This window comes from Streptomyces pimonensis (assembly GCF_041380215.1).
GTDB classification, from domain to species: Bacteria; Actinomycetota; Actinomycetes; order Streptomycetales; family Streptomycetaceae; genus Streptomyces; species Streptomyces pimonensis.
This window is the reverse complement of record NZ_JAHWZY010000009.1, coordinates 57672-231913: the sequence shown is the minus strand read 5'-3', so window position 1 is coordinate 231913 and position 174242 is coordinate 57672. Positions and strand designations below refer to the sequence as shown.

At 72.5% G+C, this 174242-nt stretch carries 152 protein-coding genes, 2 tRNA genes and 7 pseudogenes (1 of these 161 only partly in view); 59 read left to right on the top strand and 102 right to left on the bottom strand.

Translation table 11 applies throughout. The features are described from left to right. The first annotated feature begins 468 nt into the window (after positions 1-468). Positions 469-1503 carry a tryptophan--tRNA ligase gene (trpS, locus tag KYY02_RS12385; protein WP_371237954.1) on the top strand — a complete coding sequence of 345 codons (1035 nt, stop codon included), beginning with the start codon at positions 469-471 and terminating at the stop codon, positions 1501-1503. On the opposite strand, the gene KYY02_RS12380 is transcribed toward trpS, so the two are convergent. Next, positions 1434-2438, bottom strand: coding sequence for a GlxA family transcriptional regulator (locus KYY02_RS12380; protein WP_371237953.1), 1005 nt, complete (start codon positions 2436-2438; stop codon positions 1434-1436). The genes trpS and KYY02_RS12380 overlap by 70 nt on opposite strands. Positions 2439-2513: 75 nt before the next feature. On the opposite strand from KYY02_RS12380, the gene KYY02_RS12375 reads away from it, so the two are divergent. Then, on the top strand, positions 2514-3098 hold the full coding sequence (locus KYY02_RS12375; protein ID WP_371237952.1) for a cysteine hydrolase family protein: 585 nt from the start codon (positions 2514-2516) through the stop codon (positions 3096-3098). A gap of 28 nt (positions 3099-3126) precedes the next feature. On the opposite strand, the gene proC is transcribed toward KYY02_RS12375, so the two are convergent. The 6 genes and pseudogenes from proC to KYY02_RS12345 all read right to left on the bottom strand — a co-directional run bounded on the left by proC (position 3127) and on the right by KYY02_RS12345 (position 8020). Continuing rightward, positions 3127-3939: a pyrroline-5-carboxylate reductase gene (gene proC, locus KYY02_RS12370; RefSeq protein WP_371237951.1), complete on the bottom strand. Its 813-nt coding sequence runs from the start codon at positions 3937-3939 to the stop codon at positions 3127-3129. A gap of 215 nt (positions 3940-4154) precedes the next feature. Beyond that, the gene (locus tag KYY02_RS12365) at positions 4155-4925 is read right to left on the bottom strand and encodes an ABC transporter permease (RefSeq protein ID WP_371237950.1); all 771 of its coding nucleotides are present in this window, start codon (positions 4923-4925) and stop codon (positions 4155-4157) included. Continuing rightward, the gene (locus tag KYY02_RS12360; protein WP_371237949.1) at positions 4922-5713 is read right to left on the bottom strand and encodes an ABC transporter ATP-binding protein; all 792 of its coding nucleotides are present in this window, start codon (positions 5711-5713) and stop codon (positions 4922-4924) included. Before KYY02_RS12360 ends, KYY02_RS12365 begins: the two co-directional genes overlap by 4 nt. Beyond that, a pseudogene (locus tag KYY02_RS12355) lies at positions 5710-6519 on the bottom strand (class I SAM-dependent methyltransferase); the annotation flags it as partial. The pseudogene KYY02_RS12355 and the gene KYY02_RS12360, both read right to left, overlap by 4 nt. A 46-nt stretch (positions 6520-6565) precedes the next feature. After that, positions 6566-7063 (bottom strand): EamA/RhaT family transporter, encoded by a 498-nt coding sequence (locus tag KYY02_RS12350; RefSeq protein ID WP_371237948.1) that lies wholly within the window; start codon positions 7061-7063, stop codon positions 6566-6568. Positions 7064-7693: 630 nt separating this feature from the next. Then, positions 7694-8020, bottom strand: coding sequence for an SH3 domain-containing protein (locus tag KYY02_RS12345; RefSeq protein WP_371237947.1), 327 nt, complete (start codon positions 8018-8020; stop codon positions 7694-7696). Positions 8021-8203: 183 nt separating this feature from the next. Here KYY02_RS12345 and KYY02_RS12340 point away from each other — a divergent pair, with 183 nt between their 5' ends. Next, positions 8204-10324, top strand: a complete 2121-nt coding sequence (locus KYY02_RS12340) for a serine/threonine-protein kinase (RefSeq protein ID WP_371237946.1) — start codon at positions 8204-8206, stop codon at positions 10322-10324. A 184-nt stretch (positions 10325-10508) separates the two neighbouring features. On the opposite strand, the gene ilvD is transcribed toward KYY02_RS12340, so the two are convergent. From ilvD to KYY02_RS12320, 4 genes and pseudogenes are all read right to left on the bottom strand, one after another. Then, a complete protein-coding gene (gene ilvD / locus KYY02_RS12335) occupies positions 10509-12362 on the bottom strand; it encodes a dihydroxy-acid dehydratase (RefSeq protein WP_371237945.1) in 1854 nt (617 codons plus the stop codon). 124 nt (positions 12363-12486) lie between these two features. Continuing rightward, a complete protein-coding gene (locus KYY02_RS12330) occupies positions 12487-13164 on the bottom strand; it encodes a TetR/AcrR family transcriptional regulator (RefSeq protein WP_371237944.1) in 678 nt (225 codons plus the stop codon). Beyond that, positions 13161-14000, bottom strand: coding sequence for a sugar phosphate isomerase/epimerase family protein (locus KYY02_RS12325; RefSeq protein ID WP_371237943.1), 840 nt, complete (start codon positions 13998-14000; stop codon positions 13161-13163). The genes KYY02_RS12330 and KYY02_RS12325 overlap by 4 nt, the downstream gene beginning before the upstream one ends. An 89-nt stretch (positions 14001-14089) precedes the next feature. Beyond that, positions 14090-15013 (bottom strand): annotated as a pseudogene (locus KYY02_RS12320) (Ppx/GppA family phosphatase); the annotation flags it as partial. Between the two features lie 164 nt (positions 15014-15177). Between KYY02_RS12320 and KYY02_RS12315 the strand changes: the two are divergent. After that, on the top strand, positions 15178-15990 hold the full coding sequence (locus KYY02_RS12315; protein WP_371237959.1) for a DUF3109 family protein: 813 nt from the start codon (positions 15178-15180) through the stop codon (positions 15988-15990). Here the strand turns inward: KYY02_RS12315 and KYY02_RS12310 are convergent. Next, positions 15987-17765, bottom strand: coding sequence for a BACON domain-containing protein (locus KYY02_RS12310; RefSeq protein ID WP_371237942.1), 1779 nt, complete (start codon positions 17763-17765; stop codon positions 15987-15989). The two genes, KYY02_RS12315 and KYY02_RS12310, sit on opposite strands and share 4 nt — an antisense overlap. 207 nt (positions 17766-17972) lie before the next feature. Here KYY02_RS12310 and radA point away from each other — a divergent pair, with 207 nt between their 5' ends. Further along, a complete protein-coding gene (gene radA / locus KYY02_RS12305) occupies positions 17973-19382 on the top strand; it encodes a DNA repair protein RadA (RefSeq protein WP_371237941.1) in 1410 nt (469 codons plus the stop codon). An 80-nt stretch (positions 19383-19462) separates the two neighbouring features. Continuing rightward, complete coding sequence (gene disA, locus KYY02_RS12300; protein ID WP_371237940.1) at positions 19463-20587, top strand: DNA integrity scanning diadenylate cyclase DisA; 1125 nt, start codon at positions 19463-19465, stop codon at positions 20585-20587. 292 nt (positions 20588-20879) lie between these two features. On the opposite strand, the gene KYY02_RS12295 is transcribed toward disA, so the two are convergent. Continuing rightward, complete coding sequence (locus KYY02_RS12295) at positions 20880-21746, bottom strand: hypothetical protein (RefSeq protein ID WP_371237939.1); 867 nt, start codon at positions 21744-21746, stop codon at positions 20880-20882. A 174-nt stretch (positions 21747-21920) separates the two neighbouring features. Here KYY02_RS12295 and KYY02_RS12290 point away from each other — a divergent pair, with 174 nt between their 5' ends. Further along, entirely contained in the window at positions 21921-22574 is a 654-nt protein-coding gene (locus KYY02_RS12290) for a phosphatase PAP2 family protein (RefSeq protein WP_371237938.1), read from the top strand. Positions 22575-22580: 6 nt separating this feature from the next. Here the strand turns inward: KYY02_RS12290 and KYY02_RS12285 are convergent, their stop codons facing one another. Both KYY02_RS12285 and KYY02_RS12280 read right to left on the bottom strand, forming a co-directional pair. Then, positions 22581-23246: a response regulator transcription factor gene (locus KYY02_RS12285; protein WP_371237937.1), complete on the bottom strand. Its 666-nt coding sequence runs from the start codon at positions 23244-23246 to the stop codon at positions 22581-22583. After that, a complete protein-coding gene (locus tag KYY02_RS12280; RefSeq protein ID WP_371237936.1) occupies positions 23243-24823 on the bottom strand; it encodes a sensor histidine kinase in 1581 nt (526 codons plus the stop codon). Before KYY02_RS12280 ends, KYY02_RS12285 begins: the two co-directional genes overlap by 4 nt. A gap of 131 nt (positions 24824-24954) precedes the next feature. Here KYY02_RS12280 and KYY02_RS12275 point away from each other — a divergent pair, with 131 nt between their 5' ends. The 5 genes from KYY02_RS12275 to cseC all read left to right on the top strand — a co-directional run bounded on the left by KYY02_RS12275 (position 24955) and on the right by cseC (position 29589). Then, complete coding sequence (locus tag KYY02_RS12275) at positions 24955-25890, top strand: HhH-GPD family protein (protein ID WP_371237935.1); 936 nt, start codon at positions 24955-24957, stop codon at positions 25888-25890. A gap of 310 nt (positions 25891-26200) precedes the next feature. Further along, positions 26201-26752: a SigE family RNA polymerase sigma factor gene (locus KYY02_RS12270; RefSeq protein WP_371237934.1), complete on the top strand. Its 552-nt coding sequence runs from the start codon at positions 26201-26203 to the stop codon at positions 26750-26752. Further along, the gene (locus KYY02_RS12265) at positions 26740-27393 is read left to right on the top strand and encodes a hypothetical protein (RefSeq protein WP_371237933.1); all 654 of its coding nucleotides are present in this window, start codon (positions 26740-26742) and stop codon (positions 27391-27393) included. Before KYY02_RS12270 ends, KYY02_RS12265 begins: the two co-directional genes overlap by 13 nt. A gap of 141 nt (positions 27394-27534) precedes the next feature. Beyond that, positions 27535-28233 (top strand): two-component system response regulator CseB, encoded by a 699-nt coding sequence (gene cseB / locus KYY02_RS12260; protein ID WP_371237932.1) that lies wholly within the window; start codon positions 27535-27537, stop codon positions 28231-28233. Positions 28234-28242: 9 nt separating this feature from the next. Next, positions 28243-29589 (top strand): two-component system sensor histidine kinase CseC, encoded by a 1347-nt coding sequence (gene cseC, locus KYY02_RS12255; protein WP_371237931.1) that lies wholly within the window; start codon positions 28243-28245, stop codon positions 29587-29589. Between the two features lie 264 nt (positions 29590-29853). Here the strand turns inward: cseC and KYY02_RS12250 are convergent, their stop codons facing one another. After that, positions 29854-30558 (bottom strand): M23 family metallopeptidase, encoded by a 705-nt coding sequence (locus KYY02_RS12250; RefSeq protein ID WP_371237930.1) that lies wholly within the window; start codon positions 30556-30558, stop codon positions 29854-29856. 440 nt (positions 30559-30998) lie between these two features. Between KYY02_RS12250 and KYY02_RS12245 the strand changes: the two genes are divergently transcribed. Further along, positions 30999-31637, top strand: a complete 639-nt coding sequence (locus KYY02_RS12245) for an HAD family acid phosphatase (RefSeq protein WP_371237929.1) — start codon at positions 30999-31001, stop codon at positions 31635-31637. A gap of 87 nt (positions 31638-31724) precedes the next feature. Here KYY02_RS12245 and KYY02_RS12240 read toward each other — a convergent pair whose 3' ends face one another. Then, positions 31725-34250 carry an ATP-dependent Clp protease ATP-binding subunit gene (locus tag KYY02_RS12240; RefSeq protein ID WP_371237928.1) on the bottom strand — a complete coding sequence of 842 codons (2526 nt, stop codon included), beginning with the start codon at positions 34248-34250 and terminating at the stop codon, positions 31725-31727. 431 nt (positions 34251-34681) lie between these two features. Between KYY02_RS12240 and KYY02_RS12235 the strand changes: the two genes are divergently transcribed. Further along, on the top strand, positions 34682-35341 hold the full coding sequence (locus KYY02_RS12235; protein WP_371237927.1) for an SCO3374 family protein: 660 nt from the start codon (positions 34682-34684) through the stop codon (positions 35339-35341). Here the strand turns inward: KYY02_RS12235 and KYY02_RS12230 are convergent. From KYY02_RS12230 to KYY02_RS12185, 10 genes are all read right to left on the bottom strand, one after another. Next, positions 35320-35655 (bottom strand): histone-like nucleoid-structuring protein Lsr2, encoded by a 336-nt coding sequence (locus tag KYY02_RS12230; protein ID WP_371237926.1) that lies wholly within the window; start codon positions 35653-35655, stop codon positions 35320-35322. The two genes, KYY02_RS12235 and KYY02_RS12230, sit on opposite strands and share 22 nt — an antisense overlap. Before the next feature lie 198 nt (positions 35656-35853). Then, the gene (locus KYY02_RS12225; RefSeq protein ID WP_371237925.1) at positions 35854-36387 is read right to left on the bottom strand and encodes an amino-acid N-acetyltransferase; all 534 of its coding nucleotides are present in this window, start codon (positions 36385-36387) and stop codon (positions 35854-35856) included. 9 nt (positions 36388-36396) lie between these two features. Next, positions 36397-36798 (bottom strand): BlaI/MecI/CopY family transcriptional regulator, encoded by a 402-nt coding sequence (locus tag KYY02_RS12220; protein WP_371237924.1) that lies wholly within the window; start codon positions 36796-36798, stop codon positions 36397-36399. A gap of 125 nt (positions 36799-36923) precedes the next feature. Beyond that, a complete protein-coding gene (locus KYY02_RS12215; protein WP_371237923.1) occupies positions 36924-37100 on the bottom strand; it encodes a hypothetical protein in 177 nt (58 codons plus the stop codon). A 27-nt stretch (positions 37101-37127) separates the two neighbouring features. Next, positions 37128-37730, bottom strand: a complete 603-nt coding sequence (locus KYY02_RS12210; RefSeq protein WP_371237922.1) for a hypothetical protein — start codon at positions 37728-37730, stop codon at positions 37128-37130. A gap of 470 nt (positions 37731-38200) precedes the next feature. Further along, the gene (locus tag KYY02_RS12205) at positions 38201-38998 is read right to left on the bottom strand and encodes a type III pantothenate kinase (protein WP_371237921.1); all 798 of its coding nucleotides are present in this window, start codon (positions 38996-38998) and stop codon (positions 38201-38203) included. Positions 38999-39006: 8 nt separating this feature from the next. After that, the gene (gene nadC, locus KYY02_RS12200; protein ID WP_371237920.1) at positions 39007-39981 is read right to left on the bottom strand and encodes a carboxylating nicotinate-nucleotide diphosphorylase; all 975 of its coding nucleotides are present in this window, start codon (positions 39979-39981) and stop codon (positions 39007-39009) included. A 5-nt stretch (positions 39982-39986) separates the two neighbouring features. After that, entirely contained in the window at positions 39987-41696 is a 1710-nt protein-coding gene (locus tag KYY02_RS12195; protein WP_371237919.1) for an L-aspartate oxidase, read from the bottom strand. Then, the gene (gene panC, locus KYY02_RS12190) at positions 41693-42691 is read right to left on the bottom strand and encodes a pantoate--beta-alanine ligase (RefSeq protein WP_371237918.1); all 999 of its coding nucleotides are present in this window, start codon (positions 42689-42691) and stop codon (positions 41693-41695) included. Before panC ends, KYY02_RS12195 begins: the two co-directional genes overlap by 4 nt. A 70-nt stretch (positions 42692-42761) precedes the next feature. Next, entirely contained in the window at positions 42762-43718 is a 957-nt protein-coding gene (locus tag KYY02_RS12185; RefSeq protein ID WP_371237917.1) for a Rossmann-like and DUF2520 domain-containing protein, read from the bottom strand. A gap of 196 nt (positions 43719-43914) precedes the next feature. On the opposite strand from KYY02_RS12185, the gene KYY02_RS12180 reads away from it, so the two are divergent. Continuing rightward, entirely contained in the window at positions 43915-45135 is a 1221-nt protein-coding gene (locus KYY02_RS12180) for a threonine aldolase family protein (RefSeq protein WP_371237916.1), read from the top strand. 97 nt (positions 45136-45232) lie between these two features. Then, a complete protein-coding gene (locus tag KYY02_RS12175; RefSeq protein ID WP_371237915.1) occupies positions 45233-46339 on the top strand; it encodes a DUF5937 family protein in 1107 nt (368 codons plus the stop codon). A 24-nt stretch (positions 46340-46363) separates the two neighbouring features. Here the strand turns inward: KYY02_RS12175 and KYY02_RS12170 are convergent. The 3 genes and pseudogenes from KYY02_RS12170 to KYY02_RS12160 all read right to left on the bottom strand — a co-directional run bounded on the left by KYY02_RS12170 (position 46364) and on the right by KYY02_RS12160 (position 48956). Beyond that, positions 46364-46980, bottom strand: a pseudogene (locus KYY02_RS12170) (ATP-binding protein). A 31-nt stretch (positions 46981-47011) separates the two neighbouring features. Further along, positions 47012-47683, bottom strand: coding sequence for a response regulator (locus KYY02_RS12165; RefSeq protein ID WP_030828136.1), 672 nt, complete (start codon positions 47681-47683; stop codon positions 47012-47014). Between the two features lie 73 nt (positions 47684-47756). Next, positions 47757-48956, bottom strand: a complete 1200-nt coding sequence (locus tag KYY02_RS12160; RefSeq protein ID WP_371237914.1) for a sensor histidine kinase — start codon at positions 48954-48956, stop codon at positions 47757-47759. A gap of 150 nt (positions 48957-49106) precedes the next feature. Here KYY02_RS12160 and KYY02_RS12155 point away from each other — a divergent pair, with 150 nt between their 5' ends. Continuing rightward, positions 49107-50147, top strand: a complete 1041-nt coding sequence (locus KYY02_RS12155) for an SAM-dependent methyltransferase (RefSeq protein ID WP_371237913.1) — start codon at positions 49107-49109, stop codon at positions 50145-50147. On the opposite strand, the gene KYY02_RS12150 is transcribed toward KYY02_RS12155, so the two are convergent. Continuing rightward, positions 50112-51263: an NADH-quinone oxidoreductase subunit D gene (locus KYY02_RS12150; RefSeq protein WP_371237912.1), complete on the bottom strand. Its 1152-nt coding sequence runs from the start codon at positions 51261-51263 to the stop codon at positions 50112-50114. The two genes, KYY02_RS12155 and KYY02_RS12150, sit on opposite strands and share 36 nt — an antisense overlap. 31 nt (positions 51264-51294) lie before the next feature. On the opposite strand from KYY02_RS12150, the gene KYY02_RS12145 reads away from it, so the two are divergent. Beyond that, on the top strand, positions 51295-51825 hold the full coding sequence (locus KYY02_RS12145) for a PH domain-containing protein (protein ID WP_371237911.1): 531 nt from the start codon (positions 51295-51297) through the stop codon (positions 51823-51825). Continuing rightward, positions 51822-53156 (top strand): PH domain-containing protein, encoded by a 1335-nt coding sequence (locus KYY02_RS12140; protein ID WP_371237910.1) that lies wholly within the window; start codon positions 51822-51824, stop codon positions 53154-53156. Before KYY02_RS12145 ends, KYY02_RS12140 begins: the two co-directional genes overlap by 4 nt. Before the next feature lie 537 nt (positions 53157-53693). Here KYY02_RS12140 and KYY02_RS12135 read toward each other — a convergent pair. After that, complete coding sequence (locus tag KYY02_RS12135) at positions 53694-54983, bottom strand: hypothetical protein (RefSeq protein WP_371237909.1); 1290 nt, start codon at positions 54981-54983, stop codon at positions 53694-53696. Positions 54984-55420: 437 nt separating this feature from the next. Here KYY02_RS12135 and folP point away from each other — a divergent pair, with 437 nt between their 5' ends. The 5 genes from folP (at position 55421) to KYY02_RS12110 (ending at position 58610) form a co-directional block, all read left to right on the top strand. Further along, on the top strand, positions 55421-56335 hold the full coding sequence (gene folP, locus KYY02_RS12130; RefSeq protein WP_371237908.1) for a dihydropteroate synthase: 915 nt from the start codon (positions 55421-55423) through the stop codon (positions 56333-56335). Beyond that, positions 56332-56835 (top strand): nuclear transport factor 2 family protein, encoded by a 504-nt coding sequence (locus KYY02_RS12125; RefSeq protein WP_371237907.1) that lies wholly within the window; start codon positions 56332-56334, stop codon positions 56833-56835. The genes folP and KYY02_RS12125 overlap by 4 nt, the downstream gene beginning before the upstream one ends. Positions 56836-57095: 260 nt before the next feature. Then, positions 57096-57455, top strand: a complete 360-nt coding sequence (folB, locus tag KYY02_RS12120) for a dihydroneopterin aldolase (protein ID WP_371237906.1) — start codon at positions 57096-57098, stop codon at positions 57453-57455. Continuing rightward, positions 57452-58063: a 2-amino-4-hydroxy-6-hydroxymethyldihydropteridine diphosphokinase gene (gene folK, locus KYY02_RS12115; RefSeq protein ID WP_371237905.1), complete on the top strand. Its 612-nt coding sequence runs from the start codon at positions 57452-57454 to the stop codon at positions 58061-58063. The genes folB and folK overlap by 4 nt, the downstream gene beginning before the upstream one ends. A gap of 58 nt (positions 58064-58121) precedes the next feature. Continuing rightward, positions 58122-58610, top strand: coding sequence for a DUF3180 domain-containing protein (locus KYY02_RS12110; RefSeq protein ID WP_371237904.1), 489 nt, complete (start codon positions 58122-58124; stop codon positions 58608-58610). Between the two features lie 10 nt (positions 58611-58620). On the opposite strand, the gene folE is transcribed toward KYY02_RS12110, so the two are convergent. The 6 genes from folE to dacB all read right to left on the bottom strand — a co-directional run bounded on the left by folE (position 58621) and on the right by dacB (position 66442). Further along, positions 58621-59226, bottom strand: a complete 606-nt coding sequence (folE, locus tag KYY02_RS12105; protein WP_371237903.1) for a GTP cyclohydrolase I FolE — start codon at positions 59224-59226, stop codon at positions 58621-58623. Between the two features lie 143 nt (positions 59227-59369). Next, entirely contained in the window at positions 59370-61409 is a 2040-nt protein-coding gene (ftsH, locus tag KYY02_RS12100; protein WP_371237902.1) for an ATP-dependent zinc metalloprotease FtsH, read from the bottom strand. Positions 61410-61597: 188 nt separating this feature from the next. Next, entirely contained in the window at positions 61598-62158 is a 561-nt protein-coding gene (hpt, locus tag KYY02_RS12095; RefSeq protein ID WP_371237958.1) for a hypoxanthine phosphoribosyltransferase, read from the bottom strand. Between the two features lie 68 nt (positions 62159-62226). After that, positions 62227-63252, bottom strand: coding sequence for a tRNA lysidine(34) synthetase TilS (gene tilS / locus KYY02_RS12090; RefSeq protein ID WP_371237901.1), 1026 nt, complete (start codon positions 63250-63252; stop codon positions 62227-62229). 192 nt (positions 63253-63444) lie between these two features. Beyond that, positions 63445-64578, bottom strand: a complete 1134-nt coding sequence (locus KYY02_RS12085) for an Rv3626c family coenzyme F420 biosynthesis-associated protein (RefSeq protein WP_371237900.1) — start codon at positions 64576-64578, stop codon at positions 63445-63447. A 235-nt stretch (positions 64579-64813) separates the two neighbouring features. After that, the gene (gene dacB, locus KYY02_RS12080; RefSeq protein WP_371237899.1) at positions 64814-66442 is read right to left on the bottom strand and encodes a D-alanyl-D-alanine carboxypeptidase/D-alanyl-D-alanine endopeptidase; all 1629 of its coding nucleotides are present in this window, start codon (positions 66440-66442) and stop codon (positions 64814-64816) included. Positions 66443-66521: 79 nt separating this feature from the next. Here dacB and KYY02_RS12075 point away from each other — a divergent pair, with 79 nt between their 5' ends. Both KYY02_RS12075 and KYY02_RS12070 read left to right on the top strand, forming a co-directional pair. Beyond that, entirely contained in the window at positions 66522-67013 is a 492-nt protein-coding gene (locus KYY02_RS12075; RefSeq protein ID WP_030828087.1) for an inorganic diphosphatase, read from the top strand. Positions 67014-67139: 126 nt separating this feature from the next. Continuing rightward, positions 67140-68897, top strand: a complete 1758-nt coding sequence (locus tag KYY02_RS12070; RefSeq protein WP_371237898.1) for a threonine/serine exporter family protein — start codon at positions 67140-67142, stop codon at positions 68895-68897. A gap of 121 nt (positions 68898-69018) precedes the next feature. On the opposite strand, the gene KYY02_RS12065 is transcribed toward KYY02_RS12070, so the two are convergent. The 5 genes from KYY02_RS12065 to KYY02_RS12045 form a co-directional block, all read right to left on the bottom strand. Then, positions 69019-69885, bottom strand: a complete 867-nt coding sequence (locus tag KYY02_RS12065) for a DedA family protein (RefSeq protein WP_371237897.1) — start codon at positions 69883-69885, stop codon at positions 69019-69021. Between the two features lie 155 nt (positions 69886-70040). Further along, the gene (locus KYY02_RS12060) at positions 70041-70802 is read right to left on the bottom strand and encodes a MerR family transcriptional regulator (protein ID WP_371237896.1); all 762 of its coding nucleotides are present in this window, start codon (positions 70800-70802) and stop codon (positions 70041-70043) included. Between the two features lie 178 nt (positions 70803-70980). After that, a complete protein-coding gene (locus KYY02_RS12055; protein ID WP_371237895.1) occupies positions 70981-71622 on the bottom strand; it encodes a PadR family transcriptional regulator in 642 nt (213 codons plus the stop codon). A gap of 52 nt (positions 71623-71674) precedes the next feature. Further along, the gene (locus KYY02_RS12050) at positions 71675-73135 is read right to left on the bottom strand and encodes an aldehyde dehydrogenase family protein (RefSeq protein WP_371237894.1); all 1461 of its coding nucleotides are present in this window, start codon (positions 73133-73135) and stop codon (positions 71675-71677) included. A gap of 99 nt (positions 73136-73234) precedes the next feature. Continuing rightward, positions 73235-74071, bottom strand: a complete 837-nt coding sequence (locus KYY02_RS12045) for a Sco1979 family transcriptional regulator (protein ID WP_503167864.1) — start codon at positions 74069-74071, stop codon at positions 73235-73237. A gap of 407 nt (positions 74072-74478) precedes the next feature. Between KYY02_RS12045 and KYY02_RS12040 the strand changes: the two genes are divergently transcribed. Then, entirely contained in the window at positions 74479-74976 is a 498-nt protein-coding gene (locus tag KYY02_RS12040; RefSeq protein WP_371237893.1) for an ATP-binding protein, read from the top strand. A 108-nt stretch (positions 74977-75084) separates the two neighbouring features. Here the strand turns inward: KYY02_RS12040 and KYY02_RS12035 are convergent, their stop codons facing one another. Next, a complete protein-coding gene (locus KYY02_RS12035) occupies positions 75085-75369 on the bottom strand; it encodes a DUF397 domain-containing protein (protein ID WP_371237892.1) in 285 nt (94 codons plus the stop codon). 498 nt (positions 75370-75867) lie between these two features. Between KYY02_RS12035 and KYY02_RS12030 the strand changes: the two genes are divergently transcribed. Together KYY02_RS12030 and KYY02_RS12025 are read left to right on the top strand one after the other, a co-directional pair. After that, positions 75868-76341, top strand: a complete 474-nt coding sequence (locus KYY02_RS12030) for a hypothetical protein (RefSeq protein ID WP_371237891.1) — start codon at positions 75868-75870, stop codon at positions 76339-76341. A gap of 79 nt (positions 76342-76420) precedes the next feature. Beyond that, positions 76421-76933 carry a DUF4232 domain-containing protein gene (locus tag KYY02_RS12025; protein WP_371237890.1) on the top strand — a complete coding sequence of 171 codons (513 nt, stop codon included), beginning with the start codon at positions 76421-76423 and terminating at the stop codon, positions 76931-76933. Positions 76934-77160: 227 nt separating this feature from the next. Here the strand turns inward: KYY02_RS12025 and KYY02_RS12020 are convergent, their stop codons facing one another. Continuing rightward, positions 77161-78276 carry a DUF2786 domain-containing protein gene (locus KYY02_RS12020; RefSeq protein WP_371237889.1) on the bottom strand — a complete coding sequence of 372 codons (1116 nt, stop codon included), beginning with the start codon at positions 78274-78276 and terminating at the stop codon, positions 77161-77163. Between the two features lie 86 nt (positions 78277-78362). On the opposite strand from KYY02_RS12020, the gene KYY02_RS12015 reads away from it, so the two are divergent. Then, the gene (locus tag KYY02_RS12015) at positions 78363-79118 is read left to right on the top strand and encodes a Clp protease N-terminal domain-containing protein (protein WP_371237888.1); all 756 of its coding nucleotides are present in this window, start codon (positions 78363-78365) and stop codon (positions 79116-79118) included. 86 nt (positions 79119-79204) lie between these two features. Continuing rightward, entirely contained in the window at positions 79205-80896 is a 1692-nt protein-coding gene (locus KYY02_RS12010) for a bifunctional 3'-5' exonuclease/DNA polymerase (protein WP_371237887.1), read from the top strand. 44 nt (positions 80897-80940) lie between these two features. Here the strand turns inward: KYY02_RS12010 and KYY02_RS12005 are convergent. The 4 genes and pseudogenes from KYY02_RS12005 to KYY02_RS11990 form a co-directional block, all read right to left on the bottom strand. Then, a pseudogene (locus KYY02_RS12005) lies at positions 80941-81157 on the bottom strand (glycosyltransferase family 2 protein); the annotation flags it as partial. A 235-nt stretch (positions 81158-81392) separates the two neighbouring features. Beyond that, complete coding sequence (locus KYY02_RS12000) at positions 81393-82634, bottom strand: RICIN domain-containing protein (protein WP_371237886.1); 1242 nt, start codon at positions 82632-82634, stop codon at positions 81393-81395. Positions 82635-83430: 796 nt separating this feature from the next. Beyond that, positions 83431-85893: an FtsX-like permease family protein gene (locus tag KYY02_RS11995; protein ID WP_371237885.1), complete on the bottom strand. Its 2463-nt coding sequence runs from the start codon at positions 85891-85893 to the stop codon at positions 83431-83433. Next, positions 85887-86621 (bottom strand): ABC transporter ATP-binding protein, encoded by a 735-nt coding sequence (locus KYY02_RS11990; RefSeq protein ID WP_371237884.1) that lies wholly within the window; start codon positions 86619-86621, stop codon positions 85887-85889. Before KYY02_RS11990 ends, KYY02_RS11995 begins: the two co-directional genes overlap by 7 nt. Before the next feature lie 380 nt (positions 86622-87001). On the opposite strand from KYY02_RS11990, the gene KYY02_RS11985 reads away from it, so the two are divergent. Next, positions 87002-88312, top strand: a complete 1311-nt coding sequence (locus KYY02_RS11985) for a sensor histidine kinase (protein WP_371237883.1) — start codon at positions 87002-87004, stop codon at positions 88310-88312. A gap of 9 nt (positions 88313-88321) precedes the next feature. After that, complete coding sequence (locus KYY02_RS11980; RefSeq protein WP_371237882.1) at positions 88322-88984, top strand: response regulator transcription factor; 663 nt, start codon at positions 88322-88324, stop codon at positions 88982-88984. A 1205-nt stretch (positions 88985-90189) separates the two neighbouring features. On the opposite strand, the gene KYY02_RS11975 is transcribed toward KYY02_RS11980, so the two are convergent. From KYY02_RS11975 to bldG, 11 genes are all read right to left on the bottom strand, one after another. Then, positions 90190-90263 (bottom strand) — tRNA-Thr (locus tag KYY02_RS11975). A 117-nt stretch (positions 90264-90380) separates the two neighbouring features. After that, positions 90381-91970, bottom strand: a complete 1590-nt coding sequence (locus KYY02_RS11970) for an alpha/beta hydrolase (RefSeq protein WP_371237881.1) — start codon at positions 91968-91970, stop codon at positions 90381-90383. Between the two features lie 97 nt (positions 91971-92067). Then, positions 92068-93273, bottom strand: a complete 1206-nt coding sequence (locus KYY02_RS11965; protein ID WP_371237880.1) for a DNA polymerase III subunit delta' — start codon at positions 93271-93273, stop codon at positions 92068-92070. Positions 93274-93361: 88 nt separating this feature from the next. Next, the gene (gene tmk, locus KYY02_RS11960) at positions 93362-96517 is read right to left on the bottom strand and encodes a dTMP kinase (protein ID WP_371237879.1); all 3156 of its coding nucleotides are present in this window, start codon (positions 96515-96517) and stop codon (positions 93362-93364) included. Between the two features lie 169 nt (positions 96518-96686). Next, a complete protein-coding gene (gene topA / locus KYY02_RS11955; protein WP_371237878.1) occupies positions 96687-99515 on the bottom strand; it encodes a type I DNA topoisomerase in 2829 nt (942 codons plus the stop codon). Positions 99516-99760: 245 nt separating this feature from the next. Next, the gene (locus tag KYY02_RS11950) at positions 99761-99958 is read right to left on the bottom strand and encodes a hypothetical protein (protein ID WP_371237877.1); all 198 of its coding nucleotides are present in this window, start codon (positions 99956-99958) and stop codon (positions 99761-99763) included. A gap of 286 nt (positions 99959-100244) precedes the next feature. Continuing rightward, positions 100245-101774 carry a DUF7059 domain-containing protein gene (locus KYY02_RS11945; protein ID WP_371237876.1) on the bottom strand — a complete coding sequence of 510 codons (1530 nt, stop codon included), beginning with the start codon at positions 101772-101774 and terminating at the stop codon, positions 100245-100247. A 36-nt stretch (positions 101775-101810) separates the two neighbouring features. Beyond that, on the bottom strand, positions 101811-102401 hold the full coding sequence (locus KYY02_RS11940) for a small secreted protein (RefSeq protein ID WP_371237875.1): 591 nt from the start codon (positions 102399-102401) through the stop codon (positions 101811-101813). A gap of 193 nt (positions 102402-102594) precedes the next feature. Further along, a complete protein-coding gene (locus KYY02_RS11935) occupies positions 102595-105000 on the bottom strand; it encodes a sodium-translocating pyrophosphatase (protein WP_371237874.1) in 2406 nt (801 codons plus the stop codon). A gap of 318 nt (positions 105001-105318) precedes the next feature. Next, positions 105319-105741 carry an ATP-binding protein gene (locus KYY02_RS11930; protein WP_371237873.1) on the bottom strand — a complete coding sequence of 141 codons (423 nt, stop codon included), beginning with the start codon at positions 105739-105741 and terminating at the stop codon, positions 105319-105321. A 111-nt stretch (positions 105742-105852) separates the two neighbouring features. Further along, positions 105853-106194, bottom strand: coding sequence for an anti-sigma factor antagonist BldG (gene bldG / locus KYY02_RS11925; RefSeq protein ID WP_003991900.1), 342 nt, complete (start codon positions 106192-106194; stop codon positions 105853-105855). 79 nt (positions 106195-106273) lie between these two features. Between bldG and KYY02_RS11920 the strand changes: the two genes are divergently transcribed. Next, positions 106274-108760 carry a DEAD/DEAH box helicase gene (locus KYY02_RS11920; RefSeq protein ID WP_371237872.1) on the top strand — a complete coding sequence of 829 codons (2487 nt, stop codon included), beginning with the start codon at positions 106274-106276 and terminating at the stop codon, positions 108758-108760. Here KYY02_RS11920 and KYY02_RS11915 read toward each other — a convergent pair. From KYY02_RS11915 to ssd, 7 genes are all read right to left on the bottom strand, one after another. Then, positions 108693-109244, bottom strand: a complete 552-nt coding sequence (locus KYY02_RS11915; RefSeq protein WP_371237871.1) for an Rv3654c family TadE-like protein — start codon at positions 109242-109244, stop codon at positions 108693-108695. The two genes, KYY02_RS11920 and KYY02_RS11915, sit on opposite strands and share 68 nt — an antisense overlap. Then, a complete protein-coding gene (locus KYY02_RS11910) occupies positions 109241-109606 on the bottom strand; it encodes a TadE family type IV pilus minor pilin (RefSeq protein WP_371237870.1) in 366 nt (121 codons plus the stop codon). Before KYY02_RS11910 ends, KYY02_RS11915 begins: the two co-directional genes overlap by 4 nt. Next, positions 109593-109802, bottom strand: coding sequence for a DUF4244 domain-containing protein (locus KYY02_RS11905; RefSeq protein WP_371237869.1), 210 nt, complete (start codon positions 109800-109802; stop codon positions 109593-109595). Before KYY02_RS11905 ends, KYY02_RS11910 begins: the two co-directional genes overlap by 14 nt. A 63-nt stretch (positions 109803-109865) precedes the next feature. After that, positions 109866-110654, bottom strand: a complete 789-nt coding sequence (locus KYY02_RS11900; RefSeq protein WP_371237868.1) for a type II secretion system F family protein — start codon at positions 110652-110654, stop codon at positions 109866-109868. Continuing rightward, complete coding sequence (locus tag KYY02_RS11895; RefSeq protein ID WP_371237867.1) at positions 110651-111529, bottom strand: type II secretion system F family protein; 879 nt, start codon at positions 111527-111529, stop codon at positions 110651-110653. Before KYY02_RS11895 ends, KYY02_RS11900 begins: the two co-directional genes overlap by 4 nt. Continuing rightward, positions 111526-112731 carry a TadA family conjugal transfer-associated ATPase gene (locus KYY02_RS11890; protein WP_371237866.1) on the bottom strand — a complete coding sequence of 402 codons (1206 nt, stop codon included), beginning with the start codon at positions 112729-112731 and terminating at the stop codon, positions 111526-111528. Before KYY02_RS11890 ends, KYY02_RS11895 begins: the two co-directional genes overlap by 4 nt. Further along, complete coding sequence (gene ssd, locus KYY02_RS11885) at positions 112728-113834, bottom strand: septum site-determining protein Ssd (RefSeq protein WP_371237865.1); 1107 nt, start codon at positions 113832-113834, stop codon at positions 112728-112730. The genes KYY02_RS11890 and ssd overlap by 4 nt, the downstream gene beginning before the upstream one ends. 579 nt (positions 113835-114413) lie before the next feature. On the opposite strand from ssd, the gene KYY02_RS11880 reads away from it, so the two are divergent. Further along, on the top strand, positions 114414-115247 hold the full coding sequence (locus KYY02_RS11880; RefSeq protein WP_371237864.1) for an HAD family hydrolase: 834 nt from the start codon (positions 114414-114416) through the stop codon (positions 115245-115247). 376 nt (positions 115248-115623) lie between these two features. Here the strand turns inward: KYY02_RS11880 and KYY02_RS11875 are convergent, their stop codons facing one another. Further along, positions 115624-116448 (bottom strand): Fic family protein, encoded by an 825-nt coding sequence (locus KYY02_RS11875; RefSeq protein WP_371237863.1) that lies wholly within the window; start codon positions 116446-116448, stop codon positions 115624-115626. Between the two features lie 100 nt (positions 116449-116548). On the opposite strand from KYY02_RS11875, the gene KYY02_RS11870 reads away from it, so the two are divergent. Continuing rightward, positions 116549-117529, top strand: a complete 981-nt coding sequence (locus KYY02_RS11870; protein WP_371237862.1) for an ATP-binding protein — start codon at positions 116549-116551, stop codon at positions 117527-117529. 3 nt (positions 117530-117532) lie between these two features. Here KYY02_RS11870 and KYY02_RS11865 read toward each other — a convergent pair whose 3' ends face one another. Beyond that, positions 117533-118804 carry a polysaccharide deacetylase family protein gene (locus KYY02_RS11865; RefSeq protein WP_371237861.1) on the bottom strand — a complete coding sequence of 424 codons (1272 nt, stop codon included), beginning with the start codon at positions 118802-118804 and terminating at the stop codon, positions 117533-117535. 246 nt (positions 118805-119050) lie between these two features. Between KYY02_RS11865 and KYY02_RS11860 the strand changes: the two genes are divergently transcribed. The 6 genes from KYY02_RS11860 to KYY02_RS11835 all read left to right on the top strand — a co-directional run bounded on the left by KYY02_RS11860 (position 119051) and on the right by KYY02_RS11835 (position 127107). Then, positions 119051-121486 (top strand): SulP family inorganic anion transporter, encoded by a 2436-nt coding sequence (locus KYY02_RS11860; protein WP_371237860.1) that lies wholly within the window; start codon positions 119051-119053, stop codon positions 121484-121486. A 244-nt stretch (positions 121487-121730) separates the two neighbouring features. Next, the gene (gene acs / locus KYY02_RS11855) at positions 121731-123689 is read left to right on the top strand and encodes an acetate--CoA ligase (protein WP_371237859.1); all 1959 of its coding nucleotides are present in this window, start codon (positions 121731-121733) and stop codon (positions 123687-123689) included. A 173-nt stretch (positions 123690-123862) separates the two neighbouring features. Beyond that, a complete protein-coding gene (nhaA, locus tag KYY02_RS11850; RefSeq protein WP_371237858.1) occupies positions 123863-125257 on the top strand; it encodes a Na+/H+ antiporter NhaA in 1395 nt (464 codons plus the stop codon). A gap of 126 nt (positions 125258-125383) precedes the next feature. Beyond that, a complete protein-coding gene (locus tag KYY02_RS11845; RefSeq protein ID WP_371237857.1) occupies positions 125384-125872 on the top strand; it encodes a phage holin family protein in 489 nt (162 codons plus the stop codon). Continuing rightward, a complete protein-coding gene (locus tag KYY02_RS11840) occupies positions 125869-126819 on the top strand; it encodes an alpha/beta fold hydrolase (protein WP_371237856.1) in 951 nt (316 codons plus the stop codon). Before KYY02_RS11845 ends, KYY02_RS11840 begins: the two co-directional genes overlap by 4 nt. A 105-nt stretch (positions 126820-126924) precedes the next feature. After that, positions 126925-127107, top strand: a complete 183-nt coding sequence (locus tag KYY02_RS11835; protein ID WP_078661982.1) for a hypothetical protein — start codon at positions 126925-126927, stop codon at positions 127105-127107. A 45-nt stretch (positions 127108-127152) separates the two neighbouring features. On the opposite strand, the gene KYY02_RS11830 is transcribed toward KYY02_RS11835, so the two are convergent. The 3 genes from KYY02_RS11830 to nth all read right to left on the bottom strand — a co-directional run bounded on the left by KYY02_RS11830 (position 127153) and on the right by nth (position 130132). Then, positions 127153-128352, bottom strand: a complete 1200-nt coding sequence (locus KYY02_RS11830) for a MarP family serine protease (protein ID WP_371237855.1) — start codon at positions 128350-128352, stop codon at positions 127153-127155. 45 nt (positions 128353-128397) lie between these two features. Beyond that, positions 128398-129093, bottom strand: a complete 696-nt coding sequence (locus tag KYY02_RS11825; RefSeq protein WP_371237854.1) for an NUDIX hydrolase — start codon at positions 129091-129093, stop codon at positions 128398-128400. A gap of 88 nt (positions 129094-129181) precedes the next feature. Beyond that, complete coding sequence (gene nth / locus KYY02_RS11820; RefSeq protein WP_371237853.1) at positions 129182-130132, bottom strand: endonuclease III; 951 nt, start codon at positions 130130-130132, stop codon at positions 129182-129184. Between the two features lie 335 nt (positions 130133-130467). On the opposite strand from nth, the gene KYY02_RS11815 reads away from it, so the two are divergent. Then, positions 130468-131142, top strand: coding sequence for a Crp/Fnr family transcriptional regulator (locus tag KYY02_RS11815; protein WP_006132548.1), 675 nt, complete (start codon positions 130468-130470; stop codon positions 131140-131142). Positions 131143-131270: 128 nt separating this feature from the next. Here the strand turns inward: KYY02_RS11815 and KYY02_RS11810 are convergent, their stop codons facing one another. From KYY02_RS11810 to sp36, 4 genes are all read right to left on the bottom strand, one after another. Then, positions 131271-132101, bottom strand: a complete 831-nt coding sequence (locus tag KYY02_RS11810) for an MBL fold metallo-hydrolase (RefSeq protein WP_371237852.1) — start codon at positions 132099-132101, stop codon at positions 131271-131273. Beyond that, complete coding sequence (locus KYY02_RS11805; protein WP_371237851.1) at positions 132098-132979, bottom strand: NUDIX hydrolase; 882 nt, start codon at positions 132977-132979, stop codon at positions 132098-132100. Before KYY02_RS11805 ends, KYY02_RS11810 begins: the two co-directional genes overlap by 4 nt. 551 nt (positions 132980-133530) lie before the next feature. Then, entirely contained in the window at positions 133531-133998 is a 468-nt protein-coding gene (locus tag KYY02_RS11800; protein ID WP_371237850.1) for a RidA family protein, read from the bottom strand. Beyond that, on the bottom strand, positions 133995-134156 hold the full coding sequence (gene sp36 / locus KYY02_RS11795) for a Sp36 family protein (protein WP_142194045.1): 162 nt from the start codon (positions 134154-134156) through the stop codon (positions 133995-133997). The genes KYY02_RS11800 and sp36 overlap by 4 nt, the downstream gene beginning before the upstream one ends. Before the next feature lie 127 nt (positions 134157-134283). Between sp36 and bagA the strand changes: the two genes are divergently transcribed. Together bagA and bagB are read left to right on the top strand one after the other, a co-directional pair. Next, positions 134284-135261: an ATPase BagA gene (gene bagA / locus KYY02_RS11790; RefSeq protein WP_371237849.1), complete on the top strand. Its 978-nt coding sequence runs from the start codon at positions 134284-134286 to the stop codon at positions 135259-135261. 91 nt (positions 135262-135352) lie between these two features. Then, complete coding sequence (gene bagB, locus KYY02_RS11785) at positions 135353-136765, top strand: ATPase BagB (RefSeq protein ID WP_371237848.1); 1413 nt, start codon at positions 135353-135355, stop codon at positions 136763-136765. Positions 136766-136813: 48 nt separating this feature from the next. Here the strand turns inward: bagB and wblA are convergent, their stop codons facing one another. Then, a complete protein-coding gene (gene wblA, locus KYY02_RS11780; protein WP_371237847.1) occupies positions 136814-137152 on the bottom strand; it encodes a transcriptional regulator WblA in 339 nt (112 codons plus the stop codon). Between the two features lie 428 nt (positions 137153-137580). Here wblA and KYY02_RS11775 point away from each other — a divergent pair, with 428 nt between their 5' ends. Next, complete coding sequence (locus KYY02_RS11775) at positions 137581-139920, top strand: transglycosylase domain-containing protein (protein WP_371237846.1); 2340 nt, start codon at positions 137581-137583, stop codon at positions 139918-139920. 98 nt (positions 139921-140018) lie between these two features. On the opposite strand, the gene KYY02_RS11770 is transcribed toward KYY02_RS11775, so the two are convergent. Then, on the bottom strand, positions 140019-140483 hold the full coding sequence (locus KYY02_RS11770) for a GatB/YqeY domain-containing protein (protein WP_371237845.1): 465 nt from the start codon (positions 140481-140483) through the stop codon (positions 140019-140021). A 103-nt stretch (positions 140484-140586) separates the two neighbouring features. On the opposite strand from KYY02_RS11770, the gene KYY02_RS11765 reads away from it, so the two are divergent. The 3 genes from KYY02_RS11765 (at position 140587) to KYY02_RS11755 (ending at position 142476) form a co-directional block, all read left to right on the top strand. Further along, positions 140587-141528, top strand: a complete 942-nt coding sequence (locus tag KYY02_RS11765) for a metallophosphoesterase (RefSeq protein WP_371237844.1) — start codon at positions 140587-140589, stop codon at positions 141526-141528. 55 nt (positions 141529-141583) lie between these two features. Further along, positions 141584-142369: a Pr6Pr family membrane protein gene (locus KYY02_RS11760; protein WP_371237843.1), complete on the top strand. Its 786-nt coding sequence runs from the start codon at positions 141584-141586 to the stop codon at positions 142367-142369. A 33-nt stretch (positions 142370-142402) separates the two neighbouring features. Beyond that, positions 142403-142476, top strand: a tRNA-Pro gene (locus KYY02_RS11755). A gap of 69 nt (positions 142477-142545) precedes the next feature. On the opposite strand, the gene KYY02_RS11750 is transcribed toward KYY02_RS11755, so the two are convergent. From KYY02_RS11750 to KYY02_RS11710, 9 genes are all read right to left on the bottom strand, one after another. Then, positions 142546-143106: a tyrosine-type recombinase/integrase gene (locus KYY02_RS11750; protein ID WP_371237842.1), complete on the bottom strand. Its 561-nt coding sequence runs from the start codon at positions 143104-143106 to the stop codon at positions 142546-142548. Between the two features lies 1 nt (position 143107). Then, positions 143108-143740, bottom strand: coding sequence for a potassium channel family protein (locus tag KYY02_RS11745; RefSeq protein WP_371237841.1), 633 nt, complete (start codon positions 143738-143740; stop codon positions 143108-143110). Between the two features lie 49 nt (positions 143741-143789). Beyond that, complete coding sequence (locus KYY02_RS11740; protein WP_371237840.1) at positions 143790-145091, bottom strand: TrkH family potassium uptake protein; 1302 nt, start codon at positions 145089-145091, stop codon at positions 143790-143792. A gap of 398 nt (positions 145092-145489) precedes the next feature. Further along, complete coding sequence (locus tag KYY02_RS11735; protein ID WP_371237839.1) at positions 145490-145642, bottom strand: LAETG motif-containing sortase-dependent surface protein; 153 nt, start codon at positions 145640-145642, stop codon at positions 145490-145492. A 292-nt stretch (positions 145643-145934) separates the two neighbouring features. Next, positions 145935-146720, bottom strand: coding sequence for an ABC transporter permease (locus tag KYY02_RS11730; RefSeq protein ID WP_371237838.1), 786 nt, complete (start codon positions 146718-146720; stop codon positions 145935-145937). After that, positions 146717-147718 (bottom strand): ATP-binding cassette domain-containing protein, encoded by a 1002-nt coding sequence (locus KYY02_RS11725; RefSeq protein WP_371237837.1) that lies wholly within the window; start codon positions 147716-147718, stop codon positions 146717-146719. Before KYY02_RS11725 ends, KYY02_RS11730 begins: the two co-directional genes overlap by 4 nt. Positions 147719-148048: 330 nt before the next feature. Next, positions 148049-148375: a DUF1048 domain-containing protein gene (locus tag KYY02_RS11720; protein WP_371237836.1), complete on the bottom strand. Its 327-nt coding sequence runs from the start codon at positions 148373-148375 to the stop codon at positions 148049-148051. 1 nt (position 148376) lies between these two features. Further along, the gene (locus tag KYY02_RS11715) at positions 148377-148733 is read right to left on the bottom strand and encodes a DUF1048 domain-containing protein (RefSeq protein ID WP_371237835.1); all 357 of its coding nucleotides are present in this window, start codon (positions 148731-148733) and stop codon (positions 148377-148379) included. Further along, positions 148730-149056, bottom strand: coding sequence for a PadR family transcriptional regulator (locus KYY02_RS11710; protein WP_371237834.1), 327 nt, complete (start codon positions 149054-149056; stop codon positions 148730-148732). Before KYY02_RS11710 ends, KYY02_RS11715 begins: the two co-directional genes overlap by 4 nt. A 271-nt stretch (positions 149057-149327) precedes the next feature. Here KYY02_RS11710 and KYY02_RS11705 point away from each other — a divergent pair, with 271 nt between their 5' ends. Next, the gene (locus KYY02_RS11705; RefSeq protein ID WP_371237833.1) at positions 149328-149615 is read left to right on the top strand and encodes a zinc-ribbon domain-containing protein; all 288 of its coding nucleotides are present in this window, start codon (positions 149328-149330) and stop codon (positions 149613-149615) included. Positions 149616-149954: 339 nt separating this feature from the next. Continuing rightward, positions 149955-151832 (top strand): NAD-binding protein, encoded by a 1878-nt coding sequence (locus tag KYY02_RS11700; RefSeq protein ID WP_371237956.1) that lies wholly within the window; start codon positions 149955-149957, stop codon positions 151830-151832. A gap of 247 nt (positions 151833-152079) precedes the next feature. Here KYY02_RS11700 and KYY02_RS11695 read toward each other — a convergent pair whose 3' ends face one another. After that, the gene (locus tag KYY02_RS11695; RefSeq protein WP_371237832.1) at positions 152080-153927 is read right to left on the bottom strand and encodes a S9 family peptidase; all 1848 of its coding nucleotides are present in this window, start codon (positions 153925-153927) and stop codon (positions 152080-152082) included. 157 nt (positions 153928-154084) lie between these two features. Between KYY02_RS11695 and KYY02_RS11690 the strand changes: the two genes are divergently transcribed. Next, positions 154085-154909, top strand: coding sequence for an SURF1 family protein (locus KYY02_RS11690; protein WP_371237831.1), 825 nt, complete (start codon positions 154085-154087; stop codon positions 154907-154909). 53 nt (positions 154910-154962) lie between these two features. Here KYY02_RS11690 and KYY02_RS11685 read toward each other — a convergent pair whose 3' ends face one another. The 8 genes and pseudogenes from KYY02_RS11685 to KYY02_RS11650 all read right to left on the bottom strand — a co-directional run bounded on the left by KYY02_RS11685 (position 154963) and on the right by KYY02_RS11650 (position 161928). Continuing rightward, positions 154963-156174, bottom strand: coding sequence for a hypothetical protein (locus tag KYY02_RS11685; RefSeq protein WP_371237830.1), 1212 nt, complete (start codon positions 156172-156174; stop codon positions 154963-154965). Further along, positions 156171-156746 carry a SigE family RNA polymerase sigma factor gene (locus KYY02_RS11680; protein ID WP_371237955.1) on the bottom strand — a complete coding sequence of 192 codons (576 nt, stop codon included), beginning with the start codon at positions 156744-156746 and terminating at the stop codon, positions 156171-156173. The genes KYY02_RS11685 and KYY02_RS11680 overlap by 4 nt, the downstream gene beginning before the upstream one ends. A gap of 505 nt (positions 156747-157251) precedes the next feature. Next, positions 157252-158325 (bottom strand): aspartate-semialdehyde dehydrogenase, encoded by a 1074-nt coding sequence (locus KYY02_RS11675; protein WP_371237829.1) that lies wholly within the window; start codon positions 158323-158325, stop codon positions 157252-157254. Continuing rightward, complete coding sequence (locus tag KYY02_RS11670) at positions 158325-159602, bottom strand: aspartate kinase (RefSeq protein ID WP_371237828.1); 1278 nt, start codon at positions 159600-159602, stop codon at positions 158325-158327. The genes KYY02_RS11675 and KYY02_RS11670 overlap by 1 nt, the downstream gene beginning before the upstream one ends. Before the next feature lie 268 nt (positions 159603-159870). Continuing rightward, positions 159871-160261, bottom strand: a pseudogene (locus KYY02_RS11665) (cupin domain-containing protein). Continuing rightward, on the bottom strand, positions 160258-160917 hold the full coding sequence (locus KYY02_RS11660) for a DUF5063 domain-containing protein (RefSeq protein WP_371237827.1): 660 nt from the start codon (positions 160915-160917) through the stop codon (positions 160258-160260). The pseudogene KYY02_RS11665 and the gene KYY02_RS11660 overlap by 4 nt, the downstream one beginning before the upstream one ends. Beyond that, entirely contained in the window at positions 160910-161509 is a 600-nt protein-coding gene (gene recR, locus KYY02_RS11655) for a recombination mediator RecR (RefSeq protein ID WP_371237826.1), read from the bottom strand. Before recR ends, KYY02_RS11660 begins: the two co-directional genes overlap by 8 nt. A gap of 77 nt (positions 161510-161586) precedes the next feature. Next, complete coding sequence (locus tag KYY02_RS11650; RefSeq protein WP_371237825.1) at positions 161587-161928, bottom strand: YbaB/EbfC family nucleoid-associated protein; 342 nt, start codon at positions 161926-161928, stop codon at positions 161587-161589. Between the two features lie 275 nt (positions 161929-162203). Between KYY02_RS11650 and KYY02_RS11645 the strand changes: the two genes are divergently transcribed. Next, positions 162204-162950, top strand: coding sequence for an SLATT domain-containing protein (locus KYY02_RS11645; RefSeq protein ID WP_371237824.1), 747 nt, complete (start codon positions 162204-162206; stop codon positions 162948-162950). A gap of 9 nt (positions 162951-162959) precedes the next feature. Here the strand turns inward: KYY02_RS11645 and KYY02_RS11640 are convergent, their stop codons facing one another. The 3 genes from KYY02_RS11640 to KYY02_RS11630 form a co-directional block, all read right to left on the bottom strand. Next, a complete protein-coding gene (locus tag KYY02_RS11640) occupies positions 162960-164504 on the bottom strand; it encodes a substrate-binding domain-containing protein (protein ID WP_371237823.1) in 1545 nt (514 codons plus the stop codon). Positions 164505-164628: 124 nt separating this feature from the next. After that, a complete protein-coding gene (locus KYY02_RS11635) occupies positions 164629-166833 on the bottom strand; it encodes a serine/threonine-protein kinase (protein WP_371237822.1) in 2205 nt (734 codons plus the stop codon). Positions 166834-166912: 79 nt separating this feature from the next. Continuing rightward, positions 166913-167467, bottom strand: coding sequence for a MarR family winged helix-turn-helix transcriptional regulator (locus tag KYY02_RS11630; protein WP_371237821.1), 555 nt, complete (start codon positions 167465-167467; stop codon positions 166913-166915). Here KYY02_RS11630 and KYY02_RS11625 point away from each other — a divergent pair. From KYY02_RS11625 to KYY02_RS11615, 3 genes are all read left to right on the top strand, one after another. Continuing rightward, positions 167399-168754 (top strand): aspartate aminotransferase family protein, encoded by a 1356-nt coding sequence (locus tag KYY02_RS11625; protein WP_371237820.1) that lies wholly within the window; start codon positions 167399-167401, stop codon positions 168752-168754. The genes KYY02_RS11630 and KYY02_RS11625 overlap by 69 nt on opposite strands. Positions 168755-168902: 148 nt before the next feature. Continuing rightward, positions 168903-169676, top strand: coding sequence for a GntR family transcriptional regulator (locus tag KYY02_RS11620; RefSeq protein WP_371237819.1), 774 nt, complete (start codon positions 168903-168905; stop codon positions 169674-169676). Positions 169677-169720: 44 nt separating this feature from the next. Further along, positions 169721-170371, top strand: a complete 651-nt coding sequence (locus tag KYY02_RS11615) for a putative DNA-mimic protein (RefSeq protein WP_371237818.1) — start codon at positions 169721-169723, stop codon at positions 170369-170371. A gap of 3 nt (positions 170372-170374) precedes the next feature. Here the strand turns inward: KYY02_RS11615 and KYY02_RS11610 are convergent, their stop codons facing one another. Both KYY02_RS11610 and KYY02_RS11605 read right to left on the bottom strand, forming a co-directional pair. After that, positions 170375-170587 (bottom strand): hypothetical protein, encoded by a 213-nt coding sequence (locus KYY02_RS11610; protein WP_371237817.1) that lies wholly within the window; start codon positions 170585-170587, stop codon positions 170375-170377. A 195-nt stretch (positions 170588-170782) separates the two neighbouring features. Then, positions 170783-172066 (bottom strand): adenylosuccinate synthase, encoded by a 1284-nt coding sequence (locus KYY02_RS11605; protein WP_371237816.1) that lies wholly within the window; start codon positions 172064-172066, stop codon positions 170783-170785. A gap of 185 nt (positions 172067-172251) precedes the next feature. Here KYY02_RS11605 and KYY02_RS11600 point away from each other — a divergent pair, with 185 nt between their 5' ends. The 3 genes and pseudogenes from KYY02_RS11600 to KYY02_RS11590 all read left to right on the top strand — a co-directional run. After that, positions 172252-173124 carry a diacylglycerol kinase family protein gene (locus tag KYY02_RS11600; protein WP_371237815.1) on the top strand — a complete coding sequence of 291 codons (873 nt, stop codon included), beginning with the start codon at positions 172252-172254 and terminating at the stop codon, positions 173122-173124. 183 nt (positions 173125-173307) lie between these two features. Beyond that, positions 173308-173481 (top strand): annotated as a pseudogene (locus KYY02_RS11595) (ABC transporter ATP-binding protein); the annotation flags it as partial. 237 nt (positions 173482-173718) lie between these two features. Continuing rightward, a pseudogene (locus KYY02_RS11590) lies at positions 173719-173952 on the top strand (efflux permease Rv1217c-related protein); the annotation flags it as partial. A 95-nt stretch (positions 173953-174047) separates the two neighbouring features. Here KYY02_RS11590 and KYY02_RS11585 read toward each other — a convergent pair. Then, positions 174048-174242: the end of a cytochrome P450 gene (locus tag KYY02_RS11585; RefSeq protein ID WP_371237814.1), read on the bottom strand. The gene runs 1026 nt beyond the window's last position; the window shows 195 of its 1221 coding nt (coding positions 1027-1221); the start codon falls outside the window, past its right edge — the gene reads right to left on this strand; it ends in the stop codon at positions 174048-174050.

The following is a 174242-nucleotide window of genomic DNA, read 5'->3' as shown; positions in this document are numbered from 1 at the left end:
TCTTCGCGGCCGTTGGGCCGTTCCGACGAGTGAGACTTTAGCGGATTCCCGGCCCCCGACCTAATCGGGGTCCTGCTCCCTTTCGGGCGCGGATTCCTTCATTTCGCAAATACGTATGCCAAGGACGTGACAGCAGACGGACTGCTGTCCCGAACAGTGGTGGTACTTGTGGAATGGCTGTCCGGGGACCGACCGGAGTCGGCGCTCACGTCGGACAACTCGGAGAACCATACGGATCCTGCCGGGACGTGTCAACCCACTGCCTCGCCCCACCCTCCGGGCGTACTCTGGCCCCCATGACCACGCGTACGTACAGCCAGTTCTGGTGGGCCGCCTGACGGCGGCCGCCCCTTACGTGCGCACTCGACGGCCGCCGCCTCGGCGGCCGTCTGCGTTTCTCCCTCCAGGACTCCGAGGGCCGGCCGGCCGGGGACGGCGGCCTCCGGCCGGAGACGGAGAAGAGAAGAGATGACACGGGTCTTCAGTGGGATCAAGCCGACCGGGCACCTGACGCTGGGGAACTACCTGGGTGCCATGCGGCAGTGGGCCGCGGTCGACCAGCACCGGGCGGACGCGCTGTTCTGCGTCGTCGATCTGCACGCGCTGACCGTGCACCACGACCCCGCGCGGGTGCGCAGGCTGAGTCGGCAGGCGGCGACGCTGCTGCTGGCGTCCGGGCTGGACCCTGCGCTGTGCACGGTGTTCGTGCAGAGCCACGTGGACGAGCACGCGCGGCTGTCGTACCTGCTGGAGTGCGTGGCCACGGACGGCGAGATGCGGCGGATGATCCAGTACAGGGAGAAGGCCGCGCGGGAACAGCGGCGGGGCGGGAGCGTTCGGCTGTCGCTGCTGACGTATCCGGTGCTGATGGCGGCCGACATCCTGGCGTACGGGACGGACGAGGTGCCGGTCGGGCACGACCAGACGCAGCACGTGGAGCTGGCGCGGGATCTGGCGGTGCGGTTCAACCAGCGGTACGGGCACACGTTCGTGGTGCCGCGGGCGACGAATCCGTCGGTGGCCGCTCGGGTGATGAATCTGCAGGAACCGCTGTCGAAGATGGGCAAGAGCGACGACACCGGGCCGGGCATCGTCCACCTGCTGGACGAGCCGGACGTGACACGGAGGAAGGTCATGCGGGCGGTGACCGACAGCGGGCGGGACGTCGTGTACGACAGGGACTCCCGGCCTGGGGTGGCGAATCTGCTGGAGATCCTGGCCGCGTGTTCGGGTGGGAGCCCGGAGGCGCTGGCCGGTGTGTACGAGTCGTACGGGGATCTGAAGAGGGACACCGCGGAGGCGGTGGTCGAGGTGCTGGGGCCGGTGCGGGAGAGGCACAAGGAGTTGTGTGCGGACCCCGGCTATGTGGAGGGGGTGCTGCGGGACGGTGCGGAGCGGGCGCGGGGCACCGCCCGGCCGACCGTGGACGCCGCTTACCGGGCGATCGGCTTGTTGCCGGCGGGCTCCGGCGCCGGGGCACCCGTGCTGAACGCGGTCCGGTAGGCGCGGGGGCTGGTGGCGAGGCGCGATGCGAAGTGCTGGCGCATCGTGACCTCGCTGCCGAAGCCCGCGCGGCGGGCGACCTCGGGCATGGGGAGGTCGGTGCGTTCGAGCAGGCGCTGGGCCGCGGCGATGCGCTGGTCGAGGAGCCAGCGCAGGGGTGTGGTGCCGGTCGCCGCGGTGAAGTGGCGGGCGAAGGTGCGCGGGGACATGCCGGCGTGGGCGGCCAGGTCGGCGACCGTGAGCGGTTCGTGGAGGCGGCGCAGGGCGTGCTCGCGTACGGCGGCGAGGGCGTCGGCGTCGCGGCCGGCGCGGGGGGTGGGGTGCTCGATGAACTGTGCCTGGTTTCCGGTGCGGAAGGGGGCCGTGACCATGGAGCGGGCGATGGTGGCGGCGGCCTCGGCTCCGTGGGTGAGGCGGATCAGGTGGAGGCAGAGGTCGATGCCGGCGGCGGTGCCGGCCGCGGTCCAGATGTTGTCGTCCTCGATGAACAGGGCGTCGGGGACGACGGTGACGTGGGGATGGTGTGCGCGGAAGAGGTCGATCAGGTTCCAGTGGGTGATGGCGCGGCGGCCGTCGAGGAGTCCGGCCTGGGCGAGGGTGAAGGCGCCGCCGCAGAGGGCGGCGAGGGTGGTGCCGCGGGCGTGGGTGCGGCGGAGCGCGTCGAGGACGGGGGGTGGTGCGGGGGTGAGGTGGTCGTCGAGGCCGGGGACGAGGACCAGGTCGGCGTCGGCCAGCCAGGCGAGGGGGCGGTCGGGGAGGAGGGTGAGGCCGCCGCGCATGGGGACGGGGGTGGTGTCGGTGGCGACGCGGTGCAGGTCGAAGGCGGGGGCGCCGCGGTCGGTGCGGTCGGGGCCCCAGACCTCGGTGATGACGGAGACGTCGAAGGCGCGGATGCCGGGGAAGGCGACGAGGGCCACGCGGTGGGGGGCTGCCATGCGTGGCAGTAAACCATCGATCGCTGACTTTCATACCTCTGGGAGCCGGTGCCGCCGGGCGGCACGATCGTGTGCATGGACATCGCGCAGAACGCAGCACTGGTGGTCGTGGACGTGCAGAAGGGCTTCGAGGAGGCCGGCTTCTGGGGGCCGCGCAACAACCCGGAGGCGGACGACAACATCGCCGCCCTCATCGACGTGTGGCAGTCGACGGGCCGGCCGGTCGTCTTCGTGCGGCACGACTCGGTCATGCCCGGCTCACCGTTGCGGCCCGAGTGCGAGGGCAACGGGTTCAAGGAGTACGTGGAGCGGCGGCGTGGGAAGGGGGGCGGGGCCGAGCTGCTGGTCACCAAGAGTGTGAACTCGGCGTTCCTCGGGACGCCGGACCTGGGCGCCTGGCTCCGGGAGGCGGGGATCTCGCAGGTCGTGCTGACCGGGATCCAGACGAACATGTGCGTCGAGACGACGGCGCGGATGGGCGGGAACCTCGGGTACGAGGTCGTGGTGGCGCTCGACGCGACGTACACCTTCGACCTGGAGGGTCCCTTCGGCTGGCGGCAGAGCGCGGACGAGCTGGCGCGCGCGTCGGCCGTGTCGCTGCACGGGGGCGGGTTCGCGGACGTGGTGACGACCGAGGAGGTCCTGACCGCGGCGGAGTGAGTCCCCGCGCGGGGACTCACGGGGGCCGTCAGTCCTTGGTGCCGCTCGCGAGTTCACGGCTGCGGTCGCGGGCGGCTTCGAGGGCGGCGATGAGGGCGGCCCGTACGCCGTGGTTCTCGAGTTCGCGGATGGCGCTGATGGTGGTGCCGGCGGGGGAGGTCACGTTCTCGCGCAGCTTCACCGGGTGTTCGCCGCTGTCGCGGAGCATCGTCGCGGCGCCGATCGCGGACTGGACGATCAGGTCGTGGGCCTTGTCGCGGGGCAGGCCGAGCAGGATGCCGGCATCGGTCATGGCTTCGACCAGGTAGAAGAAGTACGCCGGGCCGGAGCCGGAGAGGGCGGTGCAGGCGTCCTGCTGGGACTCGGGCACGCGGAGCGTCTTGCCGACGGCGCCGAAGATCTCCTCGGCGTGGGCGAGGTGGTCGGCGGTGGCGTGGCTTCCGGCCGAGATGACCGACATGGCCTCGTCGACGAGGGCGGGGGTGTTGGTCATGACGCGGACGACCGGGGTGCCTGCGGCGAGGCGGTCCTCGAAGAAGGCGGTGGGGATGCCGGCGGCGCCGCTGATGATCAGGCGGTCGGCGGGGACGTGGGGGGCGAGTTCGTCGAGGAGGGCGCCCATGTCCTGCGGTTTGACCGTGAGGATCAGGGTGTCGGCGGTCTTGGCGGCTTCCTGGTTGGAGACCGGGGTGACTCCGTAGCGGGTGCGGAGTTCGTCGGCCCGTTCCTGGCGGCGGGCGGTGACGAGGAGGTCGGTGGGGGCCCAGCCCGCGCGGATCACTCCGCTGAGCAGGGCTTCGCCGATCTTTCCGGTGCCGAGGACTGCGACTTTCTGGGTCATGGCTGGGGGTGCCCTCCGGGGGTGCGTCGTCCTGTGGGCATCCTCGCATCCCGGCGGGCGGGCGGGGTGGGGCGTCCGGTGGGCGGGATGTGGGTGGCGGGCCGCCGCCGGGGGCTCCTCGCCCCCGCTGCCCCGGCCCGTCCCGTCCTCGAGCGCTGCGTCCCGGGTTCCCATCGGCCTGAGCGGCCGCGTCCTCGAACGCCGGACGGGCCGGTCTACGCCGTCCGGCGTTTCAAGGTGGCCGCTCCCAGGCCCAGGACCAGGAGGGCGCAGCCCGCGACGATCAGGGTGTCGCGGACGAGGGCCGTCGTCATGTCGGTGTGCTGCAGGACCTGGTTCATGCCGTCGACCGCGTAGGACATGGGGAGGGCGTCGGAGATGGTCTCCAGGACCGGGTGCATGGTGTCGCGCGGGGCGAAGAGGCCGCAGAGGAGGAGCTGGGGGAAGATCACCGCCGGCATGAACTGGACCGCCTGGAACTCGGAGGCCGCGAAGGCCGAGACGAAGAGGCCGAGGGCCGTGCCGAGGAGTGCGTCGAGCAGGGCGATCAGCAGGAGCAGCCAGGGGCTGCCGGTGACGTCGAGGCCGAGGAACCAGACCGCGAGGCCCGTGGCGAGGGCGGACTGGACGATCGCGAGGGCGCCGAAGGCGAGGGCGTAGCCGGCGATGAGGTCGCCCTTGCCCAGCGGCATGGCGAGGAGGCGTTCGAGGGTGCCGGAGGTGCGTTCGCGCAGGGTGGCGATCGAGGTGACCAGGAACATCGTGATCAGCGGGAAGATCCCGAGGAGTGACGCGCCGATGTCGTCGAAGGTGCGCGCGCTGCCGTCGAAGACGTAGCGGAGCAGGAACAGCATCAGGCAGGGGACGAGGAGCATCAGCGCGATGGTGCGCGGGTCGTGGCGGAGCTGGCGCAGGACCCGGGCGGCGGTGGCGGTGGTGCGGGAGGCGCTCAGGGCGCGCGTCGGGGCGGGGGCGGTCGTGCTCATCGGGTCGTCTCCTTCGTGCGGCCCGCCGCGATCGCCTCGTCGACCAGGTGGAGGAAGGCCGCCTCGACGGTGTCGGAGCCGGTGCGGGTGCGGAGGGCGTCGGGTGTGCCGTCGGCGAGGATCCCGCCCGCGCGCATGAGCAGGAGGCGGTGGCAGCGCTCCGCCTCGTCCATGACGTGGGAGGAGATCAGGAGGGTGACGCCGCGTTCGGCGGCGAGGGTGTGGAAGAGCTGCCACAGGTCGCGGCGCAGGACGGGGTCGAGCCCGACGGTGGGTTCGTCGAGGACCAGGAGTTCGGGGGCGCCGAGGAGGGCCACGGCGAGGGAGACGCGGCTGCGCTGGCCGCCGGAGAGGTTGCCGGCGAGGGCGTCGGCGTGGGTGGTGAGGTCCACGTCGGCGATCGCGCGGGTGACGTTCTCGTGGCGGCGGTCGGCGGCCGCCCGGCCGGGGTCGAGGACCGCGGCGAAGTAGTCGAGGTTCTGGCGGACGGTCAGGTCGTCGTAGACCGAGGGTGCCTGGGTGACGTAGCCGATGCGGGTGCGCAGGGTGGGGTGGCCGGCGGGGCTGCCCAGGACGTCCAGGGTGCCGGTGACCTTGGCCTGAGTGCCGACGACGGCGCGCATCAGGGTCGACTTGCCGCAGCCGGAGGGACCGAGGATGCCGGTGATCCGACCGCGCGGGAGGGTGAAGTCGAGGCCGCGCAGGACGGTGCGGGGGCCTCGGACGACGGTGAGGCCCTGGGCGCGGACGGCTGGTTCCTCCGGTGCCCGGGAGGAGTAATTCATCATGTGATGAATAATCCTCCCGGGCTGCGGGCGGCGTCAAGCCGCCGGGTCCGGGGTGTCGTCGCGAGGAGGAGGAGGAGGGCGACGTCGTAGGTCTCCTCGACGGTGCCGCCCGGGAAGGCCGCGGTGAGGTGCTCGCGCTGTTCGGCGAGGAAGACGGCGGTGCGTTCCGCGCCGTGTACGAGCAGGACCGAGTGGCTGGCGAGGTCGGCCAGGTGGGTGTCGACCGGGACGCGGCGGCTCCAGCGGATCTCCCGGCGGGTGAGGTGCAGGAGACCGGCGGGACCGGCGGCGCGGGCGTCGGTGTCGCGCCGCTCGGCGGCGAGGTGCACGCCGAAGCGGCGCGGTGCGTTCGGCCTCCTCGGCGATCCAGGGCACGTCGAGCGCGTCGGTGTTCCACCACAGGGCGAGTGCGCCGCCCGGCCGCAGGACCCGTACCGCCTCCGGGACGGCGCGGGCGGGGTCGGTCCAGTGCCCGGCCTGGGCGTAGGTGAGGAGGTCGGCGCGGTGACCGGCGAGGGGGAGGGCGTCGCCGTCGCCCCGGACGACCCGTACGCCGGGGAGGGTGCGGCGGAACTCGGCCGCCATGCCGTCACCGGGCTCGACGGCGATCACGCGGGCGCCGCGCGCGTGCAGACGGGCGGTCGCGATGCCCGTACCGGCGCCGACGTCCACGACCCGGGAGCCGGCCAGGGGCGGCCGGTCAGCTCCTCGATCGTGTCGAAGAGGGCGGGCGGGCAGGAGGGGCGGTTGGCGGCCTACCGGGCGGCGGCCGCGTTGAAGGAGTGGGCTCGGGTGAGGTGGTCGGCCCTGGATGCCGTCGTACGGCCATGGTGGCCGGGGTCTCCGGTGGGGTCAGGAGCGGCGGCGCTTCCTCGACGGGTTGCCCGAGCGGCGGGTGGTGCGCTTGTCGTAGTCCGCGCGGGCCTTGTCGTACTCGGCGCGGTGGAGCTTCTCGCCCGGGGCCTCGGTGAAGGTGCGGAGGAAGTAGGCGAGGAGGGAGCCGACGAAGCCGATGGCCAGCAGACCGCGCAGGGAGGCCTGGCGGTCGGGGTCGGGGCGGGTGGTGAAGGCGGACCAGGTGTGGCGGAAGGCGAGCGAGCTGCAGATCGCGAACATCACGACCATGAGCAGCGAGACGAAGCTGTCGACGTCGGCGATCCGGAGCCCGTCGTAGGCGATGCGCAGGACGAGGCAGGCGGCCGCCGCGGCGGCGAGGGAGCCGACGGCGACACCGGCGCGGCGGGCGGCGTAGCCGCCGGAGTGGTCGACCCAGGTCGTGCCGAAGAAGCGGATGGGCTCGGGCTGCGGACCGGCGGGGGTGCCGTTCGTGTCGTTCTCTGCTGCGCTCACGGATCGATTGTGTCTCCTCCAGGACGCCGCCCGCGTCGAGCGGGTCGCCCGCCACGTCGACGAGCCGGGGTGGCGGGCGGCACCCGTCTCCCTCGCTCGTACGAGGCGATCGTGGACGGCGGGCAACCCGTCCGCGAGCCCCCGTCGGTGCGGTCCGGCCCCGCCCTCAGCCGGAAGTGTTCCGACTGCCCCCGAGAACCCGCAGGATGCCCGGCCCCGGTCCCGGCGGACCTGGGGCTTCCGTCCCCTCGTGCGCCACCGCGGTCCCCTCGGGGTCCCGTACCGGTCCGCCCATCCGACCACTCGCCTCCAGCGCTCACCGGTGACAGCCGGTCGTGCCCCGTCCGGCGGGAACCACGTCAGGGCGCGCTCTCGACCGTCGACCGGATCGGCGCCGCCATCGGCATCGCCGTTGCGGGCACGGTCTTCCCGTCGCCGCCACCGAGCCGACGACCGGCACACCGGGCTCGGCCGACCACGGTCACGCGCTCGGCGTCGTCCTCGTCGTCTCCGCGGTGCTCCACGTCGTTGCGGCCCTGGTGATGCTCGCGCTTGCCAGGGCCGGGGACGGCGACCGGCGAGTCCGTGCCGGACTCCCTCCGCCGGCGCCTTGCCGGCGGAGGGGTGTCACTAGCAGCGGGGGGCCACGTACCCGTCGCTGCCGGTGCGGATGTACGCGTCGGAGACGTACTGGCCGCTGCCGATGTTGTCCCAGATGTTCGAGGTGCCGTACGGGCCCGACACCCGGGTGCCCGGCGTCTGGCAGTTGATCGCGACCCTGGAGCCCTCGGGCAGGACCCGGACGATCGAATAGCCGGTGCCGGGGCCGCTGCGCACGTTCAGCTGGTAACCCGGTGCCACCGGGTAGGAGTTCGCGGTCGCGGCCGCCGTGGTGACGCCCTCCGCGATCGCCTTCTCGTTCCCGCCCGCGATGTCCTGGCCCTGGTCCACAGACATGGAAAACCTCCCCCGTTGCGCCCCACGACTGTCGTGGGGCCCCGTTGATTCCCCTGGAACACACAATGAAACACCAGTTTTTGATTCGCACGCATGAGCGGGCAAGCCGCCTCGGCCCCGCCCGGACCATCGACTAGGCTCCGAACGTCGCGCGCGCGAACGAACAGCACGGGGGGTGGTTCCATGGCGCCACAGCGGAACGCCGGAGCGAGCGCGGAAGCGGAACTTCCGGATTACGCCGGCCACTACCGTCTGGAGTCCTGTCTGGGCTCGGGTGGCATGGGCGTCGTACATCTGGCCCGGAGCACCTCCGGGATGCGGGTCGCGGTGAAGGTCGTGCACGCCCGGTATGCCCTGGATCCCGAGTTCAGAGGGCGGTTCCGGCAGGAGGTGGCCGCGGCGCGGCGGGTGAGCGGGGCTTTCACGGCGCCGGTCGTCGACGCCGATCCGGAGGGCGGGCGGCCCTGGATGGCCACCCTGTACATTCCCGGCCCGACGCTCTCCGAGCAGGTGAAGCGGAACGGCCCCATGGACCCGGACCAGTCGCGTCGGCTGATGGCCGGGCTCGCGGAGGCGCTGCGCGACATCCACCGGGTCGGGGTCGTGCACCGGGATCTGAAGCCGAGCAACGTGCTGCTCGCCGAGGACGGGCCGAAGGTCATCGACTTCGGCATCTCACGACCGAAGGACAGCGAACTGCGCACCGAGACCGGGAAGTTGATCGGCACGCCGCCTTTCATGGCGCCCGAGCAGTTCCGGCGGCCCCGGGAGGTGGGCCCCGCGGCCGACGTGTTCGCGCTCGGGTCGCTCATGGTGCACGCGACGACGGGGCGAGGTCCGTTCGACTCCGACAGCCCGTACGTCGTCGCCTACCAGGTGGTGCACGACGAGCCCGACCTGACCGGCGTACCGGAGTCGCTCGCGCCGCTGGTGCTGCGGTGTCTCGCCAAGGAGCCCGCCGACCGGCCCACGCCGGACGAGCTGATGCGGGAGCTGCGGTCGGTGTCGGCGGCGTACGACACACAGGTGTTCGTGCCGGCGCAGCGGACGCCGGAGGCGCCGGAGGAGGCCGCGCCGGAGTCCCTGGCGGACGTGCCCGCAAAGCGGCCCGCGCGGCGCCTCGGCAGGAGGCGGGCCCTGGTGGCCGGGGCGCTCTGCCTCGCCGCGCTCGGCGGGCTCGCCTCGGTGCAGGTGTTCGGCGGCGAGGAGACGGCGCGGAGGACTCCGGCCGGGCAGAGCGCGCCGGGCGGCTTCGGCGCGTGGGAGGCGGCGCCCGGCCCGGAGGGCGGCGGCATGCCCCAGTGCTCGTACGGGGCGGAGAGACTGCTGTGCGCGCTGCCCGGCCTGGTCCTCGCCCTCGATCCGGCCGACGGCCGCACCCTGTGGCAGCGCGAGGTGGCGGGGGCGGCACGGAGCGAGCCGCCGGTCGTGTCGGGCGGCCTCGTCCAGCCCTTCCTCGACCGGATCGGTGACCTGGAGGCGCTCGACCCGGCCACGGGCGAGCCGGTGTGGCAGGAGGAAGCGCCCGCGTACGACGGAGTGCGGGCGGTCGGCGACACGCTCCTGCTGACGCACTCCGACGGGACGGTCACGGGCGTGGACGGCGCCTCGGGCGAGAGCAGGTGGTCCCACCGGATTCCGGGGCAGGCCGTGCCGTACTTCTCCTCGTTCGCCGGGGAGGCGGAGGAATCGGGCGAGCCGTCGGCGTACGCGACGAGCCCGTCCGGGGACGGGAGCGGGACCCGGGTCACCGCGGTGGATCCGGCGACGGGGGACGTGCGGTGGGACGCGGAGCTGGAGGGGGCGTTGACGCCGGTGGGGGCGGCGGACGGGTCCGTGTACCTCCTCGTCGGCGGCGCCGTCCACGGGGACGCGGAGGCCGTGCTCCGCTACACGCCCGGCACCGGGGCCGTCCGCCGGGTGACGCTGCCCGTGCCGGTCGCGCAGGCGGAGGCCGGCGTGCACGGGGACACCGTGCACCTCATGGGTGCGGGCGGTTCGCTGGTGGCCGTCGACATGGCGGCGGGCAAGCAGCGGTGGCGGCTGGAGACGGGCGTGAGCCGGGGCTCGGCACCCGTCTCCGACGGACGGCACGTGTACGTCACCGCGCCCGACGGGCGACTGCTGGGCGTCGACGCCCGTAAGGGGAAGCTCCTCGGGCAGACCCGGCCGCGGCTCGGCGTCGACTCCGACCGGGTCCCCGCCGCGCTGCCCGCGCCCGTGCTCACGGGCGGCCACGTCTACGCCGGTGCTCCCGACGGGACCGTGCTCGCCGTCGACGGGCGGGACCCGGCCGGCTGGTGAACCGGGCGGACGGCACCCCGCAACGAAAAGCCCGACACAGGGGCCGCCGAGCCGGTGACCACGGACGCTCCTGCCCACACCCGCGCCCGACGGGACCATGTACGCCCTCGACGGGCGGGACCCGGTGAGCGGTGAGGGCCGCCCCCGCGGTGCGGAAGCGGCCCTGCTCGCGGCCCGGTGGGGCTCAGCCCAGCTTGCTGACGTCCCGCACCGCGCCCTTGTCCGCGCTCGTCGCCATCGCCGCGTACGCCTTCAGGGCGGCCGAGACCTTGCGGTCCCGGTTCCTCGGGGCGTACCGGCCGTTCAGGGCCCGCTCCCGGCGGGTCAGTTCCGCGTCGTCGACCAGCAGCTCGATCGAGCGGCTGGGGATGTCGATGCGGATGCGGTCGCCGTCCTCGACCAGGGCGATGGTGCCGCCCGAGGCCGCCTCCGGGGAGGCGTGGCCGATGGACAGGCCGGACGTGCCGCCGGAGAAGCGGCCGTCGGTGATCAGGGCGCAGGCCTTTCCGAGGCCGCGGCTCTTCAGGTACGACGTCGGGTAGAGCATCTCCTGCATGCCGGGGCCGCCCTTGGGTCCCTCGTAGCGGATGACGACGACGTCGCCCTCCTTGACCTGCTTGGTGAGGATCTTCTCGACGGCCTCGTCCTGCGACTCGCAGACGACCGCCGGGCCCTCGAAGGTCCAGATGGACTCGTCGACGCCGGCCGTCTTCACGACGCAGCCGTCGACGGCGAGGTTGCCGCGCAGCACCGCCAGGCCGCCGTCCTTGGAGTAGGCGTGCTCGACGGAGCGGATGCAGCCGCCCTCGGCGTCCTCGTCCAGGGAGTCCCAGCGCTCGGACTGGGAGAAGGCCTCGGCGGAGCGGACGCAGCCGGGGGCGGCGTGCCAGAGCTCCACCGCCTCCGGGGAGGGGGAGCCGCCGCGGATGTCCCAGGTCTTCAGCCAGTCGGCCAGGGACGGGCTGTGGACGGAGTGGACGTCCTCGTTGAGCAGGCCCGCGCGGTGCAGCTCGCCCAGCAGGGCGGGGATGCCTCCCGCGCGGTGCACGTCCTCCATGTAGTACGTGCGGTCCCTGGTGACGTTCGGGGCCACCTTGGCCAGGCAGGGGACGCGGCGCGAGAGGGCGTCCATCTCGGTGAGGCCGAAGGGGACCTCCGCCTCCTGGGCGGCGGCCAGCAGGTGCAGGATCGTGTTGGTGGAGCCGCCCATGGCGATGTCGAGCGCCATGGCGTTCTCGAAGGCCGGGACGGTGGCGATGCTGCGGGGCAGGACCGAGTCGTCGTCCTGCTCGTAGTAGCGGCGGGTCAGGTCCATCACCGTGTGCGCGGCGTTCTCGTAGAGCGCCTTGCGGGCGGTGTGGGTGGCCAGGACCGAGCCGTTGCCGGGGAGGGAGAGACCGATGGCCTCGGTGAGGCAGTTCATCGAGTTGGCGGTGAACATGCCGGAACAGGAGCCGCAGGTCGGGCAGGCGTTCTCCTCGATGCGCAGGACGTCCGCGTCGGAGACCTTGTCGTTGGCCGCCTCGACCATGGCGTCGACCAGGTCCAGCGTGCGGACGGTGCCGTCGACCAGGGTGGCGCGGCCGGACTCCATCGGGCCGCCGGAGACGAAGACCGTGGGGATGTTCAGGCGCAGGGCCGCGTTGAGCATGCCCGGGGTGATCTTGTCGCAGTTGGAGATGCAGATCAGGGCGTCCGCGCGGTGCGCCTCGACCATGTACTCCACGCTGTCCGCGATCAGGTCGCGGGAGGGCAGCGAGTACAGCATGCCGCCGTGGCCCATCGCGATGCCGTCGTCGACGGCGATGGTGTTGAACTCGCGCGGGATGCCGCCGGCCGCCACGACCGCCTCGCTGACGATGCGGCCGACGGGGGCCAGGTGCGTGTGGCCCGGCACGAACTCCGTGAAGCTGTTGGCGACCGCGATGATCGGCTTGCGGCCGATGTCCGCGCCCGGTACACCGGAGGCGCGCATCAGGGCGCGGGCGCCCGCCATGTTACGGCCGTGGGTGACTGTGCGGGACCTCAGCTCGGGCATCGTCGCTCGCTCCTTCGGAGAGTTGTGACCGTCGTCGAGCGTACGCCGGTCATTCAGGGAGTGGGACGAGGCGTCCGCAATGCGGGACGAATGTCCCGGTGGGCGTGGGGAGGCGGCCGGGGTCTCAGCGTTCGGTGAGGTGCCTCTGCACCACCGGCGCCACCCGCCCGATGATCCGTTCGGCGTCCGCCGAGGCCAGCGGCTCCATCTTGATCACGTACCGGATCATCACGATGCCGACCAGCTGGGCGGCGGCGAGCTCGGCGCGCAGTTCCGCGTCGGGGAGGTCGAGCTGTCCGGCGATCCGGCGCAGCAGCTGGCCGGCGACCAGGCGGCGGAAGACGCCGGCCGCGCTCTCGTTGTTCACGGCGGAGCGGACGATCGCGAGCAGCGGAGCCCGGGTGACCGGGTTCTCCCAGAGCCCGATGATCATCCTGGTCATCCGTTCGCCGACCTCGTCGAGCGGTCCGTCGAGCACCGTGCTCCGCGGGGTGAGCACCGGCGCGAAGACGACCTCGACGGCGGCTTCGAACACCTGCTCCTTGGTGCCGAAGTAGTGGTGCACCAGCGCGGAGTCGACCCCGGCCGACTTGGCGATGCCCCGGACGGACGTCTTCTCGTACCCGCGGATCGAGAACTCCTCGCGGGCCGCCTCGAGGATGCGGTCCCGGGTGCCGGCCGATTCCGTACGAGGGGGACGGCCGCGGCGCCGGGCGGTGCCGTCGCTCCGCGCGGGGGCGGCGGGGGCCGCAGGGACTGCGGCCGGGGCGTCCGGGCCGTCGCTCGCAGTGGCGCCGGTCATCGCCGCGGAACCTCGATCGCGGAGGCCGCGGAGGACAGGTGCCGGCGGGTGAACTCCAGCGCCTCGGCCAGGTCGGCCTCGCGCTCCGCGCTCGACATGGCCCGGCGGGTGTTGACCTCGATGACGACATGGCCGTCGAAGCCGCGCGCCGCGAGGCCCCGCAGCACCTCGGCGCAGGGCTGGTCGCCGCGGCCGGGCACCAGGTGCTCGTCCTTGGCGGAGCCCCGGCCGTCGGCCATGTGGACGTGGCCGAGGCGGTCGCCCATGCGGTCGATCATCTCCAGGGCGTCGGTGCGGGAGGTCGAGGCGTGGCTGAGGTCGATCGTGAAGTGGCGGTAGTCCTCTTTGGTGACGTCCCAGTCGGGGGCGTACGCGAGCATCTCGCGGTCGCGGTAGCGCCAGGGGTACATGTTCTCGACGGCGAACCGCACGTCGGTCTCGTTCGCCATCCGCCAGACGCCCTCCACGAAGCCGCGGGCGTACTGCCGCTGCCAGCGGAAGGGGGGATGGACGACGACCGTGCTCGCGCCGAGCTTCTCGGCGGCCGCCCGGGCCCGCTGGAGCTTGGTCCAGGGGTCGGTGGACCACACGCGCTGCGTGATGAGCAGACAGGGCGCGTGGACGGCCAGGACGGGGATGCGGTGGTAGTCGCTGAGTCTGCGCAGGGCCTCGATGTCCTGGCTGACCGGATCGGTCCACACCATGACCTCGACGCCGTCGTACCCGAGGCGCGCGGCGATCTCGAAGGCCGTCGCCGTCGACTCCGGGTAGACGGAGGCCGTCGACAGGGCGACCTTCGCATCCGGAATGCGGACTACGTCCCTTGCTTCTGCCACGAGCCTCAGATTACGGGGTGGGGCCGGGTGGGTGCGGGGTGCCCGCTCGCCGTTGTGGTGTTTGTCATGGGCGCGGGGCCGCTGTCCCGGCCCATGTGGTCCAGCCGGCGGAGGATCACGCCCTCCCGCAGGGCCCAGGGGCAGGTCTCCAGGCGTTCCACGCCGAACAGGTCCATGACGCCCTCCGCGACCAGCGCCCCGGCGACCAGCTGGCCCGCGCGGGCCTCGGAGACGCCGGGCAGTTCGGCGCGCTCGGCGGCGGTCATGGCGGCGAGCCTCGGCACCCAGCCCGTCAGGGACTCCCGCTTCAGCTCGCGCTGGACGTACAGGCCCTCGGCGGAGCCGGGAGCGCCGGCGATGCGGGCGAGCTGTCTGAAGGTCTTGGAGGTGGCCACCACGTGGTCGGGCGCGCCGAAGCGGCTGAACTCCCCGACCGTGCGGGCTATCTCGGTGCGGACGTGGCGGCGCAGCGCGCGCACGTCGTCCGGCTCGGGCGGGTCGCCGGGCAGCCGGGCGGCGGTGAGGCGGCCGGCGCCGAGCGGCAGGGACGCCGTGGCGACGGGCTCCTCGTCCATGCCGTAGGCGATCTCCAGGGAGCCGCCGCCGATGTCGACGACGAGCAGTTTCCCCGCCGACCAGCCGAACCAGCGGCGGGCGGCGAGGAAGGTGAGCCGGGCCTCCTCGTCACCGCTGAGCACCTGCAGCCCGACCCCGGTCCCCTCGCGCACGCGCCTGAGGACGTCGTCGGCGTTGCCGGCGTCGCGCACCGCGGAGGTCGCGAACGGCAGCAGTTCCTCGACGCCCTTGTCCTCGGCGGCCTGGAGCGCCTCGCGGACGACCGCGACCAGTCTGTCGACACCGACGGGGTGGATGGCCCCGTCGTCGTCGAGGAGCTGGGCGAGGCGCAGTTCCACCTTGTGCGAGTGCGCGGGCAGCGGACGCGCGCCGGGGTGCGCGTCCACCACCAGCAGGTGCACCGTGTTCGAACCCACGTCGAGGACACCGAGTCTCATGTACGGAACGCTACTGCCCGCCGCGTGGTGTGATGCCCGGTCCGCGGCAGGCGGGCCGGTCCCGGCGGGGAACGCGGGCGACTTACCCTGGACGGGTGCCAAAGACGAAAAAGGCGAAGGACGAAAAGACGGACAAGAAGGCCAAGAAGGCCAAGAAGGCCGGACTGGCCGAGGGTCCTTCGCGGGCGACAGCGCCGCGGACGCCGGAGACCGCTCCGGCGGACGACGAGAAGGGGCTCGATTTCGCCCGCGCATGGGTGGAGTTCCCCGATCCGGCGGACGACGAGCAGGTCTTCCGCTGCGATCTGACCTGGCTGACCTCTCGCTGGAACTGCATCTTCGGCAGCGGCTGCCAGGGCATCCAGGCGGGCCGCGCGGACGACGGCTGCTGCACCCTGGGCGCCCACTTCTCGGACGAGGACGACGAGAAGCGGGTCGCCGGGCATGTGGCGAGACTCACACCGGACATCTGGCAGCACCACGCGGAGGGCACGAGGAACGGCTGGGTCTCCCAGGACGAGGACGGCGACCGTCAGACCCGCCCGTTCCAGGGCTCGTGCATCTTCCAGAACCGGCCGGGCTTCCCGGGCGGCATGGGCTGCTCGCTGCACATCCTGGCCCTCAAGGAGGGCCGGGAGCCGCTGGAGACCAAGCCGGACGTGTGCTGGCAGCTGCCCGTACGGCGGACCTACGACTGGATCGACCGGCCCGACGACACACGCGTACTGCAGGTGTCGATCGGTGAGTACGACCGCCGGGGCTGGGGCCCGGGCGGCCACGACCTGCACTGGTGGTGCACCTCGGCCACCTCGGCGCACGGCGCCGGGGACCCGGTGTACGTCTCCTACCGTGCGGAGCTGACCGAGCTGATGGGCAAGGCGGGCTACGACCGTCTGGTCGAGCTGTGCGAGGAACGGCTGGCCTCGCAGCTGCCCCTGCTGGCCCCGCATCCGGCGGACCCCGCCCGACGCCCCTAGGAGGACGTGCCCGGGCTCGGGCCGTCCTCCCCGGCGGCCGGCGACGGGTCCTGCGGGCCGGTCGACACCGGGTCGGAGGGGGCGGGCCCGGTGGGTGCCGGGCCGCCCGCCCCGGGGTCCGGGCCGGGTGAGGACGGCGGATCGCTCGGCGTGGGGTCCTGGGGCGCCGGTGTCGTGGGCGCCGGCTCCGGGCCGGGCGACGACGGGGGCGGGCCGCTCGGCGTGCCGGGGTGCGCGGTGCCCGGGCCGCCGGGGTGGCCGGAGGGCGAGCCGCCCGGGGCGGAGGGCGTGGGACCGTGGCCGTCGATGGTCACGACGGAACCGGCGGGCGAGATCGTCACGGTCGCACTCCAGTGGCCGGACGGCTCGCGCAGCTGGTCGACGTACACCTTGACCGTCACCGACCCGCCGGGGGCCAGTGTCCCCGACGACCGGCTCGGATGGAGCCAGGGCGCTCCCGTCGAGACGGACCAGCGGACCGGCCCGGAGCCCTTCGCGGTCAGGGTGATCAACGTGGTGTCGCCGCTGTGGTCGGCCGTGACGCCCAGCACGGCGGCGCCCTCCCGCCCGGCTCCGGCGACGCTCACGACCTCCACGGACACGTCCGGGCCGCCGTTCCCGCCGAATCCGGTTCCGGGCCTGGTGCTCGTGTTGCCGGTGTTCTCGTAGCCGCCCGCCCCCTCGCCGTCGAGGTCGAGGGGACCGCCGTCCTCCCGTGCGAAGGCCGGGCGGCCGTCCTGGACCTCACCCACGGGAGTGCCCCGGTAGGCGGCCCACAGGGCGAACGCCGGCGCGGCGACGACGGTGGCGACGACCGTCGTCGTGACGGCACACGCGCGCAGCCGGTTCCGCCGGGCGACGAGGTCCTTGGGGGCCGTAGGGAAGCCGCGCCGGTCGAAGCGGGGCGCGGCGCCGCGCCCGCGCGGGGGGTGCGCCATGGCGGCGTGCAGGGCCGCGCCGGGCGCCGGGAGGACGGGCAGCGCGTCCGGTGCGACGCTGGTGCCGGGCCAGCGGCCGGGAACGGCCCGCTCGGCGGTGCGGCGGCAGCGCGGGCAGTCGTCGACGTGCCGGACGAGCTCCCGGCGCAGGGTCGCGCTGAGCACGAGCCGCCGGTCGCCGGTGAGGTGCGCCACGCCCGGGCAGGCGCCGGTCTCGACGACGGCGAGCGCCGCACGGGTGCGTTCCACCTCGCAGGCCGCGGTGGCGAGCAGCTCGCGCGCGGCGGCCGGCTGCATCCCCAGCACGGCGGCGACCTCGTCGGCGGTGAGGTGGTGGCGCACGGCCAGTTCGAGCGCCTCGCGCTGCTCGGGCGTGGTGCCGGCCGCCTCCGGCCAGGCCAGCCGGGCCAGTTCGCGGCGGCGCTGCTCCCGGACCTCCTCGGAGACGGCCGGCGCGGGGGCGCTCCCGGCCGTCCGCCGCCGGCCGGCGCGGCCCACGGCGTGGGTGGTCCGGCGATCCCTCCTGGCCTCGGCCAGCTCGCGCAGGCACGCCCAGCGGGCCAGGGCGTACAGCCAGGCCCTGCGGCTCCCGGGCTCGTCGGGGACGTGCCGGCCGCGGCGTTCCGCGAGCACGAGGACGTCGGCCAGGGCGGCGGTCGCCGCGTCGTGGTCGCACAGGACGGACAGGCAGTAGGTGAACAGGCCGTCCAGGTGGGATTCGTGGCGGGTGGCCGGCCGCTGGGCCAGCGTGCGCGCGGCCCCACGGTCGCGCGCTTCCCGGTGTGTCCGGTGTGTTCCGGTCGTGCGGGTCGGGGTCTCCGGGCCACTGCTCGTCATCCGGCGACCGTAGGCGGCGCAGAGCGGCTCCTTCCGCAGCCCCGGGCACTTTTAATCCGTACGGGTGAAACGATCCCTCTATCGGGGACAGGAACCTTTCGCCTGCCCGTGAGCTGCCCTCTCCTCCGGGGCTGCCGCCCCCCGTCCCCGTGCGGCGGACGAGGGCGCGCCGGCCCCGTTGTCAGTGCGTGCCGTTACCTTTTCCCCATGGCTGCCCGTACCAAGACCTCCAAGGACCGCCCGTCCTACCGCTGCACCGAGTGCGGCTGGCAGACGGCCAAGTGGCTCGGCCGCTGCCCCGAGTGCCAGGCCTGGGGGACGATCGAGGAGTACGGCACGCCCGCGGTCCGCACGACGGCGCCCGGACGGGTCACCACTTCCGCCCTGCCCATCGGCCAGGTCGACGGCCGTCAGGCCACCGCCCGCTCCACCGGCGTGCCCGAGCTGGACCGGGTGCTCGGCGGCGGACTGGTGCCCGGCGCGGTGGTGCTGGTCGCGGGCGAACCGGGCGTGGGCAAGTCCACGCTGCTGCTGGACGTGGCGGCCAAGTCGGCGAGCGAGGAGCACCGCACCCTGTACGTCACCGGGGAGGAGTCGGCGAGCCAGGTCCGGCTGCGCGCCGACCGCATCCACGCCATCGACGACCACCTGTACCTCGCCGCCGAGACGGACCTGTCCGCCGTGCTCGGCCACTTGGACGCGGTGAAGCCGTCCCTGCTGATCATGGACTCGGTGCAGACGGTGGCGTCCCCCGAGATCGACGGGGCCCCGGGCGGCATGGCCCAGGTCCGCGAGGTGGCCGGGGCGCTGATCCGGGCCTCCAAGGAGCGCGGGATGTCCACGCTCCTCGTGGGCCACGTCACCAAGGACGGAGCGATCGCCGGACCGCGCCTGCTGGAGCACCTGGTGGACGTCGTCCTGCACTTCGAGGGCGACCGGCACGCGCGCCTGCGTCTGGTGCGCGGCGTCAAGAACCGCTACGGCACGACGGACGAGGTGGGCTGCTTCGAGCTGCACGACGAGGGCATCACCGGCCTCGCGGACCCCAGCGGACTCTTCCTGACCCGTCGTGCCGAACCGGTCCCGGGGACCTGTCTGACCGTCACCCTGGAGGGCCGCCGCCCCCTGGTCGCCGAAGTGCAGGCGCTCACGGTCGACTCGCAGATCCCCTCGCCCCGGCGCACCACGTCCGGTCTGGAGACCTCACGCGTGTCGATGATGCTGGCGGTACTGGAACAGCGGGGTCGCATCAGCGCTCTGGGCAAACGGGACATCTACTCCGCGACGGTCGGCGGGGTGAAGCTCTCGGAGCCGGCCGCCGACCTGGCCGTGGCGCTCGCGCTGGCCTCGGCGGCGATCGACACCCCGCTGCCGAAGAACCTGGTCGCGATCGGCGAGGTCGGCCTGGCCGGTGAGGTGAGACGGGTCACGGGCGTCCAGCGCAGGCTCGCCGAGGCGCACCGCCTGGGCTTCACGCACGCCCTGGTGCCGAGCGACCCGGGCAAGGTCCCGGCGGGCATGAAGGTGCTGGAAGTGGCGGACATGGGGGACGCCCTGCGGGTCCTTCCGCGCTCCCGTCGCCGAGAGGCCCCACGGGACGAGGAGGACCGCCGGTAGACTTTGCCCAGGTCTCGCCCGTCCGTACGAACCGAGTGCGAGAAACGGGGGCGCCCAGAACCTGCGACCGGAGGAGTGCAGTGGCAGCCAACGACCGGGCGGCAGCTCCCGGAAAGTCCGGTGGGAGTACCGGTTCCGATGGCCTGATGCGCGCCTCGCTGAGCGCTGTGGCGCCCGGCACCAACCTGCGTGACGGCCTGGAGCGCGTGCTCCGCGGCAACACCGGCGGGCTCATCGTGCTCGGTTCCGACAAGACCGTCGAGGCGCTGTGCAGCGGCGGCTTCGTACTGGACGTCGAGTTCACCGCGACCCGGCTGCGTGAGCTGTGCAAGCTGGACGGCGGCATCGTGCTCTCGTCCGACCTGTCCAAGATCCTGCGGGCGGGCGTCCAGCTGGTGCCGGACCCGACCATCCCGACCGAGGAGACCGGCACCCGGCACCGTACCGCCGACCGCGTCTCCAAGCAGGTCGGCTTCCCGGTCGTCTCCGTCTCCCAGTCGATGCGCCTGATCGCGCTGTACGTCGACGGCCACCGCCGGGTCCTGGAGGACTCGGCGGCGATCCTGTCCCGCGCCAACCAGGCGCTGGCCACCCTGGAGCGCTACAAGCTCCGTCTCGACGAGGTCGCCGGCACGCTGTCGGCGCTGGAGATCGAGGACCTGGTGACCGTCCGGGACGTCTCGGCGGTCGCGCAGCGGCTGGAGATGGTGCGCCGCATCGCCACCGAGATCGCCGAGTACGTGGTCGAACTGGGCACCGACGGGCGTCTCCTCGCCCTCCAGCTGGACGAGTTGATCGCCGGTGTGGAGCCGGAGCGCGAGCTGATCGTGCGGGACTACGTGCCCGAGCCCACCGCCAAGCGTTCCCGCACGGTCGACGAGGCCCTGCACGAACTGGACGCGCTTCCCCAGGCGGAACTGCTGGAACTGTCGACGGTGGCCCGCGCCCTGGGGTACACGGGCTCCCCGGAGACCCTGGACTCGGCGGTGTCGCCGCGCGGTTTCCGGCTGCTGGCCAAGGTGCCGAGGCTCCCCAGGACGGTCATCGACCGCCTGGTGGAACACTTCGGCGGGCTGCAGAAGCTGCTCGCCGCGAGCGTGGACGACCTGCAGGCGGTGGACGGGGTCGGCGAGGCGCGGGCGCGGAGCGTGCGCGAGGGGTTGTCGCGGCTGGCGGAGAGCTCGATCCTCGAGCGGTACGTCTAGGACGGCAGACAGGGCCTGCCGGAAATCAACCCGGGGTTGTGCGGCCTGGGTGCGCAGGTCGGCGTGTGGCCCGCCCTCATGTTGTTCTCCGGCAGACCCTGACTGCCAGGCCCTGACTGCGGGCGGCCGGGGCGGTACGGGGGGCGATGGGGGTCCGGGGCGATGGGGTCCCCGCTCGGGCGAAGCCGGAAGTGGGGGAGGCGCCCGCAGGCGCCCCGCACCCACCCGCACCGCCCCCGGGGCGCCTCCCGGGCCCGAGGCACCGGGGGAGGCACGACTGCCCGCAGCCGGGTCAGTCCGCCTCCAGTACGAACGACGTCCGCACCTTCTCGAAGCCCGGTGCCTTCGCCTCCACCAGGTAGGTGCCCGCGCCGGCCGTCCCGGCCTTCGGCCTCGCGCACTCCGGTGCGCTCGCCTTGCGGTCCCACTCCACGGTGTACGTGATGCTGTCCTCCGCCGGCACCCGGAACACCAGACTCCGCTCCTCCTTCGGACAGTCGTCCGACGCCCAGTACGCGTCGTCGCCGCTCGCCGGAGTGATCGTCAACACCGCTTTCTCCGGCCCGAGATCGACCTTGCAGTCATTCCCGGAGGTGTTCCGCACGGTGAGCAGGAACGTGGGCTTCTGCCCCGGCTCATAGGCGTTGCGGGAGCTGCGCAGACTGAACTCCACGGCGTTCGCTGCACAGTTGGGAAGCGAGGACCCCGACCCGGACGGCAGCGCGTCATCCGCGCCGACCCCCGCCGACGTACCGCCCTCGGAGCCTCCGCCCGCGCTGCCCCCGGCGCCGCCACCGGAGTCCGCGGGATCGCCGTTGGCCCCGTCGTCCCCGGACCCGGACGACGAGCCGCCGGACCCGGACCCGGACCCGGAACCGCCGGAACCGCCCGGACCGTCGGATCCGCCACTCCCCGACTCGTCCCGCCCGCCCGGCGCCTGGCTGAACGCCGGACCCGAACTCGACGGTCCCGGAGTGATGGAGGGTGCGGGATTCTTGCCGCTGGCACCGTTGTCACGGTCATCGCCGCCCCCGCCGCCGGAGACCACCACCCAGATGATCAACAGCGCCAACAAGGCCAGCACGGACAGCAGTACGGCCCTCCGACGCCAGTAGATGGTGGAGGGAAGCGGCCCGACCGGATTGCGCAGAGATCCCACGGCGCAAACTGTACGAGAGATCGGCGCGTTCGCTTGTCCCACCCGCCGCTCCGAGCACAACTTTTCCGGATCATCATCCCGGTAAAGGCCCTGCCACCCCTGTCCTTCGTCAGGGCCGGCACACGACGGTCGCAGGGTGTGACCGTATCGGCGCCTCGCCTACCGTCCGTGACCATGGACTTCGTGGACAGCGGGCTCTACCGCGACATCACCGACCACGCGCACGACACCCCCGCGTGGGTGCGGCACACGGCCGAGATCGGGACGGAGGCCGGACTGCTGGTGTTCGTCGCGCTGTTCGTGGCCGGCTGGTGGCGCGCACGGCACGCGGACACCCGGGCGTTCGCGATCGCGGCCCTTGCACCTGTGGCCACGGCTGTGGCGTACGTGTGCAGCGAGGCGCTCAAGTCCTTTGTGACGCAGGAGCGTCCGTGCCGGGCGGTCGCCGACGCCGCCCCGTCCCTGGCGGAGTGCCCGGCGCACGGCGACTGGTCGTTCCCGAGCAACCACGCCACGATCGCGGGCGCCTCGGCCCTCTCGCTGGTCCTGGTCCGGCGCGTGCTCGTCCTGCTGACGGCCCCGCTGGCCCTGCTCCTGGCGTTCTCCCGGGTGTTCGTCGGTGTGCACTACCCGCACGACGTGGCGGCGGGCCTGCTGCTCGGCGCGGTCGTCGCCCTCACCGTCGTACGTCTGGGCACGCGCCCGGCGGTCCGGCTCACGGAGGCCGTGCGCGCGTCGTCGACGTCCACCGCGCGGTGGTTCACCGGGCCGGGGCCGTGCAGCGGCGCCCGCGCGCTGCCGCCGTGCGCCGCGCACCGGCGCCGTTGAGCGGGTTCAGTCCGCCACCAGGCCCGCCTCGTAGGCGACGATCGCCGCCTGTACGCGGTTGCGTACGCCGAGCCGGTCGAGGACCGCGCTGACGTACGCCTTCACCGTCCCCTCGACGAGATGCAGCCGGGCGGCGATCTCCGGGTTGGACAGTCCGGTCCCGACCAGGCCGAGGACCTCGCGTTCGCGCGGGCTCAGCACCGCCACGCGCGCGTGCGCCTCGGCCTCCCGGGCGAGCCGGCCGCCGCCGTCGGCTCCGCCGAGGCCCTCGATGACGTACCGGGCCACCTTGGGCGACAGGAAGGCGGCCCCGCCCGCCACCGCCCGTACTCCCGCGATGAGTTCGTACGGGTCGCCGGACTTCAGCAGGAAGCCGGTGGCGCCGCCGCCGAGGGCGCGGGCGACGTAGGCGCGTTCGGAGAAGGTGGTGAGCATGACGACGGCCGTGCCGGGGACGGCGCGGACGATCTCCTCGGCCGCCGCGAGCCCGTCCAGGCGGGGCATGCGGATGTCGAGCAGCGCCACGTCGGGGCGGTGCGCACGGGCCAGCTCGACGGCCTCGCGCCCGTCGCCCGCCTCGGCGACCACCTCCGTCTCGCCGCTGCTCCCCAGGATGGCGCGCACCCCGGCGCGCACCATCGCCTCGTCGTCGGCCAGCAGGACCCGGATCACGGTGCGAACTCCTCGTACTCGTCCCGCCCTTCGCCGGACGGGCCGACGCGCGGGATCACATCCTTGGCGGCCAGGCGCCCCTCGTCGTCGAAGCAGAGCCGGAAGTGGTCGACGGAGACGAGGAGCTCGCCGCTCGCGCGGTAGTAACGGCAGTCGGCGTCCTTCGGCGGCGCGGGCGCGCGCTCCGTCGGCGGGTCCCGGACGTGCCGGTCCGGCAGTGCCCGCGCGAGGTCCGCGACCGGCGTGCCCAGGCGCAGTCCGGCGTAGGCGGCGGGTTCCAGCACCGCGTGCGTCTCGGTGTACGCGTACCAGCCGAAGGCCGCGCCGACCAGGACGACGCCCGCGCCGGCGGCGGCGCCGAGGCCGACGGCGACACGGCGGCGGGCGCGGGTGAAGGGGGCGGAGGCGGGGCGGGGCGGCGCGGGCACCGCGTCCGCCCGCGCGGGGACGTACGCCCGGACGCGGAACCCGCCGGCGTGCGGGCCCGCCTCGAACGTGCCGCCGACCGCCGTGACGGCAGCGCGCAGTCCGGGCAGTCCCGAACCGCCGCCGGAGGCCCGGGACCCGTCGTGGGCCGGCCGTCCGTTGGTGACGGTGACGGTCGTTCCCCGTCCGTCGCCCCCCGTCACCGCCACGACGACGGGCGCGCCCGGAGCGTGCCGTGCCGCGTTGGTCAGCGCCTCCCTGGCCACCCGGTGCAGCAGCCTCTCGGTGACCTCGCCGGGCGCCACGGCCGTGCCCCGCCCGCCGGTCTCCCAGCGCACCGGCAGGCCGGACTCGGCGGCGCGGGCGACGAGTTGTTCGACGCTCTCGCCGGCCGGGGCGAGCGGCAGCGGCTCGTCCTCCTCCCGCAGGACGCCGATGATGCGGTGCAGCCGGTCCGTGGCGTCGGCGGCGGCGGCGCGCAGCTCGGCCGCGGCGGTCCGGTGGTGGCCGGGGAGGTCGGGGGCGACCTGGAGCGCGCCCGCACGCAGGGCGATCAGGCTCAGTTCGTGGCCCAGGGAGTCGTGCATGTCCTGGGCGATCCTGGCCCGCTCGCGCAGCCGGGCGCGCTCCCCGGTCAGGCGCTGCTCCTCCTCCAGGCGGGCGGCCCGCAGCCAGCCCGCCGCGGTGAGCGCGCGGCTCTGCCGCCAGTAGCGCCCGCCGAGCCAGGGGAGGACGCAGCCGAAGAGGAGGGTGCCGGTCAGGACCAGCCACTCGGGGGCCGGATCGACTCCCACGGACGCGATCTTCACGGTGCCGGCGCAGGCGACGGCGGCGAAGCACAGCGCCGCGGGGACCGTACGGGGCGCCCGCAGGCCGAGCAGCAGCGCGAACGCGCCGAGGGCGGGGCCGTAGGAGACGCTGAACAGGGCCGGGGCGGCGGCGAGGCTCAGCGCGGCCGCCAGCCCGAAGGCGACCGCCGGCCGGCGCCGGGCCACGGCGGTGGCGGCGGCGAGCACGCCGAGTCCGGCGAGCTGCTGCCAGAGCGGACGCGGCTCGTTCAGCCCGAGCCGGTCGGTGCAGACCGCCGGCAGGGCGAGGGCCGTCCAGAGCAGGCAGCCCTGGGCGAGCACGGCGGGACGGGCACGTTCCATGTCCCCGACGCTACAAGCGGACGGGGGTGTGCCACCGCTGTCGATCGTCAGGTGTGCCCTCACCCTGCGGGAGGCCCCCGCCGTGGCGCTCCCACCGCGGACGGGGCCCGGCGTGGGAGGATCGAGGGGCCATGACTGCTCCCACCAAACCCCCGTACGGCCCTGTCGCCGATTCCGTGTCCGAGCGCGCTCCCGGTGAGCCGCTGCACTCCCCCGTCATCGACTGGTTCGACGAGCACGCCCGGGATCTGCCGTGGCGGCGCCCGGAGGCCGGTGCGTGGGGGGTGATGGTCAGTGAGTTCATGCTGCAGCAGACCCCGGTGAACCGGGTCCTGCCCGTCTACGAGCAGTGGCTGGCCCGCTGGCCGCGCCCCGCCGACCTCGCCGCCCAGGCGCCCGGCGAGGCGGTCCGCGCCTGGGGCCGGCTCGGTTACCCGCGCCGCGCGCTCCGGCTGCACGGCGCCGCCGTCGCCATAACGGAGCGGCACGGCGGCGACGTACCGGCCGACCACGCCCAGTTGCTGGCGCTGCCCGGCATCGGGGAGTACACGGCCGCGGCGGTGGCGTCGTTCGCGTACGGGCAGCGGCACGCGGTGCTGGACACCAACGTGCGCCGGGTCCTCGCCCGAGCGGTCACCGGAGCGCAGTACCCGCCGAACGCCACCACCGCCGCCGAGCGCCGGCTGGCCCGGACCCTGCTGCCGGAGGACGCCGCGACCGCCGCGCGGTGGGCCGCCGCCTCCATGGAGCTGGGCGCGCTGGTGTGCACGGCGAAGAACGAGTCGTGCCACCGCTGCCCGATCGCCGCGCAGTGCGCCTGGCGGCTGGCGGGCAAGCCGGCCCACGACGGTCCGCCGCGCCGGGGCCAGACGTACGCGGGCACGGACCGCCAGGTCCGCGGGCGGCTGCTGGCCGTGTTGCGGGAGGCGCACGCTCCGGTGCCGCAGGCCGCGCTGGACCGGGTGTGGCACGAGCCGGTCCAGCGCGCCCGCGCGCTGGACGGTCTGGTCGCCGACGGTCTGGTGGAGCCGCTGCCGGGCGGTCTGTACCGGCTGCCGATGACCTGACGCCGGGCACAGCCGGTGCACACACCCGTCTGACGTCACATACAGCCGCTTCACACGCGCCCCACCGGCACGGCCGGTCATGTCACCCCGCACCGCACTCGACCGGCCGGCCGGCCGCTTCGCCCCGTTCCTCCTTCCGTTACACAACCGACGGACAGCCGAGTGCTTCCCGCAGGCTGCTCCGGACAGCACCGTGACAACGCCTCCGTACCTTCGGTCACGTGCTCGACGAGAGCACGGGGACGACGGAGCACGAGCGGCGACCGGCCCGCGCGGGCGGGCCGGCACGGGGAACGGGAGGCGGTTCACCATGGCGCAGGACACGGCGCGGGGCGAGGTGCTCGCATTCGAGGAGTACGTCCGCACCCGGCAGGACGCGCTGCTGCGCAGCGCCCGCCGCCTGGTCCCGGACCCCGTCGACGCGCAGGATCTGCTGCAGACCGCGCTGGTCCGGACGTACGGCCGCTGGGAGACCATCGAGGACAAGCGGCTGGCCGACGCCTATCTGCGCCGGGTCATGATCAACACGCGGACGGAGTGGTGGCGGGCCCGCAAGCTGGAGGAGGTGCCCACCGAGCAGCTTCCGGAAGCCTGTGTGGACGACGCCACCGAGCAGCACGCCGACCGCGCCCTGCTGATGGACGTCCTGAAGGTCCTCGCCCCGAAGCAGCGCAGTGTCGTGGTGCTGCGACACTGGGAGCAGATGTCCACGGACGAGACGGCCGCCGCCCTCGGCATGTCGGCCGGAACGGTCAAGAGCACGCTGCACCGGGCGCTCGCCCGGCTCCGTGAGGAGCTTCAGGCGCGCGACCTGGAAGCACGTGCGCTGGAGCGTGAGGAGCGGGAGCGTTGCGCGGCCTGACCGGCACGGGGCCCACACGGGCCCGCACCGCCGCCCGGGCGGCGGGCACGGCGACGACCGCGCTCGCCGCCGCCGTCCTGTTCGCCGGTTGCGGCACGGGCGGCACCGGCGCGCGGGACGAGGGCCCGGCGCACGCGGACTCCGTGGCGAGCGCCCCCGCCGCGGCGGCGTCGGCACAGCCCTCGCGGACCCCCGACCGGGCGGAAGCGGTCCGGCTGGTCAAGGCCGACCCGGCGGTCTCGGCGGAGGTCAAGCGGGAGCTGCAACCGTGCGTCGCCGACGAGTACCCCGTCGACGTGAGCTACGGCGATCTCACCCGGGGAGACGTCGACGACGTCGTCGTCAACGTGCTGACCTGCGGGGACGCGGTGGGCGTCGGCTCGTACGTGTACCGCGAACAGGACGGTGCGTACGTGAACGCGTTCTCGGCCGAGGAGCCCCCGGTGTACGCGGAGATCGACCGCGGGGACCTGGTGGTGACCAAGCAGGTGTACGACCCGGGGGACCCGGTGGCGAGTCCGTCCGGGGAGAACGTGATCACGTACCGCTGGGGCTCGGGCCGGTTCACCGAGAAGTACCGCACGCACAACGACTACGGACAGGTGGCCGTCGCGGAGCCGTCGCCGGGGCCCGCCGGCTGAGACATGGCTCACGGCGTGAACCTGCGGGGCCGCCCGGACCGATGGACGGGTGAACCCGCGGCACGGCCCCCGCGTCCGTGCGGGGGGCGGAAGAAACCGTCCGCACCGACCCGAGATCACACGAGGACTGAGAGCACCGGGATGGCAGACCAGACCCACGTCCTGTTCGTCGAGGACGACGACGTCATCCGCGAGGCCACCCAGCTCACCCTGGAGCGGGACGGCTTCGCGGTCACCGCGAGGCCCGACGGGCTGTCGGGCCTGGAGGCGTTCCGCACGGACCGTCCCGACATCGCGCTGCTCGACGTCATGGTCCCCGGGCTCGACGGGGTCAGCCTGTGCCGGCGTATCCGGGACGAGTCGATGGTGCCGGTGATCATGCTGTCTGCGCGGGCCGACGCCATCGACGTGGTGCTGGGCCTGGAGGCGGGCGCCGACGACTACGTGACCAAGCCGTTCGACAGTGCCGTGCTCGTGGCCCGGATCCGCGCGGTGCTGCGCCGCTTCGGGCGCGCGAACGGCGGCCGGCAGGACGCGGCGGGACCGGGCGACGGGGGCGTGCTCGCGTTCGGCGAACTGGTGGTCGACACCGGGGGCATGGAGGTGCGCCGGGCGGGCGAGCCGGTGGCGCTGACACCGACCGAGATGCGGCTGCTGCTGGAGTTCTCCGCGGCGCCGGGCACCGTGCTCTCCCGCGACAAGCTGCTCGAACGGGTGTGGGAGTACGGCTGGGGCGGAGACACCCGGGTCGTGGACGTCCATGTGCAGCGACTGCGTACGAAGATCGGCCAGGAACGCATCGAGACGGTCCGCGGCTTCGGCTACAAACTGAAGGCCTGAGAGAAACCGATGCGGGGGTACTTCCGGCGCCTGGTGGCGGCGTCCGTCGGCCGGGCGGGCATAGGCACGGGTCTGCGGTGGAAGCTCAGCGCCGCCATCGCGCTGGTCGGTGCGCTGGTGGCGATCGCGCTGAGTCTGGTCGTGCACAACGCGGCCCGGGTGTCGATGCTGGACAACGCGCGCGACCTGGCGGACGAGCGCATCCTGATCGCCCAGCGCAACTACGAGCTGTCGGGGCGGCTGAACTTCCCCAACACCAGGATCGACGACCCGGAGCTGCCGAAGGAGCTGCGGAAGAAGGCCGAGGAGGGCCGCCGGGCGACCTACGTGGCCGACCGGCCGGGCGGGGCGCCGGACATCTGGGCGGCGGTGCCGCTGAAGAACGGGCACGTGATGTCCCTGCACTCCGGTTTCACGGACCGCAGCTCGAACATCCTCAAGGACCTCGACCAGGCCCTGGTGATCGGCTCCATCGCGGTGGTGCTGGGCGGCAGCGCGCTCGGGGTGCTCATCGGGGGGCACCTGTCGCGGCGGCTGCGGAAGGCGGCCACGGCCGCCAACCGGGTCGCCAAGGGCGAGACGGACGTCCGGGTGCGCGAGGCCATCGGCGGGGTGGTGCGGGACGAGACCGACGACCTGGCCAGCGCGGTGGACGCCATGGCGGATGCGCTGCAGCAGCGGCTGGAGGCCGAACGCCGGGTCACCGCCGACATCGCGCACGAGCTGCGCACCCCCGTGACCGGTCTGCTCACCGCCGCCGAACTACTGCCGCCGGGCCGGCCGACCGAGCTGGTGCTGGACCGGGCCAAGGCGATGCGCACCCTCGTCGAGGACGTCCTGGAGGTGGCCCGGCTGGACAGCGCGTCCGAGCGGGCCGAACTGCAGGACATCCTGCTGGGCCGGTTCGTCGTCCGGCGGGTCCGGGCGAAGGACCCGGACGCCACGGTGCGGGTGGTGCACGAGTCGGAGGTGACCACCGACCCGCGGCGCCTGGAGCGCGTGCTGTTCAACCTGCTCGCCAACGCCGCCCGGCACGGCAGGCCGCCCGTCGAGGTCACCGTCGAGGGCCGGGTCATCCGGGTCCGCGACCACGGGCCGGGCTTCCCCGAGACCCTGCTCGCCGAGGGGCCGAGCCGCTTCCGCACCGGCAGCGCGGACCGGGCCGGCCGGGGTCACGGGCTGGGCCTGACGATCGCGGCGGGGCAGGCCCGGGTACTGGGCGCACGGCTGACCTTCCGCAACGTACGCCCGGCGGGGGCTTCGGACGACGTGCCGGCCGAGGGCGCGGTCGCCGTGCTGTGGCTGCCCGAACACGCGCCGACGAACACCGGGAGCTACCCGGTGCTGGCGCAGTGACCGAACGGCCCCGCCGACGGCGCGCAGGCCCCCGACGGGATGTACACCATCGGGGGCCTGTGCGCCGTTCGGGGTCCGACGGGCTCGGTCACCGCCGCCGGAGCCGGGGGGCCGTCGTCGGTGCCCTCCTTCCGGGGGCCCGCGCCTTTCAGCGTGGACGGCACCGGACAGCGGCGCCGCGGGGACACCCGCCGCCACGTCCAGGACGCGGCGCTCGAACTCTTCGCCGGGCAGGGCCATGAGAAGACCTCGCTGTGCGAGATCTCAGATTGTCACGCCGTGGGCGCGCAGGAACTTCGCCGGGTCCATGGCGGAGCCGTAGTTCGGGGTGGTGCGGATCTCGAAGTGCAGGTGCGGGCCGCTGGAGTTGCCGGTGTTGCCGGACAGGGCGATCTTCTGTCCGGTCTTGACGATCTGGCCGGCCTTCACGTTGACCTGCGACAGGTGGGCGTACTGGGAGTACGTCCCGTCGCCGTGGTTGATGACGACCGCGTTGCCGTACGCGGGGCCGTCGCCGGCGCCGTTGGGGCCGGCCTTGACGACGGTGCCGCCGTGCGCGGCCAGCACCGCGGTGCCGGTCGGGACGGCGTAGTCCTGGCCGCTGTGCTTGGACGCCCACATGCCGCCGTTCTGGGCGAAGCTCGCGGACAGCGTGTAGCTCTTCACCGGGGAGACCCAGGAAGCCTTCTTCTTGGCGGCGGCCTGGGCTGCCTTCTTGGCCTGGGCGGCCTTCGCAGCCTTCGCCTGGGCGGCCTTCTCGGCCTGGGCGGCCTGGGTCTTCGCGGCCTTGGCCTGGGCGGCGGCCTGCGCCTGGACTGCGTCGGCGACGCCGGACGCGGCCGTGGTGTCGGCGGCGGCCGCGACCCCGGTTCCCATCACGACCGAGGCCCCCAGTCCGGCGGCCAGCACGGCGGCGCGGGTGCGGATCCGGGACGTGCGGAAGGAACGGGACGTGACGCGCTGGGACATACGAACCTCATCAGGAGGGGGCAGAGGAAAACCACCCGGCGGACGGATCCGCGCCTCGGTGGTGGTTCATTGGTAGCCCCTCCGCCGATAACCGCGCAAAGGTGTGACCTACGAAGAAAAGTCGTAGATGTGTCCTGAGATGCAGGTCTCTTGACACAGCACTCGTATGGGGTGAAACCCCCCATTTGGAGCCGATCGACCAGAATATCGGGTCAAATGCCCGTCTCACGAAAGAGCTTTAGCTACTATTCCGGCTAGTAACGGGCAAATCGCCTGTGCAGCATGTCACCGACGACCGGGTTCGGCCATTCCGCATATGTGACGCAGGCCTCCGGACGCCCACCGTTCGGCAACCCTACGGTCCACCTCACGTCACCCTCGCAGACGAGCATGCACACGACACGCTGGCAGCTCCACGGACGTGAGAGGACCCCCACGAGATGAGAAGCCGCCGCTCCTGGCCGATCCGCGCATCGGTCACCGCTGTCTCCGCGGCCGCCCTGGTGGCCCTGGCCGCACCGGCCGAGGCCATCACCCCCACTCCACCGGCCGCTTCCCCGGCGGCAGCCGCCACCGCGGCGGCGGACGTCGACTACGACACCTGGCAGCGTGACTGCCGGGCGGTCATGGACCAGGCCCTGCCCTATCTGAAGCAGCGGATCGGGGACGCCCGGCCGGGCGAGAAGCAGGCGATCGTCCTCGACGTCGACAACACCGCGCTGGAGACCGACTTCGGGTTCAGCTTCCCGCAACCCGCCAACGAGCCGGTCCTGGAGGTAGCGGAGTACGCGCAGGAGCACGGCGTCGCCGTGTTCTTCGTGACCGCCCGCCCGGGCATCATCCACGCGCCCACCGACTGGAACCTCGACCACGTCGGCTACGAGTCCTCCGGTCTGTACGTCCGCGGGTTCTTCGACCTGTTCAAGAACGTCGCCGACTACAAGACCGCTCAGCGCGTCAACATCGAGGCCAAGGGATACACGATCATCGCCAACATCGGAAACAGCGCCACCGACCTGTCGGGCGGCCACGCCGAGAAGACGTTCAAGCTGCCGGACTACGACGGCCGGCTGTCCTGAACCGGACGCAGCCACGGGAAAAGGGGTCTGCCCCGGGACGTGTGTCCCGGGGCAGACCCCTTCTTCCGTTCGGGCCGAGCGCGGCGCCTACGCGTCCTTGCTCAGGTTCGGGCCGGCTCCGCCGGCCGCCTGCTCGATCGGCGGAACGTCGGGCAGGGCCGACTTCTCCTCGCCGCGGAAGGTGAAGGTCCGCGACTCGCCCTCGCCCTCGGTGTCCACGACCACGATGTGACCGGGACGCAGCTCGCCGAAGAGGATCTTCTCCGACAGCGTGTCCTCGATCTCCCGCTGGATGGTCCGGCGCAGCGGCCGGGCGCCCAGCACGGGGTCGTAGCCCTTCCTGGACAGCAGTTCCTTGGCGGACTGGGAGAGCTCGATGCCCATGTCCCGGTCCTTGAGCCGCTCGTCCACCTTGCCGATCATCAGGTCGACGATCTTCAGGATGTCGTCCTGCGTGAGCTGCGGGAAGACCACCACGTCGTCGACACGGTTGAGGAACTCGGGCCGGAAGTGCTGCTTGAGCTCGTCCGAGACCTTGTTCTTCATGCGCTCGTAGTTGGTCTTCGTGTCGCCCTGGGCGGCGAAGCCCAGGTTGAAGCCCTTGGAGATGTCCCGGGTGCCGAGGTTGGTCGTCATGATGATGACCGTGTTCTTGAAGTCCACGACCCGGCCCTGGGAATCGGTCAGACGACCGTCCTCCAGGATCTGCAGCAGCGAGTTGAAGATGTCCGGGTGGGCCTTCTCGACCTCGTCGAAGAGGACGACCGAGAACGGCTTGCGGCGCACCTTCTCCGTCAGCTGGCCGCCCTCCTCGTAGCCCACGTAGCCGGGGGGCGAACCGAAGAGACGCGACACCGTGTGCTTCTCGCTGAACTCCGACATGTCGAGGGAGATCAGCGCCTCCTCGTCACCGAAGAGGAACTCCGCCAGGGCCCTGGACAGCTCGGTCTTACCGACGCCGGACGGACCGGCGAAGATGAACGAGCCACCGGGACGCTTCGGGTCCTTCAGGCCGGCACGGGTACGGCGGATCGCCTTGGACAGCGCCTTGACGGCGTCGACCTGGCCGATGACCCGCTTGTGGAGCTCGTCCTCCATGCGCAGCAGGCGGGACGACTCCTCCTCCGTGAGCTTGAAGACCGGGATGCCCGTCGCCGTGGCGAGGACCTCGGCGATCAGCTCGCCGTCGACCTCGGCGACGACGTCCATGTCGCCGGCCTTCCACTCCTTCTCCCGCTTCGCCTTGGCGGCGAGGAGCTGCTTCTCCTTGTCGCGCAGGGAGGCGGCCTTCTCGAAGTCCTGCGAGTCGATCGCGGACTCCTTGTCGCGGCGGACGCCGGCGATCTTCTCGTCGAACTCGCGCAGGTCCGGCGGCGCGGTCATCCGGCGGATGCGCATCCGGGAACCGGCCTCGTCGATCAGGTCGATCGCCTTGTCCGGCAGGAAGCGGTCCGAGATGTAGCGGTCGGCGAGCGTCGCCGCCTGGACCAGGGCCTCGTCGGTGATGGAGACGCGGTGGTGCGCCTCGTACCGGTCGCGCAGACCCTTGAGGATCTCGATCGTGTGCGGCAGGGACGGCTCCGCGACCTGGATGGGCTGGAAGCGGCGCTCCAGGGCCGCGTCCTTCTCCAGGTGCTTGCGGTACTCGTCCAGCGTGGTCGCACCGATGGTCTGCAGCTCACCGCGGGCCAGCATCGGCTTGAGGATGCTCGCGGCGTCGATGGCGCCCTCGGCGGCGCCCGCACCGACCAGCGTGTGCAGCTCGTCGATGAACAGGATGATGTCGCCGCGGGTGCGGATCTCCTTGAGCACCTTCTTCAGGCGCTCCTCGAAGTCACCGCGGTAGCGGGAGCCGGCGACCAGGGCACCGAGGTCCAGGGTGTAGAGGTGCTTGTCCTTGAGGGTCTCGGGCACCTCGCCCTTGACGATGGCCTGGGCCAGGCCCTCGACGACGGCGGTCTTGCCGACGCCGGGCTCACCGATCAGCACCGGGTTGTTCTTGGTACGGCGGGACAGCACCTGCATGACCCGCTCGATCTCCTTCTCGCGCCCGATGACCGGGTCGAGCTTGGACTCACGAGCGGCCTGGGTGAGGTTCCGGCCGAACTGGTCGAGGACCAGGGACGTGGAGGGAGTGCCCTCGGCAGGACCGCCGGCGGTGGCGGTCTCCTTGCCCTGGTAACCGGAGAGCAGCTGGATGACCTGCTGCCGCACCCGGTTCAGATCGGCGCCCAGCTTGACCAGGACCTGGGCGGCGACGCCCTCGCCCTCACGGATCAGGCCGAGCAGGATGTGCTCCGTGCCGATGTAGTTGTGGCCCAGCTGAAGGGCCTCGCGGAGCGACAGCTCCAGGACCTTCTTGGCACGGGGGGTGAAGGGGATGTGACCCGACGGGGCCTGCTGGCCCTGCCCGATGATCTCCTCCACCTGCTGGCGGACCGCCTCGAGCGAAATCCCGAGGCTCTCAAGGGCCTTGGCGGCGACACCCTCACCCTCGTGGATCAGGCCCAGGAGGATGTGCTCGGTGCCGATGTAGTTGTGGTTGAGCATCCGGGCTTCTTCCTGAGCCAGGACGACAACCCGCCGCGCGCGGTCGGTGAACCTCTCGAACATCGTTAATCGCTCCTCAGAGCGGTCAGGCAGTGGGGGGAACTTCCCCTCCCTGTCCTTCCGCAGCTTAGTCCCGCGAGCGGGGACCGCTCATTCCAACTGCCGACACCGTCGATGGCCTCCTGACCCCGCTCACGCCGACATCTGCTCCAACCCGATGGTGCGAGACGATGTTCCCGCGGGCCAGGCAGTTACCCCCTTCGCCAGTACGCCCATGGCGAACGGGAGACGTCCCGCCCCGCATGTCGCCCCCTCTCACTAGGGATGTCTTACCCGCTGCCACGGACACTCCATGCCGAGTGCACGGGTTCCCTCCGCTACGGGCGAACAACCTTGCACCTCCCCGCACCCCCGCACGCCCCTTTGTTCGACACCCTCCGCTCACGCACGAGCACCCAACGTAACCCGGAGGGCACGGAAGCGTTGCTCCCGGCATGGTCCGGACCGTCACCCCCGCGGAGCCGCTCCTCCGCCGGCCGCTCGCACCGAGCGACGACGTGCGCCTCTGGTACGAGAACGCGCTGCAGTGGCCCACGGTGCCCGGGACGCCGGTGCGGCTGGCGGTGGGCGTGCGCTTCGACGTCCTGGACGTGCCCGTGGAGGCGGGCCGCGCGGCACTGGAGCACCTGGCGCGCTCGGCGGCTCCCGGGCGGGGGTTCCCCGTGGCCCTGGGGGGCGGCCGGATGCGGCTGCTGGTGGCGGCGGGCAGCGCGGAGGAGCTGCCGGGGCTGCTGGAGTGGCTGGACTGGGGCTCGCTGGAGCTGGACCTGGTGGCGATCGGCGCGGGAGGCCTCATGGACGCCCCCCGCCCCCCTGGCGCCGCCGTCGTCGGCTCCGGCGCCCGGCCGCTCCCCCTGGACCGCGGTGGATCGCAGGGGGTCGCCGTGTGGTTGCGGCCCCCCGAGCCGGGACGCGGGGCCGGGGCCTCGCTGCCGACGCTGTCGGCGATGGGCGCGAGGGGGGACGGTGACGGCCCCCCGGACCTCGTGCGCCTGGTGAACACGGTGGCGACGCAGATCCACCGGGTCCGGCTGCGGCGTGCGGGTGCGGCCGCCGCTCCACGGGCCGACGGTCAGCCGTTGGCCTTCTCGTAGGCCTCGCGGATGGACGCGGGGACACGGCCGCGGTCGTTGACCTCGTAACCGTTCTCCTTCGCCCACGCACGGATGGCCGCGGTGTCCTGGCTGCCGCCGGAAGCGGCACGCGCCTTTCCGCGTCCGCCCGCAGCGCGGCCTCCGGTACGACGACCGCCCTTCACGTAAGGCTCGAGAAGGCCACGGAGCTTGTCCGCATTGGCGGTGGTGAGATCAATCTCGTACGTCTTGCCGTCCAACGCGAACGTCACGGTCTCGTCCGCCTCGCCGCCGTCGAGGTCGTCGACAAGAAGGACCTGAACCTTCTGTGCCACCGGATTTCCTTTCATCGATAACTTGAGGGCCGGGGTGTGCCGGCGTCCGCCGTATCGCCGCCCCTTGTTATATGCAGTACTGCAGTACTCCGGAAAGCAAACCGCTTTTGCCGGAAAAACACAAACCCCTGACAGGGCCCCGCCCCCGCACCCGGCACGGAAACATGCGCGTTTCGGACATAGGGCACCGCGCGCAGATCAAAGATGCAGAAGCATCCGACTGTTGCCCAAGGTGTTCGGTTTCACGCGTTCGAGGCCGAGGAACTCCGCGACACCCTCGTCATAGGAGCGCAGCAACTCCGCGTACACATCGGTGTCGACGGGCGTCTCCCCGATCTCCACGAAGCCGTGCCTGCCGAAGAAGTCCACTTCGAAGGTCAGGCAGAATACGCGCCGAACACCGAGCCAGCGGGCCGTCTCCAGCAGCTTCTCCAGCAACCGGTGCCCGACGCCCGCGCCCTTCAGGCCGGGCTTCACGGCGAGAGTGCGGACTTCCGCGAGGTCTTCCCACATCACGTGCAGGGCGCCGCAGCCGACCACCTCCGCGTTGTCGTCCCGCTCCGCGACCCAGAACTCCTGGATGTCCTCGTAAAGCGTCACCGTTGCTTTGTCGAGCAGGATGCGCCCGCGGACGTAGGCGTCAAGGAGCCGGCGCACGGCGGGGACATCGCTGGTGCGGGCCCGTCGGACCGTGATGGCTTTTGCGGGGACTTCGGGGCTGGCTGCGGACATGTGCGGACGCTATCGTCCGCTCCGGTCCTCCGCGGAGCCGGGGTTCTCGTCGGCGGGGGTTTCCGGGAGCCGGACGATGCGGATCGCGTCGGTGAGAGCCTGTCGCTGTTCCTCGCTCATCATGCCGAAGAACGCGACGAGAGCGGCGGCGGCGTTGTCGCTCTGCGACCACGCTTCGTTCATCAGCGCGGCGGCGTAGGCGGCGCGAGTGGAGACCGCCTCATATCGATAGGCCCTGCCTTCCGCCTCCCGGCGCACCCAGCCCTTCTGATGGAGATTGTCCAAAACGGTCATCACCGTGGTGTACGCGATGGACCGTTCCTTCTGAAGATCTTCCAGGACTTCCCGAACGGTCACCGGGCGGTTCCACTTCCACACCCGCGTCATGACCGCGTCTTCGAGTTCTCCCAAGGGGCGAGGCACAACTCAGAACAATAGTGGCGGATCCCGCCAATCGCGTGCCGAAGGGCATGATCATCGGCAAACGTGAACAAAAAGGGCGTACGACCTTTGATCGTACGCCGGGGCGGTCGGGGTCAGACTTCGGTCTTCGGGGCGGGCCGGGAGCCCTGCGCCCGTGCGGGGGCCGCGTCGACCACGGCGTCCTCCTTGGTCTTGTTGGCGCCGCCCTGGGTCTTCACGATCACCCGGATCACGCCGATGAAGAGAGCGGCCATGACGACCGGGGGAAGGAGCGCGGAGACGTAGTCCATGGGTCCAGGGTAGGACAGCGGGGGTCGTCAGCCGGCGACCAGGTGCCGGTCCGCCGGGGGCGGGGTGGGTCTGCGGCGGGGGAAGACCTCGCCGGGGGTGGGCACGGGGCGGGCGGGGGAGGGAGCGGGGGTGGGGGCGGGAGCGGGTGCAGGGGTGGGGGCGGGAGCGGGGTTCGGCGGGGTGGCGGGGGGCTTCCGGGCCGGGTCCCGCTTCTCCCCCGGGTCCCCGGTGGCCGCGCGACCGCCGGGGAGGGCCAGGAGGAGGGCGCGCCGGCAGCGGTGCAGAAGGGCGGCGGCGGTGGGGTTGCCGCTCAGGGCCCGGAGGGCGGCCAGGTCGTCGGGGCGGGGGCGGTACCCGGCGCCCAGCGCCTCCTCCAGGAGCGCGAGGTAGCCGGCGGCGGTGCCGGGGAGGGCGGCGCGGTAGCGGCCGAGGTCGGCCAGGAGGAAGGCGCGCAGCCTGGCACTCTCCCGCGTCGCCTCGGCAAGGTCCGCGGCGAGGCGGCGGCAGTCCTGGAGGTCGTCGGCCGGGGCGGGGGCGGGGTGCAGGGCGAGGGCGAGGGCGCGGCGGAGCACACACAGCTCCTGCGCGCCGAACGCCATGCCGCCGCGGGATCCGTAGGGCGTGGGCATGCCGCGACGATACGCGCTAATCAGACAAACACCGCGTATGGGTCAGGTGTGGCGCGGGGCGCCACCCGGGTGGGCGGAATGCCCGCGACGCAGGGTCAGGCCCGGCGGGGCGCGGGTCCTGCGCCCGCGACACAGGGTTCGGCCCGATGGGAGCACGGCTCCTGCGCCCACGACACAGGGTTCGGCCCGGTGGGGGCTCGAGTGGCGCCTGTAGTCGGTGGGGGGAGCGGGGCCGTGTCGGGGGTGTCCGTCCTCGGACCGGCGCGGATCACGTTCCTCGGACGGGGTGCGGGGCGCGGCCGCGCCGGCCGCTGCGGGTGGGCACCCCCGCCCCGTCCCCGTCCCGCCGTAGGCAGCCGCCCGCCGCCGCTCCCGCGGGCAGTCGTGCCGCGCAGGGCGGCACGGGCGGGCGAGGCGGGGAGTGAGGAAGGCGGCCCGCAGGCGCCCGACCCGCGCAGACGCCGGGCGCGTTACAGGCGCGGCACGTTGCGCTCGTACACCAGGCGCAGCCCGACCAGCGTCAGCCACGGCTCGTGCTCGTCGATGACCGAGCTCTCCCCCAGCACCATCGGCGCCAGCCCACCGGTCGCGATGACGGTCACGTCATCGGGATCGTCCGCCAGCTCGCGGGCCATCCGGTTGACCACACCGTCGACCTGCCCGGCGAATCCGTAGATGATGCCGGACTGCATCGCCTCGACCGTGTTCTTGCCGATCACACTGCGCGGCCGTGCCACCTCGATCTTCCGCAGCTGCGCACCGCGGACGCCGAGCGCCTCGACGGAGATCTCGATGCCGGGCGCGATGACCCCGCCGACGTACTCCCCGCGCGCGCTGACCGCGTCGAACGTCGTCGCCGTGCCGAAGTCGACGACGATGGCCGGGCCGCCGTAGAGGTCGGCCGCCGCGACCGCGTTGATGATCCGGTCCGCGCCGACCTCCTTGGGGTTGTCGGTGAGGATCGGCACGCCCGTCTTCACGCCCGGTTCCACCAGCACCGCCGGGACGTCCCCGTAGTAGCGGCGCGTCACCTCGCGGAGTTCGTGCAGGACGGACGGGACCGTCGCGCAGATCGCGATGCCGTCGATGCCGTCGCCCAGGTCGTCGCCCAGCAGCGGGTGCATGCCCATGAGGCCCTGGAGGAGGACCGCGAGCTCGTCGGCCGTGCGGCGCGCGTCCGTGGAGATGCGCCAGTGTTCGACGATGTCGTCGCCGTCGAAGAGGCCCAGGACGGTGTGCGTGTTGCCCACGTCGATCGTCAGCAGCATGGTCGGTCCTACTCCGCCGCTCGCAGGTCGAGGCCGATGTCGAGGATCGGCGAGGAGTGGGTGAGTGCCCCCACCGCCAGGTAGTCGACGCCCGTGTCCGCGTACGCCTTCGCGCCTGCGAGGGTGAGGCGGCCGGAGGCCTCCAGGGCGGCGCGGCCGTCGACGAGGGCCACCGCCTCCGCGCACTCGCCGGGCGTGAAGTTGTCCAGCAGGATCAGGTCGGCGCCGGCGTCCAGGACCTCACGGAGCTGGTGCAGGGTGTCGACCTCGACCTCGATCGGGACGTCGGGGAAGCATTCGCGGACCGCGTGGAAGGCCTCGGCGACGCCGCCGGCGGCCACCACGTGGTTGTCCTTGACCAGGGCGGCGTCCGAGAGGGACATGCGGTGGTTGACGCCGCCGCCGCAGCGCACGGCGAACTTCTCCAGGCTGCGCAGGCCGGGAGTGGTCTTGCGGGTGTCGCGGACCTTCGTCCCGGTGCCTTCGAGGGCGTCCGCCCACGCGCGTGTGGCGGTCGCGATGCCCGACAGGCGGCACAGGAGGTTCAGGGCGCTGCGTTCCGCGGTGAGGATGTCGCGGGTGCGGGTCGTGACGGAGAGCAGGGTCTGGCCCGCCTCGACACGGTCGCCGTCCTCCGCGTGGCGCTCGACCTCGAACTCCTCCGTGCACACGACCGACATGACCGCCTCGGCGATCCTCAGGCCCGCCACGGTGCCCGCCTCCCGCGCGATGAAGTCGGCGGTGGCGACGGCGTCCTCCGGGATGGTCGCGACCGTCGTCACGTCCACGCCGTGGGCCAGGTCCTCCTGGAGGGCGACGCCTGCGATGTCCTCGACCTCGACGGGGTCGAGGCCCGCGTCGGCCAGGAGCTGGGCGAGCGCGGGGTCGAGGCCGCACTCCAGGTAGGTCTCCTCGTCGGCGCCGCAGGCGCAGCCGTCGCCGCAGCCGTCGGAGGGAACGAGGGGAAGGTCGGGGGTGGTCACTGCTGTCACTGCTCCTGGGCCTGGGGGAGGGTCGGGGGGAAGTCTGTGCTGCCGGTGGTGTGCACCGCCAGCGATCGGTCCGGATTCAGCCGTACGACGATGTGGCGGCGCCAGGCCGTGTCGTCGCGCTCGGGACGGTCCTCGCGCCAGTGGCAGCCGCGGGTCTCCTCGCGCCGCTGTGCGGCGGCGACCAGGACGCGGGCCACGCACAGGAGGTTGGTGGCCTCCCAGGTGTCGACGCCGGGCTCGGCGGTCTTGCCGTTCTCGTCGAGGGCGTCGCGTGCGTCGCTGTGGAGCCGGTGGAGGCGGTCGGCGGCCTCGGAGAGGGAGGTCTCGGAGCGCAGGACGCCCGCCCCCCGGGTCATGATCCGCTGGATGGTGAGGCGGGCCTCCGGGGGAAGGAGCGGGTACGCGGGGCGCTCCGTGGCCGGCAGGGGCTGTGGCACGCGCGCGTGGAGGGTGTTCCCGCCCCGCGCGATGTCGGCGGCGATGCGCTCGGCGTAGACCAGGCCCTCGAGGAGTGAGTTGGAGGCGAGGCGGTTGGCGCCGTGCACGCCGGTGCAGGCGACCTCGCCGCACGCGTACAGGCCGGGCACGGTGGTGCGGCCGTGGGAGTCGGTGCGGACGCCGCCGGAGGCGTAGTGGGCGGCCGGGGCGACCGGAACGGTCTCGGTGACCGGGTCGATGCCGTGGGCGCGGCAGGCGGCGAGGATCGTGGGGAAGCGGTTCTCCCACATCTCGGCGCCGAAGTGGCGGGCGTCCAGGTACATGTGCTCGGCGTCCAGCTCCCGCATGCGGCGCATGATGCCCTTGGCGACGATGTCGCGCGGGGCGAGCTCCGCCAGCTCGTGCCGTCCCTGCATGAAGCGCACGCCGTCGGCGTCCACCAGGTGGGCGCCCTCGCCGCGCACCGCCTCGGAGACCAGCGGCTGCTGGCCCTCCGCCTCGGGGCCGAGGAAGAGCACCGTCGGATGGAACTGGACGAATTCGAGGTCGCTCACCTCGGCGCCCGCGCGGAGGGCGAGGGCCACGCCGTCGCCCGTGGAGACGGCGGGGTTCGTGGTCGCCGAGAAGACCTGGCCCATGCCGCCCGTCGCCAGGACCACGGCGGGGGCGTGGACCGCCCCCACGCCGTCGTGCTGGCCCTCCCCCATGACGTGCAGGGTGACGCCGGCGGTGCGGCCGTCGGCGTCGGTGAGGAGGTCGAGGACGAGGGCGTTCTCGACGGTGCGCACCCCGCGTGCGCGGACCGCCTCGACGAGGGCGCGGGAGATCTCCGCGCCGGTGGCGTCGCCGCCCGCGTGGGCGATGCGGCGGCGGTGGTGGCCGCCCTCGCGGGTGAGTTCCAGGGCGCCGTCGGTCGACTCGTCGAAGTGCGCGCCGGTCGCGATGAGGCGGCGTACGGCGTCGGGTCCCTCGGTGACCAGGAGGCGGACCGCCTCCTCGTCGCACAGGCCCGCGCCGGCGACCAGGGTGTCGTCCAGGTGCTGCTCGGGAGTGTCGCCCTCGCCGAGGGCCGCGGCGATGCCGCCCTGGGCCCAGCGGGTGGAACCGTCGTCGAGACGGGCCTTGGTGACGACCACCGTCGTCAGGCCGGCGGCCTCGCAGCGCAGGGCGGCGGTGAGGCCGGCGACACCGGAACCGACGACCACGACGTCCGCGTCGATGGACCACCCGGGCGCGGGAGCGTGCAGTCGTATGCCTGTGCTGGTCACGAGGCGGCTCCGAAGGTTCCGAAGGTCAGGGGGATGTTGTCGATCAGGCGGGTGGTGCCCACGCGGGCGGCCACGGTGAGGACGGCCTCTCCGGTGAAGTCGTCGCCGATCTCGGTGAAGTCGCAGGGGTCGACCAGGGCCAGGTAGTCCAGGGTGAGGGGCGGCGTGAGGCGGGCCGCCTCGTCGAGGACCAGGCGGGCGGCGGCGCGGACGGCCGCCGGGCCGCCGGCGGCCGTGGCGACGGCGTGCGCGTCGGCCGCCGCGCGGGACTCCCCTATGGCGCTGAGCGCCTCGGCACGCCCGCGCGTGGAGGGCACTTCGCTCGCCCGCGCGCGCAGCGCCTGCTGGGCGGCGTGCCGGTCGCGGCCCGCGAACAGGGCCTGGGACAGGGCGAGCGCGGTGCGCCGTTCGGCGGCCGAGAGGTAGCGGTTGCGGCTGGACAGGGCGAGCCCGTCCTCCTCGCGGACGGTGGGGACGCCGACGATCTCGACGCCGAAGTTCAGGTCCCGCACCATGCGGCGGATCAGGGCGAGCTGCTGGGCGTCCTTCTGGCCGTACAGGGCGGCGTCGGGACGGGTGAGGTGGAGCAGCTTGGCGACGACGGTGAGGACGCCGTCGAAGTGGCCGGGGCGCGCGGCGCCCTCCAGCCGTCCGCCCATGGGCCCGGCGCTGACGCGGACCTGGGGTTCGCCGCCCGGGTAGACCTCGTCCACGGACGGGGCGAGGACGGCGTCGGCGCCCGCCTGCCCGGCGAGCTCGAGGTCGGCGTCCAGGGTGCGCGGATAGCGGTCCAGGTCCTCACCCGCGCCGAACTGCAGCGGGTTGACGAAGACGGTGACCACGACCTCGCCGTCGGGGCCGGCGATCTCCCGCGCGGTGCGGATCAGCGTGGCGTGGCCCTCGTGCAGGGCGCCCATGGTCATCACGACGGCGCGGCGGCCGGTACGCGCGCGTGCGTGCAGTTCGGCGGCGGTGCGCAGCAGGGTGGCGGTCATCGGGAGGCTCCGTTCCGGGACGCGCGCGTCGTCGTGCGGGTGGGGTGGGCGGAGGGCCGGGGCGTGCCGCTCATCGGTCCTCCCCCGGGGTGCTCCCGGTGCCCGCGGATCCGCCGGCATCGCCGGTTCTGCCGGCGAGCACACCGAGGAGGTCCTCGGCGAGTTCCGGCTTCAGCAGCCCGTGGGCGAGGGCACGGTCGGCGGTCGCGCGGGCCATCGCCAGGTAGCCGGCGACGGCCCCCGGCGCGTGCCGGCGCAACTCGGCGACGTGCGCGGCGACCGTGCCCGCGTCACCGCGCGCGACCGGGCCGGTGAGGGCCGCGTCGCCGGAGCGCAGGGCGTTGTCCAGGGCGGCGCCCAGCAGTGGGCCGAGCATCCGGTCGGGGGCCCCGACCCCGGCGGTGCGCAGCAGCTCCAGGGACTGGGCGACGAGGGTGACCAGGTGGTTGGCGCCCAGGGCGAGAGCCGCGTGGTAGAGCGGGCGGTTCTCCTCGGCGATCCACTCCGGTTCGCCGCCCATCTCGACGACGAGGGCCTCGGCGGCCAGCCGCAGCTCCTCGGGGGCGGTGACGCCGAAGGAGCACCCGGCGAGGCGCTGCACGTCGACGGAGGTGCCGGTGAACGTCATCGCGGGATGCAGGGCGAGCGGCAGCGCACCGGCCCGCAGGGCGGGGTCGAGCACCTTCGCGCCGTACCGCCCGGAGGTGTGCACCAGCAGTTGGCCCGGCCGCACCGCGCCGGTGTCGGCGAGCCCGGAGACCAGCTCGGGCAGGGCGTCGTCCGGGACGGTCAGCAGCACCAGCTCGGACCGCCGGAGGACCTCGGCGGGCGGCACCACCGGCACGTCGGGGAGCATCTGCTCGGCGCGCCTGCGGGAGGCGTCCGAGACGGCGGAGACGGCCACCGGGCGGTGCCCGGCGAGCCGGAGGGACGCGGCCAGGGCGGGGCCCACGCGTCCGGCGCCGACGACGCCGACGGTGAGCCGCGCGGGGCGGTCCCGGGGATCGGGCTGTGGGGTTGTGTTCACGCGAGGGCGGCCTTCCCGTTCCAGTCCGCTCGGGGTACCGGACGATTTCTCGTCATGCTAACGCGATCGGTTGCGGGGACGGCCGGTCGTCCACAGGCTGTGGGGTTTCCGTGCGCCGTCGCGGCACCCGCGGGCGGACGTGGGCGACGGGACCGCGTCCGGAGGACGAGGGTGCCCGCGCGGGCGGGGACGCGGGATGATCGCGCGTATGAGCGATCCGGACGGCATGAGTGACCCCACGACGGTGCGGGACGGGCGGGGGCCCGGGCAGGAGGCGGACGGCGAGCCGCGGCCGACGTTGCGCGAACGGCGGATCGCCGCCTGGCGCGGCGCCCCGCGCGTGCTCGCGCGCCTCGGTTTCGTCGCCCCGCTCCGGGAGCGACTGACGCTGCTGGAGGCGGCGGGGAGCGTGTACGACCTCGACGAGATGTCCGACCTCTACGGCAGCGGTGTCGTCGAGACCCTGGAGAAGCGGGTCGCCGGACTGCTCGGCGCCGAGGCCGCCGCGTTCTTCCCCACCGGCACGATGGCCCAGCAGGTGGCCCTGCGCTGCTGGGCCGGCCGTACCGGCAGCCCGGCAGTCGCCCTGCATCCGCTCAGCCACCCCGAGGTGCACGAGCGGGACGCGTTCAGCCAGCTCAGCGGGTTGCGGCCGGTGCACGTGACGAGCGGGCCCCGGCAGCCCACCGCTGCCGAGGTACGCGACTTCGCGGAGCCCTTCGGGGCGCTGATGCTGGAGCTGCCCCTCAGGGACGCCGGCTTCGTGCTGCCCACGTGGGAGGAGTTGACGGAGGTCGTGGACGCCGCTCGGGAACGCGACGCGGTCGTGCACTTCGACGGGGCGCGGCTGTGGGAGTGCACCGAGCACTTCGGCCGGCCGCTGGAGGAGATCGCGGGGCTCGCGGACAGCGTCTACGTGTCGTTCTACAAGTCCCTCGACGCGTTCGGCGGGGCGGCCCTCGCCGGTCCCGCGACGCTGGTGGAGGAGGCCAGGGCCTGGCGGCACCGGTACGGCGGCAACGTCTTCCAGCAGTTCCCGACCGCGCTGTCGGCGCTGATCGGGCTCGATCGGGAGCTGCCCCGGCTGCCGGAGTACGTCCGGCACGCGCGCGTGGTGGCAGCCGCGCTGCGCGAGGGCCTGGAGGCGGGAGGGCTGCCCTGGTTCCGGGTCCGTCCCGAGGTGCCGCACACCCACGACTTCCAGGTGTGGCTGCCGTACGACGCGGATGCGGCCGCCGAGGCGGCGATCGAGGCGGCCGGGGAGACGGGGGCCGTGCTCTTCGCCAACCACTGGGACCCGAAGGGGCCGGGACTGTCCTGCACGGAGGTGTACGTGCGTTCCGCGGGGCTGGAGTGGACGGCGGACGACGTGCGTGCGGCGGCGGCAAAGTTCGCGCGGCGGCTGGTCCGGATCTGACGGCTCCTCGTCCGCGCCGTCCCCTCCCGACCGGGGTCCGGGGCGGATGCCCCGAGGGCCGGGAAGGGGGAGGGGCGGTGGGGTGCACCATGTGGGCATGAGCGTGAGCATCGCCATCGCGGGGCTGCGGCCGGAGAGGGTCGCCGCCGTGCCCTCGCCCCTCGCCGAGCTCGGCATGGCGCTGCACGCGCTGTCCGAGCCCGGGCACCATCCGGGGATCCGGGGCTGGGTGACGGACGTGACCGCACGGCTGGACCCGCACCTCGCGGACCGGATGTGCGAGGCCGACTTCCTGTGGCGCACGACGTTCTCGGACCTGTTCCTGCCGAGCGCCGGCGCGCCGGACCGCGTGACGCTCCCGGGCGGCACGCTCACCGAGGAACTGGACCTGCTGGACGGGCTGTCCGACGAGCAGTTCGTGGACGCCGCCCTGGAGTTCACCTGCGCGCTCCCTTACGGCGCTCCGGGCGCGGGCCCGCTCACCGACGAGGGGCTGCGGCGCCGCTCGCTGGAGCTGGCCGCCGCACGGGGGCCGCGCCAGACGGAGTTCACCGAGCGGCTGCTCGCCGACCCGCCGCGGATCAGGGCCTGGCTGCGACAGTTCCTCCAGGACTGCGACGAGGCGTTCTTCGCCGAGACGTGGTCCCGGCTGCGGCACGGACTCGCCGCGGACACCCGCCACAAGACCGACCTGCTCCGGCACAAGGGGCTGGCCGAGGCGCTGGCGGCGGTGTCGCCCGCGGTGACGCTCGACGAGGCCGCCGGGCGGATCACCGTCGACAAGCTGGGCGAGGGGCGTACGGCCACGGGTGACGGCGGGCTGCTGCTGGTCCCGACCAGCCTCGGCTGGCCGCACCTGATGGTGCTGCACCGGTACGGCTGGCAGCCGGTGCTGCACTACCCGGTCGGCTCCGCCGAGCCGGCCGCCCCGCCGACGGTCGAGCAGCTGGCCCTGCGGATGACCGCGCTGTCCCACCCGGTCCGCATGCGCATGTGCCGCAACCTCGCCCGCAGCGCGTACACCACCGGCGAGCTGGCCCAGGCGCACGGCATGACGGCGCCGGAGATATCCCGGCACCTGGGCGTGCTGAAGAAGGCCGGCCTGGTCACCACCCGCCGCCGTGGGCGGTACGTGCTGCACCAGCTGGACGTGACGGTCGTGGCCCGGCTCGGCGGTGACTTCCTGGAGGGGATCCTGCGCTGAGGGCGCGTGCCGCGCGGGCGGTCGTCAGTGCGGGCGGACGTGCCGGAGTCCCACGCCCGCCTGCCGCAGCCGGCCCCCGTGGTGGGGGCGCAGGGTCGGCCCGGCCGGCGCGGCGACGCGGTCCGTCGTCTCCGGCACCGTGGTGCGGTCCGTCCACAGGTGTTCGGCGAACTCCGGCTCGCTCAGCCGCTCCAGGCAGTGGCCGAGCCGCTGCACCGCCCAGTTCTCCGGCGCGGGGAGGCGTCCCCCACGACGGAGCCGAGGAGGTGGCCGAAAGCGCGCTCGTGCAGCCGCCGCAGCACCGTCACGCGCTCGACGAGCAGGGCGAAGCGGCGTACGCCGTGGCCGAGTTCGCGCAGCCTGCCCACGGTCTGCGCGAAGTGCCCGGAGTCGGTGACGGTCATGGGGGCGATCACCACGCCGTCGTGCTCGGTCAGGGCGAGGTCGAGGACCTCGACGACGCCCTGCCGCCAGGCCCGCAGGTCCTGGAAGTCGCCGCGCAGTCCGGGCGGCAGCATGTGGTGCAGGCCGGACCCGAGGTGCTGCGGGTCACCGATGACGCCGCCCGGCAGGCGGCGCCGTGTCTCGTGTACGGTCCGTGTCTTCCCGTCCCCGAAGGGCCCGTTGATCCACAGCGGCATGCGGGCACCCCACCGACGCGCGGCCGTCCGTTCAGCCGTGTCCGCCGGCCCGTACCAGGCCCGTCTCATAGGCGAGGACGACCACCTGCACCCGGTCCCGCAGGCCCAGCTTGGTCAGGATGCGGCCCACGTGGGTCTTCACGGTCGCCTCGGAGAGCACCAGCCGGGCCGCGATCTCGCCGTTGGACAGGCCCTGCGCGACCAGCACCATGACCTCCCGCTCGCGCTCGGTGAGCCGTTCCAGCTCCTTGTGCTCGGGCTGCTTGCCCGCGCTGGGCAGCATCGGCGCGAACCGGTCCAGGAGCCGGCGGGTGGTGGACGGGGCGACCACGGCGTCGCCGCTGTGGACCGCGCGGATCGCGGCGAGCAGCTCGCCCGGCGGCACGTCCTTGAGCATGAAGCCGGACGCGCCCGCCTTGAGCCCGGAGAAGGCGTACTCGTCGAGGTCGAAGGTGGTGAGGATCAGCACCTTCGGCGGATCGGTGTCCGCGCAGATCCGGCGGGTCGTCTCCACCCCGTCGAGCTTGGGCATGCGGACGTCCATCAGCACCACGTCGACGGCGGTGGAGCGCAGCACCTCCAGGGCCTCGACCCCGTTGCCCGCCTCCGCCACGACGTCCATGTCCGGCTGGGCGGCGAGCACCATCCGGAATCCGGTGCGCAGCAGCACCTGGTCGTCGACGAGCATCACGCGGATCGTCATCGGGGCTTCTTCCATTCGGTCGTCGGGGCTTCGGGTGGATGTGACAGGTGTCAGCGGAAGGCGTGCGCGGGCGTCAATGCGCGGGTTTGAGCGGCAGCAGCGCACTGATGCGGAACCCCCCGCCGGGGCGCGGGCCCGCGTCCAGGGTGCCGCCGACCATGCCGACCCGTTCACGCATGCCGATCAGACCGTGGCCCTGGCCGTCGAAACCGCCCTCCTCGTACAGCTCGTGCGGGGCGCCCTTGCCGTCGTCCTCCACGAGGAGGCCGAGACCGTCGTCGAAGTACACCAGGCGCACGCTGGCGCCCACGCGGGGTCCGCCGTGCTTGCGGGTGTTGGTGAGCGCCTCCTGCACGATGCGGTACGCGGTGAGCTCGACGCCGCTGGGCAGCGGACGTGGAGTGCCCTCGACCTTGAAGTCCACCGGCAGCCCCGACCCCCGGCACTGTTCGACGAGGTCCGCGATCTGCCGCACGTCGGGCTGCGGCACGTACTCCCCGGCCTCCTGGTGCTCGCCGGTGCGCAGCACGCCCAGCAGGCGGCGCATCTCGGCGAGGGCCTGACGACCGGTGGAGGAGATCGTCTCCAGGGCCTTCTTCGCCTGGTCCGGGGCGGCGTCGAGGACGTAGGCGGCGCCGTCGGCCTGCACCACCATCACCGACACGTTGTGCGCGACGACGTCGTGCAGCTCGCGGGCTATCCGGGCGCGCTCGGCGGCGACCGCGACCTTGGCCTGCGCCTCGCGCTCCTTCTCCAGCCGGGCGGCCCGCTCCTCCAGCTGCGCGAAGTACGCGCGGCGGGTGCGGATGGAGTCACCGAGCACCCAGGCGAGGGCGAAGGGCGCGGTCTGGAGGACCGTTATGGCGAGGTTGGTCGCCACCCCCACGTCCTCGTTGGGCCAGCGCAACTGCGCCAGCGGGGCCGCGCACAGGCCGGCGGTCAGCGCGAGGCGGGAGGCCCAGCGGGCGCCGACCGCCGCGACCGTGTAGACGATCACCAGCAGGGCGAAGTCGGCGGGCAGCGTCGCCACGTCCGCGATCAGCTGTCCCAGGCCCACGGCGAGGGCGAGGACCAGCATCCGCTCGGGCATCCGGCGGCGCAGCGCGACGACCAGCGACAGCAGCAGCACGACCGGCACGAGGACCGGCAGGTCCGTCCCCTGCGGCTCCTCCACGGCCGTCCCGCTGAACACCGAAATCCCGAACAGGACCGCGGCCCAGGAGCCGTCGACCCAGGTCGGGTGTCTGCGGAGGAGGTCATAGAGGAGCTGCACGTAACCCAGCGTAGGGAAGTGAAATGTGCGCAGGGGTCAACCGGAGGGCCGATCCCCGGTCGGCACGTGTACTCCGCAAGGTGGAGGCCGGGCACGTCCGTGCGCTTAACCTGGGCCGGTGACGACGGCGAGGGCGGGTGAGCGGAACCGGTGACGACGGAGACCGGGGAGGCGGGCCCTCGGGGCTGGCGGGCGGCGGCCCAGGACGCCCTGTACGGTCCTGACGGCTTCTACCGCGGGTCCGGCGCGGGCCCGGCCGGGCACTTCCGTACGTCCGTGCACGCCTCGCCGCTGTTCGCGGGCGCCGTGGCGCGACTGCTGTGCCGGGTCGACGAGGCGCTGGGGCGGCCGGCGGTGCTCGGCTTCGTGGACATGGCGGCCGGGCGGGGCGAGCTGGTCACCGGCGTCCTCGCCGCGCTCCCCGCCGGCGTGGCGGCGCGCGTCCGTGCGTACGCCGTCGAGCTCGCCGACCGGCCGGCCGGGCTGGACCACAGGATCGAGTGGCGGGCCGAGCCCCCGGAGGGGACCACGGGGCTGCTCTTCGCCAACGAGTGGCTGGACAACGTGCCCGTGGACGTCGCCGAGGTGGACCCGTCGGGCGTACCCCGGCTGGTGCTGGTGCGGCGGGACGGGACGGAGCGGCTCGGGGAGCCGGTCGCCGGGGCGGAGGCCGCGTGGCTGGCGCGGTGGTGGCCGCTGGCGGCCGAGGAGGGGCTCCGCGCGGAGATCGGCCTGCCCCGCGACCGGGCCTGGGCCTCGGCCGTCGACACGCTCGCGCGGGGGCTCGCCGTCGCCGTGGACTACGCGCACACGGCGGCCGCGCGGCCGCCGTTCGGGACGCTCACGGCGTTCCGGGAGGGGCGGGAGACGACGCCCGTGCCGGACGGGACGTGCGACCTCACCGCGCACGTGGCCCTGGACGCGTGCGCCGCGGCCCGCGCGCTCCCCGGTACGCGCCTGCTGACCCAGCGGGACGCCCTGCGCGCCCTGGGGATCGGCGGCGCACGTCCCCCGCTCACGCTGGCCTCCACCGACCCTGCCGGGTACGTGCGCGCCCTCGCGGGCGCCGGGGAAGCCGCCGAACTCACCGCGCCGGGCGGACTCGGCGACTTCGGCTGGCTGGTGCAGCCGGTGGGGATCGCGGACGCGGGGGACCTACTTGTCGATGTCACCGACGACGAAGAACAGTGACCCGAGGATCGCCACCATGTCCGCGACCAGCGTCCCCGGCAGCAGCTCGGCGAGCGCCTGGATGTTGTTGTACGACGCCGAGCGCAGCTTCAGCCGGTACGGCGTCTTCTCGCCCTTGCTGACCAGGTAGTAGCCGTTGATGCCGAGCGGGTTCTCGGTCCACGCGTACGTGTGCCCCTCGGGCGCCTTGAGCACCTTCGGGAGCCGTTGGTTGACCGGGCCCGGGGGCAGCTCGGCGAGCCGGTCGAGACAGGCGTCGGCGAGGTCGAGGGCGTTGTGGGTCTGCTCCAGGAGGCACTCGAAGCGGGCGAGGCAGTCGCCCTCCGCGCGGGTCACCACCTTCAGGACGCCGCCCAGTTCGCCGTAGGCGAGGTACGGCTCGTCGCGGCGCAGGTCGAAGTCGACGCCGGAGCCCCGCGCGATCGGCCCGCTCACGCCGTACGCGTGCACCGCCTCCGGCGACAGCACGCCGACGCCGCGCGTGCGGCCGCGGAAGATCTCGTTGCCGAGCACCAGGTCGTCGAAGCGGTCCATGCGGGAGCGCACGCCGGCGACGGCGCCGCGGGCGCGGGCGGCCCAGCCCGCCGGGATGTCCTCCTTGAGACCGCCCACGCGGTTGAACATGTAGTGAATGCGCCCGCCGGAGACCTCCTCCATGACGTGCTGGAGCTCCTCGCGCTCCCGGAAGGCGTAGAAGATCGGGGTGATGCCGCCCAGTTCCAGCGGATAGGAGCCGAGGAACATCAGGTGGTTGAGCACCCGGTTCAGCTCCGCGAGCAGCGTGCGCAGCCACACCGCGCGCTCGGGGACCTCCATGCCGAGCATCCGCTCCACGGCGAGGACCACGCCCAGCTCGTTGGAGAACGCCGACAGCCAGTCGTGGCGGTTGGCCAGCATGATGATCTGCCGGTAGTCCCGGGCTTCGAACAGCTTCTCCGCGCCCCGGTGCATGTAACCGATCACCGGCTCCGCGCGGACGATGCGCTCGCCGTCCAGGAGGAGCTTCAACCGCAGGACGCCGTGCGTCGACGGGTGCTGGGGCCCGATGTTGAGCACCATGTCGGTGCTCTCCGCCGCACCGCCGACACCGACCGTGGTCTCCGTCGTGGGAGTCATGAACACAGTCTCCCCTACGTACGCTGGAGCCATGGAGACGGGGAGCCCTCACGACACGGGGACAGCGGGAACGGGCGGGCCGGCGGCCCGGGGCGGCGAGGAGCCGGGATGGATCGCGCTGCCCCCGGGACTGCTGAGGATGCGGCGGCTGCTGCTGGTGGTGTGGCTGGGGCTGCTGACCCTGGCCACCGCGCTGGTGCCGGGGCTGCTGGCCGGACCCGGCTGGGCCGCCTTCGCGCTGCTGCCGCTGGCCCTGCTGGTCTGGGGCTGGGTGATGCTGGAGCGGAACTGGCGCTCCTGGCGGTACGCGGAGCGCGCCGACGACCTGCTGATCAGCCGGGGCGTGCTGTGGCGCGAGGAGACGGTCGTGCCGTACGGGCGGATGCAGCTGGTCGAGGTCACCTCCGGGCCCGTGGAACGGCACTTCGGGCTGGCCAGCGTGCAGCTGCACACGGCGGCGGCGGCGACCGACGCCACCATCCCCGGCCTCGATCCGGCCGAGGCGGAGCGGCTGCGCGACCGGCTCACCGAGCTCGGCGAGGCCCGATCGGCGGGGCTGTGACGCCCCCCGGCGTCCACGAGGACGTGCGCGACCGGCCGCCCGTGACCGAGAGGCGGCTGCACCCCGTCACACCGCTCAGGCGTGCGTGGGCGCCCGTCGCGGTGCTGATCGGGTGGGCGCTGCACGACCCCGACCAGGCGCAGCGCCAGCTGGCCCGGCTGACGACCACGACCCTGCTGATCGGCCTCGCCGTACTCATTCCGGCCGCCGCCCTCTACGGCTTCCTGAGCTGGTGGTTCACCCACTTCGCGGTGACCGGGAGCGAGCTGCGCATCCGGACCGGGCTGCTCTTCCGGCGCACCGCGCACATCCGCCTCGAGCGGATCCAGGCCGTCGACGTCACCCAGCCGCTGCTCGCACGGGTGGCGGGCGTGGCGAAGCTCAAACTCGACGTCATAGGCACCGACAAGAAGGACGAACTCGCCTTCCTGGGCGCCGGTGAGGCGCGTGCCCTGCGCGCGGAACTCCTCGCGCGGGCGGCGGGTTTCGCGCCGGAGACCGCGCACGAGGTGGGCGAGGCGCCGTCCCGGGAGATGCTGCGGGTGCCGCCGGGCGTCCTCGCCGTCTCCCTGCTGCTGACCGGGGCGACCTGGGGCTGGCTCGTCGTCGCCGGTGTCGTGGTGCCGCTGCTGTGGACGGCCACCCACAGCCTGTGGACGGTGCTCGCCGCGGCCGTGCCGATGCTCGGCGCCGCGGGTGCGAGCAGTGTGGGCCGGTTCGTCGCCGAGTACGACTGGACGCTGGGCGAGTCGCCCGACGGGCTGCGCATCGACCACGGGCTGCTGGACCGGGCGCACGAGACGGTGCCGCCGGGGCGCGTGCAGACGGTACGGCTGGTCGAGCCGCTGCTGTGGCGGCGGCGGGGCTGGGTGCGGGTGGAACTGGACGTGGCGGGTTCGTCCAACTCCCTGCTGCTGCCGGTCGCCCCGCGCGAACTCGCCGAGTCGGTCGTCGCGCGGGTGCTGCCCGGGGTGAGCGTGCCCCCGCGCGAGGCGCTCGTCCCGCCGCCGCGCCGCGCGCGGTGGTGCGTTCCGTTGTGGTGGCGCGGCTACGGACTCGCCGTCACCGACACGGTGTTCGCCGCACGCCACGGGCTGCTGCGCCGCAGTCTGTCCCTGGTGCCGCACGCCAAGGTGCAGAGCGTACGGCTGGTCCAGGGCCCCTGGCAGCGGGCCCGGGGGGTCGCGGACGTCCACGTGGACACCGGCGCGAACAAGTCGGTGACGGCCCGCCTGCGGGACGCCGCCGAGGCGGCGGCCCTCCTGCGCTCCCAGGCGGAGCGCTCACGCACCGGCCGCAGGGACGCCCGCCCGGACCGCTGGATGACCTGACCGTCGCCTGGGACCGCGCAGGAGAAAGTCCGCACGGCCGCACGCCCCGAACGGTCCTGGGCGCTCCCCCCACTGCCTCAGGGGCGCGGGAGGCGCCCCCGGGCCCCCGGCGTACTCGGCCCCGGTACGGCGCGGCACGCATCCCGTGCGTGGTCCGGTCACAACGGGCCCCCGGCCGGAGAGGCCTCCGGGGGCACCGCCCTGCGCGACCTGGCCGGGCGGTCACGGCCGAGGCGGCGGAAAGGCCCCGGACCACCGCTCCGGTGGAGCGGGGCCCGCACGCCGACGCCGTGACCGGTGCACCGGATCGCGCCGCTCACGCGACTCCGGCCGGCCCAGGCCGTCGCGAGCCCGCGAGTGGACCGTCACACGAACGAGCCGGACCGACGCTGTGCCCACTGCCCGGCGGGCGGCCGCCGGCCCCCGCAGGCCGCAGGAGCACCAGCCGAGGCGGACGGCGCGCAGGATGTGCGCGTGCACCGGAACGCCGACGGGCCCCGCGCGGTGCGCGCGGGGCCCGTCGGGGTGGCCGGGGGTTCAGGAGGCGGCGCTGCGCAGGCCTTCGACGTCGATGTGTTCCGTCTCGTCGTGTGCCGTCAGGTCGATGACCTGGCCGACGCCGCGCGCCTCCTCGTCGGCGGGCTTGAACCGTCCCTCGGCCTCCGCCTTGTGCAGCGCGAGCGCCTCCTCGCCGACGACGTCGGCGAGGTCCTCGTTCTGCACGGCGTCCAGGGCTGCGCCGTCCGTCTCCTTCTTCGTCCCGAAGAAGTCGAAGCCGTCCTCGGACGCCGGCCGCCGCACCGGCGCGGTCGGCGGTACGACCGCCACCGCCGCCGGCACGGTGAAGTGCCCGGAGGGCTGCCGCGCGGACGGGGCCGAAGGAGCGGCCGGCGTGGGGAAGGCGGTCGTACGCCCGGGCTCGTCGACCGCCCCGGTCCGTCCCTCGGCCCCGTCCTCCCGCGCCTGTTTCCGCTCGGGCCGCTTCGTGGGCTCGGGGCCGTCGTCCTCGGGGCCCTCGGGGGCGTCGTCGCCCTTCGGGGAGCCGTCGTCATCCGGCGTGTCACCGGTCCGGGCGTCGGCGGCGGCCGGACCGGGCGCCCCGTCGGCCCGCACGTACGCGCGGGCACCGTCCTCCACGGCGCCGTCCTGCACGGCACCGCCCTCCACGGCGTCGGCGGCCCCGGCGAGCCGAGCCAGCGCCGCGCCGGCGCGCAGGAACAGCTCCGCCCCCTCCGGCGAGAAGACGGAGGGAGCCGCCGGCGCCTCCTCGGCGACGGCCTCGTCCTGCTCCACCGTCTCGCAGGCCGCCGCGGGCGTCTCCGCGGCGGCGGCCGCCCCCGTCAGTCCCGCCGGCAGCGCGCGGGCCGGAACCGCGACCTCCGTCTCGAGCACCCGGCGTTCTTCCAGGACGCTCGCCCGGTCGGTCTCGGAGGCGGCGTACCGCCGCAGCAGAGCCGCGTGCTCGTTGCGCAGCCCGGCGAGCTCCGTGCGCTTGGCACGCAACCGCTGCTCCAGTTTCGCCCGCAGTTCGCGCGACTCCTCGAGGTCGGACTCCAGTTCGGCGATCCGCTCCTCGAAACGCCATTCGTCGTGCGCACGCGCGCGCGTGAGATCGGCGATGCGTTTGCCCGCCTGGGTGTCCCAGTGCCGCATCACGACGGCGCCGCCGATCGCCGTGACCGCGGCGACCGCGGCCAGGACACGAAGCACCATCGGCTGCGTGAACACCCAGGGCCCCAGGGCGCAGACGACGGACACACCTGCGATCGCCGACGGGGGAAGCACCCTGTGCAGGGGCGGGGAATGACGGTGACGTCCACGTGGCATGGCCAGAAACTTACCGCGCGTAGGCGAATGTTGGTGCCCCACCCCGGGAAAGCAAAGCATTACCGAGGCTTTCACAGGGCATCGGGGAACGTGCGTCACGCCCGAATAGACGTATGACCCAATTATCAAGATCATTTATTGCCCCGCGGAACCGTCCGCCGAACTCCCGGTATCCCCGGCCGCTTTGCCCCGCACGGTGATCGCCTCCGCCAGGGCACCGCCCCAAAGGGCGCGATCGCCGCCTGACGCCCGGGGCGGCGCCGGTGCGAGGACCCCCGCAGAAGCGCGGGGCACGACGCCGGCCGGGACGCGCGGGGAAGGACCGTACCGCCCCCCTGCCGGCCGGCCACGAGACCCGGGCGGAACGCGGCCGTGCCCCAGGGGCCCCGCCCGGCCCGAGGCGCACTCCGGCCTCTTGCTGGGCCTACGCTGAAGATATGAGCAACCACAGCGGACGCCGCCAGGTCGCGGGCCTTCCTCACTGGGACCGCTGCGCGGTCATGGGAGTCGTGAACGTCACCCCCGACTCCTTCTCCGACGGCGGCCGCTGGTTCGACACGACGACCGCCGTCAAGCACGGCCTCGACCTGGTCGCCCAGGGCGCCGACCTGGTCGACGTCGGCGGCGAGTCCACCCGGCCCGGCGCCACCCGCGTCGACGAGGCCGAGGAGATCAAGCGCGTCATCCCCGTGGTCCGCGGCCTCGCCGCCGAGGGCGTCACCGTCTCCGTCGACACCATGCGCGCCTCCGTCGCCGAACAGTCCCTCGCGGCCGGCGCCACCCTGGTCAACGACGTCAGCGGCGGACTCGCCGACCCCGCCATGATCCCCGTCGTCGCCGCCGCCGGCGCCCCCTTCGTCGTCATGCACTGGCGCGGCTTCCTGGAGGGCGGCAGCATCGAGGGCGTGTACACCGACGTGGTCACGGAGGTCGCGGAGGAACTCCGCGCGCGCGTGGAGGCCGTCCGGGAGGGCGGAGTCGCCGCCGACCGTGTGATCGTCGACCCCGGCCTCGGCTTCTCCAAGGGCGCCGACCACGACCTGGCCCTCCTCGCCCGCCTCGACCGCGTCCTGGCCCTCGGCCACCCGGTCCTCGTCGCCGCGTCCCGCAAGCGGTTCCTCGGCCGCGTCCTGGCCGGCCCGGACGGCACGCCCCCGCCCGCGCGGGAACGCGACGCGGCCACCGCCGCCGTCTCCGCCCTCGCCGCACAGGCCGGCGCCTGGGCGGTCCGCGTGCACGAGGTACGGGCCACCGCGGACGCCGTACGGGTCACGCACGCCATCGCGCAGGCGCGCACGACGGACCCCACCTCCCCCGAACCCGGCGCGCACGGCGCAGAAGGAGCCCGGTGAGCGCACCCCACACCGATGTCGAGCACGTCGAGGCCGCCAACACCGCCTTCTACGAGGCACTCGAGCGAGGCGACTTCGAAGAGGTCGCCTCGCTCTGGCTGACCCCCGGCGACCTCGGCGTCGACGAGTCGTACCACGACCCCGCGGACACCGGCGTGGTCTCCTGCGTGCATCCCGGCTGGCCCGTGCTCACCGGACGCGGCGAGGTCCTCAGGTCGTACGCCCTGATCATGGCGAACACCGACTACATCCAGTTCTTCCTCACCGACACGCACGTCTCCGTCACCGGCGACACCGCCGTGGTGACCTGCACCGAGAACATCCTCAGCGGCGGCCCCGCCCCCGAGGCCGGCGAGGAGCTCGGCCCCCTGGTCGGCCAGCTCGTCGTCGCCACCAACGTGTTCCGGCGCACCCCGTCCGGCTGGAAGCTCTGGTCCCACCACGCCTCCCCGGTCCTGGCCGAGGAAGAGGAGGGCGAGGACGACGGCACCCCGGCCTGAGCGGGTAGACGGACATCGAGGCCCGTCCGCCCCTCACCGGAAGCGGCCGGCATCACGGCGGGGCGGGCAGGGGCCCCAGCGCACGGTGAACACCCGGCCGCCCCAGGGGGAACGGGCGGTGACGTCTCCGGCCACCGGCCCGTGTCCGCACCCCCGGGTCGTCGGCGCCGACGGCGGCCACGGGTAGATTCGAGTGCAGGCCGGTGTGCCGCCCGCACGGGCACCGGCCGTCCGGACCGACGACTGCAGGAGTGATTCGCGTGGATCGTGTCGCGCTGCGCGGCCTGAAGGCCCGCGGGCACCACGGGGTGTTCCCCAAGGAGCGCGAGGAGGGCCAGACCTTCATCGTGGACCTCGTCCTCGGCCTGGACACCCGGCCGGCCGCGGCCGACGACGACCTGACGAAGACCGTGCACTACGGCATCGTGGCCGAAGAGGTCGTGGCGGTCGTCCAGGGCGAGCCCGTCGACCTCATCGAGACGCTCGCCGAGCACATCGCCCAGGTCTGTCTGAAACACGACGTGGTGCAGGAGGTCGAGGTGTGCGTCCACAAGCCGGACGCCCCGATCACCGTGCCCTTCGACGACGTGACCGTCACCATCACCCGGAGCCGCGTATGACCAGGCCGTCCATCCCGGGCCAGACCGACCCGACCGTCCAGCCCGTCCCCGCCTCCGTGGTCGAGCAGGTCGACGCCGCCGACGCCACCCTGCACAACCCGAAACGGGCCGTGATCTCCCTCGGCGCCAACCTCGGCAACCGCCTGGAGACCCTCCAGGGGGCCGTCGACGCCCTGGAGGACACCCCGGGCGTCCGGGTCAAGGCCGTCTCCCCCGTGTACGAGACGGAGCCGTGGGGCGTCGAGCCCGGCAGCCAGCCCTCGTACTTCAACGCGGTCGTGATCCTGAGGACCACCCTGCCCCCGTCCTCCCTGCTGGAGCGGGCGCACGCGGTCGAGGAGGCCTTCCACCGGGTCCGGGACGAGCGCTGGGGCCCGCGCACCCTGGACGTGGACATCGTCTCCTACGCGGACCTCCGCTCCGACGACCCGCACCTCACGCTCCCGCACCCGCGCGCCCACGAGCGCGCCTTCGTGCTCGCCCCCTGGCACGACGCCGACCCCGAGGCGGAGCTTCCCGGCCGCGGTCCGGTCGCCGATCTCCTCGGCGCGGTCACCCGGGAGGGCGTCACGCCCCGTGCCGACCTGGAACTCCGGTTGCCCGAGTAGCCGTTAAGGTCGACACGACCCCATCCCGGGCACCGTCCGGGGAACGCGAAGGGACACCGTGAAAGAGCTGCGCATCAGGGTGCTGGCAGGCGTCTTCGTCGTGGCCGGGATTCTGTCCTGGGCCGGCGCCCGCCTCTGGAACTCCCTGGGCACCCTTCCGAGCGTGCCCGTGGCCGCGCCCATCGTCCTCGCCCTGATCGCGGTGGTCCTCACGGCCACCGCGCTGTCCCTCCGCGCCCGTCTCAGGGCCCAGCGGGAGCGACGGGCCGGCGCCAAGGGGGTCGACCCCCTGATGGCGGCCCGCGCGGTCGTGTTCGGGCAGGCCAGCGCCCTGGTGGCCGCGCTCGTCGCCGGCATGTACGGCGGCACGGGCGTCTTCCTGCTGGAGTCCCTGGACGTCCCCGCCCGCCGTGACCAGGCCGTCTACGCCGGCTTCTCGGTCCTGGCGGGCATCGGCGTGATAGTGGCGGCCATCTTCCTGGAGCGCGTCTGCAGGCTCCCGGAGGACGACGACACGGCCGGTCCGGGCACGGCTCCGGCGGCGTGAGGCGCGCGCGTCAGCGCGCCATGATCAGGCTCATCGCCTCGTTGCGCGTCACCGCGTCCCGCAGCTGACCGCGCACGGCCGAGGTGAGGGTCTTCGCACCGGGCTTGCGGATCCCGCGCATCGACATGCACATGTGCTCGCACTCCACGACCACGATCACTCCGCGCGGCTCCAGGATCTCCATCAGGGAGTCCGCGATCTGCGTGGTGAGCCGTTCCTGCACCTGCGGGCGGCGGGCGTAGACGTCCACCAGCCGGGCCAGCTTGGACAGTCCCGTGATCTTGCCGCTGGGGGCCGGGATGTACCCGACGTGCGCCACGCCCCGGAACGGCACCAGGTGGTGCTCACAGGTCGAGTACACCTCGATGTCCTTGACCAGCACCATCTCGTCGTGACCGAGGTCGAACGTCGTCGTCAGCACGTCCTCGGGCTTCTGCCACAGCCCCGCGAACATCTCCCGGTACGCCCGCGCCACCCGTGCCGGCGTCTCCAGCAGGCCCTCCCGGTCGGGGTCCTCGCCGACGGCGATCAGCAGCTCGCGGACGGCGTTGCGGGCCCGCTTCTCGTCGAACTCGCCGATGGCGGCCATGCCGTCCAGCGCCACGGGGTCGGTCATGTGGGATGCCTCGTTCCTGTGCTCTCACGCGTGAGGGGCACGCGTCTCCACTGCGGGTACGCAAATGCCGCGCCCCCCAGGCTAGAACCAGGGGAGGCGCGGCATCCATTCCGGGCCCGGCGGGGCCGCCGGGGGCCTCGGGATCAGCTCTCGGGGCGTTCCTCCGGGGTCCGCTCCGGCGCCGGGGCGGGGTCCGCCGCGGTGCTCTTGGCGGTGGTGATGGCCGGCGTCGCGCCGTTCGCCCCGTTCGTCAGGGCCAGCTCCTTGGGGGAGAGGACCGGCGGACGGGTGGACGGGGTACGGCGGGAGGAGCCGGTCCAGGCGGGCCTGGGCGGGCGCTTGACGATCGGCGCGAAGATCTCGGCGATCTCCTCCTTGCCCAGCGTCTCCCGCTCCAGGAGTGCCAGGACCAGGTTGTCGAGGACGTCGCGGTTCTCGACGAGGATCTCCCACGCCTCGTTGTGCGCGGTCTCGATGAGCTTCTTGACCTCTTCGTCGACCAGCGCGGCGACCTCTTCCGAGTAGTCGCGCTGGTGAGCCATCTCACGCCCGAGGAACGGCTCGGTGTTGTCCCCACCGAACTTGATCGCACCGAGCCGCTCGGTCATGCCGTACTGCGTGACCATCGCGCGGGCCACGCTGGTGGCCTTCTCGATGTCGTTGGCGGCACCGGTGGTCGGGTCGTGGAAGACGAGCTCCTCGGCCGCGCGGCCGCCCAGCATGTAGGCGAGCTGGTCCAGCATCTCGTTGCGGGTGGTCGAGTACTTGTCCTCGTCCGGGAGCACCATCGTGTAGCCGAGGGCGCGGCCCCGGGAGAGGATCGTGATCTTGTGGACGGGGTCGGAGTTCGGGGAGGCCGCCGCCACCAGGGCGTGTCCGCCCTCGTGGTACGCGGTGATCTTCTTCTCCTTGTCCGACATGATCCGGGTCCGCTTCTGCGGGCCCGCGACCACACGGTCGATCGCCTCGTCCAGCATCTTGTTGTCGATCAGCTTCTGATCGCTGCGCGCGGTCAGCAGCGCGGCCTCGTTCAGCACGTTGGCCAGGTCGGCGCCGGTCATGCCGGGGGTGCGGCGGGCGACGGCCGACAGGTCGACGTCCGGAGCGACCGGCTTGCCCTTCTGGTGCACCTTGAGGATCTCGAGGCGGCCCTGCATGTCCGGACGGTCGACCGCGATCTGGCGGTCGAAGCGGCCGGGGCGCAGCAGCGCCGGGTCGAGGATGTCGGGCCGGTTCGTCGCGGCGATGAGGATCACGCCGCCCTTGACGTCGAAGCCGTCCATCTCGACGAGGAGCTGGTTCAGGGTCTGCTCGCGCTCGTCGTGACCGCCGCCGAGGCCGGCGCCGCGGTGACGGCCGACCGCGTCGATCTCGTCGACGAAGACGATCGCCGGAGCGTTGGCCTTGGCCTGCTCGAACAGGTCACGGACCCGGGAGGCGCCGACACCGACGAACATCTCGACGAAGTCGGAACCGGAGATCGAGTAGAACGGCACACCGGCCTCCCCCGCGACGGCGCGCGCGAGCAGGGTCTTGCCGGTACCGGGCGGGCCGTAGAGCAGGACGCCCTTGGGGATCTTCGCCCCGACGGCCTGGAACTTCGCCGGCTCCTGCAGGAACTCCTTGATCTCGTGGAGCTCCTCCACCGCCTCTTCCGATCCCGCGACGTCGGCGAACGTCGTCTTCGGGGTGTCCTTGGTGATGAGCTTCGCCTTGGACTTGCCGAACTGCATGACGCGGGAGCCGCCGCCCTGCATCTGGTTCATCAGGAACAGGAAGACCACGACGATGAGGACGAAGGGCAGCAGGGACAGCAGAATGCCCACGAACGGGTTCTGCTTGGACGGCGAGACCGTGTAGCCGTCCGGGATCTGCTTGTTCTGGAACTTGTCCTGCAGCGTGCTGGCGATGGTGACGCCCTGGTCGCCGATGTAGCTCGCCTGGATCTTCGAGCTGTCCTTGACCTCGACGCCGTCCTTGAGCTGGACCTTGATGGTCTGCTCGTCGCCGGTGGTCAGCTTGGCCGACTCGACCTTGTTCTCATTGATCGCCTGGACGACCTCGCCGGTGTCCACCGTCTTGTAGCCGCCGGACGAGCCGACGACCTGCATCAACACGACCACGGCGAGGACGGCCAGCACGATCCACATGACCGGCCCACGGAAGTATCGCTTCACGTCCATCCATACGGAGCGGTGCCGCCCCGTCCCTCCTGCCATAGTGAGTTTGATAAAGACTGTTCTTCGGACGGTACCCCAGCATCGCCCCCCGAAGCTGCGGGGGACGGCCGGCGATCGCGTCCACGCATGCTCCAACGCCGCGGAGCCCGCCGGGGTTCCCGATCACCGTGCGGCGGACCGGGTCCCCGGGCTCAGCCGCCGTAGACGTGGGGCGCGAGCGTACCGACGAACGGGAGGTTGCGGTACTTCTCGGCGTAGTCGAGGCCGTAGCCGACGACGAACTCGTTGGGGATGTCGAAGCCGACCCATTCCACGTCGATGGCGACCTTGGCGGCATCGGGCTTGCGCAGCAGCGTGCACACCTTGAGGGAGGCGGGCTCGCGCGAGCCGAGGTTGGAGAGCAGCCAGGACAGGGTCAGTCCGGAGTCGATGATGTCCTCGACGATCAGGACGTGCCGACCCTTGATGTCGGTGTCGAGGTCCTTGAGGATTCGCACCACACCGGAGGACTGGGTGCCCGCCCCGTACGAGGACACGGCCATCCAGTCCATCGTGACGGGGGTGGACAGCGCCCGCGCGAGGTCGGCCATCACCATCACCGCGCCCTTGAGCACGCCGACGATCAGCAGGTCCTTGCCCGCGTACTCCGCGTCGATCTTCGCGGCCAGCTCCACCAGCTTGGCGTCGATCTCTTCCTTGGTGATGAGCACCTTCTCGAGGTCGGCACCCATGTCTTTCGCGTCCACCCGCATCACTTTCGGTCGTCCCACCGGCCGGTCCGGTCCGCCCCGCGACTCGTACGGGTCGGTGGGGTCCGGATTCAGCCCTGCCGAATCACCAGTCTGCCACCCTGCCGACGGGCGACGACCCGGCCGGGGAGATTGATGGCTCCCTGACCGCGCCAGCCGGTGATCAGCCGGTCGACTTCCTCGATGTGGCGGGCGAACAGCGAACCGGCCGGCGCGCCGGCCTCGATGGCGGCGCGCCGCAGCACGCGGCGGCGTACGGCGGGTGGCAGGTCGTGCAGCGCGGCGCACTCCAGGCGGCCGTCGGCGTCGCGGACGCCGGCCTCGGCCCGGCCCGCCCAGGCGTCGAGGGCGTCGGCGTCGTCACGCGAGAGCTGGGCCGTACGGGCGAGGGCCTCGACGACGCCCTTGCCGAGGGCCTTCTCCAGGGCGGGCAGGCCCTCGTGGCGGAGCCGGGAGCGGGTGTAGGCGGGGTCGGCGTTGTGCGGGTCGTCCCAGACGGGCAGGGACTGGACCATGCAGGCCTTGCGGGCCGTCTGCCGGTCGAGCCGGAGGAAGGGGCGCCGGTAACGGCCGTCGGCCCCCGAGACCGCGGCCATTCCGGACAGGGAGCGGATGCCGGAGCCGCGGGCGAGGCCGAGCAGGACCGTCTCGGCCTGGTCGTCGCGGGTGTGGCCGAGCAGGACGGCGGCGGCGCCGTGCCGACCGGCGGCGGCGTCCAGGGCGGCGTAGCGGGCGTCCCGGGCGGCGGCCTCGGGTCCACCGTCACGGCCGACGGTGACCGCGACGGACTCGACGGGTTCGAGACCGAGTTCGCGCAGGCGCGAGGCGACTTCGGCGGCGCGCAGGTCGGAGCCGGCCTGGAGGCCGTGGTCGACGGTGACGCCGCCGGCACGGACGCCGAGGCGGGGGGCTTCGAAGGCGAGGGCGGAGGCGAGCGCCATGGAGTCGGCGCCGCCGGAGCAGGCCACCAGCACGAGGGGGGAGGGGGGCGGCTCGTGCGCGGGGCGACCGGGCGCCCGGCCGTGGTCGTCGAGGATGTCGTTCAGGACGCGGCGGACCGCCAGGCGTATCGCCGCGACCGCAGGATGGGGACCCATGTCCGGTTCCCTTCATGAAGTTGTCGGGGGGTGAGCCCGAGGTTCGGTCACTCAGAGTGTGTAGATGGTGACAGAACCGGGCCTTTCCCCGAGCATTGCACGCCTACTCGGGACTCACGGTCCCTCGGACGGGTGATTGAAGGGGCGTCTGCCTGCCGTCGGCCGTGTACGGCGCATGACGGTGCGCGGGGCTCAGGCTTCCGGTTTGCGGTGCACCCGTGTGACCCAGTCCGCCGGTTTGGCGATCTCCGCCTTGGTGGGAAGCGTGTTGGGCGAGGTCCACACCCGGTTGAAGCCGTCCATGCCGACCTCCTCGACGACGGCGCGCACGAAGCGTTCGCCGTCGCGGTACTGACGGAGCTTGGCGTCCAGGCCGAGCAGCTTGCGCAGGGCCATGTCCAGGCGGGAGGCGCCCTTGGCGCGGCGCTGCTGGAACTTCTCCCGGATCTCGGCGACGCTCGGCACGACCTCGGGGCCGACGCCGTCCATCACGAAGTCGGCATGGCCCTCCAGCAGGGACATCACGGCCGTGAGGCGGCCGAGGACCTCACGCTGGGCGGGGGTCTGCACGATTTCGACCAGGGAGCGTCCCTCGTCGCCCTCCTCGCCCTCGGGGCGGCCGCCGGCGAGCGACTGGGCGGCCTCGCGGATGCGCTCCAGAACGGTCATGGGGTCGACGTCGGTCTCCCTCAGGAACGACTGGATCTCGCCCTCCAGGTGGTCCCGCAGCCAGGGCACGGCGGTGAACTGGGTGCGGTGGGTCTCCTCGTGGAGGGTCACCCACAGGCGGAAGTCGTGGGGCTCGACGTCGAGTTCGCGTTCGACGTGGACGATGTTGGGGGCGACGAGCAGCAGTCGGCCGGCGCCGTTCGCCCCGGCCGGGAGGTCGCGGGTGGCGGGGGCGAAGGTCTCGTACTGGCCGAGGACGCGGGAGGCGAGGAAGGACAGCAGCATGCCCAGCTCCACACCGGTGACCTTGCCGCCGACGGCGCCGAGGACCATGGTGCCGGGGCCGGTGCCGCGCCGTTCCTGCATCTTGTCGAGGAGCGGTTTGAGCAGTTCGCGGAAGCCTGCGACGTTGGCCCGCACCCAGCCGGGGCGGTCGACGACCAGGAGGGGGGTGTCGTGGGTCTCCTCGGTGCCCAGACGAGTGAAGCCCCGGACGTGTTCCTCCGAGGCCTTCGCGTGCCGGCGCAGCTCCGCGACGACGGCCCGGGCCTCGTCGCGGCTCACTTCGGGGCCCGGCCGCATGAGCCGGGTCGCGGTCGCGACCGCGAGATTCCAGTCGACCATCCCGGAAGAGGCAGCGCCACCGATGCTCGTCATGCGTCAACGGTACGTGAGTGCCCGGGTTTCGGGCAGGACGGCGAGGTGACGGAGGCGGCTCCCGGTCCCCTTGCACGGTTCGCGCGTCTCGCAGGAAGCCGACGCCGGTTCCGGGCAGGACGGGCGGTCGCCGCGCCTTCGGTTCTCCGCCGCCGCCCCTTCCCGTCCCCTCCCGGGGGCTCCGCCCCGGCCCCCGTGCGCAGTTCCCCGCGCCCCCTCCGCCGCAGTGTCCGGGTCAGCGGCAGCCGCACGCCGCCAGTGCGGTGGCCGCCTTGTCCAGGGCGGACTGGGCCGCCGTCGGGCCGGTGGTGGCGTTCGCCAGGAAGGCGAAGGCCAGCAGGCGGCCGTCCTTGTCGACGACCGTGCCCGCCAGCGTGTTCACGCCGGTGAGCGTGCCGGTCTTGGCGCGCACGACGCCTGCCGCGCCGTCGGCGTAGCGGCCGGCGAGGGTGCCGGTGAAGCCGGCGACGGGCAGGCCGGTGAGGGCCGGGCGCAGCTCGGGGTGGGCCGGGTCGCCGGCCTTGACCAGCAGGGCGGTGAGGAGGCCGGCGGTGAGTCTGCCGCGCCGGTCGAGGCCGCTGCCGTCCCTGATGTCGATGCCGGCGCCCTCCAGGGGGAGACCGAGGTGCTTCAGGCGGGCGGTGATCGCCGCGCCGGCACCGGCGAAGTCGGCGCTCCCGCCGGCGGCCAGGGCGGTGTGGCGGGCGAGGGCCTCGGCGAGGTCGTTGTCGCTGTCGGTCAGCATCCGCTCGACGAGGACGGCCAGCGGGGGCGAGGAGACCGCGGCGAGGGTGGCGGCGCGGGCGGTGGCCTTCGAGGGACCGGGGGGCGTGGCCTTGACGCCGTGCTCCTCCAGCAGGTCGCCGAAGATCCGTGCGGCGTCGGCCGCCGGGTCCGCGGCCCGCGGGGCCGGGCCGCTGGTGGAGCCGTCGGTGCGGGCCTCGTCGACCATGAGGGGGGTGACGGCCGCGATGTTCGGGTTGACGCCGATCGGGTGAATCGTGGTGCCCTCGTAGAGGGTCGTGTCGTACGACAGCGTCACCTCGCGCACCCCGCGTTCGGCAAGGGCGGCGGCGGTCCGCCCCGCGAGGTCGCGCAGGCTCGCCAGCCCCCCGGCCTCCTTGCGGGCGGTGAGCGTCGGGTCGCCGCCGCCGACCAGGACGACCTCCCTGGTGTCGGGTTCGTACACCGCGCGGGTGGTGAGGCGGTGATCGGCGCCCATCGCGGAGAGCGCGGCGACGGCGGTGGCGATCTTGGTGGTCGAGGCGGGGGTGAGCGCGTCCTCCGAGCCGCTGCCGTAGAGCCGTTCGCCGGTGGCCACGTCGACCACGGCGACGGAGCGGGTGCCGAGCGCGGGATCCCTCAGCAGCGGGCCGAGGACGGCGGCGAGAGCCTCGCCGCCGGGCGCGGGACTCACGGCGGCGGTGGGGCCGAGGCCGGTGAGCACGGAGACAGCCGGTGGGGCGGCCCGGGGTCCGCGGGGCGGCGTGCCGGCGTGGGCGCGGGCGCCGCCGTGATCTGTGCCACGTGCGACTTCCAGGGCCACGGCCCGGTCCCGCTCGGCCGTACGCTGACCCGAGGAGTCCCAGGGGCCGACGGCGGTCACCACACCCGCGGCCAGCGCCAGCCCGACGGTGGCGGCGGCCGCGGTGAACTGCCAGGTCTTCGGCCGTGCGACCCGCGGGACCTGCGGTGATTCCGGCCGGTCCGGTCGTGCGGACCGCGGCCCGACGGCCGCGGCGACGCGCGCCAGACGTGGCCGTGCGGTCTCCGCGGCCCGGGTGAGACGAGGTCGTACGGCGTCCGCGATCCGCACGACGTGCGGTCCCGCGGCCCGCCAAGGCCTCAGCTCTGGCACGACCACCAGCCCCTTTCGCGATCACCCATCTGCGTGAGGGACACTTAACCACCAGAACTACGTGCTGATCATGGAGGAGCGTCCGGTGGAGTTCGACGTCACGATCGAGATCCCGAAGGGTTCGCGGAACAAGTACGAGGTGGACCACGAGACGGGTCGGATCCGCCTGGACCGTCGGCTCTTCACCTCGACCGCCTACCCGACCGACTACGGCTTCGTCGAGAACACCCTCGGCGAGGACGGCGACCCGCTGGACGCGCTGGTCATCCTGGACGAGCCCACGTTCCCGGGCTGCCTGATCCGTTGCCGCGCGATCGGCATGTTCCGGATGACGGACGAGGCCGGCGGCGACGACAAGCTGCTCTGCGTCCCGTCGACGGACCCGCGCGTGGAGCACCTGCGGGACATCCACCACGTGTCCGAGTTCGACCGCCTGGAGATCCAGCACTTCTTCGAGGTCTACAAGGACCTGGAGCCGGGCAAGTCGGTCGAGGGCGCCAACTGGGTGGGCCGGGTGGACGCCGAGGCGGAGATCGAGCGGTCCTACAAGCGTTTCAAGGAGACGGGCGGTCACTGAGCCCTCCCGCTGCACGACGCAGAAACGGGCCGCACGCACGCGTGCGGCCCGTTTTGCCGTGCGTGCGCATACTGAGGCTGTACGGGGCAGGCTTACGGACGGTGTCGTAAAGGGAGAGCGGAGCAGGTGACGGACGCGGAGGGCCGCAAGCCGCAGTCGGACGAGGCGAGGAGCGTGTTCACGCCTCCCACCGGTGTCGCGGCGCCGGCCGAACCGGAGTCGTCGACGACCTCCGGGTTCGCCGTCCCCGAAGGGCTGGCCGCCCCGAGGAACGGTACGGAGTCCGAGACGACCTCCGAGTTCGCCGTCCCCGAAGGGCTGGCCGCCCCGAAGACCGGTACGGAGTCCGAGACGACCTCCGAGTTCGCCGTCCCCGAAGGGCTGGGTGTGGCCCCGCCGCCCCCGCCCGAGACGGAGGGGTCGGCGTTCAGCACGCCGCGCACCTACAGCACGAAGCAGCCGGCGGCGTTCACCCCGGCGAGCGGGATCCCGCTGGTCAGCCTGGCCAAGGACATCCCGTGGCAGGACCGGATGCGCACCATGCTGCGCATGCCGGTGACCGAGCGGCCGGCGCCGGAGCCGGTGCAGCGGCACGACGAGGCCGGGCCGGCCGTGCCGCGCGTGCTCGACCTGACCCTGCGCATCGGCGAGCTGCTGCTGGCGGGCGGTGAGGGCGCCGAGGACGTGGAGGCGGCGATGTTCGCCGTGTGCCGCTCCTACGGCCTGGACCGCTGCGAGCCCAACGTCACGTTCACCCTGCTGTCGATCTCCCACCAGCCGTCCCTGGTCGACGACCCGGTGACCGCGTCGCGCACGGTGCGGCGCCGCAGCCCCGACTACACCCGGCTGGCGGCCGTCTACCAGCTGGTGGACGACCTCAGCGACGACGAGACGCACGTCTCCCTGGAGGAGGCCTACCGCCGGCTCGCGGAGATCCGCCGCAACCGGCACCCGTACCCCGGCTGGGCGCTGACCATGGCGAGCGGGCTGCTCGCGGGGGCGGCGTCGGTGCTGGTGGGCGGTGGCTTCGTGGTGTTCGTGTCGGCCGCGGTCGGCGCGATGCTCGGCGACCGGCTGGCCTGGCTGTGCGCGGGACGCGGGCTGCCGGAGTTCTACCAGTTCACGGTGGCCGCGATGCCGCCGGCCGCGATCGGGGTGGCGCTGACGCTGGCGCACGTGAACGTGAAGGCGTCCGCGGTGATCACCGGTGGGCTGTTCGCGCTGCTGCCCGGGCGGGCGCTGGTGGCCGGCGTGCAGGACGGCCTGACCGGCTTCTACATCACGGCGTCCGCGCGCCTGCTGGAGGTCCTGTACTTCTTCGTGGGCATCGTGGCCGGGGTGCTGACGGTGCTGTACTTCGGCGTGCAACTGGGCGCCAGGCTGAACCCGGACGCGGCGCTCGGCGTCTCCGACGACCCGCTGTGGCAGATCGCCGCGTCGATGCTGCTGGCTCTGGCCTTCGCGGTGCTGCTCCAGCAGGAACGGTCCACCGTGCTGATGGCGACACTGAACGGCGGGGTCGCCTGGGTGGTGTACGGCGCGATGCACTACACGGGCGACATCTCGCCGGTGGTCTCCACGACCGCGGCGGCGGGCCTCGTAGGCCTGTTCGGGCAGTTGCTGGCCCGGTACCGGTTCGCGTCCGCGCTGCCGTACACCACGGCGGCGATCGGGCCGCTGCTGCCCGGTTCCGCGACGTACTTCGGTCTGCTGGGGATCGCCCAGAACGAGGTCGAATCGGGGCTGACGTACCTCACGAAGGCCGTGGCACTGGCCATGGCCATCGCGATCGGGGTGAACCTCGGTTCGGAGATCTCGCGGATCTTCCTGCGGATCGGGTCCGCGGAGAAGCGGCGGGCGGCGAAGCGGACGCGGGGCTTCTAGCGCGGGGTTTCCGGCGAGGGCGCCGTTGGGGTCCCGGCACCGTCCGGCTCGGGGCTCACCGGTGGTCGGCGGCCTCGGGGCGCGGGGGACGCTTGCGCAGTCCCCCGCGCCCCGAGGCGGTTCAGTAACCGCGGTTGTACGGCTGCTGGTTGTAGTGCTCGTCGCCGTACGGCTGCTGGGACTGCTGCTGCGGGTAGCCCTGATCGCCGTACGGCTGCTGCTGATAGCCCTGCCGGGGGGAGTACCCCTGGTCACCGTAGTGCTGCTGCGGGGCGGCCGGGGTGATGCGGCGCAGCTGGGTCGTGGCGTCGTCCATGAGCGGCTGCTGGAAGTGCTGCGGGGCGACGACCGGGATCTCGACGGCGGCGCGCTTCTTCTTCCCGCGCTCGCGCAGGTACTCGATGACGATCGGTACCACGGAGAGGAGGACGATCAGGATGAGGATCGGCTCGATGTTGGTCTTGATGAGCTCGATCTGGCCGAGCCAGTAGCCCGCGACGGTGACACCGCAGCCCCAGGCGACACCGCCGATGAGGTTGTACGTGAAGAACGTGCGGTACTTCATGCGGCCGGCGCCCGCCACGATGGGGGCGAACGTGCGCACGATGGGGACGAAGCGGGCCAGGACGATCGCCTTGGGGCCGTACTTCTCCATGAACTCGTGCGCCTTCTCCAGGTTCTCCTGTTTGAAGAGCTTGGAGTTCGGCCGGTTGAACAGCCTGGGTCCGAAGAACTTGCCGATCGTGTAGCCGACCTGGTCGCCGATGACGGCGGCCAGGACGATCAGCGTGCACACCAGCCACAGCGGCTGGCTGATGTAGTTGCCCTCGGCCACGAACAGACCCGCCGTGAACAGCAGGGAGTCGCCGGGCAGGAACGCGAAGAGTCCGGATTCGGCGAAGACGATCAGCAGGATGCCGGGCAGGCTGAAGGTCTCGATCAGGTAGTCCGGGCTCAGCCACTCGGGGCCGAGCGCAAGGGTGGTCACGGGATTGTGGCTCCTGCTGCTGGGGAGGCGGGCTGGGACTGACGGCCCAAACGTATCAACGCAGTCGTGGGGTTCCGGGTTCCACCGGCCCTCCGGGGCGCACGCAGGGGGTGGTGGTCGTGGCCCGGGGGTGCGGCCCGGGCCACGACCACCGCTCAGGAGGTGTGCCGGGCGGCGTTCGCGAGGATCGCGTCGCGCAGGTAGGCGGCGAAGCCCGGCCGGGCCCGGTCGAGGTTCCGCGTGAAGCGCTCGTCCGAGACGTACATCTCGCCCAGGCAGGTGTGCATCTCGTACCCGCAGTCGTAGTGATGGCGGGAGATTCCCCGTCGGTGCTCCTCGGCGGCGTCCATGGCCGCCTCGCAGTCGGCGGGCTCGCCCGCCTCCATCAGGGCGACGAAACGCCGGGTGAGCTCGTCGGTCTCGCGCTGGATGCGCTGCCAGTCCTCCTTCGTGTACGAGGCGGTCCGCTCCCGGGACTGGCGGTAGGCGTCGGTGTCGTCCCAGCGTTCCCGCACCTCCTCCTCGTACTGGTCGGGGTCGAAGTCACCGAAGACCTCGAACTTCTCCTCGGGCGTGAGGTTGATGCCCATGCTGCGTGCCTCCATGGCGTGCTCCACGGCCGCCGCCATCTTCTGCAGTCTCTCGATCCGGGCGGTCAGCAGTCCGTGCTGCCGGCGCAGGTGCGCGCGCGGGTCCGCGGCCGGGTCGTCGAGCAGGACGGCGACCTCGTCGAGCGGGAAGCCGAGCTCCCGGTAGAACAGGATCTGCTGCAGCCGGTCGAGGTCGGCGTCGCTGTAACGCCGGTGCCCCGCGTGGCTGCGCCCGCCGGGTACGAGCAGGCCGATGTCGTCGTAGTGGTGCAGGGTGCGCACCGTGACGCCGGCGAAGCCGGCCACCTGTCCCACGGAGTAGCTCACTTCCGCTCCCTTCTGGGTACGCACTCCACCCTGGGACCTCACGCCACGTGAGGTGCAAGCCGGTGATCGGTTCGCCCGGATCGCCCGCTCATCGTGTGCGCGCACGGGACCTGCCTCGCCAGCCGACATCGACTACTCGCTCGAGCGCGATACCTCGCCACGCATCGGTCGGACTCGACTACCCGTCGTCCCCGGGATGCCGCTCCCCCGTCGCGTACGGGTTCTCCTCGCCCTCGGCCAGGACGCCGACGAACGGCTCGCCCTCTCCCGCGAAGGTGTAGGCGCCGCCCCGGATGCGCTCGATGAGGGCGCGGGTCCACTCGGCGCCGGTGTCGGCGGAGTGGACCCAGAAGTCCATGATCTCCCCGATGTGGCCCAGCCGGCCGGGGCCGCCCTCGGGCGTGTAGTACTCGGTGACGGCCCTGCGCCACTCCCCGATCGCGCGCATCCGCTGCTCGAGGAGCGCGAGGGCCTCCGCACGGTCGAGGTCGACCATGAGCCCGAGCCCCGCCGACAGCACGTCCGGCTTCTGGTCGTAGGAGGTCAGGGCCTCCCGCAGCAGCCGGAAGTACTCCTCGGTGCCCTGCCCGGTGACCTCGTACTCCGTGCGCGGCGGGCCACCGGCCGTGGACGGCGCGATCTCGTGCGCGTGCAGCAGCCCCTGCTTCGCCATCTGCTTCAGCGCGTGGTAGATCGAGCCGGGCTTGGCGTTGGACCACTCGTGCGCGCCCCAGTACTCCAGGTCGTTGCGCACCTGGTACCCGTGGGCCCGCCCGTGCTGGCGCACCGCGCCGAGCACCAGGAGACGGATCACTGACATGTGCCCAGCGTAGGACCCCCCCGGGAACGGCCCCGGGGTCCGCCCCGCCCGCTCAGAACGGGAAGCCGCTCCGGCCGTGCTGCACCGAGATCCACTTCATCGTGGTGAAGGCGTCCAGCATGGTGTCGCCGTTGAGGCGGCCGATGCCCGAGTGCTTCTCGCCGCCGAAGGGGACGATCGGCTCGTCGTGCACGGTGCCGTCGTTCACGTGGAACATGCCGGTGTCGATCTGCTTGGCGAAGTTCACGCCGCGCTCGACGTCACCGGTGTGCACGGCGCCGCTCAGGCCGTACGGAGTGTCGTTGACGATGCGCACGGCCTCCTCCTCGCCGTCGAACGGGACGAGGAAGACGACCGGACCGAAGACCTCCTGCCGGAGCAGGGCGGAGTCGGCGGGCAGGCCGGTCAGCACGGACGGCTCGACCAGGTTGTCGGTGCGGGCGCCGCGCACCAGGGCGGTGGCGCCCTCGGCGAGCGCCTGCCCGACGACACCGGACAGGGCGTCCGCCTGCTGGGAGTTGATCACCGGGCCGATGACGGTGGCGGGGTCGCGCGGGTCGCCGGCCTTGAGGGACTTCACCTTGGCGACGAACCTCTCGGTGAACTCCTCGGACACCGACCGGTCGACCAGGACGCGGTTGGCGGCCATGCAGACCTGGCCCTGGTGGACGAACCGGCTGAAGACCGCGGCGTCCACGGCGTAGTCGAGGTCGGCGTCGTCGAGTACCACCAGCGCGCTGTTGCCGCCGAGTTCGAGGACCGAGCGCTTGAAGAGGGAAGCGCAGACGGTGGCCACATGACGGCCGACCGCGTCCGAGCCGGTGAAGGAGATGACCTTCGGGACCGGGTGCTCCAGGAAGGCGTCGCCGATCTCCGCGATGTCGGTGATGACCACGTTGAGCAGTCCGCCGGGCAGGCCCGCGTCCTCGAAGATCTTCGCGACCAGGGAGCCGCCGACGACCGGCGTGTTCTGGTGCGGCTTGAGCACGACGCCGTTGCCGAGCGCGAGCGCGGGGGCGACCGACTTGAGGGAGAGCAGGAAGGGGAAGTTGAAGGGACTGATCACGCCCACGACGCCGACGGGGACGCGGTAGACGCGGTTCTCCTTGCCGTCCACCGGCGAGGGGATGATCCGGCCCTCGGGGCGCAGCGCCAGGTGGACCGACTCGCGCAGGAACTCCTTGGCGAGGTGCAGCTCGAAGGCGGCCTTCAGCCGCGTGCCGCCGAGCTCGGCGACGATCGCCTCGGATATCTCCTCCTCGCGCTCCTCGACCAGCCCGAGCGCCTTCTCGAGCACCGCGCGGCGGGCGTACGGGTTGGTCGCCGCCCACTCCTTCTGGGCGCGGGCGGCCGCCCGGTACGCCTGATCGACCTCGTCGACCGTGGCTATCGTGATCGACGCGAGCTTCTCGTCGTCGTACGGGTTGAAGTCGATGATGTCCCAGGAGCCGGTGCCCGGGCGCCACTCACCGTCGATGTACTGCTGAGCCAGGTCGGTGAAGTACGACGACATGTGATCCCTCAATCCCTCGCCGCATCAGCGGAGCACTGATCGACTGCATGGTCTGATGAGACGTCATCGTACTTGCGTTTCACGCGAGTTGAGTTGTTCTCAGGACATGTGCAGCAGCCCCCGCAGGAGATCACGGCTCTCCGCGGGGCCCGGGCTGTCGTGCTGGAGCTCCTTGAGCGCCTTCTCGTACTGGGCCACGTCCTCGGCCTTGTCGAGGTACAGTGCGCTGGTCAGCTGCTCCAGGTACACGACGTCCGACAGGTCCGACTCGGGGAAGCTGAGGACGGTGAACGCACCCGACTCGCCGGAGTGCCCGCCGAGGCTGAACGGCACGACCTGCAAACGTACGTTGGGCCGCTCGGAGAAGTCGATGAGGTGCTGGAGCTGGCCGCGCATCACCGCGCGGTCGCCGTACGGCCTGCGCAGGGCCGCCTCGTCGAGGACGACGTGGAACTCGGGGGCGCTCTCCGAGACCAGGTACTTCTGCCGCTCCAGGCGCAGCGTCACCCGCCGCTCGACGTCCTCCTCGCTCGCCCCCTTCATGCCGCGCCGCACCACCGCGCGGGCGTACTCCTCGGTCTGCAGCAGACCGTGCACGAACTGCACCTCGTACGCCCGGATCAGCGAGGCGGCGCCCTCCAGACCCACGTACGTGGGGAACCAGCTCGGCAGTACGTCCGAGTAACTGTGCCACCAGCCCGCCACGTTGGCCTCCCTGGCGAGGGAGACCAACGACTGGCGCTCCTGCTCGTCCGTGATGCCGTACAGCGTCAGCAGGTCCTCGACATCCCTGGTCTTGAAGCTCACCCGGCCCAACTCCATCCGGCTGATCTTCGATTCGGAGGCGCGGATCGAATAGCCCGCGGCCTCGCGCGTGATCCCCCGCGCCTCACGCAGTCGCCTGAGTTGTGATCCGAGCAGCATGCGCCGCACCACCGATCCCGGCTCTCCCGCGCTCACGTTCGCCAGCCTCCCCAACGTCTTCAGGGCTCGCAGTCTGCCACTAAAACACTTCGAGCAGTACTCGCCCGGTTACGGAAACGGAATCCGACCGATCGGTCCGGTCGGGAGGCGGCACGGAACGGACACGGAACGGGCGTGGAAGGAGAAGGGAGGAGAAGGAAGGAGCAACGAGGAGACAAGGGAACAGCCGGAAGGAGGCGGGGAGATGACGGAAAAATTGGCCAACAAACCAGTACGGCAGGGAAGATTTCGGTCAACTGCACGTGCATCTGCTCTTGCATCTGCTGTACGCATCCGAAACCATGGTCTCCGCACCACCGCAGCCTCGCTACGACCGCGAATTCCCGGGAGTGCCTCGCATGGGGACGAATGGATCGACCATGCTCGAGCCGTTACGGCAGGGCCTTCCGCCGCTGAACCTCGCGGCCGCGTCCGACGCCGCCTCCTGCGCCCTCCCCGCCTGCTACGAAGCGGTCCGTGAGGCCCGGCGCTTCACCCGCGGGACGCTCGACCAGTGGGACCTGGGAGACCGTTTCGACGACGTGTGCCTGGTCGTCTCCGAACTGGTCACCAACGCCCTGCGGCACGGCCTGCCGGCCGGTACCCCGCGGCCGACGGCGCCGGACCTGCCGGTACGGCTGCATCTGATGCGGTGGACCGGACGACTGGTGTGCGCGGTGCGCGATCCCGGCGACGACAGCCCCGTCGCGCGCGGGCCGGACGACTCCTCCGCCGAGTCGGGCCGGGGGCTGTTCCTGGTCGAGTCCTTCAGTGACAGCTGGGGCTGGCACCCGATGGCCGGCGCGCTCAGCGGCAAGGTGGTCTGGGCCCTGTTCCGGCTCCCGCGCCCCGTCGGCCACCCCTGTCCCGGCGCATGACGTACCGCGGCGCCTCCGGGTGCCGCGGCTCTACGCGTGTCGACGCCTCCTGAGCCGCACCCCCTTCCGGAGCGCCCCGGGAGCCGCCCCCGGACCCCGACGGGCCGGTCAGCCGGCGACCAGGTGGTCGAACTCGCCGTCCTTCACGCCCAGCAGCATGGCCTCGATCTCCGCGCGGGTGTAGACGAGCGCGGGGCCCTCGGGGAAGCGGGAGTTGCGCACGGCCACCTCTCCGCCGGGCAGCCGGGCGAACTCCACGCAGGAACCCTGCGAGTTGCTGTGCCGGCTCTTCTGCCAGGCCACACCGTCCAGCCTGGTGGCCGCCATGCCGTTGTACACGCCGGATGCATCGGCACCGTCGTACCCGTCACCGTCGTACACGTCGTGGTCCACAGGTCGCTCCCCGCTGGTGCACTGGCTGGTGTGGCCATTGATGCAGTGGTCAACTGACCCGGATCATAGCTTTGTTCATGTGCCGATGCATGAGCAGATGCACGTGCACGCGGGGTGTTCCCGCAGTTACCGCCTCGACGGCCGAGCAGTGCCCGCTTTGACGGACGCTTTACCGAACCCGCTCCCTGAGAGACGCGAACGAGGGCCTTTGTGTTCCCTCGTATCCCTTTCTGTTCGTCCTGTGCTCTCCCCGCGCGCCGACCCATCGGCGCCCCGTGAGCATGTGGTGCGAGGTGTGTCACGGAGGCTGGTGGTGTTCCGGTCGGGTCCTGTTAGCTGACGGCGACCGTCCGGCCGATGGGGCCGGCCGCGCCCAGGAGGCTCGCAGTGACTTCGGAGGCTTCGGTGACGTACCAGCCCGTATCGCCGTCATCGCGCGGGTCGTCCGGGTCGCGCGGGTCGCGCGGGTCGCGCTCCCGAGGCGCACGGGCCGCGGCCGTGGCCGTGGGACTGGCCGGTGCGCTCTCGCTGACCGCCTGCAGCGGGGGCGGCTCCGACGGCTCGGGCGGTCCCACGACCGGTCCCGCCCCGTCCGCCACGGCGGCCACGCACCCCGGTGACGGCACCGGGGGCTCCGACGCGGGCACGGCCCCGGCGGGCGAGCTGGAGGGCAGTTGGCTCACCACCGCCGACGGCAAGGCCGTGGCCCTGATCGTCAACGGCGAGGACGCCGCCCTCTTCGCCACGGGCGGCCCCGTGTGCAGCGGCACCGCGCGGGAGCGGGCCGGGACCCACTCCATCCGTCTGAAGTGCGACGACGGCACCGAGGACCGGGCGAGCGGCACGGTCGACTCCGTCGGCGAGGGCTCCCTGAAGGTCACCTGGGAGGGCTCCCCCGGCACCGAGACGTACTCCAGGGCCGAGGGAGGGTCCCTCCCGACGGGGCTGTCCACGGCGGGGCTGGGCTCCTAGCGGGCGTCCCCGGGGCGGATCGGCGGCGGGTACGTGATGATGACCGGTGGGCACCTCCACGAACCCCAGAGGATCACTCATGCGCACCACGCCGATCTCCGTCCCCGCCGCCCTCGCCGCACTCCTCCTGCTGGCCGCCTGCGGCGGCGGGGACGGGGGCGGCGACGGGAAGCGGGAGAGCACCGCCTGCTCGGCCGACACGGTGAGCACGGAGGTCGGACCCGCGAGCGTCGCACCGGCCGCGGGGGACACCGGTGAGGTCCCCGTCGGCTTCACCAACCAGAGCGCTCCCTGCACCCTGGACGGCTTCCCCGAGGTGCGGCTGGCCGGCGCCGGCGACTCCGCCACCGTCGAGGTGCCGCCGACCGAGGGCGCCACGGCCCAGAAGCTGACCCTGGCCAAGGGCGAGTCCGCGTCGTTCACCCTCACCTACGAACGCGGCGCGCCCGGCGAGGGCGCCTTCGACGCCGAGGAGCTGCAGGTCGAACTCTCCGGCACCCGGAGCTTCCGCTGGACGTACGGCCCGGTCGCGGCCGACGGCCCGTCCGGCCACAGGATCACCGTGAGCGCCTACCAGCAGGCGGGGGACTGAGGCGGTGCCGGTCGGGGCCGGGTCGGCTCCGGCGGGCGGTGCCTTGCCGCCGGGCCGGGCGGGGCCCGGTGCCGTGCACCGCGAGGCGGAGGAGGGTGCCGGGGCCGGAGCCCCGGCAACCGACGGCAACGCGGCGGTGGGGCCTCCTCCCGCGTGGGCGAAGCCGAGTACGGGGAAGCGGTGCCGGGCCCCGCGGCCCCGGCGGGATCCGAACGGCGCCCCGGCGCTCAGGGGAGGTGCGGGCGGGACCCGACCTGTGCGTCGTCCGCCGCGCGGGCGCCCTCCTCCCAGCCCGCCGCGTCGCTCACCCCGCGCAGCCGGGTGGTCGTCGTCTCCGGGAACAGACGGTCCGTCCGTTCGGTGACCGCCACCGCGCGGGAGGTGAGGACCGGGAGCAGGTCGTCGCTCACCCGGATCTCGGCGACGGCCGCGAGACGCGTGCCCACGCGGTGCGCGTAGGCGGCGAGGAAGGACTGCCGGAAGGTCTTGGTCCGCTTGCGTCCGCCCGCCCGCTGTGCGGCCTCCGCCCTGGTCATCGCCGTGGTGGCCTGCACCAGCAGTGAGGTGTAGAGGAGTTCCACCGCCTCCAGGTCGGGGGCGAAGCCGACCACGGTGGAGAAACCCAGCGGTTCGTTCCACACGGCCCGGCAGTGGTTCGCGCCGGCGACCGCGTCCAGCAGCACCGCCTTGGCCTGCTCGTACGGCGGCTCCACCCCGATCCGGCAGGCCTGCGGCGTCTCCCCCGAGGGCTCCCGCGCGGCGAGCAGCGCCTCGTCGACGCTGTGCCGCGCCATCAGCTCCTGCGCCTTGGCACTGAGCGCCTCCGCCTCGTCCGGGAACCCGGTCGCCTCCGCCTTGGCCAGCAGCGCGCGGATGCGGCCGAGCACGCGGGACTCCGGCCGCCGGTCCCGCGGGGCGGGAGCGGCCCCCTCGTCGAGGGGTTCGAGGGCGGGCAGGCGCAGCAGCAGGCGGTACAGCTCCAGGGCGGCCGTGGCGTACGCGAACCGGTCGCCGCGCGGGGCGTCGCCCGCCCCCAGCTCGTCGAGCTGGGCCTTCCAGCGGGGCCCGCGCGGGCGGTCGTCGCGCGGCGCCTGCGCGCGGATCAGCGCGGAGACGAGCCGTACGTGGACGTCGTCCAGCTCGCGCCGGACGATCCGTACGACGTCGGCGGGCTGCCAGCCGCGTCGCCAGGCGACCGCCACGAACTCCTCGCCCCTTCGGGCGAGTTCGGCGTCGGCCGCCGGGTCGGCGGCGAGCAGGGACGCGCCGGCGTCGAGGGCGGTGTCGCCGGTGTCGTAGAGGGCGGCCCGGAAGGCGCGGTCGACGGTGCTGGACGTGCTCACGGGCCGATCGTGCCACGCCCCGGGAGTGCACCCACAACTGTCAACTTCAGGTTGACGACCTTAAGCTGTCAACTTAAGGTTGACGCATGACGACGAATCCGGTCATCAAGTCATCCGTGCGTCTCGACGACCTCATCACGGCCATCAAGAAGGTCCACGAGGAGCCCCTGGAGCAGCTCCAGGACGCGGTGCTCGCCGGTGAGCACCTCGGCGACGTGGCCGACCACCTGATCGGCCACTTCGTGGACCAGGCCCGGCGTTCGGGCGCCTCCTGGACGGACATCGGCAGGAGCATGGGCGTCACCCGGCAGGCGGCCCAGAAGCGGTTCGTGCCCAAGGAGGGCAACGACCTCGACCCGAGCCAGGGCTTCAACCGCTACACGCCCCGTGCCCGCAACACGGTCATGGCCGCGCACCACGAGGCGCAGGCCGCACGCAACGCCGAGGGCCTGCCCGAGCACCTGGTCCTCGGCCTGCTGGCCGAGCCGCAGGGCCTGGCCGTCAAGGCGATCACCGAGCAGGGCGTCACCGTGCGGGCGGTCGCCGGGGCCGCCCGCGCGGCACTCCCGCCGGCCGTCGAGGACACCCCCGAGCTGGTGCCGTACGGCCCGGCGGCCAAGAAGGTCCTGGAACTCACCTTCCGCGAGGCCCTCCGCCTCGGCCACAACCACATCGGCACCGAGCACATCCTGCTCGCACTGCTGGAGCACGAGAACGGCGAAGGTCTCCTCAGCGGCCTCGGCATCACCAAGTCCGCCACCGAGCGGCACGTCACCGACATGCTGGCGCGGTACGTCGAGACCCGGACGGAGGGCGGGAGCGGGAGCGCGCAGGAGGACTGAGCTCCGGGAGGCCGACCAGGGGCCGGCCGACCGGAAGGCCGACCGGCCAGAGGGCCGTTGTCAGACCCCCCTGCCACACTCGCAGCATGGCCGACCGGTGGGCGCTCGCTCCGGCCGAGGAAGGCGGCGTGGACGTCGCCCCCCTCGGTCCGGACGGGCTGCCCGCCGGTCCGGTGCTGCGGGAGGCGGACCTCGCCGAGGCCGTCCGGAGCCGTCCCGGTGTCACGCGGTGGGTGTGGCGGTCCACCGCCGAGGTCTACCCGCGCCTGCTCGCCACGGGGGTGCGAGTGGAGCGGGCCTACGACATCGAGGCCGCCGAGACGCTCCTGCTCGGCCACGAGGGGCGGTACGGGGAACCCCGTTCGGCCGTGGCGGCGCTGGCCCGGCTGCGCGGCGGTCCCGTACCGCCCGACCCGCCGCAGCGCCAGACCGAACCGGGCGCCCAGTCCTCCCTCTTCGAACCCCAGGGCGTCCGGCTGCCGCTGACGGACCTCCTCGCGGTCCACGCCGAACAGCAGCGTCGGACCGACGCGACCGCACACCCGGACCGGATACGGCTGCTGACCGCCGCCGAGTCGGCGGGGGCGCTGGTGGCCGCCGAGATGAACCGCACGGGGCTGCCCTGGCGGGCGGACGTGCACCGTGCGGTGCTGCACGACCTGCTCGGCGGGCGGTACGCGGGCGGCGGGGAGCCGCGCCGGCTCGCCGAGCTCGCCGACGAGGTGTCCGCCGCCTTCGGCCGCCGGGTCCGGCCCGACCTGCCCGCCGATGTGATCAAGGCCTTCGCCCAGGCCGGCGTCAAGGTCGCCTCGACCCGCCGCTGGGAGATCGAGTCCGTCGACCACCCGGCCGTCGCACCGCTGCTCGAGTACAAGAAGCTGTACCGGATCTGGGTCGCCCACGGCTGGTCCTGGCTCAAGGACCGGGTGCGCGACGGCCGGTTCCGGCCCGAGTTCCTCGCGGGCGGGACGGTGACCGGCCGCTGGGTGACCAACGGCGGGGGCGCGCTGCAGATCCCCAAGGTGATCCGCCGCGCGGCCGTCGCCGACCCCGGCTGGCGGCTCGTCGTCGCCGACGCCGACCAGATGGAACCGCGCGTACTGGCGGCCATCTCCCGCGACCCCGGCCTGATGGAGGTCGCCGGCCGGGAGAGCGACCTGTACCAGTCGGTGTCCGACCGCGCCTTCTCCGGCGACCGAGCCCAGGCCAAGCTCGCCGTCCTCGGCGCGGTCTACGGCCAGACCTCCGGCGACGGCCTGAAGAACCTCGCCGCGCTCCGGCGCCGCTTCCCCCGGGCGGTCGCCTACGTCGACGAGGCCGCCCGCGCGGGCGAGGAGGGCCGGCTCGTACGGACCTGGCTGGGCCGCACCTGCCCGCCGGCCGTCCGTACGGCGGACGACGCGACGGAGGAGGCGGGCATCCCGGCCGCCGAGGAGGACCAGGAGTCCGCTGCCCGCCCGTGGGTTCCGGGCTACGCCTCGACGGACGCCCGCGCACGTGGCCGCTTCGCCCGCAACTTCGTCGTCCAGGGCAGCGCCGCAGACTGGGCCCTGCTGCTGCTCGCCGCGCTGCGGCAGGCCCTGCGCGACATGGCGGCCGAGCTGGTCTTCTTCCAGCACGACGAGGTGATCGTGCACTGTCCCGAGGAGGAGGCGGCGACGGTGGCGGAGGCGATCCGGCAGGCCGCGGACCTGGCCGGACGGCTGACCTTCGGGGAGACACCGGTGCGGTTCCCGTTCACGACGGCGGTGGTGGAGTGCTATGCGGACGCCAAGTGATCAGGCCACCGGCCGGACCCCCCGTCGTTCCGCCCGTCGGGTCGGACGACCGGCGGCCGCCCCAGCCGGGAGAGCCGCCACACCGTCCGCCGGCTCACGGCCCGCCGCTCGCCGGCCGGCACCCGCAGCCCTTCCGGGAACCCGCCGAACCACGCCCGCAGCCCATTGGTTGATTGGTTCCGCACCACGGTGAGCAGCGTCCGCCCCGAGGCGGACGGGAATGAACACGAACGGCGGCCGCCGGGCCGGCCACACCCGGTTTCCCGTCGTCCCCACGGCGACGACGGTCCTCGGCGTCCCCATGTCCTCGCCGCACCGTCCCGGCCGACGACTGCGCCCGTGGGACCAGCCGTTCATGCCGTGGCCTCCCGCGGCAGGCCGCACTGATGCCTCCGTACGACGCCGCGTGGCACACGTTCTCCCACGGAGAGGTGCGGAACGGTGTCCACCGGGCGGGGCGGGGGCGACGAGGCGGGACGCCGGCGGCGGCCGCCGTTCAGGAGGGCTTGACGACGGAGACGACGGACCAGCGCAGCGCGCTCGACCCCGAGCCGCAGCGCACCACCTGGAGCCTGGCGTCGTTCCCGGCGGAACCACCGCCGACCACGCTCATGCACAGGTCGCTCGCGGCGTTGCGGATCCGGTAGGCCCCCGACTGCGGCTCCAGCCACCAGAGCTGGTTGTCCGCGGCCGGCCTGCAGTGGTACTCGGTGACCTTGGTCCCGGGAGCGACGCTGCCGTAGTCGGGCAGGTCCATGCACATCCCGTCCTTGCGGTTCCTGATGACGAACAGGCTCGCTCCCTGCGGTCCGCCGTCCGCGTCGGCCACCTCCAGGTCCCAGAGCTGGTTGTCCTGGGTGGTGGGCCGGCAGTCGTACTGGCTCACCGGGCCGTCCACCGAACCCTTGTCGAAGTAGGGCAGGTCGGCGCACTTGCCTGTCGCGGCGTTCCTCAGTTGCGCGTTGACCCGGGTGGAGAGGGCGTTGGCCAGCTGCCGGGCGGTGATCGCGGGGGACTTCTCCGCCTTCGGCGCGGCCTTGCCCTCGCCCTTCTCCTCCTTCCCGGCAGCGGCCCGGGGCTCGGCCTTCTCTCCGGCGTCCGCCCTGCCCGCGCCGGAGGGCGACGGCTCGGAGCCGGCCTTGGGCCCGGCCTCGGAGCCCGACGGGGACGGAGATCCGCTCGGTGACGCCGAGGGGGACGGGGAATCGGCCCGGTAGTCGCCGGCCGGGATGTCGTCGGACGTACCGGGGTCGAGCGTCGTTCCGCCGACGGGAGCCGTCTCGACCGTTCGCTCGTCCTCACGGTTCAGTCCGAGCACCAGGAGGGGTACGCAGATCAGCACCGCCCCCACGAGGGCGGCCGCGGCCACCATGGGTCCGCGCAGCCGCCCCGGCGCCGGTTCGTCGGCGTCCGCCTCCGCTCTCCCGCCGTCACCTTTCCCGGCCGCGACCACACCGGCCGCCGCCTCGGCTTCCGCTCCGTCGGGCTCCGCCGCCCGCCGCTGCTGCTCCTGCTGCCGTCCCTCCTCCTCGACGGCCCGGGAGCGCTGCTCGGAGGGCGCCGGCACCGGTACCGCGGCGTCCGGGTCGGCAGCGGAGTCGGGCGTGGGAGCAGGCCCGGGGTTGCGCGGTCTCAGATCCGCGCCGGGATCCTCACCCGGCGCGGGCACGGACACCGCACGGCGGACGGCCACGGCCGGTGTCGGCCCGCCGGCCGAAGGTTCATGCTGACGTGGCATAAACGCTGCTCCTCACTCACTACGACCCACCCGGCCCCTTCGGTCACAGGCATGTTCCAGGGATTGGCAACTCACTCTGGCTCACGCCTGGTTGCGTCCGAACCTCGACCAGGTGAACGTAGGACGGCACAGTCCGCCCCCGCCCCGTCCCACCGGGCCCGGCGGCCGTCCCGGCGCCGGACACCCCGAGCATCCGCCGGAAGTGCCGCTCCTCCACCCGGAACCGGGCGTGCGGCGGGCCGGACGCGGTGAACGCCCCTTTCGGGGCTCGGCACCTCGCGGACCGCGGCGGGGGAAGCCCGCCGCCTCGCGTGCGGCAGGCCCGCCCAGGACCGGACGGCGATCACCACGTCCACCGCCGCGATCCCCCGCCCGACGAGCACACCGGGGAGGGAGGCGGCGTCGACGGTGACGACCTCGACGTCCGGGAAGCAGGCTCAGGCGGCGGTGACGACCTCGACGTCCGGGAAGCAGGCTCAGGCGGGCCGCCCGCACCGGGTCGTACTCGACGGCGAGGTGCCGCCCCCGCCCGTCCGGCAGCTCCCGGACCAGGGCGGTCGCCTCGCCTTCGACGCGTCCGGTTCCACGACCGCGGCCTGTCCCGGCTCGGGCACCGGCGCGGTCGGCGCCATGGCGGTCCGGCGGGTGCCGGACGCCCCGGCGCGGGCCCGGAACCCACGGCGCGGGAGACCACCGGGCAGGGTGGCTCGGTCGCTCGTCACAGCGCCGGCCTCGCGTCGCAAGGGAGTGGGCGCGGGATGCCGGGGCGCGGCGGGGCCCGCCCGGTACCGGGCGGTCACTCGCGCATGCCCGCCAGTTCGACCGGCCGGACGCGCAGCGCGAACGACGCGGGCAGCACGGAGGCCACCGCCGCGAGCAGGGCGCTCGCGCCGATCACCGCGGCGACCGTGCCCCAGGGCACGACGACGTCGGACCACACGTCGAGCAGGCCGAGGGCGCTCCACACGCCGAGCAGGTTCACCCCGGCGATCACCGCCCCGAGCACCGCGCCGACCGCGACCACCACCAGGGCCTCGACCCCGACGAGCCGCAGCACCTGCCCCTTCGTGGCGCCCGTCAGACGCAGTGAGGCGAGGTCGCGGACCCGGTCCGAGGCCGCCGTCATCAGGGTGTTGGCGAGCGCGATGCCCGTGTGGACCAGGGCGATGCCGAGGATCGTCCACAGACCGAGCCGGGTGTTCTCGCTGGAGCGCGGGTAGTGGGCCTCGACCCACCGGTCACGCGTCAGGAGCTGCACGCCGGTCGCCTTCGCGGCGGCGCCGAGTGCGGCCGCCGCGCTGTCCGCGCCGTCCCGGGGCAGCGCGAGGTCGACGCGGTCGACGGGGGCGCCGGCGGCATTGCGCTCGGTGAGGTAGACGCCGTTGTTGCCGGTGCCGGCGGAGAGCACCGCCGCGATGCGCAGGTCCGCCTTGCGGCCGTCGCCCAGCCAGACGGAGACGCTGTCGCCCACCTTCGTGGTCAGCCACTCCTCGTTGACGACGATGCTGTCGTCGTCGAGGTCGGCGAGGCGGCCCGCGACGACCGGCAGGCGGGAGACGGACGCGTGTGCCGCCGGATCGATCGCCCTGGCCTCGGACTTGACGAGGGCGACCCCCTCCTCCAGGACGGTCACCCCGGTGGAGCGGGTCGCGCTGACGGTCACGCCGGGGACGGCCCCGGCGCGCCGGACGAACTCGTCGGGCAGCGCGCGGCCCTCCCCGCCCGCCGTGGCGACGTAGTCCGCGGTGATCTGCTCCCGCGCCTCGCCGGCCTTGGCCTCGCTGATCGTGGCGGTGGTGCCCATCAGGGAGGCGGCGAGGGCCACGGTGATGATGACCGGGGCGGCGACGGCGGCGGTCCTGCGGACCCCGGCGGACGCGTTCTCCCCGGCCAGCATGGGGACCGCGCCGGGAAGGCGGGCCGGCAGCCAGGTCAGCAGCCGGATCAGCGGCTTGACCAGGACCGGCGCGAACAGGGCGAACCCGACGATCAGCAGCATCGGCTGGGTGATGTAGGTCTTGCGCTTCAGGACGTCGCCCGGGCTGTCCAGCAGGGCCAGGGAGAGCGACCCGAGGCCGGTCGCGAGGACCGCGCCGCCGATCAGCCACCGGCTCACCGGCATCGCGCGGGAGTCGACCGCGGACTCGCGCAGCGCCTCCGTCGGACCGACCCGGCCGGCCCGCCACGAGGACACGACCGCCCCGCTCAGGGCGACGAACAAGCCCGTCCAGAACGCGGTGTGCAGCGGCCACGTCTGCTCGCCGATCCGGAACCAGGCGGGGGCGATGCCGGCGTCGGCCATCCAGGCCGCGAGCCGGGGCGCGCCCGCCGCGCCGAGCCAGCAGCCGGCCGCCGAGGCGAGCGCGCCGATGACGAACGCCTCGGTGAGCACCATCCGCCGCACCTGGGCGGGGGTGGCTCCGGCGGTGCGCAGCAGCCCGAACTCCCGGCGCCGCTGGGCGACCGCGAAGGAGAACGTCGAGGCGACGACGAACACCGACACGAAGCCGGTGACGCCCGCGGCCGTGCCGAGGAGCGCGTTCACCGAGACCAGTGCCTCCTCGTCACGGTCGGGGTCCGGGTCGGCGCGCCGGCGCTCGTCGCCGGTCAGTACGTCGAACCCGGCGCCCACGGCCGCCTCGACCCGGTCGGCCGGGGCGTGCACGGCGACGGCGTCCACGTCGGGAGAGATCCGCGCGGCCTCGGCGTCGGTGAAGAACAGCGCGTTCTCGAAGCCGGCCGACGCGACCGTCCCGACGACGGTGACCTGTTCGGACCCGCGGGCGGTGGTGGCCTGCACCCGGGTGCCGGGCCGCAGCGCGTCCCCGGTGGCGACGGCCTCGCCGGGCGCGGAGGGGGCGCGTCCGGCGGTCAGCGTGTAGGGGGTGAGCGCGGCGACCGACCACGGGTGGCCGACGGTGTTCCCGGCGAGCCCGGGGCCCGACACGGGGAAGGTGCGGTCCTCGACGGCCCTGCCCAGCGCCGCGAGCTTCGCGGTGACGGCGGCCGGGACCGGCGCGGGGTCGGTGATCGTCTGCGTACGTTCCCCGATGGGCGTGTCCGCCCGGACGAGGTCGGAGGTCTTCACGACGACCGGCGCCTTCACGAGCCGCTCGGGCCCGCGGTCCACAGCGCTGAAGGTCGCCGCGAGGGCGAGCCCGGTGGTGGCGATGAGGCCGACGCCGAGGGCGAGGGCGATGAACGAGCCGATGAACGTGGCCCAGCGGGTCCGCATTCCCTGCAGAGCGAGCTTCAGCACGGGAGGGCCGCCAGTCCGGTCATGTGTGCGGCGACCAGATCGGCCGTCGGGGCGAACAGCTCGTCGTGGACCCGGCCGTCGGTGAGGAACAGCACCCGGTCCGCGAAGGAGGCGGCCACCGGGTCGTGCGTCACCATGATGACGGTCTGTCCCTGGTCGGCCATCTGCCGCAGCAGCGTGAGCACTTCACGGCTGGTGGTGGTGTCCAGGGCGCCGGTCGGCTCGTCACCGAGGAGCACCTCCGGCCGGGTGACCAGGGCGCGGGCGAGCGCCACCCGCTGCTGCTGACCGCCGGACATCTCACTGGGCCGGTGCCCGGCCCGCTCGCGCAGGCCCACCTTCTCCAGCACGTCCAGGACATCGTTCCGCTCGGGGCGGCGGCCGGCGAGTCGCAGCGGCAGCGCCACGTTCTGCTCGGCGGTGAGCGAGGGCAGCAGGTTGAACGCCTGGAAGACGAAACCGATGCGGTCCCGCCGCAGCAGCGTGAGCTTCTTCTCGCTCAGCTTGCTCAGGTCGGTCTCCCCGAGAAGCACCTGGCCGCCGGTCGGCCGGTCCAGACCCGCGGTGCACTGGAGGAAGGTCGACTTGCCGGAGCCCGAGGACCCCATGACGGCGGTGAACGTGCCGCGGGGAATGTCCAGGGAGACGTTGTCCAGGGCGGTCACGGCGCTCGCGCCCTCGCCGTAGGAGCGAGTGACCGAACGGAGTCGGACGGCTGCTTGATTCATGGTGTCCACTCAACCGGGCCCGGAGCCGGCGCACATCGCAGCCGGGCGGAGTCCTCGGGGTGGAGACAGCTCCACCCTTCTGTGCACGGTGGCCGCACCGGGCGGGAAAAGGCAGTGCCCGGTGGCGACAGGAACCTGCGGGGGCAGCCTCCTGCCGCGGGCCCCGGTCAGGTCACCGCGGCGCCGGCCCGCACCCTGGAGGGACGGACACGGCCACCGGGGGGTGGCGGGAGGGCGGCTGCCCACTGCCTCCTTCCGCCCCCCGCGGCGCCCCCGCGCACATTGCACCTGGTGGCCGTCCTTGCAAAGAGCCCGCTACCGGTCCGATGGTGGAGCTGGCTGGGTGGTCCGCGCGATAGGGGCCTCATATCGTGCCCCCCATGCACTTACCCAGCCTCTGGCAGGCCCTGCACCAGCGCCGGTACCTCCGGAGTGGCTGGCCGTGGCGCTGCGCCCTGTACTTCCTGACCAGCGTGCCGCTGGGCGTCGCCCTGCTGACCTGCCTGCTCGTCCTCGCGCTGGCCGGAAGCCTGCTGACCGTCGTCCTCGTCGGGGTGCCTCTCCTGCTGACGCTGCTCCTTGCCGGGCTGCCCGTCGCACATGTGGAGCGGCGCCGGCTGCGCCTGATCGATCCGGCCGTGCCGCTGGCCGACGCCCACCAGGAACCGCCGCGCACCGGGCCCGCCGCCTGGTTGCGCACCCGCCTCCAGGAGCGTTCCACCTGGCGGGAGTTGGGTTACGCCCTCCTCTTCGGCTGCCTCCTGTGGCCCCTGGAGGCAGCGGTCATCGGCACGGTCCTCGGGGTGAGCGGGGGGCTGATCTCCACCCCCCTGGTCATGGCCACGGCCGACGGCGAGGAGGCACGTGTCATCAAGCTGTGGCTGGTCCACTCCTACCCGGCGGCGTTCGCCGTCGCCCTGGCCGGGCTGCTCCTGCTCCCACTGCTGGCCTACCCGCTCGGCCTGCTCGCCGTGGGGCGTGCCCGGCTCACCCGCCTCCTGCTGGACGTGCCGCCCCACCAGGACGACGTACACGTAAGGGAGTTGAGTCGGTCACGGATGCGCCTGGTGACCGCCTTCGAGGCCGAGCGTCGCCGTATCGAACGCGACCTGCACGACGGCGCCCAGCAGCGGCTGGTCACCCTGTCGATGCGCCTGGGCATGGCGCGCCTCGACGCGCGCGAGGAGCCCCTCGCCGGGCTCCTGGCCCAAGCCCACGACGAGGCCCAGGCCGCTCTGGTCGAGCTGCGGGAGCTGATCCAGGGCATCCACCCGCGAGTCCTCACCGACCGAGGTCTGGCCGCGGCCATCGAGGACATCGCCGACCGCTCCCCGGTCCCCGTCGACCTCGATCTCGACCTGCCCCACCGGTTCCCCGAAGCGGTCGAGTCCGCGGTCTACTTCGCGGTGTGCGAGGCGCTGGCGAACGTCGCCAAGCACAGCCTGGCCACCCGGGCCACCGTCGAGGCCCGCGTCGACCAGGGCCAACTCGTCGTCCGCGTACGGGACAACGGCGTGGGGGGCGCGGACGGGGCCGACGGCACCGGGCTGGAGGGGGTCGCGGATCGCATCTCGGTGCTCGACGGGCATTTGCTGGTGTCCTCACCGTCCGGCGGGCCCACGGTCTTCCGCCTCCTCGTGCCCTGCACCCCGGCTGCGGACCGCCGACTCGACGCCCCGCCGGCCCGATAGGGGAACCAGATGTTGCGCATCGTGTTGGCCGAGGACAGCGTGCTGCTGCGGGAGGGCCTCGTCGGCCTCATGGAGCGCTTCGGCCACCAGGTCCTCGCCGGTGTCGGCACGGCCGACGAACTCACGGCAGCCGTCGCAGAGCACGACCCCGACATCGTCGTCACCGATGTACGGATGCCGCCCGGCTTCTCCGACGAAGGGCTGCGGGCCGCGCTGCGACTGCGCGAGAAGAACCCCCGGCTGCCCATCCTCGTCCTCAGCCAGTACGTCCAGCGCGCCTACGCCGAGGAGCTGCTCGACTCCTCCGACGGCACCCACGTCGGCTACCTCCTCAAGGAACGCGTCGGCAATGTCGAGGAGTTCGTCGAAGCCCTCCAGCGGGTGGCCGCCGGCGCGACCGTCGTCGACCCCGAAGTGGTCCGCCGGCTCCTGCGCCACCGCCGCGACCCCCTGGCCAGACTGACCCCCCGCGAGCAGGAGGTCCTCGCGCTGATGGCCGAGGGCCGGTCCAACGCGTCCGTCGCCGCGGCCCTGCACGTCAGCGAGGGCACCGTCAGCAAGCACTTCGGCTCCATCCTCACCAAACTGGACCTGAGCCTGTCCGGCGCCACCAACCGCCGGGTACTGGCCGTCCTGGCCTACCTGCGCGGCCGACCTTCCGGGACAGCGTGACGGCGCGCCCCGCGGCCGGGTCCGCTCAGCCGCCGAGCCGGCCCCGCTCGGCCGCCGGTGCGCCCGACTGAAAGCGGCTGCGGACCCCGGACGGTCCATCAGCACAGCCGGCATCCGGCGGCTGGTGCGCACCGACACCCCCGGCGTGCGGGCGATCACCTCGCCGGTGAGACCGGCCGCGAGCAGTCCGAGCACCGCACTCTCCTGGTCGGCGAGCGCCCCGTCCCGCGAACGGCGACGCCCTCGACCGCGCCATCGGCGGCTTCCTCCGGGAACGCAAAGCCCCGGCCCCGGGACGAAAGGTCATCGCCGCCGGCGGCGAGACACTCCGAGGCCCCCGCACCGCCGGCCGGACGGCCACCGCCCTGATCGCCTCCATGCCCCACAGCGGCCAGGTCCTCGCCCGACGACAGACCGACGGCAAGAGCAACGAGATCCCGCCATCGCCTCGCTCCCGGACGACATCGGCCCGACCGGCGCCGTCGTCACCGCCGACGCCCTGCACCCCCAGCACGGCCACGCCACCTACCTGCACGAACGTCGGCTCATCACTCTCGCCGCCGCCTTCTTCGGCGGCTGGATCGCCGTCCAGGTGCTCAGCGCGGGCGGTCACAGGGGCGAGGACCGTGAACACCCGCCGGGCCGTGATCAAGCGCAACCACTTCCACGGCTAAGGCAGGCCGCTGCCCTGCCGCTCAGCGCCCGGGAGCTGGCTCACCCACATCACGATGAGGCCGGCCAGGAGAAGCCCGCTGCCCGTCAGGGTCCCCGACTGCCGGGTACCGATGCCGCTGATCGACAACCCGAAGACCGCCTGACAGCACAGGCCGAAGGCAGCCACCAACTGCCCCCCAGCCGTAGAGGCGCACACGGCGAATGCGACGCCGGTTCCAGGGGAGTACCCAGCCGCGGGCAATCGCCGCTACGCCCGAAGCAGCGAAGAGCAACGCCACCAGCACAGAAGGCATGGCGAGACAGAGCAGCGCGGTTCCCCTCCCAGCGCGCCAAACCCACGTGGGACGCCGCCGTGATCATGGCACCCGCTGCACTTCGCGTCCACGCGCTTCCGTGGTCCACGACCCTCCTGATGAACCGGACAGCCCTAGCCACGCCAGGGGCGGTCCCCGTCTCGCCAAAGCCCGGGGCCGCATCCGGCAAAAGCAAAAGCCCCAGGTCACGGCGAGTGAGTCCTGGGGCTTTCACGGAGCCGCCTTCGGGATTCGAACCCGAGACCTACGCATTACGAGTGCGTTGCTCTGGCCATCTGAGCTAAGGCGGCGCGCTGCGCACCTGTGGTGCGATCAGCAACGTCGGTAAGTCTACACAGTTTCCGGGGTGCTTCGTACCGGCCCCGGAGGCGGGCCGGAGTGGACGCCTCCGGGGGCGGTCGTACCGGCTATGAGCAGCGCTTCCCCTCCTTCGGCGGGGTGCCGGCGAGCAGATAGGCGTTGATCGCGGAGTCGATGCAGGCGTTGCCGCGGCCGTAGGCGGTGTGGCCGTCGCCCTCGTAGGTGAGGAGGCGGGCCGAGGAGAGCTGGCCGGCCAGGGCCTCGGCCCAGCGGTACGGGGTGGCCGGGTCCCGGGTGGTGCCGACGACGACGATCGGGGCCGCGCCCTTCGCCTCGATGCGCCGGGCCTCCCCCGTGGCCCGCACCGGCCAGTACGCGCAGTTCAACGAGGCCCAGGCGAGGCCCTCGCCGAACACCGGGGACGCCTTCTCGAAGGCGGGGAGCGCGCGTCGCACCTCGTCCGGGGAGTCGAAGGCGGGCGGGAGGTCCAGGCAGTTCACGGCCGCGTTGGCGAACATCAGGTTGCTGTAGTCGCCGTTCGCGTCACGTTCGTAGTAGCTGTCGGCGAGGAGGAGGAGTTCGGCGCCGTCGTCCTCCTTCATCGCGGCCGTCAACGCCTCGCGCAGTCGCGGCCAGGCGCCCTCGTCGTACATCGCGGCGATGACGCCGATCGTCGCGAGCGACTCGGTGAGTCTGCGGCCGTCGGCGTCGCCGGTGGGGATCGGCCGGCTGTCGAGCTTCTCGAAGAACGCCTTGAGGTTCTCGCCGGCCCGCCCGGCACCGGTGCTCCGGCCGCCGAGCGGGCAGTCGCTCCGCCGCACGCAGTCCTTCGCGAAGGCGGTGAACGCCGTGTGGAAGCCCTCCGTCTGCTCGAGGTTGAGCCGCCGCGCGGGCAGCGAGGGGTCCATCGCGCCGTCCAGCACCAGCCGGCCCGCCCGGTCCGGGAACAGCCCGGCGTAGGTCGCGCCGAGGAAGGTGCCGTAGGAGGCGCCGACGTAGTTCAGCTTGCTGTCGCCCAGCGCGGCCCGGACGATGTCCATGTCCCGGGCCGCCTCGACGGTGGACACATGGCGCAGCAGCTTCGGCGCGTCCGCCCCGCAGCCCTCGGCGAATTTCTTGTACGACGCGACCAGCGCGCCGGTCTCCTTCACGTCGTCCGGCGTGATGTCCGTCCGCGTGTACGCGTCCATCCCGGGCCCGTCCAGGCACTCGACGGGTGCGCTGCCGGCGACGCCCCGCGGGTCGACGGCCACCATGTCGTAGCGGGCGCGCACGTCGGCCGGATAACCGATCCCGGCGTACGCCTGGACGTAGCCGACCGCCGAGCCGCCCGGGCCGCCGGGGTTCACCAGTAGTGAGCCCAGTCGCTTCCCGGGGCCCGTGGCCTTCTTGCGGGTGAGGGCGAGGCGCACGTCACCGGCCGCCGGTTCGGCGTAGTCGAGCGGGACCTTCAGCGTGGCGCACTGGAAACCGGGGACCTCGCAGTCGCGCCAGGCCGGTTTCTGCCTGTAGTACGGCGTGAGGGCCTCGGGTGCGGAGCGGGGCAGGGGGGCGAGGGCCGCCGTCTCCCCCGTCGCCGCACTGGCCGTACTCGGGCTGTTCCCCGAGGAGCAGCCCGAGATCAGCAGTGCGGAGGCGGCGAGCAGAGCGATTCCGGTTCCGGTACGGGTCCTGCGGTGGGTGCGCCTTGTGTCCATACAGCGAGCGTAACCGTGCGCGACGGAAGGAGTGCTCTGCGTGCGCGACGCGCCTCGTGCGCGTCGCCGTGTCGAGCCGTTGGGCGGATGTCCTCGGTCAGCCCGCTCTGAGGGCCATCGTCATCGCCTCCACGGCCAGCAGCGGGGTCACGTTGCGGTCCAGGGCCTTGCTGCACGCCGCGATCGCCTCGATGCGGCGGAGTGTGGACTCCGGGGAACTGCTGCGGGCCATGCGCTCCAGCGCGTCCTCCGCGTCGCCGTTGGCGATGGCGACGCGCGAGCCGAGCTGGAGGGCGAGGACGTCGCGGTAGAAGCTGGTCAGGTCACTCAGCGCAATGTCGAGGGTGTTGCGCTGCGTGCGCGTTCTGCGACGCTTCTGGTCGGCCTCCAGGTCCTTCATCACGCCTGCCGTGCCGCGCGGCAGTCGGCCGCCCTGGGCCGCGCCGAGCGCCGTCTTCAGTTCCTCGGCCTCCTTGCCGTCCATCTCCTCGGCGAGCTGCTTGGCGTCCTCGGCGGCGGCGTCGACGAGTTCCTGGGCGGCCTTCAGCGCACCGCCGACGTCCTCGACCCGCAGCGGCAGCTTCAGCACGGAGGCCCGGCGTGCGCGGGCGGCCGGGTCGGTGGCCAGGCGACGGGCCCGGTCGACGTCGCCCTGGGTGGCTCGGGCGACGGCGGCGGCGACGTCCGGCTCGACGCCCTCGCGCCGGACGAGCATGTCGGCGACGGCGGCCACCGACGGAGTACTCAGGTTGAGGTGGCGGCAGCGGGAGCGGATCGTCGGCAGGACGTCCTCGACGGAGGGCGCACACAGCAGCCAGACGGTGCGGGGTGCGGGCTCCTCGACGGCCTTGAGGACGGCGTTGGCGGACTTCTCGTTCAGCCGCTCGGCGTCCTCGACGAGGATCACCTGCCAGCGGCCGTTCGCCGGAGCGGTGAACGACTTGCGGACGGTGTCACGCATGTCCTCGACGCGGATCACGGCTCCCACGGCGGCGACCGAGCTGACGTCCGCGTGGGTACCGATCAGCGCGGTGTGGCAGCCGTCGCAGAAGCCGCAGCCGGGGGCTCCGCCGAGGGCGCGGTCGGGGCTGACGCACTGGAGCGCGGCGGCGAAGGCACGCGCGGCCTGGTCGCGTCCCGCGCCGGGCGGGCCCGTGAAGAGCCAGGCGTGCGTCATCCTCGACGCCTCCGGCGGGGGCGCGTCGGTGGCCGCCGCGGTGACGAGCGCGTCCGCGTCGCGGGCGGCGCCGGCGAGCTGCTCGCTCACCCGCTCCTGCCCGACGAGGTCGTCCCACACGGTCATGGGTCAGCCCGTCCTTCCGTCACGTCTGCCTCACCGGATCCATTGTGCGGGCGGGCACTGACAACGCCCGCATCCGCGGACCGGACGGTCAGCGCCGGCGGCCCCGGCCCCCGTCCTCGTCGCCACGCCCGTCGTCATGCGGGCCCAGCAGCTCGTCGGCCAGCGTCGGAAGGTCGTCCAGCGGAGTCTCCTCGGCCCAGTCCGAACGCTGCCGGCGGCGGGGCCCCCCGGGATCGATCCGGGGCAGCTCGCGCGTACGGTCGTCGGGTCCGCCGGCTCCCCCGGGTCCGTTCGCCGGGCGCTCGTCCCGGAAGTAGCCCGACGGCACCCGCCGGTCCGCGGGGCCCTGCTCGTCCCCCCGCACCGGAGGCAGCACCGCCGTCTCGTCCGCCGCACCCGGCAGGACCGGCGGCTTCGGCAGTTCGGTCGTCACCTCGGCGTCGGACGCCCCGGGCCGGCCGCCGGACCGCTGCCCGGCGTCCTCGTCCGGCACCCGGGGCAGCACGGCGGTCTCGTCGGCCGGCCCGCCCGACGGGTTCGTCGGCTTCACCACGGGCGTCGGCACGGTCGCCGCTTCGTCGACCGCCCGCCGGCCCGCGGCACCGGGGGCGGTCGTCGTCCTCGGTCCCGCCTCCGCCGCAGCGGCCGCCTGCTCGGCCAGCCGCCGGGCCTGCTCCGCGCGCAGCAGCGCCTCCTCGGCCTTGCGCCGCTTCTCCAGGCGCAGCGCCTCGGCCTCGGCGCGCAGCCGCGCCTCCTCCTCGGCCTGCTTGCGGCGGCGTTCCTCCTCCGCCTTGCGGCGGGCCTCCTCCTCGGCGCGCGCCTTCTCCTCGGCGAGCAGCCGCTGCCGCTCCTCCTCCGCTCGCCGGCGTGCTTCCTCGGCCCGCTGCCGGGCCTCCTCCGCCTGCCGTTCCGCCTCGCGTCGCTGCGCCTCCTCCAGCTCGCGCCGCTTGCGCTCCTCCTCCTCGGCGCGCAGCCGGGCGAGCTGCTCCTCGCGCTCGCGCTCCAGGCGCTCCTCCTCGGCCTTGCGGGCCGCCTCTTCCTCCGCCTTGCGGCGGGCCTCCTCCTCGGCCCTGCGGCGTGCTTCCTCGCGGGCCCGGATCTCGGCCTCGGACAGTGGCAGCACCTGGTCGAGGCGGTGCCGGATCACCGTGGTGACCGCCTCCGGTTCCTGGCCCGCGTCGACCACCAGGTAGCGGCCGGGGTCGGCCGCGGCCAGGGTGAGGAAACCGGCCCGCACGCGCGCGTGGAACTCGGCGGGCTCCGACTCCAGCCGGTCCGGCGCCTCGGTGAAGCGCTCCCGCGCGGTCCCCGGGTCCACGTCCAGCAGCACCGTCAGATGCGGGACCAGCCCGTCGGTCGCCCAGCGGTTGATGCGGGCGATCTCGGTCGGCGACAGGTCGCGTCCGGCGCCCTGGTAGGCGACGGAGGAGTCGATGTACCGGTCGGTGATGACGACGGCGCCGCGCTCCAGGGCGGGCCGTACGACGGTGTCGATGTGCTCCGCACGGTCGGCGGCGTACAGCAGTGCCTCCGCGCGGTGCGAGAGGCCGGCGCTGGAGACGTCCAGCAGGATGGACCTCAGCCGCTTGCCGACCGGGGTCGCCCCGGGCTCACGGGTGAGCACGACCTCGTGTCCCTTGGCCCTGATCCAATCGGCGAGGGCCTCGGCCTGGGTGGACTTCCCGGCGCCGTCGCCGCCCTCCAGGGCGATGAAGAAGCCGGAGGCGGCGGACGCCTGCCCGGGGTCGCTGCCGCCGAGCAGCGCGTCGCGCAGGTCCCGCCGCAGCGGCACCCCGGAGCGGTCGTCGACCTTGGCGAGGACCAGCGCGGCCATCGGCAGCAGCAGCGCGCCGACCAGCATCAGCGTGAAGGCGGCGCCGCCGTGCGCGAAGACGAACCGGCCGTTCTCCAGCCGGTGCGGCCCGATGACCGCGGCGACCGGCGGGGCGATCACCGCGCCGAGCGCCACGAAGACCCGGACCACCGCGTGCAGGTGCCCGGTCGTGCGGGCCCGCCGCTGCTCCTCGGTCTCCTGGTCGAGCAGCGTGTGCCCGGTGCCGGCGGCGAGCCCCGCGCCGACACCGGCCAGCGCCATGATCAGCACCACGCTGGTGACGTCCGGTACGAGTCCGGCGGCCAGCAGCGCGACCCCCGTGAAGGCGAGTGCGAGCGCGAGCAGCCGGCGCCGGGACAGGGCCGGCAGCAGGGCGGGCGCCGTACGGATACCGACGACGACACCGCCGGTCAGCGCGCCCACCAGCAGGCCGTACAGCACGGGGCCGCCGCCCAGGTCCTTGGCGTGCAGTACCGACACGGCGACGGCGGCCGACACGGCGGCGGCGACGGACGCGGACGCGAGCACCAGCAGCGGCAGCGCGCCGGTGCGGCCCTTGTCGGCGCCGGCGGCGCTCTTCGGGCGGCGCAGTCCCTCCAGCGGCGACCGGGCGCGCGGGGTGCGGGTGCCGGGCAGCTCCAGGAAGGTCAGGACGGACAGCGACGCGGCGAACAGGCCGGCCGCGACGTACGAGGCGAGGGCCGCCTGGTGCGCGCCGAACCAGTCGATCCCGGTGCCGAGCAGGTTGTTGAGCAGGGCCGAGACGACGAGCGTGACGGCCGCGAGCGGTATCGCCACGAAGCTCGTGCGCAGCGACAGGCGGCGCAGCGCGTCCATGTGGTCGGGCAGCGGGCGCACGGTCGCGCCCTCCGGCGGCGGGGCGGGCAGCAGCGAGGGTGCGGCGCTCTCGCGGCACACCGTCCAGAACCGCTCGGCGACTCCGGTCACGAAGGCGGTGACGAGGAGGACGGCCAGTGCGTTCTCGGGAGTCCAGTCGATCCACAGCGGCGCCACGATGAGCAGCGCGGCGCGCAACCCGTCGGCGCCGACCATGGTCCAGCGGCGGTCCAGCGGCCCGTCCTGCGAGGTGAGCGACGTGAGCGGGCCGAGGAGGACGGCGCCGAACAGCAGCGTCGCCAGGATGCGCACCCCGAGAACGGTCGCCACTGCGAACGCCGCGCCCCGGTAGCCCCCGCCGAAGGAGCCCTCGGCGACCGCGGCCTGAAGGGCCAGGAGGACCAGCACCAGGAGGGCGAGGACGTCGCCGACCCCGCCCACGAGCTGCGCGCTCCACAGCCGTCTCAGCTGCGGTCGGCGCAGCAGGGCGCGGACGGCACGCTCGCGGGAGTCCACGACAAGGGTGTCGTCGGGGGCCGGCTGTGGGGCCGTTGGCTGCTCGGCTCGCGTCATGCGTTCAGCCTATCGGCCCGGGCCGGGAGCCCGGCGCGACGCGCCTGACATGCTCACGCCCCGACATCGAAGTGTTGCCGGGACGTTCGCATTCCGAACCCTTGGCGAAGATCGGCACAGGTTCCGGCGAAGGTCCGCGGCCCTTGGCGTCTACCCGCGTGCGGAGGGCTCAGTCCTCCGCCCCGTTCGAGGCGGTCGCCCTCTTGGCGACCGTCTTCTTCGCCGTCGTCTTCTTCGCGGTCGTGGTCTTCTTCGCCGCGGTCTTCTTGGCGGCCGTCGCCTTCGCCGGCGCCTTCTTGGCCGCCGTCTTCTTCGCCGCCGTCTTCTTCGCCGTCTTCTTGACGGGGCCCTTCGCCCGCTTCTCGGCGAGCAGCTCGAAGCCGCGCTCCGGGGTGATCCCCTCGACGCTGTCTCCGGAGCGCAGCGTCGCGTTGGTCTCCCCGTCGGTGACGTACGGACCGAAGCGGCCGTCCTTCACCACGACCGGCTTCTCGCTGACCGGGTCGGTGCCCAGCTCCTTCAGCGGCGGCTTGGCCGCGGCCCGACCGCGCTGCTTGGGCTGGGCGTAGATCGCCAGCGCCTCCTCCAGCGTGATCGTGAAGAGCTGCTCCTCGGACTGCAGCGACCGCGAGTCGGTGCCCTTCTTCAGATACGGCCCGTAGCGGCCGTTCTGCGCGGTGATCTCCTGGCCCTCGGCGTCCGTGCCGACCACGCGCGGCAGCGACATCAGCCTCAGTGCGTCGTCGAGCGTCACCGTGTCCAGCGCCATCGACTTGAAGAGGGAGGCGGTGCGCGGCTTGACCGCGTTCTTGCCGGTCTTCGGGGTGCCCTCGGGGAGGATCTCCGTGACGTACGGGCCGTAGCGGCCGTCCTTGGCGACGATCACGTGACCGGTCGCCGGGTCGGTGCCCAGCTCGAAGTCGCCGCTCGGCCTGGCGAGCAGTTCCTCGGCGAGTTCGACGGTCAGCTCGTCGGGCGCGAGGTCGTCGGGGACGTCGGCGCGCCGGTGCTGCTCGGTGTCCTTCTCGCCGCGCTCGATGTACGGGCCGTAGCGCCCGACCCGCAGCATGATGCCGTTGCCCACCGGGAACGACGACACCTCGCGCGCGTCGATCGCGCCCAGGTCGGTCACCAGCTCCTTGAGACCGCCGAGGTGGTCCCCGTCGCCGTTGCCGGCGTCGGCCGCGTCACCGTTGCTCGCGCCCTCGCCGAAGTAGAACCGCTTCAGCCACGGCACCGCCCGTGCCTCGCCCCGCGCGATGCGGTCGAGGTCGTCCTCCATCCGGGCGGTGAAGTCGTAGTCGACGAGCCGGCCGAAGTGCTTCTCCAGCAGGTTGACCACGGCGAAGGAGAGGAAGGACGGCACCAGGGCCGTGCCCTTCTTGAACACGTAGCCGCGGTCGAGGATCGTGCCGATGATCGACGCGTACGTCGACGGACGACCGATCTCGCGCTCCTCCAGCTCCTTGACCAGCGACGCCTCGGTGTAGCGGGCCGGGGGCTTGGTGGCATGCCCGTCGACCGTGATCTCCTCGGCGGTGAGGGCGTCGCCCTCGGCGACCTGCGGCAGCCGGCGCTCGCGGTCGTCCAGCTCGGCGTTCGGGTCGTCGGCGCCTTCCACGTACGCCTTCAGGAAGCCGTGGAAGGTGATCGTCTTGCCGGACGCACTGAACTCGACGTCCCGGCCGTCGGCCGCCGTGCCGCCGATCCGCACGGTGACGGAGTTGCCGGTGGCGTCCTTCATCTGCGAGGCGACGGTCCGCTTCCAGATCAGCTCGTAGAGCCTGAACTGGTCGCCGGTCAGCCCGGTCTCGGCGGGCGTACGGAAACGGTCGCCCGAGGGGCGGATCGCCTCGTGCGCCTCCTGCGCGTTCTTGACCTTGCCCGCGTAGGTGCGCGGCTGCGGGGGCAGGTAGTCGGCGCCGTACAGCTGCGTGACCTGGGCGCGGGCGGCGGCGACCGCCGTCTCGCTCAGGGTCGTCGAGTCCGTGCGCATGTAGGTGATGTAGCCGTTCTCGTACAGCTTCTGCGCGACCTGCATCGTGGCCTTCGCCCCGAAGCCGAGCTTGCGGCTCGCCTCCTGCTGCAGCGTCGTCGTGCGGAACGGGGCGTACGGCGAGCGGCGGTAGGGCTTGGACTCGACGGAACGCACGGCGAACCGCGTGTTCTCCAGGGCGGCGGCCAGGGCGCGGGCGTTCGCCTCGTCCAGGTGGAGGGTGTTCGCGCTCTTCGGCTGTCCCAGGGAGTCGAAGTCGCGGCCCTGCGCGACCCTGCGCCCGTCGACGGTCTGCAGGCGGGCGAGGAGCGACGCGGGGTCCGACGCGTCACCGGTGCGGCCGGTCGCGAAGGTGCCCGTCAGGTCCCAGTACTCGGCGGAACGGAAAGCCATGCGCTCGCGTTCCCGCTCCACCACGAGCCGGGTGGCGACGGACTGGACGCGGCCGGCGGACAGCCGGGGCATGACCTTCTTCCACAGGACCGGCGAGACCTCGTAGCCGTAGAGGCGGTCGAGGATGCGGCGGGTCTCCTGGGCGTCGACCAGCTTCTGGTTGAGCTGGCGCGGGTTGGCCACGGCCGCGCGGATCGCGTCCTTGGTGATCTCGTGGAAGACCATCCGCTTGACCGGGATCTTCGGCTTGAGCACTTCCTGCAGGTGCCAGGCGATGGCCTCGCCCTCACGGTCCTCATCGGTGGCGAGGAAGAGTTCGTCGGACTCCTTCAGCAGGTCCTTCAGCTTCTTGACCTGGGCCCGCTTGTCCGCGTTGACCACATAGATCGGCTGGAAGTCGTGGTCGACGTCCACACCGAGGCGACGCACCTCGCCGGTGTACTTCTCCGGCACCTCGGCGGCGCCGTTGGGAAGATCACGAATGTGCCCGACGCTCGCCTCGACGATATAGCCGGGGCCGAGGTAGCCCTTGATCGTCTTCGCCTTGGCAGGCGACTCGACGATGACGAGTCGGCGGCCGCCCTTCGCGGTCTCGCTGGTCGGGGACAACTTCGCTCTTCTCTCCGGTCGACGCTTGGGGCTCCCCAGGCGGTCTCCCCTGGGTCGGGTCGTGGTGACGCTGCGGAGTGTGACGGTACATCCCGCCCCCGTGTCAAACGGGAAAAGCCCGCAACGGCCACTCGAACGGTAACCCGACTACCACCGTTCCTGCCGCCCGGAGTGTCCGGACTCCGCCTGCGCTTATGCGGAGTGCGATCTACCGGTTACCGGCAGCCGCTGGGGTTCCACGCACCTCACAGGCGGGTCAGGCACCATGCGCCGAGGGCCAGGGAGATCGTCGCGACGAGTCCCGCGACGGTGATCGATGCGACGGGGCTCACACCCTGGGCGACGGGGCGGTGCTGCCGCACGCGGGTCACGGTCCAGGCCAGCAGTCCGCCCCCGAACAGGCAGAACACCGTTCCCGCGAAGATCGCCGGTCCGCTCTCCATGGTCGCCCGATGCCCTCTTTCCCGTCCGCCGGTACCGGCCCCCGAGGGACGCTGCCACCCCCGGGCGGCGGACAGGCGAATCGGAGGTGAACGCGAGGGCCACGGGCCTGATCAAGTGTCCGGAGACGGGCCCGGGGGACCTTTCACGGACATTCCGGATCGAGGAGAAGGAGCCGGGCGGCGTCTGCGGTAGGCGCGAAAGAAGCGGTGGAGGACAGTGACGTGACTCATGGGACGACCTGCCGAGGTCGCCGTGGGACCGTTCGTGGGACCGCCGCCGCCCGTGTCAGCCGACGGGCTCCAGGAATCCCTGCTCCACGAGGAGCCGGATCTGGGCCGGCGTCCGGTCGCGCAGCAGTACGGGGTCCTCGCCGAGGAGCTGGGCGATGGCGTCCAGGATCCGGCCCGCGCCCATGGTGCCGTCGCACACGCCGGCGAAGCCCGCGCCGATCGTGTCCACCTTGGTGGCCCGGCGCATCCCGCGGTTCTGCCGCAGCACGACGTGCTCCGGGTCCTCGGCGCCGGGCAGCCCGACCTGCTCCTGCACGACCTCTGCGGCCAACGCGAAACGCGCTTCGAGGAGCGCCGCGTCGTCGTGCGTCCGCAGGTAGTCGAGCCGGTCGAAGTGCGCCCTGACCGTCTCACCGAGCGGCTGCTCGACCGGGTGCGGCCACTCCTCCACCGTGATCGACTCCGCGGCGGATCCCGACTTGCGCAGGGTGATCCAGCCGAAACCGACCGCCCTCACCCTGCGCGCCTCGAACTCGTCCAGCCACGCGTCGTACCGCGCCCGGTACCCGGCCCGGTCACCGCGGTGGTCGCCCGCGTCCCTCAGCCACAGTTCGGCGTACTGGGTGACGTCCTGCACCTCGCGCTGCACGATCCAGGCGTCGCACCCGCGGGGCACCCACGACCTGAGTCTGTCCTGCCAGTCCTCCCCCTCGACGTGCTGCCAGTTGGCGAGGAACTGCGCGAACCCGCCCTCGTTCAGCCGTTCCCCCGCCCCCTGAACGATCGTGCGGCACAGATCGTCCCCGCCCATCCCGCCGTCGCGGTAGGTGAGCCGGGCGCCCGGCGAGATCACGAAGGGCGGGTTGGACACGATCAGGTCGTACGTCTCGTCCTCCCGGACCGGAGCGAACAGCGAGCCCTCGCGCAGGTCGGCGGACGGAACTCCGGAGAGGGCCAGGGTGAGCGCGGTGATGTGCAGGGCGCGCGGGTTGACGTCGGTGGCCGTCACGCGCGTGGCGTGCCGGGCGGCGTACAGCGCCTGGATGCCGGACCCGGTGCCGAGGTCGAGCGCGGAGGTCACGGGTGTGCGGACGGTGATGCCGGCCAGGGTCGTGGACGCCCCGCCGACGCCGAGCACCACGCCTTCGTCCCGGCTGCCGATGCCCCCGGCGCCGCCGACCGCGCACCCCAGGTCGGACACGATGAACCAGTCCTCGCCGACCGGCCCGCCGTACGGCCGTACGTCCACGGTCGCGGTGAGGTCGTCCGCGCCGGCACGCTTCAGCCATCCGCTCTCCAGGCAGACGTCGACGGGCAGGACGTCCGCCACGCGCGCGTGCGGCACGGGCTGCTGCAGCAGGAACAGCCGTACGAGCGTCTCCAGCGGCGTGTCCCCGCGGGTGGCCCGGAGGGCGGGCACCGTCTCGCTGCGCGCCAGCGCCGCGTAGGCGGGGGCGCCGAGCAGTTCGAGCAGTCCGTCGGCGGTGAAGGAGGCTCCGAGCAGTGCGTCCCGCAGCCGGGCGGCGGCTTCGGGACGGTCGGACGAGGGCAGGGGCGGCAGGCTGGCGTCACTCACGCCCTCCATTGTGGCCGCCGCCCTCCCCCGGCGCGTCCCGCGGTGTCAGTTCCCGGCGGTCCCCGCCGTCGCGGTGGCCGTCCGGCAGCTGGGCTGGCGGGACATCGCCCTGCCGACCTCGCCCTCCTCCAGCGCGCTGAGGGCGTTGCTGCCGCTCTTGCCGAGCTTGTCCAGCTCGGCGGCGATGTCCTTCAGACCATCGGCGAACTTCGCCTGGTCGTCCGTGTCGAGGCCGTCGACCTGCTTCTTCAGCGAGGCGTACGACGCGGAGATGTCGTTGAGCTCCTTGACCGCGTCCGTCTGCTTCTTCTCCCCGTCCTCGACGTCCGGCGCCCCGGCCTTGTTCACGGCGGCGCCGATGGCCTTGTAGGCCTCGGACATGTCCTGGAAGGCCTTCGAGTCGGCCTTCTGGACCTCCTCGGGCGTACTGTTGTCCGAGGTCTCCTTCTGGATCGCGGCGTTGGCCGACCTGATCTTCGCGGCCTGCGGCTGCACCGCGTCGCAGACCTGCTTCGCCCAGGCGTCCAGCTTCTCGTTGTCGTCGCCGCCGCCGCATCCCGTCAGCGCCAGTACCAGTACCGCACCGCCGGACAGTGCGGCCGCGAGCTTCTTGTTCACCGGATTGGTCCCTTCCATGGCCTTCGGCCCCGGAACATACACGCCGGATGGCCTGGACCCATCCGTCGAACATCCGGTAAGGGACTTTTGAAGCCATTTGCACCACGCGAGAGAAGGCTCACGGCATGGACCCCGCGAGCGGGGAGAGGGCGGGCGGCACGCCAATACGTGCCGCCCGCCCGCACCTTGACCCGTTGTCCGCCGTCCGGCGCTAGGAAACCACCGCCGGATCGGCGGACTTGGATTCCGGCTCGGCGTCGTCCTCGTCCTCCACCGCGACGCCGCGCCGCTTGGACGCGTACACCGCGCCGACTATCACGAGCAGCGCCAGGACCGCGACGAGGACCCGCGTCCCGACGCTCCTGTCCGCGCCGTAGGAGAACTGGATGACCGCGGGCGCGATGAGCAGCGCCACCAGGTTCATCACCTTCAGCAGGGGGTTGATCGCGGGGCCTGCGGTGTCCTTGAAGGGGTCGCCGACGGTGTCGCCGATGACGGTGGCCGCATGGGCCTCGCTGCCCTTGCCGCCGTGGTGGCCGTCCTCGACGAGTTTCTTCGCGTTGTCCCAGGCTCCACCGGAGTTGGCGAGGAAGACCGCCATCAGGGTGCCCGCGCCGATCGCGCCCGCGAGGAAGGCGCCCAGGGCGCCGACGCCGAGCGTGAACCCGATGAAGACGGGCGCCATCACGGCGAGCAGTCCGGGCGTGGCGAGTTCGCGCAGGGCGTCCTTGGTGCAGATGTCGACGACCTTCCCGTACTCCGGCTCCTCGCTGTAGTCCATGATCCCGGGCTTCTCGCGGAACTGCCGCCGCACCTCGTATACCACCGAACCCGCCGACCGCGACACCGCGTTGATCGCCAGCCCCGAGAAGAGGAAGACGACCGCCGCGCCCGTGATCAGACCGACGAGGTTGTTGGGCTGGGAGATGTCCATCATCAGGCTCATCGGCGCGCCCTCACCGCTGAGCCTCTCGCCCACGTCCCGCGCGCCGGTGGTGATGGCGTCCCGGTACGAGCCGAACAGCGCCGCCGCCGCCAGTACGGCCGTGGCGATCGCGATGCCCTTGGTGATGGCCTTGGTGGTGTTGCCGACCGCGTCCAGGTCGGTGAGCACCTGGGCGCCCGCGCCCTGTACGTCGCCGGACATCTCGGCGATGCCCTGCGCGTTGTCGGAGACCGGACCGAAGGTGTCCATCGCGACGATCACACCGACCGTGGTGAGCAGTCCGGTGCCGGCCAGCGCCACCGCGAACAGCGCCAGCATGATCGAGGTGCCGCCGAGCAGGAACGCCCCGTACACACTGAGACCGATCAACAGGGCGGTGTAGACGGCGGATTCGAGACCGAGGGAGATGCCGGAGAGGACGACGGTGGCCGGGCCGGTGAGCGAGGTCCTGCCGATGTCCCGCACGGGACGCCGGGTGGTCTCGGTGAAGTAACCGGTGAGCTGCTGGATGAGGGCCGCGAGCACGATGCCGATGGCCACCGCGACGAGCGCGAGGAACCGCGGATCGCCGTCCTTGCCCAGGATCACCTCGTCGGTGACGCCGTCGAGATCGGCGTACGACGACGGCAGGTAGACGAACACGGCGATCGCGACCAGGACGAGCGAGATCAGCGCGGAGATGAAGAACCCCCGGTTGATCGCGCTCATACCGCTGCGGTCGGCGCGCCTCGGGGCCACCGCGAAGATGCCGGCCATCGCGGTGAGGACGCCGATGGCGGGCACCAGCAGCGGGAAGGCGAGCCCGGCGTCGCCGAACGCCGCCGAGCCCAGGATCAGCGCGGCCACCAGGGTCACGGCGTACGACTCGAACAGGTCGGCCGCCATGCCCGCGCAGTCGCCGACGTTGTCGCCCACGTTGTCGGCGATGGTCGCGGCATTGCGCGGATCGTCCTCCGGAATGCCCTGCTCGACCTTGCCGACCAGGTCGGCGCCGACGTCGGCGGCCTTGGTGAAGATGCCGCCGCCGACCCGCATGAACATCGCGATCAGCGCGGCCCCGAGACCGAACCCCTCGAGCACCTTCGGGGCGTCGGCCGCGTACACCAGCACCACGCAGGAGGCGCCCAGCAGGCCGAGGCCGACGGTGAACATGCCGACGACACCGCCCGTACGGAAAGCGATCTTCATCGCTCTGTGCGAGACGACGGTGAGGTCCTTTTCCGGCTCGCCCTCGGCCGGAGTCGCTTCGCGCGCCGCCGCCGCGACCCGTACATTGCTGCGCACGGCGAGCCACATGCCGATATATCCGGTGACCGCCGAGAACGCCGCTCCGATCAGGAAGAACACCGATCGTCCGGCACGCTGATTCCAGTCGTCCGCGGGCAGCAGCATGAGCAGGAAGAACACGACTACGGCGAATACGCCGAGGGTGCGCAGCTGACGGGCCAGATAGGCGTTCGCGCCCTCCTGGATCGCTGCCGCGATCTTCTTCATGCCGTCGGTGCCTTCGCCGGCCGCGAGGACCTGGCGCACCAGGACTCCCGCGACCACCAGGGCCGCCAGCGCGACGACGCCGATGACCACCACGAGCAGGCGGTTGTCGTCGGTCAGCACGGCGGCTGCGAGGGATGTGGGTCGGCCCGACTCTTGTGTGAGGGAAAGCCCCGCCATTCGTCCTCCTTGACGCTTGGGCTGAGCTCAAGATGTGGACGGGATTGTAGGTACCGGAAGCCGATCAAAACAGAGCGCGTGAAATGTGAATGCCGCGCACGCACCCTCCCACGACGACCTCCGGACGGCCGGCTACCGGAAATCGGTAACGCCTTGGGGGCATTCACGCGAGCGCATTTCCATGGCACGGCCGGTCGTGAACGAATTCACGCGGTCAACCGCTCGAGACCACTGTAAGCGCGGGTGCCGGCACCCGCACATGACGAAGGGCCCCACGAGGGGGCCCTTCGGAAAACAGTCGCCGTCCGGGTGAAGCGGTCAGGCGAGGAGAGTGGCCGGCGACGCGGTGGGCCACCTCATGCGGATCGATCCGCCGTGCTCCCCCGCGCTGACCTCGACGTCGTCGACGAGTCCGCTGATGACCGCGAGGCCCATCTCGTCCTCCTCGGTCTCCGTCGCGTCACCCGGCACCCGCTCACCGGGGACCGCGTGGGGCGCCTCGTCGCCGACCTCGATGGAGAACTGCTTCTCCTCCTCGATCAGCAGCACCTTCACGGGCGCCGGAATTCCACCGTTCCGGTGCAGTCCCACGGCACGGCTGCAGGCCTCACCGACGGCGAGCCTGACCTCGTCGAGGACGGCCTCGTCCACTCCGGCCCTGCGCGCCACCGCCGCCGCCACGAGCCGGGCGGTCCTGACGTGCTCGGGCAGCGCGCTGAAGCGAAGTTCGACGGTGGCCATGCATCCCCCTCGCGACTACGGGCGTGCTGTGGAGAGGCCGGGCCGTAAGAAGCCCGGCCCTCCTCCTGCCTTCTCCTCCGCCGCCGGGCACGCGGCCCGGGAGCGGGGCGGTCAGTCGGTGGCCGCCACCGCTTCCTCCACCGAGGTGTGGATCGGGAACACCTTGGTGAGGCCGGTGATGCGGAAGATCTTGAGAATACGCTCCTGGTTGCAGACCAGGCGCAGTGAGCCCTCATGGGCACGGACGCGCTTCAGGCCGCCGACCAGCACGCCGAGTCCGGTGGAGTCGAGGAAGTCCACGCCTTCCATGTCGACGACAAGGTGGAAACTGCCGTCGTTCACCAACTCGACCAGCTGCTCGCGCAGCTTGGGCGCGGTATATACGTCGATTTCGCCACCGACCCTGACGATCGTGCGATCGCCCATGGTCTCGGTCGACAGGGACAGGTCCACGGATCCTCCAGCACCTAGCTATCGAGCGGTCGCCCTTGGGGCATCTCGGCTCAGCCCCCGGGACGGTTCGCCAGCCGCGATGGCATTCAATCACTTACCGGCAGGCGTGCACGACGCCTTGGCCCCATTGTCCGTCACGCCAGTGACACACTCGGTGCCGATGGCCAAGAATCATCGACCCGATCGACCCCCGACGGACCTCCGGTCCGGGCCCGCCCCGGGCGCGGTCCTGGACCGGCTCGCGTCCGGACCGAGCCGGGCTTCGCGCATCACTCATACGGAGCACTTGCCCCCGCGCGGGGGTCGCCATGCCGTCTGGCCGGACCGGATCCGCCCGGAGGTCCTCGCCGCCGTGCGGGCCGCGGGCATCGAACACCCCTGGGCCCACCAGGCACGCGCCGCCGAGCACGCCCTGGACGGCGATTCCGTCGTGGTCGCCACCGGTACCGCGTCCGGCAAGTCCCTGGCGTACCTCATGCCCGTCCTGTCCACACTGCTGGACGGCGCGGAGGCGCCGAACGGCCGCGGCGCCACCGCCCTGTACCTCGCGCCCACGAAAGCCCTCGCGGCGGACCAGTGCCGATCTGTGAAGGAACTTTCACAACCACTGGGCCATTCGGTGCGCGCGGCCGTCCACGACGGCGACACGCCGTTCGAGGAACGCGAGTGGATCCGTCAGTACGCCAACTACGTGCTGACCAATCCGGACATGCTGCACCGGAGCATCCTGCCGTCCCACCCCCGCTGGTCCTCCTTCCTGAAGGCGCTGAAGTACGTCGTCGTCGACGAGTGCCACACCTACCGGGGCGTCTTCGGCTCACACGTCGCCCAGGTGCTGCGCCGGCTGCGCCGCCTGTGCGCCCGCTACGGCGCCTCGCCCGTGTTCCTGCTGGCCTCCGCGACCGCCGCCGAGCCCGCGGTCGCCGCCCGCCGCCTCACCGGCCTGCCGGTCGTGGAGGTGGCCGACGACGCCTCACCGCGCGGTGAACTGGTGTTCGCCCTCTGGGAACCGCCGCTGACCGAGCTGCACGGCGAGAGGGGGGCGCCGGTCCGCCGTACGGCCACCGCCGAGGCCGCCGACCTGCTGGCCGACCTCACCGTGCAAGGCGTCCGCTCGGTCACCTTCGTACGCTCCCGGCGCGGCGCCGAACTCATCTCCCTGATCGCCCAGGAACGCCTCGCCGAGGTCGACCGCTCGCTGGCCGGACGGGTGGCGGCGTACCGGGGCGGCTACCTCCCCGAGGAGCGCCGCGCCCTGGAACACGCCCTGCACTCCGGCGAACTGCTCGGCCTCGCCGCGACGAACGCCCTCGAACTCGGCGTGGACGTCTCCGGCCTGGACGCCGTGGTGATCGCCGGCTATCCGGGCACCCGGGCCTCCCTGTGGCAGCAGGCCGGACGCGCGGGGCGGTCCGGGCAGGGCGCCCTCGCCGTCCTGATCGCCCGCGACGACCCCCTGGACACCTTCCTCGTCCACCATCCCGAGGCCCTCTTCGACCGGCCCGTGGAGTCCACCGTCCTCGACCCCGACAACCCCTACGTGCTCGCCCCGCACCTGTGCGCGGCGGCCGAGGAACTACCACTGACCGAGGAGGATCTGGCCCTGTTCGGCCCGGCCACCGAGGACCTGCTCCCGCAGTTGGAGGCCGCGAAACTGCTGCGCCGACGGACCAGGGCCTGGCACTGGACCCGCCGCGAGCGGGCCGCCGACCTGACCGACATCCGGGGGCAGGGCGGCCGGCCGGTCCAGGTCGTCGAGGCCGGTACGGGCAGGCTGCTGGGCACGGTCGACGCGGGCGCGGCACACACGAGCGTCCACGAGGGAGCGGTACACCTGCACCAGGGCCTGACGTACCTCGTCCGCTCGCTCGACCTGGAGGACTCCGTCGCCCTGGTCGAGCGGGCGACCCCGACGTACACCACGATGGCCCGGGACACCACGTCGATCTCCGTGCTGGAGACGGACACCGAGGTCCCGTGGGGGGACGGCCGCCTCTGTTACGGCTCCGTCGAGGTCACCAACCAAGTGGTCTCCTTCCTGCGCCGGCGGGTCGTCACCGGCGAGGTGCTGGGCGAGACGAAGCTCGACCTGCCTCCTCGTACGCTGCGCACCCGTGCGGTGTGGTGGACGGTCACCGAGGACCAACTGGACCGGGCCGGGATCGTCCCGGAGATCCTCGGCGGTGCGCTGCACGCCGCCGAGCACGCCTCGATCGGCATGCTGCCGCTCTTCGCGACCTGCGACCGCTGGGACATCGGCGGTGTCTCGATCCCGCTGCACCCCGACACGCTGCTGCCCACGGTCTTCGTCTACGACGGCCACCCAGGCGGAGCGGGCTTCGCGGAACGCGCCTTCCACACCGCCCGCGCCTGGCTCACCGCCACCCGCCAGGCCATCGCCTCCTGCGAGTGCGACGCCGGCTGTCCCTCCTGCATCCAGTCCCCCAAGTGCGGCAACGGCAACGATCCTCTGCACAAGCGGGGCGCGGTACGACTCCTCACGGTGCTGCTGGAGGGCGCGCCGGTGGAGAGGCCAAAGGACGCGGGGGGCGCTGCCGGGGCGTAGCGGGGGCCGGCGCCCGGGGCGGGGGTTCCACAGGGCCCGCCCAGGCCCGAGGTTCCACAGGGCCCGCCCGGGCCGGAGGTTCCACCAGGCCCGCCCGGGCCGAGGTTTCCGCAGGGCCCGCCCGGGCCCTGATCTCCGCCGTGAACGGTCCCCGGCCCGAAACCACCGCCACGTCCGACACCTCGCCGGTGATCACGCACCGTACGAGCCGTGTGTCCTGCGCCCGGGCCACCCGGTCCGCCCGGGCGCAGGCCACCGCACCGCCCTCCGTCCAGTGGTCCGCCGCCGCGAGCGCCGCCAGGTCCGCGCCGCCGGCCGCCCGGTGCCGGACCACGACGGCGTGCCCCAGAGCGAGGACGACGCCGAACACCACACACAGCACGGCAATCGCACCGACGCTCCAGACGGTCGCCGACCCCCGGTCGGAACACCGCGCGCGCCGCCACCCGTCCGTCGGCCCCCGCACCCGGAACCCGGGCCTCATGTTGCCGCCCCCATCGTCTCCTCCACCGCGGCGACGGCCTCCTCCCGCAGGTCGAAGGGCAGTCCTCGCAGGACCGGGGGCCTGGCCTCGACGATCACCCGGACCTGTGCGGCCTCCCGGCTCACCGTGACTCTCGCGCCGGGCGGCGCCGCCTCGCGGATCACCTCGACGACGGCGTCAGGAGGATCCTGCCGGGCCGCCGCGCGGGCGCCCGCGCGCGCCGCGTCCACACACCGGATCTGCGCCGCCACCACCAGCAGGCCCCAGACCAGCGCCATCGCGAACATCGCCAGCACGGGCAGCACCATGGCCGACTCCGCCGTCACGAACCCGCGGTCCGCACGCCGCTCACATCCGGCCATCGAGCGCCTGCTGCACGATGTTCCGCAGCGCCGTGCCGACCGGCCCGCTGGTGACCACCTTGTAGAGCACGACGGAGAACGCCACCGCCGCCACGATGCCCATCGCGTACTCCGAAGTCACCATTCCGGTGTCCTTCCGTGCCGCACGCACCTTGCACACCAGGGCACGCAGCCGTGCCCGTACCGCCTGATACATCTCAACCTCCGTGAGAATTCGTATTGATCTCGTGTTTCGTGTCGCTTCCTCAGTCGTCTCCCGTCAGGTGCCGCCTCCTCCCAGCACCCCGCCCGCGAGCCCGATCACCACGGGCAGCACGCCGACCGCGATGAACGCGGGCAGAAAGCACAGCCCCACCGGCGCGCTGACCATGACGGCCGCCCGCCGGGCCCGTGCCGTCGCCGCGCGGGTCCACTCCGCACGGGCCTCGGCGGCGAGCCGGGCCGCGGGAACGGCCAGGGGGAGTCCGGACACATCGGCCCGTTCCAGCAGCCTGGCCAGCGGCCCGGCGCCCGGTACCGACGCCAGCCGGCGCCACGCCGCGGCCGGTTCACCACCGAGCCGCACCTCCGCCGCGCCCCGCGCCAGCGCCTCCCCGACCGGCCCCTCCAAGGCCTCTCCGACGGCCCGCGCGGCAAGTACCGGACCCGCGCCCGACGCGATACAGGCAGCCAGCAGATCAGCGGCGAGCGGCAGTTGACGCTCCGCTCCGGCGGTGCCGGGCTCCCGCGCGTGTGGAGCGGCCGCCGTCCGCCGCAGTCGCCACCACCACAGTCCGGCCGCCACGGCCGACCCCGTCACCGCTCCGGAAAGGCCGCCCGCCAGCGCCCACCCGGCCCCTGCCACGCCCGCGTACGGCAGCCAGCTCCGCGCGTTGCGCAGCAGCGTGAGGTGGAGGGTGGCCGCCGTCCGTTCCCGGACCAGCACCTCGGCCAGTCGCCGCCGTACTCTCCGCCCTTGCCGCACACGGCCCCACCACCCCGCCAGCCAGGCGAGCGCGGACACCGCCCCCACCACCGCCCCCAGCCCGTGGGCGAAATCTCCGCTCATGCCGCCGCCTCCCCCTCGGCGCTCCGCACGATCCTCAACGCCCACCACAGCCCCAGCCCCTCCAGCACTCCACCGGCCGCCAGACAGGCCAGTCCCGACGGTGTGTGCAGCAGGATGTGCAGCGGGTCGGCGCCGAGCGCCGCACCGAGCGCCAGACCCACGACCGGCAGCCCGGCGAGCAGCACCGCCGTCGCGCGGGCGCCGGCCAACTGGGCGCGCAGATCGGCCCGCTGGTCCCGTTCGGCACGCAGCGCCGCTTCCAGCCGGTCGAGCCCGGCAGCGAGCCCGGCCCCCTGGTCCACCGCCACCCGCCAGCACGCGGCGAGTCCCCTCAGCCCTTCGGCGCCCGGCTGCCGCGCCGCCTCCGCGAGCGCCTCAGGGACGTCCCCGCCGAAGCGCGCCGCAGCCAGCACCGTCGCCTGCATGTCGCCGAGCCCGCCGGAATCCCGTGCGGCCGACAGCAACGCCTCTGCCGGCTGCCGCCCGGCACGCACCTCCCCGGCGAGCGCCCCGCACAACACGATCACCGCGTCGCCGCGTCCCTCCCGCGCGTGGCGACGCCCGGCGGCCCGCCGCACCCGTCGCAGCAAGGGCACCCCGGCCGCCCCCGCGACGACCGGCAACAGCGACGCGCCCAGCACCGCCAGCACCAGGCCTGCGGCCAACGACCACCACTCGGCCCGCAGCCGTCCGCGCGTCCGTCCCCATGCCCGGGCCATCCGGGGCCACCCCGGCGGCCCGCCGTCCACCGCTTCCCCGCCGGCCAGCAGCAGTCGCGCCCGCCCGGCCCCGGCACGCCCTCCGCCCAGCAGCCAGGCCGCGGTCCCCAGACACGCCACGGCCGCACCCGTCGACACCTCGGTCGTCCCGTTCACTCCCCGTCTCCCTCGCCCGGTCCGCCGGCGTACGCGTTCCGGAGCAGTTCCCGCAGGCGCTGCCATCCCCGCTCCCGGGCGAAGGCCTGCGGGCCCCAGCGCAGCGCCGGCACCGTCCGCACCAGTCCCGACGGGTCCCGTTCCAGCACGTGCACCTCCGCGATCCGCCGCCGCCCGCTCCGGTCACGCACGAGGTGCAGCACCACCGAGAGAGCTGCCGCCACCTGGCTGTGCAGGGCAAACCGGTCGAGTCCGGCGGCCGTACCGAGCGCCTCCAGCCGGGCCGGCACGTCGGTGGCGGCATTGGCGTGGACCGTTCCCGAACCGTCGTGGCCCGTGTTGAGGGCGGCCAGCAGATGGACCACCTCCGGGCCGCGCACCTCACCGACGACCAGCCGGTCCGGCCGCATCCGCAGCGCCTGCCGCACCAGGTCCTCAAGGGTGACGAGGCCCGCACCCTCCTGGTTGGCGGGTCTGGTCTCCAGACGTACGACGTGCGGATGATCGGGCCGCAGTTCCGCCGAGTCCTCGGCGAGGACGATGCGCTCGGTCGGCCCGACCAATCCCAGCAGCGCGCTCAGCAGGGTCGTCTTGCCGCTGCCGGTCCCCCCGCTGACAAGGAACGACAGCCGCGCGTCTAGCAGCGCCCGCAGCACGCGGTCCCCGCCCGGCGGGACCGTGCCGGCCGCCACGAGCTCCTCGAGGGTGAAGGCGCGCGGTCGTACGACCCGTAGGGAAAGGCAGGCACAGCCGACGGCCACCGGGGGCAGCACCGCGTGCAGCCTGGTCCCGTCGGGCAGCCGCGCGTCGACCCAGGGCCGGGCGTCGTCCAGACGTCTGCCGGCCACGGCGGCGAGCCGCTGGGCAAGGCGGCGGACGGCCGTCTCGTCGGGGAAGGCCACCTCGGTCAGTTCCAGCCCGCCGCCCCGGTCCACCCAGACCCGGTCCGGCGCCGACACCAGCACGTCGGTCACCGAGGGTTCGGACAGGAGCCGCTCCAGCGGCCCGCTGCCGACCAGCTCCGACCGCAATTGTTCGGCCGCCCCGAGCACTTCTACGTCACCGAGCACCCGCCCCTGGTCCCGCAGCGCCTGCGCCACCCGCGCGGGCGTCGGCTCGGCCCCGCTCTCGGCCAGCCACCGCCGTACCCCGTCGAGCAGACCGGGAGGCATGACCGCCGCGCTCGTCGCCTGCCTCCTCATGCCGTCCTCGCCTCCACCAGCGCCCGCTCCCAGAACTCCCTGCAGAAACGGGCCAGCGGCCCCCGGCCCGCGGCCCCGGGCGGCCGACCCGCCTCGTACGGGCGTCGCAGGGCGGGTTCGCCGGGCACGTCCCCGGCGAGGGGCAGCCCGAGCAACCGGGCCACCTCACGGTCGTCCAGTCCCGGCGCGTACGGCCCGCGCACCGCCACCCGCAGATCGCGCAGGACCATGCCCACGGCGGAGGCGACGCGGCCCGCCGCCGCGACGGCGCGCAGCTCCGCGGGAACCACGAGGAGCCCGAGGTCGAGCTGGGCGAGTACCTCGGCGACCCCGTCGTCGACGCGGCGCGGCAGGTCGACCACGACGACGCCGCCCCCGCGCCGCGCCGCGGCGAGCACCGCGCGTACGGCCCTGGGCGGTACGGCGAGGCAGTCTCCACGGTCCCAGCTGAGTACGCGTAGCGAGTGCAGTTCCGGCAGTGCCTCCTCCAGGGCGCCGCCGCCGACCCGGCCGTGTGACGCGGCGAACGCCGGCCAGCGCAGCCCTTTGGCCGTCTCGCCCCCGAGGGCCACGTCGAGTCCGCCGCCCAGCGGATCGGCGTCCACCAGGAGGGTGCGCAGTCCCTCACGCGCAGAGGCGACGGCGAGCGCGCACGCGAGCGTGGATGCTCCGGCACCGCCCCGGCCGCCGATGACGCCGACCGTCAGGGCGGGCCGTCCGACGCCTTCGACCACGTCGGCGATGCGGTCGACCAGCCACTGCTCGCCGTCGGGCAGCATCAGGACGTGGTCGGCGCCGATCCCGACGGCCCGTCGCCAGACCCCGGGATCGTCCTGGTCACGGCCGACCAGCACCACTCCCGGCCGGCGCGCCGCCCCGCGCACCCGTCGCGCGGCGTCATCCCCGACCAGGACGAGCGGTGCGGCCTCCCAGCCGCCCCTTGGTTCCGGCACCGTGTGATGGACCTCCGGTGTGGCGCCGGCCGCCGCGCACAGGCGCAGCAGGTCGTCGAGGAGCCCGGCGTCCTCGGTGACGATCAGCGGTGCGCCCGGCCGGCTCCCTCCGATGGCGGGCGGCGGATCGTGAGTGATGGTTCCGGACATGTTCGTCCCCTTTGCCGCGACTCTCGCGCAGCCCCTGCGGCTCCGCGATTCCCAGACGTGTGGGGAGCCGGCAAGCGGTCTCCCTTTGGACGGCCGGCGGAAACCGGCCGCAGGCGACCCGACAAACGGAACCGGATGTGAACTCACGGCGAGCGGGACGCACTGGAATCACGATGCGGCCATGCGGAAAAACATGTGGATCTTGGTCAATAACTGTGGACGAGTCGGCGGCTGTGAATATCGCGGTCACTCATACCGGTGACTCCCGCACACCCTCTGTGCGACTCCCGCAGAGCAGTCCGACAACCACCGTGAGTAACCATCATGAACATGACAGTCAGTGGCCTGCCCGACATCGGCGAGGTGCGCCCACCACGAGGAGAAAGGGAAAAACCCACCCGGACATGCGACGACCCCCGCCGGGGGGGAGAGCGGGGGTCGTCCCCACGGCCGACTCGGGGGGGGAGGAGTCGGACCGGGTTAGACACGGTCGCGAACGATCCGTGACTTCCATGGTGTACCCGAGAGCCCTCTCAGGCAAACCCGCACGCCCCACCTTACGCCGAATGGGCTGCACCTATGCTCAGGAACGTGGAAAACCACTCGATGCCCCGCACAGCCGCCTTCTTTGACCTGGACAAGACGGTCATCGCGAAGTCGAGCACGCTCACGTTCAGCAAGTCGTTCTATCAAGGCGGCCTGATCAACCGCAGGGCCGTCCTGCGCACCGCGTACTCCCAGTTCGTGTTCCTGGCCGGCGGCGCCGATCACGACCAGATGGAGCGGATGCGCAAGTACCTGTCCGCGCTGTGCCGCGGCTGGAACGTCCAGCAGGTCAGGGAGATCGTCGCCGAGACGCTGCACGACCTGATCGACCCGATCATCTACGACGAGGCCGCCACCCTCATCGAGCAGCATCACACCGCGGGACGCGACGTCGTGATCGTGTCCACGTCGGGCGCCGAGGTGGTCGAGCCGATCGGTGAACTGCTCGGCGCGGACCGAGTGGTGGCCACCCGTATGGTCGTCGGCGACGACGGGTGCTTCACCGGCGAGGTGGAGTACTACGCGTACGGCCCGACCAAGGCGGAGGCGATCAGGGAGCTGGCCGAGTCGGAGGGCTACGACCTGACCCGTTGCTACGCCTACAGCGACTCGGTGACCGATGTGCCGATGCTGGAGTCCGTGGGCCACCCGCACGCCGTGAACCCGGACCGCGCACTGCGCCGGGAGGCCCTCGCACGGGAGTGGCCGATCCTCGACTTCCACCGGCCGGTACGGCTCAAGCAGCGCTTCCCCGCGTTCTCCGTGCCGCCGCGCCCCGCCCTGGTCGCGGCGGCCGCCATAGGCGCCGCGGCTGCCACCGCGGGCCTCGTCTGGTACGCGAGCCGGCGACGCACGAGGGCAGCCTGAGCGCCTCCCGCACGAGCCGCCCGCGCCCGCCCCGTCGACGCCCCTCCGACACGCCTTCGAGGCAAAAGCAAAGAAGCAGGGCGAGGGCTTCCACTTGCCCCGAACCCGTAGTACAAAGGACTTAACGGCCCGCGAGACCAAGGACATCCGAGAGGATCACCTTCACCAACGCATCAGTGGCCCACGGACCGAGCACGAACACCGGGAACCCACGCGACGTCGACCCGTCGATTACGGGCCAGCCGCACCAGGTGACGGGCAAGGAACCCGACCTGATGGGCATATATCGAGGACGCCTGGTAACGCGGTGGACGTGCCAGCGGCGGTACGAGTACTCGTACCGCCGCATTTCTGCCCGGCCCTCGTCCGGCCTCCCTCACGCGGCCCCGCGCTGGAGCGCCTCGCACACGGCCGTCGACTCGCGCGCACCCAGTTCGACCGCGCGCCCGCAGTGGGCGATCCAGCCCGCCACACCTTCCGGGGTGCCGGAGGCGTAGCCCTTCAGCGCCTTCAGATAGGCCTCCCGGCCCAGTTCGGCGTGGCCGGCCTCGGCCGGGCAGACCGACTTGGGGTCCAGACCGCTGCCGACCAGGACGATGCGTTCGGCCGTACGCGCGACCAGGCCGTTGTGGGAGGTGAAGGGGCGCAGCGCGAGGAGTTCACCGTGCACGACGGCGGCCGTCACCAGCGCCGGAGCGGAACCGCCCGCGATGATCAGCGCGGACAGCCCGTCCAGCCGGCCGTGTACCTCCGCCGCACTCGGCAGATCGGGCCCGGTCAAGGGCTCGTCGACCGGCTCGCCCTCCTGGCGGGGCCGTCCGACCTGCTCGGCCTTGTCGGCCGCCGCGACCAGGTGCAGCCGGGCCAGGACCCGCAGCGGCGACTGCCGCCAGATGGACAGCAACTGCCCCGCCTCGGCGGTCAGCCGCAGCGCCGCCCCCATCGTGCGGGCGCCGTCGTCGCCGCTGAAGTCGCTGCGGCGACGCACCTCCTCGAGGGCCCAGTCCACGCCCGACAGGGCCGCCGAACCACGCGCGCCGCGCAGCGCCGCCTCGGAGGTGATCTCGTTGCTGCGCCGCCGCATGACCCGGTGCCCGTAGACCCGGTCCACGGCCTTGCGCACGGACTCCACGGAATCGGCCACTCCGGGCAGGGAGCCCAGGGCGGCGAGCGGGTCGGCGGTCGCGCCTGTCGTACTCATGAGTCCGACACTACGCATCCCGGCGCCCACCCCACGAAGGAGTGGTCTTCTTCACGCCCGGACGTCACACGAGGCACCCGTTCCATTACGCTTGGTGAACATGAAAATTGCTTTCGTGGGGAAGGGCGGCAGCGGAAAGACGACCCTGTCCTCCTTGTTCATCCGTCATCTCGCGGCCGCCGGGGTCCCGGTCGTCGCGGTGGACGCCGACATCAACCAGCACCTCGGGGCAGCGCTGGGCCTGGGCGATGCGGAGACCGCCGCGCTGCCCGCGATGGGCGAGCACCTGCCGCTGATCAAGGACTACCTGCGCGGCACCAATCCGCGCATCGCGTCCGCCGAGACGATGATCAAAACCACTCCGCCCGGCGAGGGCTCCCGGCTGCTGCGGGTGTGCGAGGACAATCCGGTCTACGAGGCCTGCGCGCGGCCGGTGGAACTCGACGGCGGGACCGTCCGTTTGATGGTCACCGGCCCCTTCACCGACGCCGACCTGGGGGTCGCCTGCTACCACTCCAAGACCGGGGCGGTGGAGCTGTTCCTGAACCACCTGGTGGACGGCCCCGGCGAATACGTAGTGGTCGACATGACGGCCGGCTCGGACTCCTTCGCCTCCGGCATGTTCACCCGCTTCGACATCACGTTCCTGGTGGCCGAGCCGACCCGGAAGGGGGTCTCCGTCTACCGCCAGTACAAGGAGTACGCCCGCGACTTCGGCGTCACCCTGAAGGTCGTCGGCAACAAGGTGCAGGGCCCGGACGACCTCGACTTCCTCCACGCGGAGACCGGGGAGGACCTGCTGGTGGCGGTGGGGCACTCGGACTGGGTCCGCACCATGGAGAAGGGCCGGCCGCCCCGGTTCGACCTCCTGGAGGAGCCCAACCGGTACGCGCTGCGCCTGCTGCACTCGGCCGCCGACGCGACGTACGCGTCGCGCGACCGCGAGCGCTACACACGCCAGATGGCGCACTTCCACCTGAAGAACGCCCGGTCGTGGGGCGACGAGCGCACCGGGACCGACCTGGCGGCCCAGATCGACCCCGGTTTCGTGCTCGGCGAGAACGTCACGGCACCCGCCTGACGCTCACCGCTTCTCGGTCGGGGCTCCGGGGACCCCCTTGGGGGCCGGCGCGGAACCACCGGCCAGGAAGGACTCCCAGCCCTTCGCCGGAGCCTCGCCGACGTCCAGCGTGCGCAGTTTCGCCAGGGTCTCCGGGTCCTGGGCGTCCAGCCAGTCCACGAGCTGCCGGAACGAGACACAGCGCACCTCGGACTTGGTGCACACCTCCTCGATGACCTCCTCGACGGCCCGCATGTAGGTGCCGCCGTTCCAGGACTCGAAGTGGTTGCCGATGATCAGGGGCGCCCTGTTGCCCTCATAGGCCCGCTCGAAGCCCTGGAGGAGGCCGTCCCGCATCTGGTCGCCCCACATCTCGTGCTTGGCAGGGTCGCCCTGGGTGGTGGCGCCCGACTGGTTGACCATGAAGTTGTAGTCCATGGTGAGCTGTTCGAAGGAGTGCCCGGGGAAGGGCACGAGCTGCATCGACAGGTCCCACAGGCCCTGTTCCTTCCTCGGCCACACCTGGTTGTCGACCCCGCTGGTGTCGTAACGGAAGCCCAGGTCGCGGGCGGCCTCCATGAAGTTCTTCCGCCCCTCCAGGCAGGGGGTGCGGGCACCGATCAGTTCCTTGTCGTAGTCGAAGGGCAGCGGAGCCGAGTCCTTCATGCCGGTGTTGGTCTTCCAGGTCTTCACAAAACGCTTGGCCTGGGCGATCTCGTCCTTCCATTCCGCCACCGACCATTCGCCGACGCCACCGCCGCTGCCGCAGAAGTGCCCGTTGAAGTGGGTGCCGATCTCGTTGCCCTCGAGCCAGGCGAGGCGCAGCTGCTTCACGGTTTCGGCGATGCCCTCCTGGTCGTTGAAACCGATGTCGGAGCGCCCCGGGGAGTGCCGCGGCGGGCGGTACAGATCGCGTTTCTCCTCCGGCAGCAGGTACACGCCGCTCAGGAAGTACGTCATGGTCGCGTTGTTCTCCTTGGCGACCTTGCGGAAATGCGAGAAGAGCTTCTGGCTGTCCTCACCCGCGCCGTCCCAGGAGAAGACCACGAACTGCGGAGGCCTCTCACCGCGCTTCAGCCGCTCGGGCCGGGGCAGGTGCGGCTGCGCCCCGGTGTACGCGGTGGAACCGTCACCGATCAGCCGGACGACATTCTTCGGCGCCGGGGCCGGCTTGGCCTTCTCCTGGTCACGCGCCCGCTCGCCGGCGCCGTCGGCGCCGCTCCCGCAGCCGGCGAGCGGGGCGACGCAGACCGCGGCGATCACGGCGCCCGTGGCGATTCTGTGGGTGGCGGCCATCCGCCCACCTTCTTCCTTCTCTCGGGCCGAGCTCGATGGGGGCTTTTCCTGGTGCTGTGCCGGTCCACGCCGACAGCGCCGCCAAGGTCGCACGGAACAAAGAAGGAATTAATACGACAAGCCGATGAAATAGCTACATCACTCGCGAGAGTGACCGACTTGCCTATTTGCCCGGAAAGTCTATGCCATCCCTTTACTCTGAATTACGATCCTTTTACGGATTGTTGATGAGAGAGAGGGGAAACCATGTCAGCCTGCCTTCCCGCCCGTGCCGCCGACTCGGATCGGACCGAGCAGGCCCACCCGCCCCACAGCCCGCCGCGCCCCCCGCGTCCGCGTATCGCGGGAGCCGATGTGTCGGCCTCGATCGCGGTCTTCCTCATCGCCCTTCCGCTGTCCCTCGGCATCGCCCTCGCCACCGGCGCGCCGCTCCAGGCCGGCCTGGTCGCCGCCGCCGTGGGCGGAATCGTCGTCGGGCGGATCGGCGGCTCCCCGCTCCAGGTGAGCGGCCCCGCAGCCGGACTCACCGTCGTCACCGCCGACCTCATCCAGCACTACGGCTGGCGGACGACCTGTGCCATCACCGTCCTCGCCGGAATCGCCCAGCTCGGCCTCGGCTGCCTGCGCGTGGCGCGCGGCGCGCTCGCCGTGAGCCCCGCGATCGTGCACGGGATGCTCGCCGGCATCGGTGTCACCATCGCCGTCGCCCAGCTGCACATCGTCCTCGGCGGCACCCCGCAGAGTTCCGTCCCCGACAACCTCCTGGCCCTTCCCGCCCAGCTGGCGAACCTGCGCCCCGAAGCCCTGTCGGTGAGCCTGCTGACCCTGGCCCTGCTGCTGCTCTGGCCCCGGCTCCCGGGCCGCGCCGGACGCGTTCTCCGCGCGGTTCCGGCAGCGCTCGTCGCCGTCGCCGGAGCCACCGCGGTCGCCGCCGCGGTCGGCCTCGTCCTGCCCAAGGTGGATCTGCCGTCCTGGCGCAACCACGCCCTGGCCGGGCTGCCCGAGGGGCCCGTGCTCGGGCTCGCCGCCGCCGTGCTCACCACGACGCTGGTGTGCAGCGTGCAATCGCTGCTCGGCGCCGTGGCCGTGGACAAGCTGGTGTCCGGCCGCCCCGGTCCCGGCCATGTCGGGCGCTCCGATCTGGACCGTGAACTGCTCGGACAGGGCACGGCCAACATCGTCTCCGGCTCCCTCGGCGGACTCCCGGTGGCCGGAGTGGCGGTCCGCAGTTCCGCGAACGTCAAGGCGGGCGCCGTGAGCCGGAACTCCACGATGCTGCACGGCGTCCTCGTAGTGATCGCCTCGCTGCTGATGGTCCCGCTCCTGGAGCTCATCCCGCTCGCCTCGCTCGCCGCCCTGGTGATGGCCGTCGGCATCCAGATGGTGTCCCTGCACCACATCCGCACGGTGACCCGCCACCGCGAAGTCCTGGTCTACGCCGTGACCACCCTCGGCGTCGTGTCCCTCGGCGTCCTGGAGGGCGTGGCGCTGGGCATCGCCGGCGCCGTCGGGGTGGCGCTGCACCGGCTCGCCCACACCCGGATCACGCACGCGGAGAAGGAAGGCGTCCATCACGTGGACGTACGAGGCCAGTTGACGTTCCTCGCGGTGCCCCGGCTCAGCCGGGCCCTGCACCTCATCCCCCAGGGGGCCGACGCGGTCGTGACGCTGGACGGCTCCTTCATGGACCACGCGGCGTACGAGACGCTGCAGGACTGGCAGAGCACGCACACCGCCCGGGGCGGCACGGTCGAGGTCACCGGCCGCCGCACCGGGGTCCGGATCGCCGAACCCGCGGCCCTCGCCTCCGGGCGCCCGTCCGACGGGAGCGAGGAGACCGACACGTCCGGCGCCGACTGTCGCTGCCGGCCCTGGACGGCCTGGCGCAACCACCAGTGCGAACGCCCACGCCCCCTGTCGGGCGACGCCCCACGGCCGAACGGGACCGACGGAGGGAAGAGAGCGGACGGAACGGACGGAGCCGCTGAAGGCGGACCGGGGTCGGCCGACACCGGCGGCCACGAACTGATGCGCGGCATCAGCGCGTTCCAGCGCAACACCGCACCCCTGGTCCGCGGTGAGCTGGCCCGGCTGGCGCGCGAGGGACAGCGGCCCGCCCAGCTGTTCCTGACCTGTGCCGACTCCCGGGTGGTCACCCCGATGATCACGGCCAGTGGTCCGGGGGACCTGTTCGTGGTGCGCAACGTCGGCAACCTCGTGCCACCGCCCGGCGCGGAGAGCGGCGACGACTCCGTGGCGGCCGCGATCGAGTACGCCGTGGAGGTGCTGGCGGTCCGGTCGATCACGGTGTGCGGGCACTCGGGGTGCGGTGCGATGCAGGCGTTGCTCGACACCGAGCCGGGCTGCGCACGCACCCCGCTGAGGCGCTGGCTGCGACACGGCCGGCCGAGCCTGGAGCGCACGGGTGAGGGCGGCGGGCCCCCGCTGCGGCTGGCCGGGCGGGCACCCGCCGACGCGGTCGAGCAGCTGTGCCTGGCGAACGTGGTGCAGCAGCTGGAGCATCTGCGCGCGCATGAATCGGTGGCCCGGGCCCTGAAGGACGGCGCCCTGGAGCTGCACGGCATGTACTTCCACGTGGGTGAGGCCCAGGCGTACCTCCTCAGCGAGCGGAAGGAGGAGAAAGTGTTCGGCCGGGTGCGGTCCGCGGACCTGGTGACGTGAGCGGGCCCGTCCGGGTGTGAGAGGCGTTACATGCCTTGAACCGGCTCACTTCGGGCCTCGTGGGAAGAGGTGTCGCACATCGCATTACTCCACCCGATAGGTCTAAACCAATTTCCCGACGACCCTTGTCAGCCCGCCCCCGGGTCTGATGAGCTGTGGCCTGGGACACAACGGACACCCTGGGAAAGGCAGATGCCGTGAGCAATGAAAGCCTGGCCAACCTCCTGAAGGAGGAGATGGGACGATGAGCGAGCGTTCTTCCCTCTCCAACCTGCTGAAGGAGGAGCGTCGCTTCTCGCCCCCCGCCGACCTGGCCGCGAACGCCAACGTCACGGCGGAGGCGTACGAACAGGCCAAGGCTGACAGGCTCGGCTTCTGGGCCGAGCAGGCCCGCCGGCTGACCTGGGCCACCGAGCCCACCGAGACCCTGGACTGGTCGAACCCGCCGTTCGCCAAGTGGTTCGAGGACGGCGAGCTCAACGTCGCCTACAACTGCGTGGACCGGCATGTGGAGGCCGGGCACGGCGACCGGGTCGCCATCCACTTCGAGGGCGAGCCGGGCGACAGCCGGGCCATCACCTACGCCCAGCTCAAGGACGAGGTCTCCAAGGCCGCCAACGCTCTGCTGGAGCTCGGCGTCCAGCAGGGCGACCGGGTCGCCGTCTACATGCCGATGATCCCGGAGACCGCGGTCGCGATGCTGGCCTGCGCCCGCGTCGGCGCCACGCACTCCGTCGTCTTCGGCGGCTTCTCTGCCGACGCACTCGCCACCCGTATCCAGGACGCCGACGCGCGTGTCGTCATCACGGCCGACGGCGGCTACCGGCGGGGCAAGCCCTCCGCGCTCAAGCCGGCCGTGGACGAGGCGATCACCAAGGCCGGCACCGTCGAGCACGTCCTCGTCGTCCGCCGCACCGGCCAGGACGTCGCCTGGACCGAGGGCCGCGACGTGTGGTGGCACGACCTGGTGGAGCGGCAGAGCACCGAGCACACCCCGGAGGCGTTCGGGGCCGAGCACCCGCTGTTCATCCTCTACACCTCGGGGACGACGGGTAAGCCGAAGGGCATCCTGCACACCTCCGGCGGCTACCTGACCCAGACCGCGTACACGCACTGGGCCGTGTTCGACCTCAAGCCGGAGACCGACGTGTACTGGTGCACGGCCGACGTCGGCTGGGTCACCGGGCACTCCTACATCGTCTACGGCCCGCTCGCCAACGGCGCCACCCAGGTGATGTACGAGGGCACGCCGGACACCCCGCACCAGGGCCGCTTCTGGGAGATCGTGCAGAAGTACGGCGTGACGATCCTCTACACGGCGCCCACCGCGATCCGCACGTTCATGAAGTGGGGCGACGACATCCCCGCCAAGTTCGACCTCAGCAGCCTGCGGGTGCTGGGCTCGGTGGGCGAACCGATCAACCCCGAGGCGTGGATCTGGTACCGCAAGAACATCGGCGCGGACCGCACCCCGGTGGTGGACACCTGGTGGCAGACCGAGACCGGCGGCATCATGATCTCCCCGCTGCCGGGCGTGACCGACGCCAAGCCGGGCTCCGCCCAGACCCCGCTGCCCGGCATCGCCGCGACCGTCGTCGACGACGAGGCGAACGAGGTGCCCGACGGCGGTGGCGGCTACCTGGTCCTCACCGAGCCGTGGCCGTCGATGCTGCGCACCGTCTGGGGCGACGACCAGCGGTTCATCGACACCTACTGGTCGCGCTTCGAGGGCAAGTACTTCGCCGGCGACGGCGCCAAGAAGGACGGCGACGGCGACATCTGGTTGCTCGGCCGGGTCGACGACGTGATGCTGGTGTCCGGCCACAACATCTCCACCACGGAGGTCGAGTCCGCGCTCGTCTCCCACCCGTCGGTCGCCGAGGCGGCCGTGGTCGGCGCGGCGGACGAGACGACCGGGCAGGCGATCGTCGCCTTCGTGATCCTGCGCGGTACGGCGGCGGAGAGCGAGGACCTCGTCGGCGAGCTGCGCGGCCACGTGGGCGCCACGCTCGGCCCGATCGCCAAGCCCCAGCGGATCCTGCCGGTGGCCGAGCTGCCGAAGACCCGCTCCGGCAAGATCATGCGCCGTCTGCTGCGGGACGTCGCGGAGAACCGCCGGCTCGGCGACGTCACGACGCTGACGGACAGCACGGTCATGGATCTCATCCAGGCCAAGCTGCCCCAGGCGCCCGGCGAGGACTGAGCGGACCGCGCCTGACCGGGGCGCCTTGCGCGGCCGTGCGCAGGGTGCCCCGAGGTGCTCTTGGTGCGCCCCGCGAGCACGTTAGCTAAGCTAAAGAAGAAATTGTTTCATGGGGCGCCGGGAAGTCTGGTCGGCACACGATTTGTGCTGCCCGTCGACCAGAGGAACACCCTGTGACCACGCCCCACCCCCCCGCTCCCCGCAAGGTCTTCGGACGCCTCTCCCTGCCCGAGCGCTCATACGTCGCGGACGCGCTGCGCACCGAGACGGTCGGCGGCGTCCTGCTCCTCCTCGCCGCCGTCGCCGCGCTGGTCTGGGCGAACATACCCGCGCTGCACGACAGCTACGAGAGCGTCAGCCACTTCCACTTCGGCCCCGAGGCCCTCGGACTCGACCTGTCCGTGGCGCACTGGGCCGCCGACGGACTGCTCGCGATCTTCTTCTTCGTCGCGGGGATCGAGCTCAAGCGCGAACTCGTCGCCGGTGATCTGCGCGACCCCAAGGCCGCCGCGCTCCCCGTCGTCGCCGCCCTGTGCGGCATGGCCGTACCGGCGCTGGTCTACGCGCTCACCAGCGGCTTGGGCGGCGGCTCCCTGGCCGGCTGGGCCGTGCCCACCGCCACCGACATCGCCTTCGCGCTCGCCGTGCTCGCCGTCATCGGCACCTCCCTGCCGAGCGCGCTGCGGGCCTTCCTGCTCACCCTCGCCGTCGTCGACGACCTGTTCGCGATCATGATCATCGCGGTCTTCTTCACCGACGACCTGGACTTCGTGGCGCTCGGCGGCGCGGCCCTGGGCCTGGCCGTCTTCTGGCTGCTGCTGCGCAAGGGCGTGCGCGGCTGGTACGTGTACGTGCCGCTCGCGCTGGTCGTGTGGGCTCTGATGTACAACAGCGGCATCCACGCCACCATCGCCGGCGTCGCCATGGGCCTGATGCTGCGCTGCCACCGCCGCGAGGGTGAGGAGCACTCCCCCGGCGAGCACATCGAGCACCTCGTCCGGCCGCTCTCGGCGGGCCTCGCGGTGCCGCTGTTCGCGCTGTTCAGCGCCGGCGTGGCGGTCTCCGGGAACGCCCTCGCAGAGGTGTTCACGCAGCCCGAGACGCTCGGCGTGGTGCTCGGACTCGTCGTCGGCAAGGCGCTCGGCATCTTCGGCGGTACGTGGCTGACGGCACGCTTCACCAAGGCCTCGCTCAGCGACGACCTCGCCTGGGCGGACGTGTTCGCGGTGGCGACCCTCGCCGGGATCGGCTTCACCGTCTCGCTGCTCATCGGGGAACTCGCCTTCGAGGGCGACGCCTCGATGAGCGACAGCGTCAAGGCGGCCGTCCTGGCCGGCTCGCTGATCGCCACCGTCGCCGCGGCGGTGCTGCTGAAGATACGGAACGCCAAGTACCGCAGGCTGATCGAGGAGGAGGAGCGCGACGAGGACCTCAGCGGCATCCCGGACGTCTACGAGCAGGACGACCCGGCGTACCACCTGCGCATGGCGGATATCCACGAGCGGAAGGCCGCGGAGCACCGGCGGCTCGCCCGGGAGAAGGCCGCCGAGCGGGACGCGCTTGCCTGAGTGACGGACGGGGCAGGCGAGGAACACGACGGTCCGGCATGATCTGACGAGACGGTACAGAAGACCGAACCGTACGCGCAGGCATGAGGAACGTACGCAGAACGTACGCAGGAGAGGGAGACCGCGATGAGCGCACCCGACGGCAGCCCGGTCGGCGCCGAACGCAGCATCGGCCAGCTGTTCGCCTCGGCGACGGCGGACATGTCGGCGCTGGTGCACGACGAGATCGCGCTGGCGAAGGCGCAGCTCAAGCAGGACGTCAAGCGGGGCGCGGCCAGCGGCGGCCTGTTCACGCTGGCCGGCCTGCTGCTCCTGTTCTCCCTGCCGATGCTGAACTTCGCCCTCGCCTACGGCATCCGCACCTGGAGCGACTGGAACCTCGCGCTCTGCTTCCTGCTGTCCTTCCTGGCCAACGTACTGATCGCGCTGCTCCTCGGGCTGATCGGCGCCGTCTTCGCGAAGAGGGCGAAGAAGGGCCGGGGCCCGCAGAAGGTCGCCGCCTCGATGAAGGAGACGGCAGGCGTGCTGCAGAGGGCCAAGCCGCACCCCCGCCCTGAGCTGTCCGAGGACCGGGTCCCCCAGGCCATCGAGGCTGTGGCACGCTCGTCTTCATGACGGATCCCGCCACCCCTCCGGCGCAGCCCGCCTCGGTCGTACGACTCGACGTCCCCGGCGGCGCCGGACTGACGCACCGGGACGTCGCCGCCAACGGTGCCCGCTTCCACATCGCGGAGCTGGGCGACGGCCCCCTGGTGCTGCTGCTGCACGGCTTCCCGCAGTTCTGGTGGACCTGGCGGCACCAGCTCACGGCGCTCGCCGACGCCGGGTTCCGGGCCGTCGCCATGGACCTGCGGGGTGTCGGCGGCAGCGACCGCACACCGCGCGGCTACGACCCGGCCAACCTCGCGCTGGACATCACCGGGGTGATCCGCTCCCTCGGCGAGCCGGACGCCGCGCTGGTCGGCCACGACCTGGGCGGGTACCTGGCGTGGACGGCCGCGGCGATGCGTCCCAAGCTCGTACGGCGGCTCGCGGTCGCGTCCATGCCTCATCCGCGGCGCTGGCGCTCGGCTCTGGTCTCCGACGCCAGGCAGTCGGCCGCCCTGTCCCACGTCTGGGGGTTCCAGCGGCCCTGGATCCCGGAGCGCCGGCTCACCGCGGACGACGGGGCGCTGGTCGCCGAGTTCATCCGGGACTGGTCCGGGCCGCGCCTGCCGGACGAGCAGGCACTGGAGAACTACCGGCGGGCCATGTGCATCCCGTCCACGGCGCACTGCTCGATCGAGCCGTACCGCTGGATGGTGCGCTCCCTGGCCCGCCCGGACGGCATCCAGTTCAACCGCAGGATGAAGCGGCCGGTGCAGGTGCCGACGCTGCATCTGCACGGCTCGCTGGACCCGGTCGTGCGCACGCGCAGTGCCGCGGGGTCCGGGGAGTACGTCGAAGCGCCGTACCGCTGGCGGTTGTTCGACGGTCTGGGGCACTTCCCGCACGAAGAGGATCCGGTCGCCTTCTCGACGGAACTGATCAGTTGGCTGAAGGATCCCGAACCCGATCGGTGACCGGGTCGAGCACTCACCTGACGACCGGCCAATTGCCCGGCGCATACGCCAATTGAGTGCGCGTGAGGTGGTTATCGACCTTGGGGTGGGGGCAGACGTCGGGGTATGGGCTGGACGCACGACTACAGTGACGCAAGCCGTGACCGCCGCTCGGCGGGCGGTATGGGCTCCCACCAGCGAGGCGGTGCACCACAGATGGCAGGTACGGACCTCAAGGTGGGCATCCCGCACATCCTCCGCCGCCGGGCCCGCTGGGTCTCCGTCCGCCTGCGCCACCCGCGCGGCTGACGGTCCGTACGACCGTACGACTGTTCCCCGGCGCCAGGGGCCGTCCTAGAGTGCGCAGCTGTCGCTGTCCACCTGCTGGTTCGCGGCGCGGCCCTTGGCGATGTCCTCCTGGATCTCGTCCACGGTGAGCGCGTAGCCGGTCTCCGCGTCGTCCCTGGACTTCGCGAAAATCACGCCGTAGACCTCCCCCTCGGGGGTCAGCAGCGGGCCGCCGGAGTTGCCCTGGCGGACGGTCGCGTACAGGGAGTACACGTCGCGGCGGACCGTGCCCCGGCGGTAGATGTCCGCGCCGTTGGCCGTGATGCGTCCCCGCACACGCGCGGAACGGACGTCGTACGCCCCGTTCTCCGGGAAGCCGGCGACGATGGCGCTGTCGTTGCTGCTCGCGTCCTCGGCGGCGAAGCGCAGCGCGGGTGCCTCGAGGTCGGGCACGTCGAGGACGGCGATGTCGCGCTTCCAGTCGTAGAGGACGACCGCAGCGTCGTACTTCCTGCCCTCGCCGCCTATCTGCACGGTCGGCTCGTCGACGCCGCCCACGACATGCGCGTTGGTCATGACGCGACGCTCGGCGAAGACGAAGCCGGTGCCCTCCAGAACCTTGCCGCAGCTCGGGGCGGTGCCCATCACCTTGACGATGGAGCGCTGCGCGCGGAGGGCGACGGGGCTGCCCGCCAGGGCCGGGTCCGGGGGCCGGACGTCGGTGATCGGCTCACTGGCGAAGGGGCTGAAGACCTGTGGGAAGCCGTTCTGCGCGAGGATGGAGGAGAAGTCGGCGAACCAGCTGTCGGCCCGGTCGGGCAGCGCCCGGGAGACCCCGAGCAGCACCTTGGAGCCACGGACCTCCTTGCCGAGCGTCGGCAGCGTCGTGCCGGCGAGGGCCGAGCCGATCAGCCAGGCGACCAGGAGCATCGCGACGACGTTGACCAGGACGCCGCCCGTGGCGTCCAGCGCGCGGGCCGGCGACCAGGTGATGTGGCGGCGCAGCTTGTTGCCGAGATGAGTGGTCAGGGCCTGGCCGACGGAGGCGCAGACGATGACGACGACGACCGCGACGACGGCGGCCGTCGTACCGACCTCGGAGTCGCCCGTCAGGGCATCCCAGATGACCGGCAGCGCGTAGACGGCGGCGAGACCGCCGCCCAGGAAACCGATCACCGACAGGATGCCGACGACGAAGCCCTGGCGGTAGCCGACGACCGCGAACCACACGGCGGCGACGAGCAACAGGATGTCCAGCACGTTCACCGCTTCACGCCTCGCCTCGTCCGACCCAGCACGGCGACCACCCTGTCATGACCGCCAGTCCAGCGGGACCCGCCTGCCCCGGTTCCAGGGCCGCTCCCACCCCGCGAAGTACAGCAACCGGTCGATGACGCCGGCGGTGAAGCCCCACACGAGGGCGGACTCGACCAAAAACGCCGGACCCTGGTGACCGCTGGGGTGAACCGCGGTCGCGCGGTTGTCCGGGTGGGTGAGATCCGCCACGGGGACGGTGAACACCCGCGCGGTCTCGTTCGGGTCGACGACCCCCACCGCGCTGGGCACGCGCCACCAGCCCAGCACGGGGGTGACGACGAAGCCGCTGACCGGGATGTAGAGCTTCGGCAGCACGCCGAACAGCTGGACGCCGGACGGATCGAGCCCGGTCTCCTCCTCGGCCTCGCGCAGAGCCGCCCGCAGCGGGCCGTCGCCGTGCGGGTCGCCGTCCTCGGGATCGAGGGCGCCACCGGGGAAGGACGGCTGCCCGGCGTGCGAACGCAGTGAGCTCGCACGCTCCATGAGCAGCAGCTCCGGGCCGTGCTCGCCGTCGCCGAAGAGGATGAGGACGGCGGACTGGCGCCCCGTGCCGTTCTCCGGGGGCAGGAAGCGGCTCAGCTGTCCCGGCCGGACCGTCTCCGCCGCACGGGCCACCGGGTCCAGCCAGGAGGGCAGCCCCTCCTGGCTGAGCGTCACCGGGCCGCCCCGGGCATCGCTCGTCCGCGTCATCGCCACCCCCGTCGTCCGACCGCGTCCCACGCGTCCAACGCCCGGTGGCCCCGGGATCGTTCCGCGGGCCGCCGCACACGCCGCTCCGTCATCCGGCCCCCAGCGGCGGAGCCGGCCTGCCGCCGGCGTCCAGGTAGGCCTGCGGGGGCTTCAGCCGCTGGCCCGGGAAGCCGCCCTTCTCGTACTTCAGCAGCTTCTCCGCCTTCTCCGGGTCCGTCTCGCCCTCGCCGTACGCCGGACAGAGCGGCGCGATGGGGCAGGCGCCGCAGGCGGGCTTGCGGGCGTGGCAGATGCGACGGCCGTGCCAGATGACGTGGTGGGACAGGTCGGTCCAGTCCTTCTTGGGGAAGAGCGCGCCGACGGCCGCCTCGATCTTGTCGGGGTCGGTCTCCTCGGTCCAGCGCCAGCGGCGCACCAGCCGCTGGAAGTGGGTGTCGACGGTGATCCCGGGGCGGCCGAACGCGTTGCCGAGCACCACGAAGGCCGTCTTGCGGCCGACGCCGGGCAGTTTGACGAGATCCTCGAGCCGGCCGGGCACCTCACCGCCGAAGTCCTCCACCAGCGCCTTGGACAGCCCTATGACCGACCTGGTCTTGGCCCGGAAGAAGCCGGTGGGGCGCAGGATCTCCTCCACCTCCGCGGGGTCGGCGGCGGCCAGGTCCTCGGGGGCGGGGTACTTCGCGAAGAGGGCGGGGGTCGTCTGGTTGACGCGCAGGTCGGTGGTCTGGGCCGACAGCACGGTGGCGACGACGAGTTGGAAGGGGTTCTCGAAGTCCAGCTCCGGGTGGGCGTACGGGAACACCTCGGCGAGCTCGCGGTTGATCCGGCGCGCGCGGCGGACCAGCGCGGTGCGTGACTCGTTCCCGGCCGGCCTGACGGCGGCCCTCGTGGGGGCGGACTTCCCGATGGCGGCCGTCCCCTTCACCCCGGCCGCCCTCCTCGCCGCCGGCTTCCCGGCTGCGGTCTCCGCCGGCTTCTCCGCCGACGCGCTCGTCCCCTCGGCCGCCCCGCTCACGCGGACCACCGGTTCCTTCTTCAACGGTGACCTCTTTGCCGTTTCCGCCGTTCCCCTACCGCCATCGGTGCCCTGTTCGCCCACAGCGGAATCGCGACGTACACCCACTCGCGCAGCTCCCTCGGCCTGTGCTCTCACCGGCGATTTGGACACCCGGCCAGCCTACGGCCCGGCGCCGACATCCGCCCCGGACCCCGAAGGCCCGCGTCCAATCGGACCCCTGCCGCTTACCCCGACCGGCCCGTACGGCATCCTTGTGACAGATCACACTGTTTGGACCGTCCGGCAGAATGGGAACCACGGTCCCCTGGTACGTGGGGGAACAGATTCCCCTGAGCAGGTCGACAAGGAGAGAACTCGTGGACGACGTTCTGCGGCGGAATCCGCTCTTCGCGGCGCTCGACGACGAGCAGGCCGCCGAGCTTCGCGCCTCCATGAGTGAGGTGACCCTCGCACGGGGCGACTCCCTGTTCCACGAGGGCGACCCCGGCGACCGCCTGTACGTGGTCACCGAGGGCAAGGTCAAGCTGCACCGCACGTCCCCCGACGGCCGCGAGAACATGCTCGCCGTGGTCGGTCCGGGCGAGCTGATCGGTGAGCTGTCGCTCTTCGACCCGGGCCCGCGCACCGCGACCGCCACGGCGCTCACCGAGGTCAAGCTGCTCGGTCTGGGCCACGGCGACCTGACGCCCTGGCTGAGCGCCCGCCCCGAGGTGGCCACGGCGCTGCTGCGGGCCGTCGCGCGCCGGCTGCGCAAGACCAACGACGCGATGTCGGACCTGGTCTTCTCGGACGTCCCGGGCCGTGTCGCCCGTGCCCTGCTGGACCTCTCCCGCCGCTTCGGCGTGCAGTCCGAAGAGGGCATCCACGTCGTGCACGACCTCACGCAGGAGGAGCTGGCCCAGTTGGTCGGCGCGTCCCGCGAGACGGTCAACAAGGCCCTGGCGGACTTCGCCCAGCGCGGTTGGCTCCGCCTGGAGGCCCGCGCGGTGATCCTCCTGGACGTCGAACGCCTCGCGAAGCGCTCCCGCTGACACCCCGGCACCGGAACCCCGCTCTCCTCGGGAGCGGGGTTCCGCCGTGTCCGCGCGCTGGACGTGCGCACTGCGAGGGCTCCGGGGCTCCGAAGGCTTCGGGGGCGGGACTCCGGGAACTCCGGGGATCAAATGAGTCCGTGCTCCCGGAGGTACTCCAGCTGGGCGCGCACCGAGAGTTCAGCGGCCGGCCACAGGGAGCGGTCGACGTCGGCGTAGACGTGGGCGACGACCTCGGACGGGGTGCGGCGGCCGTCCTCGACGGCCGTCTCGACCTGGGCGAGGCGGTGGGCACGGTGGGCGAGGTAGAACTCGACGGCGCCCTGGGCGTCCTCCAGGACGGGTCCGTGACCGGGCAGTACCGTGTGGACGCCGTCGTCGACCGTGAGCGACCTGAGCCGGCGCAGCGTGTCCAGGTAGTCGCCGAGGCGGCCGTCGGGATGGGCCACGACGGTCGTGCCGCGGCCCAGGACGGTGTCGCCGGTGAGGACCGCCCGGTCGGCCGGGAGGTGGAAGCACAGGGAGTCGGCCGTGTGTCCGGGGGCCGGTACGACCCTCAGCTCCAGGCCCCCGACGGTGACGACGTCCCCGCCGGTCAGCCCCTCGTCACCGAGCCGCAGCGCCGGGTCCAGTGCCCGCACCTTCGTACCGGTCAGTTCGGCGAACCGGGCGGCGCCCTCGGCGTGGTCGGGGTGACCGTGCGTCAGCAGGGTGAGTGCGACGCGCTTTCCGGCCTGCTCGGCCGTGCCGACGACATGCCGCAGGTGCCCGTCGTCCAGCGGGCCGGGGTCGACCACGACGGCGAGGTCGGAGTCCGGCTCCGACAGGATCCAGGTGTTGGTGCCGTCCAGGGTCATCGCCGAGGCGTTGGGGGCCAGCACGTTGACGGCACGCGCGGTGGCGGGACCGGAGAGGACTTCGCCCCGCGGCTGGCCGGGAAGGGTGCCCGCGTCCGTCATGTGAGGGCTCCTCCGGTCGGGATGTGCTGGGTGAACTCATCGTGTCCGGGCCAGGAGAGCACGATCTCGCCCTCAGCCAGGCGCGCGGTGGCCAGTACCGGCGTGAGGTCCCGCGCGGGAGCCGCGTCGAGCACCTCCGCGGCCGTTCCGTACGCCGTGAGCCGGCGCAGCGTCGCGATGGTCGGGGGCATCATCAGCAGCTCGCCCCGGTCGTACGCCCCGGCCGCCGCGCGGGGTGTGATCCACACCGTGCGGTCGGCCTCCGTGGAGGCGTTGCGGGTGCGCTGGCCCGCGGGGAGCGCGGCGACGAAGAACCAGGTGTCGTAGCGGCGGGGCTCGAACTCGGGGGTGATCCAGCGCGTCCATGCGCCGAGCAGGTCCGAGCGCAGGACCAGCCCACGGCGGTCCAAAAACTCCGCGAAGGACGTCTCCCGCGCGACGAGCGCGGCACGGTCCGTCTCCCAGTCGTCGCCGGTCGTGTCGCCGACCACGGAGTCGGGGGCGGGTCCGGCGAGCAGGACGCCGGCCTCCTCGTACGTCTCCCGCACGGCCGCGCAGACGATCGCCTGGGCCCCCGCCTCGTCGACGCCGAGCCGGTCCGCCCACCACGCGCGCGGGGGGCCCGCCCAGCGGACGTGCCGGTCGTCGTCCCGCGGGTCGACGCCGCCGCCGGGGTAGGCGTACGCGCCGCCCGCGAACGCCATGGACGTACGCCGGCGCAGCATGTGCACGGCGGGCCCGTCACCGGTGTCCTTGAGCAGCATGACGGTGGCCGCGCGCTTCGGCACGACCGGCGTGAGGCCGCCCTCCGCCAGCGCACGGATCCGCTCCGGCCACTCGGGCGGGTACCACTGCCCGCCGGCCTGCGCATTCACCATGGCCGGAGGCTATCCCGTGACGGGCGGATGTTCGAGTGCCCGCGGGGGACGGCGGAACCGGCGGACGACACGGCGGTCCGCCGGAACGGACACTGCGGTGGCCGCGCGGCTCACGCCCGGCGCCCGGGGCTCCGACCACCCGGACGGGCCGCGCACGTCCCGTACGAGGTGGAGGAGGACGACGCACGTCCCCGCCGACGCACCGGACGCGGGCACCCCCACGCCGGGCGCCGGGAGGCTCGTAGGCGTGCCCTCGTGCCAGGCGCCCCGGCCCCGACACCCGCGCACCGGGTGCCACGTTCACCGGGTGTGCCGTCGGGCCGGGGCCCGGCCCCGGGCACCCGGCACCACAGCACGCCGCCGTCACACCGGGCGGCGGGCCCGGGGCACCGCGCACCAGAAGCCCTCGTCACCGGGTTCCGCCCTCACGCCGGGCGTCGGCTCCATGGCCCCGCGTACCGAGGCCGCAGGCACCGGTACGCGCCCTCACCCCGGGCGCCGGGGCGTCGGCATCGCCGGGTCCCGCGCCCGGCGGGACCCGGCGGGACGGACTACGCCTCCGTGAGTTCCACCTGGATCTCGACCTCCACCGGGGCGTCCAGGGGCAGTACCGCGACGCCCACCGCGCTGCGGGCGTGGACGCCCTTGTCGCCGAGGACCTCGCCGAGCAGTTCGCTCGCGCCGTTGAGGACGCCCGGCTGGCCGGTGAAGTCCGTGGCGGAGGCCACGTAGCCGACGACCTTCACCACGCGTGCCACGCGGTCCAGGTCCCCGGCGACGGACTTGACCGCGGCGAGGGCGTTCAGCGCGCAGGTACGCGCCAGCCCCTTCGCCTCTTCGGCGGTGACCTCCGCGCCGACCTTGCCGGTCAGCGGAAGCTCGCCCTCCACCATGGGCAGCTGGCCGGCGGTGAAGACGTACCGCCCCGACCGCACGGCAGGCTGGTACGCGGCCAGCGGCGGGACGACCTCCGGCAGGCTCAGGCCCAGCTCGGCCAGTCTCGCCTCGACGGCGCTCATCCCTGCTTCTCCCGCTTCAGGTAGGCCACCAGTTGCTCGGGGTTGTTCGGCCCGGGCACGACCTGGACGAGCTCCCAGCCGTCCTCGCCCCAGGTGTCCAGAATCTGCTTCGTTGCGTGGACGAGCAGCGGCACAGTCGCGTATTCCCACTTGGTCATGCGGCCGACTCTAGCCTCCGCCCGCGCGGGACGCGGCCCCCGCACCGCCCCCTCACGCGGGGTGCGACGGCCGGGAACCTCCACCCGGAGCCGCCGCGGCGCGGGACGAGCATTTAGGCTCGAAGACGTGAGCAGGCTCCAGGTCGTCAGCGGCAAGGGCGGAACCGGCAAGACCACGGTGGCCGCGGCCCTCGCGCTGGCCCTGGCCACGGAGGGGAAGCGGACGCTCCTCGTCGAGGTCGAGGGCCGCCAGGGCATCGCACAACTCTTCGAGACGGAGGCGCTGCCCTACGAGGAACGGAAGATCGCCGTCGCTCCGGGAGGCGGTGAGGTGTACGCCCTCGCCATCGACGCCGAACTGGCCCTCCTGGAATACCTCCAGATGTTCTACAAGCTCGGCAGCGCCGGCCGGGCTCTCAAGAAGCTCGGCGCGATCGACTTCGCCACCACCATCGCACCCGGCGTGCGGGACGTCCTGCTCACCGGCAAGGCCTGCGAGGCGGTGCGCCGCAAGGACAGGGAGGGGCGGTTCGTCTACGACTACGTCGTGATGGACGCCCCGCCGACCGGCCGCATCACCCGCTTCCTCAACGTCAACGACGAGGTCGCCGGGCTCGCCAGGATAGGCCCGATCCACAATCAGGCGCAGGCGGTCATGCGGGTGCTGAAATCCCCGGAGACGGCCGTGCACCTGGTGACGCTGCTGGAGGAGATGCCGGTCCAGGAGACCGCCGACGGCATCGCGGAACTGCGCGCCGCGCGGCTTCCGGTGGGACGGGTCGTGGTGAACATGGTCCGGCCGGAGGTGCTGGACGGGGACGGCCTGGAACTCGCGGCGACGGTCCCTCGTTCCTCCATCGCGCGGGCGCTGTCGTCCGCCGGCCTCGGCGGCGCACGGCGCGGGGGCCACGCCGAGCGGCTGGTGGAGCCGTTGCTCGCGCAGGCGGAGGAGTACGCCGAGCGGTACGCGCTGGAGACCGAGCAGCGCGCCGTGCTGACGGACCTCGACGTGCCGTTGCACGAGCTTCCGCTGCTCGCGGAGGGCATGGACCTGGCCGGCCTGTACCAACTGGCCAGGCGACTGCGCGAACAGGGCGTGTCATGACCGGCCGCGCCCGCACGGTGCGGTCCCGGGGCGACCGCCACCGCCGTACCGGCCACGTCACGAGCCGGAAGCACCGGAAGCAGGGGATGTCATGAGTCGTCGTCCGGAACCGGCGCAGGACCGGGCCCCGGCCCACCACCGCCTCTCCCCCACCCGCGCCCTCGACATCGACCCGCTGATCGAGGACCCCGCCACCCGGATCGTGGTGTGCTGCGGCTCGGGCGGGGTCGGCAAGACGACCACCGCCGCGGCGCTCGGCCTGCGCGCGGCCGAACGGGGACGCAAGGTGGTGGTCCTCACCATCGACCCGGCCCGCCGGCTCGCCCAGTCCATGGGCATCGACTCGCTCGACAACACCCCGCGCCGGGTGAAGGGCATCGACGACTCCGCGGGCGGCGAACTGCACGCGATGATGCTCGACATGAAGCGCACCTTCGACGAGATCGTCGAGGGGCACGCGGACCCCGACCGGGCCGCCGCGATCCTGCGCAACCCCTTCTACCAGTCGCTCTCCGCGGGCTTCGCCGGCACGCAGGAGTACATGGCGATGGAGAAGCTGGGCCAGCTGAGGTCCCGGGACGAGTGGGACCTCATCGTGGTCGACACCCCGCCCTCCCGTTCCGCGCTGGACTTCCTGGACGCCCCCAAGCGGCTCGGGTCCTTCCTCGACGGCAAGCTCATCCGCGTGCTGCTGGCCCCGGCGAAGGTCGGCGGCCGCGCGGGGATGAAGTTCCTGAACGTCGGGATGTCGATGATGACCGGCGCCCTGGGCAAGGTGCTCGGCGGCCAGCTGCTGAAGGACGTGCAGACGTTCGTGGCCGCGATGGACTCGATGTTCGGCGGGTTCCGTACGCGCGCGGACGCCACGTACAAGCTGCTCCAGGCGCCCGGGACGGCGTTCCTGGTGGTGGCGGCCCCGGAACGGGACGCGCTGCGCGAGGCCGCGTACTTCGTGGAGCGGCTGGCGGCGGAGGGGATGCCGTTGGCCGGACTGGTGCTCAACCGGGTGCACGGCAGCGGTGCGGACCGGCTGTCGGCCGAGCGGGCGCTGGCCGCCGCGGAAAATCTTGAGGACTCCCGCATTGTGGATCAGGAGGGCGGGAAAGCTGGACTTCGTAACTCTCCCGAAAAGCACGGCAGTTCAGACTCCTCCGGTTCGTCCCCTGCTTCCGGGACACCGGCTTCGGACATCCCCGGCACAGGCTCCCCCGCCCCTGCCGACGACACCGAAGGCACGAGCACGAAGGACACGGAAGCGGACGCGCACACGGACGTGGACCGGTCCGTCGACCGGCTCACCGCAGGTCTGCTGAGGCTGCACGCCGAGCGGATGCGGCTGCTCTCGCGCGAGCAGCGCACACGCGACCGCTTCACCGCGCTCCACCCCGAGGTGGCGGTGACCGAGGTGGCCGCACTGCCCGGCGACGTGCACGACCTCGCGGGGCTGCGGGACATCGGCGACCGGCTCGCGACCAGCCGGCCGGAGCTGCCCGAGACGCCCTGACAACACCCTGGGCCGGAGCCAGGCGGGTCCGGGAACCCTCAAGGGCCCTCAGCCCACCGCCGCGTAGTTCTCGTACACCTCGTCGTCGTCGAGCGGCACGAGACCCGACCCCCGCTCGTACTCCGAGCGCGCGGTCTCCAGCAACCTGCGCCAGGAGGTCACGGTCGGCCGCCGGCGCAGCAGTGCGCGACGCTCACGCTCCGTCATGCCTCCCCACACGCCGAACTCCACGCGGTTGTCGAGCGCGTCAGCCAGGCACTCGGTGCGTACCGGACATCCGGTGCACACCGCCTTGGCCCTGTTCTGCGCTGCTCCCTGAACGAACAGTTCATCCGGATCGGTAGTGCGGCAGGCAGCCTGCGCACTCCAGTCGGTCACCCAGCCCATACCGGCGCCGTCCTCTCCCGAATCGAGGCTCCCCCACGGCGGCAGCGGCATATTCACCGCCGCCAGTTGAGGACGTTACGGAAGGTGGGCACAGCGCAACACCCCCAGCGGGCCCAATCTTGGATGGTCCGAACGGACTATGGGTAAGCGGCAGATCACCCGGGGGAGTGAGGGAGCGACATGCGCGACGAACCCGGCATTCCAGGTCGGTTCCGTTGCGCCACAACGGGCACCGCATGACACACGAGGCGGATCCGGACACCGGCTCAACATTCCCCGGCACACGCGTACGAAAAAAGTCGAGGAGATCCGGAACGATTCGGGGTCGCCGGACGTATTGATACGTGGCCTCACTGCTGCGACAGCTGAGAGCAGCTTAGGCCAAGGCATATACGCTTGTCCGGCAAATGAGAACGTAGGCTGCTCCCATGCCAAAGAAGCGCTCGGGCGGTGGCCTGTCTCCCGCACAGCAGGCCGCCAAGTTCCTCGGTGTCAGTGTCCTCGCGGGGGCCGTCACGGCCGGCATCGCACTACCCGCCGTGGGCGCGCTCGGCCTGGCGGCCAAGGGGTCGGTCGAGAGTTTCGACGAGCTCCCGGCCAACCTCAAGACGCCGCCGCTGAGCCAGCGCACCACCATCCTCGACGCCGACGGCGGCCAGATCGCCACCGTCTACTCGCGCGACCGCACGGTGGTCGCCCTCAAGAACATCTCGCCGTACATGCAGAAGGCGATCGTCGCGATCGAGGACTCGCGGTTCTACGAACACGGCGCGATCGACCTCAAGGGCGTCCTGCGCGCGCTCAACGCGAACGCGCGCAGCGGCGAGGTCTCCGAGGGCGCGTCCACCCTCACGCAGCAGTACGTGAAGAACGTCTTCGTCGAGGAGGCGGGCGACGACCCGACGAAGGTCGCGCAGGCCACCCAGCAGACCATCGGCCGCAAGATCGCCGAACTGAAGTACGCGATCCAGGTCGAGGAGGAACTGGGCAAGAAGAAGATCCTCGAGAACTACCTGAACATCACCTTCTTCGGCCAGCAGGCCTACGGCATCGAGGCCGCCGCCCGGCGCTACTTCTCCAAGTCCGCCAAGGACCTCGACCTCCAGGAGTCCGCCCTCCTCGCCGGCCTCGTCCAGTCGCCGAGCCGCTACGACCCGGTCAACGACGAGGCCGAGGCGAGGAAGCGGCGCAACACCGTCCTCCAGCGGATGGCCGAGGTCGGCGACATCTCCCGGGAGGAGGCCGCCGAGGCGGCGAAGGCCCCGCTGGGCCTGAAGGTCAGCAGGCCGAAGAACGGCTGCATCACCGCGGTCGACGACGCGAGCTTCTTCTGCGACTACGTGCGCGAGGTGTTCCTGAGCGACCCGGTCTTCGGGAAGACCAAGGCCGACCGGGCGAAGATCTGGAACCAGGGCGGCCTGACCATCCGCACGACGCTCGACCCGCAGGCGCAGGCGTCGGTGCAGCAGTCGCTGAAGGACCACGTCTACCAGTCGGACTCGGTCGCCGCGGCGTCCACGCTGGTCGAGCCCGGCACCGGCAAGGTCGTCGCGATGGGCCAGTCGAAGCCGTACGGCTACGGCAAGGACGAGACGGAGATCAACTTCTCGGTCGACCACGCCATGGGCGGCTCCAACTTCGGCTTCCCGACGGGTTCCACCTTCAAGCCGTTCGTGGCGGCGGCGGCGCTGGAGAAGGGCAAGCCGGCGACGCAGACGTATTCCGCCCCGTTCGAGATGCCGTACCCGGCGACCGTGCGCGGGTGCGAGAAGCCCTGGGTGAACGACAAGGGTTACAAGCTCGAGAACGAGAACGAGTCCGAGGTGGGGCCGTACGCGCTCAAGGAAGCGATGGCCAAGTCGGTCAACACCTACTTCGTGCAGATGATCGAGGACATCGGCATGTGCCCCGTGGTGACGTTGACCGACAAGCTCGGCATCGTCCAGGGCAACGGGGAGAAGATCCCCGAGGTCCCCTCCTCGATGACCCTCGGTTCCACCGGCCTCTCGCCGCTCACGATGGCGAGCGCGTACGCCGCCTTCGCCTCCCGGGGCATGTACTGCACGCCGATCGTCATCGAGGCGATCACCCAGAAGATCGGCAACGAGCAGAAGTCACTCGAGGTCCCGAAGTCGACGTGCTCGCGCGCGATGAGCGAGGAGACCGCGGACGCGGTGAACACCCTGCTGCAGGGTGTGGTCGACTCCGGTACGGGTCAGGCGGCCGGCCTCAGCGACCGCGCCAACGCCGGTAAGACGGGTACGACGGACGAGCGCAGGAACGCCTGGTTCGTCGGTTACACGCCGAACATGTCGGGTGCCGTCTGGGTGGGCAGCGCGAGCCAGGAGGTCGAGATGAAGAACATCACGATCGGCGGCCAGTACCACTCGCTCGTCTTCGGTGGCGCGGTCCCGGGCCCCATCTGGAAGGACGCCATGACCGGTGCCCTGGCGGGCAAGGAGTCCCCGTCCTTCAACCTCGTCGACATCCCGGACGCCCAGAACGGCGGCGACGGGGAGAGCGACGGCAACAACGGCGACAGCGGCAACAGCAACGGCGGTAACAGCGGCAACGGCGGCGACAGCGGTCTCATCGGCGGTCTGGACGGGGGTGACGCCGACGGAGGCGACACCGGCACGGGCGACGCCGGCACGGGCAGCACCGGCACGGGCGACACCGGCACGGGCGACACCGAGCCGGACCCGTCCTTCTCCATCCCGGGAGGCTTCTTCCGGGGGGCGGGCGAAGGCCCCGGCGGACGCGACTGACGGCCCCGGCCGGACACGTCGAACGAGGCACTCACGGTGCGCCGGGAGCGAGCCCGGCCGACCGCACCGCACCTCGCACCCGGCGCGGGAACCGCCGGTCAGCCGACCAGCAGCTTCTTCACCGCGGCGGCGACCCGACCGCCCTCCGCCTGTCCGGCCACCTTCGGGTTCACGATCTTCATCACGGCGCCCATGGCCCGCGGCCCTTCCGCACCCGCCGCCTTCGCCTCCTCCACGGCCTGGGCGACGATCGCGTCCAGCTCCTCGTCGGACAGTTGCTTGGGCAGGTACCGCGCCAGCACCTCGCCCTCCGCCTTCTCCCGCTCGGACTGCTCGGGGCGGCCGCCCTGTGCGAAGGCCTCCGCCGCCTCACGGCGCTTCTTCGCCTCGCGGGTGATCACCTTCTGCACCTCGTCGTCGGAGAGCTCGCGCTTCTCCTTCCCCGCGACCTCCTCCTTGGTGATCGCGGCGAGCGTCAGCCGGAGCGTCGAGGAGCGGAGCTCGTCGCGCTCCTTGATCGCGGCGTTGAGGTCTTCCTGCAGCTTCGACTTGAGCGTGGTCATGGCTAGATTGTCGCAGGTGCGCACGGCGGAACGCCTGCTGTTTCGAAGGGCCCTGCGGCCACGGGCGTACGGAGCGTCCGCCCGGGTCTGACACGATGGAAGCATGCGCGCGCGATACAAGATCCCCCTGGGAATCACGGCGGCCGGCGCCGCCGGGCTGCTGTACGCGGCGGGCTTCGAGGCCCGCTCCTTCCGCCTCCGACGGGTGACCGTCCCCGTCCTCCCGTCCGGGATGCGCCCCCTGCGCGTGCTCCAGGTCTCCGACATCCACATGGTCGGCGGCCAGCGCAAGAAGCAGCGCTGGCTGCGCTCCCTGGCGGGCCTGCGCCCCGACTTCGTGCTCAACACGGGCGACAACCTGTCCGACCCCGAGGGCGTGCCGGAGGTCCTCGACGCGCTCGGCCCCCTGATGGAGTTCCCGGGCGCGTACGTCTTCGGCTCCAACGACTACTACGGCCCCACCCTGCGCAACCCCGCCCGCTACCTGGTCGAGAAGGTCCAGGGCCGCCACGGTCTGAACGGCAACGCACAGGCGGTCGGTGTGGTCCACAACCCGTGGGAGGACCTGCGGGACGGCTTCGACGCGGCGGGCTGGCTGAACCTGACGAACACCAGGGGCACCCTGAAGATCGAGGACGCGTCGATCGAGCTGACCGGCCTGGACGACCCGCACATCAAGCGCGACCGGTACGCGGAGGTCTCGGGCGGCCCCTCAAACGCGGCGGACTTCTCGATGGGCGTCGTCCACGCCCCGTACCTGCGCGCCCTGGACTCCTTCACGGCCGACGGCTATCCGCTGATCCTGGCCGGCCACACCCACGGCGGCCAGCTCTGCATCCCCTTCTACGGCGCCCTGGTCACCAACTGCGACCTGGACACGGACCGCGTGAAGGGCCTGTCCACGCACACCTCCGAGGGCCGCACGTCCTACCTCCACGTCTCCGCGGGCTGCGGCGCCAGCCGCTACACCCCGGTCCGCTTCGCCTGCCCCCCGGAGGCGACGCTGCTGACCCTGGTGGGCCGCGAGCAGGGAGCCCTCGGGTAGCCCGAACGGCTCACCCGCATCGCCGCGGAGCGGACGTCCGCCCACGCTGGGGTGCATGACCGCCCCGATACCCAGGGACCTCCCGGGCCTCCCCGCCCTGCCGCGTACACATCCGGCGCCGACCGCGCTCTTCGCCCCCGCCAGAGCCGTCGTCCCCCTGGTACGCCGCCCGTTGACGGCGGCGTACCGCCTGCTCCTGGCGCTGCTGGCAGCGGGGGCAGTACTGGTGGAGACCCTCCTCGGCGGTCCCGCCCGGGTCCTGAGCCACTTCACGGTCCAGAGCGCCCTCCTCATGGCCCTGGTCATGCTCGCCTCGGCCCGCCGCGCCTGGAGCGCCCGCCACCCCTTGCCGGGAGCGCTCACGGGAGCGGCCCTGCTCTACGTGATCATGGCGTTCCTGACCCACCACGTCCTCCTGGCGGACGCGCCCCCGCCCTTCCCGACGACGGACGTGACCGCCGGGACGGGCCGTCTGGAGCCACTCGCCGCCCGCACCCTGCACACGGTGCTCCCCGTCGCCGCGGTACTGGACTGGCTCCTCCTCTCCCCGCCGGCTCGCCTCCGCCTCCGCCGGACCGCCACCTGGATGCTGTTCCCCCTGGTCTACCTGGCTTTCACCCTGGCCCGGGGCGAACTCCTCACCGGCTCCCCCGCCCGCTACCTCTACCCCTTCTTCGACGTCGCCCGGCACGGCTACCGGAACGTCCTCGCCAACGCCCTCCTCCTGGGCCTCGCCCTCTACGCCCTGGCCGTCCTCCTCGTGGCCCTGGACCACGCCCGCCCGAACCCGGTCCGCCGCCCCTCGAAAACCGGATTTCGTCTCCGGCTTCCAGTGGGCTAAAGTAAACGTCGTCGCCGCGAGAGCAGCGACAATCGGGGTGTAGCGCAGCTTGGCAGCGCGCTTCGTTCGGGACGAAGAGGTCGTGGGTTCAAATCCCGCCACCCCGACACTGGTCAGAGCCGACATAGGAACGTTCCTATGTCGGCTCTGACGTGTCTGGGGCCAAACGAAGTTGATCAGGCCACCGCGTCGCCCTCTTCCTGCTCTGCTGTGTCCTCCCCTTCCTGCTCTTCGGCGAAGACGTCGTCCATCGCTTCAGCACCCTTCGTGATCACGGGCCGGAGCTGCTTTCGGTAGACCGCCTCTGTGGTGGCCTGGCTGCTGTGACCGACCAAAAGGGCGGTGGTCCCCAGCGGGATGCCGTGGTCGGAAAGCAGCGACACGAAGCTGTGCCGGAGTTCCCGCGGGGTCCACTCCGGCTTCAGGCCGGTCTTCTTCACGATGGACTTGAAGTCACGCCGGACGTTCGCCGCGTCGAGCGGTTCGCCGCTCCGGGTGGTGAGGACACGGCCGGTCGGACTCCACTCCATCCCCCTCGATGCCCGCTCCTGCTGCTGCCATCGTTTGTGCTCTTCGAGCACGTCGAGCACCTGCTTCGGCGGAGCGGTGGCCCGCCGGCTCTTCCTGGTCTTCGTGTCGCCGTGCTTGCGCACGGAGCGCCACACCGCGACGTGCGGCGGCACGCCATCCCCCGTCTTCGGGAAGACGGGGTTCCAGGTGAGGGCGTGCCGGAACATCTCACTGGAGTTCGCTGAACCGCTCGGTCGCCCGGGTGCGTCCGGCGACGATGATGGTGTCGTCCGCTTCGACAACCGTTTCGGGAGTGGCATAGGTGAAGCCCTCGCCGGGGCGCTTGATGGCGACCACGGTGATGCCGTGCCGGGTGCGGACGGCGCTGTTGGACAGGGGGAGGCCGATGATGTCGGCGGGCGGGTTTGTTTTGACCATGGCGAAGTCGTCCTCGAATTCGATGTAGTCGAGCATGCGGCCCCTTACGAGGTGGGCGACGCGCTGACCCATGTCGTGCTCGGGGTAGACGACGTGGTGGACGCCGAGTTGGTCGAGGATGCGGCCGTGGGCTTCGCTGGTGGCCTTGGCCCAGACGTTCTCGATGCCGAAGGAGATCAACAGCGAGGCAGTGAGGATGCTGGCTTCCAGGTCGGTGCCGATGGCGACGACGGCACGCTCGAACTCATGGACGCCGAGCTGCCGCAAGGCGTCCTCCTTGGTGGAGTCCGCCCGCACGACATGGGTCAGGGCCCCGGAAAGCGCCTGGACGACTTCCGCGTTCTCGTCGATGCCGAGAACTTCGGTCTCCTCGTCGATGAGTTCCAGGGCCAGGGCACGGCCGAAGCGGCCCAGGCCGATCACGACAACAGAACTCCCCGGGCCTGTGCGTCGCTTCTTGGGGCTGGCTTTCCTAGCCAATGACGGGTCGCTCCTCAGGAAGGTCGTACAAACGGACGCGGCTGCGCAGGGCGAGCGCGGAGGCGACGGTGATGGGGCCGAGCCGTCCGATGAACATCAGCGCGACCAACAGCAGATGCAAACCGGTGGGCAAGCCCGCGGTGATGCCGGTCGACAGTCCCACGGTGGCGAAGGCCGAGGTGACCTCGAACAGGGACCGGTCCAGGCCGTGGTCGGTGAAGACCACGAAGGCCAGGGTGGAGACGGCGACCGCGGCCACGGACAGCAGCACCACGGTCAGCGCCTGACGTTGCAGGTCGCCGTGGAGACGGCGGTGGAAGATGTTGACCGCGCCCTCGCCGCGGATCTCCGCGTATATGACGAAGAACAGCACGGCGAAGGTGGTGACCTTGATACCGCCGGCGGTGCCGGCGCTGGCGCCGCCGATGAACATCAGCACGTCCGTGCCCAACCAGCTCGCGGGATTCATCTGGGAGGTGTCGAGGCTGTTGAACCCGGCGGTACGCGGCATGACGCCCTGGAAGAAGCCGGCCAGCAGTTTCCCGGGGGCGTGGAGAGGGCCGAGGGTGGCCGGGTTGGACCACTCGATCACGGTGATGAAGGCGCTGCCGCCGACCAGGAAGATCGCGGATGCCCACACCACGATCTTGGTGTGCAGGGACCAGGCCCGCGGCCGGTGCCCGTGGCGGCGCAGCTCGAACAGGACCGGGAAGCCCAGCCCGCCGGCGATGACCGCCAACGCGATGGGCAGGCAGATCCATGGATCGGTGACGAAGCCCATGAGGCTGTCGGAGTACAGGGCGAAGCCGGCGTTGTTGAACGCGGATACGGCATGGAAGACGCCGAGCCACACCGCCCGCGGCCAGGGCTCGTCATAGGCGGTGCCGAACCGCAGGGTCAGTACCAGTGCGGTGACCGTCTCCAGCAGCAGACTGACCTTGACCACACCGGTGACGACCGAGCGGACATCCCCCAGCCCCAGGGTCTTGGTCTCCGCGGCTGCGGTCAGCCGTGCCTTGAGGCCGATGCGGTGCGACACCAGCAGGACCAGCAGGGAGGCGAAGGTCATGATGCCGAAACCGCCCACCTGGATGAGCCCGAGGATCACCGCCTGTCCGAAGCCGGTCCAGTAGCCGGGCGTGTCGACAACGGCCAGACCGGTCACACACACCGCGGAGGTGGAGGTGAACAACGCCTCCACGGCACTCGCACCGCCCGGACCGGCCTTGGCCACGGGCAGCATCAGCAGACCGGTCCCAGCCGCGACCGCCGCGGCGAAACCCGTCACGACCACCTGCGCCGGATGCCGCAGACGTGGCCATCGCCGAGTCACCACAACAGGCCTTCCGCTTCGCGGAAAGGCATCACGATTGTTCGCACTGGGAGACGATAGACAATACCCCCACTGCTCTCGGCAGCAGGCCCTGTTCTCCGTCCACCCGGGACAACGCGGCCGAACGCAAGCGTGGGGCTCCCATGGTGGCGGTCACCACCCGCCCGGCTCTCCCCCTGGCCCTACCGAGGCCGCGCACGCATGTCCGCCCGGCGCAGCGACAGGCACGACGCCGGGAGGGCAGGGACGAGTCACCGGTTCACTCGTCTCCGCCTCCCGGCGTCGGGCGCCTGTCCCGGCGACCTCAGTGACCGGTGCGGACGGCCACAGTTGCGGTCATGGCCGGTGAAGCGCGGGGGTCAGGCGGTGGCGCTCTTGCGGCGGCGCGCGACGAACATGGTGCCGACACCGAGGGCGACGGCGGCGCCGCCTGCGAGTGCGATGGCCGGGAGGGCGGAACTGGAGCCGGTTTCGGCGAGGCGGCCCTGCGGGTCGATCTGGGTGTTGCCCACCGGCTTGACCGGAAGCGGCTTGGCGCCGCCCTGCGGCTTGGCGTCACCGGTGTCGGCCGGGGTGGAGCCGGCGGCCAGGGTGCCGAACTCGTAGCAGCCGTCGTCGCCGGAGCGGACGCAGTCACCCTCTGCTTACGCGTAGCCACCGGCAGGACCCGCGCGTGGAATCGTTCGCCGGCCTCGGCTGAGGGACACGAGGCCGGCCGGCAGCCGCTCACGGGCATGTGGGGGCAGATCCGCACGCGGACGGGGCGGCACGAGGTGCGCAAGGCGACCAGCGCGATCGTCCCGGCTACTTCGGGTCGCGGTTGAACTGCGCCGTCGACCAGCGGGAGCCGACGACGATCAGGGCGACGCACCAGGCGATCGCGATCCAGCCGTTGTTGCCGATCCCGGTGCCGAGGAGGAGGCCGCGGAGGGTTTCGATGGCGGGGGTGAAGGGCTGGTACTCGGCGATCGGCTGGAACCAGCCCGGCATCGTGTCGGCCGGGATGAAGGCGCTGGAGATGAGCGGCAGAAGGATCAGCGGCATGGCCATATTGCCGGCCGCCTCGGGGTTCGGACTGATCGCGCCCATGCCGACCGCGATCCAGGTGAGTGCCAGGGCGAACAGCGTGATCAGCCCGAACGCCGCGATCCACTCCAGTGCCGTGGCGTCCGTGGATCGGAAGCCCATCGCCACCCCGACGGCGCCGACGAGGACCACGCTCATCACGCACTGCAGCACACCGCCGGCGACATGCCCGACGAGCAGGGCCCCCCGGTAGACCGCCATCGTGCGGAAACGGGCGGTGAGCCCCTGGGTCATGTCCATGCAGACGGACACCGCGGCTCCGATCACGGTGCTGCCGACGGTCATCAGCAGCAGGCCGGGGACGATGTAGGCGAGGTAGTCGGAGCGGTCGCCACCGCTGATGCCGGCGCTCATCACGTCGCCGAAGACGTAGACGAAGAGCAACAGCATCATGACCGGCGTGAGCAGAAGGTTCAGGGTCCCTGACGGGTAGCGCCATGCGTGCAGCAGGTTGCGGCGCAGCATCGTGGACGAGTCGCGCACGGCGAGGGAGAGGGAGTTCATCGGGCGGACTCCTTGGGCTGGTCCGGGACGTTGGCGCCGCCGGTCAGGGCGAAGAACACGTCGTCGAGGTCGGGGGTGTGGACGGTCAGTTCGTCCGCCTCGACGCCGGCGGAGTCGAGCCGGTCGAGAAGGGAGCGCAGTTCGCGCTGGCTGCCGTCGCTGGGGACGGAGAGCGACAGTGCCTCGTCGTGCCGGGTGACCTCGCACAGGGCGGAGGCCGCGGACCGGTAGTCGGCCGGGTCGGTGAAGCGGAGCCGGACGTGTCCGCCGGGGACGAGGCGCTTGAGCTCCTCGGCGCTCCCCTCGGCGGCGATCCTGCCGTCGTTCAGCACCACGATGCGGTCGGCGAGTTCGTCGGCCTCCTCCAGGTACTGGGTGGTGAGGAGGACGGTGACGCCGCCGGTGACCAGTTCGCGGATGATCTGCCACATGGTGTGGCGGGAGCGCGGGTCGAGGCCGGTGGTCGGCTCGTCGAGGAAGATGATCCGCGGGCTGCCGACCAGGGTCATGGCGATGTCGAGGCGGCGCTTCATGCCGCCGGAGTAGGTGGAGGCGGGCTTCTCCGCCGCCCCGGTGAGGTCGAACCGCTCCAGCAGCTCGGCGGCGACCCGCCGCCCCCGTGCACGGGGGAGGTGGTGCAGGTCCGCCATCAGGAGCATGTTCTCCTCGCCGGTGATCAGGTCGTCCACGGCGGAGAACTGCCCGGTGACACCGATTCCGGCCCGGACCGCCTGCGGGGCGTCGGCCAGGTTGTGTCCGCCGACGTGCAGTTCGCCTTCGTCGGCGGTGACGAGCGTGGACAGGATCTTGACGACGGTGGTCTTGCCTGCGCCGTTCGGGCCGAGCAGTGCGAACACGGACCCGGCCGGGATGTGCAGATCGATGCCGTCGAGGACGAGCTTTTCGCCGTATGACTTACGTAGTCCGACGGCGGAGACGGCGGCGGGCGACGGACGACCACCCTCTTGATCGAATGTGGGCATGACAAATAAAGGCATCGCGGCTTCCTTTCGGAGGCTGGAGAGACAGGGGGAACGGAAGCTGTTCCGGACTTGGACCGAGCGACCGGCAGCGACTGCACGCCAGGCGTGGCGCCCGGGGAACGGCGTCGAACGGCCTGGCGGCGGGGAACTGTCCGCCGGGGCGTCGGCGGGGAACTGCCCGCCGGGCGTCGACGGGGCCGGGTCAGATCTCCCGGCGGGCTCGATCACCTCGACGAACGGGGTCCGCGGCGGGTTCCGGGGCCGGCCGGCCCGCGTCCGTTCGTACTGTGCCGGGGCGAACGAACCGCGTGGGCGGACTGCACCGCTCGCACGAGGTGTTGGGTGTCACTTCCCGGTCGTGCCGGGTTCCTCGCTGATGGACTCCTGGTAGACGTCCGCATAGGTGCGGGAGTCCTTGACCAGCTCGTCGCAGAAAGCGGCCACGTCCGTGCCGATGAGCTCCAGGACCCCCTTGCCCGCGGCGACGCCCTCCTCGAAGAAATCGACGATCCCGGGCAGCAGGGGTCCGTCGTGCAGGTCGACCGGTCCGACCTTGAACAGGTACTTCTGCATCTCCTTGTAGACGATCTGGTAGTCCGGCGGGAGCGCCTTGACCCGCGCCGTGTGCGCCCGCCACTGCTTCTTGCCCTCGATGATGTCCTGGATGCCCACGTCAGCCTCCCAGCCGGCTCAATTTCCTCGCGACGTTCCTGTTCAACTGCTCGCGCCACCGGTCGCGATAGGTCCGGGCCCCTTCTCCACCGGCCAGCGCCGTGCAGAAGCCCCGGACGTCGTCGCCGAGCACCTCGTGGACGCTCTGCCCGTCCGCCGCCGTCTCCTCGAGCAGCCCCAAGGCGGCGTCGATGATCGGCGTCAGGTTGCGGCCGGTGAAGTCCCCATGGGGAAGGAGGTGTGCCTTGATCTGTCCCCACGCCGCCCGGTAGTCGTCCGGCAGGGCCTCGGCCCGGGCTTCGAACGCCTTCCAGTCCCTGGTGAGATCACTGCCCGTGATCTTCTCCCAGAAGTTCATCCCTCACCCTCCTTGAGTCTGTCGATGCGTGATGAGACGTACTGCCATTTCGTCCAGAACTTCGCGAGCTCCTCGCGTCCGGCGTCGTTGAGGGCGTAGAACTTGCGCGGCGGACCGACCCCGGACGGCCGTTTCGTCACTTGGACGAGTCCGTTCCTCTCCAGGCGCAGCAAGATGGTGTACACGGTCCCCTCGACGACGTCGACGAAGCCGAGTTCGTTCAGCCGGCGGGTGATGGCGTACCCGTAGGTTTCCTCGCTGCCGATGATCTGGAGCACGCACCCTTCGAGCGTGCCCTTCAGCATCTCCGTCAGGTCGTCCATCGTGAGCCTGCCCTCCTCGGCCCAACAGTACTGTGTAGTACTGAGTACCACTACACAGTAGCACTGACTAGTGGGCGGCGTCACCGGGCGGGCGGCGGCCTTCCACGGTGGCGGAGAACCGGCCGTAGCCGTACACGGATGCCGCCGAGGAACCGAGGACCAGGACGAGGACCGCACAGGTGCGGCAGTGCTGCGACCGGTCACGTTGCCGACCGCGGTCGCCGTCTGGTGTGGTGGTTCGGGGAACCGAGGCCCGGGAAGGATCGACGACATGATCATTTTTGGCACCAAGGGGTATCTGCACCAGCTGGCGATACTGACGCTGGTGTGCGCGCAGTGCGGGAACCCCGCCGCGCACACGCTCAGGAAGCGGGTCACCAAGTTCACCCTGTTCTTCGTGCCGCTGTTCCCGGTCTCCACGAAGTACGCGACGCAGTGCACCTTCTGCGGCGCGGAGCAGAAGGTGACCGGGGAACAGGCCGAGCAGCTCCAGGCGCAGGCCCTCGGCGGCGGTCAGGGGTACGGGCAGCAGGCGCAGCAGCAGCCCTACCGGCCGTAGCCGGCCGCGGTCCACGCCGCTCCACGCCTCGTCGTACGGGTCCTGCGGGACCGGGACCGGTTCGGGGAGGCGAGGTGGCGGGACGCCTCGTCGTGCGTCTCCTCCTCCCGGCCGTCCTCCGGTTCCTCCGTTCCGCTCGGGGGAGATGTGGTGAGGGCCACGAGCCGGGTGTGCCTCCGGTACGTACGGGCGCGAGCGAACGGGGCCGCGCCCGGGCCCCTCCCCCTCGGTGCGGAGGGCAGGGCGCGGCCTGGAACCACCCGCCACGATGAGGCAGTCTCTTCCCCTGTGGTGAGCTTCCTTCCCAACCCGGCCCTGCCGAGCGACCCGTCGGCGCACATGGTGGTGTGCGGGGACGACGGGCTCGCGCACCGGCTCGCCGCCGAACTGCGCGGCGTGTACCGCGAGCAGGTGACCCTCGTCGTGCCGCCGACCGGGCGCGGCGTGCGGCAGCCGATGGCCGGGCGGGCCCGTGCGGCCTCCGTGGCCCTGATCGACCGGGTCGTGACCGTGGTCAACCGGGGCAACGGCGGGTCCGGCGACACCCTGGCGCCCGGTGAGCGGGTCGTGGAGGCCGCCGAGCCGACCGAGGCCGTACTCGCCGGGGCCGGGGTGGAACGCGCCGCCGCGCTGGCGCTGGTGTACGACGACGACGAGACCAACATCCGTGCCGCCCTGACCGCCCGCCGGCTCAACCCCCGGCTGCGGCTCGTCCTCCGGCTGTACAACCGGCGGCTCGGACAGTACATCGAGGAACTGCTCGATCAGGCAGCCGGGTTGACGGGCGGCGACGGCGCACCGGGACGCGGTGGGACCGATGGGGCCGACATCTCCACCACCGTGCTGTCCGACGCCGACACGGCCGCGCCCGCACTGGTCGCCACCGCGCTCGTCGGCAGCGGCAAGGTCGTCGACGCGGAGGGGCTGCTGCTGCGGGCGGTGGAGCGCCGCCCTCCGGGCCCGGGCGAGGTGGCCGACCCGGGTCTGTGCACCCTCGCACTGCTCTCCGCCACCAGCAACGACCCCGCGGGGGACGAGGGTTCGGAGGACAGCGGCGAGCAGGGGCCGCGGCTGCTGCCCGATGCGGCGGCGGTTGCGGCGGCGACCGGGCGGGGGACCGTGGTGCTGGAGCAACTGTCGTACTCCGGGCCCCCGTTGCCGACCCGACGGGGCGGACCGCCGTTCGCCTCGCTGTTCTCGCCACGCTTGCGGTGGTCGCTGGCGGGGCTGGTGGCGGCGGTGGTCGCGCTCGCCGTCGCGCTGACGGTGGTGGCACGGGACAACCCGCTGCACGCCACGTACGTCACACTGCTCGACCTCTTCGCGATCAACGAGCCCGCGCACCACGAGAGCACCGGGCGGCAGGTGCTGCAACTGCTGTCCATGCTGGTGGGGGTGCTGCTGCTGCCGGTGCTGCTGGCGGCGGTGCTGGAGGCTCTGGGGACGTTCCGCACGGCGTCGGCGCTGCGGAAGCCGCCGCGCGGGCTGAGCGGGCACATCGTGCTGCTCGGACTGGGAAAGATCGGGACGCGGGTACTGACGCGGCTGCGGGAGCTGCACATTCCGGTGGTGTGCGTCGAGGCCGACCCGGAGGCGCGGGGCATGGCCGTGGCGCGGCGGCTACGGGTGCCGGTGGTGCTGGGGGACGTCACGCAGGAGGGGGTCCTGGAAGCCGCGAAGATCCACCGCGCGGACGCGTTACTGGCCCTGACCAGCGCGGACACGACGAATTTGGAGTCGGTGCTGTACGCACGGTCCGTACGGCCCGACCTGCGGGTGGTGCTGCGGCTGTACGACGACGACTTCGCGAAGGCGGTGTACCGGACGCTGCGGACCGCGCACCCCTCTGCGCTGACGCGGAGCCGGAGTGTCTCGCATCTGGCCGCGCCCGCGTTCGCCGGCGCGATGATGGGGCGGCAGATCCTGGGGGCGATCCCGGTGGAACGGCGGGTGCTGCTGTTCGCGGCGGTCGTCGTGGGCGGGTGCGCACCGTTGGAGGGGCGGACGGTGGGGGAGGCGTTCCGGGCGGGGGCCTGGCGGGTGCTGGCGCTGGACACGGCGGGGTCCGCCTCCGGCGAGGAGGGAGCGCCGGGGTCCGGGCTGGTGTGGGACCTCCCCGACACGTACGTGCTGCGCGCCGAGGACCGGGTGGTGCTGGCCGCCACCCGGCGGGGGCTGGCGGAGCTGTTGGGACCGCGGGCGCGGAGCGCGACGTAGCGCTTGCCGCTGGGCGCCGGGTGGGCCTCGCCCGCCCACGTCTGCACGGTGCGCGGAGCTGCCGCTGGGCGGGGGCTGGCTTCACTTGCCCGCGCACGTGGGGCGCCGCTGCGCCCACCCGTGCCGCCCCAGCGGCACGACGCCGTGGCTACGGAGGCGCAGGGGGTGGGTGCCGCCCCCTGCGGCACGACGGCCCGCAGTGGTGCGTGACCGCCCCGCAGCTGCGGGGCGGCTCGGTCGCCCGCGGCTATGCGGGGAGGTGTTCGGCTGCGAAGGCGAGCTCCCGGCGGACCTGTTTGATGCGTTCGTCGACCACCAGGGAGCCGTGGCCGGCGTCATAGCGGTAGACCTCGTGGACCGCGTCGCGGGACTCGAGGCGTTTGACGTAGTTCTCGATCTGCTGGATGGGGCAGCGGGGGTCGTTGACGCCCGCCGAGATGTAGACCGGGGCCTTGACCTGGTCGACGTAGGTGATCGGGGAGGACGCCTCGAAGCGCTCCGGGACCTCCTCCGGGGTACCGCCGAGCAGCGTGCGGTCCATCGCCTTCAGGGCTTCCATCTCGTCGTGGTACGCCGTGACGTAGTCGGCGACCGGAACCGCCGCGATGCCCACCGCCCACGCGTCGGGCTGCGTGCCGATGCCGAGCAGGGTGAGGTAGCCGCCCCAGGAACCGCCGGTGAGGACAAGCCGGGCCGGGTCGGCGAGACCGGAGGTGACCGCCCACTCCCGCACCGCCGCGATGTCCTCCAGCTCGATCAGGCCCACCCGGTGCTTCAGCGCGTCGGTCCAGGCACGGCCGTAGCCCGTGGAGCCCCGGTAGTTGACGCGGACCACCGCGTAGCCGTGGTCGACCCAGGCGGCCGGGCCGGCCGCGAAGGAGTCGCTGTCGTGCCAGGTGGGGCCGCCGTGGATGTCGAAGACCGTCGGGAGCGGACCGTTCGCGCCGGCCGGCTTCTGGACGAGCGCGTGGATGCGCCCGCCCGGACCCTCCACCCACACGTCCTCCACCGGCACCGATCCGGGCGACTTCATCCCGGGCGGGTCGAGGACCATCCCGCCCGTCGTGGACCGCACCGCCGGCGGCCGGGCCGCCGACGACCACAGGTACTCCACACTGCCGTCGGGCCGGGCCGTCGCACCCGAGACCGCGCCGCGCGGGGTGGGGATCCTCACCAGCCGGCGTTCGGCCAGGTCGTAGCGGAACAGTTCGCCGCGGGCCTCGAAGCCGTGCACGACGAGCAGTCCCGTGCCGTCCGGATACCACTCGGCGCTCACGTCACCGGGCAGCTCCAGCGCGAGGTCGGTCTCCTCCCCCGTCGCCGCGTCCCACACCAGGGGCTCCCAGCGTCCGCGCCGCTGGTGCCCGATGAGCAGCCGGGTGTCGCCCGCCACCGGCGCGAAGCCCAGCACCTCGAGACCCAGCTCCCGCGTGCCGCCCTCGGTGTCGTCGAGCTCGGCGACCGTCGTGCCGTCGGGCCGCAGCACCCGCAGCGCGGAGTGCATCGCGTCACCGTGCTCGGTGTGCTCCACCGCGATCAGCGAACCGTCGTGGGAGAGGTCCCCGACGCCCGCCGACTCGCGGTGCCGGTAGATCTCCACGGGCCCCTCGCCCGTGCGGGCCAGGTGGATCGTCGTGCCGTCCTCGTCCGTGGAACGGCCCACGACCGCCGTGCGGCCGTCCCTGCCCAGCGCGAGTCCCGCCGGGTACGAGGGGTCGAGGCCCGGTACCGCGAGCTCGTCCTCGCCGCCCGCGAACCGCTGCCGACGCCACACGCCGAACTCGTCGCCGTCCTTGTCGTCGAACCACCAGATCCACTCGCCGTCCGGCGAGAGCACGCCGTCCGTCGTGCCGTTGGGCCGGTCCGTCACCTGCCGCTGCTCGCCCGTCGCCCGGTCCCAGGCGTACAGCTCGTACGTCCCCGTCGCGTTCGACACGAACAGGGAGCGGTCGGGGGCGTCCTCCGCCCAGTCGGGCAGGGACACCCGGGGCGCCCGGAAGCGCTTCTCCCAGTCGGGCATGTCCGCGCCCTGTTCCACTCGCTCGGTCTGGTGGTCCGCCCGGCCCGGCGCGTCGAACGCGTTGCTCTCAGTCATGACCCCATACTGCCCGTCCGGGAGGGCATCGCGCCGCCGAGCCCCTCAGCCTGTGGACAACTTCTTCCCGGTCTTTCACCGACGCCTCGCGGGGACGGCCCGCGGCACGGCGACCCCGCGGGACGTGAACCGCCCGCAAACCCGTACCGTTGAGGGCGTGTACCGGTTTCTGCTGACGCCCCGCTGGTGGGGGATCAACGTCTTCCTGCTGCTCTCCATCCCCTTCTGCGTCTTCATGGGGTCCTGGCAGCTGGGCCGGTTCGAGGACCGGGTGGACAGCCACCGCGACGCCGAGGCGCGGATCGCCACGGACAAGCGGGAGGTGGCCAGGCCGCTGGACGAGCTGCTGCCCGTGACCAAGGCCACCTCCGGCAGGCAGGCCACCGCGAGCGGCCGGTACGACACCCAGCTGCTGGTGCCCGACCGCACGCTGGACGACAAGGAGGGCTACTACGTCCTGACCCTGCTGCGCACCGGCACCGGCCGCGCGCTGCCCGTCGTCCGGGGCTGGCTGCCCGGCACCCCCGACCCGGCCGAGGTGCCCGCGGCACCCACCGGTGAGGTCACCGTCACCGGCGCGCTCCAGGCGTCCGAGACCCCGGGCAGCAACGGTGTCAGCGCCCGCGGCGGACTGCCCGAGGGGCAGACGGCGGCGATCAGCTCGGCGTCGCTGGTGAACCTCGTGGAGTACGACGTGTACGACGCCTGGGTCACGCTCAACCGGGGCGACTCGGGGATGCGGGCGGTGCCGGCGACCGTGCCGGGCGGCACCGGGCTGGACCTGAAGGCGTTCCAGAACCTCGGCTACACCGCCGAGTGGTTCGCCTTCGTCGGCTTCGTGATCTTCATGTGGTTCCGCCTGCTCCGCCGCGAGGTGGAGCAGGCCCGCGACGCGGAACTGGGCCTGGTCCCGGACGGGAACCAGGACGAGGACCAGGCCGGGAAGCGGGAACCGGAGCAGTCGAGTCCGTCAGCGGTCTGACAGCGGACCGGACCGGACCGACGGACCGACAGCAGCCACCGGAGAACGCCCCGTCACGCCCCCGTCAGCAGGCCCGTGTAGTACACCGTACCCGCGCACGCGTTGCTCAGCGTCGTGGTGGCCGAGCCGGTGCCCGTGGGCGGCGTGTACGTCACCGCCACACCGCCGTCCCCGACGCCGTCCTCCCTGACCAGCTGGGCGACCGTGCCGCTGTCGGCGTCCGTGGACGCACCGGCCGTCGTGGTCGGGGCGCCGCTCGGGGTCGGGTCGGGCGAGGGCTCGCCGGTGTCGCCGCCCGTGCTGCCGCCCGGAGCCGTGCAGGTCTCGGAGGGCACCCAGGCGAACTTCACCTCGTACGCCGCCCCCGGCTTGAGCACCAACTGCGCTGCCTCCAGCGACGGGTCGGGCAGTCCGGCCGCCGCGTCCCCCGCCACATGCCGCGCCGAACCCACCTTCCCGGTGTCGGCGGCGCCCTGCGGGACCACGTTCACGGAGCCGGCGGCCTCGACGGTACAGATCGCGGTGGAGACGTTGACGACCCGGAACGAGCCGTAGACCGCGCCCGTGGAATCGGGGGCGTTGCTGAACGCCGTCGCCGGGCCGAGCTGGGCGGCGGTGCAGGCGGGCGTCCCGGCGGCGGCGCTGGGCGAGGGGGCGGTCCCCTCCGTCGCGCCCGTACCGGAGCCGGGGCTCGCCCCGTCCTCGTCCTCGTCCTTCCTGTCGTTCCTGCCGGTCCCCTCGATCTGGTCCGAAGCGCCGCCCGCGGTGCTCTCACCGCCCTCCGGGTCCTTGCCCTGTCCGGTGCCGCCCTGCGCCTGCGCGGCGTGGCCGACGGCGGAGGGATCGGCGTCGGAGCCGGTGCCGCCGGAGACGTGGACGAGGGCGGGGACGGCGGTGCCGAGGAAGAGGGCGGCGGCGGCCGCGCCGACGAGGGCCTGGCGCTTGCGGGCCCGGCGGGCGGGGACGGCCCGGCGCAGGTGGTCCAGGGTGCCGTCGGTCGGCTCCACCTCCCGCACCGCCTGCCGCAGCAGGGTACGCAGTGCCAGCTCGTCCGCGTCGAGCCCCTCGGAGCCCTGTCCGTCCAAACCGTCGTTCACAGTTCCGTTCCCAGCGTGCGTGTGCTTCGGTTCGTTCCCGTCTCCGGATCCCCCCGCCTCCTCGGGCGCGGACACGCCCTCGGACTCCCGCGCGGCGCCGGACGGGCGGGAGGCCCCCCGGTCCTCCGGCCCGTGCTCCTCGCGCCGCGCGCCCTCGCCGTCGCTCATGCCGGCTCCTCCATGACCAGCCGCAGCGCCGCGATGCCGCGGGAGCCGTACGCCTTCACCGAGCCCAGCGAGATGCCGAGGGTCTCGGCGACCTGCGCCTCGGTCATGTCCGCGAAGTAGCGCAGCACCAGCACCTCGCGCTGGCGGCGCTGCAGGCCCTTCATCGCCTTGATGAGGGAGTCGCGCTCCAACTGGTCATAGGCGCCCTCCTCCGCGCTCGCCATGTCGGGCATGGGCTTGGAGAGCAGCTTGAGGCCGAGGATGCGGCGGCGCAGCGCGGAGCGGGACAGGTTGACGACCGTCTGGCGCAGATAGGCCAGGGTCTTCTCCGGGTCCCGGACGCGCTTGCGGGCGGAGTGGACGCGGATGAACGCCTCCTGCACGACGTCCTCGCAGGAGGCGGTGTCGTCGAGGAGGAGCGCCGCGAGGCCCAACAGCGAGCGGTAGTGCGCGCGGTAGGTCTCGGTGAGGTGGTCGACGGTGGTGCCGGCCGCCACGACGTCGTCGGCGCCGTCGCGCTGATTCGGTATGCGGGCGGGGCGTGCTGCGGGCATGGGCGCGATCACCGGCATGCCGCCGGACGCGCCGGACATGCGGGGTCGGCGAGCCTGGCGGGGCGGCCGAAGGGCCGTGCCGCGCGACGCTGTGAAGTCGAGTACCTCAGCCACGCCAGTTGGACACGCTTCCCCTGGCAAGGGTTGTACGCGCCGGGCGTCACTTTTACGGCGGCCGGTCGGGCCGGTCGGCGGGCCGCGTCAGGCAGCACCACCGACAGCACATCAAATGCCCTCATGCGTCCCGCTCTTCCCCTGTGTCCCATATGAACGGACGTCCCCACGCCCGGTTCCGGACGTCCCCACGCCCGGAGAGCACCGCCCCCACGCTCCCCGGTGAGGGTGACCGCAAAGACGCTCCCCGCCCTCCGCACGGTTGCGGAGAACGGGGAGGTGGATCCTCGTGCGAGCCCCGCTCAATCCTCGGCTGCCGGAACGTCCCGATCAAGAGGCTCCGGCCGGGAATCCGGCTCGCAAGACTTAAATAGATCCTACAAACGAATGCCGTGCGATTCAGAACTTTTCACTGTTCAACCACTACGAGTTCGGCGACCTGCGCGGTGTTGAGCGCCGCCCCCTTGCGCAGGTTGTCCCCGCACACGAAGAGCTCCAGCGCGGTGGGGTCGTCCAGGGCCCGCCGTACCCGCCCGACCCAGGTCGGATCGGTGCCGACGACGTCGGCGGGGGTGGGGAACTCCCCAGCGGCCGGGTTGTCGAACAGGACCACGCCGGGCGCCGTGGCGAGGATCTCGCGCGCCTTGTCGACGGTGACCTCTCCCTCGAAGCGGGCGTGCACGGTGAGGGAGTGCGTGGTGACCACCGGGACGCGTACGCAGGTGACCGCCACGGGCAGGTGGGGCAGGCCGAGGATCTTGCGGGTCTCGTCCCGTACCTTCATCTCCTCCGAGGACCAGCCGTCCTCGCGCAGTGACCCGGCCCACGGCACGACGTTCAGCGCGACCGGCTCCGGGAACGGCCCGGTGTTGTCCCCCACGGCCCGCCGTACGTCGCCGGGGCGGGTTCCCAGCTCCGTGCCGGCCACCAGGGACAGCTGTTCGCGCAGGGTCCGCACGCCCGCGTGTCCGGCGCCGCTGACCGCCTGGTACGAGGAGACCACCAGCTCGCGCAGGCCGAACTCGGCGTGCAGCGCGCCCAGCGCGACGATCATCGACAGGGTGGTGCAGTTCGGGTTCGCGACGATCCCGCGCGGGCGCCTCCGCACGGCGTGCGGGTTGACCTCGGGAACGACGAGCGGCACCTCGGGGTCCATCCGGAACGCGCCGGAGTTGTCGACCACCACCGCGCCCCGCGCGGCGGCGACGGGCGCCCACCGCTCGGCGACCTCGTCGGGTACGTCGAACATCGCGACGTCGACCCCGTCGAAGGCCTCCTCGGTGAGCGCCACGACCTCGGCCTCCTCCCCGCGCACGGCCAGCTTGCGGCCGGCCGAGCGCGGGGAGGCGATCAGTCGGATCTCGCCCCAGACGTCCGCCCGCTGGGACAGGATCTGGAGCATGACCGTGCCGACGGCCCCGGTCGCTCCCACGACCGCGAGCGTCGGCCGCCCGGAACGTCCGGGCCCCGCGGCGCCGGCCATCAGCGGCCGGTGCCTCCGTAGACCACGGCCTCGTCGGTGTCGGAGTCGAGCCCGAACGCGGAGTGCACGGCGCGGACGGCCTCCGGCACGTCGTCCTTGCGGGTGACGACCGAGATGCGGATCTCGGAGGTCGAGATCAGCTCGATGTTCACACCGGCGTCGCTGAGCGCCGTGAAGAAGTCGGCCGTGACGCCGGGGTTGGTCTTCATCCCCGCGCCGACCAGGGAGATCTTGCCGATCTGGTCGTCGTAGCGCAGGGAGTCGAAGCCGATCGCGGCCTTGTTCTTCTCCAGCGCGTCGATGGCCTTGCGGCCCTCGGTCTTCGGCAGGGTGAAGGAGATGTCCGTCAGCCCCGTGGACGCGGCGGACACGTTCTGCACGACCATGTCGATGTTGATCTCGGCATTGGCGATCGTGCGGAAGATCGAGGCGGCCTCGCCGGGCTTGTCCGGCACGCCGACGACCGTGACCTTGGCCTCGGAGGTGTCGTGCGCGACACCGGAGATGAGAGCCTGCTCCACCTGCTTGTCCCCTTGCTTCATCGGCTCGCTGCTGACCCACGTGCCCTGCAGTCCGCTGAAGGACGAACGGACGTGGATCGGGATGTTGTACCGGCGGGCGTACTCCACACAGCGGTGGAGCAGCACCTTGGACCCGGAGGCCGCCAGCTCGAGCATGTCCTCGAACGCGATCCGGTCGATCTTCCGGGCCTTGCTCACCACGCGCGGGTCGGCGGTGAACACACCGTCCACGTCCGTGTAGATCTCGCACACCTCGGCGTCGAGCGCGGCGGCGAGGGCGACGGCGGTGGTGTCGGAACCACCGCGACCCAGCGTGGTGATGTCCTTGGTGTCCTGGCTGACGCCCTGGAAGCCGGCGACGATGGCGATGTTGCCCTCGTCCACCGACGCCTTGATCCGGCCCGGCGTGACATCGATGATGCGGGCTTTGTTGTGGACCGAGTCGGTGATGACACCTGCCTGGCTGCCGGTGAAGCTCTGGGCGTTGTGTCCCAGGTTCTTGATCGCCATGGCCAACAGGGCCATGGAGATCCGCTCTCCGGCGGTCAGCAGCATGTCGAGTTCGCGCCCGGCAGGGATCGGGGAAACCTGCTCGGCGAGATCGATCAGCTCGTCCGTCGTGTCGCCCATCGCGGAAACCACGGCGACCACCTGGTGGCCGTTCTTCTTGGCTTCCACGATCCGTTTGGCGACGCGCTTGATGCCCTCGGCATCGGCTACGGAGGAGCCTCCGTACTTCTGCACGACAAGGCCCACGTGCGCTCCTCGCTCAGTCCGTCGTTTTCCGCAGTCGGCACACACAGGTGTCCGCTGCGGTCGGCTCAGTCTATCGAGCGTCCGAAAAACCCCTCTGCGATATCGCATGATGAGACATCCGGCCACTCGTGCAGGGGGCTCCTGCCCATCCCGGCCCGGCCCACTCGGAAAAGCGACCCGCGTCACACGGCGGGTTCGGTCGACGAGGTCGTCGACGGGCTCGGTGCCGCTCGGACACGTCGACCGGGCAGTCGTCCGGTCGACGGACTCATCGGACGTTTCCGTCCCCGTCCGCCCGGTCCGCCACCGCGTATCCGGGCACGGACGGCCATCGGACGGTCAGCACGGCCGACTCCTCCTCCGCGGACCAGGAGTGGTCGGTTCCGCGCCCTCACACGACGTGGTCGCCCTGCTCTTCCAAAACGATGCGGCGGCCGGGGGTTCCACCCGCAACCGGCCGCTGACGAGGAGCAGGAGAGCGGTGCGTTCCTCGCCCTCCCCCACTGCGCCCGCTCGTCGCCGCGCGGATGGACGCCCCACCTGGCCTCCACCGCCTCGCTGTGCCGCGGGTCCCCGGCGTCCTCGAAGCGACCGAGGATCCGGCCCCGGCCCAGCGCCGCGTCCCTGCCCGCGTTGCCCACGCACACGCGGCCGGTCAGGTGAGCGGCCGCACGCCCAGCGGGGTGCCGATCTCCTCGGCCATGACCTTGCCCGCCTCGAACTCCAGGGTGTCGTCGCCCATGCCCTGGTCGGTGTCCAGGCCGTCGAGTTCGGCGAGGGGCTGGTTGAGGCGGACGTGGGCGACCACCGACTGGAGGGCGCGCAGGGCCGCGGACGCCGTGGAGCCCCAGTTGGAGAAGTAGGAGAACTGCCACCACCACAGGGCTTCCGTGGTGCGGCCGGCCTTGTAGTGGGCCAGGCCGTGGCGGAGGTCGGTGACGACGTCGGTGAGGTCGTCGGAGATCCGGGCCGGGACCGGGGCCTTGCGGGGCTCGTAGGGGTCGAAGACCTCCGAGTAGACGTCGATCGGCTCCAGCATACGGGCGAGGTTCTCGCGGAGTTCGTCCACGTCGGCCTCGGGACCCAGGTCGGGTTCGTAGCGCTCCTCGGGGACGATGTCCTCGTGTGCGCCCAGGCGGCCACCGGCCAGGAGGAGCTGGGAGACCTCCAGGAGGAGGAAGGGGACGGCCGAGTCCGGCTCGTCGCCCTTCGCGACCTCCGTGACGGCGACCAGGAAGCTCTCGATCTGATCCGCGATCTGGACCGCGAAGTCGTCCGGGTTCTGGTCCGTCGCGTGCAGCGTGGCATCAGACATCTAGGAGTCGTCTCCCCTCGAAGGCGCGGCCGAGGGTCACCTCGTCCGCGTATTCCAGGTCGCCGCCCACCGGGAGGCCGCTGGCCAGGCGGGTGACCTTCAGGCCCATGGGCTTGATCATGCGGGCGAGGTACGTCGCCGTGGCCTCGCCCTCGAGGTTGGGGTCCGTGGCCAGGATGAGCTCCGTGACGGTGCCGTCGGCCAGGCGGGCCAGGAGCTCCCGAATGCGCAGGTCGTCCGGGCCCACCCCGTCGATGGGACTGATCGCGCCGCCGAGGACGTGGTAGCGCCCGCGGAACTCACGGGTCCGCTCGATCGCCACGACGTCCTTGGGCTCCTCCACGACACAGATGACGGCCGGGTCGCGGCGGGTGTCGCGGCAGATGTTGCACTGCTCCTCCTGCGCGACGTTCCCACAGGTCGCGCAGAAGCGGACCTTCGCCTTGACCTCCATCAGCGCGTGCGCCAGACGCCGTACGTCCGTCGGTTCCGCCTGGAGGACGTGGAAGGCGATCCGCTGCGCGCTCTTGGGACCGACGCCGGGCAGCCGCCCCAGTTCGTCGATGAGGTCCTGGACCACGCCTTCGTACAACGGACTGCCGTCCTTCCTGGTGTTCCTTCAGTACGTACGGTAGAGGCCCGCGGGCCGTCCCGGAAAGGCCGGAGAGGTCAGAAGGGGAGGCCGGGAACGCCACCGCCGCCCAGCCCCTGGGCCAGCGGGCCGAGCTTCTGCTGCTGGAGGGTCTGCGCGTTCTCGTTGGCCGCCTGGACCGCCGCGACGATCAGGTCGGCGAGGGTCTCGGTGTCCTCCGGATCCACCGCCTTCGGGTCGATCACGAGGCCGCGCAGCTCGCCCGAGCCGGTGACGGTGGCCTTCACCAGGCCACCTCCCGACTGCCCGTCGACCTCGGTCCTCGCCAGCTCCTCCTGGGCCCTGGCCAGGTCCTGTTGCATCTTCTGGGCCTGCTGGAGGAGCTGCTGCATGTTCGGCTGGCCGCCACCGGGGATCACGATTGGGCTCCTTGGTCGGTCCGTCGGTAAGGGGTTTTACCGTTCGGCACGAGCCTACGTGGTCGCGGGGGCCGTTGCCCCGGCACTCTTTCGAGTGAGTCACGGCAGGGTTCTTATACCTGATCACAGCCATCTTCCAGGCGAAAAAGAGCCCGAACCCCCGGCATCGCCACCCGTTGAGCGGTAGGAAGGACCAGGCGCGTGAGCACCTGGCGTCACACTTCATGGACGGGCAGTAAGCGGGGCCAGCAGGGGTCGAGCAGGGGAGATACCGGGTGGGTCAGCCGGAGATGCAGCCCGAGGGTCGGCCTCAGGACGGGCGGGGCGAAGGGGCGGCCGGGCTGTGGCCGGGCGATCTGGAGGGGCGGGAGTTCCCGCTCGGGGACTGGGGCGAGCCGGCGGCCCGGCTGGACGAGCTGTACCGGTGGGTGGAGCGCGGCGCGCTGGACACGGCCGCCTGGTATCTCGCGGAGCGGCTGTGGAAGCGGAGGTGCGCGTGGGCGCTGCGGGCCGGGACGGCCGGGGGCGCGCTGACCGGGGCCGCGCTGCCGCTGCTCGATCTGACCGGGGTGGCCGACGGGGCCACGCCCTGGGGGTATCTGGCGCTGCTGCTCGGGGTGGCCTGTGTGGCCGGGGACCGGTTCTTCGGGGTGACGTCCGGCTGGATGCGGGACGTGGCGACCGCGCAGGCCGTGCAGCGGCGGCTGCGGGCCTTCCAGTTCGACTGGACGTCGGAGTGCGTGCGCGAGGTGCTCGGTCCGGCGGACGGCACGGCGAGCGAGGCGGCGGAGCGGTGCCTGTCGGTGCTGCGGCGGTTCTCGGAGGACGTCGCGGAGCTGGTGCGGGCCGAGACGGCCGACTGGATGGTGGAGTTCCGCACGGGCGGCGCGCCGCTGGGCATCCAGACGGCGGTGGCGGGCGCCGGGCGCCCGGAGGGGCCCCTCCCGCACGGCCGTTTCCCGTCCCCGCAGGGGCCGGCCCGCCCCAACATGCCGCGCCAGCGTCCGCCCGAGCCGCGCTGAACGGGCTCGTCACGGCGTGTTCCGTGCGCACAGCCCCATCCCCGCCGGGGTCCAGCACGGCAGGTGGCCGTGGGCGCGGATCACGTCCTGTCCGTTGCCGCGCGTGAGGTACGTCAGGAAACTCGACACCAGCGAGTCCGCCGGCGGCTGCCCGTAGGTGTAGGCGTACTCGATCTCCCGGTACGGGTAGGAGCTCGTCCCGTGCTCGATGGCGTCGACGGACGGGGCCTCGCCGTCGAGGTTCAGCCGGTGCAGGCCCTTCGCCCGGGAGGCGCCGGCGTGTTCGCTGTAGCCGATCGCGCCGGGGATGTCGGCGACGGTCTTCAACACCTGCTCGGTGGAGTCGAGTTCGCAGCGGATGACGGGGGCGGTCGGGTCGTCCTTGTGCACGCAGTCGACGGAGGAGTGGGCGATCTCGCCCCGGCCCAGCACGCGGCGCTGGAAGACCTGTCTCGTACCCGAGTTGGCGTCCCGGCTGACGAGGTGGACCGCCAGGTCCGGGCCGCCGAGCTCGCTCCAGTTCGCGATCTCGCCCCGGTACAGCCGTCGTACGTCGGTCGTCGACAGGTCCCGCAGCCGCACGTCCTCGTTCACCACCAGCGCGAACACCGAGACCGCCACCCGGTTCTCGCGCAGTGCGGACAGCCCGCTCGGCTTGGGCCCGTCCGACAGGACCACCAACGGCGGCGAGCCGTTCTCCGCCTCCGCCCCGGCCGCCGCCAGGTCCCGTATCCCGGCCGCCGACCCGTGCGGGTCCACCCTGACGCGCGGGTCCTCGTCCGCGCAGTCCCGCTCGTACTTCTCCGCGACCTCCCGCAGCACCGGCGCGAACGCCGTCGATCCGGTGAGGGTCAGGGTGCCGCTCCGGCAGCCGATGGGGGGCGGGCTGTCGTCCTGGGCCACGACGATCACCGCCAGGGCCACCACGCAGAGCGTGAGCGTGATGGTGATCAGCCGGGCCGCCCGGCTGAACAGCGGGGCCTTGTCGTCCGGGGTGGCGCTCCGGTTGCGGTGCACGTCGCCCTCGCTGAGGTCGCCGCTCAGCTGGATCTCGTCGCCCACGCGACCGCCGGAGAGCAGCACCAGCAGCTTGTAGTAGGCACCCCGGTTCAGCGGGACGCACGGGAGGCGCAGGGTGCCGTCCTGGTAGCCGAAACCGCGTTCCCGGGTGAAGTGCTCGAGGAGGTGGCTGGTCTCCGAGGGCTGGGTGACCGAGACGCCGAGGATGGTGCGCTCCCTGAACTCCACGGTCAGGCCGTGGTTTCCCGGGCTCTGGTAGTCGTCGCGGCCGATGGCCTGCGAGCCGTCGTTCTCGATGCGCAGCAGCACCATGCTGGCGTGCGTCATCCCCGCCGCCGTGTCGAACCAGCCCTCCCGCCGGCTGGTGCGGCTCGACCGCTGGCCGTCGCCGATCGGTACGTCCAACTGCACCCGGTACCCGATCCGTTTGCGGCGCGGCACCCGCCGCTCGTACCAGACCATGACGGCGGAGGCGACCACACCGAGGATCGCCGTCGCCACGGCCACCAGGTTCTCCGCGCTCAGCCACTCCATCGTGCCGCCCCCGCCACTGCCCGCACGTCCGACCGGGCAGTCACCGTACGACCGTACGAAGCGATCGGCGGTGTCCGTCCGCGGGAGTTCTCCGAACGTTCAACGGCCGCGCCGGGTACGGGTGTCAGTCCCGCGTGTAGGTGAGCCGCTCTCCGTTGCCGGTGCTCACGCGCTGGAGGGAGCCGTCGGGAAGCAGGGTGATCTCGCTGGCGGAACCCGGGGTGCAGGCGCTGCGCGGCTGCCCGACCGTCACGGAGGACGGGCCGAGCTCCAGCCGGTCGCCGGAGCCGGCGGTGAGCCGGGCCTCGAAGACGCAGTGGTAGGTACCGCTCCCGGTGGGTCCGTCGGCGACGAGGGACATGACCGTGTCACCGATCTCGCCCTGCCTGAGGATCAGCCTGCGGACGTGCCGGCCGCTCGCGTTGTCGATGGTGGCGGACCAACGGCCCAGGTAGTCGGCGGGGACGGTCCCGTCCACGGGGGCGGAGGCGCCGGGCCGCCGCGTCTCGTCGTCCGGGGCGGTGGGAGCGGTGCTCGGGGGCGTGCTGCCGGGCGACGGGGGCGCGGTGGGGTCGCCGCCGGTGCGGTGGCCGACCTCCCCGCCGCTCATCAGCGCGTACACGGTGCCGCCGGCGGCGAGCGCGACGACCAGCGCGATCGTCACGAGCAACACGGTGGACCGGTTGTCCCGGCGCGGTTCGGGCGCCGCCCCGAACGGCGGCCCGTAGGGCGGGGTCCGGCCGGCGGCGTGCCCGCTGGAGGAGTAGCCGTACGCGGGCTGCTGGGGATGCCCGTACGGGCCCGGCGCCGGGGGCTGGGCGGGGGTGCTCTGCCCTGCCCCGGAGGCGGGCAGGTGATTCGCCCCCGGCTGCCCGGCCGGGAGCGGGGGGCCCGTGCCGACCGCGGGCGGCACGGCGGAGTCGTCGGCGGCCCGGGCGTGCTCGGGGGTGCCGGCGGGGTGCCCCGCCCCGGGCGGCACGGGCGCACCGGCGTGCGCCGCCCCCGGCGGCACGTGGTGCCCGCCGGGGGGCGGCACCGGATGCCCGGCCGCCGGTGCGGGAGCGGCCGTTCCGCCGGGACGCCCCGCACCACCGGCCGCACCGACGGAGCCACCCTGCCCGGCGACGGGCGCACCGGAGGACGCCCCGGGCGGCACCGGATGCCCGGCCGCCGGTGCGGGAGCGGCCGTTCCGCCGGGGCCACCGGGGCCACCGGGACCGCCGGGACGCCCTGCGGGACCGGCCGCTCCCACGGCACCGGCGGGGTCCTCCTGCGCGGGCGTGCCGGGTCCGGACGGCCCGAAGGGCCACCCTGCCGGCGCCGGAGCGGTGGCGGGGCCGGCCGGCCCGGGCGGGACCGGCGGCCAGGCGGTGGGAGGCGTGTCCGCCGGGGCGGGGGGCGCCGGGGTTTCCGGGTCCTCCGCGTCCAGGAGGCGGACCGCGTGGCGGCCGAGCTGGGCCACCAGGGCGCCCGGCAGCCAGGGGTCGCGGGAACGGCCGCCGACGACGGTGTCGTCCGCGCCGGTGCGTTGCAGGACCTGGTCCAGCGTGGGCCGCGCCGCCGGGTCCTTGCGCAGGCAGTCGCGTACGAGATCGGCGAGCCCCTCGGGTACCCGCTCCAGGTCGGGTTCCTCCTGGGCTATGCGGAACATCAGCGCGTGCACACCGCTGTCTGCGGTGCCGAACGGGAACGTGCCGGTCGCGGCGTAGGCGAGCACCGAGCCGAGGCAGAACACGTCGCAGGCCGGTGTGATGCGGTCGCCGCGCACCTGCTCGGGCGCCATGAAGCCGGGCGAGCCGACGAGCGCCCCGGTGCGGGTGAGCCCGCCGTCGGTCACCGTCTCCAGCGCCCGCGCGATCCCGAAGTCGATGACGCGCGGACCGTCGATGGTGACGAGCACGTTGGACGGCTTGAGGTCCCGGTGCACGATGCCGGCGGCGTGGATGTCCTTCAGCGCGTGCGCGAGACCGGCGGCGAGGATGCGCACCGAGCGCTCGGGCAGCGCCCCGTGGTCGTGCCCGACCACCTGCTGGAGACTGGGCCCGGCGACGTACCCGGTGGCGACCCATGGCACGGGCGCCTCCGTGTCCGCGTCGAGGACCGGCGCCGTCCAGTCGCCGCCGACCCGCCGCGCGGCATGCACCTCCTGGCGGAAGCGCGCCCGGAACTCCTCCTGCCGCGCCAGCTCCTCGCGGACCAGCTTCACGGCGACGGTGCGCCCCCGGTCGGAGCGGGCGAGGTAGACCTGTCCCATGCCGCCGACCCCGAGTCGGGCCAGCAGCCGGTACGCCCCGATTCCCTGTGGATCCCCGGGCCCGAGCCTGTCCATCACCGCGTCGCCTCCCCCCCCCCAACGAGCAACATCCCGAGGATAGTGCGGGGCCGGTACCCGGTGAGCTGGGCGACCCCTACGGTTCCGTAACAGGTGGTCCGAGGGTATCCAGCACCTTGGACAGGCGCTCCAGCGCCTGAACCGCCCGGGCGAGTTCCGCCTCCCCGTACGCCGCTCCGTACGCCTCCGCCAGCCGCTGCGCGAAGACCGCGTGGCCGGGGTCGATGCGGCTGATCGCCGCGCGGCCCTCCTCGGTCGGGGCGAGGAGTTTGGCGCGGCGGTGGGCCGGGGTGGGCCGGTACTCGGCGAGCCCCCGCTCCACCAGCAGATCGGCGACGCGCTGCACGCTCTGCCGGGTGATGCCCATGGCCCTGGCGATCCCGGAGACCGGCAGCGGCCCGCCGAGGACCGCGCCGAGCACCTGCCACCGGGCGGCGGTGAGTCCGGCGGGCCGGGCCAGCTCCTGTCCATCGCTCCCGTCGACACCCTGTCGCGGAAAGTCCTCCGCCGCAGACAGGCCGCCGATGTCGTCGGCCCACCGCCCGGGCCTACCCTCGGCGGCATGACCCCTCAGCCGAACCCCGAGGTCGGGGCCGCCGTCAAGGCCGCCGACCGTGCGCATGTGTTCCATTCCTGGTCCGCGCAGGAGCTCCTCGACCCGCTCGCCGTCGCCGGGGCGGAGGGGTCGTACTTCTGGGACTACGACGGCCGGCGCTACCTCGACTTCACCAGCGGACTCGTCTACACCAACATCGGCTACCAGCACCCGAAGGTCGTCGCCGCGATCCAGGAGCAGGCGGCGCGGATGACGACGTTCGCGCCCGCGTTCGCCGTCGAGGCACGCTCGGAGGCGGCGCGGCTGATCGCCGAGCGGACCCCGGGAGACCTGGACAAGATCTTCTTCACCAACGGCGGCGCCGACGCCGTGGAGCACGCCCTGCGCATGGCGCGGCTGCACACCGGCCGTCCCAAGGTGCTCTCCGCGTACCGCTCGTACCACGGCGGCACCCAGCAGGCGGTCAACGTCACCGGTGACCCGCGCCGCTGGGCCTCCGACAGCGGCACGGCCGGGGTGGTGCGCTTCTGGGCGCCGTTCCTGTACCGCTCCCGCTTCTACGCCGGGACCGAGGAGCAGGAGTGCGCGCGGGCGCTCGAGCACCTGGAGACGACGATCTCCTTCGAGGGGCCGTCGACCATCGCCGCGATCGTCCTCGAGACCGTTCCGGGGACGGCGGGCATCATGCCGCCGCCCGCCGGTTACCTCGCGGGCGTGCGCGAGTTCTGCGACAAGTACGGGATCGTCTTCGTCCTGGACGAGGTCATGGCCGGGTTCGGGCGTACCGGGAGGTGGTTCGCGGCGGACCTGTACGACGTCGTCCCGGACCTGATGACCTTCGCGAAGGGCGTGAACTCCGGGTACGTCCCGCTGGGCGGCGTCGCGATCTCCGGGGAGATCGCCGACACGTTCGGCAAGCGGCCCTACCCGGGCGGGCTGACGTACTCGGGGCACCCGCTGGCCTGCGCCGCCGCCGTCGCGACGATCGGCGTGATGGCGCAGGAGGGCGTCGTCGAGAACGCGGCGGCGCTCGGCGCCTCCGTCGTCGGCCCCGGGCTGCGGGAGCTGGCACAGCGGCACCCGAGCGTGGGCGAGGTCCGCGGGACCGGCATGTTCTGGGCGCTGGAACTGGTGCGCAGCCGGGAGACCCGGGAGCCGCTGGTGCCGTACAACGCGGCCGGTGAGGCGAACGCCCCGATGGCGGCCTTCGCCGCCGCCGCGAAGGAGGCCGGCGTCTGGCCCTTCGTGAACATGAACCGGACGCACGTGGTGCCGCCGTGCAACGCGAGCGAGGCGGAGCTGGAGGAGGGCCTGGCGGCGCTGGACGCGGCCCTGTCGGTGGCGGACCGCTACGTGGAGTAACCGCTCCGGAAGGCCGGCGCGAGCGGGCGCGAGGGGGCGCCCCCTCGCGCCCGCTCGAACACCCGGGCCCGTCCGAGCACGTAAGGTGGCGTGCCGGCACACATTCGCGTGCACATCACTCGAACGCGACGAGGGAGACGCCCCGACCATGCCCGGCTTCAGCGGCAGCGGCTCCGTGACCCGCAGCACCCTGCGGCAGCAGATCGCGGACGCGCTCCGTGACGAGGTGCTGGCCGGGCGGCTCCAGCCGGGGCAGGAGTTCACCGTCAAGGAGATCGCCGATCAGTACGGGGTGTCCGCGACCCCCGTCCGGGAGGCGCTGGTCGACCTGTCGGCCCAGGGACTGCTCGACGCCGACCAGCACCGGGGTTTCCGGGTGCACGAGTACTCCGTCGACGACTTCCGGGGCATGATCGAGGCCCGCACACTGGTGACCGACGGGATGTTCCACGCGCTGACCGACGGCCGCATGGCCCATCTCCGGCCGGACGCGCCCCCGGTCGCCGCCGCCCTCGCCGGGGTGCGCAGACGCGGCGAGGAGGCGCGGCGCGCGGCCCTCGCCGGGGAGGTCACCGTGCTGATCGGCTACGACCTGCGCTTCTGGCGCGAACTCGGGTCCGTGTTCGGCAATCCGTACCTCACCGACTTCCTGCACCGGCTGCGCGTGCGGGCGTGGATGTGCGTGGTGCAGCATCTGCGGCGGCTGCCCGATCCGCGCGGGCGCCTGTGGGCCGCGCACACCGATCTGGTCGATGCCCTGGTGGGCCGGGACGCCGATTCGGCCCGTGCGATCGTCGAGTCGTACGACGCGCACGCGCTCTCCCTCGTCGAAGGGCTGACGGGCGGTGGTGTGGGTAAGGGACCTGCACCGGGGTCCGCACAGGGGGAGCCGCCCGCGCCGGGCGCCGATACGCTTTCCTGACCACGCCGACCATCCCGACGACCGTGCTGTGTGAGGAGCCTTCTTTGGCCTGTGACCTGTGGCTGGTGCCGCTCGTCGACGTGTTGTGCCACACGCCCGACAACCCGTTCACCGAGGAACTCGCGCAGTACAACGCGGTGCTGGCCGAGGCGGGCCTGCCACCGGTACCGGTGTACCAGTACATGCCGGGGCTGACCGGCGAGGTCGCCCCGGTCGCGGGTTTCGACTACGCCGCGCTGCACTTCCTGCGGCGGGCGCACCTGCTCCAGGTGTGCGGACTGCCGGTCACGCCGGTGGACGAACTGGGCGGTGACTACGAGCAGTTGCTGGAGATGTTCGAGGCGACGGCCCAGCAGTCCCACCTGGTCTGGCACTACGACCACGCGGGCGCGTACGTCCCCGTCGACTTCCCGCGCCCCCTGGCCAACGACGAACTCCTCGCGGGCGGCGGACCTCTGGGCTCCTCCCACGCGCTGCTGCGGGAGCTGGAGACGGTGGCTCCGTCCATCGGCATCGACCCGATGAACCCCCCGCCGGCACCCGAACCCCCGCGCGGCCCCACCGAGTTGGAGGAGCCGGCCGTTCCGGCCCCGTACGACCCCAGCCCCTTCGCCCGTGAACGCCACGTCTGGCTGGGCCTGCACGCGGCGGCGACCCGGAGCCTGGCGCAGGGGTCGATGATCGTCTTCAGCTGAGGCTCACCGCGGCGCGGAGAGCCCCTTGCGCGGGTCCTCCGCGTTCGTCACCGGGGCCGTCCCGACCTCGGCGTCGACGTGCGCGAGGAACGGCCCGCCGACGGGCGGATTCCGCGAGCCGTCCCCGGGTCCGACGACGGACAGGCAGGTCCGCCGGCCACCGAGCGGACCGGAACGGGCGGCCTCGGGCTGCGGCCGCCCCGGGGTCGCCTCCATCGGCTCGGGCGTCCTCCCGCTGCGGACGACCTCGTTCGTCCTCCCGTGCCGGGCGTCGCCTCGGGCATCACACGCATCGCGCCCGCCCTCTTCCCCGTCGACGCGCGCACTGATCCTCAGGACGCGCCGCCTCCACCAGCACCCCTGTCGGGGGGCGCCGGTGGAGGCGGGGAGGCAAGGTGTCCCGAAAACGTCCTACAGGAACGAGTTGATCTGGATCGTCTCGTCGCGGCCCGGTCCCACGCCGATCGCGGAGATCGGGGCGCCGGACATCTCCTCCAGGGCCTTGACGTAGGCCTGGGCGTTCTTCGGGAGGTCGGAGAAGGACTTCGCCTTGCTGATGTCCTCGCTCCAGCCCGGCAGCATCTCGTAGACCGGCTTCGCGTGGTGGAAGTCGGTCTGCGAGTACGGCAGCTCCTCGACCCGCCTGCCGTCGATCTCGTACGCCACGCAGACCGGGATCTGCTCCCAGCCGGTGAGGACGTCGAGCTTGGTGAGGAAGAAGTCGGTGAGGCCGTTGACGCGAGTGGCGTAGCGGGCGATCACCGCGTCGAACCAGCCGCAGCGGCGGTCACGGCCGGTGGTGACACCGCGCTCACCGCCGATGCGGCGCAGCGCCTCGCCGTCCTCGTCGAACAGCTCCGTCGGGAACGGTCCGGCGCCGACGCGGGTCGTGTACGCCTTCAGGATGCCGATGACCCGGCTGATCTTCGTCGGACCCACGCCGGCGCCCGTGCAGGCGCCGCCCGCGGTCGGGTTGGACGAGGTGACGAAGGGGTACGTGCCGTGGTCGATGTCGAGCAGCGTGCCCTGGCCGCCCTCGAAGAGGACCACCTTGTCCTGCTCCAGCGCCTGGTTCAGCACCAGCACCGTGTCGGCGACGTACGGGGCGAGCTCGTCCGCGTAGCCCAGCAGCTCCTCGACCACCTGCTCCACGGCGATCGCGCGCCGGTTGTAGAACTTGGTGAGCATCTGGTTCTTGACGTCGAGGGCCGCTTCGACCTTCTGGGTGAGGATCGACTCGTCGTACAGGTCCTGGACGCGGATGCCGACGCGGTTGATCTTGTCGGCGTAGGTCGGGCCGATGCCCCGGCCCGTGGTGCCGATCTTGCGCTTGCCGAGGAAGCGCTCGCTCACCTTGTCCACCGTCACGTTGTACGACGTGATGATGTGCGCGTTTCCGCTGATCAGGAGCTTGGACGTGTCGACGCCTCGCTCGTTCAGACCGCTCAGCTCGGAGAGCAGGACCGACGGGTCGACGACGACGCCGTTGCCGATGACCGGCGTGCAGCCGGGAGAAAGGATTCCGGAAGGGAGCAGGTGGAGGGCGTACTTCTGATCACCCACGACTACCGTGTGGCCGGCGTTGTTGCCGCCCTGGTAGCGCACCACATAGTCGACGGAACCACCGAGCAGGTCCGTCGCCTTTCCCTTGCCTTCGTCACCCCACTGAGCACCGAGCAGCACAAGTGCGGGCACGCGCGTACACCCCTTCCGGGCGGGGCATGTCCAAGGTCAGGGGCGCACACGGAGGATCACCGCCGCGTGCACCGCGACCACCGTTGGCCGCCAACCGTCGGACCGGATGCCCCGGAATAGACGAAGCCCCTGGCGCAATAGCGCAAGGGGCTCTTGCACAAAGATGCTACCCGAGGAAGCGAGGCATGGCCGAGGTGGCGACTTCCAGGACCTTCTCCGCGACGTCCGATCAGCTCCTGGTGGTCATCGACCCGGTCGCCCGGCGGACGGACGGCGAGTCCGTCCGGATCGCCAAGGACGTGATCGGCGCGGGTGCGGCGAGTGCCAAGGTGTGCCTGCCGGACGGGCCGGAGGAGTTCGCCCGGGCACTGGCGCGGCGCGGGTCGCGGCGGCCGGTGGTGATCGGCGACGACCGGGCCCTGGCGCGGGCGGTGACGCTGCTGCACCGGCAGCGGGAACTGGCCGACTGCGCCCTGTCCCTGGTGCCGGTGGGGGGCGCGGTCTCCCTCGCCCGGTCGCTGGGGGTGCCCACGGGGGCGGTGGCGGCGGCGCGGGCCGTGCTGGACGGGGCCGAGCGCCGGATGGACCTGCTGGTGGACGACAGCGACGGGGTGGTGCTCGGCGCGCTGCGGATCCCGCCGCTCGGCGGCACGGCACGGGTGCGGGAGGCGGACGGCGGGGCGGGGCGTCCGTGGCTGCGGACGTGCCGGTCGCTGGTACGGACCCTGGTGCCGGCGCGGCCGTCCGGTTCCGTCTCCGCGCCGGAAGCGGGGCCGACGAGGCTGCGGGTGGAGGTCGACGGGGAGATGCTCGTCGACCTGGGGCAGCCGGTGGAGGGCGTCTCGGTCGTGCCCGGTGCCTCCGGGACGGCCCAGATCGAGGTGCGCCCGGCGTCGGTGGGGGCGGAGGCGTCCCCGCTGCTGGCGGAGGGGCGGACGGTGACCGTGTCGGGCGCGCACTTCCGCTATCGCGCGGACGCGGTGGTGTCGGGACCGGTGGGGACGCGGACGTGGGTGGTGCGGGAGGGGGCTTGGGGGCTCACGGTGCCGGCGCGGTAGCGACCGCTTCAGGGGGCCTCGAACTCGGTGGGTCCTGTACGCAGCCGGGCGGGGCGGGAAACGGACCGGCCACCACCCGGCGCAGCGGATCGGCCACTCCTTCCCGAACCGCTCCGCCCGATGCGCCCGCCGGCGCCCCATCATCGCCTCGACCTCCTTCTCCATGAACTCAAGGTCCGTCTCACCGCCGACGGCGGCCAGGTCGGCACCGTGGTTCGCGAACTCACCGAGCTCGGAGTCCGCAGCCTGATCGGTCACCCGCCGACGCTGGAGGAACTGATGCTGCGGCACTACGGCGACGAGCACGCCGCCAACGGGCACGGCGCCGGGCAGGACACGGACGGGGAGCCGCGATGACCTCCGCGACCGCCGCCCCCGGCACCCGGACGCCCACCACACCGGCCGCGGGCGGCAACGCGCTGGCCGGAACCCGGACGCTGGTCCGCTTCGCCCTGCGCCGGGACCGGGTCCGGCTCCCGGTGCGGCTGCTGGCCCTGTTCCTCGGCACGCTCACGACGGCCAACAGCCTCGGGACGCTGTACCGCGCGACCCGCAGGACCGGGCGAACGCCGTCGGGAGCGTGGACAGCCCGGCCGGCCTGGCCATGCGGCCTGGATCGTGCCGGTGTACGCCTTCGTGGTCGGCTCCCTCGGCCAGATCCTCCGGTTCCCGGACTGGATGAACAACCTCTCCCCGTTCGGCCACGTCCCCCGGCTTCCCGCCGTGGACATGGCCTGGACGCCGCTGTTCCTGCTGACCCTCGTCGCCGCCGGCCTGGTGTGGCTGGGACTGGCGGGCTTCCGTCGGCGGGACCTCGAGTCGAAGTAGCCGCGCCCGGTCGTCCGGGTCCCCGCTCGACGGAACGTGCGCCAGCGGACAGGGACCGCACGGGGCGCGGGGCCGGCACGGCGGGGGCCGGCGGTTCAGACCTCGACCGCCAGCCCCTCCAGTCCCCTGATCACGAAGTTCGGCTTCCTCCTCGGCTCCGCCGCGAGCCGCAGCCCCGGCGCCCTCTCCAGCAGGGCCGTCATGGAGGCCGCCAGCTCGATACGGGCCAGCGGGGCGCCGATGCAGTAGTGGAGGCCGGCGCTGAAGGAGATGTGCGGGTTGTCGCGGCG

What these genes read in the sequence shown, in the direction of transcription:
- KYY02_RS12250 (WP_371237930.1), bottom strand. Translation starts at nt 30,558, where the DNA reads ATGTCCCAGCGCGTCACGTCCCGTTCCTTCCGCACGTCCCGGATCCGC.
- KYY02_RS11990 (WP_371237884.1), bottom strand. Translation starts at nt 86,621, where the DNA reads ATGAATCAAGCAGCCGTCCGACTCCGTTCGGTCACTCGCTCCTACGGC.
- KYY02_RS11890 (WP_371237866.1), bottom strand. Translation starts at nt 112,731, where the DNA reads ATGAGGAGGCAGGCGACGAGCGCGGCGGTCATGCCTCCCGGTCTGCTC.
- KYY02_RS12205 (WP_371237921.1), bottom strand. Translation starts at nt 38,998, where the DNA reads ATGCTGCTGACGATCGACGTGGGCAACACGCACACCGTCCTGGGCCTC.
- KYY02_RS11625 (WP_371237820.1), top strand. Translation starts at nt 167,399, where the DNA reads ATGACCCCTCAGCCGAACCCCGAGGTCGGGGCCGCCGTCAAGGCCGCC.
- KYY02_RS12245 (WP_371237929.1), top strand. Translation starts at nt 30,999, where the DNA reads ATGAGAAGCCGCCGCTCCTGGCCGATCCGCGCATCGGTCACCGCTGTC.
- folK (WP_371237905.1), top strand. Translation starts at nt 57,452, where the DNA reads ATGACCAGGCCGTCCATCCCGGGCCAGACCGACCCGACCGTCCAGCCC.
- KYY02_RS12360 (WP_371237949.1), bottom strand. Translation starts at nt 5,713, where the DNA reads ATGATGAATTACTCCTCCCGGGCACCGGAGGAACCAGCCGTCCGCGCC.
- KYY02_RS11620 (WP_371237819.1), top strand. Translation starts at nt 168,903, where the DNA reads ATGCCCGGCTTCAGCGGCAGCGGCTCCGTGACCCGCAGCACCCTGCGG.
- KYY02_RS11775 (WP_371237846.1), top strand. Translation starts at nt 137,581, where the DNA reads ATGCCAAAGAAGCGCTCGGGCGGTGGCCTGTCTCCCGCACAGCAGGCC.
- KYY02_RS11685 (WP_371237830.1), bottom strand. Translation starts at nt 156,174, where the DNA reads ATGAGCGACGGCGAGGGCGCGCGGCGCGAGGAGCACGGGCCGGAGGAC.
- KYY02_RS11705 (WP_371237833.1), top strand. Translation starts at nt 149,328, where the DNA reads ATGATCATTTTTGGCACCAAGGGGTATCTGCACCAGCTGGCGATACTG.
- KYY02_RS11800 (WP_371237850.1), bottom strand. Translation starts at nt 133,998, where the DNA reads ATGAGCGCCGTCGAGGCGAGACTGGCCGAGCTGGGCCTGAGCCTGCCG.
- KYY02_RS12240 (WP_371237928.1), bottom strand. Translation starts at nt 34,250, where the DNA reads ATGTTCGAGAGGTTCACCGACCGCGCGCGGCGGGTTGTCGTCCTGGCT.
- KYY02_RS11965 (WP_371237880.1), bottom strand. Translation starts at nt 93,273, where the DNA reads ATGACCGTGTGGGACGACCTCGTCGGGCAGGAGCGGGTGAGCGAGCAG.
- KYY02_RS11630 (WP_371237821.1), bottom strand. Translation starts at nt 167,467, where the DNA reads ATGGAACACATGCGCACGGTCGGCGGCCTTGACGGCGGCCCCGACCTC.
- KYY02_RS12215 (WP_371237923.1), bottom strand. Translation starts at nt 37,100, where the DNA reads ATGGACTACGTCTCCGCGCTCCTTCCCCCGGTCGTCATGGCCGCTCTC.
- KYY02_RS11600 (WP_371237815.1), top strand. Translation starts at nt 172,252, where the DNA reads ATGGCCGAGGTGGCGACTTCCAGGACCTTCTCCGCGACGTCCGATCAG.
- KYY02_RS11610 (WP_371237817.1), bottom strand. Translation starts at nt 170,587, where the DNA reads ATGGAGGCGACCCCGGGGCGGCCGCAGCCCGAGGCCGCCCGTTCCGGT.
- KYY02_RS11915 (WP_371237871.1), bottom strand. Translation starts at nt 109,244, where the DNA reads ATGAGGCCCGGGTTCCGGGTGCGGGGGCCGACGGACGGGTGGCGGCGC.
- KYY02_RS12280 (WP_371237936.1), bottom strand. Translation starts at nt 24,823, where the DNA reads ATGGAACGTGCCCGTCCCGCCGTGCTCGCCCAGGGCTGCCTGCTCTGG.
- KYY02_RS11805 (WP_371237851.1), bottom strand. Translation starts at nt 132,979, where the DNA reads ATGGTGAATGCGCAGGCCGGCGGGCAGTGGTACCCGCCCGAGTGGCCG.
- KYY02_RS12040 (WP_371237893.1), top strand. Translation starts at nt 74,479, where the DNA reads ATGCTCGAGCCGTTACGGCAGGGCCTTCCGCCGCTGAACCTCGCGGCC.
- KYY02_RS11935 (WP_371237874.1), bottom strand. Translation starts at nt 105,000, where the DNA reads ATGGCGGGGCTTTCCCTCACACAAGAGTCGGGCCGACCCACATCCCTC.
- KYY02_RS12010 (WP_371237887.1), top strand. Translation starts at nt 79,205, where the DNA reads ATGGCCGACCGGTGGGCGCTCGCTCCGGCCGAGGAAGGCGGCGTGGAC.
- cseC (WP_371237931.1), top strand. Translation starts at nt 28,243, where the DNA reads ATGCGGGGGTACTTCCGGCGCCTGGTGGCGGCGTCCGTCGGCCGGGCG.
- tmk (WP_371237879.1), bottom strand. Translation starts at nt 96,517, where the DNA reads ATGACGCGAGCCGAGCAGCCAACGGCCCCACAGCCGGCCCCCGACGAC.
- folE (WP_371237903.1), bottom strand. Translation starts at nt 59,226, where the DNA reads ATGACCGACCCCGTGGCGCTGGACGGCATGGCCGCCATCGGCGAGTTC.
- KYY02_RS12180 (WP_371237916.1), top strand. Translation starts at nt 43,915, where the DNA reads ATGATCGCGCGTATGAGCGATCCGGACGGCATGAGTGACCCCACGACG.
- KYY02_RS12365 (WP_371237950.1), bottom strand. Translation starts at nt 4,925, where the DNA reads ATGAGCACGACCGCCCCCGCCCCGACGCGCGCCCTGAGCGCCTCCCGC.
- KYY02_RS11845 (WP_371237857.1), top strand. Translation starts at nt 125,384, where the DNA reads ATGAGCGCACCCGACGGCAGCCCGGTCGGCGCCGAACGCAGCATCGGC.
- KYY02_RS12175 (WP_371237915.1), top strand. Translation starts at nt 45,233, where the DNA reads ATGAGCGTGAGCATCGCCATCGCGGGGCTGCGGCCGGAGAGGGTCGCC.
- KYY02_RS11770 (WP_371237845.1), bottom strand. Translation starts at nt 140,483, where the DNA reads ATGACCACGCTCAAGTCGAAGCTGCAGGAAGACCTCAACGCCGCGATC.
- KYY02_RS12225 (WP_371237925.1), bottom strand. Translation starts at nt 36,387, where the DNA reads ATGTCCGCAGCCAGCCCCGAAGTCCCCGCAAAAGCCATCACGGTCCGA.
- KYY02_RS11945 (WP_371237876.1), bottom strand. Translation starts at nt 101,774, where the DNA reads ATGGAGGGCGTGAGTGACGCCAGCCTGCCGCCCCTGCCCTCGTCCGAC.
- KYY02_RS11680 (WP_371237955.1), bottom strand. Translation starts at nt 156,746, where the DNA reads ATGCCGGTGATCGCGCCCATGCCCGCAGCACGCCCCGCCCGCATACCG.
- ilvD (WP_371237945.1), bottom strand. Translation starts at nt 12,362, where the DNA reads ATGCCCGAGCTGAGGTCCCGCACAGTCACCCACGGCCGTAACATGGCG.
- KYY02_RS11810 (WP_371237852.1), bottom strand. Translation starts at nt 132,101, where the DNA reads ATGACGGACGCGGGCACCCTTCCCGGCCAGCCGCGGGGCGAAGTCCTC.
- KYY02_RS12055 (WP_371237895.1), bottom strand. Translation starts at nt 71,622, where the DNA reads ATGTCAGTGATCCGTCTCCTGGTGCTCGGCGCGGTGCGCCAGCACGGG.
- panC (WP_371237918.1), bottom strand. Translation starts at nt 42,691, where the DNA reads ATGACCGCCACCCTGCTGCGCACCGCCGCCGAACTGCACGCACGCGCG.
- KYY02_RS11940 (WP_371237875.1), bottom strand. Translation starts at nt 102,401, where the DNA reads ATGGAAGGGACCAATCCGGTGAACAAGAAGCTCGCGGCCGCACTGTCC.
- KYY02_RS11840 (WP_371237856.1), top strand. Translation starts at nt 125,869, where the DNA reads ATGACGGATCCCGCCACCCCTCCGGCGCAGCCCGCCTCGGTCGTACGA.
- KYY02_RS11930 (WP_371237873.1), bottom strand. Translation starts at nt 105,741, where the DNA reads ATGGCCACCGTCGAACTTCGCTTCAGCGCGCTGCCCGAGCACGTCAGG.
- KYY02_RS12310 (WP_371237942.1), bottom strand. Translation starts at nt 17,765, where the DNA reads ATGACGAGCAGTGGCCCGGAGACCCCGACCCGCACGACCGGAACACAC.
- KYY02_RS11920 (WP_371237872.1), top strand. Translation starts at nt 106,274, where the DNA reads ATGGCATTCAATCACTTACCGGCAGGCGTGCACGACGCCTTGGCCCCA.
- sp36 (WP_142194045.1), bottom strand. Translation starts at nt 134,156, where the DNA reads ATGACCAAGTGGGAATACGCGACTGTGCCGCTGCTCGTCCACGCAACG.
- KYY02_RS12275 (WP_371237935.1), top strand. Translation starts at nt 24,955, where the DNA reads ATGACTGCTCCCACCAAACCCCCGTACGGCCCTGTCGCCGATTCCGTG.
- KYY02_RS11660 (WP_371237827.1), bottom strand. Translation starts at nt 160,917, where the DNA reads ATGTCTGATGCCACGCTGCACGCGACGGACCAGAACCCGGACGACTTC.
- KYY02_RS11880 (WP_371237864.1), top strand. Translation starts at nt 114,414, where the DNA reads ATGCTCAGGAACGTGGAAAACCACTCGATGCCCCGCACAGCCGCCTTC.
- KYY02_RS11860 (WP_371237860.1), top strand. Translation starts at nt 119,051, where the DNA reads ATGTCAGCCTGCCTTCCCGCCCGTGCCGCCGACTCGGATCGGACCGAG.
- KYY02_RS12150 (WP_371237912.1), bottom strand. Translation starts at nt 51,263, where the DNA reads ATGACTCCCACGACGGAGACCACGGTCGGTGTCGGCGGTGCGGCGGAG.
- KYY02_RS11725 (WP_371237837.1), bottom strand. Translation starts at nt 147,718, where the DNA reads ATGCCTTTATTTGTCATGCCCACATTCGATCAAGAGGGTGGTCGTCCG.
- KYY02_RS12145 (WP_371237911.1), top strand. Translation starts at nt 51,295, where the DNA reads ATGGAGACGGGGAGCCCTCACGACACGGGGACAGCGGGAACGGGCGGG.
- KYY02_RS11835 (WP_078661982.1), top strand. Translation starts at nt 126,925, where the DNA reads ATGGGCTGGACGCACGACTACAGTGACGCAAGCCGTGACCGCCGCTCG.
- KYY02_RS11910 (WP_371237870.1), bottom strand. Translation starts at nt 109,606, where the DNA reads ATGGCCGGATGTGAGCGGCGTGCGGACCGCGGGTTCGTGACGGCGGAG.
- ftsH (WP_371237902.1), bottom strand. Translation starts at nt 61,409, where the DNA reads ATGGACGTGAAGCGATACTTCCGTGGGCCGGTCATGTGGATCGTGCTG.
- KYY02_RS12345 (WP_371237947.1), bottom strand. Translation starts at nt 8,020, where the DNA reads ATGTCTGTGGACCAGGGCCAGGACATCGCGGGCGGGAACGAGAAGGCG.
- KYY02_RS12340 (WP_371237946.1), top strand. Translation starts at nt 8,204, where the DNA reads ATGGCGCCACAGCGGAACGCCGGAGCGAGCGCGGAAGCGGAACTTCCG.
- KYY02_RS11900 (WP_371237868.1), bottom strand. Translation starts at nt 110,654, where the DNA reads ATGAGCGGAGATTTCGCCCACGGGCTGGGGGCGGTGGTGGGGGCGGTG.
- KYY02_RS12025 (WP_371237890.1), top strand. Translation starts at nt 76,421, where the DNA reads ATGCGCACCACGCCGATCTCCGTCCCCGCCGCCCTCGCCGCACTCCTC.
- KYY02_RS11710 (WP_371237834.1), bottom strand. Translation starts at nt 149,056, where the DNA reads ATGGACGACCTGACGGAGATGCTGAAGGGCACGCTCGAAGGGTGCGTG.
- ssd (WP_371237865.1), bottom strand. Translation starts at nt 113,834, where the DNA reads ATGTCCGGAACCATCACTCACGATCCGCCGCCCGCCATCGGAGGGAGC.
- radA (WP_371237941.1), top strand. Translation starts at nt 17,973, where the DNA reads ATGGCTGCCCGTACCAAGACCTCCAAGGACCGCCCGTCCTACCGCTGC.
- KYY02_RS11700 (WP_371237956.1), top strand. Translation starts at nt 149,955, where the DNA reads ATGGTGGTGTGCGGGGACGACGGGCTCGCGCACCGGCTCGCCGCCGAA.
- KYY02_RS12085 (WP_371237900.1), bottom strand. Translation starts at nt 64,578, where the DNA reads ATGACGAGCATCGGTGGCGCTGCCTCTTCCGGGATGGTCGACTGGAAT.
- KYY02_RS12290 (WP_371237938.1), top strand. Translation starts at nt 21,921, where the DNA reads ATGGACTTCGTGGACAGCGGGCTCTACCGCGACATCACCGACCACGCG.
- KYY02_RS11640 (WP_371237823.1), bottom strand. Translation starts at nt 164,504, where the DNA reads ATGGAGTGGCTGAGCGCGGAGAACCTGGTGGCCGTGGCGACGGCGATC.
- proC (WP_371237951.1), bottom strand. Translation starts at nt 3,939, where the DNA reads ATGACCCAGAAAGTCGCAGTCCTCGGCACCGGAAAGATCGGCGAAGCC.
- KYY02_RS12135 (WP_371237909.1), bottom strand. Translation starts at nt 54,983, where the DNA reads ATGCCACGTGGACGTCACCGTCATTCCCCGCCCCTGCACAGGGTGCTT.
- acs (WP_371237859.1), top strand. Translation starts at nt 121,731, where the DNA reads ATGAGCGAGCGTTCTTCCCTCTCCAACCTGCTGAAGGAGGAGCGTCGC.
- KYY02_RS11905 (WP_371237869.1), bottom strand. Translation starts at nt 109,802, where the DNA reads ATGTATCAGGCGGTACGGGCACGGCTGCGTGCCCTGGTGTGCAAGGTG.
- KYY02_RS11635 (WP_371237822.1), bottom strand. Translation starts at nt 166,833, where the DNA reads ATGGACAGGCTCGGGCCCGGGGATCCACAGGGAATCGGGGCGTACCGG.
- KYY02_RS11760 (WP_371237843.1), top strand. Translation starts at nt 141,584, where the DNA reads ATGACCGCCCCGATACCCAGGGACCTCCCGGGCCTCCCCGCCCTGCCG.
- KYY02_RS11715 (WP_371237835.1), bottom strand. Translation starts at nt 148,733, where the DNA reads ATGAACTTCTGGGAGAAGATCACGGGCAGTGATCTCACCAGGGACTGG.
- KYY02_RS11825 (WP_371237854.1), bottom strand. Translation starts at nt 129,093, where the DNA reads ATGACGCGGACGAGCGATGCCCGGGGCGGCCCGGTGACGCTCAGCCAG.
- folP (WP_371237908.1), top strand. Translation starts at nt 55,421, where the DNA reads ATGAGCAACCACAGCGGACGCCGCCAGGTCGCGGGCCTTCCTCACTGG.
- KYY02_RS11865 (WP_371237861.1), bottom strand. Translation starts at nt 118,804, where the DNA reads ATGGCCGCCACCCACAGAATCGCCACGGGCGCCGTGATCGCCGCGGTC.
- KYY02_RS12380 (WP_371237953.1), bottom strand. Translation starts at nt 2,438, where the DNA reads ATGGCAGCCCCCCACCGCGTGGCCCTCGTCGCCTTCCCCGGCATCCGC.
- KYY02_RS12375 (WP_371237952.1), top strand. Translation starts at nt 2,514, where the DNA reads ATGGACATCGCGCAGAACGCAGCACTGGTGGTCGTGGACGTGCAGAAG.
- KYY02_RS11695 (WP_371237832.1), bottom strand. Translation starts at nt 153,927, where the DNA reads ATGACTGAGAGCAACGCGTTCGACGCGCCGGGCCGGGCGGACCACCAG.
- KYY02_RS11675 (WP_371237829.1), bottom strand. Translation starts at nt 158,325, where the DNA reads ATGGCCGGCGCCGCGGGGCCCGGACGTTCCGGGCGGCCGACGCTCGCG.
- tilS (WP_371237901.1), bottom strand. Translation starts at nt 63,252, where the DNA reads ATGGGTCCCCATCCTGCGGTCGCGGCGATACGCCTGGCGGTCCGCCGC.
- KYY02_RS11985 (WP_371237883.1), top strand. Translation starts at nt 87,002, where the DNA reads ATGCACTTACCCAGCCTCTGGCAGGCCCTGCACCAGCGCCGGTACCTC.
- bagB (WP_371237848.1), top strand. Translation starts at nt 135,353, where the DNA reads ATGAGTCGTCGTCCGGAACCGGCGCAGGACCGGGCCCCGGCCCACCAC.
- KYY02_RS11750 (WP_371237842.1), bottom strand. Translation starts at nt 143,106, where the DNA reads ATGTTCCGGCACGCCCTCACCTGGAACCCCGTCTTCCCGAAGACGGGG.
- hpt (WP_371237958.1), bottom strand. Translation starts at nt 62,158, where the DNA reads ATGCGGGTGGACGCGAAAGACATGGGTGCCGACCTCGAGAAGGTGCTC.
- KYY02_RS12015 (WP_371237888.1), top strand. Translation starts at nt 78,363, where the DNA reads ATGACGACGAATCCGGTCATCAAGTCATCCGTGCGTCTCGACGACCTC.
- KYY02_RS12210 (WP_371237922.1), bottom strand. Translation starts at nt 37,730, where the DNA reads ATGCCCACGCCCTACGGATCCCGCGGCGGCATGGCGTTCGGCGCGCAG.
- KYY02_RS11980 (WP_371237882.1), top strand. Translation starts at nt 88,322, where the DNA reads ATGTTGCGCATCGTGTTGGCCGAGGACAGCGTGCTGCTGCGGGAGGGC.
- KYY02_RS11970 (WP_371237881.1), bottom strand. Translation starts at nt 91,970, where the DNA reads ATGGACACAAGGCGCACCCACCGCAGGACCCGTACCGGAACCGGAATC.
- cseB (WP_371237932.1), top strand. Translation starts at nt 27,535, where the DNA reads ATGGCAGACCAGACCCACGTCCTGTTCGTCGAGGACGACGACGTCATC.
- KYY02_RS11875 (WP_371237863.1), bottom strand. Translation starts at nt 116,448, where the DNA reads ATGAGTACGACAGGCGCGACCGCCGACCCGCTCGCCGCCCTGGGCTCC.
- wblA (WP_371237847.1), bottom strand. Translation starts at nt 137,152, where the DNA reads ATGGGCTGGGTGACCGACTGGAGTGCGCAGGCTGCCTGCCGCACTACC.
- KYY02_RS11730 (WP_371237838.1), bottom strand. Translation starts at nt 146,720, where the DNA reads ATGAACTCCCTCTCCCTCGCCGTGCGCGACTCGTCCACGATGCTGCGC.
- KYY02_RS12050 (WP_371237894.1), bottom strand. Translation starts at nt 73,135, where the DNA reads ATGTCGTCGTACTTCACCGACCTGGCTCAGCAGTACATCGACGGTGAG.
- KYY02_RS12235 (WP_371237927.1), top strand. Translation starts at nt 34,682, where the DNA reads ATGGTCCGGACCGTCACCCCCGCGGAGCCGCTCCTCCGCCGGCCGCTC.
- trpS (WP_371237954.1), top strand. Translation starts at nt 469, where the DNA reads ATGACACGGGTCTTCAGTGGGATCAAGCCGACCGGGCACCTGACGCTG.
- KYY02_RS12000 (WP_371237886.1), bottom strand. Translation starts at nt 82,634, where the DNA reads ATGCCACGTCAGCATGAACCTTCGGCCGGCGGGCCGACACCGGCCGTG.
- KYY02_RS11950 (WP_371237877.1), bottom strand. Translation starts at nt 99,958, where the DNA reads ATGGAGAGCGGACCGGCGATCTTCGCGGGAACGGTGTTCTGCCTGTTC.
- KYY02_RS11870 (WP_371237862.1), top strand. Translation starts at nt 116,549, where the DNA reads ATGAAAATTGCTTTCGTGGGGAAGGGCGGCAGCGGAAAGACGACCCTG.
- KYY02_RS12165 (WP_030828136.1), bottom strand. Translation starts at nt 47,683, where the DNA reads ATGACGATCCGCGTGATGCTCGTCGACGACCAGGTGCTGCTGCGCACC.
- KYY02_RS12270 (WP_371237934.1), top strand. Translation starts at nt 26,201, where the DNA reads ATGGCGCAGGACACGGCGCGGGGCGAGGTGCTCGCATTCGAGGAGTAC.
- KYY02_RS12330 (WP_371237944.1), bottom strand. Translation starts at nt 13,164, where the DNA reads ATGACCGGCGCCACTGCGAGCGACGGCCCGGACGCCCCGGCCGCAGTC.
- KYY02_RS11765 (WP_371237844.1), top strand. Translation starts at nt 140,587, where the DNA reads ATGCGCGCGCGATACAAGATCCCCCTGGGAATCACGGCGGCCGGCGCC.